The 217,291-nt window shown below is 72.6% G+C and carries 219 protein-coding genes, 3 pseudogenes and 1 riboswitch (2 of these 223 only partly in view); of the genes and pseudogenes, 119 read left to right on the forward strand and 103 right to left on the reverse strand.

Annotated features, from left to right (window positions below; genetic code table 11):
- The 3 genes from ACQEUU_RS20010 to ACQEUU_RS20020 form a co-directional block, all read left to right on the forward strand.
- Positions 1 to 27, forward strand: partial view of a S8 family peptidase gene (locus tag ACQEUU_RS20010; protein ID WP_433068030.1) — the 3' portion only. Its footprint begins 1,263 nt before the window's first position; the window shows 27 of its 1,290 coding nt (coding positions 1,264-1,290); its start codon lies off the left edge, out of view; its stop codon occupies positions 25 to 27.
- A 362-nt stretch (positions 28 to 389) separates the two neighbouring features.
- Positions 390 to 1,049, forward strand: a complete 660-nt coding sequence (locus ACQEUU_RS20015; RefSeq protein WP_433068031.1) for an RNA polymerase sigma factor — start codon at positions 390 to 392, stop codon at positions 1,047 to 1,049.
- Positions 988 to 1,452: a hypothetical protein gene (locus ACQEUU_RS20020; protein WP_433068033.1), complete on the forward strand. Its 465-nt coding sequence runs from the start codon at positions 988 to 990 to the stop codon at positions 1,450 to 1,452. Before ACQEUU_RS20015 ends, ACQEUU_RS20020 begins: the two co-directional genes overlap by 62 nt.
- 15 nt (positions 1,453 to 1,467) lie before the next feature.
- Here the strand turns inward: ACQEUU_RS20020 and ACQEUU_RS20025 are convergent, their stop codons facing one another.
- Positions 1,468 to 2,769, reverse strand: a complete 1,302-nt coding sequence (locus tag ACQEUU_RS20025; protein ID WP_433068035.1) for a glycosyltransferase family 4 protein — start codon at positions 2,767 to 2,769, stop codon at positions 1,468 to 1,470.
- 540 nt (positions 2,770 to 3,309) lie between these two features.
- Positions 3,310 to 4,332, reverse strand: coding sequence for an Rv2578c family radical SAM protein (locus ACQEUU_RS20030; RefSeq protein ID WP_433068036.1), 1,023 nt, complete (start codon positions 4,330 to 4,332; stop codon positions 3,310 to 3,312).
- A 133-nt stretch (positions 4,333 to 4,465) separates the two neighbouring features.
- Between ACQEUU_RS20030 and ACQEUU_RS20035 the strand changes: the two genes are divergently transcribed.
- The gene (locus tag ACQEUU_RS20035) at positions 4,466 to 4,723 is read left to right on the forward strand and encodes a DUF3040 domain-containing protein (protein WP_433068038.1); all 258 of its coding nucleotides are present in this window, start codon (positions 4,466 to 4,468) and stop codon (positions 4,721 to 4,723) included.
- 69 nt (positions 4,724 to 4,792) lie between these two features.
- On the opposite strand, the gene ACQEUU_RS20040 is transcribed toward ACQEUU_RS20035, so the two are convergent.
- The 4 genes from ACQEUU_RS20040 to ACQEUU_RS20055 all read right to left on the reverse strand — a co-directional run bounded on the left by ACQEUU_RS20040 (position 4,793) and on the right by ACQEUU_RS20055 (position 8,677).
- Complete coding sequence (locus ACQEUU_RS20040) at positions 4,793 to 6,379, reverse strand: penicillin-binding transpeptidase domain-containing protein (RefSeq protein WP_433068039.1); 1,587 nt, start codon at positions 6,377 to 6,379, stop codon at positions 4,793 to 4,795.
- 75 nt (positions 6,380 to 6,454) lie between these two features.
- Entirely contained in the window at positions 6,455 to 7,114 is a 660-nt protein-coding gene (locus tag ACQEUU_RS20045) for a lysophospholipid acyltransferase family protein (RefSeq protein WP_433068040.1), read from the reverse strand.
- 254 nt (positions 7,115 to 7,368) lie between these two features.
- Positions 7,369 to 7,965, reverse strand: coding sequence for an NUDIX hydrolase (locus tag ACQEUU_RS20050; protein ID WP_433068041.1), 597 nt, complete (start codon positions 7,963 to 7,965; stop codon positions 7,369 to 7,371).
- 88 nt (positions 7,966 to 8,053) lie between these two features.
- Positions 8,054 to 8,677 carry a TetR/AcrR family transcriptional regulator gene (locus ACQEUU_RS20055; RefSeq protein WP_433068042.1) on the reverse strand — a complete coding sequence of 208 codons (624 nt, stop codon included), beginning with the start codon at positions 8,675 to 8,677 and terminating at the stop codon, positions 8,054 to 8,056.
- A 71-nt stretch (positions 8,678 to 8,748) separates the two neighbouring features.
- Here ACQEUU_RS20055 and ACQEUU_RS20060 point away from each other — a divergent pair, with 71 nt between their 5' ends.
- The gene (locus tag ACQEUU_RS20060) at positions 8,749 to 9,423 is read left to right on the forward strand and encodes a hypothetical protein (protein WP_433068044.1); all 675 of its coding nucleotides are present in this window, start codon (positions 8,749 to 8,751) and stop codon (positions 9,421 to 9,423) included.
- A 31-nt stretch (positions 9,424 to 9,454) separates the two neighbouring features.
- Here ACQEUU_RS20060 and ACQEUU_RS20065 read toward each other — a convergent pair whose 3' ends face one another.
- A complete protein-coding gene (locus ACQEUU_RS20065; protein ID WP_433068046.1) occupies positions 9,455 to 10,426 on the reverse strand; it encodes a tyrosine-type recombinase/integrase in 972 nt (323 codons plus the stop codon).
- Between the two features lie 45 nt (positions 10,427 to 10,471).
- Positions 10,472 to 11,650 (reverse strand): cysteine desulfurase-like protein, encoded by a 1,179-nt coding sequence (locus ACQEUU_RS20070; protein ID WP_433068048.1) that lies wholly within the window; start codon positions 11,648 to 11,650, stop codon positions 10,472 to 10,474.
- A 197-nt stretch (positions 11,651 to 11,847) separates the two neighbouring features.
- Here ACQEUU_RS20070 and ACQEUU_RS20075 point away from each other — a divergent pair, with 197 nt between their 5' ends.
- Positions 11,848 to 13,263, forward strand: coding sequence for a WS/DGAT/MGAT family O-acyltransferase (locus ACQEUU_RS20075; RefSeq protein WP_433068050.1), 1,416 nt, complete (start codon positions 11,848 to 11,850; stop codon positions 13,261 to 13,263).
- 58 nt (positions 13,264 to 13,321) lie between these two features.
- Here ACQEUU_RS20075 and ACQEUU_RS20080 read toward each other — a convergent pair.
- Together ACQEUU_RS20080 and ACQEUU_RS20085 are read right to left on the reverse strand one after the other, a co-directional pair.
- Positions 13,322 to 14,260: pseudogene (locus tag ACQEUU_RS20080) on the reverse strand (RNA polymerase sigma factor); the annotation flags it as partial.
- A 156-nt stretch (positions 14,261 to 14,416) separates the two neighbouring features.
- On the reverse strand, positions 14,417 to 15,166 hold the full coding sequence (locus ACQEUU_RS20085) for a protein phosphatase 2C domain-containing protein (RefSeq protein WP_433068052.1): 750 nt from the start codon (positions 15,164 to 15,166) through the stop codon (positions 14,417 to 14,419).
- 155 nt (positions 15,167 to 15,321) lie between these two features.
- Here ACQEUU_RS20085 and ACQEUU_RS20090 point away from each other — a divergent pair, with 155 nt between their 5' ends.
- The 4 genes from ACQEUU_RS20090 (at position 15,322) to ACQEUU_RS20105 (ending at position 18,898) form a co-directional block, all read left to right on the forward strand.
- Entirely contained in the window at positions 15,322 to 16,083 is a 762-nt protein-coding gene (locus tag ACQEUU_RS20090; protein ID WP_433071905.1) for a class I SAM-dependent methyltransferase, read from the forward strand.
- Between the two features lie 45 nt (positions 16,084 to 16,128).
- Positions 16,129 to 17,085, forward strand: a complete 957-nt coding sequence (add, locus tag ACQEUU_RS20095; protein ID WP_433068054.1) for an adenosine deaminase — start codon at positions 16,129 to 16,131, stop codon at positions 17,083 to 17,085.
- A gap of 176 nt (positions 17,086 to 17,261) precedes the next feature.
- Positions 17,262 to 17,735, forward strand: a complete 474-nt coding sequence (locus ACQEUU_RS20100; protein ID WP_433068055.1) for a SigE family RNA polymerase sigma factor — start codon at positions 17,262 to 17,264, stop codon at positions 17,733 to 17,735.
- Complete coding sequence (locus tag ACQEUU_RS20105) at positions 17,732 to 18,898, forward strand: hypothetical protein (protein ID WP_433068056.1); 1,167 nt, start codon at positions 17,732 to 17,734, stop codon at positions 18,896 to 18,898. Before ACQEUU_RS20100 ends, ACQEUU_RS20105 begins: the two co-directional genes overlap by 4 nt.
- Positions 18,899 to 19,530: 632 nt before the next feature.
- Here ACQEUU_RS20105 and ACQEUU_RS20110 read toward each other — a convergent pair.
- Positions 19,531 to 20,655, reverse strand: a complete 1,125-nt coding sequence (locus tag ACQEUU_RS20110; protein ID WP_433071907.1) for a winged helix DNA-binding domain-containing protein — start codon at positions 20,653 to 20,655, stop codon at positions 19,531 to 19,533.
- A gap of 84 nt (positions 20,656 to 20,739) precedes the next feature.
- Here ACQEUU_RS20110 and ACQEUU_RS20115 point away from each other — a divergent pair, with 84 nt between their 5' ends.
- From ACQEUU_RS20115 to ACQEUU_RS20125, 3 genes are read left to right on the forward strand one after another with little or no spacing between them, the layout of a single operon-like run.
- Positions 20,740 to 21,297, forward strand: a complete 558-nt coding sequence (locus tag ACQEUU_RS20115; protein ID WP_433068058.1) for a DUF6624 domain-containing protein — start codon at positions 20,740 to 20,742, stop codon at positions 21,295 to 21,297.
- 47 nt (positions 21,298 to 21,344) lie between these two features.
- A complete protein-coding gene (locus tag ACQEUU_RS20120; RefSeq protein WP_433068060.1) occupies positions 21,345 to 21,932 on the forward strand; it encodes an ArsR/SmtB family transcription factor in 588 nt (195 codons plus the stop codon).
- Position 21,933: 1 nt separating this feature from the next.
- Positions 21,934 to 22,656, forward strand: coding sequence for an SRPBCC family protein (locus ACQEUU_RS20125; RefSeq protein WP_433068061.1), 723 nt, complete (start codon positions 21,934 to 21,936; stop codon positions 22,654 to 22,656).
- 3 nt (positions 22,657 to 22,659) lie between these two features.
- Here the strand turns inward: ACQEUU_RS20125 and ACQEUU_RS20130 are convergent, their stop codons facing one another.
- Positions 22,660 to 23,682, reverse strand: coding sequence for an ROK family transcriptional regulator (locus ACQEUU_RS20130; RefSeq protein ID WP_433068062.1), 1,023 nt, complete (start codon positions 23,680 to 23,682; stop codon positions 22,660 to 22,662).
- A 45-nt stretch (positions 23,683 to 23,727) separates the two neighbouring features.
- Here ACQEUU_RS20130 and ACQEUU_RS20135 point away from each other — a divergent pair, with 45 nt between their 5' ends.
- On the forward strand, positions 23,728 to 24,900 hold the full coding sequence (locus tag ACQEUU_RS20135; protein WP_433068064.1) for an MFS transporter: 1,173 nt from the start codon (positions 23,728 to 23,730) through the stop codon (positions 24,898 to 24,900).
- 1 nt (position 24,901) lies between these two features.
- Here ACQEUU_RS20135 and ACQEUU_RS20140 read toward each other — a convergent pair whose 3' ends face one another.
- Positions 24,902 to 25,687, reverse strand: a complete 786-nt coding sequence (locus tag ACQEUU_RS20140; protein WP_433068065.1) for a TetR/AcrR family transcriptional regulator C-terminal domain-containing protein — start codon at positions 25,685 to 25,687, stop codon at positions 24,902 to 24,904.
- 105 nt (positions 25,688 to 25,792) lie between these two features.
- The gene (locus ACQEUU_RS20145; RefSeq protein WP_433068067.1) at positions 25,793 to 26,038 is read right to left on the reverse strand and encodes a hypothetical protein; all 246 of its coding nucleotides are present in this window, start codon (positions 26,036 to 26,038) and stop codon (positions 25,793 to 25,795) included.
- A 224-nt stretch (positions 26,039 to 26,262) separates the two neighbouring features.
- Here ACQEUU_RS20145 and ACQEUU_RS20150 point away from each other — a divergent pair, with 224 nt between their 5' ends.
- From ACQEUU_RS20150 to ACQEUU_RS20165, 4 genes and pseudogenes are all read left to right on the forward strand, one after another.
- The gene (locus ACQEUU_RS20150; protein ID WP_433068068.1) at positions 26,263 to 26,448 is read left to right on the forward strand and encodes a DUF4236 domain-containing protein; all 186 of its coding nucleotides are present in this window, start codon (positions 26,263 to 26,265) and stop codon (positions 26,446 to 26,448) included.
- Between the two features lie 351 nt (positions 26,449 to 26,799).
- A complete protein-coding gene (locus ACQEUU_RS20155) occupies positions 26,800 to 26,964 on the forward strand; it encodes a hypothetical protein (RefSeq protein WP_433068070.1) in 165 nt (54 codons plus the stop codon).
- Between the two features lie 134 nt (positions 26,965 to 27,098).
- Positions 27,099 to 27,233, forward strand: a complete 135-nt coding sequence (locus ACQEUU_RS20160; RefSeq protein ID WP_433068072.1) for a hypothetical protein — start codon at positions 27,099 to 27,101, stop codon at positions 27,231 to 27,233.
- A 31-nt stretch (positions 27,234 to 27,264) separates the two neighbouring features.
- Positions 27,265 to 27,543 (forward strand): annotated as a pseudogene (locus tag ACQEUU_RS20165) (hypothetical protein); the annotation flags it as partial.
- Between the two features lie 79 nt (positions 27,544 to 27,622).
- Here the strand turns inward: ACQEUU_RS20165 and ligA are convergent.
- On the reverse strand, positions 27,623 to 29,689 hold the full coding sequence (ligA, locus tag ACQEUU_RS20170; protein ID WP_433068074.1) for an NAD-dependent DNA ligase LigA: 2,067 nt from the start codon (positions 29,687 to 29,689) through the stop codon (positions 27,623 to 27,625).
- Between the two features lie 372 nt (positions 29,690 to 30,061).
- Between ligA and ACQEUU_RS20175 the strand changes: the two genes are divergently transcribed.
- The 6 genes from ACQEUU_RS20175 to ACQEUU_RS20200 all read left to right on the forward strand — a co-directional run bounded on the left by ACQEUU_RS20175 (position 30,062) and on the right by ACQEUU_RS20200 (position 35,063).
- Complete coding sequence (locus ACQEUU_RS20175; protein WP_433068076.1) at positions 30,062 to 30,730, forward strand: class I SAM-dependent methyltransferase; 669 nt, start codon at positions 30,062 to 30,064, stop codon at positions 30,728 to 30,730.
- Positions 30,731 to 30,824: 94 nt separating this feature from the next.
- Positions 30,825 to 31,721, forward strand: coding sequence for an ATP-binding cassette domain-containing protein (locus tag ACQEUU_RS20180; protein ID WP_433068078.1), 897 nt, complete (start codon positions 30,825 to 30,827; stop codon positions 31,719 to 31,721).
- Entirely contained in the window at positions 31,718 to 32,479 is a 762-nt protein-coding gene (locus ACQEUU_RS20185) for an ABC transporter permease (RefSeq protein ID WP_433068079.1), read from the forward strand. The genes ACQEUU_RS20180 and ACQEUU_RS20185 overlap by 4 nt, the downstream gene beginning before the upstream one ends.
- 11 nt (positions 32,480 to 32,490) lie before the next feature.
- Positions 32,491 to 33,603, forward strand: coding sequence for a sensor histidine kinase (locus ACQEUU_RS20190; protein WP_433068081.1), 1,113 nt, complete (start codon positions 32,491 to 32,493; stop codon positions 33,601 to 33,603).
- On the forward strand, positions 33,594 to 34,238 hold the full coding sequence (locus ACQEUU_RS20195) for a response regulator (protein ID WP_433068082.1): 645 nt from the start codon (positions 33,594 to 33,596) through the stop codon (positions 34,236 to 34,238). Before ACQEUU_RS20190 ends, ACQEUU_RS20195 begins: the two co-directional genes overlap by 10 nt.
- Before the next feature lie 75 nt (positions 34,239 to 34,313).
- Positions 34,314 to 35,063 (forward strand): pentapeptide repeat-containing protein, encoded by a 750-nt coding sequence (locus ACQEUU_RS20200; RefSeq protein ID WP_433068084.1) that lies wholly within the window; start codon positions 34,314 to 34,316, stop codon positions 35,061 to 35,063.
- Between the two features lie 28 nt (positions 35,064 to 35,091).
- Here the strand turns inward: ACQEUU_RS20200 and ACQEUU_RS20205 are convergent, their stop codons facing one another.
- The gene (locus ACQEUU_RS20205) at positions 35,092 to 36,183 is read right to left on the reverse strand and encodes an SAM-dependent methyltransferase (RefSeq protein WP_433068086.1); all 1,092 of its coding nucleotides are present in this window, start codon (positions 36,181 to 36,183) and stop codon (positions 35,092 to 35,094) included.
- A 196-nt stretch (positions 36,184 to 36,379) separates the two neighbouring features.
- On the opposite strand from ACQEUU_RS20205, the gene ACQEUU_RS20210 reads away from it, so the two are divergent.
- The gene (locus tag ACQEUU_RS20210) at positions 36,380 to 37,249 is read left to right on the forward strand and encodes an AraC family transcriptional regulator (protein ID WP_433068087.1); all 870 of its coding nucleotides are present in this window, start codon (positions 36,380 to 36,382) and stop codon (positions 37,247 to 37,249) included.
- A 57-nt stretch (positions 37,250 to 37,306) separates the two neighbouring features.
- Here ACQEUU_RS20210 and ACQEUU_RS20215 read toward each other — a convergent pair whose 3' ends face one another.
- Together ACQEUU_RS20215 and ACQEUU_RS20220 are read right to left on the reverse strand one after the other, a co-directional pair.
- On the reverse strand, positions 37,307 to 38,263 hold the full coding sequence (locus ACQEUU_RS20215; RefSeq protein ID WP_433068089.1) for an SDR family NAD(P)-dependent oxidoreductase: 957 nt from the start codon (positions 38,261 to 38,263) through the stop codon (positions 37,307 to 37,309).
- On the reverse strand, positions 38,260 to 38,466 hold the full coding sequence (locus ACQEUU_RS20220) for a hypothetical protein (RefSeq protein ID WP_433068091.1): 207 nt from the start codon (positions 38,464 to 38,466) through the stop codon (positions 38,260 to 38,262). Before ACQEUU_RS20220 ends, ACQEUU_RS20215 begins: the two co-directional genes overlap by 4 nt.
- A 158-nt stretch (positions 38,467 to 38,624) precedes the next feature.
- Between ACQEUU_RS20220 and ACQEUU_RS20225 the strand changes: the two genes are divergently transcribed.
- Positions 38,625 to 38,750 (forward strand): hypothetical protein, encoded by a 126-nt coding sequence (locus ACQEUU_RS20225; RefSeq protein ID WP_433068092.1) that lies wholly within the window; start codon positions 38,625 to 38,627, stop codon positions 38,748 to 38,750.
- Positions 38,751 to 38,758: 8 nt separating this feature from the next.
- Here ACQEUU_RS20225 and ACQEUU_RS20230 read toward each other — a convergent pair whose 3' ends face one another.
- A complete protein-coding gene (locus ACQEUU_RS20230; RefSeq protein WP_433068094.1) occupies positions 38,759 to 39,295 on the reverse strand; it encodes an NUDIX hydrolase family protein in 537 nt (178 codons plus the stop codon).
- Positions 39,296 to 39,375: 80 nt separating this feature from the next.
- On the opposite strand from ACQEUU_RS20230, the gene ACQEUU_RS20235 reads away from it, so the two are divergent.
- The gene (locus tag ACQEUU_RS20235) at positions 39,376 to 40,647 is read left to right on the forward strand and encodes an alpha-amylase family protein (protein ID WP_433068096.1); all 1,272 of its coding nucleotides are present in this window, start codon (positions 39,376 to 39,378) and stop codon (positions 40,645 to 40,647) included.
- On the opposite strand, the gene ACQEUU_RS20240 is transcribed toward ACQEUU_RS20235, so the two are convergent.
- Positions 40,634 to 41,527 (reverse strand): TIGR03619 family F420-dependent LLM class oxidoreductase, encoded by an 894-nt coding sequence (locus ACQEUU_RS20240; protein ID WP_433068098.1) that lies wholly within the window; start codon positions 41,525 to 41,527, stop codon positions 40,634 to 40,636. The two genes, ACQEUU_RS20235 and ACQEUU_RS20240, sit on opposite strands and share 14 nt — an antisense overlap.
- Before the next feature lie 355 nt (positions 41,528 to 41,882).
- Between ACQEUU_RS20240 and ACQEUU_RS20245 the strand changes: the two genes are divergently transcribed.
- From ACQEUU_RS20245 to ACQEUU_RS20255, 3 genes are all read left to right on the forward strand, one after another.
- Complete coding sequence (locus ACQEUU_RS20245; RefSeq protein WP_433068100.1) at positions 41,883 to 42,932, forward strand: ThiF family adenylyltransferase; 1,050 nt, start codon at positions 41,883 to 41,885, stop codon at positions 42,930 to 42,932.
- Complete coding sequence (locus ACQEUU_RS20250; protein WP_433068101.1) at positions 42,929 to 43,999, forward strand: hypothetical protein; 1,071 nt, start codon at positions 42,929 to 42,931, stop codon at positions 43,997 to 43,999. The genes ACQEUU_RS20245 and ACQEUU_RS20250 overlap by 4 nt, the downstream gene beginning before the upstream one ends.
- Positions 44,000 to 44,268: 269 nt before the next feature.
- Entirely contained in the window at positions 44,269 to 45,480 is a 1,212-nt protein-coding gene (locus ACQEUU_RS20255) for an MFS transporter (protein ID WP_433068103.1), read from the forward strand.
- On the opposite strand, the gene ACQEUU_RS20260 is transcribed toward ACQEUU_RS20255, so the two are convergent.
- A complete protein-coding gene (locus ACQEUU_RS20260; protein ID WP_433068104.1) occupies positions 45,426 to 45,716 on the reverse strand; it encodes a hypothetical protein in 291 nt (96 codons plus the stop codon). The genes ACQEUU_RS20255 and ACQEUU_RS20260 overlap by 55 nt on opposite strands.
- Positions 45,717 to 46,040: 324 nt before the next feature.
- On the opposite strand from ACQEUU_RS20260, the gene ACQEUU_RS20265 reads away from it, so the two are divergent.
- The 6 genes from ACQEUU_RS20265 (at position 46,041) to ACQEUU_RS20290 (ending at position 52,652) form a co-directional block, all read left to right on the forward strand.
- The gene (locus ACQEUU_RS20265; protein WP_433068106.1) at positions 46,041 to 46,877 is read left to right on the forward strand and encodes a universal stress protein; all 837 of its coding nucleotides are present in this window, start codon (positions 46,041 to 46,043) and stop codon (positions 46,875 to 46,877) included.
- Entirely contained in the window at positions 46,874 to 47,461 is a 588-nt protein-coding gene (locus tag ACQEUU_RS20270) for a CBS domain-containing protein (RefSeq protein WP_433068108.1), read from the forward strand. The genes ACQEUU_RS20265 and ACQEUU_RS20270 overlap by 4 nt, the downstream gene beginning before the upstream one ends.
- A gap of 34 nt (positions 47,462 to 47,495) precedes the next feature.
- Positions 47,496 to 48,008, forward strand: coding sequence for a flavodoxin family protein (locus ACQEUU_RS20275; protein WP_433068110.1), 513 nt, complete (start codon positions 47,496 to 47,498; stop codon positions 48,006 to 48,008).
- Positions 48,009 to 48,396: 388 nt separating this feature from the next.
- Positions 48,397 to 50,853: a cation-translocating P-type ATPase gene (locus ACQEUU_RS20280; protein ID WP_433068112.1), complete on the forward strand. Its 2,457-nt coding sequence runs from the start codon at positions 48,397 to 48,399 to the stop codon at positions 50,851 to 50,853.
- A 177-nt stretch (positions 50,854 to 51,030) separates the two neighbouring features.
- Entirely contained in the window at positions 51,031 to 51,882 is an 852-nt protein-coding gene (locus tag ACQEUU_RS20285; RefSeq protein WP_433068113.1) for a universal stress protein, read from the forward strand.
- Positions 51,879 to 52,652, forward strand: a complete 774-nt coding sequence (locus ACQEUU_RS20290; RefSeq protein ID WP_433068115.1) for a DUF6544 family protein — start codon at positions 51,879 to 51,881, stop codon at positions 52,650 to 52,652. Before ACQEUU_RS20285 ends, ACQEUU_RS20290 begins: the two co-directional genes overlap by 4 nt.
- Here ACQEUU_RS20290 and ACQEUU_RS20295 read toward each other — a convergent pair.
- From ACQEUU_RS20295 to ACQEUU_RS20305, 3 genes are read right to left on the reverse strand one after another with little or no spacing between them, the layout of a single operon-like run.
- Positions 52,649 to 53,254, reverse strand: a complete 606-nt coding sequence (locus ACQEUU_RS20295; protein WP_433068116.1) for a DinB family protein — start codon at positions 53,252 to 53,254, stop codon at positions 52,649 to 52,651. The two genes, ACQEUU_RS20290 and ACQEUU_RS20295, sit on opposite strands and share 4 nt — an antisense overlap.
- Entirely contained in the window at positions 53,251 to 56,175 is a 2,925-nt protein-coding gene (locus tag ACQEUU_RS20300) for a pyridoxamine 5'-phosphate oxidase family protein (protein WP_433068118.1), read from the reverse strand. The genes ACQEUU_RS20295 and ACQEUU_RS20300 overlap by 4 nt, the downstream gene beginning before the upstream one ends.
- A complete protein-coding gene (locus ACQEUU_RS20305) occupies positions 56,172 to 56,921 on the reverse strand; it encodes an HAD family hydrolase (protein WP_433068120.1) in 750 nt (249 codons plus the stop codon). Before ACQEUU_RS20305 ends, ACQEUU_RS20300 begins: the two co-directional genes overlap by 4 nt.
- A gap of 167 nt (positions 56,922 to 57,088) precedes the next feature.
- Here ACQEUU_RS20305 and ACQEUU_RS20310 point away from each other — a divergent pair, with 167 nt between their 5' ends.
- Positions 57,089 to 57,745 (forward strand): CBS domain-containing protein, encoded by a 657-nt coding sequence (locus ACQEUU_RS20310; RefSeq protein ID WP_433068122.1) that lies wholly within the window; start codon positions 57,089 to 57,091, stop codon positions 57,743 to 57,745.
- Positions 57,746 to 57,853: 108 nt separating this feature from the next.
- Here ACQEUU_RS20310 and ACQEUU_RS20315 read toward each other — a convergent pair whose 3' ends face one another.
- On the reverse strand, positions 57,854 to 60,460 hold the full coding sequence (locus ACQEUU_RS20315) for a GNAT family N-acetyltransferase (protein ID WP_433068124.1): 2,607 nt from the start codon (positions 60,458 to 60,460) through the stop codon (positions 57,854 to 57,856).
- Entirely contained in the window at positions 60,453 to 61,415 is a 963-nt protein-coding gene (locus ACQEUU_RS20320; protein WP_433068126.1) for an Acg family FMN-binding oxidoreductase, read from the reverse strand. The genes ACQEUU_RS20315 and ACQEUU_RS20320 overlap by 8 nt, the downstream gene beginning before the upstream one ends.
- Before the next feature lie 194 nt (positions 61,416 to 61,609).
- Here ACQEUU_RS20320 and ACQEUU_RS20325 point away from each other — a divergent pair, with 194 nt between their 5' ends.
- From ACQEUU_RS20325 to ACQEUU_RS20345, 5 genes are all read left to right on the forward strand, one after another.
- Positions 61,610 to 62,989: a cytochrome ubiquinol oxidase subunit I gene (locus ACQEUU_RS20325; protein WP_433071909.1), complete on the forward strand. Its 1,380-nt coding sequence runs from the start codon at positions 61,610 to 61,612 to the stop codon at positions 62,987 to 62,989.
- A gap of 10 nt (positions 62,990 to 62,999) precedes the next feature.
- Entirely contained in the window at positions 63,000 to 63,959 is a 960-nt protein-coding gene (gene cydB, locus ACQEUU_RS20330) for a cytochrome d ubiquinol oxidase subunit II (RefSeq protein WP_433068128.1), read from the forward strand.
- Between the two features lie 74 nt (positions 63,960 to 64,033).
- Entirely contained in the window at positions 64,034 to 65,020 is a 987-nt protein-coding gene (locus ACQEUU_RS20335; protein WP_433068129.1) for an Acg family FMN-binding oxidoreductase, read from the forward strand.
- Positions 65,021 to 65,146: 126 nt separating this feature from the next.
- Positions 65,147 to 65,674, forward strand: a complete 528-nt coding sequence (locus tag ACQEUU_RS20340; protein ID WP_433068131.1) for a hypothetical protein — start codon at positions 65,147 to 65,149, stop codon at positions 65,672 to 65,674.
- A gap of 69 nt (positions 65,675 to 65,743) precedes the next feature.
- Positions 65,744 to 67,432 (forward strand): sensor histidine kinase, encoded by a 1,689-nt coding sequence (locus ACQEUU_RS20345; protein ID WP_433068132.1) that lies wholly within the window; start codon positions 65,744 to 65,746, stop codon positions 67,430 to 67,432.
- Here ACQEUU_RS20345 and ACQEUU_RS20350 read toward each other — a convergent pair.
- Together ACQEUU_RS20350 and ACQEUU_RS20355 are read right to left on the reverse strand one after the other, a co-directional pair.
- Positions 67,380 to 67,829, reverse strand: coding sequence for a pyridoxamine 5'-phosphate oxidase family protein (locus ACQEUU_RS20350; RefSeq protein WP_433068134.1), 450 nt, complete (start codon positions 67,827 to 67,829; stop codon positions 67,380 to 67,382). The genes ACQEUU_RS20345 and ACQEUU_RS20350 overlap by 53 nt on opposite strands.
- A gap of 52 nt (positions 67,830 to 67,881) precedes the next feature.
- Positions 67,882 to 68,523, reverse strand: a complete 642-nt coding sequence (locus ACQEUU_RS20355) for a response regulator (RefSeq protein ID WP_433068136.1) — start codon at positions 68,521 to 68,523, stop codon at positions 67,882 to 67,884.
- A gap of 171 nt (positions 68,524 to 68,694) precedes the next feature.
- Here ACQEUU_RS20355 and ACQEUU_RS20360 point away from each other — a divergent pair, with 171 nt between their 5' ends.
- Together ACQEUU_RS20360 and ACQEUU_RS20365 are read left to right on the forward strand one after the other, a co-directional pair.
- Entirely contained in the window at positions 68,695 to 69,537 is an 843-nt protein-coding gene (locus ACQEUU_RS20360; protein ID WP_433068137.1) for a universal stress protein, read from the forward strand.
- A gap of 100 nt (positions 69,538 to 69,637) precedes the next feature.
- Complete coding sequence (locus ACQEUU_RS20365) at positions 69,638 to 70,540, forward strand: sigma-70 family RNA polymerase sigma factor (RefSeq protein ID WP_433068139.1); 903 nt, start codon at positions 69,638 to 69,640, stop codon at positions 70,538 to 70,540.
- Positions 70,541 to 70,555: 15 nt separating this feature from the next.
- On the opposite strand, the gene ACQEUU_RS20370 is transcribed toward ACQEUU_RS20365, so the two are convergent.
- Positions 70,556 to 70,801, reverse strand: a complete 246-nt coding sequence (locus ACQEUU_RS20370; protein ID WP_433068141.1) for a DUF4342 domain-containing protein — start codon at positions 70,799 to 70,801, stop codon at positions 70,556 to 70,558.
- A 314-nt stretch (positions 70,802 to 71,115) separates the two neighbouring features.
- Here ACQEUU_RS20370 and ACQEUU_RS20375 point away from each other — a divergent pair, with 314 nt between their 5' ends.
- Positions 71,116 to 72,315 carry an MFS transporter gene (locus tag ACQEUU_RS20375; protein WP_433068143.1) on the forward strand — a complete coding sequence of 400 codons (1,200 nt, stop codon included), beginning with the start codon at positions 71,116 to 71,118 and terminating at the stop codon, positions 72,313 to 72,315.
- A 47-nt stretch (positions 72,316 to 72,362) separates the two neighbouring features.
- Here the strand turns inward: ACQEUU_RS20375 and ACQEUU_RS20380 are convergent, their stop codons facing one another.
- Complete coding sequence (locus tag ACQEUU_RS20380; protein WP_433068144.1) at positions 72,363 to 72,836, reverse strand: hypothetical protein; 474 nt, start codon at positions 72,834 to 72,836, stop codon at positions 72,363 to 72,365.
- Between the two features lie 283 nt (positions 72,837 to 73,119).
- On the opposite strand from ACQEUU_RS20380, the gene ACQEUU_RS20385 reads away from it, so the two are divergent.
- Positions 73,120 to 73,773, forward strand: coding sequence for a response regulator transcription factor (locus ACQEUU_RS20385; protein ID WP_433068145.1), 654 nt, complete (start codon positions 73,120 to 73,122; stop codon positions 73,771 to 73,773).
- Positions 73,770 to 74,963 (forward strand): sensor histidine kinase, encoded by a 1,194-nt coding sequence (locus ACQEUU_RS20390; protein WP_433068147.1) that lies wholly within the window; start codon positions 73,770 to 73,772, stop codon positions 74,961 to 74,963. Before ACQEUU_RS20385 ends, ACQEUU_RS20390 begins: the two co-directional genes overlap by 4 nt.
- A 22-nt stretch (positions 74,964 to 74,985) precedes the next feature.
- Here ACQEUU_RS20390 and ACQEUU_RS20395 read toward each other — a convergent pair whose 3' ends face one another.
- Positions 74,986 to 75,831, reverse strand: coding sequence for an alpha/beta fold hydrolase (locus ACQEUU_RS20395; RefSeq protein ID WP_433068149.1), 846 nt, complete (start codon positions 75,829 to 75,831; stop codon positions 74,986 to 74,988).
- 98 nt (positions 75,832 to 75,929) lie between these two features.
- On the opposite strand from ACQEUU_RS20395, the gene ACQEUU_RS20400 reads away from it, so the two are divergent.
- Positions 75,930 to 76,493, forward strand: coding sequence for a GPP34 family phosphoprotein (locus tag ACQEUU_RS20400; RefSeq protein WP_433068150.1), 564 nt, complete (start codon positions 75,930 to 75,932; stop codon positions 76,491 to 76,493).
- A gap of 67 nt (positions 76,494 to 76,560) precedes the next feature.
- On the opposite strand, the gene ACQEUU_RS20405 is transcribed toward ACQEUU_RS20400, so the two are convergent.
- The 3 genes from ACQEUU_RS20405 to ACQEUU_RS20415 form a co-directional block, all read right to left on the reverse strand.
- Entirely contained in the window at positions 76,561 to 77,457 is an 897-nt protein-coding gene (locus tag ACQEUU_RS20405; RefSeq protein ID WP_433068152.1) for an SMP-30/gluconolactonase/LRE family protein, read from the reverse strand.
- A gap of 193 nt (positions 77,458 to 77,650) precedes the next feature.
- Entirely contained in the window at positions 77,651 to 78,118 is a 468-nt protein-coding gene (locus ACQEUU_RS20410; protein WP_433068153.1) for a GNAT family N-acetyltransferase, read from the reverse strand.
- 204 nt (positions 78,119 to 78,322) lie between these two features.
- Positions 78,323 to 78,946: a TetR/AcrR family transcriptional regulator gene (locus tag ACQEUU_RS20415; protein ID WP_433068155.1), complete on the reverse strand. Its 624-nt coding sequence runs from the start codon at positions 78,944 to 78,946 to the stop codon at positions 78,323 to 78,325.
- An 85-nt stretch (positions 78,947 to 79,031) separates the two neighbouring features.
- Between ACQEUU_RS20415 and ACQEUU_RS20420 the strand changes: the two genes are divergently transcribed.
- Positions 79,032 to 80,006 (forward strand): aldo/keto reductase, encoded by a 975-nt coding sequence (locus ACQEUU_RS20420; RefSeq protein ID WP_433068157.1) that lies wholly within the window; start codon positions 79,032 to 79,034, stop codon positions 80,004 to 80,006.
- A gap of 7 nt (positions 80,007 to 80,013) precedes the next feature.
- On the opposite strand, the gene ACQEUU_RS20425 is transcribed toward ACQEUU_RS20420, so the two are convergent.
- The gene (locus tag ACQEUU_RS20425; protein WP_433068159.1) at positions 80,014 to 80,226 is read right to left on the reverse strand and encodes a response regulator transcription factor; all 213 of its coding nucleotides are present in this window, start codon (positions 80,224 to 80,226) and stop codon (positions 80,014 to 80,016) included.
- Between ACQEUU_RS20425 and ACQEUU_RS20430 the strand changes: the two genes are divergently transcribed.
- The 3 genes from ACQEUU_RS20430 (at position 80,219) to ACQEUU_RS20440 (ending at position 82,286) form a co-directional block, all read left to right on the forward strand.
- Positions 80,219 to 80,524 carry a hypothetical protein gene (locus ACQEUU_RS20430; protein WP_433068160.1) on the forward strand — a complete coding sequence of 102 codons (306 nt, stop codon included), beginning with the start codon at positions 80,219 to 80,221 and terminating at the stop codon, positions 80,522 to 80,524. The two genes, ACQEUU_RS20425 and ACQEUU_RS20430, sit on opposite strands and share 8 nt — an antisense overlap.
- A gap of 126 nt (positions 80,525 to 80,650) precedes the next feature.
- On the forward strand, positions 80,651 to 81,028 hold the full coding sequence (locus tag ACQEUU_RS20435) for a hypothetical protein (protein ID WP_433068161.1): 378 nt from the start codon (positions 80,651 to 80,653) through the stop codon (positions 81,026 to 81,028).
- Positions 81,029 to 81,098: 70 nt separating this feature from the next.
- Entirely contained in the window at positions 81,099 to 82,286 is a 1,188-nt protein-coding gene (locus tag ACQEUU_RS20440) for a serine hydrolase domain-containing protein (protein WP_433068163.1), read from the forward strand.
- A 26-nt stretch (positions 82,287 to 82,312) separates the two neighbouring features.
- Here the strand turns inward: ACQEUU_RS20440 and ACQEUU_RS20445 are convergent, their stop codons facing one another.
- Positions 82,313 to 82,675: a MerR family transcriptional regulator gene (locus tag ACQEUU_RS20445; protein ID WP_433068164.1), complete on the reverse strand. Its 363-nt coding sequence runs from the start codon at positions 82,673 to 82,675 to the stop codon at positions 82,313 to 82,315.
- A gap of 26 nt (positions 82,676 to 82,701) precedes the next feature.
- Positions 82,702 to 83,232 (reverse strand): signal peptidase II, encoded by a 531-nt coding sequence (locus ACQEUU_RS20450; RefSeq protein ID WP_433068166.1) that lies wholly within the window; start codon positions 83,230 to 83,232, stop codon positions 82,702 to 82,704.
- A gap of 194 nt (positions 83,233 to 83,426) precedes the next feature.
- Positions 83,427 to 83,560: riboswitch (cyclic di-AMP (ydaO/yuaA leader) on the forward strand.
- An 11-nt stretch (positions 83,561 to 83,571) separates the two neighbouring features.
- Here ACQEUU_RS20450 and ACQEUU_RS20455 point away from each other — a divergent pair.
- The 3 genes from ACQEUU_RS20455 (at position 83,572) to ACQEUU_RS20465 (ending at position 85,646) form a co-directional block, all read left to right on the forward strand.
- A complete protein-coding gene (locus tag ACQEUU_RS20455; protein WP_433068168.1) occupies positions 83,572 to 84,483 on the forward strand; it encodes a D-alanyl-D-alanine carboxypeptidase family protein in 912 nt (303 codons plus the stop codon).
- A gap of 79 nt (positions 84,484 to 84,562) precedes the next feature.
- Positions 84,563 to 84,937, forward strand: a complete 375-nt coding sequence (locus tag ACQEUU_RS20460; protein WP_433068169.1) for a DoxX family protein — start codon at positions 84,563 to 84,565, stop codon at positions 84,935 to 84,937.
- A gap of 76 nt (positions 84,938 to 85,013) precedes the next feature.
- Positions 85,014 to 85,646: a YdeI/OmpD-associated family protein gene (locus ACQEUU_RS20465; protein WP_433068170.1), complete on the forward strand. Its 633-nt coding sequence runs from the start codon at positions 85,014 to 85,016 to the stop codon at positions 85,644 to 85,646.
- Here the strand turns inward: ACQEUU_RS20465 and ACQEUU_RS20470 are convergent.
- The 4 genes from ACQEUU_RS20470 to ACQEUU_RS20485 form a co-directional block, all read right to left on the reverse strand.
- On the reverse strand, positions 85,595 to 86,596 hold the full coding sequence (locus ACQEUU_RS20470; protein WP_433068172.1) for a LacI family DNA-binding transcriptional regulator: 1,002 nt from the start codon (positions 86,594 to 86,596) through the stop codon (positions 85,595 to 85,597). The two genes, ACQEUU_RS20465 and ACQEUU_RS20470, sit on opposite strands and share 52 nt — an antisense overlap.
- 79 nt (positions 86,597 to 86,675) lie before the next feature.
- On the reverse strand, positions 86,676 to 87,062 hold the full coding sequence (locus tag ACQEUU_RS20475; RefSeq protein WP_433068174.1) for a VOC family protein: 387 nt from the start codon (positions 87,060 to 87,062) through the stop codon (positions 86,676 to 86,678).
- A 50-nt stretch (positions 87,063 to 87,112) separates the two neighbouring features.
- Complete coding sequence (locus tag ACQEUU_RS20480) at positions 87,113 to 87,499, reverse strand: RidA family protein (RefSeq protein ID WP_433068176.1); 387 nt, start codon at positions 87,497 to 87,499, stop codon at positions 87,113 to 87,115.
- A gap of 74 nt (positions 87,500 to 87,573) precedes the next feature.
- Complete coding sequence (locus ACQEUU_RS20485) at positions 87,574 to 88,314, reverse strand: hypothetical protein (RefSeq protein WP_433068178.1); 741 nt, start codon at positions 88,312 to 88,314, stop codon at positions 87,574 to 87,576.
- 210 nt (positions 88,315 to 88,524) lie between these two features.
- Here ACQEUU_RS20485 and ACQEUU_RS20490 point away from each other — a divergent pair, with 210 nt between their 5' ends.
- Complete coding sequence (locus ACQEUU_RS20490; protein ID WP_433068179.1) at positions 88,525 to 89,094, forward strand: dihydrofolate reductase family protein; 570 nt, start codon at positions 88,525 to 88,527, stop codon at positions 89,092 to 89,094.
- Here the strand turns inward: ACQEUU_RS20490 and ACQEUU_RS20495 are convergent.
- Both ACQEUU_RS20495 and ACQEUU_RS20500 read right to left on the reverse strand, forming a co-directional pair.
- The gene (locus tag ACQEUU_RS20495) at positions 89,079 to 92,273 is read right to left on the reverse strand and encodes a BTAD domain-containing putative transcriptional regulator (RefSeq protein WP_433068181.1); all 3,195 of its coding nucleotides are present in this window, start codon (positions 92,271 to 92,273) and stop codon (positions 89,079 to 89,081) included. The genes ACQEUU_RS20490 and ACQEUU_RS20495 overlap by 16 nt on opposite strands.
- Before the next feature lie 75 nt (positions 92,274 to 92,348).
- Entirely contained in the window at positions 92,349 to 92,672 is a 324-nt protein-coding gene (locus ACQEUU_RS20500) for a cupin domain-containing protein (protein ID WP_433068183.1), read from the reverse strand.
- Positions 92,673 to 92,744: 72 nt separating this feature from the next.
- Between ACQEUU_RS20500 and ACQEUU_RS20505 the strand changes: the two genes are divergently transcribed.
- Together ACQEUU_RS20505 and ACQEUU_RS20510 are read left to right on the forward strand one after the other, a co-directional pair.
- A complete protein-coding gene (locus ACQEUU_RS20505) occupies positions 92,745 to 93,701 on the forward strand; it encodes a helix-turn-helix domain-containing protein (RefSeq protein ID WP_433068185.1) in 957 nt (318 codons plus the stop codon).
- An 84-nt stretch (positions 93,702 to 93,785) separates the two neighbouring features.
- Positions 93,786 to 94,511, forward strand: coding sequence for a phytanoyl-CoA dioxygenase family protein (locus tag ACQEUU_RS20510; protein ID WP_433068187.1), 726 nt, complete (start codon positions 93,786 to 93,788; stop codon positions 94,509 to 94,511).
- Between the two features lie 7 nt (positions 94,512 to 94,518).
- Here the strand turns inward: ACQEUU_RS20510 and ACQEUU_RS20515 are convergent, their stop codons facing one another.
- A complete protein-coding gene (locus tag ACQEUU_RS20515) occupies positions 94,519 to 95,310 on the reverse strand; it encodes a helix-turn-helix transcriptional regulator (protein WP_433068188.1) in 792 nt (263 codons plus the stop codon).
- A gap of 127 nt (positions 95,311 to 95,437) precedes the next feature.
- On the opposite strand from ACQEUU_RS20515, the gene ACQEUU_RS20520 reads away from it, so the two are divergent.
- From ACQEUU_RS20520 to ACQEUU_RS20555, 8 genes are all read left to right on the forward strand, one after another.
- Positions 95,438 to 96,436 (forward strand): ABC transporter substrate-binding protein, encoded by a 999-nt coding sequence (locus ACQEUU_RS20520; protein ID WP_433068190.1) that lies wholly within the window; start codon positions 95,438 to 95,440, stop codon positions 96,434 to 96,436.
- Complete coding sequence (locus ACQEUU_RS20525) at positions 96,433 to 97,248, forward strand: siderophore-interacting protein (protein WP_433068191.1); 816 nt, start codon at positions 96,433 to 96,435, stop codon at positions 97,246 to 97,248. Before ACQEUU_RS20520 ends, ACQEUU_RS20525 begins: the two co-directional genes overlap by 4 nt.
- The gene (locus tag ACQEUU_RS20530; RefSeq protein ID WP_433068193.1) at positions 97,238 to 98,224 is read left to right on the forward strand and encodes a FecCD family ABC transporter permease; all 987 of its coding nucleotides are present in this window, start codon (positions 97,238 to 97,240) and stop codon (positions 98,222 to 98,224) included. Before ACQEUU_RS20525 ends, ACQEUU_RS20530 begins: the two co-directional genes overlap by 11 nt.
- A complete protein-coding gene (locus ACQEUU_RS20535; protein ID WP_433068195.1) occupies positions 98,221 to 99,243 on the forward strand; it encodes a FecCD family ABC transporter permease in 1,023 nt (340 codons plus the stop codon). Before ACQEUU_RS20530 ends, ACQEUU_RS20535 begins: the two co-directional genes overlap by 4 nt.
- Before the next feature lie 45 nt (positions 99,244 to 99,288).
- Positions 99,289 to 99,429 carry a hypothetical protein gene (locus ACQEUU_RS20540; protein WP_433068197.1) on the forward strand — a complete coding sequence of 47 codons (141 nt, stop codon included), beginning with the start codon at positions 99,289 to 99,291 and terminating at the stop codon, positions 99,427 to 99,429.
- Positions 99,430 to 99,813: 384 nt separating this feature from the next.
- Complete coding sequence (locus tag ACQEUU_RS20545) at positions 99,814 to 101,208, forward strand: MFS transporter (RefSeq protein WP_433068199.1); 1,395 nt, start codon at positions 99,814 to 99,816, stop codon at positions 101,206 to 101,208.
- 103 nt (positions 101,209 to 101,311) lie between these two features.
- Entirely contained in the window at positions 101,312 to 101,920 is a 609-nt protein-coding gene (locus ACQEUU_RS20550) for a TetR/AcrR family transcriptional regulator (protein ID WP_433068200.1), read from the forward strand.
- A 60-nt stretch (positions 101,921 to 101,980) separates the two neighbouring features.
- Positions 101,981 to 102,772 (forward strand): VOC family protein, encoded by a 792-nt coding sequence (locus ACQEUU_RS20555; protein ID WP_433068202.1) that lies wholly within the window; start codon positions 101,981 to 101,983, stop codon positions 102,770 to 102,772.
- A 47-nt stretch (positions 102,773 to 102,819) separates the two neighbouring features.
- Here ACQEUU_RS20555 and ACQEUU_RS20560 read toward each other — a convergent pair whose 3' ends face one another.
- A complete protein-coding gene (locus tag ACQEUU_RS20560) occupies positions 102,820 to 103,257 on the reverse strand; it encodes a phosphotransferase family protein (protein ID WP_433071911.1) in 438 nt (145 codons plus the stop codon).
- 225 nt (positions 103,258 to 103,482) lie between these two features.
- On the opposite strand from ACQEUU_RS20560, the gene ACQEUU_RS20565 reads away from it, so the two are divergent.
- Both ACQEUU_RS20565 and ACQEUU_RS20570 read left to right on the forward strand, forming a co-directional pair.
- A complete protein-coding gene (locus tag ACQEUU_RS20565; RefSeq protein ID WP_433068203.1) occupies positions 103,483 to 103,791 on the forward strand; it encodes a hypothetical protein in 309 nt (102 codons plus the stop codon).
- Entirely contained in the window at positions 103,791 to 104,873 is a 1,083-nt protein-coding gene (locus ACQEUU_RS20570) for a WXG100 family type VII secretion target (protein WP_433068205.1), read from the forward strand. The genes ACQEUU_RS20565 and ACQEUU_RS20570 overlap by 1 nt, the downstream gene beginning before the upstream one ends.
- On the opposite strand, the gene ACQEUU_RS20575 is transcribed toward ACQEUU_RS20570, so the two are convergent.
- From ACQEUU_RS20575 to ACQEUU_RS20585, 3 genes are all read right to left on the reverse strand, one after another.
- Positions 104,866 to 105,282, reverse strand: a complete 417-nt coding sequence (locus tag ACQEUU_RS20575; protein WP_433068207.1) for a VOC family protein — start codon at positions 105,280 to 105,282, stop codon at positions 104,866 to 104,868. The two genes, ACQEUU_RS20570 and ACQEUU_RS20575, sit on opposite strands and share 8 nt — an antisense overlap.
- Positions 105,283 to 105,292: 10 nt before the next feature.
- A complete protein-coding gene (locus ACQEUU_RS20580) occupies positions 105,293 to 105,763 on the reverse strand; it encodes a helix-turn-helix transcriptional regulator (protein ID WP_433068209.1) in 471 nt (156 codons plus the stop codon).
- 516 nt (positions 105,764 to 106,279) lie between these two features.
- Positions 106,280 to 107,227: an alpha/beta hydrolase family protein gene (locus tag ACQEUU_RS20585; RefSeq protein WP_433068210.1), complete on the reverse strand. Its 948-nt coding sequence runs from the start codon at positions 107,225 to 107,227 to the stop codon at positions 106,280 to 106,282.
- Positions 107,228 to 107,393: 166 nt separating this feature from the next.
- Between ACQEUU_RS20585 and ACQEUU_RS20590 the strand changes: the two genes are divergently transcribed.
- Complete coding sequence (locus tag ACQEUU_RS20590) at positions 107,394 to 107,972, forward strand: TetR/AcrR family transcriptional regulator (protein WP_433068211.1); 579 nt, start codon at positions 107,394 to 107,396, stop codon at positions 107,970 to 107,972.
- A 12-nt stretch (positions 107,973 to 107,984) separates the two neighbouring features.
- Here the strand turns inward: ACQEUU_RS20590 and ACQEUU_RS20595 are convergent, their stop codons facing one another.
- Genes ACQEUU_RS20595 through ACQEUU_RS20610 form a run of 4 tightly spaced genes read right to left on the reverse strand, consistent with a single transcriptional unit; the run spans position 107,985 to position 111,087 of the window.
- Positions 107,985 to 109,016 carry an ABC transporter ATP-binding protein gene (locus ACQEUU_RS20595; RefSeq protein ID WP_433068213.1) on the reverse strand — a complete coding sequence of 344 codons (1,032 nt, stop codon included), beginning with the start codon at positions 109,014 to 109,016 and terminating at the stop codon, positions 107,985 to 107,987.
- Positions 109,013 to 109,852 carry an ABC transporter permease gene (locus ACQEUU_RS20600; RefSeq protein WP_433068215.1) on the reverse strand — a complete coding sequence of 280 codons (840 nt, stop codon included), beginning with the start codon at positions 109,850 to 109,852 and terminating at the stop codon, positions 109,013 to 109,015. The genes ACQEUU_RS20595 and ACQEUU_RS20600 overlap by 4 nt, the downstream gene beginning before the upstream one ends.
- A gap of 6 nt (positions 109,853 to 109,858) precedes the next feature.
- Positions 109,859 to 110,662 carry a molybdate ABC transporter substrate-binding protein gene (gene modA, locus ACQEUU_RS20605; RefSeq protein WP_433068217.1) on the reverse strand — a complete coding sequence of 268 codons (804 nt, stop codon included), beginning with the start codon at positions 110,660 to 110,662 and terminating at the stop codon, positions 109,859 to 109,861.
- Between the two features lie 11 nt (positions 110,663 to 110,673).
- Complete coding sequence (locus tag ACQEUU_RS20610) at positions 110,674 to 111,087, reverse strand: TOBE domain-containing protein (RefSeq protein WP_433068219.1); 414 nt, start codon at positions 111,085 to 111,087, stop codon at positions 110,674 to 110,676.
- Between the two features lie 165 nt (positions 111,088 to 111,252).
- Between ACQEUU_RS20610 and ACQEUU_RS20615 the strand changes: the two genes are divergently transcribed.
- The 6 genes from ACQEUU_RS20615 to ACQEUU_RS20640 all read left to right on the forward strand — a co-directional run bounded on the left by ACQEUU_RS20615 (position 111,253) and on the right by ACQEUU_RS20640 (position 115,104).
- Positions 111,253 to 111,648: a DNA-binding protein gene (locus tag ACQEUU_RS20615; protein WP_433068221.1), complete on the forward strand. Its 396-nt coding sequence runs from the start codon at positions 111,253 to 111,255 to the stop codon at positions 111,646 to 111,648.
- Entirely contained in the window at positions 111,645 to 112,280 is a 636-nt protein-coding gene (locus ACQEUU_RS20620; RefSeq protein ID WP_433068222.1) for a transcriptional regulator, read from the forward strand. Before ACQEUU_RS20615 ends, ACQEUU_RS20620 begins: the two co-directional genes overlap by 4 nt.
- 414 nt (positions 112,281 to 112,694) lie before the next feature.
- The gene (locus tag ACQEUU_RS20625) at positions 112,695 to 113,147 is read left to right on the forward strand and encodes a cysteine dioxygenase (RefSeq protein ID WP_433068224.1); all 453 of its coding nucleotides are present in this window, start codon (positions 112,695 to 112,697) and stop codon (positions 113,145 to 113,147) included.
- Entirely contained in the window at positions 113,144 to 113,566 is a 423-nt protein-coding gene (locus ACQEUU_RS20630) for a rhodanese-like domain-containing protein (RefSeq protein ID WP_433068225.1), read from the forward strand. The genes ACQEUU_RS20625 and ACQEUU_RS20630 overlap by 4 nt, the downstream gene beginning before the upstream one ends.
- Positions 113,567 to 113,618: 52 nt before the next feature.
- Positions 113,619 to 114,020, forward strand: coding sequence for a tRNA (N6-threonylcarbamoyladenosine(37)-N6)-methyltransferase TrmO (gene tsaA / locus ACQEUU_RS20635; protein ID WP_433068227.1), 402 nt, complete (start codon positions 113,619 to 113,621; stop codon positions 114,018 to 114,020).
- A gap of 97 nt (positions 114,021 to 114,117) precedes the next feature.
- Complete coding sequence (locus tag ACQEUU_RS20640; RefSeq protein ID WP_433068229.1) at positions 114,118 to 115,104, forward strand: NAD-dependent epimerase/dehydratase family protein; 987 nt, start codon at positions 114,118 to 114,120, stop codon at positions 115,102 to 115,104.
- Positions 115,105 to 115,174: 70 nt separating this feature from the next.
- Here the strand turns inward: ACQEUU_RS20640 and ACQEUU_RS20645 are convergent, their stop codons facing one another.
- The 3 genes from ACQEUU_RS20645 to ACQEUU_RS20655 all read right to left on the reverse strand — a co-directional run bounded on the left by ACQEUU_RS20645 (position 115,175) and on the right by ACQEUU_RS20655 (position 117,702).
- On the reverse strand, positions 115,175 to 116,575 hold the full coding sequence (locus tag ACQEUU_RS20645) for an FAD-dependent oxidoreductase (RefSeq protein ID WP_433068231.1): 1,401 nt from the start codon (positions 116,573 to 116,575) through the stop codon (positions 115,175 to 115,177).
- 189 nt (positions 116,576 to 116,764) lie between these two features.
- Positions 116,765 to 117,079, reverse strand: coding sequence for a DMT family transporter (locus ACQEUU_RS20650; RefSeq protein ID WP_433068233.1), 315 nt, complete (start codon positions 117,077 to 117,079; stop codon positions 116,765 to 116,767).
- The gene (locus tag ACQEUU_RS20655) at positions 117,076 to 117,702 is read right to left on the reverse strand and encodes an FMN-dependent NADH-azoreductase (protein WP_433068235.1); all 627 of its coding nucleotides are present in this window, start codon (positions 117,700 to 117,702) and stop codon (positions 117,076 to 117,078) included. The genes ACQEUU_RS20650 and ACQEUU_RS20655 overlap by 4 nt, the downstream gene beginning before the upstream one ends.
- Before the next feature lie 80 nt (positions 117,703 to 117,782).
- On the opposite strand from ACQEUU_RS20655, the gene ACQEUU_RS20660 reads away from it, so the two are divergent.
- The 7 genes from ACQEUU_RS20660 to ACQEUU_RS20690 all read left to right on the forward strand — a co-directional run bounded on the left by ACQEUU_RS20660 (position 117,783) and on the right by ACQEUU_RS20690 (position 129,681).
- Positions 117,783 to 118,334: a TetR/AcrR family transcriptional regulator gene (locus ACQEUU_RS20660; RefSeq protein WP_433068237.1), complete on the forward strand. Its 552-nt coding sequence runs from the start codon at positions 117,783 to 117,785 to the stop codon at positions 118,332 to 118,334.
- Positions 118,335 to 118,639: 305 nt separating this feature from the next.
- Complete coding sequence (locus ACQEUU_RS20665; RefSeq protein WP_433068239.1) at positions 118,640 to 119,125, forward strand: SigE family RNA polymerase sigma factor; 486 nt, start codon at positions 118,640 to 118,642, stop codon at positions 119,123 to 119,125.
- Positions 119,122 to 120,264, forward strand: coding sequence for a hypothetical protein (locus ACQEUU_RS20670; protein WP_433068241.1), 1,143 nt, complete (start codon positions 119,122 to 119,124; stop codon positions 120,262 to 120,264). Before ACQEUU_RS20665 ends, ACQEUU_RS20670 begins: the two co-directional genes overlap by 4 nt.
- A gap of 256 nt (positions 120,265 to 120,520) precedes the next feature.
- On the forward strand, positions 120,521 to 121,453 hold the full coding sequence (locus ACQEUU_RS20675; RefSeq protein ID WP_433068243.1) for a sulfotransferase domain-containing protein: 933 nt from the start codon (positions 120,521 to 120,523) through the stop codon (positions 121,451 to 121,453).
- A 25-nt stretch (positions 121,454 to 121,478) separates the two neighbouring features.
- Positions 121,479 to 122,729 carry a peptidogalycan biosysnthesis protein gene (locus ACQEUU_RS20680; RefSeq protein WP_433068245.1) on the forward strand — a complete coding sequence of 417 codons (1,251 nt, stop codon included), beginning with the start codon at positions 121,479 to 121,481 and terminating at the stop codon, positions 122,727 to 122,729.
- A 50-nt stretch (positions 122,730 to 122,779) separates the two neighbouring features.
- Positions 122,780 to 124,561: an AMP-binding protein gene (locus ACQEUU_RS20685; RefSeq protein WP_433068247.1), complete on the forward strand. Its 1,782-nt coding sequence runs from the start codon at positions 122,780 to 122,782 to the stop codon at positions 124,559 to 124,561.
- 95 nt (positions 124,562 to 124,656) lie between these two features.
- Positions 124,657 to 129,681 carry an SDR family NAD(P)-dependent oxidoreductase gene (locus ACQEUU_RS20690; RefSeq protein WP_433068249.1) on the forward strand — a complete coding sequence of 1,675 codons (5,025 nt, stop codon included), beginning with the start codon at positions 124,657 to 124,659 and terminating at the stop codon, positions 129,679 to 129,681.
- 46 nt (positions 129,682 to 129,727) lie between these two features.
- Here the strand turns inward: ACQEUU_RS20690 and ACQEUU_RS20695 are convergent, their stop codons facing one another.
- Positions 129,728 to 130,426 (reverse strand): alpha/beta fold hydrolase, encoded by a 699-nt coding sequence (locus ACQEUU_RS20695; protein WP_433068251.1) that lies wholly within the window; start codon positions 130,424 to 130,426, stop codon positions 129,728 to 129,730.
- Positions 130,427 to 130,602: 176 nt separating this feature from the next.
- Between ACQEUU_RS20695 and ACQEUU_RS20700 the strand changes: the two genes are divergently transcribed.
- Entirely contained in the window at positions 130,603 to 131,325 is a 723-nt protein-coding gene (locus tag ACQEUU_RS20700; RefSeq protein WP_433068253.1) for a sulfite exporter TauE/SafE family protein, read from the forward strand.
- On the opposite strand, the gene ACQEUU_RS20705 is transcribed toward ACQEUU_RS20700, so the two are convergent.
- The 3 genes from ACQEUU_RS20705 to ACQEUU_RS20715 are packed head-to-tail and all read right to left on the reverse strand — an operon-like array spanning position 131,315 to position 135,026.
- Positions 131,315 to 133,834, reverse strand: a complete 2,520-nt coding sequence (locus ACQEUU_RS20705) for an FtsX-like permease family protein (RefSeq protein ID WP_433068255.1) — start codon at positions 133,832 to 133,834, stop codon at positions 131,315 to 131,317. The genes ACQEUU_RS20700 and ACQEUU_RS20705 overlap by 11 nt on opposite strands.
- Complete coding sequence (locus tag ACQEUU_RS20710) at positions 133,831 to 134,523, reverse strand: ABC transporter ATP-binding protein (RefSeq protein ID WP_433068257.1); 693 nt, start codon at positions 134,521 to 134,523, stop codon at positions 133,831 to 133,833. Before ACQEUU_RS20710 ends, ACQEUU_RS20705 begins: the two co-directional genes overlap by 4 nt.
- Positions 134,520 to 135,026, reverse strand: a complete 507-nt coding sequence (locus tag ACQEUU_RS20715; protein WP_433068259.1) for a PadR family transcriptional regulator — start codon at positions 135,024 to 135,026, stop codon at positions 134,520 to 134,522. Before ACQEUU_RS20715 ends, ACQEUU_RS20710 begins: the two co-directional genes overlap by 4 nt.
- A 362-nt stretch (positions 135,027 to 135,388) precedes the next feature.
- On the opposite strand from ACQEUU_RS20715, the gene ACQEUU_RS20720 reads away from it, so the two are divergent.
- Complete coding sequence (locus ACQEUU_RS20720; RefSeq protein WP_433068261.1) at positions 135,389 to 135,643, forward strand: hypothetical protein; 255 nt, start codon at positions 135,389 to 135,391, stop codon at positions 135,641 to 135,643.
- Between the two features lie 29 nt (positions 135,644 to 135,672).
- On the opposite strand, the gene ACQEUU_RS20725 is transcribed toward ACQEUU_RS20720, so the two are convergent.
- Complete coding sequence (locus tag ACQEUU_RS20725) at positions 135,673 to 136,245, reverse strand: MBL fold metallo-hydrolase (protein ID WP_433068263.1); 573 nt, start codon at positions 136,243 to 136,245, stop codon at positions 135,673 to 135,675.
- Positions 136,246 to 136,362: 117 nt separating this feature from the next.
- Between ACQEUU_RS20725 and ACQEUU_RS20730 the strand changes: the two genes are divergently transcribed.
- On the forward strand, positions 136,363 to 137,328 hold the full coding sequence (locus tag ACQEUU_RS20730) for a GlxA family transcriptional regulator (protein WP_433071913.1): 966 nt from the start codon (positions 136,363 to 136,365) through the stop codon (positions 137,326 to 137,328).
- On the opposite strand, the gene ACQEUU_RS20735 is transcribed toward ACQEUU_RS20730, so the two are convergent.
- From ACQEUU_RS20735 to ACQEUU_RS20765, 7 genes are all read right to left on the reverse strand, one after another.
- On the reverse strand, positions 137,315 to 137,668 hold the full coding sequence (locus ACQEUU_RS20735) for a hypothetical protein (RefSeq protein WP_433068265.1): 354 nt from the start codon (positions 137,666 to 137,668) through the stop codon (positions 137,315 to 137,317). The genes ACQEUU_RS20730 and ACQEUU_RS20735 overlap by 14 nt on opposite strands.
- 488 nt (positions 137,669 to 138,156) lie before the next feature.
- Positions 138,157 to 138,780 carry a peptidoglycan DD-metalloendopeptidase family protein gene (locus tag ACQEUU_RS20740; protein ID WP_433068267.1) on the reverse strand — a complete coding sequence of 208 codons (624 nt, stop codon included), beginning with the start codon at positions 138,778 to 138,780 and terminating at the stop codon, positions 138,157 to 138,159.
- Between the two features lie 136 nt (positions 138,781 to 138,916).
- Positions 138,917 to 140,065, reverse strand: a complete 1,149-nt coding sequence (locus tag ACQEUU_RS20745; protein ID WP_433068268.1) for an RNA polymerase sigma factor — start codon at positions 140,063 to 140,065, stop codon at positions 138,917 to 138,919.
- A 4-nt stretch (positions 140,066 to 140,069) separates the two neighbouring features.
- A complete protein-coding gene (locus tag ACQEUU_RS20750) occupies positions 140,070 to 140,477 on the reverse strand; it encodes a YciI family protein (RefSeq protein ID WP_433068270.1) in 408 nt (135 codons plus the stop codon).
- A 159-nt stretch (positions 140,478 to 140,636) separates the two neighbouring features.
- Positions 140,637 to 140,942 carry a hypothetical protein gene (locus tag ACQEUU_RS20755; RefSeq protein ID WP_433068272.1) on the reverse strand — a complete coding sequence of 102 codons (306 nt, stop codon included), beginning with the start codon at positions 140,940 to 140,942 and terminating at the stop codon, positions 140,637 to 140,639.
- A gap of 59 nt (positions 140,943 to 141,001) precedes the next feature.
- The gene (locus ACQEUU_RS20760; RefSeq protein ID WP_433068273.1) at positions 141,002 to 141,391 is read right to left on the reverse strand and encodes a hypothetical protein; all 390 of its coding nucleotides are present in this window, start codon (positions 141,389 to 141,391) and stop codon (positions 141,002 to 141,004) included.
- Between the two features lie 115 nt (positions 141,392 to 141,506).
- On the reverse strand, positions 141,507 to 141,983 hold the full coding sequence (locus ACQEUU_RS20765) for a tetratricopeptide repeat protein (protein ID WP_433068275.1): 477 nt from the start codon (positions 141,981 to 141,983) through the stop codon (positions 141,507 to 141,509).
- A gap of 176 nt (positions 141,984 to 142,159) precedes the next feature.
- Between ACQEUU_RS20765 and ACQEUU_RS20770 the strand changes: the two genes are divergently transcribed.
- Positions 142,160 to 143,473, forward strand: a complete 1,314-nt coding sequence (locus ACQEUU_RS20770; RefSeq protein WP_433068277.1) for a PEP/pyruvate-binding domain-containing protein — start codon at positions 142,160 to 142,162, stop codon at positions 143,471 to 143,473.
- Positions 143,474 to 143,711: 238 nt separating this feature from the next.
- Positions 143,712 to 144,308 carry a histidine phosphatase family protein gene (locus ACQEUU_RS20775; RefSeq protein WP_433068279.1) on the forward strand — a complete coding sequence of 199 codons (597 nt, stop codon included), beginning with the start codon at positions 143,712 to 143,714 and terminating at the stop codon, positions 144,306 to 144,308.
- Positions 144,309 to 144,333: 25 nt separating this feature from the next.
- Here the strand turns inward: ACQEUU_RS20775 and ACQEUU_RS20780 are convergent, their stop codons facing one another.
- From ACQEUU_RS20780 to ACQEUU_RS20800, 5 genes are all read right to left on the reverse strand, one after another.
- The gene (locus tag ACQEUU_RS20780; protein WP_433068281.1) at positions 144,334 to 145,080 is read right to left on the reverse strand and encodes a hypothetical protein; all 747 of its coding nucleotides are present in this window, start codon (positions 145,078 to 145,080) and stop codon (positions 144,334 to 144,336) included.
- Positions 145,081 to 145,140: 60 nt separating this feature from the next.
- Positions 145,141 to 146,004, reverse strand: coding sequence for an SGNH/GDSL hydrolase family protein (locus tag ACQEUU_RS20785; RefSeq protein ID WP_433068283.1), 864 nt, complete (start codon positions 146,002 to 146,004; stop codon positions 145,141 to 145,143).
- Between the two features lie 30 nt (positions 146,005 to 146,034).
- Positions 146,035 to 146,796 carry a hypothetical protein gene (locus ACQEUU_RS20790; protein WP_433068285.1) on the reverse strand — a complete coding sequence of 254 codons (762 nt, stop codon included), beginning with the start codon at positions 146,794 to 146,796 and terminating at the stop codon, positions 146,035 to 146,037.
- Between the two features lie 102 nt (positions 146,797 to 146,898).
- Entirely contained in the window at positions 146,899 to 148,215 is a 1,317-nt protein-coding gene (locus tag ACQEUU_RS20795) for a response regulator transcription factor (protein WP_433068287.1), read from the reverse strand.
- 120 nt (positions 148,216 to 148,335) lie between these two features.
- Positions 148,336 to 148,824: a hypothetical protein gene (locus ACQEUU_RS20800; protein ID WP_433068289.1), complete on the reverse strand. Its 489-nt coding sequence runs from the start codon at positions 148,822 to 148,824 to the stop codon at positions 148,336 to 148,338.
- A gap of 204 nt (positions 148,825 to 149,028) precedes the next feature.
- Here ACQEUU_RS20800 and ACQEUU_RS20805 point away from each other — a divergent pair, with 204 nt between their 5' ends.
- Together ACQEUU_RS20805 and ACQEUU_RS20810 are read left to right on the forward strand one after the other, a co-directional pair.
- Entirely contained in the window at positions 149,029 to 155,331 is a 6,303-nt protein-coding gene (locus tag ACQEUU_RS20805) for an amino acid adenylation domain-containing protein (protein ID WP_433068290.1), read from the forward strand.
- A complete protein-coding gene (locus ACQEUU_RS20810) occupies positions 155,322 to 158,399 on the forward strand; it encodes a non-ribosomal peptide synthetase (protein ID WP_433068292.1) in 3,078 nt (1,025 codons plus the stop codon). The genes ACQEUU_RS20805 and ACQEUU_RS20810 overlap by 10 nt, the downstream gene beginning before the upstream one ends.
- Before the next feature lie 60 nt (positions 158,400 to 158,459).
- Here ACQEUU_RS20810 and ACQEUU_RS20815 read toward each other — a convergent pair whose 3' ends face one another.
- The 3 genes from ACQEUU_RS20815 to ACQEUU_RS20825 form a co-directional block, all read right to left on the reverse strand.
- A complete protein-coding gene (locus tag ACQEUU_RS20815; RefSeq protein ID WP_433068294.1) occupies positions 158,460 to 159,041 on the reverse strand; it encodes a dihydrofolate reductase family protein in 582 nt (193 codons plus the stop codon).
- Positions 159,042 to 159,111: 70 nt separating this feature from the next.
- Positions 159,112 to 159,945, reverse strand: a complete 834-nt coding sequence (locus ACQEUU_RS20820) for a helix-turn-helix domain-containing protein (protein ID WP_433068296.1) — start codon at positions 159,943 to 159,945, stop codon at positions 159,112 to 159,114.
- An 83-nt stretch (positions 159,946 to 160,028) separates the two neighbouring features.
- Entirely contained in the window at positions 160,029 to 160,889 is an 861-nt protein-coding gene (locus ACQEUU_RS20825) for a TIGR03619 family F420-dependent LLM class oxidoreductase (protein ID WP_433068297.1), read from the reverse strand.
- Positions 160,890 to 161,302: 413 nt separating this feature from the next.
- Here ACQEUU_RS20825 and ACQEUU_RS20830 point away from each other — a divergent pair, with 413 nt between their 5' ends.
- Positions 161,303 to 162,280 (forward strand): GlxA family transcriptional regulator, encoded by a 978-nt coding sequence (locus tag ACQEUU_RS20830; protein WP_433068299.1) that lies wholly within the window; start codon positions 161,303 to 161,305, stop codon positions 162,278 to 162,280.
- Positions 162,281 to 162,493: 213 nt separating this feature from the next.
- Here ACQEUU_RS20830 and ACQEUU_RS20835 read toward each other — a convergent pair whose 3' ends face one another.
- Positions 162,494 to 162,928 (reverse strand): DUF6196 family protein, encoded by a 435-nt coding sequence (locus ACQEUU_RS20835; RefSeq protein ID WP_433068301.1) that lies wholly within the window; start codon positions 162,926 to 162,928, stop codon positions 162,494 to 162,496.
- Positions 162,929 to 163,067: 139 nt separating this feature from the next.
- Positions 163,068 to 163,961 (reverse strand): alpha/beta fold hydrolase, encoded by an 894-nt coding sequence (locus ACQEUU_RS20840; protein ID WP_433068303.1) that lies wholly within the window; start codon positions 163,959 to 163,961, stop codon positions 163,068 to 163,070.
- 327 nt (positions 163,962 to 164,288) lie between these two features.
- Here ACQEUU_RS20840 and ACQEUU_RS20845 point away from each other — a divergent pair, with 327 nt between their 5' ends.
- Entirely contained in the window at positions 164,289 to 164,873 is a 585-nt protein-coding gene (locus tag ACQEUU_RS20845) for a hypothetical protein (protein WP_433068305.1), read from the forward strand.
- Positions 164,874 to 164,997: 124 nt separating this feature from the next.
- On the opposite strand, the gene ACQEUU_RS20850 is transcribed toward ACQEUU_RS20845, so the two are convergent.
- The 3 genes from ACQEUU_RS20850 to ACQEUU_RS20860 all read right to left on the reverse strand — a co-directional run bounded on the left by ACQEUU_RS20850 (position 164,998) and on the right by ACQEUU_RS20860 (position 170,365).
- Positions 164,998 to 168,495 carry a BTAD domain-containing putative transcriptional regulator gene (locus ACQEUU_RS20850; protein WP_433068306.1) on the reverse strand — a complete coding sequence of 1,166 codons (3,498 nt, stop codon included), beginning with the start codon at positions 168,493 to 168,495 and terminating at the stop codon, positions 164,998 to 165,000.
- A 323-nt stretch (positions 168,496 to 168,818) separates the two neighbouring features.
- Entirely contained in the window at positions 168,819 to 168,956 is a 138-nt protein-coding gene (locus ACQEUU_RS20855) for a hypothetical protein (RefSeq protein WP_433068308.1), read from the reverse strand.
- A 179-nt stretch (positions 168,957 to 169,135) separates the two neighbouring features.
- A complete protein-coding gene (locus tag ACQEUU_RS20860) occupies positions 169,136 to 170,365 on the reverse strand; it encodes an aminotransferase class V-fold PLP-dependent enzyme (RefSeq protein WP_433068310.1) in 1,230 nt (409 codons plus the stop codon).
- On the opposite strand from ACQEUU_RS20860, the gene ACQEUU_RS20865 reads away from it, so the two are divergent.
- The 3 genes from ACQEUU_RS20865 (at position 170,364) to ACQEUU_RS20875 (ending at position 174,012) form a co-directional block, all read left to right on the forward strand.
- Complete coding sequence (locus ACQEUU_RS20865) at positions 170,364 to 171,755, forward strand: PLP-dependent aminotransferase family protein (RefSeq protein WP_433068312.1); 1,392 nt, start codon at positions 170,364 to 170,366, stop codon at positions 171,753 to 171,755. The two genes, ACQEUU_RS20860 and ACQEUU_RS20865, sit on opposite strands and share 2 nt — an antisense overlap.
- Positions 171,756 to 172,036: 281 nt before the next feature.
- Positions 172,037 to 173,737, forward strand: a complete 1,701-nt coding sequence (locus ACQEUU_RS20870) for a glycoside hydrolase family 99-like domain-containing protein (protein WP_433068314.1) — start codon at positions 172,037 to 172,039, stop codon at positions 173,735 to 173,737.
- 35 nt (positions 173,738 to 173,772) lie between these two features.
- Positions 173,773 to 174,012 (forward strand): hypothetical protein, encoded by a 240-nt coding sequence (locus ACQEUU_RS20875; protein WP_433068315.1) that lies wholly within the window; start codon positions 173,773 to 173,775, stop codon positions 174,010 to 174,012.
- Between the two features lie 69 nt (positions 174,013 to 174,081).
- On the opposite strand, the gene ACQEUU_RS20880 is transcribed toward ACQEUU_RS20875, so the two are convergent.
- The 6 genes from ACQEUU_RS20880 to ACQEUU_RS20905 are packed head-to-tail and all read right to left on the reverse strand — an operon-like array spanning position 174,082 to position 183,289.
- On the reverse strand, positions 174,082 to 176,427 hold the full coding sequence (locus tag ACQEUU_RS20880) for a transketolase-like TK C-terminal-containing protein (RefSeq protein WP_433068317.1): 2,346 nt from the start codon (positions 176,425 to 176,427) through the stop codon (positions 174,082 to 174,084).
- A gap of 45 nt (positions 176,428 to 176,472) precedes the next feature.
- Positions 176,473 to 177,360 (reverse strand): HpcH/HpaI aldolase/citrate lyase family protein, encoded by an 888-nt coding sequence (locus ACQEUU_RS20885; protein WP_433068319.1) that lies wholly within the window; start codon positions 177,358 to 177,360, stop codon positions 176,473 to 176,475.
- A complete protein-coding gene (locus tag ACQEUU_RS20890) occupies positions 177,350 to 178,945 on the reverse strand; it encodes a hydantoinase B/oxoprolinase family protein (RefSeq protein WP_433068321.1) in 1,596 nt (531 codons plus the stop codon). Before ACQEUU_RS20890 ends, ACQEUU_RS20885 begins: the two co-directional genes overlap by 11 nt.
- The gene (locus tag ACQEUU_RS20895) at positions 178,942 to 181,101 is read right to left on the reverse strand and encodes a hydantoinase/oxoprolinase family protein (RefSeq protein ID WP_433068322.1); all 2,160 of its coding nucleotides are present in this window, start codon (positions 181,099 to 181,101) and stop codon (positions 178,942 to 178,944) included. The genes ACQEUU_RS20890 and ACQEUU_RS20895 overlap by 4 nt, the downstream gene beginning before the upstream one ends.
- The gene (locus tag ACQEUU_RS20900) at positions 181,098 to 182,108 is read right to left on the reverse strand and encodes a 2-hydroxyacid dehydrogenase (protein WP_433068324.1); all 1,011 of its coding nucleotides are present in this window, start codon (positions 182,106 to 182,108) and stop codon (positions 181,098 to 181,100) included. The genes ACQEUU_RS20895 and ACQEUU_RS20900 overlap by 4 nt, the downstream gene beginning before the upstream one ends.
- Positions 182,105 to 183,289 (reverse strand): CaiB/BaiF CoA transferase family protein, encoded by a 1,185-nt coding sequence (locus ACQEUU_RS20905; protein ID WP_433068326.1) that lies wholly within the window; start codon positions 183,287 to 183,289, stop codon positions 182,105 to 182,107. The genes ACQEUU_RS20900 and ACQEUU_RS20905 overlap by 4 nt, the downstream gene beginning before the upstream one ends.
- Positions 183,290 to 183,609: 320 nt before the next feature.
- Between ACQEUU_RS20905 and ACQEUU_RS20910 the strand changes: the two genes are divergently transcribed.
- The 7 genes from ACQEUU_RS20910 to ACQEUU_RS20940 all read left to right on the forward strand — a co-directional run bounded on the left by ACQEUU_RS20910 (position 183,610) and on the right by ACQEUU_RS20940 (position 190,643).
- Entirely contained in the window at positions 183,610 to 185,139 is a 1,530-nt protein-coding gene (locus ACQEUU_RS20910) for an amidase family protein (protein ID WP_433068327.1), read from the forward strand.
- Positions 185,140 to 185,203: 64 nt separating this feature from the next.
- The gene (locus tag ACQEUU_RS20915) at positions 185,204 to 186,448 is read left to right on the forward strand and encodes an ABC transporter substrate-binding protein (RefSeq protein WP_433068329.1); all 1,245 of its coding nucleotides are present in this window, start codon (positions 185,204 to 185,206) and stop codon (positions 186,446 to 186,448) included.
- Between the two features lie 72 nt (positions 186,449 to 186,520).
- Complete coding sequence (locus ACQEUU_RS20920) at positions 186,521 to 187,393, forward strand: branched-chain amino acid ABC transporter permease (RefSeq protein WP_433068331.1); 873 nt, start codon at positions 186,521 to 186,523, stop codon at positions 187,391 to 187,393.
- Entirely contained in the window at positions 187,386 to 188,390 is a 1,005-nt protein-coding gene (locus ACQEUU_RS20925) for a branched-chain amino acid ABC transporter permease (RefSeq protein ID WP_433068333.1), read from the forward strand. The genes ACQEUU_RS20920 and ACQEUU_RS20925 overlap by 8 nt, the downstream gene beginning before the upstream one ends.
- A complete protein-coding gene (locus ACQEUU_RS20930) occupies positions 188,390 to 189,184 on the forward strand; it encodes an ABC transporter ATP-binding protein (protein ID WP_433071915.1) in 795 nt (264 codons plus the stop codon). Before ACQEUU_RS20925 ends, ACQEUU_RS20930 begins: the two co-directional genes overlap by 1 nt.
- Complete coding sequence (locus ACQEUU_RS20935) at positions 189,177 to 189,866, forward strand: ABC transporter ATP-binding protein (RefSeq protein ID WP_270154819.1); 690 nt, start codon at positions 189,177 to 189,179, stop codon at positions 189,864 to 189,866. The genes ACQEUU_RS20930 and ACQEUU_RS20935 overlap by 8 nt, the downstream gene beginning before the upstream one ends.
- A gap of 12 nt (positions 189,867 to 189,878) precedes the next feature.
- Positions 189,879 to 190,643: an IclR family transcriptional regulator gene (locus ACQEUU_RS20940; RefSeq protein WP_433068335.1), complete on the forward strand. Its 765-nt coding sequence runs from the start codon at positions 189,879 to 189,881 to the stop codon at positions 190,641 to 190,643.
- A 68-nt stretch (positions 190,644 to 190,711) separates the two neighbouring features.
- Here ACQEUU_RS20940 and ACQEUU_RS20945 read toward each other — a convergent pair whose 3' ends face one another.
- Positions 190,712 to 191,971 (reverse strand): MFS transporter, encoded by a 1,260-nt coding sequence (locus ACQEUU_RS20945; protein WP_433068337.1) that lies wholly within the window; start codon positions 191,969 to 191,971, stop codon positions 190,712 to 190,714.
- Positions 191,972 to 192,041: 70 nt separating this feature from the next.
- Here ACQEUU_RS20945 and ACQEUU_RS20950 point away from each other — a divergent pair, with 70 nt between their 5' ends.
- Genes ACQEUU_RS20950 through ACQEUU_RS20960 form a run of 3 tightly spaced genes read left to right on the forward strand, consistent with a single transcriptional unit; the run spans position 192,042 to position 193,363 of the window.
- The gene (locus ACQEUU_RS20950; RefSeq protein WP_433068339.1) at positions 192,042 to 192,404 is read left to right on the forward strand and encodes an ArsR/SmtB family transcription factor; all 363 of its coding nucleotides are present in this window, start codon (positions 192,042 to 192,044) and stop codon (positions 192,402 to 192,404) included.
- Complete coding sequence (locus ACQEUU_RS20955; RefSeq protein ID WP_433068340.1) at positions 192,388 to 192,906, forward strand: SRPBCC domain-containing protein; 519 nt, start codon at positions 192,388 to 192,390, stop codon at positions 192,904 to 192,906. The genes ACQEUU_RS20950 and ACQEUU_RS20955 overlap by 17 nt, the downstream gene beginning before the upstream one ends.
- Positions 192,907 to 192,922: 16 nt before the next feature.
- Complete coding sequence (locus tag ACQEUU_RS20960) at positions 192,923 to 193,363, forward strand: dihydrofolate reductase family protein (RefSeq protein ID WP_433068342.1); 441 nt, start codon at positions 192,923 to 192,925, stop codon at positions 193,361 to 193,363.
- A gap of 40 nt (positions 193,364 to 193,403) precedes the next feature.
- Here ACQEUU_RS20960 and ACQEUU_RS20965 read toward each other — a convergent pair whose 3' ends face one another.
- Both ACQEUU_RS20965 and ACQEUU_RS20970 read right to left on the reverse strand, forming a co-directional pair.
- Positions 193,404 to 194,255, reverse strand: coding sequence for an NAD(P)-dependent oxidoreductase (locus ACQEUU_RS20965; RefSeq protein WP_433068344.1), 852 nt, complete (start codon positions 194,253 to 194,255; stop codon positions 193,404 to 193,406).
- A 77-nt stretch (positions 194,256 to 194,332) separates the two neighbouring features.
- The gene (locus tag ACQEUU_RS20970) at positions 194,333 to 194,527 is read right to left on the reverse strand and encodes a hypothetical protein (protein ID WP_433068345.1); all 195 of its coding nucleotides are present in this window, start codon (positions 194,525 to 194,527) and stop codon (positions 194,333 to 194,335) included.
- Here ACQEUU_RS20970 and ACQEUU_RS20975 point away from each other — a divergent pair.
- The gene (locus ACQEUU_RS20975; protein WP_433071917.1) at positions 194,526 to 195,101 is read left to right on the forward strand and encodes a Tn3 family transposase; all 576 of its coding nucleotides are present in this window, start codon (positions 194,526 to 194,528) and stop codon (positions 195,099 to 195,101) included. The genes ACQEUU_RS20970 and ACQEUU_RS20975 overlap by 2 nt on opposite strands.
- Here ACQEUU_RS20975 and ACQEUU_RS20980 read toward each other — a convergent pair whose 3' ends face one another.
- Positions 195,102 to 195,224, reverse strand: a complete 123-nt coding sequence (locus ACQEUU_RS20980) for a hypothetical protein (protein WP_433068347.1) — start codon at positions 195,222 to 195,224, stop codon at positions 195,102 to 195,104.
- 261 nt (positions 195,225 to 195,485) lie between these two features.
- Between ACQEUU_RS20980 and ACQEUU_RS20985 the strand changes: the two are divergent.
- Both ACQEUU_RS20985 and ACQEUU_RS20990 read left to right on the forward strand, forming a co-directional pair.
- A pseudogene (locus ACQEUU_RS20985) lies at positions 195,486 to 195,548 on the forward strand (hypothetical protein); the annotation flags it as partial.
- 47 nt (positions 195,549 to 195,595) lie between these two features.
- Positions 195,596 to 195,796 carry a hypothetical protein gene (locus ACQEUU_RS20990; RefSeq protein WP_433072029.1) on the forward strand — a complete coding sequence of 67 codons (201 nt, stop codon included), beginning with the start codon at positions 195,596 to 195,598 and terminating at the stop codon, positions 195,794 to 195,796.
- A 524-nt stretch (positions 195,797 to 196,320) separates the two neighbouring features.
- Here ACQEUU_RS20990 and ACQEUU_RS20995 read toward each other — a convergent pair.
- From ACQEUU_RS20995 to ACQEUU_RS21005, 3 genes are all read right to left on the reverse strand, one after another.
- Entirely contained in the window at positions 196,321 to 197,466 is a 1,146-nt protein-coding gene (locus tag ACQEUU_RS20995; RefSeq protein ID WP_433068349.1) for a winged helix DNA-binding domain-containing protein, read from the reverse strand.
- A 58-nt stretch (positions 197,467 to 197,524) separates the two neighbouring features.
- Positions 197,525 to 198,367 (reverse strand): NAD(P)H-binding protein, encoded by an 843-nt coding sequence (locus ACQEUU_RS21000; RefSeq protein ID WP_433068350.1) that lies wholly within the window; start codon positions 198,365 to 198,367, stop codon positions 197,525 to 197,527.
- A 63-nt stretch (positions 198,368 to 198,430) separates the two neighbouring features.
- Complete coding sequence (locus ACQEUU_RS21005; protein ID WP_433068352.1) at positions 198,431 to 199,621, reverse strand: epoxide hydrolase family protein; 1,191 nt, start codon at positions 199,619 to 199,621, stop codon at positions 198,431 to 198,433.
- A gap of 57 nt (positions 199,622 to 199,678) precedes the next feature.
- On the opposite strand from ACQEUU_RS21005, the gene ACQEUU_RS21010 reads away from it, so the two are divergent.
- Complete coding sequence (locus ACQEUU_RS21010; protein ID WP_433068354.1) at positions 199,679 to 200,653, forward strand: helix-turn-helix transcriptional regulator; 975 nt, start codon at positions 199,679 to 199,681, stop codon at positions 200,651 to 200,653.
- 935 nt (positions 200,654 to 201,588) lie between these two features.
- Here the strand turns inward: ACQEUU_RS21010 and ACQEUU_RS21015 are convergent.
- Positions 201,589 to 202,230, reverse strand: coding sequence for a recombinase family protein (locus ACQEUU_RS21015; RefSeq protein WP_433071919.1), 642 nt, complete (start codon positions 202,228 to 202,230; stop codon positions 201,589 to 201,591).
- Positions 202,231 to 202,762: 532 nt separating this feature from the next.
- Between ACQEUU_RS21015 and ACQEUU_RS21020 the strand changes: the two genes are divergently transcribed.
- Positions 202,763 to 202,990 carry a hypothetical protein gene (locus ACQEUU_RS21020; protein WP_433068355.1) on the forward strand — a complete coding sequence of 76 codons (228 nt, stop codon included), beginning with the start codon at positions 202,763 to 202,765 and terminating at the stop codon, positions 202,988 to 202,990.
- Here ACQEUU_RS21020 and ACQEUU_RS21025 read toward each other — a convergent pair.
- Positions 202,977 to 203,615: a TetR/AcrR family transcriptional regulator gene (locus ACQEUU_RS21025; RefSeq protein WP_433068356.1), complete on the reverse strand. Its 639-nt coding sequence runs from the start codon at positions 203,613 to 203,615 to the stop codon at positions 202,977 to 202,979. The two genes, ACQEUU_RS21020 and ACQEUU_RS21025, sit on opposite strands and share 14 nt — an antisense overlap.
- Before the next feature lie 94 nt (positions 203,616 to 203,709).
- On the opposite strand from ACQEUU_RS21025, the gene ACQEUU_RS21030 reads away from it, so the two are divergent.
- The 3 genes from ACQEUU_RS21030 (at position 203,710) to ACQEUU_RS21040 (ending at position 205,727) form a co-directional block, all read left to right on the forward strand.
- A complete protein-coding gene (locus ACQEUU_RS21030; RefSeq protein WP_433068358.1) occupies positions 203,710 to 204,459 on the forward strand; it encodes an SDR family oxidoreductase in 750 nt (249 codons plus the stop codon).
- 56 nt (positions 204,460 to 204,515) lie between these two features.
- Positions 204,516 to 205,181 (forward strand): NADPH-dependent F420 reductase, encoded by a 666-nt coding sequence (locus tag ACQEUU_RS21035; RefSeq protein WP_433068360.1) that lies wholly within the window; start codon positions 204,516 to 204,518, stop codon positions 205,179 to 205,181.
- 108 nt (positions 205,182 to 205,289) lie between these two features.
- Positions 205,290 to 205,727: a hypothetical protein gene (locus ACQEUU_RS21040; RefSeq protein WP_433068362.1), complete on the forward strand. Its 438-nt coding sequence runs from the start codon at positions 205,290 to 205,292 to the stop codon at positions 205,725 to 205,727.
- A 56-nt stretch (positions 205,728 to 205,783) separates the two neighbouring features.
- Here ACQEUU_RS21040 and ACQEUU_RS21045 read toward each other — a convergent pair whose 3' ends face one another.
- The gene (locus ACQEUU_RS21045) at positions 205,784 to 206,995 is read right to left on the reverse strand and encodes a M20 family metallopeptidase (protein WP_433068363.1); all 1,212 of its coding nucleotides are present in this window, start codon (positions 206,993 to 206,995) and stop codon (positions 205,784 to 205,786) included.
- A 104-nt stretch (positions 206,996 to 207,099) separates the two neighbouring features.
- On the opposite strand from ACQEUU_RS21045, the gene ACQEUU_RS21050 reads away from it, so the two are divergent.
- From ACQEUU_RS21050 to ACQEUU_RS21060, 3 genes are all read left to right on the forward strand, one after another.
- Positions 207,100 to 207,558, forward strand: coding sequence for an Lrp/AsnC family transcriptional regulator (locus ACQEUU_RS21050; RefSeq protein ID WP_433068365.1), 459 nt, complete (start codon positions 207,100 to 207,102; stop codon positions 207,556 to 207,558).
- A 21-nt stretch (positions 207,559 to 207,579) separates the two neighbouring features.
- Positions 207,580 to 207,894, forward strand: coding sequence for an NIPSNAP family protein (locus ACQEUU_RS21055; RefSeq protein ID WP_433068367.1), 315 nt, complete (start codon positions 207,580 to 207,582; stop codon positions 207,892 to 207,894).
- A gap of 74 nt (positions 207,895 to 207,968) precedes the next feature.
- Complete coding sequence (locus ACQEUU_RS21060; protein WP_433068369.1) at positions 207,969 to 208,562, forward strand: TetR/AcrR family transcriptional regulator; 594 nt, start codon at positions 207,969 to 207,971, stop codon at positions 208,560 to 208,562.
- Here the strand turns inward: ACQEUU_RS21060 and ACQEUU_RS21065 are convergent.
- The gene (locus tag ACQEUU_RS21065) at positions 208,557 to 209,561 is read right to left on the reverse strand and encodes a zinc-dependent alcohol dehydrogenase family protein (RefSeq protein ID WP_433068371.1); all 1,005 of its coding nucleotides are present in this window, start codon (positions 209,559 to 209,561) and stop codon (positions 208,557 to 208,559) included. The genes ACQEUU_RS21060 and ACQEUU_RS21065 overlap by 6 nt on opposite strands.
- 67 nt (positions 209,562 to 209,628) lie before the next feature.
- Here ACQEUU_RS21065 and ACQEUU_RS21070 point away from each other — a divergent pair, with 67 nt between their 5' ends.
- The gene (locus ACQEUU_RS21070; protein WP_270155382.1) at positions 209,629 to 209,946 is read left to right on the forward strand and encodes an ArsR/SmtB family transcription factor; all 318 of its coding nucleotides are present in this window, start codon (positions 209,629 to 209,631) and stop codon (positions 209,944 to 209,946) included.
- Positions 209,947 to 209,971: 25 nt separating this feature from the next.
- On the opposite strand, the gene ACQEUU_RS21075 is transcribed toward ACQEUU_RS21070, so the two are convergent.
- Entirely contained in the window at positions 209,972 to 210,283 is a 312-nt protein-coding gene (locus tag ACQEUU_RS21075) for a hypothetical protein (RefSeq protein ID WP_270155381.1), read from the reverse strand.
- 107 nt (positions 210,284 to 210,390) lie between these two features.
- Here ACQEUU_RS21075 and ACQEUU_RS21080 point away from each other — a divergent pair, with 107 nt between their 5' ends.
- Complete coding sequence (locus tag ACQEUU_RS21080; protein ID WP_270155380.1) at positions 210,391 to 211,365, forward strand: helix-turn-helix domain-containing protein; 975 nt, start codon at positions 210,391 to 210,393, stop codon at positions 211,363 to 211,365.
- Positions 211,366 to 211,371: 6 nt separating this feature from the next.
- Here ACQEUU_RS21080 and ACQEUU_RS21085 read toward each other — a convergent pair whose 3' ends face one another.
- On the reverse strand, positions 211,372 to 212,211 hold the full coding sequence (locus ACQEUU_RS21085; protein WP_270155379.1) for a helix-turn-helix transcriptional regulator: 840 nt from the start codon (positions 212,209 to 212,211) through the stop codon (positions 211,372 to 211,374).
- 124 nt (positions 212,212 to 212,335) lie between these two features.
- Between ACQEUU_RS21085 and ACQEUU_RS21090 the strand changes: the two genes are divergently transcribed.
- On the forward strand, positions 212,336 to 213,115 hold the full coding sequence (locus ACQEUU_RS21090; RefSeq protein WP_270155378.1) for an NAD(P)H-dependent oxidoreductase: 780 nt from the start codon (positions 212,336 to 212,338) through the stop codon (positions 213,113 to 213,115).
- 115 nt (positions 213,116 to 213,230) lie between these two features.
- Here ACQEUU_RS21090 and ACQEUU_RS21095 read toward each other — a convergent pair whose 3' ends face one another.
- Genes ACQEUU_RS21095 through ACQEUU_RS21105 form a run of 3 tightly spaced genes read right to left on the reverse strand, consistent with a single transcriptional unit; the run spans position 213,231 to position 215,727 of the window.
- Positions 213,231 to 215,096 carry a tetratricopeptide repeat protein gene (locus tag ACQEUU_RS21095; protein ID WP_433068374.1) on the reverse strand — a complete coding sequence of 622 codons (1,866 nt, stop codon included), beginning with the start codon at positions 215,094 to 215,096 and terminating at the stop codon, positions 213,231 to 213,233.
- A gap of 29 nt (positions 215,097 to 215,125) precedes the next feature.
- Entirely contained in the window at positions 215,126 to 215,353 is a 228-nt protein-coding gene (locus tag ACQEUU_RS21100) for a hypothetical protein (protein WP_433068375.1), read from the reverse strand.
- Between the two features lie 38 nt (positions 215,354 to 215,391).
- Positions 215,392 to 215,727: a hypothetical protein gene (locus tag ACQEUU_RS21105; RefSeq protein WP_433068377.1), complete on the reverse strand. Its 336-nt coding sequence runs from the start codon at positions 215,725 to 215,727 to the stop codon at positions 215,392 to 215,394.
- Positions 215,728 to 216,009: 282 nt separating this feature from the next.
- Between ACQEUU_RS21105 and ACQEUU_RS21110 the strand changes: the two genes are divergently transcribed.
- Positions 216,010 to 216,975 carry a helix-turn-helix transcriptional regulator gene (locus ACQEUU_RS21110; RefSeq protein ID WP_433068379.1) on the forward strand — a complete coding sequence of 322 codons (966 nt, stop codon included), beginning with the start codon at positions 216,010 to 216,012 and terminating at the stop codon, positions 216,973 to 216,975.
- An 87-nt stretch (positions 216,976 to 217,062) separates the two neighbouring features.
- Here ACQEUU_RS21110 and ACQEUU_RS21115 read toward each other — a convergent pair whose 3' ends face one another.
- On the reverse strand, positions 217,063 to 217,291 hold the 3' end of the coding sequence (locus ACQEUU_RS21115) for a helix-turn-helix domain-containing protein (RefSeq protein WP_433068380.1). It continues 737 nt past the right edge of the window; the window shows 229 of its 966 coding nt (coding positions 738-966); its start codon lies beyond the right edge, outside the window; its stop codon occupies positions 217,063 to 217,065.

A 217,291-nucleotide genomic window follows, 5' to 3' on the forward strand; every position in this document is an offset into this window, starting at 1 on the left:
GCGGTCTTCCCGTGCGGCCAGGCCTGACGGCGCCCGTGCGGCCGACGGCATGGGAGCCGCCGGCCGCTCGCCCGCGGATCACCGGGCGCGGGGCCCCCGTGCCCGCCCCGGTGCTCCCGGTGTCCGCCCCTCGCCTGGCGGGCGGGTGCTTACGTGTGTAGGAGTACGACGGATTCGATTTGATACGGGTGGATTTTTCCAGGGTGCGGCCGGTGTATCAGGAGCGCGGTCCGGCCGCTCCGTCAAGGTGACCGCCGTCACCTGAGTAGCGAAGAGACGCCATGCCCCTTTTCTGCTCGCACCGTCCGATGCAGCGTCACGCCTGGACGCACCGCGCATTCGCGTTCACCCTGACGGGGTGGACCGGGCCGGGAAAGGAGCAGACGGACATGCGAGACGATCCATCGGTCGTCGCCCTGGTGACGAGGGCGAGGACCGGTGACAAGGACGCCTGGGACGAGATCGTCGAGCGTTACGCGCCACTGGTCTGGTCGATCTGCAGGACGTTCCGGCTGAGCCGGGCCGACGCCGACGACGTGGGCCAGACGGTGTGGCTGTCACTGGTCGAACAGCTGCCGCGGCTGCGCGAGCCCGCGGCGCTGCCCGGCTGGCTGGCCACCGCCACCCGGCGCGAGTGTCTCCGGTGCGCGCACAGCACCGAGCGGCAGCAGCGCCTCAGCCTGCAGGTCGACCAGGAGGCGCTGGTGGACGAGCGGGCGCAGGCGCCGGATCAGGATCTGCTCGACGCGGAGCGGAACGCGGCGCTCATGGCGGGCATGCGGCAGCTCGGCGCCCGCTGCAGGGAACTGCTGGGGATGCTGATGCGCCAGCCGCCCGCCGCGTACGCGGAGATCAGCGAGAAGCTGTCGATGCCGGTGGGCGCGATCGGGCCCACGCGGGCGCGGTGCCTGGCCAAGCTGCGCCGCTCTCCTGCGGTGGCCGCGCTGATCAGGTCCGAACAGGAGACGCAGGAAGAGGGCGAGAGGCATGGCCACGCCGTGGTGGAAGGACGACGAAGGGTTGCTCGCCGCGCTCAGACGGGCCGATGAGGCGGCCCGCGAGGTGCCGCCCGAGTTCGTGGCAGCCGGCAAGGCGATCTTCACCTGGTACGACATCGACGCCGAGCTGGCCTCGATGACCTACGACTCCGCGGCCGAGCGCGCGCAGCCGTCGCCGACCCGGGGTCCCGAGCACGTGCCGCTGCGGGCGCTCGTCTTCGCCACCGGAGAGGTGACGATCGAGCTGGAGGTCGGCCAGGAGGCGCTGCTGGGGCAGCTGGTGCCCGCCCGGCCGGGCACCGCGTACACGCATCTGGTGACCGGCGGGGTGGTGGAGTCGGTGATCGACGAGTCCGGCTGTTTCGTGTTCCGGCCGGCGCCGTCGCAGGCGTTCCGGCTGCAGTGCCGGCCCGCCAGCGGCACGAACGTGGTCACGGACTGGATCGCCCTCTGAGCGCCGCCCGGCCTGTCAGGTGGGTGACCCGCTCGGGCTGACCGGCTCGGCCACCGGGGCCGGAGGCGTGACGCGGGTCCGCCGGGCCAGCAGGTCGTTCAGCAGGGCCTCCCAGCGTTCGCCGACGACGGAGACGTCGTAGCGCTTGGCCGTCTCCAGGCCGCCGGCCGCCAGCCGGCGGCGCAGCGGCTCGTCCTCGATCACCCGCATGACGGCCGCCGCCAGGTTGTCCTCGGTGCGCGGCTTGACCAGCAGCCCGTCGACCTCGTTGGTGATCATCTCCTTGGGGCCGTGAGGGCTGTTGAACGACACGATCGCCACCCCCTTGGCCATCGCCTCCAGGATCGTCAGGGAGAAGCCCTCGTGGCGCGAGCTCATCACGTGGATGGAGGCCTTCTCCAGCTCGGCGCCGATGTCGGCGGTCTTGCCGGGCAGCTCGACCTTGCCCTCCAGGCCCGCGTCGGCGATCTGCTGGCGCAGGTTCTCCTCCTGCGCGCCGGCGCCGAAGATGCGCAGCGTCCAGTCGGGGTGCGCGGCCGCCACCTGCTCCCACGCCCTGATCAGCCGGTGGAACCCCTTCAGCTTGGTCATCCTGCCCATCGCCACGGCCACCTTGGCGTCGAGCGTGGCGAGGTTCCCGTTCATGGGCGGGACCGCGTTCGGGATGCGCACCAGCTTCTTCGGCCGCTTGGGCAGGGCGTCCTGGTAGTCCTTCAGGTCGGCCTTGGTGAGGGTGACCAGCGCGTCCAGGCGGCGGTAACGCCACTTGATCAGCTCCTGCAGGCTCTCCGGCTTGACCCGGAGCGCCACGTGCTCCTGCCCGATCGTGATCACGCTGGGCAGCGCGAGCTGGGCCATGGCGAGGTTCAGCCCCGGCCTGGTCCCCATGAGGACGCCCGTGTCGAGCGAGCGGATGAACCGGGCCAGCTTCAGGTCGGTCCACAGGGTGAAGCGGTGGTAGGCCGTCTCGTCCTTCGGGATCAGCCTGCTCGGCATCTTGGACAGCATCGCCCGCATCGGGTCGCTGTCGGGGGCCAGCCGGTCGTCCAGATAGCGCAGCCGCACCCTCGGGTCCAGCGGGAAGAACGGCTTCTCGTCATCCCGGAGGATCGACACGATCTCCACGTCGTGCCGTTCGGCCAGGTAGCCGGCCAGGTTGAACACGGTCCTGATGGTGCCGCCCATCCCGTTGGCGTGCAGCAGGAGGATCTTGATCTCCCGCGTCGACGGCGGGGGCGCCTTGCGCGCCCTGCGCCGGTTGTAACCCTGATACAACCGGACCGCCGCTGACCTGCTCTTACGCGCCCACGTCCGCACCTGACACATCCCCCTGTATCCACCGAAAACGTGATGACAGGCAAGGGCCGGCGGTTGGAGACGACCCCTGGACCACCCGGACCCTGCCGTGTTCGAGTGGCGCACCGTTCATCCCCGTGGCGCTATCCACTTCTATGATCTTTAGACGCGCTTTGGCGGAATAAGGTTGCATCTCTGTCTTAAGTGGCTTTTGGACACCGGCAGGCAGCCGGAGACGTCGCGTGCTCCGGCTGCCTGTTCGGTGCTGGATCGTCAGGCCTCTTCGGGCTTCACGACGTCCTTTTTGATTTCCTTGTCCTGGCGGTTCGCCTTCATGGTCTGCTTCTTGGCCTTGCCGGACTTGGCGCCCGGCTTCTTCTTCGCGTCGGACATGATGTTCCCCCCTGTACGGACAGTGCGCCTCATTTAGCGCACTATTCCCGTAATACCCCTTCACCCTCAAAAGCCGACATACCATAACTTTGGTACGAGTCCAGAACCCGAAAAACTCCCGTCCCGGCACGCCTCGCCCGTCCGCCGGGCCCGGCCCGGGGCGGGCCGTCAGAGCAGGGTCAGCTGCTGGGGAGACGGAGTCGGCGGAGGAGGGACGCGGCGGGCCCTGGCCGGAGCGTCGCGGCCGATGCCGTAGCGGGCCGCCAGCTCCCTGATCTGGGAGGTGACGCGCTCCTGGTAGGCCTTGGGCGCGTAGGCGCCGCGGCCGTACAGCTCCAGATAGCGCGGCACCAGGCGCGGATGCTCACGGGCGAGCCAGGCCAGCCACCACTGGCGGGCGCCAGGACGCAGGTGGAGCACGATGGGGGACAGGTGGGTCGCGCCCGCGGCGGCGATCTCCCTGACGGTGCGCTCCAGCTGGGCGGGGGAGTCGGTGAGGTAGGGCAGCACCGGGGCCATCAGCACGCCGCAGGCGACGCCGTGGGCGTTGAGCGTCGCGCACACCTCCAGGCGGCGGCGCGGGTCGGGAGTGCCGGGCTCGACGGAGCGCCACACCTCGGCGTCGACGAAGCCGACCGAGACGGCGGCGCTCACGTCGGCGCGGTCGGCCGCCTCGGTGAGCAGGTCGAGGTCGCGCAGGACCAGCGTGCCCTTGGTCAGCACGGAGAACGGGTTGGCCGCGTCGCGCAGCGCCTCCAGGATGCCCCGCATCAGCCCGTAGCGGCCCTCGGCGCGCTGGTAGCAGTCGACGTTGGTGCCCATCGCGATGTGCCGCCCGCGCCAGCGGGGCGAGGCCAGCTCCTTGCGGGCCAGCTCGGCGGCGTTGACCTTCACCACGATCTTGGAGTCGAAGTCGGCCCCGGAGTCGAGGTCGAGATACTCGTGCGTCTTGCGCGCGAAGCAGTAGACACAGCGGTGGCCGCAGCCGCGGTAGGGGTTGATCGTGAAGTCGAACGGCACCCGGCTGGCGGCCGGCACCCGGTTGATGATCGAACGCGCCTGGATCTCGTAGAAGGTCATGCCCCGGAACCCGGGGGTGTCGAAGGTGCGGACGGCCGCGCCCCGGGCGAACAGCGGCATGACCGAATCGTCCGGCCCGGCCTCGGCCAGGCGCAGGTTGTCCCAGCGCATGCCATGATTAGAACAGAGATTCGATTAAGATCGCAAACGAAAAGAGGCGGCAATTACCTGGTCGGCTCACGGCTAATGATCTTCATGGTTGGGCAGGAAACCCGCACAGAGCTTGCGTTCCGGAGGTGCACCCATGGCCTGGTCGCAGGACGAAGAGTGGATGCTGGCCCAGATCGAGCAGCACCTCGTCGACGACGATCCACGACTCGTCGCACGGCTCGAGTCGTTCAACGAGCGCGCGCGCCGCAGCGAGGAGAGGGCGGAAGGAAGGTCTGCCGGGCGCACGCCCCGCCGTTCGACCGTCATCATCCTGATCAGCTGGTTCCTGATCGCCACCCTCGTCGCCACACTCCTGATCCTCGTCCTCCGCGAGGCCGCCACCCTCGCCTGACTCCTGCCCGCCCTCGCCCGACCCTGCCCCGCGGGACGCCCCCGTAACCCCCCGACCCGCCGCCTGCCGTCAGCGGGACGACGGCAGGGCGCGCAGGAAGTCGGCGGCGACCGGGGCGGCGACCTTGCCGCCCCCGCCGCCGCCCTCCACCACCACGGCGAACGCCACGTCGTCCTTGAACCCGATGAACCACGCGTGGGAGTCGAGCTTCGGCCCCGTGCCGTACTCGGCGGTGCCCGTCTTGCCGCGGGTGCCCGCAGGAAGGCCGGCGGCCTTCGCGGTGCCCTTGGTGACGACGGCCGCCATCAGCGCGTGCATGTCCTCGGTCACCCCGTCGGGCAGCGGGCGGGCCTCGACCTTCCGCCGCGTCTCCGGCACCAGCGTGGGCGGACGCCAGGTGCCGTCGGCGAGCGCCGCGGCCACCGACGCCATCGACAGCGGGCTGGCCGTGATCCGGCCCTGACCGAACGACTCGGCCGCCAGCTCCGCGTCGGACTCGGCCCTCGGGAAGCTCGGCTCGGCGGCGGGCAGGCCGATGTCCAGCGCCGTGTTGAAGCCGACCAGCTCGGCCGTCTTCAGCAGCTTGTCGGCGCCGAGCCGCTGCTGCGCCAGCGGGGCGAACGAGGTGTTGCACGAGTAGGCGAACGAGTCCTGGAAGGTCACCTTGCCGTAGGCGGCCCGCTCGGAGTTGCGGATCCGCAGCCCGCCCACGGTGGCGTACTTCGGGCACGTCACGGTGTCGCCCGGACGCAGCCCCTCTGCCAGCAGCCCCACCGCCGTGACCGCCTTGAACGTCGAGCCCGGCGGGTAGCGGCCGTCGACGGCCCGGTTGAACCCGCCCCGGTTGTTGACCACCGCCAGGATCTCCCCGGTGCCCGGCCTGATGGCCACCAGCGAGGCGGGCTTGCCGAGGTCCTTGACCGCGGTGACGGCGGCGTCCTGCACGCGGGAGTCGAGCGAGGTGGTCAGCGCCTCGCCCTTCTCGCCCTCGATCGTCTCCAGGGTGGTCTCGCCCGCCCGGATCTCCGTCGTCGGCGTCCCGGCCAGCCGCTTCTCGAACGTCTGCTGCAGCCCGCCCCGCCCGATCGCCTGTCCCGCCCGGTAGGCGGAGCCGAGCCGCCGCACGTCCTTCTTGGTCGCCTTGTCGAGGAGGCCGACGAGCTGCTGGACGGAGCCGCCGGCCTCGCCGGTGTCGATGCGCTCGCCGTCGGCGTCCACGATCGGGGCCCGCTCCGGCCACTTCGTCCTGAGGGAGAACTGCGCCTCGGAGGTGAGCTTCGGATGCGCCGCGGCGGGACTCCAGTCGACCTTCCAGTGACGGTCGGTCACCTTGAGCGCGAGCTCTCCGTCGTACGTCCAGTCGCCGAGGTTCTTCAGCCGGTGGGTGACGGTGTAGGGGACGGTGGCGCGGTCGTCGCTCTCGCGCGGCTGCCCGAGCGTCACCCGGGTGGACTCGACGCCGAGTGCCTCGCGGAGCCGGCCGTAGAGTGCGAGCTCGCGCGGGACGGCCAGCTCGGCGCTCATCCGCGCCTGGTCGCCCGCCTGCCACGCGGCGGTGAAGCGCTGCGCCGTCTCGCCGGGCGTGCCCCGGGTGTGCAGCAGGTAGTAAGCGCCGCCGGCGGCGGCCCCCGCCGCCACCACGGTGGCGGTGGACACGATCACGATGGTGCGCGTGCGCCCCACTGTCAGCCCCCTGACCGTAGACAGGGGACCGAGCTTAGCGGGGACGGTTCACGCCGTGCCATGCAACGGTTTGTGACCGGAGGCGTACTCCGGGACGTACTCCTGGCCGGAAAGCCGCTGGATGGCGGCCATGACGTCGTCGGTGACGCGACGCCGGTCGCGGGCGTTCCGGTGGTCGCCCTCGAACCGCAGCGGCTCGCCGATCCGGATGCCGACGGAGGCCGGGCGGGGCACCCTGGCGCCGAGCGGCATCACCTTGTCGGTGCCGCTGAGCGCCACCGGCAGCACCGGCGCGCCCGTCCTGAGCGCCAGCCAGGCGACGCCGACCTTGCCGCGGTAGAGGCGGCCGTCGGGGGAGCGGGTGCCCTCCGGGTGGATGCCGAACAGCTCGCCGCGCTCCAGCACGGCGGCGGCGGCGTCGAGCATCTCCTGCGCGGCCCTGGCGCTCTCGCGGTCGGTCGGCAGGCTGCCGCCCAGCCGCATCAGCCAGCCCGAGAACGGATTGCCGGAGAAGTACTCGTTCTTGGCGGCGAACGTGACGTGCCGGGGGAGCAGCGCGGGCAGCAGGAACGAATCGATCACCGACAGGTGGTTGGCCGCCAGGATCGCCGGCCCGGTGCGCGGCACGTGCGCCGCCCCGGACAGGTGGGGCCGGCACATCGCGTGGGTGAGCGGCACCGCGGCGAACTTGACCACGTGATACAGCAACTTGGCTCCAGGAGGTGATCGTGTCGATCCGGCGCACTCACCCTAAACGCGTCGCGCCCCGTCCGGGGACGGGGCGCGACGACACGTTGAGGCCGATGTGGCGGTCGCCTCCTCGGCGAGATGCACAACACGGCTCCAGCCGAACGGTATTCCGTGAAGGCGGTAATTTGCGGCCCGGGGGACACAGACCACATCGGCCATTCGATGCTAACGGACATCCGGCCGGAGGTATTCCACCCGGCCCCAAGAATCGGTCACTTTCTGGTCCAGTGAGGCTGCGCCACGTCGAACACCCGCAGCTCACGGCCCCGCAGCGCGACTTCCGCGAACTGCCACAAAATCGCTCCCGTCGGCGCGTGGATGACGATCGAGGGCCCCAGCGGCATCTGCAGCAGCTCGCCCCGCCAGCGAGGCACCCCGGGCGCCAGGAACCGCCCCAGCGGCACCTCGTGCACCGAGGCCACCTCCCGGGGGTCGGGCACCGGCCGCTGCCTGCCGCCGAACGCCACCACCGGGGTGATGACGAACCCGGAGTCGGTGACGAAGTCGTCGAGCAGCCCCGCCACGGTCACGCCGCCGACCGCGGTCTCCTCCCGCAGCTCCCGCAGGGCCGCCTCCACCGGCCCCTCGCCGTCGTCCAGCCGCCCTCCGGGCAGCGCCCACTGCCCCGCGTTCCGGCCGCGCGGCGCCCGCCTGATCACGATCGTGTACGGGTCGCGCCGCTCGTCCTCCAGCACGCACACGGTCACGGCGGCCCGGCGGATCCCGCCGGCGGGCGTCGCCTCCCGCCGGTCGAAGGCGCGCAGGCGGGCGGTGACCAGCTCCCTGAGCTCGTCGATGGGCGGCAGCATCCGCCCAGGATCTCACGCCGCCGGCAGGACCCCGGGGCCGCGGTCGTACGACCCGCGGAGGCCGGCACCTGCCCGGGCGAGAGTCGCGCTATGCGCCGAAGAGCGTGCGCACGACGGTGCGCGCGTACGCGCGGGCGGAGCCTTCCTCGGGGGGGAGGACGCCTGCGATGCCGGACGGCGAGAGCAGCTCCAGGTAGACGTAGTGCAGGCAGGCGCCGATGAGCATGGAAGCGCAGGCCACCCATGACCCGTGCGCCGGCAGGCGGCCCGCCTGGTGTTCGCGTTGGAGGTAGTCGGCGAGCTCGGCAACTCCGGTCAGCGGGGTCAGCGGCCGCCCCTCGGGATCGGGGACCGTGCCTTCGGTGAACCAGGACCGCAGCTCGGCGTCCCCCATGACCGAGCCGGCGATGGGGGCGACGTCACGCAGGAACGCGATGGCCGCTTCCATGAGCGTCACCACGTTCTCCTCCACCGTGTTCACGCCGACGAGCTGTCCGAGGCCGTGAGTGCGCTGACGGATCGCCTGCGTGGCCAGCCCGAAGGCGTCCACGATCAGCTCGGAGCGGTTCGTGAAGTGGTTGTAGATGCTGCCTTCCGAGACGCCCGCGCGCCGGGCGACCATCTTGGTCGTGGTGCCGCGCACGCCGTGCTCGCGCATGCACGCCAACGCCGCCGCGACGATGCGATCGCGCATCGGTGCTCTGGGGTCCATCCCGCCAGCCTAGCTGAGTGAGTGCCCACTCATATAGTCTGAGTGAGCACTCACTCAGTGATGGAGGGTCCATGAACACCCGCTCCCCGCTCCCCTTGATCGAACCGGAGCCGTACGGCTTCCTCTACCTCGGCTTCCAGGCCGACGCGCAGCAGAAGGCCCCGCTCTACCGCCAGACGCCCGCGCGCCGCCAGGCGGCGACGCGTCTGATCGCGGCAGCCGAGGAACTCGCCGAGCGGCCGGAGGTGTTCTCGGCGCGGGTCTTCCGCACGCACCTCGTCCCTCCGCTGGCGGGGGAGCCCCGGCACGACCTGGCGATGCTGATCCGGACCACCACGGTCGAGGACCTGGCGGAGGTACGCACCGACGAGGCCGTCAGAGCACTCGGCGGGACCGAGCTCATCGCCGGCTCGAACGCGGCGCGCATCGGCGACACCGAGGCGGACGAGGACGCGGTCTTCCTGTTCAACCACTTCACCGTGGCCGGCGACGCCGATCCCGTCGAGGCGTGGTCGACGCTCACCGACTGGTACACCTCGACGATCGGCGTGGACAACTCGACAGCGCTGCGCCCCTGCGACGACGGGTCACGGTTCCCGTTCGTGAACTACGCCCGGCTGCCCTCCAGCCCTCCCGGCTTCCTGCTGAACCAGCTGCTGCGGCCCAGCTTTCACCGGATCGTCAGAGGCACCTTGAAGCGTCACCGGATGCGCGCTCTCCCCGGCTTCTACCGGATGATCCACTAGCCGCCGGAGCCGTTCCGCGGACACACCCGGCTCAGGCCAGCGGGCGCGGGGGCGGCAGGCGCAGGCGGTCGACCGCGTCGCGGCGGGTCCGCTCCGGCCGCCGGTCGTAGCGCGCCGTGGTGGCCGGCGACGAGTGACCCACCAGTGCCTGCGCCGTCGCCAGGTCCACCCCCGCGTCCAGGAGCTCGCCGATGAACGTGCGCCGGAAGTCGTGGGCGGTGCGCGGGGAGGCGCCCGCCGAGGTGAGCCGCCGGGTCAGGATATCGGCGATCCCCTGACCGGTCAGCGGCGCCGGCCGCCCGTCGCGGCACCGCAGCCGGCCCGCCTTGCTGATCGGGCTGAACAGCGCGCCCGCCGCCCTGCCCCGTACCCCCAGCCAGCGCTCCACCAGCCCGAGCGCGTCCGGCGTGAGGTAGACCAGGCGCTCCTTGTCCCGCTTGCCGCGCACCCGCAGCGACCGCGCGCCCGGGTCGTAGTCGGCCAGCGTCAGCCCGCAGATCTCGGCGCGCCGGCAGCCGGTCGAGTAGAGCACCGCGATCAGCGCCGCGTCGCGGACCCCGGCCGCGGAGTCGTCGCACGCCGACAGCGCCGCGCCGACCACCTCCGGCGGGACGTGCTGACCCACCGGCAGCCGGGTCTGCCGCACCGGCGCGAGGTCGGCGGCCCGCGCGTAGTCCTCCGCGCCGGTCTGCCCGAGCCGCCACGCCTCCTTGAGCACCCGCCGCAGCGCCACCAGGTGCTTGTTGACGTACGCGGCCGACCAGCCCCGCTCGATCAGCATCGTGCGGATGCGCACGGTGTGCTCGTAGCGCAGCAGGTGCCACGGCTGGCCCGCGCCGGTGGCGCTCTCGTCGCCGGTGAGGAGCCGGGCCAGCCGGTCGAGACAGCCGCGCATCGTCCGGCGCGACTCGGCGCTGGTCAGCGAGTCGAGATAGACGTGGTACGGGTCGCGGGCGGGCTCGACGTTCGGCGCCGCCACCTCGGGCACGGCGGGCAGGCTCACCCGCATGATCCTAGGCCGCCGGATCGCGGTGGCGGCAGCCGCCCGCTAGCGCAGCGCCTCCAGCAGGCGGTCCACGTCCGAACGGTCGTTGTAGTGCACCAGGCCCGCCCGCACCGCGCTGCCCGCGTCGCGGATGCCGAGCGCGGCCGTCAGCTCCCAGGCGTAGTTGTGGCCGTTCCACACGTTCACCCGGGCCGCCGCCAGCTCCTCGGCCACCTCGCGCGGCGTCCTGCCCGCGACCGTGAAGTAGGCCGTGGCCGTCCGTCTGGCCGGCTTGCCGTACACGGTGACGTGCGGAATCGACTCCAGGCCCGCCAGCAGATGGCCGAACAGCTCCAGCTCGTGCGCCTCCGCCGCGGCCATCGAGGCGAGCAGCCGTTCGCGCCGCGTCCCCGTGCCCGGCACCATCGCCGCCAGATGGTCCACGGCCGCCGTCACCCCGGCCAGGTCGGCGAAGGCGGCCGTGCCCCACTCGAACCGGTCCGGCACCTCGTCCGACGAGGAGTCGAGCTTGTCCGGCCGGACCGTCTCCAGCAGCGCCGGGTCGGCGATCACCGCGCCGATGTGCGGCCCCGACCACTTGTAGGCGCTGGTGGCGTAGAAGTCGGCACCCAGCGCCTTCATGTCCACCGGGCCGTGCGCGGTCGCGTGCACCCCGTCCACGTACGTGAGCGCGCCCGCCTCGTGCGCCAGCGCGCAGATCGCGGCCACGTCGGGCCGGGTGCCGAGCACGTTGCTGGCCGCCGTCACCGCCACCAGCCTGGTGCGCGGCCCGATCAGCTCGGCGTACTGCTCGACCGGCAGCTCCCCGGTCACCGGGTCCACCTCGGCCCAGCGCACCGTCGCCCCGGTGTGGACCCACGGCCGCACGTTCGCGTCGTGGTCCAGCCGCGACAGCACCACCTCGTCGCCCGGACCCCACTGCTTGGCCAGCGCCTGGGCCAGCCGGTACGTGAGCGTCGTCATGTTCGGCCCCAGGACGACGCCGTCAGGGTGGCCGCCCACCAGGTCGGCCACCGCCGCCCGGCAGCCCGCCACGATCGCCTCCGACCGGTGGCTGGCGGGGAACGCACCGCCCACGTTGCCGATGCCCTGCCTGTAGGCGCCGGCGATCGCGTCGATGACCGGCTGCGGCGCCTGCGTGCCCGCCGCGCCGTCGAGGTAGGCGTACCCGTCGGCCAGTGCCGGGTAGGCCGCGCGGACAGATTCGAGAGGAAACGTCATGATGCCATCATGCTCTCCCCTGAGGCCCCTCAAAGACCGCCCGCCGCGACCGCGGCCTGAGCCCGGTTCACCCGGCCGACGGTGACGCCGCGCAGGCGGGCGGGACGTGCGTCCGACAAGTCCGCAGGCATGGCGACACGGTACCCGGCTTGCTCAGGGCGGGCCAGAGATGGTTGGGTCGGGACAGAGGTGAACCGATGCCGCAGCTTTCCGCCCTGGACGCGCAGTTTCTCCATTTCGAGACCGCGACCAACGTGGCCAACATCGCCGGACTGGCCATCCTGGACGGCGTGCTCCACCGTGCCGACCTGCAGGACCTGCTGCGGGCGCGGCTCCCGTACGTGCCCGCGATGCGGCGCAAGCTGGCCCCGGTGCCGCTCGGCCTGGATCACCCGTACTGGGAGCAGGAGGACGACCTCGACCTCGACTACCACGTACGCGAGATCGGGCTGCCGCCCGGCGGCGACGACCGGCAGCTCGCCGAGCAGGTGTCCAGGCTGCACGCGCGGCCCCTGGACCGCTCCCGGCCGCTGTGGGAGATCTACCTGATCCACGGGCTGGCCGACGGGCGCACCGGCCTCTACACGAAGATCCACCACGCGGCCGTCGACGGCATCGGCGGCGCCGACGTGCTGGCCGCGCTGCTCGACCTCGGACCTACGCCCGCGGCGCCGCCCCCGCACGCGCCCGAGCGTGACGAGCCCCCGCCCCGGACCCCCGAGATGCTGCTGCGCGGCCTGGCCAGGATGGCGCTGAACCCGGCGCACGCGGTGCGGTTCGCCGCGCAGGCCGTGCCGCACCTGGACGAGATCCCGATCCTGTCCGCCCTCCCCGGCAGCCACACCCTCTCCTGGCTGGCGCGCCGGGCCGCCGGGGTCGGGCAGGCGCCCGAGCTGCCGTCGACGCCCGCGCCCTGGACGCCGTTCAGCGGTCCCGTCTCCCCGCACCGGCGCTTCGCGTTCGTGTCGCTGCCGCTGGCGGAGATCAAGGCGGTGCGCAAGCGGTTCGAGGTGACGGTCAACGACGTCGTCATGGCCGTGTGCGCGGGCGCGCTGCGGCGCTGGATGACCGCGCACGGCGGGCCGCCCGGCCGGGCGCTGGTGGCCGGCGTGCCGTTCTCGCTCCGCGACACCGGCGACGAGCAGGCGGGCAACCAGGTCACGATCGTGCCCGTGCCGCTGGCCGCGCACCTGGCCGACCCGGTGGAGCGGCTGCGTGACGTGCGCGACACGATGTGCCGGATCAAGGACAGGTTCGCGGTGGCGCCCGCGCGGTGGCTGCGCGAGTTCAGCGAGTCCATGCCGGCCGCCCTCATGGGGCTGGCCTCCCGGTCGGCGTTCGGGCTGCTCGGCCACACGGCGCCGCCGATCAACGTGATGGTCTCGAACGTGCCGGGGCCGCAGTTCCCGCTGTACGTGTGCGGCAGGCGCCTGCTCAACCACTATCCGGTCTCGGTCATCACCGACATGAGCGGCGGGGTGAACATCACGGCCTTCTCCTACGACGGCTCGGTCGACTTCGGCGTCGTCACCGACCGGGTGATGGTGCCGGACGCGTGGGAGCTGGCCGGTTTCCTGCGCGACTCCCTCGACGAGCTGCTCAACGCGGAATAATCCGTTCGGCGTCGGTCCGTACCGTACGGACATGACGCCGCATCGCCATCGACGTGGCTCAGCCCAGGTAGTCGCGCAGGGCCATGGCGCGCGACGGGTGGCGGAGCTTGGACATGGTCTTGGCCTCGATCTGGCGGATCCGCTCGCGCGTCACGCCGTAGACGCGGCCGATCTCGTCCAGCGTCATCGGGTTGCCGCTGGCCAGCCCGTAGCGCATGGAGATCACGCCCGCCTCGCGCTCCGACAGCTCGTCCAGCAGCGCGCGGAGCTGGTGCTGCAGCAGCGTGAAGGAGACCGCGTCGGCGGGGGAGACCGCCTCGGCGTCCTCGATCAGGTCACCGAACTGGCTGTCGCCGTCGTCGCCCAGCGGCGTGTCGAGGGAGATCGGCTCGCGGCCGTAGCCCTGCACCTCGGCCACCCGGGCCGGGGCCAGCTCGGTCTCCACGGCGATCTCCTCCGGGGTGGGCTCGCGGCCGAGCTCGCTCTGCAGGCGGCGCTGCGCCCGAGCCACCTTGTTGATCAGCTCCACCATGTGGACCGGGATGCGGATCGTGCGCGCCTGGTCGGCCATGGCCCGGGTGATCGCCTGCTTGATCCACCAGGTGGCGTAGGTGGAGAACTTGTAGCCGAGCCGATAGTCGAACTTCTCGATCGTCCGGATCAGGCCGAGGTTGCCCTCCTGGATGAGGTCGAGGAAGAGCATGCCGCGCCCCGTGTAGCGCTTGGCGATCGACACCACCAGCCGCAGGTTGGCCTCCAGCATGCGGCGCTTGGCCCGCTCGCCGTCGTCGGCGATCCACTCCAGGTCGGCGCGGAGCTCGTCGTCGAGGTCGTCCTCGGTGTCGAGCCGCTCCCTGGCGAACAGCCCCGCCTCGATCCGCTTGGCCAGCTCGATCTCCTGCTCGGCGGTGAGCAGCGGCACCCGCCCGATCTCCTTCAGGTACGTCTTGACGGAGTCGGCGCCGACGGTGGCCAGACCATCGGCTGCGCTGTCGTCCAGTTCGATAACCTCTGCGGTCCGGGTCACGACACTCTCCTCGCTCGGCGGTGAACGGTTCGGCGGCTACGGCGGCGTACGGGCATCGGCCCCCTGGCATGGAGGAGTGGCGTCCCCTCCAAGCTACCCAACGCCGCCCGATGGTTGTGACCGCCGTCACCAGGGCGGGAACGACATCCAGACGGCGGTGGCGTCGTCGTGCGGCTTGCCGTGCGGCACGCCCCTGGCGCGCTCCTGCTCTCGCACCTCGGCCAGCAGGTTCTCCGGCTCCGCGGCGCCGGCCGCCAGGCTCTCCCAGGTGCGCCCGTACCAGTCGGCCAGCCTCGTCACGCCGTCGGTGAACAGCGCCGCCCCGCGCAGCCCGGCCACCGGGACGGCGCCCGCCAGCGCCTGCCCGGCCGCCTCCGGGCAGGTGCTCGCCACCCAGAAGCCGCCCGGCCGGTTGCGCAGCGAGGCCACCAGCTCCAGCGAGTACGGCCGCCCGCCCGGCAGCCGGTCGAGGCGGTCGTCGCGGACGACCGTCACCCGTCCGTCACGCCGCCACAGAACCACCGCCGAGTCGCAGAGCACCAGATACTCCAGCAGGTCGCCGCGGCGGCGGGCGAGCGCCACCGTGGCCGACGGCGAGTTCGGGTTGCCCAGGTCGCAGGCCCCGTCGTGGGCCTTCACGGTGGCGGCGATCGCGGCGGACAACACCTCCGGCAGCGGCTCGCCGCCGTCCATGCCCGGCGCGAGCGCGGCGGCGAGCGCGCGCACCAGCCACGGCACCCCGTGCCGGCACCCGGGCTCCACCCCCGGCGCCGGCGTGGCCCCGTCCAGCACCACCACCCAGGAAGGGCCGGCCAGCACGTAGTCCTCGTTCGCCCGGCCGGGCGCGGCGGCGCTCGCGTAGCTGACGCGCAGCATCGAACTCCTCGGGAATGACCATCTGTTCGGCGGGTAGCGGCCAGGAAAAGCCATGCGGAAATCAAGGTTTCCGTGTCGCCCGGCGACAAACTCCCTCGCTGTCGTAGATTCCGAACCCCGGCCCTAGTCCCACACACCCTTTGGTGGTGCCTCCTGTGTCACGCGCCCGTTCAAGCCTCGTCCACCAGGCCCAATACGCGCTCAAGAACCCGCGGAAGATCGTGCCGCACCTGCGGAGACTGTCCCGCGACACCTGGCTGCGCCTGCGCACCCGCGACCACGTCTCGTACTACCGCGCGGTCATGAAGGACGACACGGCGCGCAGTCCCGAGGGCGCGGTCGGATCCCACAGCCACAGACGCTGGCTGGCCCTGGGCCAGATGCAGTTCGACTACCTCGTCGAGCACGGGCTCAAGCCGGAGTGCCGGATGCTGGAGATCGGCTGCGGCAACCTGCGCGCCGGCCGGCTGTTCATCGACTACCTGGACACCGGCAACTACTACGGGATCGACATCTCGCCCGACATCCTCATGGCGGCCCAGGACACGCTGGCCGAGCACGGACTGGTGGACAAGCTGCCCCATCTCACCCCGGTCCGCGACCTGCGCTTCGCCTTCCTGCCCAGCGAGCACTTCGACGTCGTGCACGCCCACAGCGTCTTCTCCCACTCGCCGATCGAGGTGATCGACGAGTGCTTCGCGCACGTGGGGCGGGTCATGAAGCCGCGCGGCTGGTTCGACTTCACCTTCGACCGCACCGAGGGCAAGGAGCACCACGTGCTGCGGGAGGACTTCTACTACCGCACCGAGACGCTCGTCGCGCTGGCCGCGCGCCACGGGCTCGACGCGGTCTTCATGGAGGACTGGGAGCAGCTCCCGCACAAGCAGTCGAAGATCCGCATCACCCGCAGGTCATGAAATATCCGCATGCGCGGTTGATGTCGGTTCCCTAAAGTGCCCAGGGTGAGAGACCTCCGGGCTCTGCCCAAAGCCCACCTGCACGTCCACCTCGAAAGCACCGTACGGCCCGAGACCGTGCGTGAACTGGGCGGCCCGCCCCCCTCGGAGACGCCGTTCCGGACCTTCCGCGAGTTAGCCGACCAGCGGGCGCGGGTCCGCGAGCTGCTGCGCACACCCGGCGACTTCCGGCGGATCGCGGTGGAGTTCTGCGCCGACGAGGCCGCCCAGGGCACCCGCTACGCCGAGGTGACCTTCACCGCCGCCTCACACGGCGAACGGGTGGGCGCGCCGGAGATGCCGCTGGAGGCGGTCCTCGACGGGCTGGCCGAAGGCCGGCGGTACGGCATCGAGTGCCGCGTGCTGCTCGACCACTCCCGCCGCCGCCCAGTGGAGCGCATGTGGTCGACCTACGAGCTCGCGCGGCGGTACGAGCCGGTGATCGGCATCGGCCTGGCCGGGGACGAGAGTCATCCGCTGGCCCCGTTCGCCGAGGTGTGCGACGCGGCCAGGGACGCCGGGCTGCGCCTGGTCCACCATGCGGGCGAGTTCGGCGGGCCCGAGAGCGTCCGGGAGGCGCTCACGCTGGGCCACGCCGAACGGCTCGGCCACGGCGTCCGCGTGCTGGAGGACCCCGCGCTGGTGCGGGAGGTGCGCGAACGGGGCGTCGCGCTGGAGGTGTGCCCCACGTCCAACGTGCTGCTCGGAGTGGTGCCCGAGCTGGCGGCCCACCCGCTGCCGCGGCTGCGCGGGGCGGGCCTCGCGGTGACGCTCAACACCGACGGGGAGACGTCCCTGGCGGACGAGTACGCCCGCGTGCGCGACACGTTCGGCTGGTCCGACGCCGAGCTGGCCGACCTGGCCAGGACGGGCGTCCTGGCGTCGTTCGCCGCGCCGGAGCTGCAGAAGGAGCTGCTGGCGGGCATCGACGCGTGGCTGGACGGTGAGGCGACGACGACCTGACGGTGTCCTGCCGGTGCCATGCGCCGCCACCACACGTGTGACTTGTGTCTCACGAAGCAACCTGGACCGCGCGCACGCATGGAAGAAGTATGCGATTCGCGACTCGACGAGCGGTGGAAGAACCAGCACCACCGCCACAGGGAGCGCCGCCTGCCGCGGCCGTGGATGAGGCTGTGGTGGCCGACCTGTTCCTGACTCAACGGCTGGGCCTGGTCCGGCTGGCGTTCCTGCTGGTGGGCGATCAGGACACGGCCGAGGACGTCGTCCAGGACGCCTTCACGGCGCTGCACCGCCGATGGAGCCGGTTGACCGACCATGATCGAGTCCTGCCCTACCTGCGGGCGAGCGTGGTGAACGGATGCCGCATGATCCACCGGCGCCGGTCCATCATGAGCAGGTTCACCGGCGAGCGGCAGCCGCCGGCTCGGTCGGCGGAGGCTGCCACGCTGCTCGGAGAGACACGCCGGGAAGTGTCCGAGGCCATACGCGCCTTACCCCGCCGCCAGCGAGAAGCCGTGGTGTTGCGCTACTACCTCGACCTGTCCGAGGCCGAGATCGCCGAAGCCATGGGAATCAGCCGTGGCACAGTGAAATCGACCGTCTTTCGAGCCCTGAAGACGCTCACCGGCAAGCTGGAGGGAAACCGATGACGTCATGGCTCGAAGACCGGCTTCGGGACGCCCTCACCGCCGACGCCGAGCAGATTCGCCCGGAAACCCTGCGCCCTGCCGGACAGCCGGCGCGGACGAAGACCATCGTTTCCACGCGCCGGTTCGTCCCGGCGGTTCCGCTCGCAGCCGCGCTCGTCGTCGTGGTCATCGGCACGGTCGCCGCCGTCGTGGCCGGAACAGGAGGCACGACCCCAAGCAGGCCCGCGACGCAAACCCTGGGTGGTCCGCGTTTTCTGCTGGTCGCCGGCAATGACGGCGTGACGGTCCACGACGCCCGCACCGGGAAGGTCACGAGCCGACTCGGGCTGCCCCCGACCCCGGAGGGAAGCTTCCGGGAGCCCGGTGGATACCTGCTCGCGGGCGCTGGCGACGGCGAGACCTTCTATATCGCCCAGAGCGTGATGTCCCGCGAGACACAGGTAAGCAGCACGAGGTTCTACCGAGCTCGGGTCGACGGACAAGGGGAACCAGCCGAGCTGGTTCACGACGTGATCCACAAGGTGACGGGCACGACAGCGAGTTCCCTCGCCGTCACCGATGACGGCACTCGGCTTGCCTACAGTCTCGACGGCAAGGTGTGCGGTCAGGGGAAGACGTTGCGCTTCTGCCCCGGGGCCCAGCTCACGGTCGTCGATCTGCCCACGGGCGCGACACGGACATGGACCACGAACGCAGGACAGATCCAGAGCCTTTCCTGGGCTGCCGATCGCCGCACGCTCGGTCTCCTGGTCAAATCCGAGGCTAGGGTCCTGGACACGACCGCCTCCGGCACCACCCTCGCGACCAGCCGGGTCATCGCTCCAGGACAGGAGGTCACCGCCTCGGCGATCAGCCCGGACGGGCGCAGCATGCTGATCGGCCACACCCGATCGGCCGACGGCCGGCGACCGCATCGCTACACCATAGACGAGTACTCCATCCCGGACGGACACAGGCTGCGCACCCTGGTGAGCAGGAACCACGACGGCAAGAGCATCGCGCGCTGGAACCTGGTCCGTTACGACGGCACCGGACACCATCTGCTGCTCGCGGGAAACGTCGACGCGCTGAGCAGGGTCGACGACGGACGGGTCACACCCTTGATCCGCCCCGGGTCTCCCGATGCCTTGGGGCACCGATCAGAGATCCAGGCGGCCTGGTGATTCGAAGACGACCTCTTGCGGGGGACGCGGGGGGAGTGCGGGGGACCGGCTCATAAGTGGTCGCGCGGGTGGCGCACCCCGCCGAGATGCTGCCAGCCCTGCCGCAGCCCTTCGTGACCGGCGGGACGCGCCGCACCTTCCCCCGTTACGGGAGCCGGGGCCGGGCAGGGCGCGGGGGCGGCCCGCCGCGCGGGCGAGATCCGATGGAAGTCCCGGGACGCGACCTCGCGGACGGCCGGGACGGCGTCCGTCAGGAGGTGGCACGTGGGCGTCAGGCGGTGGCACGTGGGCGTCAGGCGGTGGCACGTGGGCGGGGCCCCTGGGGCTCCTCGTACGTGTGCCGCCCAGCAGGCGGATCCCCGCGCGCTCGCGGGCCGGCCGGGCGCGGATGAGCGCGGCGGACGACCGGCCGCGCGCGTCGGACGGGATCCGGGCGGGCAGGTTAAGGCGCGGCGGGGCGGCCGGTGGCGCCCGGAGGCGACCGGCGCCGACCGGCGCGCGCATCGTCGCGCGGCGGTACGGGTCTGAAGTAGCGACTCGCCATACATGCTGGAACTCCTCGCACGAGTCTGTTACTCAGGCCTACCGCCTGCCCAGTGGGTATAAGCCCAAATTCTCACCAAGTTTCGGACTTAAGCGTGCGCTCCCACCCTTACGGGGCCGACGGTCAGCCGCGGCGTCCCCTCCAGGATGCCGCCGATCCGCTCCACCTGCTCCTTCAACGCGCACAGCCGGTCGGCCGTCAGCTCGGCCAAGGGCTCCACCGTCACCTCGATCCGCCGGCCCGAGCGGCGCTGGTGCCACACCCCGGCCACCTGCCCGTCCACGAGGAGCACCGGATAGTTGCCCGCCTGCCCGCCCGCCAGCGCCCGCCGCGCCGCCTCTCCCGCGTACAGCAGCTCGCGCGGCCGGCCCGCGACCAGGTACGCGTCGAAGTACGGCAGCAACCGCACCCCGCGCGGCGGCTCGTCCGGCGTTCCGGTGTCGCCGGCGAGCACCCACGCCGGCCGGCCCTCCAGCCGTACCTCCTCCAGCTCGACCAGCCCGAACGCCGCCGCGGCCCACCCCCGGGGCGCGCCCGCCCACTGGGCGAAGTGCTCCGGCGTGGCCGGCCCGTACGCCCGCAGGTAGGCCCTGACCAACGCCCCGCCGTCCTGGCGCGTGACCGGGCCCAGGTCGACCGGCGGGGCGGTGTAGGTCACCTTGCGGCCCCTGACCGGCCCGTACACGAACGCTCCCCGATGCGCCGCCAGCGCCATCGCCTGGCGCCAGCGCGGCCACATGGTCTGGAACGCCGGCATCACCAGGTCGCCCGCCCACGGCCCGGTCGCCTCGACCACCGCCTCGCTCAGCTCGTCGACGGTCAGCGCCCGCCCGTCCAGGACCTCCCGGATGGCGGCCACCACCTGCTCGGTCCGCTCCGCCGTCATCCGCACCCCGTCGGGGAACGGGCTCTTCCCGGTGGGGATCGACGACATGGCCGCCACCCACATCGGCAGGTCACGCGCGGGCAGCAGGTGCACGGTGCCGCGCGGTCCGTGCGTCTTGACCAGGGTGCGCTCGCCCCACAGCGCCTCGCGCACGTCCGCCCGCGTCGCGCCGTCCAACCGGAGCGCCACCGACATCTCGGCTGCCGACATCACCTGCGCGTGCGCCCCGCACATCCGCGCCACCGCCCCGGCCGGCCCGCCGTCCTCCACCGGCCCGGCCAGCCCGGCCCTGGCCAGCCGCCGCGCGCTCACCTGACTCCACGTCATCTCGATCACGCGTCCACCGTACGGCGGCCAGAGGAAAGGATCCTTCCGCGTTGGCCGCGGAACGATCACGCGGTACGGTCGAGCATGCGGACGTTCCTCACCTGTCTCCTGGCCGTCCTGCTGCTGGTCACGGCCTGTGGAGACGATGCCCCCGCCGACCCGAGGCTGCGCGCCGAACTCCTGGAGATGCTGCGGCAGGACCAGAAGGTCAGGGCCCCCGACGCCGCCGAGGCCGACTGGGACCGGGTCGAGCGGGCCAACACCGAGCGCATGCGGCAGATCATCGACCAGCACGGCTGGCCCGGCTACGAACTGGTCGGCGAGGACGGCGAGGACGCCGCCTGGGCGCTCGTCCAGCACGCCGACGGCGATCCCGACCTGCAGCGCCGGGCCCTGGCGCTGCTGGCCGCGGCGGTCGCGGAGGGCGACGCGTCCCCGGGCAACCTCGCCTACCTGGAGGACCGGGTGCGCGTCGCCGAGGGCAGGCCGCAGCGGTACGGCACCCAGTGGGAGATGACCCAGGACGGCCAGTGGAAACCCCGCACGCCCATCGAGGACGAGGCCGGAGTGGAGGAGCGCCGGGCCGAGGCGGGGCTGCAGCCGCTCGCCGAGTACCTGGAGGAGCTCAAGTCGGTGGGGTAGCCCGCCACGCGCTTGACAAGTATTTTTTTCGGTGCGATGTTGGACGCATGTACGAAGTGACGGTGATCGAGGATCCCGCGGCGGCCGAGGCGTCGCTCGATCCCATGCGCTCCAGGCTGCTGGCCGCGCTGGTCGAGCCGGGCTCGGCGACCTCGCTGGCGGCCAAGGTCGGCCTCGCCAGGCAGAAGGTCAACTACCACCTGCGCACCCTGGAGAAGCACGGCCTCGTCGAACTGGTCGAGGAGCGCAAGAAGGGCAACGTCACCGAGCGGGTGATGCAGGCCAAGGCGGCGTCCTTCGTGATCTCCCCGGTGGCGCTGTCCGCCGTGCAGCCCGACCCCGAACGCGCCCCCGACCGGCTCTCGGCCCGCTGGCTACTGGCCGTCGCCGCCAAGCTCGTCCGCGACGTGGGCGCGCTGATCACCGGCGCCACCGCGGCCGGCAAGCGGGTGGCCACGTTCGCCATCGACGGCGAGGTCCGCTTCGCCTCGGCCGCCGACCGGGCGGCGTTCGCCGAGGAACTGGCCGACGCGGTCGCCCGGCTGGTGAACAAGTACCACGACGAGCAGGCCGAGGGAGGGCGCGACCACCGGCTGGTCGTCGCCGTGCACCCCGCGGTGAAGAAGGAGCGCTGAGGTGGGTCACGAGTTCGAGCTGCCCCAGGAGGCCCTGGTCGAGGCGACCCCGGAGGAGGTGTGGGGGGCCATCTCGACCGGCCCCGGCATCGACTCGTGGTTCATGGGGACCAGCGAGGTGACGGGCGGGGTCGTCCGCACCGCCTTCGGCGGCGGCACGATGGAGCCGTCCCGGGTGACGGTCGCGCAGGAGCCGCACCGGTTCGGCCACGCCAGCGACACCGGGGCGGACGGGCGGTTCGTCGCGTACGAGTTCCTCATCGAGGGCCGGGGCCGGGGCAGCACGATGGTGCGCATGGTCACCAGCGGCTTCCTGCCCGGCGACGACTGGGCGGACGAGTACGATGCGATGTCCGGCGGACTGTCCCTGTTCTTCGCCACGCTGGTGGAGTATCTGACGCACTTCCGCGGCGGCCACTCGACCCCGGTCGCGGAGTTCGGCCCGCCGGTGAGCGACTGGCCGCGCGCCTGGGAGATCCTGTACGGCGAGCTGGGCGGCTCCTCACCGGGCGACAAGGTCCGGCTGGACGTGGCCGGGCTGCCCACGATCGAGGGCGTCGTCTACCACCGGGGCGACCAGACGCTGGGGGTCCGCGCCCCGGACGCGCTCTACCGGTTCATGCAGGGCTTCCACGGCCCGATGATCGCCTCCCACCACGTGTTCGGCGACGCCGGGGACCAGGGACCCGCCTGGCGGGCCTGGCTGGAGCGGCTCTACTCCTGAGGGTCACGGGGTGCCGAAGACGGTGTCGCGGGCCATCGAGAGGGCCGTCTCCACGGCGCCCTTGACCACCGGGTCGCCCTCGACCGCCGTCACCCGCACCTCGGTAGGCACCGGCGCCAGCGCCGCGAGCCCGTCGGCGACGAGGGCGGCCAGTTCCTGGCCGCCCTCCCGCCCGGTGTCGCCGGCCAGCACGACCAGCCCGGGGTCCACGACCGCCACCCCGGGGAACGCGACCTGCACCACCCGGCGGGCCAGCTCGCCGAGGTCGATGCGGGCGACCTCCTCCCTGGTCAGCAGGGCGCAGATCGCGCCGATCGGGGAGCCGAGGAAGCCGATCTCGCCGGCGCCGCCCGAGGCGCCCCGGCGCGGCCTGCCGCCGAGCACGACCGCCGAGCCGACCCCGTCGTCCAGCCACAGCATGATGAAGTCGTCGCACCCGGCCGCCGCGCCTTCGCGGTGCTCGGCCAGCGCGGCCAGGTTCACCTCGTTCTCCAGCAGGACCGGCGCGCCCAGCAGGTCACGCAGGCCGCCCAGCAGGCCGGGCCGCCAGCCGGGCACCATCCTCGCCTCCCGCAGGTCGCCGGTGCGCGGGTCCACCACGCCCGGCAGACCCACGGCGACCGCGTCGACGGTCCGGCCGTCAGCCGCCTCGGCGACCGTGGCGGCGACCAGCCCGGCCAGGTCGCCGTCCGCCTCGCGGGTGCGGGCGCCGACCGTGACGCCCGCCAGGTCGGCCACGGTCGCCGTGATGCCGTCGCGGCGCACGCCGACGCCCGCCACGTGGGCGCGCCCGGCCACGATCCGGTAGAGCTTGGCGTTCGGGCCCCGCCGGTCGCCGCCGGTCTCGCCGTGCACCTCCACCAGGCCACCGGCCTGGAGCCGCTCGATGAGGTCCGACACGGTGGGCCGTGACAGCCCGGTCAGCGTCTTGAGCTGCGGCGCCGTCAGCGGTCCCCGCTCCAGCAGGAGGTCCAGGGCCAGCCGGTCATTGATCACCCGAGCCGTGCGCGGAGTCGCCGTACGCATCGAAACCTCTATCCATCAGGAACCCTGCCTGATAATTTACTACCTATGAGACATCCCCATCATCGCGCCATCGCCGCGGCCTTCGTCTTGCACGGAGTCGTCACCGGCAGCTTGGTCACCCGCATGCCGTGGATCCAGGACAACCTCGGCCTGGACCCCGCCATGCTCGGGCTCGCCCTGTTCTGCCCGCCGCTCGGCGCGCTCCTGACCATGCCGACGGCGGGCCGGCTGGCCCACCGCCTCGGCGCGCGGACCGCGCTTCGCGTGCTCCTGCCGCTCCACTGCGCGGCGCTGGTGCTGCCCGCGCTGGCGCCCGGACTCGCCGGGCTGTGCCTGGTGATGTTCCTGCTCGGGGCCGGCGCGGGGGCCGTCGACGTGGTGATGAACGCGCAGGGCGTCGAGGTGGAGCGGCGGATCGGCCGTTCCGTGATGGCGGGCCTGCACGGCATGTGGAGCGTCGGCAACTTCGCCGGGGCCGGCGTCGGCGTGCTGGCCGGGCACGTCGGGCTCGACGCCCGCGTGCACCACGCGGTGATGGCCGCGCTGCTGGCGGCCGCCACCGTGCCCGCCCTGCGCGGGGTCCCCGCCGGACGGCCCGCGCCCGGTGAACAGGTCCCACCGCGCTTCGCCCTGCCGTCGAAGGCCGTGCTCGTGATCGGCCTGGTGGGGGTGTGCGCCATGGCGGCCGAGCTGTCCACCATGCAGTGGGCCGCCATCCACACCATCGCCGTCACCGGGGCGAGCGAGGCCGTCGGCGCCGGCGCGTACGCGGCGTTCGCCGGCTCCATGATGCTCGCCCGCTTCGCCGGGGACGCGATCATCGCCAGGCTGGGCCCGGTCCGCGCCGTGCGGTGCGGTGCGGCGCTGGCCACGCTCGGCACCGCCGTGGTCGCGGCGGGGCGCGTCCCCGCCGTCACCCTCACGGGCTTCGCGCTCTTCGGCGTGGGCATGGCGGTGGTCGTCCCGCTGGTGTTCGCCGCCGCCGGCAACGCGGGCAGGGACCCGGCCACGGGGGTGGCCGGGGTCGGCACGATGACCTACCTCGCGGGCATGGCCGCGCCCGGGGTGAGCGGCTGGCTGGCGGAGGCCACGTCCTTCCCCTTCCTGTTCTGGGTGTTCGCCGTGTTCACCGCCTTGATCGGCCTGCTCGCCGGGGCGCTGCGCCCCGCGGCCGCACCACGCGCCGTGCCGGTGCCGGTCCCGGCCGGGAAGCGGTGAGCTATGACAGGCGGGACCTGGCGGCCTCGAGGCCGTCGAGGACCAGGACGAGCCCGTGCTCGAAGGCCTGGCCGGACTTGCGCTCCAGATAGGCGACGGGCTCCTCGCCCGGCCGCGGCGGCTCGGAATCGACCCGCGACAGCGCCGGATAGCGCCCGGCGAACCCGGGCGCGACCTCCGCCAGGACCGCGGACCTGGTCCGCCACCACTCCTCGTCGGGGACGCCCGTCTCCGCCCCCGCCTGCCGGGTCTCGGCCACGGTGGCGGCCGACCCGCGGACGAAGTCGGTCAGCAGGGCCACGGCGCCGCGCAGCACCTCGGGGGGCAGCCCCGTCTCCTGGAGGATCGCGGCCAGGGACTCCAGCAGCGTGAACTCGTTCGGGCCGAGCACCGGCCTGGCCTGCGAGAGCCGCAGCGCCCAGGGGTGGCGCAGGTAGAAGGCGCGCACCTCACGGCTCCACGCCGAGGCCGCGGCCCGCCAGCCGCCCGACAGGTCGTAGGAGGCCGGCAGCGAGGCCAGCGCCCGGTCGTACATGAGGTCGATCAGTTCGCTCTTGCCCGGCACGTACGTGTAGAGGGCCATGCCGCTGCGGCCCAGCCGCTCGCCGACCCGCCGCATGGACAGCGCGGCCATGCCGTCGGCGTCGGCGATGGCGATGGCGGCGTCGACGATCTCGTCGACGCTCAGCCCCGGTTTGGGGCCGGGGCGGGGCTCGGCGGCGGTCCCGGCCCGCCACAGCAGCGCCATCGACCGGCGTGGGTCACCCTGCCCGGCGTAGACGACCAACGTGCGGCTCCTCGGAGATCTCCTGACGCGTCGAGGATATCCGCGGCACAAGCCGGCGCCGGCACGGACGAGCCGTGCCGGCGCCGGTCATCGGCGGAACGTCGATCAGTCGTCGTCGCCGGAGTCGTCGTCATGGTCGTGGTGGAGGCCCCAGAAGCGCTTGCACACCTCCACGTTGCGAGTGCCGATCCGCACGTCGTCGCCGTCCGTCCGGAGCCAGGCGCCGTCGTACTCGGCCTCGAACGCGCACGGCGGGTTCGAGACGGTGGCGGCGGCCGGGACGGCCATGCCGGCGGCGAAGGCGGCCGAAGCGAACAGCAGACCGCCCGCGGCGATAAGCTTGCTTTTCATGATCTGATTTCCCCCTGATCACGAAGTGACATCGATGCGTCACTATAAGTAGCAAAGATCGGTCGGGAGGGAAACGCCACGCCAGACGTCGGAACTCGCCTCAGGACGGACGCCCTGGCCGGGGCGGCGACCACTCACTTTGCCGAATCCTCACCAAAGTCGATATATCGCGCGTTGATCGGGTAGCAGGAGGGCTGCATGCGAGATCGAACGGAGGAAGCGACATGGGCTTGAGCTACCGCAAGTCGATGAAATTCGGCCCCTTCCGGCTGAACCTGTCCCGCCGCGGTGTCGGCCACAGCTGGGGCAACCGGTTGTTCCGGGTGACCCGCGGAGCCGACGGTCGCCGTACGGTGTCGGTGAATCTGCCCGGTGGCTTCACCTGGCGCAAGACCAAGACCCGCCGCTGACCGCCTCGGCGGCGAAGCACCGAGTGCCGAATCGTCCCGGGGTCTCCACGTCCACCGGCGCATGGTCACCTCTGACGCCCGCGTCGTCGTGGTGGCGATGACCGCCGCAGGCGACGTGATCGGAGGCCCGCAGGACGGTGGCGTGCTGAACGCGGCAGGTCCGGATGCCTCCCCGCCGCTGATCGTGAACGTTTTCGTCCGAGGCCGCAGACCGCCGGCGACAGAGCGCCCGATCTCCCTGGCGGGGGAGATCGGGCGCTCTGTCAGGAGCGTGGCCTTCTCCGGCCCCATGCCCTCCACCTCCTGGACGGACTGCGCGTCGGCGGCCAGGATGGCGTCCATCGTGCCGAAGTGGCGGGCGATGCGGCGCGACATGGACCCAGCGCGCAGAACACCCTGCTCAACAGCCGGGCGCGGGCCCGGTCGAGGGCGGCGAAGTCGGCGATCACCCGCGTCGAGCAGCTGGCGGTTCTCGGCCAGGGTCTCGATGTCGAGCTGGTCGCGCACGCCGCGTAGAGGATGGACGCGACCGCCCGGCAGCCCCCGCCCCGCACGCACAGGCAGCGGTCATGCAGCTGATACACGGAACTGATCTTGTCAGACCAGGAGGCCCAGGGTTCCGGGCGCCTCCCAGGCCGGCGCTCGCCGGCGTGTCCTTCATCGCCGGCGCCTCCGCGCAGAGCCCGACGCTGTTTAACGCGGCCGGCCACGCCATCCCGGGCGGCATCTTCTTCCTCATCTCGGCCCTCCGCCCCGGCCGCGCCGCGCGGGCGGGCGACACTTGAGCCGTTCTCCGGGCATTCACCGGGCGGATCCGTGCCCTTGCCGCCCGGCGTCTTCGATTCACGCCGCCACCGGTTGCTGACGGTACGGCCGGGGTTCCGGGCTGGACTGGCACGACGACGGGAGCGGCCGGGGGCGGCGTACACGCTCTACCTGTCGGGCGAGTGGCGGGCGACGTGGGGCGGCGAGCTGGAGCTGTTCGACTGCCCGGCCGGCGAGGTGCCGTGTGCCGAGTTCGACGTCCCCAAGGACCTGATGAACGCTCCCGTGCCGGCCACGTCCATCGCGCCCCGGCCGAACCGGCTCGTGGTGATGGTGGCCGGCACGTTCCACCGGGTGAGGAAGGTGGAGGCGGGCGCGGGCGACAGGATCGCCCGCCTCAGAGCTGAAGCTACAGCAGGGCTGCGACGAGTTCGGCGAACTCCTCCGGGGTCACGATCCGGACGCCCAGGCTCTCGGCCTTGGCCCGCTTCGAGCCCGCCTTCTCCCCCGCGACCAGCAGCGACGTCCTGGCCGACACGCTGGAGGAGGACTTGCCGCCCGCCCGTTCGACCAGCTCGTTCATCTCGTTGCGCGACAGCGGCTCCAGCGGCCCGGTCATCGCGCCGGTGACCACGACCGACATCCCGGCCAGCGGCAGCTCCGAGGAGGGCTCGGCGGTGGTGGCGGTGGGGCCCGTGGCGCCGGGCTCGGTCATGTTGACGCCGGCCTTGACGAGCTTGTCGATGAGCGGGCCGATCTCGATCAGCTCCGACACCACGACGGGCGCCTTCTCCGGCCCAATGCCCTCGACCTGCTGGATGGCCTCGGCGTCGGCGGCGCGGATGGCCTCCATCGTGGCGAAGTGGCGGGCGATACGACGGCTCATGGACCGGCCGGTGCCGCGCACGCCGAGCGCCGCAAACACCCTGCTCAGGGGTCTCGTCCTGGCCCGCTCGATCGCGGCCAGCAGGTTGTCGGTGCTGGTCTCGCCCATGCGCTCCAGGCCGAGCAGCTGCTCGCGGGTCAGGAAGAACAGGTCGGCGAAGTCGGCGATCAGGCCCGCGTCGAGCAGCTGCTTGATGCGGTTTTCCGCCAGGCCCTCGATGTCGAGCTGGTCGCGGCCGACGGCGTAGACGATGGAGGCGATGGCGCGGCACTGGCGGCCGCGTACGCACCGCCACCGCTCCTGGGAGGTGTCGATCGCGTCGCCGCAGGACGGGCAGACCTGCGGGATCGCGATCGGCTGCTCCTCACCGGTGCGCAGGTGCACCACCGGCGACTCCACGCGCGGGATCACGTCGCCCGCCTTGTAGACGACCACGCTGTCGCCGAGCATCAGGCCGCGGCGGGTGATGTCGGCGACGTTGTGGAGCGTGGCGTAGGTGACGATGCTGCCGTCGAGCTCGACCGGCTCCAGCACGGCGCGCGGGGCGATGACGCCGGTGCGGCCGGTGTTCCACTCCACCGCGAGCAGCCGAGTCACCTTCTCGACCGGCGGGAGCTTGAAAGCCACGGCCCACCGTGGTGCACGGGAGCTGAACCCCGCCCGGGCCTGGTCGGCGGCCAGGTCACACTTGATCACGATGCCGTCGATCCCGAACGGCAGCGTCGCGCGGGCGGCGGCGATCTCGCCGACCCGCTCCTGCACCCGCTCCAGTGTGTCGGTGACGATCCCGGCGACCGGCGTGGCGGCCGTGGTCTGCACGCCCTGCCGGGCCGCCCACTCCATGATCTGGCTGTGCGGCAGCTCGCGCAGGCTGACCGCCGGCTCCGAGTCGTCCTCCGGCGCGGGGAGCGCGCCGTAGCCGAAGAAGGTCAGCTCGCACACGTACGGGCGGTCCTGGGCGCGCAGCGTGCCGGCGGCGGCGCTGCGCGGGTTGGCAAACGTGGTGCCGTCGTGCGCGGTGCGCTTGGCGCATGCCTCCTCGAACTGCGACGTGGTCATCATGACCTCGCCCCGCACCTCCACGGTGACCGGCTCGGCCAGCCTGGCGGGCAGGCCGACGATGGTGCCGATGGCGTGGGAGACGTCCTCGCCCGCTGTGCCGTCGCCCCGGGTGACGAGCTGGGCCAGGCGGCCGCCGCGGTAGCGGGCCGAGATGGCCAGGCCGTCGAGCTTGGGCTCCACGCTCCACGCCGTGACCGGGCGGCCGAGCCTGCGCTCCAGCGAGGCGGCCCAGTCGGCGAGCTGCTCGGGGCCGAACACGTTGTCCAGGCTCAGCATCGCGATCGTGTGCGGCACGTCGCCGACCACGGCCCCGCCCGCCACCTTGCCCGTCGGCGAGGACGGCAGCACCTGCTCGGGGTGGGCCTCCTCGTACGCCTGAATGCCGCGCACCAGCCGGTCGTAGGCGTCGTCGTCAAGGGTGGAGGTCCCGTCGGCGTAGTAGGCCGCCGACGAGTCGACGGCCAGTTGCACGGCCTCGGCGTAGGCGGTGATGTCGGCCAGACGAGTGATAGGGGGCGCGTTGGTCATAGCTTCATCATGCCGGTCACCACCGACACTTCTCCGCCTTGAAGGCTGCGTGAGCAGGGATGACATGCCTGCGATCTTCGGGGATCCGGTGCGGACGCATAGTCATGAGTCTTGTCAGTCACGACGGCGAAGCGCCGCGCCGTCGGCCAGGACGGTGTGGGGCGGGGTGGCGGTCATGGCCGCATCCTGCCAACCGGCACCGACGACCGGCACCGACGACCGGCACCGACGACCGGCACCGACGACCGGCACCGACGACCGGCGCTGACGACCGGCCTGCCCGGAGTCCGCGGCGGCGGTGCCGCTCGCGTGGCGATCAGATCATGCAGACTGAAGGCGGCCGGGGGGTTCCGACACGAAGAGGGGTCAAGCATGGCAGGCGTCGAACGGGTGGGCGATCTCCTGCACCGCACCGCCTTCCGCACGCTCTCCCTGCTGGGATCCAGGGGCCAGGGCGCGCTCCTGCGGCGCTACTTCGACTGGTGGCACCGCAATCCCGACCCGTGGCGCATGGGGACGGACGCGTACGAGCAGGCCAAGTACGCCGCCACCCTCGCGCAGGTCCCCGGCGGCCGCTACCGGCGGATCCTGGAGGTGGGGTGCAGCGAGGGCGTCTTCACCGGGCTGCTGGTGGACGCCTACCCGGAGGCCGAGGTCACCGGACTCGACATCTCCGAGCGGGCGCTGGCCAGGGCGGCCGAGCGGGTGGCCAAGGCCGCCGGCCGGACCACGCTGCTGGCCGCCGACCTCCTCACCTTCACCTCCGAGCACCGCTACGACCTGGTGTTCTGCGCCGAGACGCTCTACTACCTCGGCCGCCGCGACCGGTTGCGGCTGGCCAGCGCGCAGCTGACCCGCCTGGTCGCCCCCGGCGGGGTGCTGGTGCTGGTGCACCCGTGGCCGGAGGCGAGGCGGCTGCACCGGTTCGTGCACGCCGGGCCGTTGTCCCCGGTGAGCGAGGTGGTGGAGGACTCGGGGCACCGGCCGTTCTCGGTGTCCGTCTACGAGGCGCGGGCAGCGGGCTCGACCGGCGCGTCCTGACCGGCGGGCGCCGGGCGCGATACGGGAATCCGCCATACGAGTCGGCGGGCGGCCTCGTGGTCGCGGCGTCCAGGCCCGCCTACCGTGACATCACATGATCACCCTTGACCGGCTCACCAAACGGTACGGCGAGCGCACCGCCGTCGACGGCCTCACCCTGCGGGTACGGCCCGGCGCCGTCACCGGCTTCCTCGGCCCGAACGGCGCCGGCAAGTCCACCACGATGCGCATGATCCTCGGCCTGGACCGGCCCACCTCCGGCGCCGCGCTCGTCGGCGGCGTCCCGTACCACCGGCTCGACCGCCCGCTGCGCGTCGTCGGGGCCCTGCTCGACGCCCGCGCCGTGCATCCCGGCCGCAGCGGCGGGGCGCACCTGCTGGCGCTCGCCCGTGCCAACGGCATCCCCGCCGCCCGCGTCGCCGAGGTGCTGGAGCGGGTGGGGCTGGGGCCGGTGGCCGGCAAACGGGCCGGCACGTACTCGCTGGGCATGAGCCAGCGTCTGGGCATCGCGGCGGCGCTGCTCGGCGACCCGGAGGTGCTCATGTTCGACGAACCCGTCAACGGGCTGGACCCGGACGGGGTGCGCTGGGTGCGCGAGCTGATGCGGTCGCTGGCCGCCGAGGGCCGCACCGTGTTCGTCTCCAGCCACCTGATGAGCGAGATGCAGCTCACCGCCGACCACCTCGTGGTGATCGGCAGGGGACGGCTGCTCGCGGACGCGCCGCTGTCGCGGCTGCTGGCCGCCACCGAGGTGCTGGTGCGCACCCCGCATGCGGACGACCTGGCGGCCCGCCTGGCCGCCGAGGGCCTGACGGCCGTCCGGCGCGGCGAGAACGACCTGCTGGTCACCGGCGCGAGCGCGGCCCGGGTCGGCGACCTCGCCCACGACGCGGGCGTCCGGCTGCACGAGCTGAGCCCGCGCGAGCCCTCGCTGGAGCAGGCCTTCCAGGAGCTGACGGCCGGCAGCGTCGAGTACGGGGTGGCACGATGAGGAACGCGGTGGCGGCCGAATGGGTCAAGCTCCGGTCGATCCGCTCCACCTGGCTGTGCCTGGCCGGCGGCGTGCTGGTGAGCGTGCTCGGCGCGATCACCCTGGGCGGCGCGGCGGCGATGGAACAGCCGCCGGTCCAGGCCACCGAGCCCGCCGTGTCGGTGATGCTGTTCTCCCAGTACGCGTCCATCACGCTGGCCGTGCTGGCCGTCACCACCGAGTACGCCTCCGGCACCATCAGGCCCACGCTGCAGGCGGTGCCGGTGCGCGGGCGGATGCTCGCGGCCAAGTCGATCGTGGTGGCGCCCGTGCTGTTCGCGACCGGGGTGCTGACCGGGGCCGTCGCCGCGCTCTGCACGTACCTGGTGCTGCTCGCGCCGGTGTTCCCCGCGCCTCCCTTCCTCGCCCCCGCCGAGGCCGCGGCCGACCTGCTGCGGCTCGGCGTCTTCCACGCGCTGATCGGCGTGCTGGCGGTGGGGGTGAGCACGGCGCTGCGCGGCTCGGCCGGGGCGCTCGCGGTGCTGTTCATGGTGACGCTCGGGCTGCCGCTGCTGCTGGTGATGACAGGCGGCGCGGTCGCGATGGAGGTGGCGCTGCGGCTGCCGACGTTCGCCGGGATGGCGTTCCTGGAGAGCACCGACAACCTGACCGGCGGGCTGCTTCCGTACCCGCCGGGCGAGGGCCTGGCCTGGCTCGCCGTCTGGACCGCGCTGGCCCTGGCCGCCGGCCACGCGGTGCTGCGCCGGCGCGACGCCTAGACTGCCGAGCCGTGGACGTCATCCTGCGCAGGTTCGCCGGGGTGGTGGCCGGGGCGGTCACCGCGGGAGCCGAGCTGCTGCTCCTCGCGCTGGCCTGGCCCCTCCGGGCGCGCTGGGCGCCGCGGCTGGTGGCGCTGGAACGCGCCCGGCTGCGGACCCTGCTCGGGTACGACACCGAGCCGGGCGACGGCCGCCACGTGGCCTACCTGGCGGCACGCGCGGCCGTGGGCCTGGCCGGCGGCTACCTGACGGTGGCGGCGAGCTTCGTCGGCGGGCTGTTCGTGGCCGGCGCGGGGTGGGTCCTGGCGACCGGGTCCGCCACTCCGGTGGCGCTGCGCTTCCCGGGCGTCAACCTGGTCACCGACAGCCTGGTCGTCGGCCTGGCGTACGGCGCCCTGCTGGCGGCGCTCGCGGCGCTCGCCTGCTGGGCGACCGTGGCCGTCGAACGGCGCCTGGCCGCCCGCTTCCTCGGTCCCGGTGAACGGGAGCGGATGCGGCGGCGCATCGCCGAGCTGACCGCCACCCGCTCCGGCATCGTGCGCGCCGTCGACGACGAGCGCCGCCGCATCGAGCGTGACCTGCACGACGGCGTCCAGCAGCGCGGCGTCGCCCTGGCCATGCTGCTGGGCCGGGCCCGGCACCGGCCCGCCGACGCCGCCGACCTGGTGGACCAGGCCTACGCCGAGGCGCGCCGGCTTCTGGACGAGCTGCGCAGCGTGGCCTGGCGCGTCTATCCGACCGCGCTCGACGAGCTGGGGCTGCGCGCCGCGCTCGCCGGGGTGGCCGAGCGCTCGCCCGTACCCGTGATCCTGCACTACCGGCTCGACGGGCGGCCGGCGCCGGAGGTGGAGACCGCGCTCTACTTCGTCGCCAGGGAGGCGATCACCAACGCCGTCAAGCACGCCCGCGCCCGTGACATCCTGGTCGTGATCGGCGAGGACGGGAAGGCGGTGCGGGTGGACGTCTCCGACGACGGCGCGGGCGGGGCCGACCCGTCCGGCGGCGGCCTGTCCGGGCTGGCCCGCCGGGTGTCCGCGCTCGACGGCACGTTCGAGGTGGTCAGTCCCGCCGGCGGCGGCACCCGGGTGAGCGCGACCCTGCCCAGGGAGCCGCCGTGCGACTGATCCTGGCCGAGGACTCCGTGCTCCTCCGTGAAGGGCTGGCCAGGCTGCTGGAGGACGCCGGCCACGCGGTCGTGGCCGCGGTCGGCGACGCGCCCGCCCTGGTCGAGGCCGTCGCCGCGCACCGGCCCGACGTGGCCGTGGTCGACGTGCGGATGCCGCCGACCCACACCGACGACGGTCTGCGCGCCGCGCTGCGCATCCGCGAGAGCTGGCCCGAGGTGGGCGTGCTGGTGCTGTCGCAGTACGTCGACAAGACGTACGCGGCCCAGCTGCTGGCCGGGTCCGGCGACCGCCTGGGTTACCTCCTCAAGGACCGGGTGTCGGAGGTGGCCGAGTTCCTCGACTCGCTGGAGCGGGTGCACGCCGGCGGCACCGTCATCGACCCCGAGGTGGTCCGCCAGCTGCTGGCCCGCACCGGCCGCGCCGACCCGCTGCGCCGGCTCACCGGCCGCGAGCGCGAGGTGCTCCACCGGCTGGCGCAGGGGTACGCCAACGGGGCGATAGCCGCATCCCTGCACGTATCATTGAGCACGGTCGAGAAGCACATCCAAGCCATCTTCGACAAGCTGGAGCTGCCGGCCGCCCCCGCCTACAGCCGCAGGGTGCTGGCGATCCTGCGTTATCTGGACGACTGACCGGGGGCGACGACACGCGTGCACGATCTCCACGATCTCCGAGCCGACTGCGGGAGCTGTTCCGGGCTGTGCTGCGTGGCGCTGCCCTTCTCCCGTTCCGCCGACTTCGCGGCCGACAAGGCGGCCGGGGAGCCGTGCCGCAACCTGGGGGCCGACTTCCGCTGCGGCATCCACCGCGACCTACGGCGCGAGGGTTACCCCGGCTGCGTGGCCTACGACTGCTTCGGCGCGGGGCAGAAGGTCTCGCAGGTCGTGTACGCGGGTCAGGACTGGCGGCGTCGGCCCGGGTCCGCCCGTCAGATGTTCGCCGTCTTCCCGGTGGTGCGGCAGCTCCACGAGCTGCTGTGGTACCTCGCCGAGGCGCTCGCCCTGCCCGCCGCCCGGTCCCTGCGCCCCGGCCTGCGCGAGCGCCTCGACGAGATCGAACGGCTCACCCGCGGCACCCCCGAGGAGATCCTCGCGGTCGACGTGGCAGCCTGCCGCGCGCGGGCCAACCCGCTGCTGCTGCGCGCCAGCGAGCTGGCCCGCGCCGGGCTGCGCGGCAAGAAGCGCAGGGGAGCGGACCTGATGGGCGCCGACCTCAGGGGCGCCGACCTGCGTGGCGCCGACCTGCGCGGCGCCTACCTCATCGGCGCCCAGCTCAAGGGCGCCGACCTGCGACGGGCCGACCTCATCGGGGCCGACCTGCGCGCCGCCGACCTGAGCGGCGCCGACCTGACGGGCAGCCTCTTCCTGACCCGGTCCCAGCTGGGCTCCGCCGAGGGCGACGCCGCCACGAAGCTGCCGCCCGCCCTCGACCGGCCCGGCCACTGGACCGCCCACTGACCCGGCACGCCGCCGGTCCGTGTGACGGTCAGCGGTCCAGGCGGTAGAAGCGGAAGAAGTCGTCGTCCACCGGCAGCACCGCGCAGCGGGCGAAACCGGCCTCGGAGGCGTGCTCCCGTACCGCGTCCGCGCGGAACACCGTGCCGGTCGCGGCCGTCGGCCGGTCCGTCAGCTGGGTGGGCAGGCAGTGCGTGACGCTCCAGCCGTACATCAGCCGCTCGACCTGGTCGCCCGGCGCGGTGAACGCGTCCGCCACCCGCTCGTCGGCGACCAGGACCGCGCCGCCGTCGGCGAGGGCGGCGCGCATCGCGCGCAGCGCCTCCACCGGCCGCGTCATGTCGTGCAGCGCCTCCAGGACGACCACCAGGTCGTACGGGCCGGTCTCCGGCAGCCGGGTCACGTCGGCGTGCAGCACCCGGACCCGATCGCCGAGCCCGGCCTGCTCGGCGTGGGCGCGGGCGTCGGCGACGGAGGCGGCGTCCAGGTCCAGGCCGTCCACCCGGGCGCCGGGGAAGGCGCGGGCCAGCGCGAGCGTGGACCAGCCCTGCCCGCAGCCGACGTCGGCGACACGCGGGGCGGGCGCCGCGCCCAGCCGCTCCACCACGTCGGGCAGCGCCCGCAGCCACGTGCCGGTCAGGTCGTGGGTGAAGGCGGGCCGGTTGATGCGGCCCTGCCCGTGCCGGAACGCGCGCCCGTACGCGCAGTACGGAACCCCGTCGCCGGTCCGGTACGCGTCCGCGACCCGGTCAAGCACGCCGCCGATGCCGGCCACCAGGTGCCCGAACGGGGCGACGTGCGCGGGGTCGTCGGCGTGCACCAGCACCGGGGCGTGCTCGGGCGGCAGTGCGAAGGCGCGTTCCGCGCCGGGCGTCTCCCGCACGTCGAGCAGCCCGGCGACGGCCTGCTGCTCCAGCCACTCGCGGGCGTACCGGGGCGCGATCCCGGCGGCGCCGGCGAGCCCGGCGGGAGTGAGCGGGCCCCGATCGTGCAGCACCTGGTACAGGCCCAGCTCGGAGCCCAGGTACACGGAGTAGAGCTCAAGGGCGCCGATCGTGCTCTCGAACAACCGGTCCGCCAGCCGGGCGGTGCGCTCGGCGTCGAGGATGAGGTCGGTGGACATGGCGGGTCTCGCTTTCGGTGGATGACGGCCACGAGAGAGCATCTACCCAGCCGACCTGCGGCAATAGGGAAAAGTACTGGTATCAAGGCATCTCGGCCGCCGGCCCGTGACGCGAGATGTGAGATTCGCCCGGAAGACGACTGATACTCCAGGGTGCGTCAGTTTTGCGGGAGCGTCTAGCGTTATGCTCCCCGGCATGGACGTGCTGTCGGACGCGGTCACCGCGGCGCGGACCGGCCGCCCGCACGCCGGCCGCGTCATCAGGAAAACCCCCTTCGCCGACAGCGTCCCGGCGGGGGAGGGGGCCGCGTTCCACGTCGTGCTGCAGGGCTCGTGCCTGCTGCTGCCCCCGGACGCCGAGCCGGTGCCGCTCACGGTGGGCGACGTGGCGTTCCTGCCCAGAGCCGCCGCGCACGGGCTGACCGCCTGCCCGTCCGCGCCGCCAGGCGGCACCACCGTGCTGCTGTCCGGCGGCTGTCCGATGGACGTGGACCGGGCCCACCCGCTGCTCGCCGAGCTGCCCGAACTCCTGCACCTGCCCGCCAAGGTGGGCCGCGACCCGGGGCTGCACGCGGCCGTCGACCTGCTCGGTCAGGAACTCGACGCGCCCGGCCCCGGCGGCGACGCGGCCCTGCCGGCGCTGCTCGACCTGCTGCTGCTCTACCTCCTGCGGGACTGGCTGGCGGGGCGGCCAGGCGGCTGGGCGGCTGCCCTGCGCGACCCCGCCGTGGCCGCGGCCCTGCGCGCCGTCCACGCCGACCCGGCCCGGCCGTGGTCCGTCGAGGAGCTGGGCAGGAGAGGCGGGCTGTCCAGGGCGGCGTTCGCCCGGCGGTTCGCCGCGCTGGTGGGCCGGCCGCCGCTGGCGTACCTCACCTGGTGGCGGCTGACCACCGCCGCCCGGCTGCTCCGCGACACGGACGCGCCGCTCACCGCCATAGCCGCCCAGGTCGGCTACGGCTCCGAGCCCGCGCTCGCGCACGCCTTCAAACGGGAGTACGGACTCGCCCCCGGCGCCTACCGCCGAGCCGCCACCACCCGGACGCCGGCCCCGGCCGCCCGCCCATGAGTACCCGCCCGATCGCCGGGCGGGTGATGGCCGGACGGGTGGTCGTGGGGGTTCGCGTCAGGCGAAGGCGTCGACGCCGGTGAGGTCGGCCGACAGCCGCCACAGCCGGGCCGCCTCGCCGGGGTCCGTCGCGTGGCGGCGCACGCCGGGCCCCGCGCCCGCGTCGTCGGCCTGCTCCGCCACGTCGCAGTCCTCCAGGTAGAGGCCGCCCAGGCCGTCGAGCCGCGGCGACGTCGCCGCCCACACCTGCGTGGCCGCCCCCTGCTCCGGCGTCTTGAAGCTGTCGGCGACCAGGTTGCCCTCCTCGTCGATCCAGCCCGCCGCCACCATCTCCGCCTTGGGCAGGTGCCGCTGGAGCGGCGTCAGGATGCTGCCCGGGTGCAGGGAGAACGCGCGCACCCCGGAGGGCGCCGCGAGCCGGTCCAGGTGGACGGCGAACAGCACGTTCGCGCTCTTGGACTGCCCGTACGCCGACCACTTGTCGTACCCGGCGGCGAAGTGGACGTCGTCCCAGCGGATGCCGGTCATGCGATGGGCGTTCGACGACACCGACACCACCCGGCCGCCGCCGCGCCGTAGGGCCGGCCAGAGCAGGTTGACCAGCGCGTAGTGGCCCAGATGGTTGGTGGCGAACTGCAGCTCCCACCCCGGCCCCACCCGCGTCTCCGGGGCGGCCATCACCCCCGCGTTGTTGATCATGATGTGCACGTCGCGGCCGGAGCCGAGAAAACGCCCGGCGAAGCCGCGCACGCTGCCGAGGTCGGCCAGGTCGAGCGCGTCCACCTCAACCCCGCCGATGCCGGCGACCGCCTTCGCGGCCTGCTCCGGCCGCCTGGCGGGCACCACGACCCGCGCCCCCGCCTCCGCGAGCGCCCGTGTGGTCTCCAGGCCGAGCCCCGAGTAGCCGCCGGTGACGATGGCCAGCCTGCCGGTCAGGTCGACGCCGTGCAGCACCTCGCGGGCGGTGGTGCGGGCGCCGAAACCGGATCCGATCCTCTGCTGCGCTGTGGTCATGGAGCCGAGGCTACGAAGTGGAGTGCGCTCCAGGTCAAGCCGGCGGCTCGTACGGCTGGTCGAGCCGTTCCGCCAGTTCGCGCAGGCACTCCTCGAACGATCGCGGCGGTGTAGGCGGCGAGCTGGTCGCGCAGCTCGGGGGCCAGCTCGCCGAGCTCGGGCACCCGGAACCCCTCCGTCTCCCACAGCTCGGCGAAGATCACGACCCGCTCTCGCTGCGCGGCCTGCTGCAGCCCGGCGACACGCTGCGCACGTACACGATCTGGGACTACGCGTCGCGCGAGCGCGCCATCGAGCTCCGCGCCTACCTGTACGGGGGAGACGGGATCGGGCTGCGCCCGGCAACACGGGCGCCGCCTACGTGGCCGGGGAGGCGCGGACCTGCCAGCTTGTCAGGAACTATCTGGTCCGCGAGCGCAACCGGCCGCGGACCTCGATCACGGTGAAACCGTTCTGGGCCCCCGGCAAGCGGGGGCTGCACCACTGAGCACGGCGTCAGGGCAGCCGGCCGACGTGGGCGAGCGCCTGCTTGAGCAGCACCCCCTGGCCGCCGGTCATCTCCTGCTGCACCATCGGCGAGGCCGCCTCCTCGGGGGTGAACCACACCAGGTCCAGCGCGTCCTGCCGGGGCCGGCAGTCGCCGCGGACCGGCACGATGTAGGCCAGCGAGACCGCGTGCTGGCGCGGGTCGTGGTAAGGCGTGACGCCGGGCGTCGGGAAGTACTCGGCCACCGTGAACGGAGCCGGAGACACGGGCAGACTCGGCAGCGCCACCGGTCCGAGGTCCTTCTCCAGGTGGCGCAGCAGGGCGTCGCGGATCCGCTCGTGGTGGAGCACCCGCCCGGAGACCAGGGCCCTGCTGACGGTCCCGTCGGGCGCGATGCGCAGCAGCAGCCCGACGCGGGTCACCACGCCGGTGTCGTCCACCCGCACCGGAACCGCGTCGACGTACAGGATCGGCATGCGGCCCCGCACCGACTCGAGCTCCTCCGGAGCGAGCCAGCCGGGCACCGTCTCGGTAATCTCGGTCACTCGCTGATCGTACTGTTCCCCGGATCGTGGCCGGTCAGCGGAGTCCGGAGCGCGGCGGGTGTCGGCGTAGGCTCACCGGTGTGACGTGGTGGAAGCAGGGAGCCGTCTGGTGGCAGGTCTACCCGCTGGGTTTCACCGGCGCCGAGCCCGCGGCCCCGCCGCCGGGCACGCCGGTTCGCCACCGCCTGCGGCACCTGGAGTCGTGGCTGGGTTACGCCGCCGAGCTGGGCTGCTCGGCGCTGCAGCTCGGGCCGATCTTCGCGTCGGAGACGCACGGCTACGACACGCTGGACCATTTCCGCGTCGACCCCCGGCTCGGTGACGAGGCGGACTTCGACCGGCTGGTTCGCGCCGCCCGCGACCACGGGCTGCGGCTCGTCCTGGACGGCGTGTTCAACCATGTGGGCAGGGGCCACCCGAGGTTCGCCGATCCGGGCTCGGCGCACTGGTTCGTGCCCCGGGACGGCGGCCACGCCACGTTCGAGGGCCACCACGGGCTGGTCGAGCTCAACCACGACCATCCCGAGGTCCTGGAGTACGTGGTCGGCGTCATGGACCACTGGCTGGACCGCGGGGCCTCCGGCTGGCGGCTCGACGCCGCATACGCGATGCCCGCCTCCTTCTGGCACAAGGCGCTGGCCCAGGTGCGCCCGCGCCACCCGGAGGCGTGCTTCGTCGGCGAGGTGATCCACGGCGACTACGCCGCCTACGTGGCCGAGAGCGGGCTGGACTCGGTCACCCAGTACGAGCTGTGGAAGGCCGTCTGGAGCTCGCTGAACGACCGCAACCTCTACGAGCTGGCCTGGGCGCTGGACCGGCACGACGCGCTGCTGGAGTCGTTCGTCCCGCTGACCTTCGTCGGCAACCACGACGTGACCCGGCTGGCCACCCGGCTCGACGACGAGCGCCACCTGGGTCACGCGCTGGCCGTGCTGTTCACCGTGGGCGGCGTGCCGAGCGTCTACTACGGCGACGAGCAGGGCCTGCGCGGGCTGAAGGAGGAGCGGCCGGGCGGCGACGACGCGATCAGGCCCGCCTTCCCCGCCGTCCCCGAGGAACTCGGCCCGGACGGACGGCCCGTCCACCGGCTCCACCGGCGGCTGATCGCGCTGCGCCGAAGCCACCCGTGGCTGACCCGCGCCAGGACGGCCGTGCCCCACCTGACCAACACGGCGATGGCGCTGGAGAGCTCCGGCGACGGCAGGCTGCTGACCCTGCTGAACTGCGGCCCCGAGCCCTACCTGTTCCCCGTGGACGTCTCGGGTCTCGCGGTCGCCGAGAGCTCCGGCGCTGACGCGGCCGATCCCCGCCTGGTGCCCGCGCACGGCTGGACGATCCTCACCGGAGGCTGAACGTCCGCGCGTAGTCGTGCAGCGCGTCGACCGTGGCCGCCACGCTCGCGGCCGGCGGCTGCACGACGAACGAGGTGACGCCCGCCTCCGCCAGCCGGCCCAGATGGTCGCGGTGCTCCTCGACCGAGCCGCCGTCGATCATGTACCGGTGCGCGGGGGTGCGCACCTGCACCTCGATCGCCCGCCCGGCCAGCTCGCGGACCTCCGCGACGTGCCCGGCGAGCTGCCCGATCGTGGTGATCTGCGAGGTCCTGGCGGTACGGGCGCTCTCGGCGGTCGTCAGGAAAGGGCTCCAGCCCTGGTGGCGGGCGGCCCGGCGGCGGGCCGTCGCGCTGTTGCCGCCGATCCAGATGGGCGGACCGCCGGGCGTGTCCGGCGCCGGCAGCGCGGCCACGCCGCGGCCCTCGAAGATCGGCCCGTGGTGGTCGAACGGCACGGTCGTCCACACGCCCCGCATCACCTCGATCGACTCGTCGAAGCGGGCGTTGCGCCCGGCCAGGTCCACCCCCATCGCCAGGAACTCCGAGCGCAGGTAGCCCGCCCCGGCCACCACGGTCAGCCGCCCGGCCGACAGCAGGTCGACCGTGGCCAGGCTCTTGGCCAGCAGGAACGGGTTGTGGTACGGCAGCACGAGCAGGTACGTCATCAGCCGGATCCGCTCCGACACGGCGGCGCAGTAGCTCAGCGCGGCGATCGGGTCGAGGCTCTCGTGGCCGCCGGCGTCCAGCCACTTCTTCGACGGCGCCGGGTGCTCGGTGAACCCGACGGCGGCGAACCCGGCCTCCTCGGCCGCCCGCACGACCTGCCGCATCCCGTCAGGACGGACGAGGGCGGGGTCGTAGCCGGGCACGCTGACCGGGTACTCGACGGTGAACTTCACGGGGGCTCCTCCGGCTGCCGGCCTGGGACTATCAGATGAATCTTATAACTGATGGGGTTCCCAGCTTATGATCTACATCGTAAAGGCAGTCGCGTTGAATGAATTTTAAAAGAAATAACACCAAATTCTGCGACTTAGGGCATCAATAACCGCACAGTGCGTCATTGGGCCTCCCTGTTTCCGGCGATTCTCCTTACGATCACATCGGCCGACACGATCTACGGAGGGATCGCGCATGACGATCGAGATCAGAAAGGTCGAAGAAGTCGAGACCACCGGTAACAGCAACAGCTGCTGACCGTCGCGGGGCCCTCTTCGCGAGGGCCCCGCCTTCATGCCGACGGGAGCCGCCTCCATGCCCAGGATTCAGGTGAATCCGGCTTTCCCCCTTTTCATCGACGACGCGCATGAGCAGGTGCGGCTGGGGGACTTCCCGCCGACCGGCCTGATCCTGGACCCGGCCGCCGCGCCGCTGCGCCGCCTGATCCGGCTGTGCGCCCGCGAGCCGGTCGAGCGGGCCGACCTGTACGCGCAGATCGGCGAGGTGCCCCCGGAGGAGATCGACGCGGCGGTGGCGCGGCTGCTGGAGGCCCGGGTCCTGGTCACCGACGACGAGCTCGGCGCGCTGGCGGCTGACACCGGGCTCTCCCGCTTCGCGCTGTTCCTGTCCATGTTCCGGCCCGCGGCCGAGGTCACCGCCGCGCTCGGCGAGCTGCGCCGCGCCCATGTGGCGGTGCTCGGCGTCGGCGCGATCGGCGGGGCCGTGGCCCTCCAGCTCGCCACCGGCGGCGTCGGCCGGCTCACGCTCCTGGACCATGACCGGGTGGAGGAGAGCAACCTGCACCGCCAGCACCTGTACGCGGCGGACGACGTGGGCGAGCTCAAGACGGCGGCGGCCGCGCGGCGGCTGCGGGCGCACCGCCCGGACGTGCGGGTGACCGTCGTGGACCGGCGCATCACCGGGCCTGAGGACGTGGTGACGGCCGCCGACCTCGTGGTCAACACCGTCGACACGCCGCGGCCCGACATCGCCCGCTGGGTGAACCGGGCCTGTGTGGAGGCCGGGGTGCCGTTCGTGACGGGCGGGTTCAATCAGCACGTCGGCCTGGCCGGGCCGCTCGTGGTGCCCGGCAAGACCGGCTGCCTGGCCTGCCAGGAACGGTCGCTGGCCGCCCGGTACGGCAGCGCGGAGCTGCCCGTCGGCGACAACCCGGAGCGGGTGATCCCGTCCTTCGGGCCGCTGTGCCAGATCGTGTCCGGGATGCTGGCCTCCGAGGTGATCCGCTATCTGGCGGGCGCCGGGGTCCCGGCGGTCGAGGGGTGCGGCGTCTGGCTCGACCTGCTGACGCTGACCACCACGATCAGGGAGTTCCCCCGGTACGACGGGTGCGGGGTCTGCGGGTGAACACCGATCTGTCCTTCCTGACGGTGGTGGCCGACGGGCCGGACGACTACGTGATCGGCAACGGGGAGACGTTCGTGCACGTCCCGGCCGTGGCGGCGGCCGTGGTGGCGGTGCTCGACGGCACCCGCACGGTGGCGCAGGCGCGCGAGCGGGTGCGGGCCGAACGCGGCGTGGACGTGGACGTGGCCGCCTTCGTGGGCGGGCTGGAGGGGGCGGGGCTGCTGCGGCGGGCCGGGCGGGCGCCGAACGTGTGGGACCGGATCCGCCCGCGGCACGTGGCCTGGTTCTTCTCCCGTCCCGCCGACGTGGCGCTGCTGCTGCTCACCGGGTGCGCGCTGGCGGCCGCCGTGGCCGAGCCTCGGGTGCGGCCCGACGTGACGGCGCTGGTGTGGACGGGGAGCCTGACGTTCACGCTGGCGTTCGCCGCCGGATCGTGGATCCTGGTGCTCCTGCACGAACTGGGCCACATCGCCGCCGCGCGCTCGCTGGGCGTGCGGGCCGAGCTGTCGCTGGGCACCCGGCTGCAGTTCCTGGTGGTGCAGACCCGGATGACCGGGGTGTGGGGGGTGCCGCGGCGGGCCCGCTACCGGGCCTACCTGGCGGGGATGCGGGTCGACTGGACGCTCATCTGCCTGTCGGCGTGCGTCCTGTACGCGACCGGGGCGGCGCTCGCGCGGCTGGTGATGGTCATCTGCCTGGCGCAGGTGGTCTGGCAGTTCCTGTTCTTCATGCGTACGGACGTGTACTACGTGTTCGCCAACGCCAGCGGGAACAAGAACCTCATGGCCGACGCGCAGGCGCACCTGCGCGGGCGGGGCGGCGGGGCGCGGCTGAGCGTGCGCGTGTACGCCTGGTTCCTGGTCGTGGGACGGGTGCTGGGGCTGGCGTTCTTCGCCCTCTACACGGTGCCGATCACGGTGGCGGTGTGCGGGCGGGCGGCGGCGGAGCTGGCGGCCGGGTCATGGTGGGAACCGATGGCCACTCTCGCGGTGATAAGCGTCGGATGGGTGCTTTATCTGGTGATTCTGGCCCGCCGTTTTCTCCGGTGGATTCGCCGTTTTTCGTGACGGTATGAGGAAGCCAATGTTTCCTGTTTTATCGCGGTAATTCTCCCTACCTGTTTCACGACCTCCCGATAAAACGCCGCCCCCGTCGCCGTCCGCGCGCCGGGTCGCTTCCTGGTCGCTTCGGGGCAGGCATGACCGGTTCCTCGCCGGAAGATGTCCGAAGCTGATCGTCGCTTGGACCAACCTCGCGGGACCGGAGACCCTTCTGCGGGCATGGGAGGGCGAGAAGGCTGCGAGGCCCCAGCGTTCTCTTGGAGGTGGACGCCACCATGCCCGCCGCACCACCTGCCGCCACGGGAACGACCACCGCCGGCCGCGTCACCGCGCTGACCCTGGCCACCCTCGCGTTCGCGGTGAACTTCTGGGCCTGGGCGCTGCTCAGCCCTCTGGGCCCCGTCTACCAGGAGTCGCTGGGGCTCACCGCCGGCGCGGTGTCGGTGCTGGTCGCCATCCCGGTGATCGTCGGATCGCTGGGCCGGATCGTGCTGGGCGCGCTGACCGACCGCTACGGCGGCCGGCTGGTGTTCGGGGTGACGTCGCTGATCGGCGTGATCCCGGTGGTGTTCCTCGCCTTCGCCGAGACCTACCCCCTGCTGCTGGTGGGCGGGCTGCTGCTGGGCGTCACCGGCGCAACGTTCGCGATCGGCGTCCCGTTCGTCAACGCGTGGTTCCCTCCGGAACGACGCGGTTTGGCGCTGGGCATCTTCGGCATGGGCAACATCGGCACGGCCATCTCGGGCTTCGCCACGCCCTGGCTGGCCGACCAGTTCGGCCGCCGCACCCCCTTCTACGTGGTCGCCGCGGCCCTCGCCGTGACGGGCCTGGTCTTCCTGCTGGTCGGCCGGGACGCGCCCGGCACCAAGCCGGCAGCCGAGCCGTTCCTGAAGAGGTTCACCGACGCCGCCCGCATGCGGGTGACCGTGGAACTGGCCGGCATGTACGCGCTGACCTTCGGCGGTTTCGTCGCCTTCGGCGTCTACCTGCCGCTGTACCTGCAGAGCGTGTACGGGCTGACAGTGGCCGACGCGGCGGCCCGCTCGGCCGGGTTCGTGGTGCTGGCCACGCTGGCCCGTCCGGTGGGCGGCTGGCTGTCGGACCGGATCGGCGGCGAGGTGGTGCTGTCGTACGTGCTGGCGGCGGTGGTCGTCTGCGCGATCCTGGTCTCGTTCGCGCCCGGCATGCCGGTGGCGACGGTCGGGTTCCTGGCGATGGCGGTGGCGCTGGGGCTGGGCAACGGCGCGGTGTTCGCGGTGCTGGGCCGGGCCGTGCCGGTCGCGATGGTCGGCAGCGCCACCGGTGTGGTGGGTGCGGCCGGCGGGCTCGGCGGGTTCCTGCCGCCGATCGTGATGGGGCTGATCTACCAGGCGACCGGATCGTACGCGATCGGGCTCATGCTGCTGGCGGCGGTGGCGTGCGGGGCCTTCGTCTACTCCTGGTTCATCCTGCGCGCCCGCGCACAGAACCGGTCAACCGGCGGGTGACGGGACCGGAGGACGCGCGCGGGCCCGAGGAGCCAGGGAACGGACCCGGCGAGCTGCGCCGGGCCCGCGACCACGCCCACGATCACGACCGCGCGGCCCCAGGCCGCCCTGCGCATCGCCGCCGCCAGGACGAGAAGGGCGCATCCCCACAACAAGCCCACCAAGTGGACGCCGCCGTAGTACAGGGACACCACCAGCGCCAGCGTCGACGGATCGTCCAGCTCGATCCCGTACACGGGACACACCAGGCGGCCGTGGACGACGACCCGGGCGGGAAGCGGGCTCGGCGGACGGTCGGCCGTTCATGACCGAGATCTTCGCATGAACCAGGGATCGGGCGGCGATCCAGCGGTACGCCCCGTCCGTCCGAGAGCGTCCGGAGTGGCGTCCAGGGGTCGTCAAAGAGGCGTCGGGGAGACCGTCCGGGTGCTGTCCAGGTGCTGTTCGGGAACTGTTGGGACCAAAGGCCATCTGTTTCAGGGTCTTCGTCCCCGGGCGGCGGGAGCCGCCGTTGGTGAGACTGAAGATGAGAGCGGAGACACCGGTGAAGGGAGCGCGTGATGACCCGGCAGATCGTGGTCGCCGTGGACGGATCGGCGCCGGCGACGGCAGCGGTGGAGTGGGCAGCCGCCGACGCCCGCCGCAGAGGACTGAGCCTGCGCATCGTCCACGTCTGCGAGCGGGGCCGGCACGGCTCCGACGGGACCGAGCACTGCGCCGAGATCCTGGACGTGGCCGCCGACCGGGCGCGCGCCCTCGGCGGCGTGGAGGTCACGACCGAACTGCTCACCGGCCAGGTCGCCCCGGCGCTGCTCGCCGAGTCGGCCAAGTCCGAGAGCCTCGTCCTCGGCAGCCGGGGGCTCGGCGGATTCAAGGGCCTGGTGATGGGCTCGGTCGGCATGGCCGTGGCCGGTCACGCCGAAGGCCCGGTGGTCGTCGTGCGCTCCACCCCGGTCGAGCGCGGGCTGGTGGTCGTCGGCTACGACGGCTCCGAGCACGCCGACGCCGCCATGGAGTACGCCATCGACCAGGCCCGCCACCGCGACGCCGAACTGCGCGTCGTGTACGGCTGGACCATGCCGGTGTTCTCCCCGTACGCGGTCACGTACAACTCGCTGATCGAGGACGTCATGCGCGAGGAGGAACACGCCGCGCGCGAGCGGATCGCCCCATGGCAGGAGCGGAACCTCGACGTGCGGATCACCGACGCGCAGGCGTGCGAACACCCCGTCGCGCTGCTGATCGAGGCGGCCGAGGAGGCCGACCTGGTCGTCGTCGGCTCGCGCGGGCTGGGCGGGCTGGCGGCGGCCGTACTCGGCTCCGTCAGCCACGGCGTGCTGCACCACGTCAGCTGCCCCGTCGCCGTCGTCCGCCCGCGACCGGAGGAGGACTCATGACCAGCGCCACCGTCCGTCCCACCCCGACCTCGGCCGGCAACGGTCCGGCCGGCGACTGGCCGCGCGCCGCACGGCAGCACGCGCAGCGCCGGCCGGCCGAGCGCCCGGCCGGCCCGCCGCAGGCCGCGCGGCTCACCGCCGAGCAGGTGATGAGCCGCGTCCTGGTCGCCGTCGAGCCCGGTGAGTCGCCGCTGATGGCGTGGGAGCTGATGCGCCGCGCCGACGTGCACCACCTGCCGGTCGTCGAAGGGCGGCACGTGCTCGGCATCCTGACCCGCGAGGACCTGGCCGAGACCTGGTCGGGCGGGCCGCGGGAACAGTCCGAACGCCAGGTCGGCTCGTTGCTGACCGGCCGGCGCCGGCCCCGCGTCGGCCCCGGCGCCACGCTGGAGCGGGTCGCCGCCGTCATGCTGGACGCCGGCTGCGACGCCGTTCCCGTGGTCCGCGCCGGCGGCCTCGTCGGGCTGATCACCGCCCGCGACGTGCTCGCCGCCGTCGCCGGGCGCGTCGAGCCCAGGGACGAGCCGGACGAGCCGGGCGAGATCATCACCGGCATGTTCCACCTCCAGCCCGTCCTTCCCTGAACGACTCGTCCTTCGCCGAAACAGGAGGCCCGCCATGCGCGCGCTCGTCGTCTACGAGTCGATGTACGGCAACACCCGGCAGATCGCCGAGGCCGTGGCCGAAGGGCTGGCCGAGCGGATGCGGGCCGAGGTGGTCGAGGTCGGCTCGGCGCCAGGGATCATCGACGAGGACGTGGCGCTGCTCGTGGCCGGCGGTCCCACGCACGCCTTCGCCATGAGCCGCGCCGCCACCCGCCGCTCCGCCGCCGACGACGCCCCGCAAGGGCTGGTGTCGCGGGGGATCGGGATCCGGGAGTGGCTGTCCGGCCTGCGCACCGGCTCCGCCCGGCTGGCCGCGGCCGCCTTCGACACCCGGGTCGCCAAGCCCCGCCTGCCGGGGTCGGCCGCCCGGGGCGCCGCCAACCGGCTGCGCCGCCTCGGCGTCAGGAGCGCCGCCCCGGCGCACAGCTTCTACGTCGTCGGGACGAAGGGTCCGCTGGTGGCCGGCGAACTGGACCGGGCCCGCGAGTGGGGCGAGACCCTCGCGGCCTCCTTCGCGGTCCGCTGACCGGCCTTACGCGCACTGACCGGCCTTCGGTGCGCTGAACCGGCCGTGCGCCCACGGTGCCGAGTCGTCATCGACAACACCGACTTCGCCCGCCCACGCCTTCTGACCCCTCCGCCGGCCGGGCCGGGAGAGGACCGGGCCGGCGGCCCGCGCTGACCAAAGGCCCCGCCGAACCGGGAAGAACGGCCCTGCCGGAATGCCCTGCCCGGCTCGGAGGATGGAGACATGGAAGATCTGGCCTGTCTGCGCTGGCCGCCCTGCCCTCTCGTGGTGGTGGGCGCCGGACATCCCGTCGAGCCCGCCGCCTGCCTGCCGGTGGCCGCCACGGCGGCCTGCTGACCGACGCCTACAGGGGGGAGGAGCGCGTGACATCATCCGCGCGCACCCGATGGACGTGACCACGCCTGCCACGTACGGCCTCAGCGAGTCCGAGGCCGCCGCCCGGCTCCACGAGCACGGCCCCAACAAGCTGCCCGAAACCAGGCCGCCGTCGCTGCCGCTGCGGGTGGTCCGCCAGCTCGCCGACCCGCTGTCCATCCTGCTGCTGATCGCGGGCGGGGTGACGCTCCTGGTGCTGAACGAGGTGCCGGAGGGGGCGGCGATCGTCGCCATCCTGATCGTGAACGTGGTCATCGGCGTCACCCAGGAGGTCAAGGCGGAGCAGGCGGTACGGTCGCTGGGGTCGCTCACCGCGCCCATGGCCAAGGTGCGCCGCGACGGGACCGTACGCCGCATCGAGGCGGCCGGGGTGGTGCCGGGCGACGTGGTGGAGGTGGCCGCCGGAGACCGGGTGCCCGCGGACGCCCGCGTGGTCGAGGCGTCCTCGCTGGCCGTCAACGAGTCCATGCTCACCGGCGAGTCCCGTTCGGCGAACAAACGGGCCGGCGGCGCCGTCGAAGGCCCGCTCGGCGACCGGGACGGGTCGCTGTTCTCCGGCACCCTGGTGGTGCACGGCTCCGGCCTGGCCGTGGTGGAGCGCACCGGTTCCGGCACCGAGATGGGCCGCATCGCCTCCGCCCTGCACACCCGGGTCAAGGGCCCGCTGGAGGTGGAGCTGGCCCAGGTGTCCAAGCGCATCGGCGTCCTGGCCGTCGCCGCCGGCGTCATCATGGTGGTGCTCGGCCTGGCCAGGGGCGGCATCGTCTGGATCGACCTGGTGCTGGCCGGGGTGGCGCTGGCGATCGCCGCGGTGCCCGAGAGCATGGCGGCGGCCGTCACCACGGCGCTCGCGCTCGGATCCCAGCGGATGGCCAAGCTGGGCGTGATCGTGCGCAAACTCTCGGCCATCCAGGCGCTCGGCGCCACCACCGTCATCGCCTCCGACAAGACGGGCACGCTGACCACGGGCCGCCTGACGGTGACCGACCACGTCGAGCTGCCGGGGGAGAACCTGTGGCGGGCCGCCGCCCGCGCCAACGACGCCCGCGACGGGGTAGGCGACGCGGTGGACGTCGCGCTGCTGGCCGCCGCCGCCCGGCACGGCGTCGTACCGGACGAGCCGAGGCTCGCCACCCGCCCGTTCGACGCCGACACCCGGTCCATGGCCGCGGTCACCCGCGACGCCGCCACCGGCCGGCCCGTGCTGACCGTCAAGGGCGCTCCCGAGGCGGTGCTGGCCCGGTGCGCGCCGGGCGAGGCCGGCCGGCGGCTGGAGGAGGCCGTCACCGGCCTGGCCCGCGAAGGGCTGCGGGTGCTGGCCGTCGCCGGGAAGGACACCGACGACCTCGACGCCGGCGACCTGCGGCCCGTGGGCCTGCTCGGGCTTAGCGACGAGGTCCGCGCCTCCGCCCGTGACGCCATCGCCGACTGCCGGCGCGGCGGCATCCGGGTCATGATGGTGACGGGCGACCACGCCGACACCGCCCGCGCCGTCGCCGTGGACGTCGGCATCGACCCCGACCCGGTCGTCACCGGGACCGAGCTCGCCGAGGAGGGCGACGAGCGCGACCGGCGGCTGCGCGAGGCCGGCGTGCTGGCCCGGGTCGACCCGAAGACCAAGCTCGACCTGGTGCGCGTGCTGCGCGCCGACGGCCAGGTGGTGGCGATGACCGGCGACGGCGTCAACGACGCGCCCGCGCTGCGCAACGCCGACGTCGGCATCGCCCTGGCCGGCGACGAGGGCACCGACGTGGCCAGGGAGTCCGCCGCGGTCGTGGTGACCAACGGCGAGCTCGGCACCATCGTCACCGGTGTGCGCGAGGGCCGCCGGCTGCACCACAACGTCTCCTCCATGATCGGCTACCTGCTGGCGGGCAACCTGGCGGAGATCTTCCTCGTGCTGGTCGGTCTGTTCGCCTGGCCTGACCTGGTCATCCCGCTGCTGCCGGTGCAGCTGCTCTGGATCAACCTGGTGCTCGACGGCATCCCGGCCATCGCGCTCGGCGTCGACCGCGCGCCCGGCGACCCGCTGGAGGCCCGGCCGAGCCGGGGCGGGCTGCTCACCGGCGGGGTGCTGGCCGGCATCGCGGTGCGCGCGCTCATCGTCGGCCTGCTCGCGTTCGCCGCCGTGGAGGTGGCCCGCTCGCTCGGCTGGAGCGAGGAGCAGGTCAGGACCCAGGCGGTGCTCACGCTCGTGTTCGCCCGGCTGACCCTCGCCTACGTGGTGCGGGCCCGCCGCTGGACGTTCGAGAGCGGCTGGTGGCGAGGCCGCGCGATCATGATCGCGGTGCTCGGCACGCTGGCGCTGCAGTGCGTGGTCACGCTGGTGCCGCCCCTCGGCGCGCTGCTCGCGCTGGCGCCGGTCCCGCCGATCGGCTGGGCGATGGCGGTCGCCGCCGCGCTGCTCACGCCGTTCCTCATCGACCTCGTACGGGTCCTTCCCTGGGTAAAGCGGGCGTCCGGTTAAGGGCCAAGGTCCTCGGCGGGGGTGACCGGCGGCCCTGCCCGGGTAGCGGGCCGTCGGGTGACGATGGAGCCGGGTGAACCGCCGAGGGCGGCCGACGGCCCCGTCGAGGCTCGCGGGAGCGCTGACGGGAGGAGGCAGCGGCCCTCGCCCGCGCTCCCGTACTCGAGGAGGCTGGAGATGAGCACACACGTCGTCGTCGGCGTCGACGGGTCCGAGCAGTCCGCGCTGGCGCTCGACTGGGCCGCCGCGGACGCCGCCCGGCGCCGTAAGGCGCTGCGCGTCGTGTACGTGCGCGAGCCCTGGATCCCCGAATATCCGGCGTCGCGAGGGCACGATTCGCTGACCGAGCGGGCCGAGGAACTGCTGCGGCGTTCGGCGCGGAGGGCCCGCGAGCACGCGCCCGGCCTGGAGGTGACCACCGCGGTGGTCACCGGCGCGGTCGTGGAGCGGCTGCGCGCCGAGTCCGAGAACGCCGACACCGTGGTCGTCGGCAGCCGCGGCCTGGGCGGGTTCGCCGGGCTGGCGCTCGGCTCCACCGGGCTCGGCCTGGCCGGTCACGCGCACGGCCCGATCGTCGTCGTCCGCGGCCCGGCCCGCGTCCGCCACGACGAGATCGCGGTCGGCTACGACGGCTCCGAGGACGCCGAGTGCGCCGTCGAGTACGCGCTGGAGCAGGCTCAGGCCCGCCAGGCGCGGCTGCGCGTCATATACGGCAGGCGGTTGCCGGTGGGCGCCCCCCACCCCGCCGGGTTCGGGCCGCTGCCGCCGGCCGGCATCGAGGACGACATCCCGCGCCGGCTGCGGCCGTGGCTGGAGAAGTACCCGGGCGTGGCGGCGGTGCTGGTGGCGGTGACCGGGCACCCGGTGCCCGCGCTGGCCGCCGCCTCGCGCGCCGCCGACCTGGTCGTGGTCGGCTCGCGTGGGCTGGGCGGGTTCGCCACCGCGCTGCTCGGCTCCGTCAGTCACGGGGTGCTGCACCGCGCCCACTGCCCGGTGGCGGTGGTACGGCCGAGGGAGCGGACGTCATGACCGTCATCGTCTCCCCGCCGCACCTGACCAGTCAGGCCCGCCGCGACTGGGACACCCTGCAGGAGACCACCGGCCGCGCGCCGCGGTTCGACCCCGGCCAGGCGGACCACCTGCCCGAGGCGGCCCGGCGCTGGGTGCTGCGCGCCATCGCCCCCGGCACTCCGCTGCTGCGCTCGGTCGTGCTCCGCTCGCGCGGCGAGATCAGGCTCGGCACCTGGCGGCGCTTCCACGCCACCCAGGCGCTGGAGCCGATGGAGGGCTTCGTCTGGGCGGCCACCGCCTGGATGGGGCTGCTGCCGGTGCACGGCTTCGACCGCTACCACGACGGCGCGGGGGAGATGCGCTGGCGGGTGCTGGACGCCCTGCCCGTCATGTCCGGCTCCGGCCCCGACATCACCCGCAGCGCGGCGGGGCGGCTGGCGGGCGAGTTCGTGCTGGCCCCGGCGGCCGCCCTGGACCCGCGCGTCCGGTGGAAGCACGTCGACGCGAACGAGGCCGTCGCGAGCCTGCCGGTCGGCGACGAGGACGTCGACGTCCGGCTGACCGTGGCCGGCGACGGCCGGCTCGCCGCCGTCACCGTCTCCCGCTGGGGCGACCCGGACGGGACCGGCTACCGCCGTCACCCGTTCGGCGTCGTCTGCGGGCGGGAGGGCGTCTTCGACGGCTTCACCATCCCGGTGGCGCTGCGGGGCGGCTGGTGGCCGGGCACGGAGCGGTGGGCGGAGGGCGAGTTCATCCGCTTCACCATCGAGGACGCCGTCTACCGCTAGCGGCCGGCCGCCCGGCGGGCCGCCTCCTCCACCCGCGCGTGGTAGGACGCCCACCACTCCCGCTCGACCGGCGGCAGGTTGTCACGGTCGGGGCGCAGCCCGGCCGCGCCGTCGATCAGTTCGCGGACGATGTCGGCGTGGCCGGCGTGCCGGTGGGTCTCGGCGATCATGTGGACCACGATCCGGCGCAGCGTGGTGGCGCGGGTGCCCGGCCTCCACCACGGGATCTCGCACGGCGTGTCGAGGCCGAGCGCGCCGATCGTGGCGTCGGAGTTGGCCCAGACGCGGCGGTAGAAGCCGACGACGTCGTCGCGCGTCTCCTCGGGCGTGGCCCACATGTCGAGATTCGGCTCGGCGCCGGGCGCCAGGGCGGTCTCCAGCCACGGCACCGGCTCGGCGAGGCGGCGCCCGAACACGTGCCCCAGATAGAGCAGCTCGGTCGCGGCGACGTGCTTGACCAGCCCCAGCAGGTTGGTCGCGGTCGGCGTCAGCGGCCTGCGCGCGTCGTACTCCGTCAGCCCGTCGAGCTTCCACACCAGCGACTCGCGCGCCTCGCGCAGGTAGTGGAGGAGCATCTCCTTCTCGTCCGCGGGCTGGCTCACAGGCCGTGGATCCGCCGGCCGGTGACCTGCTGCGGGATGATGCGGATGTGGAGCAGGCGCTCGCCGCCCGCCCACGGCGACACGTCGGCGGCGCCGATCACCTGGGCCGCCTCCTCGTCCGGCACGTGGTGGTAGGGCCCCTGGACGAGCACGCTCCACCCCTCGCGCCGCACCTCGTCGATCCGGTCGACCTCGAACCCCACCACGATCTCCACGCCTTCGAGGCCGGTGCGCAGGTCGCGGTCCATCGCCCCGCCGTGGGCGGTGCGGAAGACGATCGAGCCCTCGTGGAGCTTGTAGTTGACGGGCAGGATCGTCGGGCCGTGGGAGCCGTTGAACGCCACCCGGCCCACGCCGCCAGGCGCGATCAGCCGCAGGCACTCCTCGCGGTCCAGCTTCTCCAGCTGGGGCGAGGCCGCCGCCGGACCGTGGCCTGGCGGCCGGTCCCGGCCGCCGCCGAGGAGGTCGTCCGCGCTGGTGTCGAGGGCCTCGGCGAGCCGGGAGATCGTCGCGGCCGTCGGGAGGCCGGGACTCTCCTCCAGGTACTCCACATAGCCCGGGGTCACGCCCGCCCGCTCGGCGACCTGCTCGCGCGTCAGCCCCAGCCGCTCGCGGTGATGCGCGATGCGGCGTCCGAGGTCGCCGGTGCCTGCCATGATCGTTCCTCCTTGGTCGAAGGTGAAGGTGCGGCCCGTGCCGCCGGTGAGCGTCTCCCCGTTGACCCGTACGGTGCCGTCGCGGGCCTCGATCTCGAACCGGACGCCGCGCACCCGCACGGACAGGGACAGCGTGCCGAGCCGGTCGGGCACGAGCGGATCGAGACGCAGCCCGTCGTCACGCACCTCCAGCCCCAGATAACACCGCTGCAACAGATCGAGCGTACCGGCCATGGCCCCGAGGTGGATGCCCTCCTCGGTCGTGCCGCCCTGCACGTCGGCGATGTCGCTCCTCAGCGCCTCGACGAGCAGGTCCCACGACGCGGCGCGGTCGGTCCTGGCCAGCACCCACGCGTGCACCAGCGCGCTGAGCGTGGAGCCGTGGCTGGTCCGCTCCAGGTAGTAGGCGATCGTCCGCTCGATCAGGCCCGTGTCCGCCGGGTAGCCGAGCCGGTCCAGGATGGACAGCAGCTCGTCGGTGGTGAGCAGGTAGCACAGCATCAGCGTGTCGGCCTGCTTGGCCGCCTTGTAGCGGTTGACGTCGTCGCCCCGCGCCTCCAGCGCCCGGTCCAGGCGGCGCACCCCCCGGTAGCGTGCCCAGTCGAGCTCGGGCAGGTCGGCGTAGCCGGTGAACTGGCTGATCACGCCGTCGTGGAAGTCGACCCGCATGCGGCGGGTGATGTCGGCCCAGCGGGCCGGTTCCCCGTGGTGCACGCCCGGCACCGAGGGGGCGACCTCCAGCGCCCGCCGCAGCAGCCACACCGTCATGATGTTGGTGTAGGCGTTGTTGTCCAGGCCGGGGGAGGCGGCGCCCGGATAGCCCGTCTGATACTCGTCCGGGCCCATCACGCCGCGGATCTCGTAACGGCCCGAGCCGGGGTCGAGCACGGCCAGGGAGGCGAAGAACCGGGCGATCTCGATGAGCAGCTCCGCGCACCAGCCGGGCATCGACCCGGTGACCAGGTGGTACTGCCACACGTTGTAGGCGATGGCCAGGCCGACGTGCCGCTGCAGGTGGGAGGTGTCGGGCAGCCAGCGGCCCGACTCGGGGTTGAGGTGCAGCGTCTGGGTCTCCTCGCGCCCGTCGCTGCCGCTCTGCCACGGGAACATCGCGCCGTCGTACCCTTCGGCGCGGGCCGCCGCGCGCGCCTCGCCCAGCCGCCGCCACCGGTAGCGCAGCGCGCCGCGTGAGACCTCGGGGAAGCGCAGGTTGAGCCACGGCAGGACGAACAGTTCGTCCCAGAAGACGTGCCCCCGGTACGCCTCCCCGTGCAGGCCCCTGGCGGGCACCCCGGCGTCCAGGTCGGCGGTGTGCGGCGACATCGTCTGCAGCAGGTGGAAGACGTGCAGGTGGACCGCCTGGGCGATCTCCGGCTCGCTGACGTCCATCCGGGCGCACTCCCACAGCCGGTCCCACGCGGTGGTGTGGCGGGTCAGCAGCTCGTCGAAGCGGGGCGCCAGCCGCACGTGCCGGACGGCCGCCGAACGGGGGTCGTGGACGGCGGGGTCGCGCGAGGTCACCAGCGCCACCACCTTGGTCACCGTGGCCGTCTCGTCCTCCACCAGGTCCAGCACGTGGCGGGTGGTCGTCCGGGCCGGTTCTGCCGCCTGCTCGGCCTTGCCGGGGGCGTCCACCCGGGCGGCGAGCGCGGCCGTGACGTGTGAGCCGCGGGTGGTCGCGGTCAGCCAGGTGAGGTCGCCCTCCACCCCCGTCGCGTGCCCGGTCAGGTGGTCGCCGCGCAGGTCGCGGTAGCGGGCCACGCCGCGGTTGCGCACGTCGCCCTCGACGCCCGACCGCACCCGCAGCGGGCCGGACCAGTTCTCCGCCGTGAACGTGGTCTCCAGCGCCGCGATGGTGCTGTCGGCCATCGACACGAACCGCCGCTGCCGTACCCGGGTGACGCGGCCCTCCGGGTCGCACCAGCGCAGCTCACGCACCAGCAGGCCGGCGCGCAGGTCGAGCACGTGCCGGTACTCCAGCAGGTCGGCGTCCTCAGGGCGGAAGTGGTCGCAGCCCGGCGTGGCGAACGTGAGCGGCAGCCAGTCGGGCAGGTTGACGAGGTCCTCGTTGGTGACGGTGTGACCGGCCACGGGCGAGGTGAGCCGGTCGTAGAGGCCGGCAGCGTACGTGCCGGGGGTGCGGAGCAGGCCGTCGGGGGTGGCGCCGCGGGTGGCGAAGCGCCCGTTGCCGAGCGTGCACAGCGCCTCGCGCAGCCTCTCACGGCGTGCGTCGAAGCCCTCGTAGGTGAGGATCCAGGGCGTCATCGACGGCCCACCGGCACCCGTCCCGACACGGCCAGCTCGGCCAGATCGTGCACCACGACGTCCGCCCCCGCCCGGGCCATCGCCCGCGTCTGCGCCTTGGCCCGGTCGACGGCCACCACCAGCCCGAAGCCGCCCCTGCGCCCGGCCTCCACACCCGGCAGCGAGTCCTCGGCGACCGCCACCTCGGCCGGGGGCAGCCCGAGCCGGTGCGCGGCCTCCAGGAACAGCGCCGGGTCCGGCTTGCCGGGAAGGCCCAGCCGGGCCGCGTCGTTGCCGTCGACCAGCACGTCGAACAGGTGCAGCAGGCCCGAGGACGAGATGACCGCCCGGCAGTGCCTGCTCGCCGACACCACCGCCGTGCGGCAGCCCCGGTGGCGCAGCTCGTGCAGCAGCGCCACCGTGGACGGGAACGCGGCCACGCCGTGCTCGGCGATCTGCCGTACGAACAGCTCGTCCTTGGCCATGCCCAGCCCGTGCACGGTCGGCGCGCCCGGCTCGTCCTCGGGGCCGCCCTCCGGCAGCGTGATGCCGCGCGAGGCCACGAAGGTGCGCACCCCGTCCAGGCGGGGCCGCCCGTCGACGTAGCGCAGGTAGTCGTCGCGGATGTCGAACGGGGCGGACCGGCCGCGCAGGAAGCGGTCGAAGACGTGCTTCCACGCGGCGGCGTGCACCCTCGCGGTGTCGGTGACCACGCCGTCGGTGTCGAAGACCACGGCGCGCAGCGTGCTGAGGTCGATCGCGGCCATGCGAAGACGCTACCCGCGAGCCGGCGCCCCATCCATGGCCGTCCGCCCCGCCCCGCCGTGCCCCGGGTCCCGCGGCGATCCGGTCTTAGGTCCCCGCGGGATGGGACCTTCGCCGCTGCCGACGCCCCCGCCCCATGACGGATCGTGGAGGAGGAAGGAGAGGCATCATGACCATTCACGTCAAGGACGTCATGGGCCGGGTCGCCATAGCGGTGCTGGAGGACGCGTCCTTCAGCGAGATCATCGGCGCCATGAAGCGCTACGCCGTGGGCGCCGTCACGGTGATCGACGCCGACCGCCGCCCTGTCGGCGTGGTGTCGGAGGATGACCTGCTGCTCAAGGAGATCGACTCGGTACGGCACAGCGTGTCCATCTTCGAAAGCCCCCGGCAGCGACGGGAGCACCAGAAGGCCGCCGGGGTCAGGGCGCGCCAGCTGATGACCTCCCCCGCCGTCACCGTCACCCCGGGCACGACGGTGCGGGACGCCGCCCGGCTGATGCACGACCGGCGCATCAAGCAGGTGCCGGTCATCGACCCCGTCACCGGCCGCATCGCCGGCACCCTGCACCAGCGCGACGTGCTGCGGGTCTTCACCCGCCCGGCGCGCGACATCGAGGCGGACGTGCGCGCCCGGCTGCCGGAGGGCGGCGACCTCACCGTCCGCGTGGAGCAGGGCGTCGTCGTCCTGGGCGGGCGCGTCCGGTGGGCGTACGAGGCGGTCGCGGCCGTGGAGGCCGCCCGCTCCGTCGAGGGCGTCGTGGACGTCGCCACCGAGATCGAGCCCGTCAAGGAGGACCTGATGGTCGTCCCGCCGCTGATGTAGTCCGCGCACGGAGGAGGGGGCCGCCGGGCCGGGCGGCCCCCCTCCTCGCGTCACGGGGCACACGACACCGCACGCCCGCCGGTGACGAGCGTGCGGTGAACGGGACGGTCAGCGCAGGCGGCGCAGCAGCGGCGACGGCGGAGCCTGGGCCGGGGCGACCCGGATCCGCACGTCCACGGTCGTCGCGCCGTCCGGCGTCACGATGACCGGGTTCAGGTCCAGCTCGGAGACCTGGGGCAGGTCCTCCAGCAGGCGGCTGATCCGGGCGACCTGCCCGGCCAGCGCCTCCACGTCGGCCGGCGCGGACCCGCGGTAGCCGTGCAGCAGCGGCGCGCACCGCAGCTCGTCGATCAGCTCCCGGGCCGTGGCCGCGTCCACCGGCGGCACCCTGAAGGCCCGGTCGGCCAGCAGGTCGGCCGTCACGCCGCCCATCCCGACCATGACCAGCGGCCCGAACGTCGGGTAGTTGACGCCGCCGACGATGATCTCGACCCCGGCGGGAAGCATGCGCTGCACGATCGCGCCGGTCATCTCCGCCCCGATGCGGGCGGACATGTCCTGGTAGGCGTCGCGTACGTCCTCGGCGGTGCGCAGGCCCAGCCGGACGCCGCCGACGTCGCTCTTGTGCACCGGACCGGTCACCTTGAGCACGGCGGGCAGCCCGACGCGGGCGGCGGCCTCGGCCGCGGCGTCCGCGTCGTGCACCGGCACCGCCTCGGCCACGTCCACGCCGTAGCAGCGGAGCAGCCGGGTGGCCTCGGCGGGGGAGAGCCACCCGCCGTCGGGCTCCTCCCGCAGCCGGTCGCGCACGATCGCCTTGGCGGACTCGACGTCGGCGGCGGGCGGCTCCTCGTGGACGGGCAGCGGGCGGGCCCGCCACTCGGCGTACCGCACGGCCTGGGCCAGCGCCTTGATGGCCTGCTCGGGGAAGGCGTAGCTGGGCACGTGGCCCTCGATGACGCCGTCGTGGCCGACCACGCAGGCCAGGACGGGCTTGGCGGAGCCGGTCGCGGCGGCCGCGATGGCCTTGCGGGTCTCCTCCAGCCCGGAGCCGAACGGCGGCGTGTAGACCACGAGCACCGCGTCGATCTCGGGCGAGCCCACGACCGCGGTGATGGCGGCGCCGAGCTCGCCGGCGTCGGCGTCGGCGGTGAGGTCGACGGGGTTGCCGACGGCCGCGTTGCCGCGCGCCTTGATCAGCCCGGCCGGCAGCTCGGGCACCGACAGCCCGGCCGCCTCGCAGGCGTCGGCCGCCATCGCCTCCGGCCCGCCGGAGTTGCCGACGATGGCCACCCGCCGCCCTGCGGGCAGCGGCTGGGTGGACAGCAGCCGGGCGGTGTCGATCAGCTCGTGCACGCTGTCGAGCCGGATCACGCCGGAGGCGCGCACCAGCGCGTCCACGGCCACGTCCGGGGTGGCGGCGGCGGCCGTGTGGGAGCGGACCGCCCGGTCGCCGGCGCCCGTGCGGCCGCTCTTGACCAGCAGGATCGGCTTCTTGCGGCCGACCCGGCCGGCGATCCTGGCGAACTTGCGCGGGTTGCCGAACGACTCCAGGTACAGGGCGATGACGTCGGTGTTCTCGTCGTCCTCCCAGTACTCCAGCAGGTCGTTGCCGCTCACGTCGGCCTTGTTGCCGACCGAGACGAACATGGACACGTCCAGCCGCTCCAGCAGCGCGGCGGCCACCGCGCCCGACTGAGACACCAGCCCCACCCGGCCCTCGGTCGGGGTGATGGGCAGGAAGCTGGCGTTGAGCCGGGCGTGGCTGTTGACCACGCCCAGGCAGTTCGGGCCGATCAGCCGGATGCCGGCGCCGCGGCACACGCGCAGGATCTCCACCTCGGCGCCCGGCTGCCCGGCCTCGGCGAACCCGGAGGTCAGCACGATCAGGCCGGACACCCCCGCCTCGGCGCAGTCGCGGGTCACCCGCAGCACGTGCTGGGCGGGCACCGCCACGATGGCCAGGTCCACCGGCCCCGGCACGTCCAGCACGCTCGGGTAGGCGATCAGGCCGGCGATCTCGTCCGCGCTCGGGTTGATCGGGTAGACGGGGCCGTCGAAGCCGCCGGCGATCAGGTTGCGCAGCGCCGTGTGGCCCACGGACGACGGGTCGCGGGAGGCGCCGATCACCGCCACCGAGCGCGGCACCAGCACCCGGTCCAGCGAGGCCCGCTCCGCCGCGTGGTCGCGGGCCTCGATCTCGGCCCGCAGCCGCGGCGTGACCCGCGCGTCGATGACCACCCGCAGGTTGCCGTCGGCGTACTCCTGGGTGCTGTCCATGCCCAGGTCGCGCAGCACGTTGCTCATCGTCCGGTTCTCGGCCAGCACGTCGGCCACCAGCTTGCGCACCCCGTGCGCGGCCGCGTCCACCGCCACGTGCTCCAGCATGAGCGTGCCCAGCCCGAGGCCGTGCACCGCGTCGTCCAGCAGGATCGCCAGGTCGGCGGAGCCGTCGCCGGACGGGATGTACTCGGCGACCGCGACCAGCTGATCCCGGAACGTGCCCACCAGCGCGTGCCCCGCGTAGCCGGGACCGGTGATGCGGTCCATGTAGGCGTGCGCGGTGGCCCGGCCCCCGGTGAAGAACCGCAGGTACGCCGAGCGGTCGGACGATCGGTCCACCAGCTCGTGCAGCGCCTCCCGATCATCCTGACGCAACGGGCGTATTCGGGCGATCCCTCCGTCGCGGAGCAGGACGTCGTAACCGTCAAGCATCAGTCATCTCCAGTTCGCTCGCTGGGCGGCGCGGGCTACCCGGCACGTACGGTCCATAACCGATCCTAATGATCATCTGAGCGTGACCGCGGCGGTGGTAGGGATCCCGGCGTCCGCGCATGTCGCGCAGGTCGAGCGGCTGGTTGAGGAACGACGTGGAAAGCCCGTGCCTGGTGGCGGTGAGCAGCACCCGCTGCAGCGCCTGCCCGGCGCGCAGCCAGTCGAGCGGCCGGTCGCCCGGCGTGGTCAGCACCACGAGCTGCGGGTGCTCCTCGAACCGGGCGTCGTACTCGTGCCGGCCGAAGTCGCGCACCGGCCCCGGGTCCCGGGCCGGGCGCGGGCCGTGGACGTAGGCGGGCACGCCGTCGAAGCGCGCCCCCGGCATCGTCCAGGCCGCCAGCTCGGCCTGGTACTCGTGGTCGTGGGTCAGCTCGTCCTCGGCCAGCGCCACGTAGTCGAGCATCTCGGCCACGCCGTCCTCGTCCAGCGGCACCAGGTTCGCGCCCTCGCGCGAGGCGGCGACGCGCAGCTCGCCGAGCACCGACGGCGGCACCGGCCGGTCCGAGTACGGCTCGCGGTTGGTGCGCCGCACCGGGATCAGCTCGTACAGCTCCCGGTTCCTCTCGGTGGGCGGGCGGCCCTCGGCGATGCGCACGGCCGCCATCAGCCGCGGGTTCTGCTCCGGGTCGGGCAGCAGCCACACGACGGGCCGCCGGCCCACGTGACGCACCGCCAGCCGCAGGTTGAACAGCGCGGCGCCGCAGCTCACGGTCATGGAGCGGCCGCGCGGGTCGGCGACCCGCAGGTGGCGGGCCGGGTCGGCCAGCAGCTCGATGTGCCGGCCGGGCACCACGCGGAAACGCCACGGCTGGGTGTTGTAGACCGAAGGAGCCTGACCGGCCGCGACGAGCAGCCGGCGGATGCCGAGGTCGGAGCTGACGAGGGTAGGGGACATGACGCACCTCCTGTCTTCGAACCTGCCCCAGCCGCGCGCCGGCCGGTCAGGGACGGAGGACCTTTGCGCGGGTGCCCAAAGTCCCTGCTCAGCCGCCGCGCGGCCGGGGGAGCCGTTGGACCTGGCCGAAGGTCCCTGCCGGAAAGGTCCGCGGACCCTACGCGCCGCTCTGACCTGGCAGGATGCTGGCCTTCATGGACGTGCTGGATCTATCCCGGTGGCAGTTCGGCATCACGACCGTCTACCACTTCCTCTTCGTGCCGCTCACCATCGGCCTGTCGATTCTCGTGGCCGCTTGGCAGACCGCCTGGTATCGGACGAAGAAGCCCGAGTATCTGCGCCTCACCAAGTTCTTCGGGCGGCTGTTCCTGATCAACTTCGCCATGGGCGTGGTGACGGGCATCGTGCAGGAGTTCCAGTTCGGCATGAACTGGAGTGACTACTCCAGGTTCGTGGGTGACGTCTTCGGGGCGCCGCTGGCGATGGAAGGGCTCATGGCGTTCTTCCTGGAGTCCACCTTCCTCGGGTTGTGGATCTTCGGCTGGGACAAGCTGCCACCGAAGGTTCACCTGGCGACGATCTGGACCGCCGCGATCGGCACCAACATCTCCGCCTACTTCATCCTGGCGGCCAACTCCTGGATGCAGCACCCGGTCGGCTACCGGATCAACAACGGCCGCGCCGAGCTCACCGACATCTGGGCCGTGCTGACCAACCCGACCACCCTCGTCACGTTCCCCCATGTGATCTTCGGCGCGTTCCTCACCGCCGCCGCGTTCGTGCTCGGCGTCGGCGCCTGGTTCCTGATGCGCAAGAAGCAGGTCTCCATCTTCCGCCCGGCCATCCGCGGGGCGCTGGCCGTCGCCCTCGTCTCGGCCGCCGGCGTGTCCTTCACCGGGCACTGGCAGGCCCAGCTCATGACCGAGCAGCAGCCGATGAAGATGGCCGCCGCCGAGGCGCTGTGGGACGACGAGAGGTCCGCCGGCTTCTCCCTGTTCGCCGTCGGCGACGTCGAGAACGGCCGCAACCACATCAACATCCAGGTCCCGTACGGACTCAGCATCCTGGCCACCAACACCCTCGACGGTGAGGTCCAGGGCATCAACGACATCCAGAAGCGCTACGAGGCCATGTACGGCCCCGGCGACTACGTGCCCGTGGTCGGGGTCGCGTACTGGTCCTTCAGGTTCATGATCGGGTTCGGCATGCTGGCCGCCGGGCTCGCCCTGATCGGGCTCTGGCTGACCAGGAAGGGACGGCTGCCCGAAGGGCCGTGGTTCTACCGGCTGGCCATCCTCGGCATCGGGCTGCCGTTCGTGGCCAACACCATGGGCTGGATCTTCACCGAGATGGGCCGCCAGCCGTGGACGGTCTTCGGCCTCATGCAGACCGCCTCCGCCGTCTCGCCCGGCGTCGACATCACCTCCGTCGCCATCACGCTCGTCGGTTTCACCCTGGTGTACGCGATCCTCGCCGTCATCGAGGTCCGGCTGCTGCTGAAGTTCATCAGGCTCGGCGCCGAGGACGAGGAGCCGAAAGCCGAGCCCGAGGCCGCCCCCGCCCTGAGCTACTGAGGATCACGCCATGGAAACGATCTGGTTCCTGCTCATCGCCGTCCTGTGGACCGGCTACTTCGTCCTGGAGGGCTTCGACTTCGGGGTCGGCATCCTGATGCCGTTCGTGGCCCGCGGCGAGGCCCAGCGGCGCACCGTCGTGCAGACCATCGGGCCTGTCTGGGACGGCAACGAGGTGTGGCTGCTCGTCGCCGGCGGCGCCACCTTCGCCGCCTTCCCCGAGTGGTACGCCACCTTGTTCTCCGGCTTCTACCTGCCGCTCTTCCTCATCCTGCTGGCGCTGATCCTGCGTGGCGTCGCGCTGGAGTACCGCAACAAGAGCGACAGCCAGAAGGGGTGGGACCGGGCCTTCTTCTGGGGCTCGCTGGGCCCGGCCGTGCTGTGGGGCGTGGCGTTCGCCAACATCGTCGCCGGGGTGCCGCTGGACGCCGACCACGAGTACACCGGCACCCTCTTCACCCTGCTGAACCCGTTCGCGCTGCTCGGCGGGGTGGCCACGCTGCTGCTGTTCGCCTCGCACGGCGCCGTGTTCCTGGCCCTGCGCACCACCGGCGAGCTGCGCGAGCGGGCCAGGAAGATCGCCCGCCTGCTCGGCCCGCTGACCATCGTGGTCGCCGCCGCCTTCCTGGTGCTGCTGGGCAGCGACAAGCCGGCCTACTGGGTGATCACCGGCGTGGCCGCGGTCGCGCTGGTCGCGTCGCTGCTGGCCACCGTGCGCGGCCGCGACGGCTGGGCGTTCACCGGCAGCGCGCTGGCCATCGCCGGGCTGGTGGCGGCCCTGTTCACCAGCCTGTTCCCGAACGTGATGCCCGCGCTCGACCCGGCCAACAGCCTCACCATCACCAACGCCGCCTCCAGCCCTTACACGCTGACCGTGATGACCTGGGTGGCGGTCATCTTCACCCCGATCGTGCTCATCTACCAGGGGTGGACGTACTGGGTGTTCCGCCGCCGGCTGACGGGGGCGTAGCGACGGGACCTTGGGCCCTGCCTGGCCGCCGGACGGTGTGATGCGCTGAGTTATCGTCAGTTGGAGGTGCAGTCATGAACCGTCCGGCCAGCCGCTCGCCCAAGGCGGCCGTCGAAGCCGCAGTCGAGGCCGCCCGCTGGGCGCCCTCGGTGCATAACACCCAGCCGTGGACCTTCGCCGTCACCGGTGAGGAGATCAGTCTGCGGGCCGACACCGAGCGCAAGCTCCGCGTCAGCGACGCCGAGGGCCGCGAGATGCTCATCAGCTGCGGCGCGGCCCTGTTCACCATGCGGACCGCCGTCCGGCGGGCGGGCTACGAGCCGGTCGTGCGCGTCATGCCCGACCCGGACCGGCCCGCCCTGCTGGCGGTCGTCAAGCCCGGCGCCGCCGTGGAGCCCGACGAGGGCGTCTCGCTCCTCGCCGCCGAGATCGAGCGGCGGCGCACCCACCGGGCCGGCTTCACCGGCCTGCCGGTGCCCGAGCGGCTCGTCGAGGCGCTGGTCAAGAGCGCACAGGCCGAAGGCGGCCGGCTCACCCCCGTGGCCGCGCCGGACGCGGTCGCCGTGCTCGCCGCGCTCACCCGGGCCGCGCAGGCGGTGCAGGCCCAGGACCGGCGCTTCAGCCTGGAGGTCATCCGCTGGGCCAGGCCGCCGGGCAGCAAGCGCGCAGACGGGGTGCCCGCCGGCGCCTACCCCCGCGAACCCGCCCCCACCGAGCCGCACTTCGCCCAGCGCGACTACTCCTGGCGTCACGGGTGGGGCAGCGGGAACGGCGACCCCGGGGCGACCTCCACCGGCGTCGTGGCCGTGCTGACCACGCCCGGCGACACCCGCGAGGACTGGCTCGCCGCGGGCCAGTCGCTGCAGCGCGTGCTCCTGCACGCCTCCGCGTACGGGGTCAGCGCCGCCTTCCACACCCAGGTGCTGGAGATGTCCCACCTGCGCGAGTTCCTGCGCGAGGAGCTGTGCTCCGGCGAGTACCCGCAGATGATCATGCGGCTGGGCATCACGTTCGACGACAAGGACGCCGTGCGCCGCCCGGTGGAGGATCTCCTCGGCTGAAAGGCCCCCGCCCGCGGGACCAAGGTCACCCGGGCGCGGGGCCGTACGGCACTGCCGCGGCCGCGCCGGAAACGATGTGATGGAGGCGTGAGGGAGAGACCCGACACCAGCTGAAAGGGGGCCGTCATGGCCACCATCACCCCCGCCAAGCCCGTCCACGCGGTTCACGCCGCGGACGGCAAGCGCCCCGTCGACTACGTGTGGGCCATCGCCAGGATCGCGCTGGGCTGGACCTTCCTGTGGGCCTTCGTCGACAAGACCTTCGGACTCGGCTTCGCCACCTCGGCGGAGAAGGCGTGGCTCGCGGGCGGCAGCCCCACCACCGGCTTCCTCAAGGGCACCGGGGAGAACGCGCTCGGCGGTGTGTTCAGCGCGCTGGCCGGACAGGCCTGGGTCGACTGGATGTTCATGATGGGCCTCCTGGGCGTCGGGCTCGCGCTCATGCTCGGGGTCGGCACCCGCGTCGCCGCCGTCGCCGGCAGCCTCATGCTCCTCCTCATGTGGGCGGCGGAGCTGCCCCTGGCCAACAACCCCTTCATGGACGACCACATCATCTACTCGATCGTCCTGGTCGGCCTGGCCCTGGCCAACGCCGGCACCACGCTCGGACTCGGCAACCTGCCGATCGTCAAGCGGCACGCGTTCCTGCGCTGAGCGTCACCACCACCGCGCCCGCCCCGACCGGGGTGGGCGCCGCTGTGTGCGGGTGCGAGACTGACCTTTATGAGCAAGAGCGAGCAGAGCCCGTTGCTGCCCAGCATGCGCCTGGACGACCTGCTGGCCGAGTTGCAGGTGCGGCTGCAGGCGGTGCTGTCCACCCGCGACCGGGTGCACGCGCTGATGGAGGCCGTCGTCTCCGTGGGCAGCGACCTGGACCTGGAGACCGTCCTGCGGCGCATCGTGGAGACCGCCACCAAGCTCGTCGACGCCACCTACGGGGCGCTGGGCGTGGTGGGCCAGGAGAGCACGCTCCTCCAGTTCATCCCGGTGGGTCTGAGCGAGGAGGAGATCGCCAAGATCGAGCACTGGCCGCACGGCCTCGGCCTGCTCGGTCTGCTCATCAAGGACGCCCGGCCGCTGCGCCTGGGCCGCATCTCCGACCATCCCGAGTCATACGGGTTCCCGCCCGGCCACCCGCCGATGGGCACCTTCCTGGGCGTGCCGGTACGGGTCCGCGACGAGGTGTTCGGCAACCTCTACCTGACGGAGAAGCGCGGCGGGGCCGAGTTCGACGAGGAGGACGAGGCCATCGTCATCGCGCTGGCCACCGCCGCCGGCGTCGCCGTCGAGAACGCCCGCCTGTACGAGGAGACGCGCCGGCGCGAGACCTGGCTGCAGGCCTCCTCCGAGATCACCACCCGCCTGCTGTCGGGCGCCGCCCCGCAGGAGGTGCTCAGCATGATGGCGGCCAGGGCCCACCAGATGACCGACGCCGACCTCGTCCAGGTGCTGCTGCCCGAGCCCGGAGGCGCGCGGCTGCGCGTCGAGTACGCCGAGGGCGACGGCGGGCAGGAGACCACCAGCGTCACGTTCGGGCTGGACGACAGCGCCGCCGGGGAGGTGTTCCGCACCGGGAGCGCCGCCACCGCCGACGACCTGCGCGGCGGCGACCCGGAGCTGCGCGATCTCGGCTACGGCCCGGTGCTGCTGATCCCGCTCGGCTCCGCGCAGGCGGTGCGCGGCGTCCTGGTGCTGGCCAAGTGGAGTGGGCGGCTGCCGTTCAGCGCCGCCGACCTGCGCATGCTGGAGGCGTTCGCCGGCCAGGCGGCCATCGCGCTGGAGCTGGCCGACACCCGCCGCCACGCCGAGCGGCTCGGGCTGCTCGAGGACCGCGACCGCATCGCCAAGGACCTGCACGACGTGGTCATCCAGCGGCTGTTCGCGATCGCCATGACGCTGATGAGCACGGTGCGGCTGGTCGACCGGCCCGAGGCGTCCAACCGGCTGCAGCAGGCGGTCAACGAGCTGGACGAGACCATCCGCCAGATCCGCTCCACCATCTTCGCCCTGCAGGCCACCCCCGAGACCACCGGCCACACGCTGCGCGGCCGGATCGTCGACCTGGTCGAGTCGGCCCGCGGCCACCTGGGCTTCATGCCCGGCCTGCGGCTGGAGGGCCAGATCGACAACCAGGTGCCGGAGGACGTGGCCGAGCACCTCCTCGCCGTGCTGCGCGAGACGCTGTCCAACATCGTCAGGCACGCCAAGGCCAGCAGGGCGGGCGTGGCGGTGGAGGTGACGGGCGACGGGCTGACGCTGACCGTGCACGACAACGGGGTCGGCATCCCGGCGGAGGGCCGCCGCAGCGGCCTGCGCAACCTGGAGGAACGCGCCGCCGGGCTGGGCGGCACGTTCGAGATCAGCTCGCCGGAGGGTGGAGGGACGTCGCTGTGCTGGCGGGTTCCGCTGTGATCCGCCGGCCGCTGAGCTGCTCGGTCTCGACGACGATGAAGTGGTCCTTGCTGCCGGGCGCCCACGGCGTGAGCGGCAGCGACGCCAGGCGCGCCACCTCGCCGGGGTCGGTCACGGCGCGGGCGTGCCCGACGGCCGTCACCGACCAGCCGGTGCGCAGGTCCGGGTCGAACTCGTCGACCTCGAACGCGACCACGGCGGTGCGGGTGGCGGCGGCCAGCTTGGAGCCGATGCCGGTGCGGATGACGATCCGCTCGCCGTCGAGCAGGAACGTCACGGGCTGCACCGCGGGCAGGGCCCGATCGGTGAAGACGATCCGGCCGATGGGCGTGGACGACATCAGGCGCAGGCACTCCTCCCGAGAGAGAACCTGCAGGCCGGACGAATCGAATTGCATGCCACCAGCATTCCCCAGAAGGAACGCCCGGCATTAGGGGCGAAGGTCCCTTCTATTCGCGGCGATCGGCACGCAACCGGGCCGCCAGCGCCGCGGCCTGGGTGCGCCGCTGCATGTTGAGCTTGGACAGCAGGTTGGACACGTAGTTCTTGACCGTCTTCTCGGCCAGGAACAGCCGCTCGCCGATCTGCCGGTTCGTCATGCCCTCGCCGATCAGGTCGAGGATGTGCCGCTCCTGGTCCGACAGGGCGGCCAGCGGGTCCTGCCTGGCGGCCTGGTCGCGCAGCCGCTGCAGCATCGCCGAGGTGGTCTGCGGGTCCAGCAGCGACTGGCCGGAGGCCACTGTGCGGACCGCGCCCACCAGGTCGGAGCCGTGGATCTGCTTGAGCACGTAACCGGCGGCGCCGGCCATGACCGCGTTGAACAGCGCCTCGTCGTCGGCGTAGGAGGTCAGCATCAGGCACGCCAGGCCGGGCACCTTGGAGCGGACCTCGCGGCACACGTCCACGCCGTTGCCGTCGGGCAGGCGCACGTCGAGCACGGCCACGTCCGGCCTGAGGGCGGGGATCCTGGCCACGGCCGATTCGGCGGTGCCGGCCTCCCCGATGACCTCGATGTCGTCCTCGGAATCGAGCAGGGCGGCGACGCCGCGCCGGACGACCTCATGATCATCGACGAGGAACACGCGAATCATGACCCTGACGTTAGCCACTCCGGCGACGGCGCGGAAGGGACTTAGGCCCTTTTTGACTGAGCCGTACGCCACAGTCCGCGGGGCCCGGGGACCAGGCAGTTCGCGGGGGAGTGAGGCCCGGCCGCGGATCTTCACGGCGATAGGGTCGAGGTGATGAGGGAGAGGGTTGTCATGATCATTGTGGGCGTCGACGGTTCGAGGGCCGGCCTGGAGGCGGCGGCGTGGGCCGCCAGGGAGGCGGCGCTGCGCCAGGCTCCGCTGCGGATCGGGCACGCGATCGCCGGCTGGGTGCTCCAGGACGGCGGCGGCCGGTACGCCGAGGTCGCGGCGTGGATGCGGCAGGGCGGCACGTCCGTGCTGGCCGCCGCCGAGGAGCGGGCCAGGCACGAACGGCCGGAGGTCGTCGTGGACACCGTGCTGATGCCCGGCGACCCGCGCAACGCCCTGGTCGAGGCGTCCCGCGAGGCCGAGCTGCTCGTCATCGGCAACCACGGCCTGGGCCGGGTGCGCGGCCTGCTGGTCGGCTCGGTCGCCCAGGGCGTCGCCGGGCACGCCACCTGCGACGTCGTCGTCGTGCGCGAGCTGCCCGCCGCGCCGCGCAGCGAGATCGCGGCCGGGATCGACGGCTCGCCCGCCTCCGCCCGCGTGCTCGGCTTCGCCTTCGCCGAGGCGGAGCTGCGCGGCGTGGCCCTGCGCGTCGTGCACGCCTGGACCTGGCCCGGCCCCGACCCGACCACCGGCGGGGGCAACGAGCGGGCGGTGATGCGCGACGCGCTCGCCGGCCACCGCGAGAACCACCCCGGCGTGCCCGTCATCGAGGAGATCGTCCAGGGGCACCCGGTCGAGGTGCTCGCCGAGGCCGCCGCCGGCGCCGAGCTGCTCGTGGTCGGCTCCCGCGGTCACGGCACGCTCGCCGGGATGGTGCTCGGCTCGGTCAGCCAGGCGCTGCTCCAGCACACCCCGGTCCCGCTGGCCGTGGTGCGGACGCCCTCGGGGGCGCGCACCGAGGGCTAAGGTCCCCGCCCCTGAGGACCTTGGCCACCACCGCCGCGGCCCCCCGCCCGAGAAGGTGGAGGTGTTCCCAGCGGCGACGACCCGGAGGGTGGGGGCGGCGGTGTCAGCACAGGCGAAGGCCGAGCAGTACGGCCGGCTCGGCGACTATCTGGCCAAAATCGGCAGCACTCCGCTGCTGACCGCCGAGCAGGAGGTGGAGCTGGCCCGGCGGATGCGGGCGGGCGCGCACGCCGCCCGCCTGGCCGCCGAGTACGGCCCCGACCCCGAGCTGATGGGCCTGATCGCCGACGGCGACGCGGCCAGGGACCACCTGATCCGCGCCAACCTGCGGCTGGTCGTCGCCGTCGCCAAGCGGTACGCCCACCGCGGCATGTCGATGGGCGACGTCATCCAGGACGGCAACCTGGGCCTGATCCGCGCCGTCGAGCGCTACGACCCGTCCAGGGGTTTCCGGCTCTCCACGATCGCCGCCTGGTGGATCCGTAAGGCCATCCAGCAGGGGATCGAGCACGCCCACACCGTGCGCCTGCCCATCGGACTGCAGGACCGCCTGATCGCCGTCACGCGGGCCGAGATCGAGGCCACCCATCTGCTCGGCCGCGCGCCCACCGAGGCCGAGGTCGCGGCCAGGGTCGGTGTGGAGAGCGCCAAACTGGCGCTGCTGCGCCGCACCCCGCAGGACTGCGTCAGCCTCGATCTGATCGTCCAGGACGGCCAGCACGCGATGACGCTCGGCGACATGATCGAGGACCCCGAGAGCGCACTGGCCGAGCGGGAGGTCGAGCGCGCGGAGCTGAAGCGGGTGCTCGCCGGACTGGTCGCGCGGCTCGCGCCGCGCCAGGCGCTGATCCTCAGGCTGCGGTACGGGCTCGACGGGTACGAGCCGCACACGCCCCGCCAGATCGCCGAGAAGATGGGGCTCACCTCCCACTGGGTGCGCCAGCTGGAGAAGGACGCGCTGACCAAGCTGCGCCGCTCCCTGCGGCACGCCTGGCTCCGCTGACCCCCGGGCCCGGTGTCAGGCCTCCTCGTCGGCCCTCTGGATCTGGATCGTCCACTCGGCGGCCAGCGCCCCCATCGCGCTGAGCGCCGTCACGACCGGGGCGAAGACCAGCGCCACCACGCCGACCGTCACCGGCACCTGCATGACGAGGTGGTCGCGCCTGTCCCTGACGATGATCATGCGGGTGTTGCCCTCGTGGATCACCTTCTTGATCTGGTCGGTCAGCTCGGGCCCGCGAACCTGCTCCTTGGTGACGGTCATGCGCTGGGCTCCTCCCACTCACGGTACGGCGATCGCCGCACGTCTCAGGCTTCCCCCGGGCTCCCGCCTCGACCGCCGCGAGCCGTACCCGCACGGTGAAGAATCCCGCCGCATCGGACAGCGGAAGGTAGATCGGAGCGGCCGGGATGATCCCCCGACGGCGGTCAGGGTCGCGCCGAGGCGGCGGAAAAGCGGGTGCGGTCCGCCAGGGGTGACGGCTAATCTGCGCGGCATGCGTACCGCTCCGATCGTATAGCGCCCAGGACGAGGTCTCAGGCCCCTTCCGTCCCCACGTGCTAACGGAGCGTCACCGCATGAACACCGCCCTGCGGCGGAACAGGGACTTCGCCCTGCTCCTGTCCGGCCAGCTCGTCTCCAGCGCCGGCGACCACATCCAGGACTTCGCCTTCCTGCTCCTCGTGCTGGCCATGACCGGGTCGGCCGCGCAGAGCGGGCTCGTGCTCGGCGTCAACACCGCCGCCTACCTGCTCGTCGGGCTCGCCGCCGGCGCGCTCGCGGACCGCTGGGACCGCCGCCGCACCATGATCTGGTGCGAGCTCGGCCGCGCCGCACTCGCCGCGAGCGTCGCGATCGCGCTCTGGCTGGACCGGCTCGCCCTGCCCCACCTGTACGCGGTCGCGGCCCTGGCCGGGGTGCTGCACGCGCTCTTCCAGTCCGCCGCCACGGCCGCGCTGCCCGCCGTCGTCGGCCCCGGTCAGCTCGCCCGCGCCCTCGGCGTCACCCAGGGAACGCTCAACACGCTGCGGGTCGGCGGCGCCACCCTGGCCGCGGCCGTCCACGGGCTGGGCCGGACGGCGCCGTTCGCGGTGAACGCCCTCTCGTTCGTCGCCTCGGCCGCGGCCCTGCGGCTCATCCGGAGATCCTTCCATCAGACGGCCGGTCCGCCGGCGCCCGGCCGTCTGACTGCGGACATCCGCCACGGGCTGGGCTGGCTGTGGCGGCAGCCGGTCATCCGCGTGTTCGGCCTGCTCCAGACCGGCGACATGCTCCGGTACGGGGCCGGCTATCTGGTCATCGTCACCCTGGCGCAGGGAGTGGGCGCGTCACCCCAGCAGATCGGGCTGATCTTCAGCGCGGCCGCCGCCGGGTCGCTGCTCGGCTCGCTCCTGGCGGGCAGGCTCGCCGAGCGGTTCCCGATCGGCCGCATCGCCGTGGCCATGCTGTGGGTGGAGGCGCTCGTGTTCCCCCTGTACGCCGCCGCGCCCGACGCCCTGTTCCTGGGCCTGGTCGCCTTCGCCGAATCGGTGCTGCCGCCGGTCTATTCGGTGGCCATGACCAGCCACCGCCTCGCCATCACCCCCGACCACCTGCGCGGCCGCACCTCGGCCGCGCTGGACACGCTCACCATGGGCGCCCTGTCGGCGGGGACGATGGCGGGCGGAGCCATGATCGCCGCATGGGGGGCCAGGCCCGCGACCCTCGTCCTGGCGGGCTGGCTCCTCCTGCTCGCCGTCATCGCCGCCGCCGCCCGCCCCGTCCGGCGGGCCCGATGAGCGGGCCCGGCGGAGGACGACCCGAGGGCGCCCGGCCCCCGGGGGCCTCACCGTCCGGCGGGCTTCCTGACCGCTGCCGGAGCCTGGGCGTGCCGGGGCGCCGGGGCACGGTGGGTGACGTAGGTGGCCAGCAGGAGCAGGAGCGCCGCCTGCGCCAGCATCCCCGGCGCCAGCGGCGGGGTGTCGCCGACCGACTTGGTGAACGCCTGCCACCACTGCCCGATCGCCGACACCCCGTCGAGCGCGCCCGAGAAGGTGCCCACCGTCATGTTGGCCGACACGTGCGCGAACACGCCGAAGGCCGAGGCCGCCAGCACCACGGCGGCGATCGCCCGTACCACGCCGGAGACCCGGTTGAGCAGCAGCAGGAGCACGCCGACGGCGAGCAGCCCCAGCGCCGCCCACGGCACCAGCTGCGTGGCGCTGCGCCAGTGGCGCTCGACGGCCAGCTCGAAGCCCGCGCCGAGGATGGCGATGACGGTCAGCGCGGCCAGCGCGCGCCGCACGAGTGTCGCGTTCACCGCGCACCCGCCGGGGTTCGGACCCGGCGAGCGTCCGCCGCGGTGGCCATGAGGGGCACGTCCATTCTCACCGTTCTCCTTAGGAACCGTCTCTCGGTGGACCGTCTTTCCGCGTCCGTGACCTGACACCCATGGTGGCCCGGGAGCCTGAAGATGATCTCTTGGAAACATGAAGAGCATCTGAGAAAAAACGGAGAAAGGGGACCTGCTCGACGGTTCCCGGGCGGATGACTCCGGGAGCGCCTTAACGAGGGCGCAACATCACGAACGGTAGGAACGGCGCATGCGAGTGCTCGTGGCTGAGGATGAGAAGGCGCTGGCCGACCTGGTGGCCGAAGGACTGCGCCGCTTCTCGATGGCCGTGGACGTGGTCCACGACGGGGCGGCGGCCCTGGAGCGGCTGGCGGTCAACGACTACGACGTGGTCGTGCTGGACCGCGACCTGCCCGGCGTGCACGGGGACGAGGTGTGCCGGCAGCTGGCCGGCGCCGGGGCGCGCACCCGGATCCTGATGCTGACGGCCGCCGCGTCGGTGCCCGAGCGGGTGGCCGGGCTCGGGCTGGGCGCCGACGACTACCTGCCCAAGCCGTTCGCCTACGCCGAACTGGTGGCCCGGGTGCAGGCCCTGGGCAGGCGGAGCCAGGCGCCGCTGCCGCCGGTGCTGGAACGGCACGGGCTGCGGCTCGACGCGCCGCGCCGGCAGGCGTTCAGGGACGGGCGCTACCTGCCGCTGTCCCGCAAGGAGTACGCGGTGCTGGAGGTCCTCATGCGGGCCAGGGGCGCCGTGGTGAGCACCGAGGAACTGCTGGAGCAGGCGTGGGACGAGCACGCGGATCCGTTCACCACGGCGGTGCGGGTGACGGTCAGCAAGCTGCGCGCCAAGCTCGGCGACCCGCCGCTGATCGAGACGCTGCCCGGATCGGGGTACCGGCTTTGACCCGGCGGACGCCGCCCGGCGCCGGGTTCCGCAGGCGGTGGGGCGGCGCGCCCTGGAGGCGCGCCAGGACCGTACGGGTGCGACTGGCCGCCCTGTACGCCGGGTTGTTCCTGGGCACCGCCGTCGTGCTGCTGGTCGTGGTCAACCTGCTCATGGCGAGCATGCTCACCGTCCGGGTGGCGGGCATCAGCGCGAACGGCCTCCCCGACCCGGCCGCCATGCCGGGGGCACGGCCGCCCGGCCTGGCGCCGACGCCCATCCCGGGCGGCGGCAGTGAGGACGTCGTCCGCACCGCGACCGTCCTGCAGTACGAGGTGCTGCGGTTCCAATGGCTGGTCACCGGGGTCGTGATCGTGCTGCTCACCCTGGTGTCGGTGGGCGTGGGCTGGTGGCTGGTCGGTCGGGTGCTGCACCCGATCCACCTCATCACCGCAACCGCCCGCAGGCTCTCCCTCGAGAGCCTGCACGAGCGGATCGCGCTGAAGGGCCCGCCGGACGAGCTGAAGGAGCTGGCCGACACGTTCGACGCCATGATCGAGCGGCTGGAGCGGGCGGCCGACAGCCAGCGCCGGTTCGTCGCGAACGCCTCCCACGAGCTGCGCACCCCGCTCGCCATCCAGCGGGCCACGATCGAGATCGGCCTCACCGACCCCTCACCAGGCCGCCTGCCCCAGGTGCGCCGGGACCTGCTGAACGTCAACGAGCGGAGCGAGCGGCTGATCGACGCGCTGCTGATGCTGGCCCAGAGCGAGCGCGGCCTGGACGACCGCGAACCGGTGCCGCTGGACGAGGTCGTCGCCAGGTCCGTGCGCGAGCTGGCCCACGACGGGATCGAGGTCGGCGCCGACCTCCGGCCCGTCACGGTGTGGGGCGATCCGGTGCTGCTGGCCAGGCTGACCGACAACCTCCTGCACAACGCGGTCCGCCACAACCACCCGGGCGGCACGGTCGAGGTGACGCTGTCCGGTGGCGCGCTGACGGTGCGCAACACCGGCCCCGAGGTGCCCGCCGAGCGGGTGGGTGAGCTGTTCGAGCCGTTCCGCCGCCTGAGTCCCCGCACCCGTTCCGACGGCGGCGCCGGGCTGGGCCTGTCGATCGTGGCGGCGATCGCCCGCGCCCACGACGCCACCGTCCTGGCACGGCCGAACCCCGGCGGCGGGCTGGAGGTGACGGTCCGCTTCGCCGGTTAGGCCTTCCCGGTGGGGTGGCGGGTCACGTACGCGCGCCAAGGAAGGACAGGATGGCCGCGGCGACCTCGTCCGGGTACTGGGCGTGCGGGTAGTGGCCGGCGCCCTCGATCATCACCACCCGTCCGACGCCCTCGGGCATCGCGGCGACGACGCCCTCGGCCTCGGCGCGCGGGTCGTTCCAGTCGGGGTCGGCCGTGCCCATCACGACCAGCGTCGGGCGGCGCAGGCGGCCCAGGTGCTCGCCGGCGTCGGTGGGCGCGGCCAGGCCCATCCTGGCCAGCACCGCCATCCGCCCCGGCCTGCTCAGGTCGCCCGCCAGCTGGTCCAGGTAGGCGGCGAAGTCGGCGGGCTTGCGGCCCGGGAAGGCGTGGTGCAGGTAACGCTTCCACAGGCCCACGCGGCGCAGCGTCCCGGTGGCCATGAGCAGCGTCATGCCCTTGCGGTAGGCGGGGTTGCGCAGCAGGCCGCCCAGGTCGGGCCGCTGCGCGCGGGTGAACGGGGCGATCTCCACCACGGCCGACACCAGCTCGGGCTCGCGCGCGGCGGCGATCGTGGCGGCCCCGCCGGAGAAGGAGTGGCCGACGATCACGGCGGGCCCGCCCAGGTGGCGGATCAGGGCCACGAGGTCGCGGGCGGTGTCGGCGCGCGTGTACGACGCCCAGCCGGTCGACGAGTCACCGTGGCCGCGCAGGTCCGTGACCGCCACCCGGTAGCCGGCGGCGGTGAGCCGCGGCGCCAGGAACCGGTAGGCGGCCCGGTCGTTGCCCATCCCGGGGGCCAGCACGACGAGCGGGCCCTCCCCGGTCACCTCGTAGGCGAGCCGGCCGCCCTCGGATTCCAGCGTCTCAGCCCTGTTGTGATGACTCATAGCCATAAAGCTAATGTGATTAGCCGTGGCCGTCAAGAGGCCGGGCAGGTAGGACGGTGTCCCGTTCGCGGTCGCCCGGCCCGGCGTAGGCTACGTCCATGTCGCGGCTGGCGATGGCGGACGAGCTGCTGATCCTGGCCCTGTGCGCGTCCGCCGACGGCTGGACCATCGGCCAGGGCGGCAGGGTCAGGATCCCGCCGTACCTGGACCTCGGGCTGGCGGCCGCCGAGCTCGCCGGTCACGGCCCCCAGCCCGGCCTGCCGCAGCAGATCATCGGCGTCGCCGCGGGCCGCCCCCACCTGCGGCGCATCGCGGCGCTGCGCGAGCAGGGCCGGGTCGTCGTCCACGAGCGGCCGCCACGCGGCCTGTTCCAGTGCCGCACGGTGACCCGGCTGTCCGCGCCCGAGTACGGAGCCGAGTACGCGATCATGGACAGGCTGATCGCCGCGCTGCGCGGCCTGCCCGCCGACGACGGCACGATCGGCCTGCTGGCCGTGATGCGCGCCTGCGACCTGCACCGCCGGTGGTTCCGCGACCTGCCCAGGCGCGAGCGGGCCCGCCGGATCGACCGGCTGACCAGGGACCACTGGCTGCGGGTCGCCGTCGAGTCGGCCATCGTCGCCGAACTCGCCTGGCCGGCCGCCGCCAGCGGCACCCTGTAGCACCCACCCCGCCGCGCGACCGGGGGAGCGGCATGACCGCGACGCTCCACAGGTGCGTGTTCTCCGGTCAGTGGCCGGGCCAGCCCGCGCGGGGGGCCGGGGCCTCCATGGCCAGGACCTGGCCGGTGCGCGGGCCGCCGAAGGGGTCGAACGGGTTCCACTCGGCGGCCACGACGAACAGAGTCCGCCCGTCCGGGCCGCCCAGCATGCAGGCGAACGCGCCCCGGTCCAGCTCGACCCGCTCCAGCACCTCGCCGCCCTCGCGCACCCGCGCCACGTCGCGCTCGCCCACCGAGGTCCACACCGCGCCCTCGGCGTCCATGCTGATGCCGTCGGGGCCCAGCCCGTCCGCCCAGGTACGGCGGTTCGACAGGCTGCCGTCGGAGGCGATGTCGAACGCCGTGAGCGTCCCGGCGAACGACTCGGCGATGATCAGCGTGCGGTTGTCGGGGGAGACGACCATGCCGTTGGGGAACGCGATCCCGTCGGCCACCTGCCGCGCCTGCCCGTCGGGCGTGATCAGCGCGATGTACCCGGGCACGAAGTCCGGCCGCTCGTGCAGCGGCGTGGCCATGCCGTCGGCCATGGCCTTCTCCAGGAACGGGAGGAAGTCGAAGTCGGCGCCGTTGACGTAGACGTTGCCGCGCCCGTCGACCACGATCTCGTTGAAGCCCGAGGGCAGGCCGCTCAGGTCGGCGTGCGGGACGAGCGAGCCGTCGGGCTCCAGGCGCAGCAGCCGGCCCCGCTCGGTGTTCTTGGGCACGATGAGCATGCGGCCGTCGGGCAGCCAGTCGATCGAGTGGGCGCCGACCCCCGGTTCCGAGAACACCACCTCGGCGTGCCCGTCCGGGTCCAGGGCGATGACCTCGTCGTCGCCCCAGTTGCAGAACCACAGCCGCCCGTCGTGCCAGCGCGGCGACTCGCCGATGCCCAGGCCGTCCAGCAGAACGCGAGGTGTCGTCATGTCCGTTCCTCCGTCGTAGGTCTTGTTCATCCCCTACACGAACGGCTCGCTCCCGGATCGACACCCACGCCGGAGACATTTTCGCGGGACGGGGGAGCCTGCGTCCCGCCCGCTCCGGCGACGTCCGGGCCCCGGCGGCCCCGATGACGTCGAGGTCGGCGTCTCCGCACCTCCTGCGCCTGGCGGGCGGTGGTCAGGCGAGGCGCAGCCGCATGGCCGGGTCCGGGGTGCGCACGAAGCCCAGCGAGCTGTAGAGCGGCTCGCCCTCGGCGGAGGCGCGCAGGTCGACCGTGGCGACGCCGTACTCGCGGTACCACTCGACCAGGGCGGTCACGCAGGCCCGGGAGCAGCCGCGCCGCCGGTGCTCCGGGTGGGTGGCGACGTTGAAGACGTAGCCGACCAGGCCCTCCGGGTTGCCCGGCCCGCCGAGCCGCTCCTCGACCGTGCCGGTCGCGCACGCGGCCAGCCCGCCGCCGGGCGCGTCCACGACGAAGGCGAGCAGCCTCGGGTCCGGCTCGTCGAGCCGCGCCCGCAGCCGCGCCTCGGTGGCCGCGCGCCAGCCGTCGTCCGGCCATGGGCCGCCCATGCTCGCCAGCAGCACCTCTCGCAGTCGTACCAGCTCAGCGGCGTCCGCCGCCGTCGCCCTGCGCGCTCCGATCACGTCCCCGACGCTAGCGAGGCGGCCCGCGGCCGGACAACCGGTTTGCGCACCGCCGGCCGTCGTGACGCCCGGCATCCCCGCCGACCCGAGCGGGCTCTGTCCGACGGCCCTGACAGCGACCGGGCGCGCCGCCGCGGTCGCTCTGCCCGACGGAGCCTGCGCGGTCATCGGGCGCGGTCGTTCTGACCTGTGGAGCTCTGACCGTTATCGGGCGCGGCGTGCGAGGTGGCCGGCCAGGTGGTCCTGGGCCGCGGCGGTGGCGCGCGCGGCGTGGCTGTCGGCGTCCCGGGGCGGCCGGCCGCCCTTGGTGAGCAGGGTCGCGTAGCCGTGCGCCATCGCCAGGTGGACGTACACGAACTCCATCAGCTCGGCCCACGGCGTGTCGGCGGGCAGGACGTCGGCGCTCAGGCGGGCCAGCGTGTCGGTGAGCCTGCGGCTCTGCTCCTGGACCGTCTGGCGGTGCTCGCCGGTGAAGCCGTAGGTGTAGGCGAGTCCGACGCCGGCGTGATGATCCAGCGCGTAGCGGGTATAGGCGCCGGCAGTGGCGGCGAGCCGGTCGGCCGGGTCGGGCCCGGCCTTTTCGGCCGCCTCGGTGAGCAGGTCGGTGATCTCGCCGATGACGGCGGCCGCGCAGGCCGCCAGCAGCGACTCCCGGTCGGGGAAGTGGCGGTAGGGCGCGGCCGACGACACGCCCGCCCGCGCCGCGACCTTGGCCACGGAGAAGCCCGCGACGCCGGTCTCGGCCAGCAGCGCGATGCCTTCGCGGATCAGGCCGGCGCGCAGGTCGCCGTGGTGGTAGCGGCGGCGCGGCGTCGTGGGACTGCTCATGGTGGACGACCCCCTCCCTCCGAATGTTAGAGTACTCTCACATTCAATGTTAGAGTGCACTTACATCGCGAGAAGGGTGAACACCATGCGGCAGCGGAGCCTGGGACGACAGGGCCTGACGGTCTCGGCCATCGGATACGGCGCGATGGGCGTCTCCTACGCGTACGGACCCTCCGACAAGAAGGAGGGCGAGGCCACCATCCGCCGCGCCTACGAGCTGGGCGTGACGTTCTTCGACACCGCCGAGCTCTACGGGCAGGGCGACAACGAGCGGGTCGTCGGCGCGGCGCTCGCGCCGGTGCGCGACGAGGTGGTCATCGCCACGAAGTTCGGGTTCGACTTCACCGGCACCCGGCCGGGCGGCGTCGACAGCCGGCCCGAGCACATCCGCGAGGTCGCCGACAACAGCCTGCGCCACCTCGGCGTCGACGTCATCGACGTGCTCTACCAGCACCGCGTCGACCCCGGCGTGCCCATCGAGGACGTGGCGGGGACCGTCAAGGAGCTCATCGACGCCGGGAAGGTCCGCTTCTTCGGGCTGAGCGAGGCGGGGGCCAACACCATCCGCCGGGCGCACGCCGTCCAGCCCGTCTCGGTCCTGCAGACGGAGTACTCCCTGTTCGAGCGGGAGGTGGAGACGCTCTTCCCGGTCCTGCGCGAGCTCGGCATCGGGTTCGTCGCCTACTCGCCGCTCGGCCGCGGCTTCCTCACCGGCCAGGCCAAGCCCGGCGCGGAGTACGACGAGAGCGACATGCGCAGCTGGGACGCCCGCTTCCAGCCCGGCAACTACGAGAAGAACGTGGAGGCGACCCGCCTGCTCGGCGAGCTGGCCGCGCAGAGGGGCGCCACCGTGGCGCAGCTCGCCCTGGCCTGGATCCTGGCGCAGGGCGACGACATCGTGCCCATCCCCGGCACCCGCAGCGCCGAGCGGCTGGCGGAGAACGTCGGGGCCGCCGACCTCGTCCTCGACGACGCCGAGCTCAGGCGGATCGCCGAGATCCTGCCGGCCGGCGGTCACGGCGCCCGCTACCCGCAGGCCATGCTCCCGGCCTGGGACTGACCCGGGGTCACCGGCGGGCGCGCCGCGCCACCAGGCCCGACTCGTACGCGGCCACCACCGCCTGCGTCCGGTCGCGCAGCCCGAGCTTGGCCGGCACCCGGCTGACGTGCGTCTTCACCGTCTCCTCGGTGACGGTGAGACGGGAGGCGATCTCCGGGTTCGACAGCCCTTCGGCGATCAGCCGCAGCACCTGGGTCTCGCGCGGGGTCAGCGTGGACATCGGGACGACGGTCGCCGCGGGCCCGGTCGCCGGGCGCAGCCGGGCGAACTTGGCGGTACGCGATCCGGCGGCGTCGATCGCCGACGTGCTCGGGCTGCTCTACCTGCTGCCGCTGCTCGCGTTCATGGTGTCGGACCCGGGCCGGCACCGGTTCCTGTGGAGCCTCGCGCCGATGAACGCCGGGCTCGCCGTGCAGACTACCGTCGACGTGGCCGGCCTGACCGCGGTCGCGGGGACCGCCGCGGTGCTCGGGTCGGCACTGGCCGGATGGCTGATCCTGCGGGCGCGTGACGCGTGAGATCCGGGCATTGCCAACGTCGTCTCTGTTGGAGACAATGTTCTGGGCGCCTCGCGGGTGAGGCGCCAGGACGTGGTACTACTGGAGATCCGCGAAGGAGGCCGGGAAGGACGAGTGGGTGCGCCCATGACCGAGCGCTACCTCGGAGTCCTCGGCGTCGCCGAGGCCCTCGGAGTGACCCGGCACGCGGTGCACAAGTGGCGCACGCGCCATCCCCAGGGCTCCGATCACGCGTTTCCCGCACCCGACGTCGAAGTCGACGGGGCGCCCGGGTGGCGGGCCGACCGGCTGGAGGAGATCCACCGGTGGCGCGCGGGCATGCCGGGGCGCGGGGCCGGCGGCGGGCGGCCCACCGCCGCGCGCCAGGACTACCTCAGGGCGGCGACGGCCCGCGGCCTGGACCGCGACGAGGCGCTGCGCGCGCTGGCCACGTTCGCCGCGGAGTTCCCCGAGATGAGCGAGCCGGAGCTGTGCGCCTGGCTCGTCGAGAAGTTCCGCCGCTGACCGTCGCGCGGCGGCCGTCACGTACGGATTCCAGCACGACAGACCTCTCACGGACAGAAGGCGATGACGCATGCCCGAGAACAGCGCCGGCATCGGCGGACACACCGCACCGGGGTTCGAGGCGGTACGCGCGGCGTTCGCCGCCAACCTGGCCTCCGGCCAGGACGTGGGCGCCGCGGTCAGCGTCTACCTGCGCGGACGCCAGGTCGTCGACCTGTGGGGCGGGATCGCCGATCCCGGGACCGGCCGGCCCTGGGAGCGTGACACGCTGCAGGTCGTCTACTCCACCACCAAGGCGGTCACCGCGGCCTGCGCGCTCCTGCTGGCCCAGCGGGGCGAGCTCGACCTCGACGCGCCCGTGGCCCGCTACTGGCCGGAGTTCGCGGCGGGCGGCAAGGAGCGCGTGCCGGTGCGGTGGCTGCTCACCCACCAGGCCGGCCTGCCCGCCCTCGACCGCCCGGTCACCCCCGCCGAGGCGATCGCCTGGAAACCCGTGGTGGAGGCGCTCGCGGCCCAGCGGCCGTTCTGGGAGCCGGGCACCGACCACGGCTACCACGCGCTCACGTACGGATGGCTCGTCGGCGAGGTCGTGCGCCGGGTGAGCGGGCGCGGCGTCGGCGCGTTCCTCGCCGACGAGATCGCCGGGCCGCTCGGCCTCGACCTGTGGATCGGCCTGCCCGCCTCCGAACACCACCGGGTCGCCCGCATCCTCACCGACCCCGGCGACTTCGACCTCTCCGCGATCGACCTGGAGGCCATCCCCGAGCCCATGCGTGAGGTGATGGCCGCCTACGCCGACCCGGCGTCGCTCACCGTACGGGCGATGACCGTGGTCCGGCCCGCGCTGGACCACGACGACCCCCGCGAGCAGGCCGCCGAGCTGCCCGCCACCAACGGCATCTGCACGGCCCGCGCGCTGGCCCGCTTCTACGCCGCCCTGATCGGCGAGGTGGACGGGCACCGCATCCTCACCCCCGCCGCCCTGGCCGCCGCCACCGCCGAACAGGCGGCCGGCCTCGACCGCGTCCTGCGGGTGCCGGTCCGCATCGGCACCGGCTTCGGCCTGCCCACCCCGGACGCGTACTGGTACGCGCCCGCGGCGTTCGGGTTCGGCGGCATGGGCGGCTCGATCGGCTTCGCCGACCCGGAGAGCGGCCTGGCGTTCGGGTACGTGATGAACCGCATCCGGCAGGGGCCGGACACGCGCGCCGCGCGTCTGCTCGACGCCGTCAGGAAGGCGATGGCGGCCCGGCCCTGACGGATCCGCCCTTCATCCCGCGGCGCCTACTTCCGGGTGCGGACGGCGTCCAGGTAGGCGGCGATGGCGTCGCGGTTGCGGGCCAGGCAGTCGATGCGGGCGGTCATCCGGTCGCGCTCCCGCTCCAGCGCGGCGATCATCTCCGGGGTGGCGTCCGGCAGGTGGATCTCCCTGGGGCCGTCGAGGCAGGGGAGGATCTGCTTGATGATCCGGGTGGGCAGGCCCGCCTCCAGCAGGCCGCGGATCTGCATCACCCGGTCGACCTGGCTCTCGTGGTAGTCGCGGTAGCCGTTCGCGGACCGGGCGGGATGGATCAGGCCCTGCTCCTCGTAGTAGCGCAGCAGCCTCGGGGGTGTGCCGGTGCGCTCGGACAACTCGCCGATCCGCATCTGATCGCTCCTTCGGCCTCGGCGGGCTACGCGCCCGGCCGCCCGGCGGCGGCGTCCTCGCCCGCGAGCGGGATGCCGCGCAGGGTGAGCAGGACGAGGATGACACAGCTGACGGTCAGGGCGATGTCGGCCACGTTGCCGACGAACAGGCCGCCGTAGTCGATGAAGTCGACGACATGGCCGCGCGCGAGGCCGGGCGGGCGGAACAGGCGGTCGAGCAGGTGGGAGAAGGCGCCGCCGAGCAGCGCGCCCAGCACGACGGTCCACGCCCGGGAGCCCAGCCGCCGCCCGGTGTAGAGGATGCCGGCCACGGCGCCGGCTGCCGTCAGGGTGAACACCCACGTGGCCCCGGCGCCGATCGAGAATGCGGCTCCGGGGTTGAACAGCAGCCGCAGCTGGATCAGCTCCGGGATCACCGTGACGCGCTCGCCGCCAGAGAGCGCCGCGACCGCCCAGAGCTTGGTGAGCTGGTCGGCGACGAGGACCAGCCCGGCGAGCGCCAGCATCCACCCGTAGAGCCGCCTGCCCGTGGTCTCGGGCTGTCGTCCGCTCGGCACCGTCGACTCCGCCTTCCTTCGGCCTGCGCCCAATCTAGTGGAACGGGAGAAGCCGCTCACCGGTCACCGGCGTCCGCCGCGTCAGAGGGCCGACCGCCCCGAACTGTGCTGTTTGCCAACATTTGCGTTGTTTGTCAGGTTGCATTACCTTAATCCCAAATCTGCCTAGTCCGTGCGCTGCCTGACCCCCGGGGAGCGCACGGCCGCCGAGTCCGTTCGCGGAGCCGGGGACCCAATCCCTTCGGGGTGAATCGGCACGTCACACGCCGTAGGGCACTTCCACGCCCGAACCCGTCAGCTAACCCGGTAGGCGGCATGGAAGCGAGGAGCGATTCCCTCATGCAGCTCACCCACCGGCTGAGCGGCGCGCTGCTCGGCCTCGTGGTCGCCGCCGGCGCCACCACGGCCACCACGGCCACCGCGCCCGCCGCCCACGCGGCCCCGCCGGTCGCGCACGTCGCACCCGTCCAGGCGGCTCCCGCGCACGCCGCCGACATGCCCGCCGTCCTCGCCCCGGCCGCCCACGTGATCGACGCCACCACCGGCCGGGTGCACTTCAGCAAGGAGGCCGACCTGCGCAGGCCGGTGGCCAGCCTCACCAAGATGATGACCGCGTACGTCGTCCTCCAGCGCGCCGAGCCCACCGACAAGGTCGAGGTCACCGCCGACGACGTCCGCTACGCCTCGGCGGGCGGCGCCGCCGTCGCCCACCTGCGCGCGGGCGACACGCTGACCGTCGAGAACCTGCTGTACGCGCTCATGCTGCCCTCGGGCGCCGACGCCGCGCACGCGCTCGCCCGCGCGTACGGGCCCGGCGTCGAGGAGTTCGTGGCCGAGATGAACGCCACCGCCCGGCGCCTCGGCATGGACGACACCGTGTACGTCAACGCCGACGGCATGCCCTACGGCGGCGGCGGTCACTCCACCGCCCGCGACCAGGTCCGCCTGGCCCAGGCGGTGCTGGAGAACCCGACGCTGGAGAAGGTCACCTCGGCCCGGTACCACATGGTCCCCGCCACGTCCGAGCACGGCTCGTACTCCTGGCGGAACACCAACCGCCTGCTCGGCACCCCCGGCGCGCTCGGCGTCAAGACCGGCTTCACCCGCGCGGCCGGCTACACGCTCGCCTTCGCCGCCGACCGGGGCGAGAGCCGGCTGGTCGGCGTCCTGCTCGGCGAGAGCGACTCCAGCCGCCGCTTCCAGACCGCCGGGGCCCTGCTCGACTGGGCCGCCGCCGCCGTCCAGCAGTAGCCGGGGTGGTCGCCCGGCCGGGGCCGGCACCCTCTACAGTCCTGTTGGACCTTGATGGCGCGTGAGGACGGGACCCCCCATGGATTTGGCGTTGTGGATCGTCGCGGGCCTGCTCGCGGCCGTGTTCGGCGTGGCCGGGCTGATGAAGCTGACGCAGCGCAAGGAGACGCTCGCGGCCTCCGGCCTGGCCTGGACGGAGGACTTCTCCGCCGCGACGGTCAAGGCCATCGGCGGCCTGGAGGTGCTGGCCGCGTTCGGGCTGATCCTGCCGGCGACGTTCGGCATCGCCCCGGTCCTCGTCCCGCTGGCGGCCGCCGGCCTGGTCCTCGTCATGATCGGCGCGGCGGTCACGCACGCCCGCCGCGACGAGTATCCGGCGATCGCCGTCAACGCGGTGCTGCTCCTGCTGGCCGCCTTCGTGGCCTGGGGCCGGTTCGGCCCCCACGCCTTCTGAACCCGAATCCGATCGCGGAACCGTACGTTCCGCGATGGCTCCTAACGTGGTCACCAGACGACGAGAGGAGCGGCCCATGCCGCCGGAGAACCCCACGGCCGGTCACCCGCGCGGTGAAGCGCCGGCGCTGCACTTCGCGGACGCCGCGGCATGGGAGGCGTGGCTGGCCGTCCACCACGCGGACGAGGGCGGCGTCTGGCTGACGATCGCCAAGAAGGGGTCGCCGGTCGAGACGGTGACCATCCGGGAGGCCCTGGACGTGGCGCTCTGCCACGGCTGGATCGACAGCCACCGCAAGGCCCGCGACGAGCACGTCTACCTGCAGCGCTACTCGCGCCGCCGCAGGGGGAGCCCCTGGTCGAGGGTGAACGTGGAACGGGTGGAGGCGCTGACCGCCGCCGGCCGGATGCGCCCGCCAGGGCTGGCGGAGGTCGCCGCGGCCCGCGCCGACGGCCGCTGGGACGCCGCCTACGCCGCGCAGCGCGGGGTCGAGGTCCCGCCTGACCTGGCCCGGGCGCTGGCCGCCGACCCGCCGGCCGCCGCCCGGTTCGCCTCACTCGGCAAGACGGCCCGCTACCACCTCATCCTGCCGCTGCTCAAGGCCAGGACCCCGGCCGGGCGCGAGGCCGGGCTGCGCCGGGCGATCGACGGCCTGCTTCAGGACGCCGTCGAGACCCGCTCCACCAGATCGGGCTGGAAGACCACGTGACGATGCTCGTGACCGTCCGGGCTGTTGACCTCCTCCAGCAGCATGAGCGCCGCGGTACGGCCGAGCTGCCGGCGCGGCTGCCGGATCGACGACAGCGGCACGGCCGCCGCCGCCGCGAAGTCGATGTCGTCGTACCCGAGGATCGCCACGTCGGCGGGAACCCGCAGGCCGCGCTGGGTCAGCTCCTGCAGCACGCCCATCGCCACCAGGTCGTTGGCGCAGAACACGGCCGTGGGCCGCGCCCCGGCGGGCAGGCTTGCGAGCTCCTCGCCGGCCGCGCGCCCGGTGGCGACGGTGAGGTCCGGCAGCGGGATCACGGTCAGCTCGGCCTCCCCGCCGAGCGCCGCGGCGAGGCCGTCGTGGCGGTCCTCCACCTGGCGGACCGCGAACGGCCCGCCGGCGAAGGCGACCCGCCGGTGCCCCCGCTCCAGCAGGTGGCGGCCGGCCAGCCGGCCGCCCAGCACGTCGTCCACCGAGACTGCGCAGCCGGAGGAGTGGCGGGAGGAGCTGTCGAACGTCACCACCGGGATGCCCCGCGCCACCAGCCCGCCCAGCCGCTCCCGCCGGCCCGGGGCGTTCACCGGCGTGATCAGCACGCCCAGCGGGCGCTCCTCCTCGAACATCCGCAGCAGCCTGGCCTCCCTGGCGGCGTCCTTGCTGCTGTTGACCACCATCACGTTGACGTCCACGTCCTGCGCGACGGTCTCGACCCCGCCCAGCACGTCGATGAAGAACGGGTTGGTCAGGTCGAGCGCGACCACCGCGATCGTCCTGCTGCGCCCCGCCCGCAGCTGCCGGGCCGGGCCGTTGCGCACGTAGCCGAGCTGCGCCACGGCCGCCTCCACCCGCAGGCGCGTCTCGCGGGCCACCATCTCGGGACGGTTGAGCACGTTGCTCACGGTGCCGACGGAGACCCCGGCCAGTCGGGCGACATCTTTGATGCTCGGCATCGTTCCTCGGTCGTGAAGAGCAGTGGCGATCAAACCGTACCAATGCTTCCAGCGCCGCTCACCACCGGGAAAAGCCTCCTCAGCGCGGATCGCGCCGCAGCGGATGCTCCGGCGGCACCTCCACCAGCACGATCCGATGGCCGTCGGGGTCGGCGATCCACAGCTCGACCAGCCCCCACGGCTCCCGCCTCGCCTCGCGCAGCACGGTGACGCCCGCCCGCCGCAGCCGCTCCTCCTCCCGCCGCACGTCGCGGACCTGCAGCCACAGCTCCAGGCGGGCGCCGGCCGGGCCGCCCGCCTGGCCGGACAGCTCCAGGAACCCCTGGCCCAGGAAGAACACCACGCCGGGATGGTCCGGCGGCCCGAACTCGCGGTAGACCGCCAGGCCGAGCGTCCCGCCGTAGAAGCGGCGGCTGCGCTCCAGGTCGGCCGGGCGCACCAGCACGCGGCTGCTCAGCACCTCCATGCCGGGACCCGTTCCCCGGCGGCGCCCCTTCAGGCCCCGCCGGGCCGCGATCAGGAGGACCGGCGGGCGTACACCTCGATCTCGATCTTCATGCGCGGGTCGGCGAGCCCGCACACCATCATCGTCGCGGCCGGGCGGACCTCGCCGAACCGGCCGCGCAGCACCGGCCAGCAGGGCTCGAAGTCCGCGCGGTCCGGCAGCATGTACCGCACCCGGACCACGTCGCCGAAGCCGCACCCGGCCTCGGCCAGCGCGGCCTCGATGTTGGCCAGGCACTGCTCGGCCTGCTTCACCACGTCGTCGGAGATGGTCATGGTGGCGTAGTCGTAACCGGTCGTCCCGGACACGTGCACCCAGTCGCCGTCCACCACGGCGCGGGCGTAGCCGATCTGCTCCTCGAAGGTCGAACCGCTGAGAATGGCACGTCGCTCTGTCATGCGCCGCACGATAGGTGATCGCGGGCGCCGCGTCGAAGGCGTTTCACGGGCCGGGACCGGCCGCGCCCGCCAGCTCACGCCACCTTGGCGGACGGGGCCCGCCACGTGTTGCACGCGCCCGGCTTGCCCGACTTGTAGCCCTGTTTGGCCCAGTAGACCCGGTTGGCGGTCCTGCCGTCGTTCTTGTTGAACCTCTCGTACGCCTTGGGGCGGCTGACCTTGAGGAACGCCGGCCAGTCCTTGACGGTGCGGCCCAAGCTCTTGACGGACACCGCCTGCACGCATTCCGACTGGAGCGCGTAGCGGCGGTTCTGCTCCTTCATCGCCTTCTCCGAGCCGTCGCTCTGCAGAGCCCACCAGGCCTGGCCGATGCCGGTCTGGCCGAGTACCACGCCGCTCCACGTCCGGGTGATCGAGGAGAGGACCTTGTCGTCCTTCTTGGCCTTGATCCAGTCGTCGGCCAGCCGCACCTTGATGACGGTGCCGCAGATCTCGGAGAACGACTCGCGCAGGTCCATGCCGCTGGAACAGGCCCGGAGGTCGTCCTTCTCCTTGAACTCGACCTCGACCGGCCGGAAGTCCGCGATGGCCGGCTTCCACGCCTTGTTGAGACAGCCGACCAGCTTGGTGATGTACTTCCTGGTCGAGGCTGCGGTCGTGCCCTTGGCCGCCCCGCAGGAGACCTTGGGGAGCTTCGCCGCCTTGTAGAGCGCGTTGTGGGTCAGCTCGGGGGCTCCCTTGACCGGGTCGGCGTGGGCCGCGCCGGACACGAGCACCAGACCGGCGGCCACGGCCGCCGATAAACGAATGATCATGGGACGGCATCGTAGGCCCTCGGCGGGTCGCACACGACCCCGCCACCGGATCCGCGGGAAGGACCTCGGTCCGCGCCGGCCGTGGCCGCCCTGACGCTGCTCCGGCACCTGCGCCCGATCGGGCGGTAAGGAAACGGTAAGGGCCGGACGCCAGCCTTGGTGTCAGCGGGAGGACGGCACCGCCCTCCCGAGCCGATCAAGGAGCGGATCATGCGCAAGCTCATCGAGTCGACGTTCGTCTCGCTGGACGGGATCATCGACGACACCCGGCCCGTCAGCACCGCGTCGCGGGCCGAGCCTCAGCACTGGGGGCAGCCGTACTGGGACGAGGACCACGCCGGCTACGCCGGGCGACTGGCGGCCTCCGCCGACGCCATGCTGCTGGGCCGGGTCACGTACGAGAGCTTCGCCGAGGCGTGGTCGGGCCGCGAGGGCCCCGATGCCGAGGCGATGAACGCGATGCCGAAGTACGTCGCCTCGCGGACGCTGACCGAGACCACGTGGAACGCCACCCTCATCCAGGGCGACGTGGCCGAGGAGGTCGCCAAGCTGAAGGAGCAGCCGGGAGGGAACATCGTGAAATGGGGCACCGGCGAGCTGGACCGCACGCTCGTGGAGCACGGCCTGGTCGACGAGTTCCACTTCTGGTACTTCCCGGTCATCGTCGGAGCCGGCAAGCACCTGTTCGAGGGCGCGGGGTTCGACACCACCCACCTGAAGCTCGCGGACGTGAACCGGTTCGGCTCCGGGATCGTCGTCCACGTCTACGTCCCCAAGTAGGCGTCCAGCAGGCGGCGCGCCTCGTCCGGGGAGAGCGCGTCACCGGCGGCGACCAGGGCGGCGAAGTCCGGCTCGGCGGCCTCGACCACGCCCGTGATGCGCGCCAGCTCGTCGCGGTCGGCGCCGGACAGCGGCTGCGCGGCCGCACGCCAGGCGGCCGTGGCCGCGCCGAGCAGGCGCGCCGCCGCACCGGTCAGCCCTCTGGCCGCCGCCGTGTCCGCCAGGCCCGCCAGCGCCCAGCCCAGCCCGTACGCCGAGCCCAGGGCGCGGTAGGCGTCGAAGGCCTGCCGGTGCCAGGAGAACGCCGCGTCCAGGTCGCCCCGACGGCAGGCCAGCAGTCCGAGCTCAAGCAGCACCATCGACAGGTACGGCGGGTCGCCGTCGCCGGCCTGCTGCTGCCGCCGGGCTTCGGCCAGCAGCTCGCGCAGATGCTCCTCGGCCAGGTCGAGCCGGCCCGCCCGGCGGGCGGCGAACGCCAGGCCGATGGCGGCGAACGTCTGCCCCGAGCGCTGTCCCAGCTCCGCGGCCAGTCGCCTGGCCTGTTCGGCGTGGCGGAGCGCGCGCAGCGGGTCCCCGTCCTGGCAGTGGACCCAGGCCAGCCAGGCCATCCGCCCGGCCACGTCGGACCAGAGCCCGAGCTCCTCGGCCAGCCGCAGGTCCTCCTCGGCCAGCCGGGCCGCCTCGGCCCGGTCGCCGGTCAGGTCCGCCAGGCCGATCAGCCAGTCACGGGCCTGGAGCACCCCCCAGTCGTCGCCGAGCTCGCCGAACAGGGCGGCGCCGCGGCGGGCGTCGCGTTCCAGCGCGTCCAGGTCGCCGTGCAGGTGAGCGAGCATCGCGCGGGTGCTCAGCACCGCGGCCTCGCCCCACCGGTCGCCGTCCGCCAGGAACGCCTCCAGCGCCTGGTCCAGCAGGTCGACGGTGGCCTTCTCGTCTCCGAAGTCGATGGTGGACGCGGCCAGGAACCACGCGGCGTGCGCCCGGCCGGGCCGGTCGGTCTCCGGGAACCCGCCCAAGGCCGGTGCCACCCGCTCCGGCCCGGCCCGGCCCAGGTGGATCTCCACGCCGGTGTGCCAGGTCTCGGCCCTGGCCCGCAGAGCGGCGGGGGCGTCGCCCGGCACGGCCAGCGCCGTCGCCAGCGCCCGCCACGCCTCGCCGAACCGGCCGCGCAGGAACCAGTACCAGGCCAGCGCCGAGGTCAGCCGCAGCGCCGCCACGGGGTCGCCCTCCCGCCGGAACGTCTCCAGGGCCGCCCGCAGGTTCGCCGTCTCGGCGTCCAGCCGGCCCAGCCACTCCCGCTGGCCGGGCCCGCGCAGCCGGGGCGCCGCCTCCTCGGCCAGCGCCAGATAGTGGTCGGCGTGCCGGCGCCGCAGCGCCGCCTCCTCGCCGGTACGGCCCAGCTCGTCCAGGCAGTAGGCGGCGACCGACTCCAGCAGCCGGAACCGCGGCCCTTCGCCGCGCGCCACCAGCGAGCGGTCCACCAGCCCGGTCACCAGGTCCAGCACCTCGCCGCCGCTGATCGCGCCGCCCCGGCACACCGCCTCCGCCGAGGCCAGCGTGCAGCCGCCCGCGTGCACGGCCAGGCGGCGCAGCACGGTCTGCTCGGCCTCGGTCAGCAGCCGCCAGCTCCAGTCGATCACCGCCGCCAGCGTGCGCTGCCGGGCCGGCGCGTCGCGCGGCCCGGCCCCGAGCAGCCCGAACCGGTCGCCGGGCACGCGCAGCCGTGCCGCCAGCTCCGGCACGCCGAGCGCCGGGGCGCGGGTGGCGGCCAGCTCCAGGGCCAGCGGGATGCCGTCCAGCCGCCGGCACACCTCGGCGACCCCGGCGACGGTGCCCGGGTCCGGGGGCAGCCCGGCCCGCGCCAGGAAGAGGCGCACCGCCGGGGAGTCGGCGAGCCGGGCCGGGTCGTCGGTGGCGGGCACGTCCAGCGGCGGCAGCTCCCGGCGGATCTCGCCGCGCAGCCGCAGCGGCTCGCGGCTGGTGGCCAGCACCCGCAGCTCCGGCACGGCCGGGAGCAGCGCGCCCACCAGCTCGGCCACGGGGGCGACGACGTGCTCGCAGTTGTCGAGGACCAGCAGCAGGCGCCGGTCGCGCAGGGCCGCGGCCAGCCGCTCGCGCGCGAGCCCGGGGTCGCCCGGCGCGTCGGGGATGGACAGCACCGACAGGACCAGCTCGGCCGGGTCGCCGAGCCCGTCCCACGCGGTCAGGTCGACCAGCCACGCGCCTTCCGCGTACGTCCCGGCGAGGGAGCGCGCGACCGCGAGGGCCACGCTGGTCTTGCCCACGCCGCCGGGGCCGGTGAGCGTGACCAGCCGACCGGCCGCCAGCGCCTCGCGGATCTCGCGTACGGCGAGGTCGCGGCCGATCAGCTCGGTCACCGGCGCAGGGAAGTTGGTGGCCGGTCTGATCGGCCGCGGCGCCGGCGCGGGCGCGTCCTCCGCCGGGTCGCCGGACAGGATGGCCCGCTGCAACGCCACCAGCTCCTGGCCCGGTTCCAGGCCCAGCTCGTCGGCGAGCGCGCGCCGCAGCTCCTGGAAGCTGTCGAGCGCCTCGCCCGCCCGACCGGCCCGGTACAGGGCGCGCAGGTGCGCCGCGCGCAGCCGCTCCCGGTACGGATGCGCGGCGACCTGCTCGCCCAGCTCGGCCACCAGGTCGCCGTGCTCGCCCAGCTCCAGCCTGGCCTCGGCGCGCGACTCCAGCGCGGCCAGCCGCTGCTCCTCCCACCGGGCCACGGCGACCAGGGCGAACTCATCGTCGGCGAAGTCCGCCAGGGCCGGCCCTCGCCACAGTTCCAGCGCCTCGGTCAGCAGGCCCGCCCGGGTCCTCGGGTCGCGGGCCGCCCGGGCCCGCCCCGTCAGCGCCGCGAACCGGGCCGCGTCCACGGCGTCGGGCGCGGGCCGCAGCGCGTACCCGGGAGGCTGGGACACCACCAGGTGGCGGGCTTCCGGCTCGGCCGCGGCCAGCGCCCGGCGCAGCTGCGAGACCCGCACGTGCAGGGCGGCCGTGGGGTCGGCCGGCGTCCTCGCGCCCCACAGGTCCTCGACCAGCCGGTCGGCCGACACCGGACGTCCTTCGTGGACGAGCAGGTCGGCCAGCAGCGCCCGCACCATGCGCCCCCGGATCGAGACCGGGTCGCCGTGGTCGGTCCACACGGCCAGCGGTCCCAGCACCCCGAATCGCATGATGTCCTCCGTCCAGAGCCGCCCCGCCGGGCAACGTATCAGCCGGAGGCCGCCGCCGACGGGGTCGCGCGTCGGTCAGCCGGTGAGGATGCTGATGCCGAGCATGCGGGCCCCGGTCTCGGTGCGCGGGCGGTGCGTGCTGCCGGGCGCGAACACCACGTAGCTGCCCGGCCCGAGCCGCCGTCCCCGGTCGATGAACTCTCCTGAGATCACGAAATAGCGTTCCTCTCCCTCGTGCACGTCCACCTCCGGCCACTCGGTTCCCGGAGCGAAGTCATACATCCACCCGCGCGCCCACCGCGTGGCCGGCAGGCGGCGACGGACGATCCCGGGCACCACCTCGACCGGCTCGACCTCGTCCACGTGCAGGATCTCGACATCATCGGACTCTCGCGTCATGGGCCCCATCGTGACCGGGCGCCCCCTCCCCGGCCCAGTGTCAGGAATGACGCTTTCAGGTACTTTCCTGCCATGACAGTTCATCGGGTGGTCGCGCTGGTGCTGCCGCCGCAGTCCACGTTCGAGCTGGCCTGCGCCGCCGAGGTCTTCGGCCTGCGGCGGCCGGGACTGCCCGCCCGTTACGCCTTCGAGGTGTGCGCGGAGCGTCCGGGCGCGGTGCCGACGCTGGCGGGCTACGACATGGTCGTCCGCCGGGGGCTGGAGGCGCTGGAGAGCGCGGACACGGTCGTCGTCCCCGGCTGGCAGCGTCCAGAGGGGCCCGCCTCGCCCGCCGTGATCGACGCGGTCCTGCGGGCGCACCGGCGCGGCGCCAGGATCGTCGCCATCTGCTCCGGCTCCTTCCTCCTGGCCGAGGCCGGACTGCTGCGCCACCGCAGGGCGACCACCCACTGGCGGATGGCGGCCGAGCTGGCCGCCCGTTTCCCCGACGTGCGGGTCGAGCCCGACACGCTCTACATCGACCTGGGCGACGTCGCCACCAGCGCGGGCACCGCCGCGGGCATCGACCTGTGCCTGCACCTGACGCGCGCCGACCACGGCGCCGCGCACGCGGCGCGGGTCGCCCGGCACATGGTCATGCCGCCGCACCGGGAGGGCGGCCAGCTCCAGTACGCGGCCCCGGTCGCCGGCGACCGCCCGGCGCCGTCACTGGCCCAGGTGCTCGACTGGGCGCTCGAACGGCTGCACCAGCCCCTCGGCGTCGAGGACCTCGCCGCGCGGGCCGGAGTCTCCCCGCGCACGCTCGCCCGCCGCTTCGCCGGCCAGCTCGGCGTCACCCCCGGCCGATGGCTGCTCCAGCAGCGCGTCGCCGCCGCCCGCACGCTCCTGGAGGAGACGGACCTGCCGGTGGAGGCGATCGCGGCCAGGGTCGGCCTGTCCTCGGCCGCCAACCTCCGCAGGAGGTTCCACACCCTGGTGCGCACGACGCCGGCCGCCTACCGCCGCTCCTTCGGCGGCCCGTCCGGCTGACGTCAGGCGGTGGCCCGGACGGCCCGCCCGCCCTCGGCCAAGGTGTCCTGAAAACCGCTGGACGGCGTCGTTATGGTGGCTCGCATGAAGATCGTGGACACTGACCGATTCATCGCCGAAGGATTCGCCAAGCTGGAGGAGGTCGTGCCCCGCGAGGTGGGTGACGCCGCCAGGGCGCTGGTGTGGCGGCAGATCGGCCTGTCGCCCGACGATCCTGACGGCTGGCGTCAGCCCGTGGTGTGGGCCGCCGACCTGACCGGTGAGGGCCCGTTCGGCGAGATGATGCGCAGCCCCAGGCTGCGGCAGGCGCTGGACGAGGTCGCCGGGGCCGGCGGGTGGGTGCCGCGCGCCGCGCTCGGCAACATGCCGATCCGCTTCCCCGGCAAGGCGGAGGCCGACGACCGGGGCTGGCACATCGACGCGTCCGTGGCGAGGCCCGACGGTTCGTGGGCGGTGTCGGGGCGGCCGGGGACGATGCTGCTGCTCGTGCTGCTGTCGGAGGTGGGCGAGGACGACGCGCCGACCCGGATCAGGGTCGGCTCGCACCGTGACGCCGCCCGCGCGCTGGGCGAGCGGACGCTCGACCCGTTCGAGGCCGGTCCGCTGCTGGCCGAGGCGTCCGCGGGCCGCCCGGTGGCGTACGCGACGGGCCTGCCCGGGGACATGTACCTGGTCCATCCGCTGACCGTGCACGCCGCCGACGAGCATCGGGGGACGCGGCCGCGGTTCATGTCCCAGGGCCCGGTGTTCCTCAAGGAGCCGGTGGCGCCGGGGGAGGGCAACGCGCTGGCCCGCGCCCTGCTGCCCTGACGGGCGCCTACCCGGCAGAGCCGTAGCGGCCCGGCGTGCAGCCGTACTCCTTCACGAAGGCCGTGATGAACGCCGAAGGGCTGGAGTAGCCGACGCGGCGGGCCACCTCCGCCACCGGCCGGGTCTCCAGCAGCACCCGCGAGGTGCGCAGCCGCAGTTGCGTGCGCACCCGCGAGTAGGGCATGCCGAACTCGCGCTCGAAGTCGCGTTGCAGCGTCTTGACGCTGACGTGCAGCCGCGCGGCCCACTCGTCGAGACGGACGCTGTCGCCGGGGTTGTGCGACAGCTCCCGCACCACCGTCCGCGCCAGCCCGCCGCCCGTGCCGTGCCGGTCGGCGGCCTCGGCGGGCTCGGCGGCCGCGGGGGAGAGCCCGGCCATGACGCGGGCGCGGGCCTCCAGGGCGGCCGCCTCGTCGTGGCCGGGGCGGCAGATGGCCTCGATCAGGCGGGCGGCCTCAGGATCGAGGCGGACCGGGCCGGCCCGCAGACCTCCGAGCCCGGCCGGCACCTCGCGCAGGCAGACCCGGTAGACCGTCTGCCGACCGGCGGCGCGCACCTCGTGGGTCACCGCGCGGTGCGCCCAGAACGCCTCGCGCGGGCCCACGACCCGCGCCCCCGCCGACAGCGTGCCGTCGGGCGACCAGTAGAGCTGGTGCAGGAAGTCCTCGCGGGTCTCGCCGAACTCCAGCAGGCCCCCCGACCGGTACTTGAGCACCAGGATGCCGGTGGGCCGGCCGAGCCCGTACCCGTACTCCTCGCACCGGAGCGGATCGGCGCCCAGCGGCTCCGCCAGAGACACGGATTGGCGTCTGGACGACATCGGCTGACCTCCCGTCGACATCACATGGACCCTTGGTAAGGGTAGCCTAACCATGCTTTGCCCGCTCATGGCCTGGCCTTTCACCCTGTCCACCGAGGAATGTCCCATGCGTTTTGCACTGCCCTGGCGTACCGCCGGCGTCGTGGCCCTCGCGCTCGCCCTGGCGACCGGCTGCGGTTCGGCCGAGTCCGGCGAGCAGCCCGCCGAGGCCGCCGCGACCCGGACCTTCGCCGCCGACAACGGCGAGGTCACCATCCCCGCCGACCCCAAGCGGGTCGTCGCGACCGGGTACGCGGTCCCCGTACTGATCGAGGCCGACGCCGCCCTGGTCGGCATCTCCACCTGGAAGCGCGGCCTGTCCATGATGGCGGAGGAGGACCTCGCCACGTACGAGGGCCTGGAGAAGGTCGCGGGCGAGTCCGCGGCCGAGACGAACTACGAGGCCATCGCCAAGGTCAAGCCCGACCTGATCATCATCGGCGTCCCCAAGCCCGCCCTGGCCGACCTCGACCTGGACCGCCTGAAGTCGATCGCCCCGGTGGCCGTGATCGGCCCCACCACGCCGTCGGCCTGGCGGGAGCTGGCCCAGCGCCAGACCGACGCCGCCGGCCGATCGGCGAACCACGGCGCCGCCAAGACCGCGTACGAGAAGAAGGCGGCCGAGCTCAAGGCCAAGTACCAGGACGCGCTGGCGGGCCTGAAGTTCGGCCACGTCGGCGCGTACGGCGACATCGCCGACGGAGTGTTCCAGCGCGAGTTCGCCGGGTCGTGGGGCACCAACATCGCCGTGGACGCCGGCCTCACCTACTACGGCGAGGTCAAGGAGAAGACCGGCGGCGCCGGCGACGTCTCGGAGTACCCCTCGATCGAGGAGCTGCCCAAGAGCCTCGGCGAGGCCGACGCCATCACCTACTCGGTCGAGGCCGACGGAACCCCGAACGAGGCCGTCAAGTACGTGCTCGACTCCGAGCTGTGGAAGGGCCTGCCCGCGGTCAAGGCGGGCAAGGTCTTCCCGATCCGCTACACCGAGGCCGCCACCTACGAGTCGGCCATGAAGACCCTGGACGCGATCGACCAGGTGCTCGCACCGCTGGCCGCGTCATGAGGATCGACCGCGACGACCCGCGCGGCCGGGTCGCCGAGCACCACAGGAACGGCTCCGGCATCACCCGCGTCGGCTACCCGATCGGGATCCGCACGGCCCCGGTCGCCGCCCGCGAGCTGATCACCCCGCGCATGCTGCGGCTCACGCTCAAGGGCCCGGAGCTGGAGGGCTTCCACACCTACCAGGCCGACGACCACGTGAAGATCGTCTTCCCGGATGCCGACGGCACCCGCCGCCTGCCGGTGCCGGACGAGGAGCAGTCGCTCGACTGGCCCAGGCCGTGGCCCACCACCCGCAAGTACACCGTCCGGCGCTACGACGCCGCCGCCCGCGAGCTCGACCTGGACATCGTGCTGCACGAGGGCGGTGTCGCGTCCGCCTGGGCGGCCTCCGTCGAGGTGGGCGACGAGGTCTCGGTCGCCGGGCCGCCCGGCGCGAAGGCGTTCCCGCACACGTACGGGCACTACGTCTTCGCGGTGGACGCCACCGCGCTGCCGGCGGCGGCGCGGTGGCTGGAGGAGTCGCCGGCCGGCGTCTCCGCGCACCTCGTGATCGAGACCGACGACCCGGCCGAGCACGCCTACCCGCTCGCCGAGCGTGCCGGGGCGGAGGTGACGTGGCTGGTCCGCGAGGCCGGGCGGTCCTCGCTCGCCGACACGGTGCGGGCGCTGACGCTGCCGGACGTCCCGTCCTTCCTGTTCGCCGCCGGCGAGGCGGGGGACGTCAAGCCGCTGCGCCGGTGGAGCGCGGGGCGGCTCGACGCGCTCGTCACCGGCTACTGGAAGCGCGGAGTCGCCGGGCTTGAGGACTGATCGGCGACGGGCGGCCGTCCTCCTGGCCGCCTTCGCGCTCCTGCTCGTGGTCGCGGCGGCGAGCGTGTCCGTCGGCGCGCAGGCCATCCCGCCCGCCGAGATCTGGCACGCCTTCACCGCCTACGCCGGCACCGACGAGCACGTGATCGTGCGCGGGATCAGGGTGCCGCGCACGGTGCTCGGCATCTGCGTCGGCGCGGCGCTGGGCACGGCGGGCACGCTGGTTCAGACGCTGACCCGCAACCCGCTGGCCGAGCCGGGCATCCTCGGGGTGACCGGCGGCGCCGGGTTCGCGATCATCGTGGGCGCCGCGCTGGGCCTGGCCGGCAGCCCGGCCGGCCAGCTCGCCCTGGCCTTCGCCGGCGCGGTGCTGGCCTCGGTCGCCGTCTACGCCGTCGGCTCGACCTCGCCGCTGCGGCTGGTCCTGACCGGCGTGGCGCTCAGCGCCGTCCTCGCGGGCATCTCGCTCGGCGTCCGGCTGATGCTGCCCGACGTGTTCGATCGGTACCGGTTCTGGTCCGTCGGGGCGCTGGCCGGGCACGAGCAGCAGCCGCTGACGCTCGCGCTGGTGACCATCGGCGTGGCGCTCGCCTGCTCCGTGGCGATCACCAGGCCGCTGAACGCGATGGTCCTCGGCGACGACGTGGCCAGGGCGCTCGGCGGGAACGTCACCCGGACCCGGCTCGGCGTGCTCGTGCTGGTCACCCTGCTCGCCGGCGCGGCCACGGCCGCCGCCGGGCCGATCGCCTTCCTGGGGCTGATGGTGCCGCACCTGGCCCGCCGCCTGGCCGGCGGGTCGATCCCGTGGCTGATGGCGTACACGATGGTGCTGGGGCCGATCCTGCTGCTGGTCTCCGACATCGTCGCCCGGGTCCTGCTCCCCACGGGGGAGGTGCCGGTGGCCGTGGTCACCGCGTTCGTGGGCGCGCCGGTGCTCATCTGGGTGGTACGGCGGCGCGGGGCGGTGCGGTCATGACCGGGCACGTCGTGCTGCGGGCCGGCGCGTACTCGATCAGGGTGGCGCGGCGGCCGGTGGTGGCGTCGCTGGCGCTCGTGGCCGCGGCGCTGGTCGTGGGCTTCGTGGCGCTGTGCTTCGGCGCCTCCTGGTCGCACCCCATGGAGGTGCTGGCGGCCCTGGCCGGCCAGGGCGACTCGGTCGTGGTGATCCGGGACTGGCGGCTGCCCCGGGTGGCCGCCGCGCTGATCTTCGGTGCCGCGCTCGGCCTGGCCGGGGCGATCTTCCAGAACCTCACCAGGAACGCGCTCGGCAGCCCCGACGTCATCGGGCTCGACGCCGGCTCCTACACCGGGGCGCTGTTCGCCATCACGGTGCTGAGCAGCACCCCGGCGCAGCTGGCCGTCAGCTCCGCTGCGGGCGGGCTGGCCGCGGCGGCGGCCGTCTACTTCCTGTCCCTGCGCTCCGGGCTCAGCGGCATGCGGCTGATCGTCATCGGCATCGCCGTGAACGCCATGCTGACCGCGGTCAACTCGTGGATCGTGCTGCGGGCCGAGCTGGAGGTCGCCATGGCCGCCACCGGGTGGAGCGCGGGCTCGCTGAACGGGGTCGACTGGGCGGAGCTGGCGCTGCCGTTCGGCGTCATCGGCGCGCTGGCGCTCCTGCTGGTGGCGCTGGCGCCCGGCATGCACCAGACGGGGCTGGGCGACGATCTCGCCGTCGCCTCGGGGGTGCGGCTGAACCCGCTGCGGCTGCTGCTCGTGCTGGCCGGCGTGGGCTGCACCGCCACCGTGACGGCGGTCGCCGGGCCGATCGTGTTCATCGCGCTCGCCGCGCCGCAGATCGGCCGGCTGCTCGCCGGGACGTCCGGGGTGGCGCTGCTGCCCGCGGCGCTGACGGGCGGGGTGCTGCTGCTGGCCGCCGACCTCGTCGCGCAGGTGCTGTTCGCCCCCGTCGCGCTGCCGGTCGGGGTGGTCACGACGGTGATCGGCGGAGGCTACCTCATCTGGCTGCTGGTCCGAAAGGCGGGACGGGCCTGAGCCCGGGTCCGGGTCCCGACATCCGATCGTGACCCGGACCCGGGAGTGTGGCCGGCCCTTCTGGCGGCCGCGATCCAGGCGGTACGGAAGCGCTCCCCGTGGGGGCTGCTGACCCCGGCCGTCTCCCTGGGTCTCTGGTGGGCCGCGATGAGCGCGGGTGCGGCTTTCCTGGGCTGGACCGGCTGACCCACCCGCCGGTGGTGATCGCCGGGGAAGAGGCGACCAAGAGGCTTGACACTCCGGGGGACGGACCTTAGCGTCTCATTGCAGACGCATTTCGTCTAAATTAATTCCGCAGCGTATCGCCACCACAGCAGCACCTTCGCGCACCGATTCGTCCTCCGGAAGACGTCCGCGGACGGGGCGCCGGCACCCCCGTCACGCATGCCGTTGGCACGGTCCACAGGCTCGTCGCGCGCCGCCGTCATCGACCGGACGGCCGCGCGTCCGAGCCGGCCCCTTCCCGCTTGATCCGGCTCCCCACCGATCCCCGGGAGCCGACCCCCCGCACCATGCCCGCACGCGGTCCCCGCCCGGGTGCGGTCAGCGACGTCATCGCAAGGAGCCTCCATGGTCAGCGAGCGTGTTCCACCGCAGAGCGAGCCCACCACCACGGACACCGCGACAGTGCCGGATCGGCCGAGGAAGAGCCGGCCGATCATGGCATGGGCCATCACCCTGATGCTGCTCGGCTCCACCCTGATCAGCTATCTCGACCGGGCCATCCTGGGACTGGTCGCCCAGCCCGCGATGGCGGACCTCGGCCTGTCGGCCGCCGAGTTCGGCGCGATCAGCAGCGCGGCGAGCCTGCTCAGCCCGATCGCGGCCCTGCTGTTCGCCTTCGTGGCCGACCGGCTGCCGCTGAAGAACACCCTGTTCACCCTCGTCCTGATCTGGTCGCTGCTCCAGCTGCCCATCTTCTTCGCCGCCTCGGCGGGGCTGCTGCTGGCGACCCGGCTCGTCCTGGGCGCGGCCGACGCGCCGGCGAACTCGCTGATGCACTCCATCGCCTACTCCTGGTGGCCCAACGAGCGGCGCGGACTGCCGGCGGCGATCCTGACCACCGGGGCGTCCTTCGGCAAACTGATCTTCGCCCCGGTCATCGTCGTCATCATCGCCGCGTTCAGCTGGGAAGCCGGCTTCCTCACCGTCGCGATCATGGGCTTCGTCTGGTGCGTCGTCTGGGCGTTCATCGGCAGGACCGGCCCGTACGCGGCCGACGCCGCTCCGGCGGAGGCGCAGGCCGCCGCGGCGGGCCCGGCCGACCCCGCGGCGGGCAGGCGCGCGCCGCTGCTGTCCATCCTGCTGACCGGCACCTTCCTCGGCTACCTCGCCGTCTTCACCGCGGCCGGCATCCTCGTGGTCATCGTGCTCACCTGGCTGCCGTCGTACTTCCAGGAGGGGCTGGGCTTCTCCGCCGTCATGGCCGGATCGCTGTTCGGGGTGCCGAGCATCATGTCGGTGATCTTCCTGTTCCTCTACGGGCCGCTCGGCGACAAGGCGCTCACCAGGGGCGTGCCCGCCCGCGTGGTCCGCGTGCTGATCGGCGGCGGGCTGGTGGCGGCCGGCGGGCTCTCCCTGCTGGCCCTGCCGCTCGTCTCCGGGGTCGCCGGACCCATGGCGCTGCTCATGCTCGGCTACGGCCTGGTCACGAGCATCTACGCGGTCGCCAACCCGACGCTCGCGCAGATCGTCCCGGCGGCGCAGCGCACCAGCGTCCTGACCATCGGCCTGGCCCTGAGCGGCCTGCTGTCCGTGGTCGGGCCGTGGCTGGCGGGCGTGGTCCTCGACTCCGCCAAGGCGGCGGGGGCCGGGGCCGACGGCTACGTCGACGTGTTCATGATGGCCGGCGGCGTCGCCATCGCCGGTGGCGCGCTCTTCGCCCTCCTGGCCAACCCCGAGCGGGACGCCCTGAAGGTGGAGGCCGCCCGCGCCGCCCGCGCCGCCCGACAGTCCGCCCCTTAGTCCGCCCGGTAGAGCGACCGGAAGCCCGGCACGCCCCCGGCCGCCGGGCTTCCGATCGCCGAGCTGCTGCGGCGATGATCACCCGATCTGGCACACTGAGCCCGTGACCGCACGAGGCCGTCCACCGGACCCCGACCTCGAGACCCGCGTCCACGCCGCGGCCCTGGAGCTGTACGGGGAGGTCGGCTGGGCCGGGTTCAGCTTCGACGCGCTGGCCCGCCGGGCCCATGTGGGCAAGGCCACGCTCTACGGCAAGTGGGGGAGCAAGGAGAAGCTGATCGTGGCCGCGCTGGCCACCGGGCTGCCGCGGCATCCGGAGGAGAGGGCCGCGGGCACACTGCGGGCGGACCTGCTCCGGATGGCGGGCGAGATCCTGGACAGCTACCTGGAGCCCCGGGGGCTGGTCTACCTGCGCGCCCAGATCGAGGCCCGGGTCTATCCCGAGCTGTTCGGGCAGGCGCTGGAGTCGTTCCAGCGCGAGCGCATCAGGATCGGCCGCGCCATCGTGGTCGGCGCCATCGACCGCGGCGAGCTGCCGGCGGGCACGTCTCCCGCGCTGGTCCTGGACGCGGTCGCCGGCATCCTGACCAACCGGTTCCTGTCCACGCCGATCAGCCAGATGCCCGCCCTGGCCGCGCGCCGGAACGTCCTGGTCGAGGAGATCGTGGACTTCGTGCTCTCCGCCGTCCACTACCGGGATCCCGGATCTTGACACGGTCCGGCGCCCGCCCTAGCGTAAAATGGACGATTTTCGTCCAAAATTAGGGGTCTCATGACGGCTTACTCGCTGGATCATGTCGCTCTCGCCGTGCGGGACTGGGCCCAGGCCGGCCCCGTTCTCGCCGGACGGTTCGGCGGCCGCTGGCGCAGCGGCTACGAGCAGGGTGGCGCCTTCCATCCGGCGCAGATCGAGTACGCCAACGACATGCGCGTCGAACTGCTCGCCCCCGGCTCCGACCCGTCCTCGTTCGTCCGCCGCTTCCTCGACGGCGCCGGCGTGCGGGCCCGCCCGCACCACATCACCTTCAAGGTGCGCGACATCGGGGACACCCTCGCCGTGGCCCGCGCGGCCGGGTTCGAGCCGATCCTGGTCAACCTGGAGTACGAACAGTGGCAGGAGGCGTTCCTGCACCCGCGGGACACCGGCCTGGGCTTCCTCGTGCAGATGGTCCAGGCGGCGGAGATGCCGGAGACGCTCGCCGCCGACTACCCCGGCCTGCACCGTACGCCCCCGTGGCCGGAACCGTCGGCCGCACCCGCCGCCCTGCCCGCGGTCGCCGGGCGGATCTCGCGGTGGGACCTCGCGCGGCGGGTGCTCCACGACATCCTCGGCGGCGCCGAGACCGCGCTGGAGCGCGAGGTCTCCCGCTTCACCTGGCCGGCCGGGGCCGACCTCGTGCTCGCCACCGGGGAGGAGTCCGGCCTGCGCGCCCTGGCCTTCCGCGGCGACGGGACGGCCGCCTGGGAGCTCGCCGACGTCCTGCGGGCGGCCGGGGACGAACCCGTCGTGCCGGAACTCGGCATCAGGGTGACCGATCTGGCCTCGCAACGGGTCGCCTCCTGACGACGGGACCCGCCGCTCGGCCGTGCCTCCGGCCTGCCGGGCGACGCTCAGCCGGGCGGCGACCACGGGCCCGCGGCGAGCCGCCCGACGGTCCAGGCGAGGCCGTCCCTGGCGGTCTCGGTGTCCGGCGTGCGCTCGTGCGGCCCGCACAGCAGCATGGCGAAGTCCGCCACGTCGGCCAGCGCCCACCGCAGCCGGTACAGCGCGAGCGCCGCCGCGTCCACCCGCCTGCCCGTGACGCGCGTGTAGGCGTCCAGCCCGGCCGGATCGCGGGAGACCACGGAGAGGTCGCGCTCGGGCACCGCCAGCCCCACCGTGTCCCAGTCGACCAGCAGCAGTGAGCCGTCGGCGCGCCGGATCAGGTTGCCCGGATGCGGCTCGCCGTGCGTCACCACCAGCCCGTCACCGCGCTCGCGCACCCGCGCGGCCAGCCGGTCGAACTCCGCCAGGCGCTCCAGCACCGCCCCGGCATGCGCCTCGACCAGCGCCCGCGCCTCGGCCGAGAACGGCCCGCCGCCACCGGGGCTCGTGAGGGTCGCCTCAGCGTCGCCACCAGGTCGGCCGCGCCGAACCCGTCAGGGAAATCACGCACCGGCTGACGGTAGAGCGCCGGGCGGTGCGGCCGCCAATGGTTTGTCTCCTCTGTGACACGTGTGCCTTTTGTGGATATCGGGCAATATGATGCGTCGCAAGGACGATCACGATCGACGATGTGGGGTGATCTGCTGGTGCCGGGCCTTCTCCACTTCCAGACGCTGGACGACTGCGCGTCGGCCGCCCGCAAGGCCGCCAGGCGGTTCACCGAGCTGGGCGCCGGCTATCCGGTCAAGAACACCGACGCCTCGATCTTCGGCAAGCTGGACGACTCCACCGGCCTGGCCGGCCTCGTCGGCCAGGTGGAGGACCTGGCCGACACCGAGCTCGGACACGCCGGCAAGAAGCTCGAAGGTGTCGAGCGCGCCCTGGACAAGGTGGAGCAGAACGTCCGCACGGCCAACAAGGCCAGCGGGGGGACCTGATGGACCTGGCCACGCGGGTCTCCCAATTACCGGGTCGCGGCGGGGAGCTCGCCGCGATCCTGCGCAGCGTCAGCGGCGACCCCGCGTCCATCCGCGGCATCGCCGACCGGTGGGAGAAGACGGCCGGAACGGTGAGTGAGCTGACCGGGCGCGTCAAGACGGCCGTCCAGGACGTGGACACCGCCTGGCAGGGCGCGTCGGCCGACGCCTTCGACGGCTACATGGGCGGCTACCGGAAGGCGGGCGCCGCGCTCCACGACGTGCTGGCGAAGAGCGCGGCCTCCCTCGGCACGGCGGCGGAGGCGCTGGAGACGGCCGAGTCGACCATCGCCTCGATCTGCAGCCGCCTGATCGACTACGCCGGCAAGAACACCAAAGACGAAGACGCCGTCGCCGCCGAGGTCAGCAACGCGATCAGCCAGGCCACGCCGCACCAGAAGACGGCGAACACGGCCGTCTCCAACGCGATGAAAGCGATCAAGGATCAGCTGGGCGGGCAGGAGGCGACCTTCGCCGCCATCAAGGCGCCCGGCGACCAGACGTTCGTGCCGGCACCGGGCCACACCGTCGAATGGAAGCCGTCGCCGCTCCCGGAGGACGCCCCGCCGCCGGCGACCCCCGCCGGCAACGGTGGGACTCCGCCCGCCGGCAACGGCTCCACCTCGTCGGCCGGGCCCGGCGGCGGGGGCGGCACGGGCGAGCCGCCGGCGCCGCTGCCGTTCGAGCCGGGCACCGCCACCGGGGACCGCATCGTCGAGGCCGCGCGCCTGCATCTCGGCAAGCCGTACGTGTGGGGGGCCAACGGGCCGAACGCCTTCGACTGCAGCGGGCTCGTCTACTACGTGCTCAACCAGGCGGGGATCGAGATCGGCGACACGACCGCCGCCGGATATCAGGCCAGCGGCAAGCCGGTCAGCACCCCGCAGCCGGGCGACATGGTCTTCTTCGGCGATCCCGCAGGTCACGTGGGCGTCTACATCGGCAACGGCCAGATGATCCACGCGCCCAATTCCACGACGGTCGTCCAGGTGGCGAACGTCGCGGACGACGGGCGTGCCGTCAGCTACCGCCGCTTCACCTGAGAACCCCCGGCTCCTGGGAGATCCGCACCATGGTGCCCGACGGGTCGCGGAAGGCGCAGTCACGCGGCCCCCAGGGCTGGTCGATGGGCTCCTGCAGCACCTCGGCCCCGGAGGAGCGGACCCGTTCGAAGGTCGCGTCCAGGTCGTCGGTACGGAAGATCACCATGGGCAGTACGCCCTTGACGAGCAGCTCCCGCAGGGCGTCGCCGTCGGCCTGGGACCGGCCCGCGTGCGGTTCGGAGAGCACGAGCGCCACGTCCGGCTGGTCGGGGCTGCCGAGGGTGACCCAGCGGAACTCGCCGGCCGGGACGTCGTCGAGCACCTCCAGACCGAGCGCGTCGCGGTAGAAGGCGAGCGCCTCGTCCACGTCGTCGACGGTGATGTGGCAGTAGTGCAGTGCGATGGTCATACGACCGACGTTAGGCGGCGGACTCGCGCCGCGCTTCTCGGAACCTGCTCGGCGTGTTCCTGGCCGAGGTGTTCTTGGCCGAGGTGTTCTTGGTCGGCCGGGTGTGCAGCTTCGCCACACACGGGGGCATCGAGGTCACGGCGTGGTGCTCCCTGGCGCGGTAGGCGCTCGGCGTCTCTCCCAGCAGCTCGGTGAAGCGTGAGCTGAACGAGCCGAGCGACGTGCAGCCGACGGCCATGCACGCGTCGGTGACGCTGACGCCCGCGCGCAGCAGCGCCATCGCGCGCTCGATGCGGCGGGTCATGAGGTAGCTGTAGGGCGTCTCACCGTAGGCGGCCCGGAACTGCCGCGAGAAGTGGGCGGGAGACATGAGGGCGTGGCGGGCCATCGTCGGCACGTCGAGCGGGCGCGCGTACTCACGGTCGATCAGATCACGCGCCCGCCGCAAGTGGACGAGGCTGGCGAGGTCGTGCGTGGTCATGAGGAAAGGTTACAGGGACCGGCCCCGCGGGCTCCCGGCCGGAACGGCCCAACGGCGGGACCTTGGTCCCTGACGGGGTCGCGGCGGAGCGCGGGATGGTACCTCTATGTCCGCTGTCATCCCTTCTGCCGGAGGTACCCCGATGACCGAGATCGGCGCGGTCCCCGAGGCGGCGCCCCGGGAGCTCCCGTTCGCGACCCCGGCGGCGTGAGCAGGATGGTGAACGCCGCCGCGGCGGCGCCGTCGGTGCACAACAGCCAGCCGTGGCGCTTCCGCTGCGTCGACGAGGCCACCATGGAGCTGCACGCCGACCTCGAACGGCTGCTCGCGGTCACCGATCCGCCCGGCCAGGACGAGCGGCTGCTGTACGAGATGATCCCGCACCGGCGCACCAACCGCTTCCCCTTCGACGGTCGCGGGCTGCCCGCCGCGGTCCTGACCGACCTGGTGCACGCCGCCCACGCCGAGGGCGCCACGCTGGTCAAGGTGAAGGGCCGCACGGCCCTGCGCGGGGCCCTACTTGGAGTCGATCCGCCCCAGCGGGTCGGCGCTCTCCCGCAGCGCCGCGCACGCCGCCGGCCAGCTGGGATCCTCCGGGTCGAACGCGCTGCGCAGGTAGGCCACGGTGAGCCGCTGGATCAGGGCGACGCGCTCAGGACTCTCGTCCGTCGTCTCGGTGACGGCGTATCCGGAGATCCCGCCGAGCGAGTGCTCACCCCCGAAGAGCGTGAGCAGGCTCTTGTCGCCGGGGCTCAGACGGTACGGGTCGGTGAACCAGTCCGGCCCCCTGACCGTCAGGTGGGACCGGTCGGCGTCGCCCGCGACCACCAGGGCCGGCGTGGTCATGCCGGTGAAGTCCGGGTGCATGAAGGGCAGGTGCTCGGCCGCGAACGGAGTCAGGCCGGCGCCCCCCTCGCCCGGCGCGGCGAACAGGATCCCCGCGGTCACCCGCGGATCGGACAGGTCCTCGCCCGGCCCGCCGCCGGGGTCGAGGACCCGCGCGCCCAGCAGCACGCTCGCCGTCTGGGCGCCCCAGGAGTGTCCGGCCACGGCGATCCGGCCCCGGTCCAGGCGCCCGCCGAGGCCGGGCACGGCGGCCTCGACGAGGTCGAGGCGGTCGAGGACGCGGGTGAGGTCGTCGACCCTGATCCGCCAGATCGACGGGGTGCGGGGGTCGTCCGCGGGCAGGTTGAGCGTCCTGGAGTCGAGATGGGTGGGCTGGACCACCGCGAAGCCGTGGGCGGCCCAGTGGTCGGCCAGCGGGGCGTACCCGTCCATGGACTCGCCGAAGCCGTGCGAGAAGACGACGACGGGCAGGTCGCGCCCCTCGGCGGGCGCGGACACGCGCACCCGCAGCTCGGTGCCGCGGCCCGGGGCGGGCAGCGCGACCGGCTTCGCGGAGACGACCGGGGTGGGCGGCACGCCGGGGACCGGGTCGGTCGTCATCAGGGCTGAATGGCTCATAGGAGGTTGTTCCTCGCTCTCGGAAGGATGGTGCGGCGCTCCATGGCGGCGCGGCCTGGTTGGCCGGCAGGTCCGCGCTCTGGCATGATGAGGAAGCGGGACGCCGTCCCGTTTGACGATACGGGACAGTGTCCCGTTTATCAACCCGGCGGAGGAGTACGGTGCGATGAACGACCGGAGCGCGGCGCGGCCCGCCCGGCCCAAACGCGCGGACGCGCGCCGCAACGAGAAGACCCTGCTCGACGCGGCCGCCGCGATCTTCGTGACCTCGGGCGTGGACGCGCCGATCCGCGACATCGCGGCCAGGGCCGGCGTCGGGACGGCCACGATCTACCGCCATTTCCCCACGAGGGCGGACCTGATCATCGCCGTCTACCGCCACCAGATCGAGTCCTGCGCCGAGGCCGGGCCGGCGCTGCTGGAGGCCGGTCCGACGCCCTACGCGGCGCTGGAGCGGTGGATCGACCTGTTCGCGGACTTCCTGGTCACCAAGCACGGCCTGGCCGCCGTCCTGCAGTCCGACGACGCCGGCTTCCAGGCCCTGCACGCCTACTTCCTGGACCGCCTGGTGCCGGTGTGCGCCGCGCTGCTCGACGCCGCGGCCGCCGCCGGGGAGATCCGCCCCGGCCAGGACGCCCTGGAGCTCATGCGCGGCGTCGGGAACCTCTGCGTCGGCGCCGGCGACCCCCGCTACGACGCCCGCCGCATGGTCGGGCTCCTCGTCGCGGGACTGCGCCCGCGCTAGGCGGGCCCGCGTTCACGCCGGGTAGGCGTGGGTCTCGGTGGCCTTGACCGAGGCCCAGATCCGCTGGCCGGGGGTCAGGTCGAGGTCGGCGACGGCGGCGGGGGTGACGTCGGCGAAGGCGGTGACCGGGCCGTCGAGGTGCACGCGGACGTTGTCGCCGTGGCGTTCGATGCCCTCGATGGTGGCCTGCCACAGGTTGCGCGGGCTGCCGTCGGGACGGGAGCGGTAGAGCGCCACGGCGGTGGGCGGGAAGGCGACGAACGCCGGCCCGCCGAGCTGCTCGGAGGTGTGCACCAGCAGCCCGCCCACGTCGACCCGGCCCCCGTCCGCCGCCCCGCGATACAGGTTGAGCCCGACCAGCCGGGCCACGTAGTCGGTACGCGGACGGCGGGCGACCTCGCCGGGCGTGCCCTGCTGCACCACCGCGCCGCCCTCGATGACGACCAGCCGGTCGGCCAGCACCATGGCGTCCAGAGGGTCGTGGGTGACCAGGACGGTGGCCCCGTCGAACTCGGCCAGATGACGGCGGAGCCGGGAGCGGACCTCCAGGCGGGTGTGGGCGTCCAGCGCGGCCAGCGGCTCGTCCAGCAGCAGCAGCTCGGGCCGCACGGCCAGCGCGCGGGCCAGCGCGACCCGCTGGGCCTGCCCGCCGGACAGCTGACGGGGCCTGGCGGCGGCGTGGCCGGCGAGGCCGACGCGCTCCAGCAGCTCGGCCGCGACCCGGCGGGACTCGGCCTTGGAGACGCCCTGGCAGCGCGGCCCGAAGGCGACGTTGTCCAGCGCGCTCAGGTGCGGGAAGAGCAGGTAGTCCTGGAAGACCATGCCGATCGGGCGGCTCTCGGCGGGCAGCGTGTGCAGCGGCCTGCCGCGCAGGCTGATGTGCCCGCCGGACAGGGGGGAGAGGCCGGCCAGGGCGCGCAGGGCGGTGGTCTTGCCGGCGCCGTTGGGCCCCAGCAGCGCGACGACCTCCCCCCGCTCGGCCCGCAGGACGAGGTCGAGGGTGAAGGCGGGCCTGGTGACCACCAGCCGGGCGTCCAGGGTCATGGCGCGCTCACCCACCGGTCGCGCAGCGCGGCCAGGATGATCACCGAGACGGCCAGCAGCACCAGGCTGAGCACGATGGCCGCCTCCGGCTCCGTCTCCAGGGCGAGGTAGACCGCCAGGGGCATGGTGCGGGTGGTGCCGGGGAAGTTGCCCGCGAACGTGATCGTCGCCCCGAACTCGCCCAGCGCCCGCGCCCAGCACAGCACCGCCCCGGCCACCACGCCCGGCATGACCATGGGCAGCGTCACCCGCCGGAACACGGTCCACCGGGAGGCGCCGAGCGTGGCGGCGGCCTCCTCGAAGCGCTGGTCGGCGCCACGCAGCGCGCCTTCCACGCTGATGACCAGGAAGGGCATCGCGACGAACATCTCCGCGACGACCACGCCCGCCGTGGTGAACGGCAGCGTCACCCCGAAGGCGGACTCCAGCCACTGTCCCACCAGGCCGCGCCGGCCCAGGACCAGCAGCAGCGCGACCCCGCCCACGACCGGGGGCAGCACCAGCGGCACGGTGACCAGCGCGCGGACCAGGCGGCGGCCGGGGAACCGCACCCGCGCCAGCAGCCAGGCCAGCGGCACGCCGAGCAGGAGACAGCAGGCGGTCGCGACGGTCGCGGACACCAGCGACAGCCGCAGCGCCTCCAGCACGTGCGGCTCGGCCAGCCGGGCCGGCAGCGTGGACCAGGGGGCGCGGATCAGCAGCCCGGCCAGCGGCAGCACCAGGAAGGCCAGCCCCGCCACCGCCGGCACGACGAGCATCCACGGAGGCCTCCCGGAGACCACACGGTCGGGGGCGGGCTCCGCCGGGCCGGGGATTCCGGGCGCGGACGTGCTCATCTCAGATCACGGAATCCCGAAGCCGGCCTCGGCCAGCACGTCCCTGCCCTGCTGCGACAGCACCAGGTCGACGAACCGCCGGGCCGGGTCGCCGGCCCCGGCCAGGGTGGCGATCGGGTAGTCGTTGACCGCCAGATCGGCCTCGGGGAACGCGATCCCGGTCACCTTGCCCGCCGCGGCGATCACGTCCGTCTCGTACACGAGCGCCGCGTCCACCTCGCCCAGCTGGACCTTGGTCAGCGTGGCCTTGACGTCCTGTTCCAGGGTGACCGGGGTGACCTTCAGCCCGGCCGCCTCCAGCGCCTTGACCGCCGCGGCGCCGCACGGCACCTGCTCGGCGCAGAGCGCCACCTTCACCTCCGGGCCGGTCAGGTCCTTCAGCTCGTCCACCCGCGCCGGGTTGTCGGGGGGCACGGCGATCCTCAGCCTGTTGCGCGCGAACGTGGTGGGGGAGCCGGCCGCCGTCGCGTCCGTGACCGTCTTCATGGTGGCCGGGCTGGCCGCCGCGAACACATCCGCCGGGGCGCCCTGGACGATCTGCTGGGCGAGCGTGGCGCTGGAGCCGAAGTTGAAGCGCACCGTGGTGCCCGGATGCGCGGCCTCGAAGACCTCGCCGAGCTCGGTGAACGCCCCGGTCAGCGACGCCGCCGCGAAGACCGTGACCTCCCGCGCGTCCGCGCCGCCGGCGGCCTCGGCCGAGCCGGCCTCCGGCCCCCCGGCGCCACAGCCGCCCATCCCGGCCAGCACGAAAGCGACGGGCAACGCCAGCACCCGCCCGAGGGCCGTCCATCGCGACAGCGGCCTGCGCACCACGGAGCTCCTCACTGCTGGCCGGCCGCGCGCTCGTGACCGGGGATCTCCACGACGACGTTGGTGGACTTGATCACCGCGACGGCCACCACGCCCGGTTCGAGGCCCAGCTCGTCGGCGGCCTGCCGGCTCATGAGCGACACCACCCGGAACGGTCCGGCGGCGATCTCCACCTGGGCCATCACCGCGTCGCGGATCACCTCGGTGACGATCCCGCGGAAGCGGTTGCGCGCCGAGGACCGGCCGCCCTCGTCGGCGGAGCCGATCTGGGCGCGGGCGAAGGCGGCCAGGTCGGCGCCGCCGACCCGGCGGTGGCCGTGCTCGTCGCGCCCGGCTGCCAGCCGTCCCGCGTCCACCCACCGGCGGACGGTGTCGGCGCTGACCCCGAGCAGCGCCGCGGCCTCACTGATCCGGAAGGTGGTCACAGTCCTGTACTTTACCTGTCGCACATTCCATCATGGAAGCCCTTTGACTGTCGCAAACACCACCCGATTGTCCTGTCTTCCCTCGCATCTCCGCACCTGCTCATCCGGCGCCCTGACCTCAACATTTAGTTGACAATATTCCGTTGATAGTGCAGAGTCGTACGCATGTCACGCGAAGAGGACATCGCCCGCGCGGCGCACGCCGACCACGGTCAGGCCCGGCGCGAGAAGGACGCGCGCGAGCGCCTGCTGCGCCTCGGCGCGGACGCGCTCACCCCCCGCCCCTGGCGGCCCGCGTCCGTCCCGCCGTCAGCCGTCGACCTCGTGGCGTTCGCCGCCTGGCGCAACGCCGACCTGGCCCCCGACGACATCCTGAGCGCGCTCGCCCTCCTGCCCGCCGCGCGTGCCGAGGTTCATGGCCTGGAGTCGGCCCTGCTGTTCACGGCCCGTGGCGCCGGGCTGACCTGGGCGCAGATGGCGCAGGCCATGGGCTTCAACTCGCCGCAGGCGTGCCAGCAGCACTACATGCGCCTGGCGGCCAGGCAGGACGCCGGCTCATGACCGTCGGCTCCCCGCCGGGACTCCTGGTCCTGCACGCCGTGCGGATCACCGGCTACGCCGACACGCCGGCGATCGCGCGGCGGTTCGGGCTGGACCCGGCGGAGACGAAGGAGGCGCTGCTCGACGCCGAGGCGTTCGGCTGGGTGCGGCACACCTCCTTCGCCGACGACGGCGGCTGGTCGCTGACCGAACGCGGCCGGGCCGAGAACGAGCGCCTGCTCGCGGCCGAGCTCGCACAGGTGGGCGGCGCCGGCCTGGTCCGCGAGGTCTACCGCGCGTTCCTCCCGCTGAACGGCACCCTGCGACGGGCCTGCACCGACTGGCAGCTGCGGCCTGTCGCGGGTGATCGGCTGGCGACCAACGACCACTCCGATCCGGTCTGGGACGCCAGAATCCTCCGGGAGCTCGCCGCCGTCGGCCGCGCGCTCGTACCGCTCGCCGAGCGCCTGGCGGGCCTTCTGACCCGGTTCCGCGGCTACGACACGCGCTACGCGGAGGCCTTGACCCGTGCCCGCGCGGGGGAGGCCGCCTGGGTGGACCGGACCGACGTCGACTCCTGCCATCGCGTCTGGTTCGAGCTGCACGAGGACCTCATCGCCACGCTGGGGATCGACCGGAGCGCGCAGCCCTGACCGCCGGGCGGGCGTCACGTCTGCCGCCCGCCCGGCGGGGTGCAGTGACCGGTGGGGGACCGCGTCTGGTGCGCCGGCCTGGGCCATGACGGGCGACAGGGATGGTTCTCCCAGTACGCGCTCGTACCCGTGGAGCGGCTGTACCTTTAGTGATCTACATTGTAAAGGCACCCTCATGCAACGAACCTCCCTGGTCAGCCCACAAAGCAACTGACGGCGACTGGAAAGTGGCACCAGCAAAACCCTATTTTCAGGTTGACTTAGTGGGGAATCTGGGCCACGCTGTGAGCCATGCACCTCGGGTCTCTTCTCTGGTCAGACCTGCCCGTCGACCTCGGACGGCAGGCGAGCGCGCTGTGTCGCGTCCCCGCATGACGACGAACCGGCGGAACGACAAGATCAGAAAGAACCACCATGACCGTGAAGACCTACGCACCGGCCGCGCTCGACCTGGGGGAGCGCGCCCGCGCCCTGGCCGCTGACCTCGACACGTGGGTGCGGCGCGTGCGGCTGGACACTCAGGAGCGCTGGTACGAGCGGCTCCACCACGACGACGACCACGAGGTCTGGCTGATCAGCTGGCTGCCCGGTCAGACGACCGGCTTCCACGACCACGGGGACTCGCGAGGCGCGTTCTCCGTCGCCCTCGGCACGCTGCGGGAGCACGACGTGACCGCCGAACGTGAACTCGCCCCCGGCGAGGTCCGCGAGTTCGGCCCCGGCTACGTGCACGAGGTGCGCAACACCTCCGGCGCTCCGGCGGTGAGCGTGCACGTCTATTCGCCTCCGCTGTCGGTGATGACCCGCTATGACCTCACCGGTTCCGGCCTGGTCAAGCGGGTGGAAGAGACGGCGGAGCAGTGGTGAGCGGGCCGCCGCCGGGTGCGCGCAGCATCGAGCGGATCCTGGCCGACCGGAGGAGGTCGTTGCACCGGCTGTCGCCCGCCGACGCGTACGCCCGATGGCTCGGGGGAGCGGTCGTGGTCGACATCCGCCCGGCCGCCCAGCGGGCGGAGGAGGGCGAGGTGCCGGGGGCGCTGGTCGTCGAGCGCAACGTCCTCGAATGGCGCTTCGACCCGGTGGGGGAGGCCCGGCTGCCGGAGGCGACCGGGTACGACGTCGAGGTGATCGTGCTGTGTTCCGAGGGCTACACCTCCAGCCTGGCGGCGGCGTCGTTGCACGAGCTGGGCCTGACGCGGTCCACCGACGTCATCGGCGGTTTCCGCGCGTGGCGCGAGGCGGGCCTGCCGGCGACGGACGGCACGGGCACGCCGGCCGGGAGCTGATTCCGGCGGGGCGGGGGTGCCGCGATCGGGCCGGATGCGGTACGGAGGAGTCATGACGTACGAGATCCGGCCCGTGGGGGTCGTCGAGTCGCCCTTGGCGGATCGGGCGAGCGCGCCGAAGCAGGGGGTGGAGGGCGCTCCGGAGGCGTGGCTGTCGTTCGATCCCGCCGTGGCCGAGGGCCTCGGAGATCTCGCGGTCGGTGACGACGTGTTCGTCCTCACGTGGCTGCATCTGGCGGACCGGTCCGTGCTGGCCGTGCATCCGCGTGACGATCCGCGTCGTCCGCTGACGGGTGTCTTCAGCACCCGGTCCGCCGACCGGCCCAACCCTGTGGGCCTGCACCGGGTCAGGGTGCTCGCGGTGGAAGGGCTCCGGGTGCGGGTGTCCGGTCTCGAGGCGGTGGACGGCACCCCGATCGTGGACGTGAAACCGGTGCTGGACGCGACACGCTAGCGGTGCTCCCGCGCGGCGGGGCCTGGTGTCCCGTCGTGGGCTTACGCCGGAGGCGAATCTGGTCCGGGTTCGTCGCCGGCGGTGTTTGGGTGGTCTCATGGATCTTCTCATCCTCGGCGGCACCGCCTGGCTCGGCGGTGAGGTGGCTCGGCAGGCGATCGGGCGCGGGCACCGGGTGACCTGTCTGGCGCGGGGCGAGAGCGGGCCGCCGCCTGACGGCGCGACGCTGGTCCGTGCGGACCGGCGGGCGCCGGGAGCGTACGAGCGGGTGAGCGGGCGGGACTGGGACGCGGTCGTCGAGGTGTCGTGGCAGCCGGGTCTGGTCCGCGGCGCGCTGGAGGCCCTGGGCGGTCGCGCGGCGCACTGGGCGTATGTGTCCTCCGGCAACGTCTACGCCTCTCACGGCGTGCCCGGGGCGGACGAGTCGGCTCCGCTGCTGGAGGCCACGGACCGGGACGAGGTGGACAGGGAGCTGTACGGCGAGGCGAAGGTCGCCTGTGAGCGGGCCTCGGCCGAGCGGGTGGGCGACCGGCTGCTCATCGCGCGGGCCGGGCTGATCGGGGGGCCCGGCGACCGGAGCGGCCGTTCTGGCTACTGGGTGTGCCGGGCCGCGCGTGACCCGTACGGGCCGATGCTCGTGCCGGACTCGCCGGAACGGCCCACTCAGGTGATCGACGTGCGCGACCTGGCGGCGTGGCTGCTCGACTGCGCGCAGGCGCGGATCTCCGGCACCTACAACGCGGTCGGCCCGGTGGTGCCGTTCGGCACGTGGATCGAGCAGTGCCGCGCCGTGGCGGGCCACACCGGCCCGCTCGTCGCCGCGGACCCGGACTGGCTGCTCGACCAGGGGGTCAACGAGTACATGGGGCCTGAGTCGTTGCCGATGTGGCTGGTCCAGCCCGGGTGGGAAGGCTGGTCGGCCCGTTCGGGGGAGGCGGCGCGCGCAGCCGGCCTGCGCCATCGCCCGCGCGCCGAGCTGCTCGCCGATCTGCTGGCCTGGGAGCGGAGTGAGGGGCTCGACCGGCCGCGCGCGGCCGGGCTCAGCGCCGCCCGCGAACGGGAGCTGCTCGCCGCCCTCGGATGACCGGCATGGCGTTGTCGCGTACGCGTCGGCCGGCGGTTCGCGGGCGATCGGAGCGCGGCACAGGCCTCCGTCAGCCGCAGCAGCCGCCGGCGGTGGCCACAGGAAGGGGCGTGGACAGCAGGCCGCCGCTGATGCCGGTGGCCAGGCCGGTCCGCTGCTCCTGGGCCTCGGCCAGGCTGGAGGAGCACACGCCGGTCTCGGGCAGGTCGAGCCGAACGTCCCGGGCCGCCTCCCAGTCCCCGGCGATCGCCGCCACGACCGAGCGGACCTGCTCGTACCCGGTGGCCATGAGGAACGTCGGGGCGCGGCCGTAGCTCTTGACGCCGACCGCGTAGTAGCCGGGTTCGGGGTGGGCGAGCTCGTCGACGCCGTGGGCGGGGACGGTGCCGCAGGAGTGCTGGTTGGGGTCGATCAGCGGGGCCAGGGCACGGGTGGAGCCGAGCACGGGGTCCAGGTCGAGGCGCAGTTCCGAGGCGATGGCGTGGTCGGGGCGGTAGCCGGTGGCCGACACGATCCGGTCCACGGTGACGCTTTGCTCGTGGCCGGACGGGTCGCGGCTGACCACCTCGACGCCCTGGTCGGTGACGTGGACGCGGTGGGTGAAGAAGCCGGTCAGCAACCGGATGCGGCCGGATTCGACGTGGGCGCGCAGCCGGGTGCCGAGCGCGCCGCGGGCCGGGAGCGCGTCGGCCGCGCCGCCGCCGTAGGCGCGGGCCGCGTCGCCGGCCCGGATCGCCCAGGTGATCGCGGTGTCGTCGAGTTCGGCCAGGGCGAGCAGGGTGGTGGCGGCCGAGTGGCCCGCGCCGACGACCAGTACGCGCCTGCCCTCGTAGCGGTCGCGGTCCGCGCCCAGCACGTCGGGCAGGGCGTGGTCGACGGACACCTCGTTCTCGCCGTGGGCGGGCAGCCCGCTCGCGCCGAGCACGTTCGGGCTGGTGTACGTGCCGGAGGCGTCGATGATCGCGCGGGCCCGCAGCTCGGCGCCGTCGTCGAGCCGGATCACGAACGGGGCCTGCTCGCGGCCGCCGGTGCGGACCCGGTCGTAGCCGAGGCGGCTGATCGCGGTCACCTTGGCGCCGAGCCGGACCTTGTCGCCGAACAGCTTGGCCAGCGGGGCGAGGTAGTCGTCGATGAGCTCGGCACCGGTCGGCAGCCAGTCGGCGTCCGGGGCCGTCCAGCCGTCGGCCTGGAGGAGGCGGCGGGCGGCGGCGTCGATGTTGTACCGGTACGGGCTGAACACCCGTACATGCCCCCACCGGGCGACCGAGGCGGCGACGCGGTCACCGGCTTCGAGGACCGTGAGGTCGATGCCGCGCTCGGCCAGATGGGCGGCGGCGGCCAGCCCGACGGGGCCGGCGCCGATCACGACGACGGGCAGCTCGCCCATCTGCCCGGAGGCGGCCCGCGCATCCTGGGAGGTGGCGGACTGCTCGATCTCGACGGCGATGGCGCCGCAGCAACTGTCACTCATGACGGCTCTCCAGATGGGACGGTTCAGCGGAAGACAAGGATCACAGGGGCGGAGGCGCGGGCGCGTGCTCCTGAATAGAAGCTCATCTAAACAGTTCAGATTCTGAACCGCTGATTAGAGATATGTCAAATTAGATGAGCACCTAAGCTGTCACGGGGGACCGCCGTCCTGTCATCGGCGCGCGACGCGTCACGTGGTCACCCTGGCCAGCACGATGCCGCCGACGATCAGGGCGAGCGCCGCCATCCTGCCCACGGAGACGGGGTCGTCGTCGAGGACGATCCCCAGGGTGATCGCGCCGACCGCGCCGATGCCGGTGAAGACCGCGTAGGCGGTGCCGACCGGCAGCGTGTTCATGGCCCGGGACAGCAGCCAGACCGCCGCGGCCATCAGGACCAGGCAGATCAGCGTGGGAACCGGCCGGGTGAAGTTGTGGGTCGGCTTGATGCTCTGTGACCACGCCACCTCGACCAGTCCGGCCAGGACCAGGATCATCCAGTTCATCGGGCCGCCTCCTTCAGTGCCGTGGCCAGCGACTCCTCGTGCCGGTCGCGCAGGTGTGCCAGCGCCGGGTCGAGGCGGGCGTTGACCAGTTCGGCGTGGATGAACCTCACGTCCTCCACCTGGAAGTGGCCCTTGAAGAAGTCGCGCAGGTAGCGCTCCTGGTGGTCGTACGGCTCGCGGGGCGTGCCGGGGCCGTAGGCGCCGCCGCGTGCGCTGGTCACCACGAACGAGCGGCCCTGGAGCGACATCCGGGGGAAGGTGATCTGGTCGAGCCAGGCCTTGAGCGCCGAGGGGATGGAGTAGTTGTACATGGGGGTGCCGATGAGGATCACCTCGGCGGCCACGACCTCGTCGAGCAGGGGCGCCACGACGGACCAGGCCCGGTGCTGCGCGGGGGTGCGGGCGGCCTCGGGGTAGCGGGAGATGTCGGTGATCTCCCGTTCCAGGAGGTGGTCGCACAGTTCCGTCCAGGCCTCGCCGATGTGCGGGACGGGGTCGGCCGCCAGGTCGCGGTAGACGTAGCCGGCTCCGGGGTGGGCGGCCCGCCAGGTCTCGGCGTAGACGCTCGACAGCCTCCGCGAGAACGACGCGCGGCGGGCGCTCGCGTCCAGGTGCAGCAGCATGGTCTCTCCTTGTCGCGCTTATGTGGACACTCTGTCCGCTTGACTATAACCGGACGTCGCGTCCACCTACAATCGGGCGCATGGAGAGAGCCGACGCCGCGCGCAACCGCGCGCGGATCCTGGAGGCGGCCGCGGCGCTGTTCGCGGAGCGGCCGCCGCAGGACGTGACGATGGACGACATCGCCAAGAGGGCCGGAGTGGGCCGCGGCACCCTCTACCGCCGGTACCCGGACCGGGCGTCCATCGCCGTGGCGCTGCTCGACGGGCACGAGCGTGACCTGCAGGAACGTCTCCTGCGCGGCGAGCCGCCCCTCGGCCCGGGAGCGCCGCCAGGCGAGCGGCTGGCCGCCTTCTACGCCGCCATGGTGCGCCTGCTGGAGGACCACGCCCACCTGGTGCTCGGCTCGGAGGTCGGCCGTTCCCGCCTGGAGACCGGCGCGTACGGCTTCTGGCGCGCCCACGTGCGCGCCCTCCTGACCGCCGCCGGCACGCCGGGCCCCGACGCGCTGGTCGACGTGCTGCTGGCCCCGCTGGCCCCGGAGGTGTACCTCTACCAGCGCACGACGCTCGGTCTCTCCCCGGAGCGGATCGCGGAGGCGCTGGCCCGGCTCACAAAGGCCGTGGACGGCTGACCGAGACCGGGACCAAGGCCGCCTTCGTCAGCGTCGCCGGGCGCGACCGGGGCCTGCCCCTTCTCGGAACCCTCCGTGGGCGAGTTCATCCTGGGCAGCGCACCCGTCGCCTCGCGGTGAGACGACGGGCGAATGTCGCGTAGGCCCCGTCCGCGTAGGGTGGAAGGCGACCGATGCCGGGGCTCCTGGCGGATGGTCTGTAAAGGCTGACGTGATGCGGCGGGACGCTGACGGTTTCCGGCCCCGGGAACGGCGGATCGCGTGCGGGCCCCAACCGTTCACCCCGTCCCGCGCGTCTTGTTCATATGACGGATTCCGAGGCGTTCGAAGCCTTCGTCACCGCCTGGCACGCGCGGCTGCTGCGTGCCGCGATCCTCATCAGCGGTGACAGGCATCTGGCCGAGGATGTGCTCCAGGATGCCCTGATCAAGTTGGCGCGCCGCTGGCCGAAGGTGCACACCGATCCGGTCAACTACGTGCGCACCATCTTGTATCGGGATGTGGCGTCCAGGTGGCGCAGGCAGCGGGAGTTCGCCTGTGAGGAGCCGCCGGAGCGTGCGGACCATGACACCTCGGGGGCGTCGGATCTGAAGGTGGTGTTCGCTCGCGCGCTGGCCAGGTTGCCGGTGAAGCAGCGGGCGGTGCTGGTGTTGCGCTTCTACGAGGACCTGCCGGTGGGGGAGGTCGCGGCGATCCTGCGGGTTTCGCCGGGGACGGTCAAGAGCCAGACGCACGCGGCGCTGAAGCGGTTGCGCGAGGTCGCTCCCGAGCTGGAAGAGGTGTTCATATGACGGACCAGAGGCTGCGGGAGTTGTTCCACGATCTCGCCGAGACGCTGCCCGAGGGGGTGTCCGGTGCGGGGGAGCTGTGGCGGCGGGGCGCGCGCGACCGTGCCCTCGGCAGGCGGCGGACGGCCGTGGCCGCGGCGGCTGGTGCGGCGGTGGTCACTGTGCTGGTCGTGGTGGGGGTCGCCGTCTCGCGGGAGCCGGCCGAGCGTGACGTCACCGTGTATCCGAGTGTCACACCGGCTTCCACGGCCGCGCTGGGTCCCGTCATGGACACGGCGCCGCCGCCCGGCGGCGAGGCGGGGTTGCCGGTTCTGGCGAGCGCGTTGCCGCGCAGGTGGGCGGATGTCCCCGTCGTGGCAGGGGTGGCGGGACCGGTGCTGGCGCTGGCCCAGTACGGCGACGGGCGGATCTACATGGTGAAGTCCGGCGGGCGGATCCCGCTGGAGGTGAAGCTGGAGGGCGTGGCGCCGTTGCGGCCGAACTCGCTGTCCGCCGACGGGACGCTGGCCGCCTTCCCGCAGCGGGACGAGGTGGTGGTCGTCGATCTGGTGATCGGCCGGGCGAGGAGTTTCCCGGTGCCGGGGTCGAACGTGGAGGTGTTGTGGCGCGGTGAGCGCATCCTGGTCGGGCAGCGGGGGGCGGACTATGTGCTGGACCTGGCCACCGGTCAGGCTCGGCGACAGTCCCAGCGGGGGATGGCCGGCGTCGCGGGCTATCGCGATCTGTGGCTCGGGTCGACGCGTGACGGCGGCTGGACGGTCGTCCAGGAGGACGGGTCGGAGGTGGAGCTGGACATCCAGGACATCACCGGCGAGGGTGGTGAGCCTGCGGGCAGGCTCGGCTGGCAGCGCGACGAGCTGGTCGCGGTCACCCGTCACGATCCGGCGGAGGGTGCCGACGTGGTCGTGGTGGCCGATTCCGCAACGGGGCGAGTGATCAGGACGCTGCTCCTGCCCTGGGGGGATCCGCCCGCCACGAGATGCGGTGAGGGCGGCTGTGCCGTGCGGGGCTGGCTCAGCCGGGACACGGTGATCGTCGAGAGCGGGAATCGGCTGCTCGGCTGGAACATCAAGACGGGTGCGCTGTCTCGTGTCGCCGACCTGTCCGAAGGGGTGGCCGCGTACTCCTTGCGCAACGGGTGAGCGCCGTGGGCGTCACCGATTCGCTTTTTCCCGATGCGGCGGGGCGGAACGATCCATCATCCTGACGCGGTCTCTGACCTGCTATTTTCACGCGCAGTTCGGGGGCGGGGGTGGGTGAATTCCTTCGTTTTCCTTCGGTGGGGTGATTCCGCCCGGCGGGGAACGGTGCGGTGCTGATCGGGGATTCCTATCACGCAATGTGCTCGGTCAATTACGGCCCTTCCTTAAATGGGATGGGGTGATTAAACTCATGTCGATGACGACGCAACTGGCTCGTTACCTCACGCCGATGGAGGACAGCTCCCGGTGGGATGGATTCGAATTCCGGTCCGGCGACATTGTCATCAATTCGCCGGCGAAGTGCGGCACTACCTGGACGCAGACGATCTGCGCGCTCCTGATCTTCCAGACGCCCCGGCTGCCCGCGCCCCTGTCGAGCATGTCGCCCTGGATCGACATGCTCGTGCGGCCCAAGCAGGAGGTGTGGGAGCGCCTGGCGGCGCAGCGGCACCGCCGTTTCATCAAGACGCACATCCCTCTCGACGGCATCCCGGCCGATCCCCGGGTCACCTACATCACGGTGGGGCGTGATCCGCGTGACGTCGCCATCTCCCTGCGCAGTCACGGCAGGAACCTCAAGCGGGAGGTGATCCGCCGCCTGATTCACCAGGCCGCGCACTCGGGCGGCGCCGATGCGCAGGCCCCGGTCGACGGCCATGACGAGCGGGATCTGCTCGACGAGCGGACGTATTTGTTACGTTGGGTCGACAACGACGACCCGCCGTATGTCAATCTCGACTCGTTGCGCGCGCTGATCTGGACGCAGGAGCGCGCCTGGATGCGCCGCGCGGAGCCGAACGTCATCCTCCTGCACTACGCCGACCTGTCGGCCGACCTTGAGGGCCAGATGCGGCGGCTGGCCGCGCGGCTCGGGATCGAGATCGACGAGAACAGGTGGCCGGAACTGGTCGAGGCCGCGACCTTCGAGCAGATGCGCGATCGCGCGGCCGAACTCGCGCCCGACGAACAACTGGGTTACATCCGCGACCCTGAGCGTTTTTTCCGCAGTGGTAAGTCGGGTGAATGGCAGCAGTTCCTCACGGCTGAGGACCGGGCTCACTACGATCGCCGGATCGCCGAACTCGGGGAGCCGGACCTGCTCGAATGGCTCCATCACGGATCCCGTTGACCGCGTGACGGCCGGGTTTTCGATGATGAACGAGAGGACGTACGAGAAGACGGGGCGGAGTCCGTCCGGAACGGCGCCGGACATGGCCGGGCCGGTGACGGTGGACGGTGTTCCGTCGCTGGATGGCGTGGACGGGCGGGCGTGGGACGACGTCGCCGACCCGCGGGATCTGTTCCAGAGCCGTGCGTGGCTGCGGGCTCTGGAGGAGGCCGGTGAGGGGCCGCTCACCTACCTGATCGCCCGGCGGCCGGGGCAGTCGCGGATCCTCGGCGCCCTTCCTCTCTTCGACGTGCTGCCCAGTCGCGGCGACTACCTGTACTGGCCGGAGCTCCATTTCCGGGATCTGTTGCACGCGGTGGGGCCGCCCGGCGGCCGGCTGGGGCTCGTGGCGGGGTCCTGCGCCGGGTTCGGCACCCGGCTGGTCGTGGACGGCGCGTTGCCGCCCGCGGACAGGACGGCGGTCCTGCGCGCGCTGCGGGACACGGCGGGCGCCGTCGCCGCTGATCGCGGGTTGCCGTACGTGTTCTTCCTGTTCCTGCATGCCTCGGCGTGGGCGGATCTCGCTCCGCTCGCCCGGGAGGGGGACTGTCGCCGGCTGGCGAGCGTGGCGCAGACCGAGCTGCGGCTGCCTGGGGCCGGTTTCGAGGACTATCTGGCGACTCTGCCGCGCAACACCCGCACCAGCGTGCGCAGGGAGGCGGGGGTGTTCGCCAGGGAGTGCGTGACCGAGAGCGTTCCGTTGCGCGACGTGATCCCGGTCGTCGCGCCGATGGTCGCGAACGTGCGGGCCAAGCATGGGATGGCGTACGGCGTGGGCACGGTCGCCCGGCGTCTGGAGGCGTACGCGTCCGCGCTGGGGGACGCGGCGGCGACGGCGTTGTTGTGCCGGATGGGTGGCCGGGTCGTCGGCGCGGCGGTCCTGTGCCGGTTGCGTGATCGGTTGTACGTGACGGACTTCGGGCGTCCGGATGACGGCGGGCCGGACCCGTTCGTCTACTTCAACGCGGCGATCTATGAACCTGTCAGGCACGCGTACGCGCTGGGTCTGCGGAGCGTCGTCACCGGTGCGGGGGCGGAGCTGGGCAAGGCGCGGCGCGGCGCGGTCGTGCTGCCGTTGACGCATCTGGCGTGGGCGGCCGGGGACGGCGCGGGCCGCCGTGCCGGCGCGGTGGCAGCGGTGGCAGCGGTGGCAGCGGAGGGCGGCGAGAGGCACTGGCATGAGCTGCGTAGCGCTCATCCTGCCTATTTCGGCTCGGCCTGGGACGAGCTGTTGTGATGCACCATCCATCCGATGGGCTGGATGCCGGGCCCGCGAGGGAGGCCAGTGTGAGCCGAGGGGATCAGCCGAGCGCGGGCGTCCGCGACCTGGCCGGTGTCGCAGCGCCGGGGATCTTGGGCCGGGTGTCTCGCGATCCGGGAGGGGTCGCCTTGGTGCACGAGGGCCGGGACGTCACCTTCGGCGAGGTGGCTGCCCTCGCTGAGAACGTCGCGGGGGTGGTGCGTGGTCATCAGTTGCGGGGCCGCGTCGTGGGCGTGCCGGCCGACCGGAGTCCGGAGTTCGTGGCGCGGCTGCTCGGCGTGTGGGGGGCGGGCGCCGTCCCGGCGATCCTGGGGCAGTGGGGGCCCGAGCGGTCGAGCGCCGCGCTGGCGGCGGCCGGGGCGGCGGCGGCTTTCGGGCCGTCGTCCGAGCTGACCGGGCTGCGGCCTTCCGGCGAAGTGCCGGCCCCGTTCCCGCCCGGCGTGGACCTGGGTGAGGTCAGCCATGTCCTGTTCACGTCCGGCACGACGGGACGGCCCAAGGGGATCGCCGTCGGGCGGGCGGCCTTCGAGGCGGCCAGCTTGGCGTTCTTCGAGGAACTGCCCGTGGACGGCGCCGACCGGGTCGCCTTTCTCAGCCGGCCCGGTCACGATCCGAGCCTGCGGGAGCTGATCGCGCCCTGGCTCACCGGGGCGACGCTGCACATCCCTGGCAGCGGTACGGCCGCGGATCCGCGGCTGCTGGCGGTCTGGCTGCGGGAGCATTCCATCACCGTGGTCCAGGGCACGCCGGTCCTTCTTCAGCTTCTGGCGGGCTCGTCGCCGCTGCCGGTGGAAAGCCTGCGGCTGGTCTGTTCGGTGGGGGCCCGGCTGACGGCCGCCGCGCTGCGGTCGGCGGCGCGGTTCGCCCCGCGTGCCGTCATCGCCAACTGCTACGGCGCCTCGGAGACTCCGCAGGTCGTGTGCGTGCACCGGGTGCCGCCCGGCGCGGGTCTGGCCGCGGAGGACCCTGTGCCGATCGGGCGGCCGCTCGGCCACGTCCGCGTCGCCGTCGTGCCCGACGCGAAGCTCGACGTGGGGACCAACGGAGGTGACGGCCGGGGTGACGGCGGGGGTGACGGCGTGCTCGACGGCGGGGAGGGGCGGCTGCATGTGGAGGCCGCCGCCTGCGCGCTCGGCTACACCGACGGTACGCCGCTGCTGGCTCCCGGCCCGGACGGGCGGCGCTGGTACGACACCGGTGATCTGGTGCGTCGTTCGCCGGACGGCTCTTTGTGCTTCCTGGCGCGGGCCGACCGGCAGGTTCAGGTCAACGGCGTGCGGGTGGAACTGGACGAGGTCGAGGACGCGGCAGGCCGGGCGGCCGGCGTGGTCGGCGCGGTGGCGACGTTCGCCGAGGACGGCAGTGGGGTGGGGGCCGTGCGGCTGAGTGTCGTCCGGGGTGCCGGGGCCGTGGTCGACGTCGAGGAGGTCCGGGCGGCGCTGGTCGCCCGGCTGGACCCCGCGGTGGTGCCGTCGGCGATCGAGGTTCGGGACGCGCCGCCGGAGAGTCACGGGTGGACGTCGGCCCCGCCGGAGGAGGCGCCTGTCCTGACGCCCGAGGAGGATCCGGACGAGAGGCTGTGGCGGGTGCTTGAGGACAGCGTGAGGTCGGTTCTGGGTGGTTCTGAGCGGATCGATCCGGATGGCGGTTTCTTCGAGGCGGGTTTCACCTCGATATCTCTCATGCGTTTGGTGTCGGAGGTGTCCGTCCGATTGGGGGCGGAGATTTCCCCGGTGCTGGTCTTCCAGTATCCGACGTTGCGGGCTTTCGCCGATTACTTGCGCGAAAACCTAGATGAGTTCACCTGATTCCACTAATTCCCCCCTCATTTCCCCTGATTTGCCGTGAATCCTTGGAGTGGGTGTTCGCGGAGCGGCGGTAAGCGAACCGGAGGGCGTACGACATGGGTAACCTCGTTGAGCCGATCGCGATCATCGGGATGGCCGGGCGGTTCCCGGCGGCGGCCGACACCGGTCAGCTCTGGAGCAACCTCGTGGCCGGGCGGGAGGCGGTGCGCTTCCCGTCCGAGGACGAGCTGCGCTCCAAGGGCGTGGCGGCGGAGGCGCTGGCGGACCCGGCCTACGTGCGGGCGGTGGCGGAACCCGAGGGCATCGACCTGTTCGACGCCGGGTTCTTCGGCCTGACCCGGCGTGAGGCCGAGATGTGCGACCCGCAACTGCGGCTGTATCTGGAGACCGCGCACGCCGCCGCCGAGAACGCCGGCTACGACGCCGCGCGGCTCGGCAGGGCGGGGGTGTTCTCGTCGGTCGCCGCGAACCGCTACGGGATCGGCCGCGCCTTCGCGAGCCTGGAGGCGCTGCGCAGCGCCACCGGCATGGCGGCCGGCATGTGGAACAACCCCGACAGCGCCTCGACGCTCGTGTCGTACAAGCTGAACTTGCACGGCCCCAGCATGACGGTGCAGACCGCCTGTTCGAGCTCGCTGGTGGCCGTGCACCTGGCGGTGAACGCGCTGAGGCTGCACGAGTGCGACGTCGCCCTGGCCGGCGGCGCGGACGTCGAGTTCCCCGTCGGCCACGGCTACTGGTGGGCTCAGGACGGCCCGCTGAGCCGGGACGGCCACTGCCGTCCCTTCGACGCGGCGGCCGGCGGCACGGTCTTCGGCAGCGGCGCCGCCGTGGTGGTGCTCAAGCGGCTCGCCGACGCCCTGGCCGACGGCGACCGCGTCACCGCGGTCATCCGGGCCGTAGCGGTCAACAACGACGGCTCCAGCAAGGTCGGTTTCACCGCGCCCAGCGCGGACCGGCAGGCGCAGGTCGTGCTGAGGGCCATGGAGGTGGCCGGGGTGCGCCCCGACGACATCGGGTACGTGGAAGCGCACGCCACCGCCACCCGCCTGGGCGACGCGATCGAGGTCGCCGCGCTGCGCAAGGCGTTCGGCGGCCGGGAGGCGCCCGAGCGGTGCCCCATCGGGTCGATCAAGGGAAATCTGGGCCATCTGGGTCACGCGGCCGGCGTCACGTCGCTGATCAAGGCGGCGCTGTCACTGGGCCATGAGCAGATCCCGGCGAGCATCAATGTCGAGCAGGTCAACCCGTTCCTGGAGCTGGAGCGTTCGCCGTTCGCCGTCAACGACGCGCTGCGGCCCTGGCCCCGCGCGGCAGGCCGGCGGCGCCTGGCGGGGGTCAGTTCCTTCGGCATCGGCGGCACGAACGCGCACGCGATCCTGGAGGAGGCGCCGCCGCCCCGCGTGGCCGGGCCGGAGCCGGACAGGCCGCGGCTGATCGTGTGGTCCGCGCGGACGCCCGCAGCGGCCGAGGACTACCCCGAGCGGCTCGCCCGCTCCTTCGCGCGGAGCGCCGACCCGCTCGCGGACGTGGCGTACACGCTGCAGAAGGGACGCACGCCGCATCCGGTCCGGGGCGCCGTGGTCGTCGAGAGCATGGCCGACGCGGCCGGCGCCGTGCTCGATCCCGCCAGGCGGATCGTCACCCCCGGCGAGCGAACCGACCGCAGCGTGGTGTTCCTGTTCCCGGGCGAAGGGGCGCTGCACGCCCGCATGGCGGCGGAGCTCTGCCGCGCCGAGCCGGCGTTCGGCACGGCCCTGGAGGAGTGCTTTGAGCTGTTCGAGGCGCACGGCGTGCCGGCGCGGCGGGCCTGGGAGGCGGCCTCGCCGGACGACGCCGTCGCCGCGCGGTCGGCGCTGTTCGGCGTCGAGTACGCGCTGGGACGGCTGTGGCAGGCGCTGGGCGTCGAACCCGACGCGGTGCTCGGCCACGGCGTCGGCGAGTTCGCGGCCGCCACGCTGGCCGGGGTGTTCACCCTGCCCGAGGCGGTCCGGCTGGTGGCCGCGCGGGCGACCGGCGAGCCGGAGCGGCTGCGTCACGCCTTCGCCGGCATCACGCCGCGCCGGCCACGCTTCCCCCTTTATGCCGCCTCCACCGGCGGGCCGGTCGGCGCCGCCGGATCGTGGACCGAGCAGCTCTCCCGGCCGGCGCCGGCCGAGCGGGCGCTGGACGCCATGCTGTCCGACGGGGTGCGGGTGCTGGTCGAGGTGGGTCCCGGCCGCACCCTCACCACCCTGGCGCGCGCCCATCCCGAGGTGCGGGCCAAGCGGCATCTGCTCGTGCCGAGCCTGCCGGCGGGGCCGTCGAAGCCTGCCACGGAACGCGCCACGTTCCTGAACGCGCTGGCCCGGATGTGGACCCTGGGCGCCGAGGTGACCTGGTCGTCGCCGCCGCGGCCGCGGGTGCCCCTGCCGGGCTACCCGTACCAGCGCGAGCGGCACTGGATCGACGGGGCGCCCGCGGGCGGCCCCGGCGCCGCCGCGCCCGCCGGCTCGCCCGCCCGGGAGGCGGGCGAGCCGGCGGGCCGCCCGGTGTTCCGCCTGCCCACCTGGGTCGAGGCCGCCCCCGCCGGGCACCGCGACACCGCCGCGCAGGGCCGGGCGCTGGTGTTGCTGCCCGACGACCCGCGACGCGCCGCCGACCTGGCCGCCCTGCTCGGGCGGGCCGGCTGGGAGGGGCCGCGGGTGCGGCACGGCTCCTCGTACGCGGCGGCGGGCGACGAGTTCGTGATCCGCCGCCGTAACCCGCAGGACGTCGCCCGGATGCTGGACGAGCTGCGGGACACGCGCCGCTACCCTGACCTCATCGTGGACGCGACACAGCTCGGAGACCTGGCCGAACCGAACCTGGGCAGCGTCGACGACCAGCTCGACACCGGTTTCCACCGCGTCGTCGAGCTGCTGCGGGAGGCGGCGCGGCGGGCGCCCGACAAACGCGGCCGCGACGTGCTCATCGTCACCGGGCTGTCCGCCGACGTGACGGGCGGCGAACCCGTCCACCCGGTCCGGGCCATGCTGCTGGGGCTGCTGCGCAGCTACATGCTGGAGAACCCGCGCGCCCGGTGCAAGCTCGTCGACGTGCAGGACGGCGTGAGCGGCGATCGGCTGCTCGCCGAGCTGGGCGAGCTCGACGGCTCGCAGATCGTCGCCCTGCGGGGGGACCGGCGATGGGTGCCCGGCGAACGGGAGTTCGTCCCCGACGGGACGGGCCCGCTCAGCCTGCGCCGCGAGGGCGTCTACGTCATCACCGGCGGGCTCGGCGGGCTCGGCCTGGCCTTGGCGCGCGGGCTGGCCGGCACCGGGCTGCGGCCCCGCCTGCTGTTGCTGGGCCGCAGCCCGGTGCCGGGCCGGCACGACGCCGAGCTCGCCGAGCTCCGGACGCTCGGGGCCGAGTGCCGGGTCGAGGCGTGCGACGTGACCGACGTGGAGGCGCTGCGGCGCGTGATCGACAGGGCGTCGGACTCCTTCGGGGGCGTCAACGGGGTGTTCCACCTGGCCGGCGTGGCCGGAGGCGGGATGCTGCAGCTCCGGACGCGGGAGCAGATGGCCGCGACCCTGGCGCCGAAGGTCCACGGCACGCTGGCTCTGGTCGAGGTGCTGCGGGGCCGGGCCGGCCTGGACTTCTTCGTGGCCTTCTCCAGCCGGGCGGCGCTGCGGGGGCTGGTCGGCAGCGCCGACTACGCCGCGGCGAACGCCTTTCTCGACGCGGTGGTGCGCCGGCAGCCGCTGCCCGGCTGCGTCTCGACGACCATCAACTGGCCGTCCTGGGCCGAGGTCGGCATGGCCGCCCGCGAGGAACAGCCCAGGACCGGGCGATCACTGTCCGGGCAGGCAGGGTCCGGGCAGGCAGGGTCTGGGAGGGACGTGCGCCGCTGGTCGGTCCCGCTGTCGGCCGAGGACTATCCGATCCTGGACGAGCACCGCCTGGACGGCATCCCGGTGCTGCCGGGCACCGCCCAGGTCGACTTCGTGCTGCGCGCCTTCCACGAGGCGGTCCACCAGCCGGACGGGCGGCCCGTTCAGCTGCGTCACCTGGTCTTCCGGCAGCCGATCACCACTCCGGAGCCGGTGTCGCTGGAGGTCGGCTTCGAAGCGCACGAGGACCTGTGGCGCTTCACGGTCCGCACCGCGCCGCTGTCCGCGCCCCCGGGCTCGGCCGCCGAGCGCGTGCACAGCACCGGTGAGATCCGGCTGGCCGACAAGGCGGACGAGCCGGATCTCGTGGACGTGGCCGCGCTGCGCGCGTCGCTGCCCGAGCGGCGGGTCCCGGTGAACGACCCGGAGAACCGGCTGTTCACCATCGGCCCGCGCTGGCCGGCGGAGGAGCTCTGGCTGTCCGGGGCGGACCCGGGCACGAAGCTCGCCGTGCTGACCTTCTCCGAGGCGTTCGGCCACGAGCTGGACGAGCACGTGCTGCATCCCACGCTGCTGGACGCGGCGGTGTCGCTGGCGCGCGATCCGGACCTTGAGCCTCCGCACGCGCCCTTCGCCTACCAGTCGGTCATGGTGCGGCGGCCGATACCGGCTCTCGCCTACAGCCACATCCGCCGGCGTCCCAGCGGAGCCGACACGATCGTGGCCGACATCGACGTGCTGACGGCGGGCGGGGACGTCGCGGTCGAGGTCAGGGGCTTCACCATGCGCCGCGTCGACGAGTCCATGGTCGCGCCCGAGACCCAGCGCGCGGCGTCCGCCGCCGGGATCGCCCCTGCTGCCGGGGTGGACATGCTGCTGCGTCTGCTGGGCCGGTCCGGCCCCGGGCAGGTGGCGATCACCCTGTCGGGCGAGGACGCCGTCCTGAGGAACGCCGAGCACCCGCCGGCCGGCGGCGAGCGGCCGGACGCGCCGGACGCGCTGGAGGTCCCGGCCGCGTCTCCGGAGCGGGCCGACGGCGGGGCGTCGCTGGAGGACCGGCTGACGGGCATGTGGTGCGCGGCGTTCGGCGTGGAGTCCGTGGGCCCCGACGAGGACTTCTTCGACCTGGGCGGCGACTCCTTCACCGCCGTGGAGCTGGTCGAGGAGATCCGCAGGGGGTTCGGCGTGGACATCGGCATCGCCGCCGTGTTCGACCACCCGACGGTGGCCGAACTGGTCGCGGAGCTGCGGCGGCTGACCGCGTGAGATGCCCGGCGCCGTGAGATGCCCGGCGCCGTGAGGTGCCCGGCGCTCAGCCGCCGGCCTGCGTGACCCAGGCGCGCAGGGTATCGGCGGGCAGCTCCTCGACGATCTGGTGCCCGCCCTCGACCAGGTGGACCGACAGCGACCCCGTCGTGTACCGGCTCCAGTCGGCGAGGCATTCGGGGTTCCAGGAGCTCGCGTCGCCGGTGGCGCCGACGGCGATCATCGGCGCGTCGAGGACCGGGCGCGGATCCGACTCCAGGTAGCGGTTGAGCAGCCGGTACTCCGAGCGCCACAGGCGCGCGTACGCGGCCAGCGCCGTGGTGTCCCTGATGTGCGGCGGCGCCTCGATCTCCTCGGCCAGCGCCCGGTCCGGCAGGTCCGCCAGCGGCGAGAGCGGCGTGCGGTGCGGCGGATACTGGCACATGATGACGGTCCCGCGAAGCCGCCCTCCCAGGTGCCTGGCGGCTTCCAGGCAGACCAGGCCGCCCATGCTGTGGCCCACGAGCACGACCTGCGCGGCTCCGGAGCTGGTGACGAGGGACGCGAGCGCCGCGCCGCGTTCGTCGATGCCGGGGACGTTCATCGGGTCGTTCCAGCTCGCCCGGCGGATGACGGGCTCCTGGCCCGGCGTGTTCCACCGGTCCACGAACTTCGTCCGGCCGCCCAGCCCGGGAACGAAGATGACGGCCGGGTCATCGCCGAGTGGCGGGCTGACGAGGTAATGCGCAGATTCCTGACCACCCACGTCATTCGCTCCTCATGAGACATGCCGATGGACGAAATGCGGGGACTTCATGCTCCTCCACCGAGAAACGCGCACGTTTCGTACGATCTCTGTAGATCGCATACATACATGCTGTCAGTGATCGATTTTCTCACAATACTGGATCTTGTCAGTGGATCTATGGCAAAGTGTGGCAGGTGTCCACGCTGCTCGCCGCCGCCGTGATTATCCTGATCGCTTCAACGGTGCACGCGGTGACCGGATTCGGTTACGCTCTCGTCGCCACCCCGCTGCTGGCCCTCGCGGTCGACCCCCATACGGCGGTCGTCGCCACCACGCTCTCCGCCCTGGCCATGACCATCACGATCGCCGTGCGTCAGCGTGAGCACGCCGAGTGGAAGGTCGCCGGGGTCGCCACCGCCGGCATCGTGCTCGGCATGCCGCTCGGCCTGTGGGTGTACGCCGTGACGTCGGAGCAGCTGCTCACCGTTCTCATCGCGGTCGGCGTCCTGGGCTGCACGCTGATGGTGTGGCGGCGCGTGAAGGTCCAGGGGAACGTGCCGGTCCTGGTGGGGGCGGGCCTCATCTCCGGCGCGCTGTCGACCTCCACCGGCACGAACGGGCCGCCGATGGTCGCCGCCTTCCAGGGCATGGGGTACGACCCCCACAAATTCCGCGCCACCCTCGCGGCGGTCTTCGCCGCCACCAGCGTGCTGAGCCTGGTCGGGTTCGCCGTGGCCGGTCAGGTCAACGCCGACGCGTTGTGGATCGGCCTGATCGGCCTGCCGGTGGTGCAGATCGGGTGGTTCGCCGGCAACGCGATCTTCAGCCGCATCGATCCGGAGCTTTTCCGCAAGGTGGTGCTGGTGGCTCTGCTCGTCAGCGCGGCGGTGACCTTGTTCAGCGCGCTCACCGGCTGATCCGGCCCGCGTTCCTGCCGATCTCCACCACGCCGTGCAACGGCGGCCTGGTCCTGGTGATCAGGGCCGCTGCCGCGGTGATGACGGGCAGGCCCACCACGACGGCGGTCAGGAACGGCCACGGCAGGGCGATCGTGACCGGGTCGCCGGGGCCGTGCGAGGTCATCGGCCGGCTCAGGGCCACGCCGGTCACCGTGCCGGCGAGCAGCCCCATCAGGGTGCCGAGACCGGAGACGTAGAGGGCCTGGGCGGCCACGACCAGGCGCAGGGTGCGGGGCGGCGCGCCGATGGCCAGCATCGTCGCGCGTTCGGGGCGCAGGTCGGCGGCGGCGAGGCGGGTGGCGGCGAGGGTGCCACTGACGACGAGGACGAGGGCGCCCGCGAGCCAGCCCCACAGGTTGGGGGCGGGGATGCCGGGGCGGCCTTCTTCGACGGCGATCGTCACGCGGGGACTGATCGCGGTGAGGCCGTTCCACAGGGGTGAGTCGGGTGGTGGCCGGTGCTGGGCGTAGAGCCCGCGTTCGGTGGTGGTGAATCCGGCCTGTTCGACGAGGGTGCGCGGGAGCAGGGCGCCTCCTTGGTGTTCGTCGGCGGGGGTGGCCGTGACGGCGGGGACGTGGAGGGTGCGTGGAGGGCCGGAGGGGGAGCTCGCGCGGAGGGTGAGTTCGCCGTCGCGTACGGCGGTGGGGTCGAAGACGACGGCTTTGCCGGCGGCGAGGGCGGCGGCTGTCCGGGGGTCGTGGCGTCCTTGGAGGAGGGTGAGCAGGTTCTGGTCGCCGATGGCGGCTGTGCGGCGGATGGGTTCGCCGTTCCAGCGGGTGGTGTAGCGCAGGGTGTAGCGGCGGTCTTGGGCGTCTTGGGCGTGGTAGCCGGCGGCGAGGGGCACGCCGGGGAGCAGGCGGGCGGTTTCGGCGCGGAGTGCGGTCCAGGTGGGGTTGCTGATGTTTCCCGCCCGGATCGCGAGGGTGCCGGTGGGGCTGGCGGAGGTGTGGGCGTCGCGGTGGTCGGTGGTGGTGCTGTGGGTGGTGATGCCGATGGCGATGGCGGTGGTGGTGACGGCCATGACGGCTGCGACGGCGCCGGTGGTGCGGGACGGGTTGCGGGCGGCGTCGCGGATGGAGGTGCGGAGGGGGAGGGGTAGTCGGGCGGCCGGTCGTGCGGTGAGCTGGATCAGCCATGGGGTGAGGGTGGTGAGGCCGATCAGGAGCAGGAGTGCGGAGGTGAGCACCCATGCGGGGTGGGGCTGGTGCTGGGTGGTGAGGGTGGCGGCGAGCCCGGTGAGGGTGAGGGCGGCGCCGGTGAGGGACGGCCGGCGTCGGTGGATGGTGGGGGCGCGGCCGGCGAGTTCGGTGGCGGTGTTCTGCCGGGCGGCTCGGAGTGCGGGGATGAGGGCTGCGGCGGTGGCGGCGGTGAGTCCGAGTGCGGCGGCGGCGAGTACGGCGGGCCAGGGTATGTCGGTGGGGCCGATCTGGCTGGTCCAGGGGGAGATGAGGGTGGCGGTGAGTGTTCCGGTGCCGATGCCGAGTGCGGTGGCGGTGATGGTGGCGGCGCCGCCGAGGAAGAGGCCGTCGGCGAGGACGATGGTGCGCAGGTGGGCGGGTGTGCCGCCTTGGGCGGCGATCTCGGCGAGTTCGCGGCGTCGTTTGTGGTATCCGACGGCGAAGGCGGGGGCGGTCAGGAATGCGGTCTGCAGGGTCATCAGGAGCGCGGTGGCGGCGAGTGCGGTGGCGTACAGGGTGTCGAGGGAGGTGATGCGTGGTGGGTCGGTGATGGTGGCCTGGGAGGTGACGTACAGGCCGGCGGTGTTGAGGGTGGCGATGTCGGTCCAGGTGAGGGGGCTGGGGGTGTCTGCGAGCCAGCCGATGCTGGCTTCGGTGCTGTAGGGGTTCCAGGTGCTGTGGCCGGGGGTGGCGAGGGGGAGGTCGGGGCCTACGGCGGCGCGGAGGGAGGGCCGGTGGGGGTGTTCGACGATGCCGGTGATGGTCAGCGGGGGTGCGCCGGCGAGGTGGAGGAGGTCGCCGGGGCGGAGGCCGAGTGCGGGGGTGACGGCGGCCTGGCCGGTGGTGGGGTGTCTGCCTTCGCGGAGGGGCAGCATGCCGGTGGTGAGGGGGTCGCGGAGGTCGGTTTCGATGGCGGTGAGGCGTTCGGCGCCGTGGTGGACAGTGCCGGTGTTGTAAGGGATGGTCCGGGTTCCGGGGCCCAGGAGGTCGGTGAGGTCGGGGGCGCCGGGTGGGGGTGTGGTGGGCGGGGTGGTCGTCTGCCAGGCGAGGTCATGGGGGCGTTGCTGGAGGGTGGTTCCGGGGGGTGTGCGGACGAGACGGGCGTCGGCGGCGCCGAGCTCGGTGGTGCGTCCTTCCTGGGGGGTGATGTGCAGGGTGGCGGTGAGGGTGAGGAGTGCCGTGATCACGAGTACGGGCAGGCCGATCATGATCGTGATGAGGGTGGTCCGTGCGGGGGACCGCCGGGCGTTGCGGCGGGCGAGGCGGAGTGCGGCGAGGGTGGCGCTCATGGGGCGCTCTGGAGTGTGGTGTGGGTGGTGTCGGTGATCCTGCCGTCGCGCAGGAAGACGACGTGGTCGGCCCAGGCGGCGTAGCGGTGTTCGTGGGTGACGAGGAGGACGGTCGCGCCGGCGTCGGAGCGGTCGCGTAAGAGGCGCAGGATGTCGTCGCCGGTGCGGGTGTCGAGTGCGCTGGTGGGTTCGTCGGCGAGGAGGAGGCGTCGGGGGCCGATGAGGGAGCGGGCGATGGCGACGCGCTGTCGCTGGCCGCCGGACAGTTCGTCGGGGAAGCGGTCGGCGAGGTGGTCGAGGTGGAGGTCGGCGAGTGCGGTCATGGCTTCTTGGCGGGCCTGGCGTGGGCGGATGCCGTCGAGTTCGCGGGGGAGCATGACGTTTTCCGCGGTGGTGAGTGAGGGGATGAGGTTGCGGTCCTGGAAGATGTGGCCGATGGTGTGGCGGCGGAGGGCGGCGAGGTCGCGGGTGGTGGCGAGGTCGTGTTCGCCGATGTGGACGGTCCCGGTGGTGGGCTGGTCGAGTCCGCCGGCGAGGTTGAGGAGGGTGGTCTTGCCGGAGCCGGTGGGGCCCATGACGGCGATGAGCTGGCCGGGGTGGGCTTGGAGGGTGACTCCGTCGAGTGCGCGTACGGCTGTGGGTCCTGCGCCGTGGATTCTGGTGACGTCGGTCAGCCGTACGGACGTCATGTTTCCTCCTTGAGGATGGCTTCGCAGTGGTCGAGCCAGCGTTGTTCGGCTTCGGCCTGGAAGATCATGGAGTCGAGGACGAGGCGCTGGGCTGTGCCGTGGGTGGTGTTCTTGGCACGGGTGAGGTGCTGGAGGGTGCGCATGGTGGCGGTGCGCTGGTTGCGGATGACCTGGGTGATGTCGGTTTCCTTGGCGGCGAGGGCCATGGCGAGTTTGATGACGAGTTCGTCGCGGGGCCGGTCGGAGTGGACGACGGGGGTGTTGAACCAGCGCGTCATCTCTTCTCGGCCGGTGGGGGTGATGGTGTAGCTGACCCGGCCTTGGTCGTCGGCTTCGCCTGGTTGGACGAGGCCGTCGCGTTCGAGGCGGGACAGGGTGGTGTAGACCTGGCCGATGTTGAGCGGCCAGGTCGCCCCGGTTGACGCCTCGAACTCGCCTCGTAGCTGGTAGCCGTAGCGGGGGCCGGTGCTGAGCAGGGCGAGCAGGCCGTGCCTGATCGACATACATACTAAGTATGCATACGCGGTATGCGTTGCTCAAGTGGTTCCGGCCGGTCGCCGCGGACGGCTTCTGGTGCGCCGGGGGACCGGCGAGGTGAGCGCCCGGGGGAGGAGACGCGGCGCTGTTCTCGGAGACGGCCGGGACGTGCCCCTTCCTGGAATCCCTCGATGGGCGATTTCTTCCTCGGCAGTGCCCCCACGGCTTCCGGTTGAGGACGTCGACAGGCCTCCCCTCGACATCGTAAGAAATCTACAACGTAAAGGCGCTCGCCTGATGATTTTTTATGAAGCACAACCAGTAACCCCCACATCAGCGATACGCCGAGGCTGACCCAGGCCTTCCCCCGCGCTACCGGCAGGTGGATGTGATCTCGGTCAAGCTCGCCATCGACCGACCCGGCCACACGCCGATGGTCCTGACCGCCGACGAGCCCTTCGTCATCGAAGCCGACATTACCCGGTTCCCGCCCCGCGGGGACCGGTACCGGCTGCGTCGGCCGGTCGATATGGAACGCGAATACATCCGCGACCGCACCCTGGAAGGCCACGAATCCGCCCGCGCCCGCGCGGCAAGTCCAGCTGAGCCGGCCTCGACCGACATCCTCACACAGCCCTCATGATGGGCGGGGGAGGGGGTGCCGGCCTCCTGTCAGGATGGCGTTTCCGGTCCGGGGATGAAGGCGGGGCCATGGCCGGGCACGATGATGTCCGCGACGGCCAACACCCGCTCACGTGCGGCGTGGAGCGCGTCCATGTCGACGGCATGCCTGTCGTCGTGCGAGGTGGCGTTGTTCCAGACGTGGGTGTACGCGACGACGCCGTCGGGTGTCCCGACGAGTGTGGTGATGTCCTCGTGGGTGTGTCCCGGTGTGCGGATCAGCCTGATTCCTGGGCTGAGCTGGTAGCCTTCGGCATCTCTCCAGGTCCACTGATCGTCGCGGTAGATCGCCCAGTGGTCGTGGAATCTGGCGTTGGGGAACAGCGCCGCGTTGAGTGTGTGGTCGGGGTGGTGGTGGCTGAACACCACATCGGTGATGTGGTCGGGCGCCACTCCCAGGGCCGACAGCGGATCGAGGATCAGTGATCGGCTCCGTACCATGCCGGGATCGATCACGAGCCGGACGTCTCCGTCTTCGACGTAGCTGACCGTGCTGGCCACTCCGGCGCTGCCGTACCCCTCATGCAGGACGGTCTGAACCGCGCTGGGCGTGAGGTCCGTCATGTTTGCCTCTTCCTGTGCGTCTTGGCATGTCTGTACGTGATGGCAAGTGTGGAGCGGCTGATCGATCGTCATAAGTGGCAGGAGTGCAGATGTTCGCCGAATTTCTGCCATGATGTGATGGTGTCCCCCTTCCGTTCGATCGCTGCCTACGCGACGCAAGGAGTGAGCGCCTTCAGCCTCGGGCTGGTTGGCAAGGTCTTCGCTGACCGCACTCGACTGGGCGGGCCCGCCTTCGAGTTCTTCGTGTGTGCCGAGCGGCCCGGTGATGTACGCACTGACCTCGGCCTTCCGCTCAAGGTCGAGTTCGGGCTGGACCATCTCGCCCGCGCGGATCTGATCATCGTGATTCCCGCGGATGACTATGTCGGCGCGGATGCACCGCCGCCCGGTTTGGTGGAGGCGATGCGTGCCGCTCACGAGCGGGGTGCGATCGTCGCGAGTTTCTGTTCGGGATCCTTTGTCCTGGCCGCCGCGGGTTTGCTCGATGGTCGCCGTGCCACCACCCATTGGAGCTTGGCTGACGACCTGGCCGCCCGCCATCCCGCTGTCTCCGTGATACCGGAGGTTCTCTATGTGGATGAGGGGTCCATCGTCAGTGGTGCGGGCGCGGCTGCGGGGATCGACCTTTGTCTCCATTTGCTGCGCCGTGAGCACGGCGCGGCGATCGCCAACGTCATCGCCCGCGAGATCGTCGTCGCGCCCCACCGCGACGGAGGCCAGGCTCAGTACATTCCCGCCCCTGTGCCGGCCAAGGGCGATGACGAGCGGGTCGCCGGTGTGCTGGACTGGGCGCGGCAGAACCTGGACAAGCCGCTGTCGGTCAACGAACTCGCGGCTCAGGCGCACATGAGCCCTCGCACGTTCGCCCGGCGTTTCAGGATGGCTACCGGGACCACGCCGCACGCCTGGCTGCGTACTCAACGGCTCGATCGTGCCGAAGAGTTGCTCGAGGTCACTGACCTGCAGGTTCAACAGGTCGCACACCGGGTGGGCTTCGCTTCGGTCTCCGTGCTGCGCGAGCTGTTCATTCAGCGCCGCGGGGTGTCGCCTCGCGCGTACCGGCGAGCATTCAGCCAGTTGTAGGGCGCCACCGGGTACGTGGCCCGGCGCTCGGGTCGGCGTCACCAGGGGCAAAGTAACTCTGCGTGACATTTCGTTGTCCTTGACCGCCGCCGCTGGCGAAGCCGGAGCCCTGCTCAGTGATCCGTTCGGTGGGGTCATCGTTGATGCCGCAGGTCTCGCCGAGGCCGGTGATGATGTCGCCGTCGGCGCGGTCGGTCAGGCGGCCACCACGGTGGTTGAGAAACACCGCGGTGCTGCTGGCGCCTTTCAAACAGGCGCGAGTCTGAAGCCAGTCGGTGAGAATGCGGCGGGCGCGGCGCTCGTTCAGGGCGCGGGGCGGTGGGGCGGGAGTCGCGTTCACGCCGGGCTTGGGGCTTGCCGAGGCCGCGGCGGGCGTAGAAGTCGTCGATGACTGACAAGTGGGTGTCGATGGTGTTGGGGGCGCGGCGGCCGTTCTTCAGGTGTCGGCGGAAGTCGCGCACGGCGCCGGTGGCAGTGATCGGCGGGCAGATCCTCATCGGGGTTGCGCCAGGTGTTGGCGCCCTCCACCCAGATCTCGCGGCGATCGATATACCCGAGCCGTGATCGCGACGTAGTGGACCTGAGACGCAACGCTCAGTTATGTTGCCCCGCCTGCAGTTGGCGATCCATCACGCGAACTACCCGAACAGGGATCACGTAGAGCTACATTGCCTCTGGTGACGGCGACCAGAGCGCCGGGCCTACGTGGCAGCCGCCAGTGCTTGCGGTCGTCGAGGTGGCGGGTACGCACACCTACGGTTGTTTCCGTCGAGCGGGGAGCGGGACGCTGCGCATCGGCCTCCCGCTCCTCGTGATCCGATGGGCGTCTCAGACCTCCACGATGGCGGTGTCGACGCAGATCCAGGTGTTGGAGTAGCCGGGAGTCGGCTGTGACTCCAGGTCCGCCTCGAAGTCGTCGAGCTCGCGCTTGAGGTCGGAGTGGAAGTCGATCACCTGCGGCGGGTTGCCGTCCTGGAAGAACCGCACGACCAGCGTGATCTCGGTGTTGGTGGTCGCCATGAAGTAGTCGTAGAGGTCCACTCCGGTGTAGACGTTGTCGCGGCGTTCGCCCAGCGCGAGGTGCAGGTGCGTGGGTATGCCGCCGAATTTGACGATCTCGCCGATGACCTGGCCGCGGGTGACGAACGATCCGACGGGGACGCTCGCCTTCAGGTGTGTGTAGAAGGCGCCGATGCCGTCGGGTGAGTTGGGGTCCTGGCGGATCGAGATCTGGTCGCCGTAGATGCCTCCGCTGGGTGATCCGGGCGTGAAGATGTTGGTGACCTTTCCGCCGAAGGCGGCGCGCACCTGTGTGCCCACGGGCGCGCCGAGGTCCATGCCGTGTGAGATGGCCCAGTTGGGTCCGGTGTGCCCGCCCTGGCCCGGGCCGCCGTAGAAGTGGCCGTCGGCTCCGGTGGTGAACGGGTTGGAGAGGTCGATGTCGAACGCCATGGCGTTGTTCCTTCCTCGGGGCGTACACGCCTGGCCTGTGGCTCGGCATGTGCCTGTCCTTGGATGCGTATCCACCGACAACGCCGCATACCACCACAAACCGTAAGATCCTGGTCTGCATAGGCCCGGGCGGTTCTCACTCTCGGCGTAGCCGGGCGTTGAGCCGGGCGGCCTGGCGGGTGAGGTGGTCGCGTTCCTGGAGGCTGGACGCCGATCGGGCGGCCTCGGCGTAGAGGCGGGCCGCGGTCGCCGGGTCGCCGTCCCGTTCGTGCAGGTACGCGGCGACGGCCGGGTAGCGGGGAAGCGCGGGGTCGAGCGCCGCCAGCGCGGCCAGACCGGCCCGGGGGCCGTCGGCCTCGCCGACCGCGACGGCCCGGTTGAGGCGGGCCACCGGGCTGCCGGTGAGGCGGACCAGTTCGTCGTACCACTCCACGATCTGCACCCAGTCGGTCTCCTCGACGGTCCTGGCGTCGGCGTGGAGCGCGGCGATGGCGGCCTGGGCCTGGAACTCGCCCAGCCGGTCGCGGGCCAGAGCGGCCTGCAGCACGTCGACGCCCTCGGCGATCAGGCGGGTGTTCCACAGGCCGCGGTCCTGCTCGGCCAGGGGGATGAGCCTGCCGTCGGGGCCGGTACGCGCCGGCCGCCGGGCGTGGTGCAACAGCATGAGCGCGAGCAGGCCGGCGGCCTCCTCGTGGCCGGTCCCGGCCGCAAGGCGGCGGGTGAGCCGGATCGCCTCGGCGGCGAGGTCCACGTCCCCGGAGTAGCCCTCGTTGAAGACCAGGTAGAGCACCCGCAGCACGGTGGCGACGTCGCCGGGCCGGTCGAACCGGACGCCCGAGACGGTCCGCTTGGCCCTGCTGATCCGCTGCGCCATCGTCGCCTCCGGCACCAGGTAGGCTCGCGCGATCTGCCGCGTGGTCAGGCCGCCGACCGCCCGGAGCGTGAGCGCGACGGCCGAGGCCGGCGTCAGGGACGGGTGCGCGCACAGGAAGTACAGCTGGAGGGTGTCGTCCGCCTCCGTGCCCGGGCCGGGCGAGGGTTCGCCCTCGACGCGCAGTTCGCGGTGCCGCCGGGAGGTGTCGGCGCGGGCGGCGTCGAGGAACTTGCGCCAGGCCACGGTGACCATCCAGCCCTTGGGGTCGCGGGGCGGGTCTCCCGGCCAGCCGCGTACGGCCTCGACCAGGGCGTCCTGCACGGCGTCCTCGGCCGCCGCGAAGCCGGCGCCGCGGCGCACCAGGACGCGGATCACGTCGGGGATGAGGGCCCGCAGCAGGGTCTCGTGCACCGGGTCAGTCCGTGGTGGGCGAGTGCGCGGACAGCAGCGGGCGCACCTCCAGCCATTCGTGGATCGGTTCGCCGCCCGCGCCCGGCGCGGCGGACAGCTCGGCGGCCAGGTCGAGCGCCCGCTCGTAGGTCTCGACGTCGATCATCATCCAGCCGGCGATCAGGTCCTTGGTCTCCGGGAACGGGCCGTCGGTCACCGGAGGCCGCCCTTCGCCGTCGTAGCGTGCGAACGTGCCCTCTGGCGAGAGCGCCTGCGCGTCGACGAACTCGCCGGTGCTCTCCAGCCGGGCGGCGAAGTCGCTCATGTACGTCAGGTGGGCCGAGAGCTCCTCCGGCGTCCACTGGTCCATCGGCACGTCGTTGACCGCCGCCGGCGCGCCCCGGTAGTGCTTGAGCAGCAGGTACTTGGCCATCGTCTCTCCTCGGTGCGGTATTGGCCCCCTTTCGTGGTGTCGCTCCGGGGACGGAACCGCCGGGATCGGGGACATCCCGCCGTGGCCTTTCCCTCACGGCCTCCCGTGGACCCGCCGGGAGGAGGGGGCACATCGCCGGCGGACGGGTGGTGCTGCCTATTATGCCCGGGGCCGCACGATGAGGCGTTGCGGGCCGTTGACGTTGTTTCCGCTGCCGCTGTACGAGTTATTCGACTTGTACGAGCCGATCACGTTGGAGAAGTTTCCACTGTTGATGGATTTCCCTTTGCTCCAGTGATTTCCCCGATTACGCGAGTTTCCCTTGTTCTTGGGATGGGCGGCCTTCGCCGTGTCGAGGGCCGCCGGGCGCAGCTCGGGGTGAGCCGACGACTGGGCGAAGGCGGGGGTCCCCGCCGCGAGCCACGCCAGGCCGAAACCGGCGATGAGCAGGCCATTCCTGTGCATCTATCCTCCGCTGTCCGCCGCTGTCCGCCGCCCGCGCCGTCTCCGGCGGGCGTCTTCGGTCACCGCTGGAGGGTCTGGGATCCGTTGGCCGTGTTGCCGCTGCCGGTGGCGTTGTTGCTGTCGGTCGAGCCGTTCACGTTGGAGAAGTTTCCGCTGTTGATCGGATCTCCTTCGCTATGGTAATTGCCGCTGTTGGTGGAGTTGCCGCTGTTTTCTGGGCCGTTGACGCACTTCGTGGGAGAATTAGATGAAGGAGAATGGTAATTGACCAGCCGGTTGCCGCAGAAGACGCTGGGGACCATGTCGAGGATGGTGCCCAGGTCCGCGCCCAGCAGCTGCGAGAGCGGAGAAGGCTCAGGCGCCGGCGCGGCCGCCGCGTGGTGGGCCGGCGTGAGACCGGAGCCGGCGACGGTCACGACCATGGCGAGCCGGATCAGGTTTCTTCCCACAGGTCTCATTGCCGCCCCTCGGTCACACGTTGTTGTCAGATCGTCGCCGAGGGTATAGGCGGGCGCGAAGCGCGGGCAACGTTCCCGCGCCGTGTCGGACGTCCGCGCGCGGACCTCACGGGGACGGCGGCGGGGATGCGTCCAGTTGTGCGGCGATCCGCTCCAGGCCATCCTTGATGAGCCGGCCGTATCCGTCGTCGCCGAGCGCGCCGATCCTGTCCTGCGCCTGCCGCAGGTGCTCCCGGGCGCGATCGAGGTCGCCCAGCTTGCGGTAGCACTCGCTCAGGTTCAGGTGCAGCGACGGGTAGAGCCCGGCCACCGAGAGCGGCACCCCGGCCTCGGCCACGCGTTCGTCGGTGACCGAGCCGACGGCGGCCAGCGCCCGCAGATCCCACATCAGCTCCTGGCGTACGTCGTCCTGCACATCGGCCATCGAGTGGGCCAGGACGCAGACATGCAGCGGGTCGCCCTGCTCGCCGCCGATCTCATCCCAGATCTGCGCGAACAGCTCACGGGCGGCCTCGCGCCGGCCGTGGCCGTGGTTCAGCTCCACTCCCTGGCCGATCCGGGCCATCGTCGGGTCGGCGGTCATGGCGGGCTCCTTCGCCGTCGCGGCTGTGATCTCGGTTGTGATCTCGGTTGTGATCGCGGTCAGCCTACCCGCCGCCGCGGCCCGACGATCTTCGATCGCTGACGGCGCTTGCGCGAACGGTCCTTCACGATCCACAATCAAGATATTGTTGTCAACGTTTCGTTGAAGGCGGGTGGATGATCGTACCTCTCGTGTCGGCCAAGGCCGCCACGTGCGGCGGCAAGGCCGGCGCGCTCGGCGCGCTGCTGCGGGCCGGACTGCCGGTTCCCGACGGCTTCGTGCTGCCCTTCGCCGCCTACCGCGCCGCCGTGCGCGGCCTGGACCTCGAACGACTGGCCGCCGAGCCGGACCGGGCCGGCACCGTGCGGCGGGCGATCGAGGCCCGCCCGGTGCCCGCCGCCGTGCCCGCCGCCGTGGCCGGCGCGCTCGCCCGCGCGCTCGGCGACCTCGGCGATCCGCCCGTCGCGGTGAGGTCCTCGGCCGCGCACGAGGACACCGGCCAGACCTCGGCGGCCGGTCAGCACGACAGCTTCCTCGCCGTGCGCGGGGCCGGCGCCGTCACCGACGCCGTACGCGCCTGCTGGGCCTCGCTGTTCACCGCGCGCGCCGTCGACTACCGGGGTGAGCGGCCCCTCGGCGACCTCGCCATGGCCGTCCTGGTGCAACGCCATCTGGACGCCGAGGTGGCCGGGGTCATGTTCACCCCCGCCGCCCCGGGCGACGCGACCCGCGTCGAGGCGTCCTGGGGGCTCGGCCCGAGCGTCGTCGGCGGCACGGTCACCCCGGACGCCTACCGCGTCGCCGGGGACGGGCCGGTCACCCGCGTGGTCGCGCGCAAACAGACCCGCCTCGACCGGTGCGGCGGGCGGCTCGTCACCTCCGACGTGCCCCGTTCTGACCGTGACCGGCCGGTGATCGACGACGCGACCGCCCGGAGTCTCGCCGCGCTGGGTACGGAGATCGCCGCCGTACGCGGTGGACCGCAGGACGTCGAGTGGGCGATCGCCGACGGCCGCGTGTGGATCCTGCAGGCGCGGCCCCTCACCGCCGAGACCCCGGCCTGGCCTCCATCCCTCACCTCCCCACCCACCACGCCGGCCACCGACACTCCGGCCACCGACACTCCGGCCACCGTCGCCGCGCCGGCCACCAGCTCGGCGGCCGTCGCCATGCTGACCGGAACCCCCGGCAGTCGCGGGATCGTGACCGGCACCGCGAGGATCATCCGCGGTCCCCGCGACTTCGAGCGAGCCCGCCCCGGCGACATCATCGTCTGCCCCTTCACCGACCCCGCCTGGACGCCGCTGCTGCGGATCGCGGCCGGCGTCGTCACCGAGACCGGAGGCGCGCTGTCCCACGCCGCCATCGTCGCTCGCGAGCACGGCATCCCCGCGGTCCTCGGCGTCGCGAACGCGACGACCAGACTCCACGACGACAGCGCCGTCACCGTCGACGGCGCCACCGGCACCGTCACCCAGGCCGCCCCGTGACCCGGCCGCCCCGTCCTGCCCCGCCCCGGAGCGTCATCAGGCAGCCCCGCACCCCGGCACGGGCAGCCACACCGCCGCAAACCCGCCCGGCCAGGCGCCACACCAGCGGCCGTGCCCGTGCACACCCCGCTCCCTCGGCCGGGGGTGATTCCGTCCGTCCCCGTACTGACAGTTCGTCCGTATCGTCCATGGAGGGAAAGGAGACGGGGAGCGGCCTGGCGCCGTGCCCTGGCTGCTCATGACCACGCGACACCTCTATCTCGCACGCCACGGCGCGGCCGACGCGTTCGGAGACCTCACCGACCTGGGCCGCCGGCAGATGGGCCTGCTGGGCCGTCGGCTCGCCGACCTGCCGATCGACGCCGTGTGGCACTCCCCGCTGCCGCGCGCCGCGGCCAGCGCGGACGAACTCGGCCGGCACCTGCGGGACGCGCCCGTCGCCGAGGCCGCCGAACTCATCGACCATGTGCCGTACGTTCCCCGACCGGCTGAGACGCCGCCGTCCTGGGCCGGTTTCTTCGACGGCTACGACGAGGCGGAGGCGGCCTCGGGGCACAGGCTCGCCGAGGCGCTGATCGGCCGGTTCGCGCAGCCGCCCGGCACGGCCGGCACGCACGAGGTCCTGCTGACGCACGCCTACCAGATCGCGTGGCTGGTGCGGCACGCCCTGGACGCGCCGCCAGCCCGGTGGCTCGGCCTGAACAGCGCCAACGCCGCGCTGACCGTCATCGACTACCGCGCCGGCCTGCCGCCGACGCTGGTGATGTTCAACGACATGAGCCACCTGCCGGCCGGCCTGCGCTGGACCGGCTTCCCCGACGGGATGAGGCCATGAGAACGGGTCCGGGCGGGCGGAGGGGTCAGGTGACCCAGGTGGGGCCGCCGTCCGGCCGCGCGGGGTCGGACACGCTGGAGCAGTTCAGGTCGACGTGGTTCAGCCGCCGTGCCGTGCCCGCCTGGCTGTCGATCCACCTCAGGTCGATCGGGCCCTGCATGCTCATGCGGTACTGCCACACCAGCGCGGAGGGGAAGCCGGACGTCGCCGGATCGCGCGCGGCCTCCGCGCCGAGGTCGATCGTGGACGGTCCCTGGTCGATCGGGCCGTACACCCACGTCTCCACCGGGTGGCCGGTCTCCGTCACGATGTCGGCCACGTTGTCGGCCACCTGCTGGGCGGTCTGGGTGCGTGAGCAGTAGACGCCGGCCCAGTAGATGGAGTTCACGTGGACCTCGCGGATCCACGCTTTCACGTACTTGACCTGGTTGCCCGGCATCAGGCCGCCGTTCTCGATGTCGAGGTAGACGACGCACTGAGGGTGCAGCCGGATGCCGGCGGCGAGACCGGCGGCGTGCAGCCCGTCGATCGTGCCCCGCGCCTCGGTGACGTCGTGACTGCCCGAGCCGATGACCTGCTGGCCGACATAGGTGGGCAGGACGCCCCAGCCGATGGACTGCAGGGCCGGGGCCGCCTCCATCCAGGAGGTGTCCGGGTGACTGGGCGCGGGCGCCAGATACAGGCCGACGAACGTCATGTCGGCGACGGAGTCCCACAGGGACCTCATCAGTGTGGCGCCGGGGAAGCTGAACCGATCGAATCCGAGAAGCATGGTGGACCCCCGCGACGTGGAATCGACGAGCGTGCCCCAGCTACCCTTCTCTGACCTGGGCTAACGGTCGGCCAGAGGCGGCCGTTCCCGCGCCGGAGGGCCGCCGCCGTCCGGCCGGGGGACGGGGCCGGGAGGAGGGCCTGGGGGAGCGGCCGGGCGGCTCCACGGGGTCAGGTCCGGGCGTTTGGCGGTGCGGCCGTCGCCCGAGGACCGGCCGCGCAGGCGGCGGCCGATCCAGGGGCCCGCGAACGAGGCGAGCCAGCGCAGCTCGGTCGTCGCCGCCCGCCACGCCGCCGCGGGGGGCACCGGCGGGAAGGGCAGCATCCACGTGTCGTCGCTGCCGGGCAGGCCGAGGGAGTGGGCCATGGCCGCGGCGATGCGGGCGTGGCCGGCGGGGCTCGCGTGCAGCCGGTCGGTGCCCCACATGCGCGTGTCGGTGACGAACTCCATCGCGAACGTGTCGACGACCGTGACGCCGTGGCGGGCCGCGGCGTCGCGGATGCGGGCGTTGAGGTCGAGCACTCTGGGGCGGAGCGGCCGGGTTATCGGCGCTATCTTCCCGATGTCGGGAAACGTCACCGTGACCACGTGGGCGCCGGACTCGGTCAGCGCGGCGTACATCTCCTCCAGCTCCCGCGCCACGGCGGCGGGCTCGCAGCCGGGGCGGATGAGGTCGTTCATGCCCGCCATGACCGTGGCCAGGTCGGGGCGCAGCGCCAGCGCGGGGGCCAGTTGCTCGGCGCGGATCTGGGCGGCGAGCCGGCCGCGGACCGCGAGGTTGGCGTACCGGAGTTCGGGGTTGGCGCGGGCCAGGTGCTCGGCGAGCCGGTCGGCCCAGCCGCGGTGGCCGGTGACGTCGTCGCCGTCGCCGAGGCCCTCGGTCTGGCTGTCGCCGAGCGCGACGTACCGCGCGTAGACGGTCATGGCTCTCCCCTCCGGCGCGTCACGGGACGACTATAAGCGCGTGGGGCCGCCCGCGGCTCGCCGAGGTCGCGCGGGCCGCCGGCCGAGCCCGGCGCGCAGCCCGTACCAGCCGATGGCGGCGGCGAGTGCGACCTGCAGCAGGTATGCGGCCATGGTGGCGCCGCGGCCGAGCAGGTCGGCCGGCAGCGCGGCGATGAGGAGGATGTAGACGATGCCCGTGAGCGACAGCGGGCGCGGCATCGTCCTGGACAGCAGCGTCCCGGCGAGCGCGAGGAGCACGCCGGCGGAGATGACGATCTGTGTGCCGACGATCGCCGGGATGAGCAGGCCGAGATGGGTGTTCAGCAGGGCGAACAGCTCCCGTCCCTCGGACTCGGGCAGGACCGCGGGGTCGGCCGCGTAGGCGAACGGCAACGCCTCCGCGGTGATCACGAGGGCGAAGAGCACCCCGCCGACGCCCGCCAGCAGGGCGCCGAGCAGGTTCAGCGGGCCGCCCCGGCCTCGGCCGAGCAGCACGAGGAAGATCGCCGTGGCCACCCAGGAGAGCGCGTACCCGGGGCCGCCGAGGTAGAGGTTCATCGGCCAGTAGGCGGCGCCGAGCGCCCGTATGTCGTCGTACCGGACGGTGCCGTCGAAGGGAGGCTCCCAGAACGCGAAGAACGTCCGTGCGGCGAGTGAGACCAGCAGCAGGACGAAGAGGGCGATGAGGGCGGCGCGCCACGGCGCTGTGGGAGCCGGGGCGGGCCCGGCGGACGGAGGCAGCCCGGCACCGGTGAGTTCGGATGCGGTCAAGGTCGTCTTCCTTTCGATCGGTGCGGCCGGTGTCGCGCCGATCGTCGCCAAGGGGGTGCGCGCGCCGCATCGGTGCCAGCACCTATCTTGGGTCCGGCCTGTTCACGGGGCCTTTCCGCGTGCCTTGCCGTCCAGCCACATCCGCGCGGCCCGTACCCGCCGGTTGGCGCCCGCCTCCTGCTGGAGCCCGAGTTTGACGAAGATCGCGCGCAGGTGGGCGTCGATCGTCCGTTCGGAGACGACGAGCTGGGCGGCGATCCCGGCGTTGCTGGCGCCTTCGGCGAGCGCGGCGAGGACCTCCGCCTCGCGGGGGGTCAGGACCGCGACCGGGTCCGCCCCTGAGTGCTCCGGGAGAGCGCCGGGCGGCGCCGGCCGGTCGTCCTGGACGGACAGGAGGCGGGCCAGCCGCGCGGTCCCGGTCCAGGCGCCGCCGACGACGGCGAGCGTCACGACCGCGATGAGGACGGCGACGGGGGTGGCGCCGAGCCGGACGCCGGGAGCGGCGATGAGCGTCCCGATGGCGGTCACGACGAGGAACGCGGCGGCGAGCCCGGTGCCGCGGATGACGATCAGCACCTGCCGGGGCCCGACCCCGCCCCGGGCGGCGAGCAGGGCGCAGGCCGTGCTGAACGCCGCGGCCGCGGCGAGCGCGACGAGGAACGCGGCCGAGCCCAGCGCGGGGGTCACGGCCCCGGGATCGCGGGCGAGGGCGAGCAGGAGGCAGAAGCAGACGGTGAGCGGGGCGCCGCTGGTCCCGGCCGCGGCGACGGCGATCCTGGCGCGGGCGGCCCCTGCGGAGCTCAGCGCGGCGCGCCAGAGCGTGACCGGCAGGAGCAGCAGGGCCGCGAAGCCGGCGAGCGTGGACAGGACGCCGATCGGTTCGAGCGCCGTGCGCCAGGACTCGGGGGCGATCGTCGGCAGGCCGGCGAACGGCTCGCCCGGCGTCGTCAGCAGGGCGTTCGCGCACGTCACCGCGGCGATCACCCAGATCACGGCCCGGTGCGTCCACGGCGTCCGCTCGCCTGCCCGGACGGCCGCCGACGCGAGCAGTTGCAGGAGCGCCAGCGGCGGGATCCACGCCGAGCTCCACAGCGTGACCGCGAGCGCGGAGCTCGGGTCCGCGCTTTCCACGGCCCACACCGCCCAGGCGGCCAGGAGGAGGTAGGCCAGCAGGGCGGCGCAGAGGTGGCCGGCGAGCGTGCCGGCCGCGCGGTCGCCCCGCTCGGTGAGCCGGGTGGCGGCGACAGCCGCACCCATGGCCGACGCCGCCAGCGCGAGCACGCCGACGGGGTCGGTGGGGAAGCCGTCGTGACCGGCCAGCCGGAGCGCGAGCAGCGCGGCCGCCGCGCCGGCCGCGCCGGCTCCGGCGATCAGGGGCAGGAGCCGGCCGGTCGCGGACGGCTCGTCGATGGCGGTCATGCGGGTCCCACTCCCAGGTCGTCGTCGCCGGATCCGGAGGACCGGATCCGGAGGACCGGATCCGGAAGAGCTGTCCCGCCCCATGGTGGTCCCGTCACGGCCCCGCTGTCTCGCCCGGCGCTACAGGCCGGTCATCACGAGGCTCATGTAGTACCAGTAGCCGGAGCCGAAGATGTGCTGCGGGATGACGGTGGTCTGCCCGGTCGCGAGCGCGGCGCAGGTGGAGCCGCGCGCGGTGACCGAGCCGAGCTCCTTGCCCTGGCCGACGGCAGGCGGGGTCACCTCGCGCAGGCTGAACAGCGCCGATCCGGTGGTGCCGATGGTGGTGACGGGGTTGGCGAAGTTGCCGGAGTAGGCGCGGTCACCGTTGTTCATGGCGACGTAGCGGTTGCCGCCGGGGTACATGAATCCGGCGAGGTTGATCCGGATCTCGTCGCCGTTGTTCTCGTCCACGTCGTAGGCGTCGACGTACTCCACCTCCACCCGGCACGTGCCGGCCGTGCTCGTCGCGGCGGCGGGTGAGACCGCGGGTGAGACCGCGGACACGGCCAGGGCGGAGGCCAGGGACGCCGTCAGGGTGAGCGCCCGGGTGAACTTGTCGGATCGCATCGCCGTTCTCCCTCTGTCGATCGGCGTCACCGAACGGAACGCCGTTACCTCAGGGTGTGACAGGCGACCTGGGCAGGTCAGTGGCCAAATGCACGCTTGATCCATGTCTTTTTGCGCGGTCGCACCCGCGCGCTTGACCTCACGGGCACGGGTGTGAGCAAATCCCGTTATTGTGACGTTCACTAAGGGAAAGTGAGGCGGTCGTTGGCGACCACGACGGAGCCGGCCTCAGGCGGAGCTCACCTTTCCGACACCAAACGAGCTCTGCTGGAGCAACGCCTGCGCCGCAGGTCGAACGGCAAGCCGACCGCGATCCCGCGCCGTCCCGCCGACGTGGACATCCCCCTGACCCACGCCCAGGAGGGGCTGTGGTTCATGGAGCAGTTCGCTCCCGGCACCGCCGCCTACACCATCCCCTTGGTGGTGCGCCTGCGCGGGGACCTCGACCCGGTACGGCTGCGCCGGGCCCTCGAAGCGGTCGTGGCCCGGCACGAGATCCTGCGTACCCGCTTCCCCGCCGACGCCGACGGCCGCCCGCGCGTCGAGGTGGACGACGCCGGGCAGGTGGAGCTGCGCAGCCTGAGCGCAGCGGACGAGGCGGCGGCGCGTGAGCTGCTGAGCGCCGAGCTGGCCCGGCCCTTCGACCTGGCCGCCGGGCCTCCCGTGCGGGCCCTGCTGGTGCGGCTGGCCGGCGACGACCACGTCCTGCTGGTGGCCCTGCACCACATCGCCGGCGACGGCTGGTCGCTGGAGATCCTGGCCGGGGAGCTGCGCGCCCTGTACGCGGGGGAGGAGCCGCCCGAGCTCGCCCTGCAGTACGGGGACTTCGCCGTGTGGCAGCGCGGCCGCCCGGCGGAGGAGGCGGATCTGGCCTACTGGCGTGAACGGCTGGCCGGGGTGCCGCCCGTCGAGCTGCCCCTGGACGGCAGGCGCGGCGCGGTGGCCACCTTCGAGGGCGGCTCCCACACCTTCCGGCTCGGCGCCGGCGAACTGGCGGCCGCCGACCGGCTGGCGCGCGAGCACGACGCGACGCTGTTCATGGTGGTCCTCGCCGTCTACCAGGTGCTGCTGGCCCGGCACAGCGGTCAGTCCGACTTCGCGATCGGCACGCCGGTGGGCGGACGCCCGCGCAGCGAGCTCGAACCGCTCATCGGCATGTTCGTCAACATGCTGGCCATGCGCGCCGACCTGGAGGGCGACCCCACCTTCGCCGAGCTGCTCGCCCGGGTCAGACGGAGCACGCTGGACGCCTTCGCGCACCAGCGGCTGCCCTTCGAGCAGCTCGTCGGCGAGCTCGGCCTGGCCCGGGACGTCTCGCGCACCGCGGTGTTCCAGGTGGCGCTCGCGCTGCGCAGCTACGACGAGGACGGCGCCGCCTGGCCGGGCCTGACGGTGGAGCCGTACCCGCTGACGGCCAGGGCCGCCCCGTTCGAGCTGGAGCTGTTCCTGACCGAGCGCGGCGGCGGGCTCGACGGGCTGTTCGTCTACAACCGCGACCTGCTGGCCGGCCAGACGGTCGAGGAGCTCGCCGCCCGGTTCGGGACGCTGCTGCGGGCCGCGCTCGCCGATCCGGACCGGCGGGTGTCGGACCTGGAGCTGATGACGGCCCCTGAGCGCGAGCGCGTGCTGGCCCTGGCGAGCGGGCCGGACGTGCCGTACCCGGCGGAGCGGACGCTGGGAGAGCTGTTCGAGGAGCAGGCCGCCCGCACCCCCGGCGCGGTCGCCCTGGAGTTCGGCGGGCAGCGGCTCAGCTACGCCGAGCTGGAGCGGCGCTCCGGCGAGCTGGCCCGGCGATTAGTCGACCTCGGCGCCCGGCCGGGCGTCAGGGTCGCCGTCGCGATGGAGCGCTCACTCGACCTGGTCGTGAGCCTGCTGGCGGTGGTCCGGGCCGGCGCCGCCTACGTGCCGCTCGACCCCGACTATCCGCGCGAACGCCTGGACTTCATGCTGCGGGACGCCCGGGCGGCGATCCTGCTGCCGCAGGAGACGGTACGCGAGCGGGAGGACCTGCCGGACACGCCGCTGACGTCCGCCTGTCCCGCCTACATGATCTACACCTCCGGCTCGACCGGCCGCCCCAAGGGCGTGCCGAACTCCCACGCCGCCATCGTCAACCGCCTGGACTGGATGCAGCGCCGCTTCGGCCTGACCGGCGCCGACGCGGTGATGCAGAAGACGCCCGCCGGGTTCGACGTGTCGGTGTGGGAGTTCTTCTGGCCGATCATCACCGGCGCCCGCCTGGTCGTCGCCGCGCCCGGCGGCCACCGCGACACCGCCTACCTGCGCGACCTGATCGTCTCCTCCGGCGTGACGACCATGCACTTCGTGCCGTCGATGCTCGCCGCCTTCCTGGAGGAGGAGGACGTCGAGCGCTGCGTGTCGCTCAAGAGGGTGATCTGCAGCGGCGAGGAGCTGCCGGTCGCCGTCGCCGCCCGGTTCTTCGAGCGGCTGCCGGAGGTGGAGCTGCACAACCTCTACGGGCCGACCGAGGCCGCCGTCGACGTGACGGCCTGGCGCTGCTCGCCCGGCGAGAGCCGGATACCGATCGGCCACCCGGTGCAGAACACCCGCATCCACGTGCTCGACGCGCGGCTGCGGCCGGTGCCGCCGGGCGTGACCGGCGAGCTGTACATCGGCGGCGTCCAGGTGGCCATCGGCTACCACGACCGGCCCGCCCTGACCGCCGAGCGTTTCCTGCCCGACCCGTACGGGGCCGCGGGCTCGCGGCTGTACCGCACCGGCGACCTGGCCAGGACGCACCGCGACGGCGCCGTGGAGTTCCTCGGCCGGGCCGACGACCAGATCAAGATCCGCGGGCAGCGGGTCGAGCCGGGCGAGGTCGAGGCCGTGCTCCGCGAGCAGCCGGGCGTGCGCGAGGCGCTGGTCGTGGCCGACGCCGACGGCCTGGTGGCCTACGTCGTCACCGACGCCGACCCGTCCGGGCTGCGCGCCCGGCTCAAGGAGCTCCTGCCCGACCACATGGTGCCCACCGCGTACGTGCGGATGGACGCGCTGCCGCTCAGCCCCAACGGCAAGGCCGACCGGTCCGCGCTGCCGGCCCCCACCCGGTCGAGCGGCGGCGGAGCCCTGCCGGCCAGCCCGGCCGAGATCGCCGTGGCCGGGATCTGGAGCGAGCTGCTGGGCGTTCCCGGCATCCGGGCCGACGACGACTTCTTCGACCTCGGCGGGCACTCGCTGGTCGCCATCCAGGTGGTGGCCCGGATCCGCAAGCTGCTGGCCCCGGCCGAAGGCCGCTCGGTAGGCGTCATGGACCTGTTCCAGCACCCCACCGTGCGGGGCCTGGCCCAGCTCATCGAAGGGCCGGCGCCGGCCGAGGACAGGCCGCGCGAGCTGCTGCACCGCCTCACCCGCTCGCGCCTCACCCCCGCCCTGACCCTGGTGTGCTTCCCGTACGGCGGCGGCAGCGCCCTGGTCTACCAGCCGCTGGCCGATGCGCTGCCCGAGGAGTGCGCGCTGTACTCCATGGCCTTCCCCGGCCACGACCCCGGCCGCCCCGACGAGCCGGTGATGCCGCTGGAGGAGGTCATCGAGCGGGCCGTGCAGGAGATCGTCGACGGCATCGACGGCCCCATCGCCCTGTACGGCCACTGCGGCATCGGCGGCGCCGTCACCGCCGAGGTCGCCCGGCGGCTGGAGGCGCGCGGGCGCGAACCGGTCGCCGTCTACATCGGGGCGATCTTCCCGTTCGCCCGCCCGGAAGGGCGGATCGCGGGGCCGCTGGGCAGGCTGCTGCGCACCGACCGGCTGCGGGGCGACCGCTCCTACGAGAACCGCATGAAGGCCATGGGCAACGACATCTCCGGCCTGGACGAGGAGCAGGTCAAGTTCATGGTCCGCAACCAGCGGCGGGACACGCTGATCGCGGAGGAGGCCTTCACCCGCATGCTGTCGGAGCGGGCCCGGCCGCTGCGCGCCCCGGTCATCGCCGTCGTGGGGGAGCAGGACCCGGCCACCGACTACTACCGTGAGCGCTACCGCGAGTGGCACTTCCTGTCCGGGACCACGGCGCTGGTCGTCCTCGACGAGGCCGGCCACTACTACCTCAAGTACCGCGCCGACGACCTGGCGCAGGTCCTCACCAACACGCACATCGCCCTGGAGTACGGCGCGGCCGGCGAGCTGAGCCGCCAGGCCCGCGGCCCCGCCGCCGGCTGGTGGGTGGAGGAGACCTCGACCCGGGGCGGGCAGGAGGATCCGCCGCCCCCCAAGCGGGCGCCCGAGCCCGGCATGCGCCGTTTCCTCGCCGTCTCGGCGTTCCAGCTCCTGTCCATGGTCGGCACCGCGGTCACCGACTTCGCCATCCCGATCTGGGTCTACACCACCACCGGCTCCCTGCTGAACTTCGCCCTGCTCGTCGCCCTGGCGATCATGCCGGGCGTGCTGGCCTCCCCGCTGATCGGCGCGCTCGTCGACCGGCACGGCAAGAGGGCCATGATGGCGCTGGGCAACTGCGCGGCCGGCGGCGTGCAGCTCGTGTTCGGCGTGCTGCTGTGGACCGGCGCCCTGGAAACCTGGCACATCTACCCGCTGGTCGCGCTGTTGTCGATCACGCTGGTCTTCCAGCGGCTGGCCTACACCGCGGCGCTGCCGCAACTGGTGCCCAAGCAGTATCTGGGGCACGCGGCCGGCGTGGTGCAACTGCTCGCCGGCACCTCCCAGTTCGTCGCCCCGCTGCTGGCCGTCGCGCTGCTGGCCGGGATCGGGCTCGGCGGCATCCTGGTGATCGACGTGATCAGCTTCGGCGTGGTGCTGGCCGGGCTGGCGCTCATCCGCTTCCCGGCGACGATGGCGCTGGAGCGGCGCGAGACGCTGGCCGCCGAGCTCGCCGGCGGGTTCCGCATGTCGCTGGGCAACCGCCACCTGCGGGCCGCGCTGCTCTACTTCGCGGTGCTGAACGTCATGCTGGCGGCGGTGCTGATGTCGATCTCGCCGCTGGTGCTGTCGTTCGCCGACCTGGACACCGCCGGCCGCATCTCGTTCGTCGGCGGCCTGGGCGCCACGCTCGGCGGCGTGATCGTCGCGCTGTGGGGCGGGCCTCGCCGCCGCCGGATGCGCGCCGTGCTGCTGGGCACCCTGCTGCTCAGCCTGTTCGCCGTCGTCACCGGGATGTACGCCTCGCCGCTGGTCGTGGGCCTGGGCGCGTTCGGGCTGTGGTGCAGCCTGTCGGTGGTCAACGGCGTCTTCATGACGATCATCCACGTGAAGGTGCCGCAGCGGTTCCACGGCCGGGTGATGGCGTTCAACCAGATGATCTCCTGGTCGACGCTGCCGGTCGGCATGGCCGTGGTCGCCCCGCTCGGCGAACGCCTGCTGGAGCCGCTGCTGCTGCCCGGCGGCGCGCTGGCCGACACCGTCGGCGCGGTGATCGGCGTGGGCCAGGGCCGCGGCATCGCGTTCATGTACGTGCTGCTGGGTCTCGGCATCGCCGTGCTCGCGCTGGTGGCCATGCGGATCCCGGTGCTGGCCGGGTTCGACGAGGCGGTGCCGGAGGCGGACCCCGACGACCTGGTCGGCGCGCGGGCGCTGCAGGAACGGGCGGGCAACGTCGTCAGCCTCGCCTGGAGCGCCCCGGCGTTCGCCAAGGCGCTCACCATGCCGCTCAGCGCGGCCAAGGCGGGCGAGCTGCTCGGGGAGCCGGTCGAGAAGGTGCTGCTGCGCACCGGCGGCGAGATCAGCGCCGTCTACGAGGTCAGGACCGCCGGCCGGGAGCTGATCGTCAAGCTGTACCCGGGGCTGTTCACCGAACGCATGCGCAAGGAGCGTCAGGTCTACGACCTGCTCGCGCGGACCGGCGCGGCGGCGCCCGCCGTGGTCCTGGCCGACGACTCCCGGCGTGACCTGCCCCAGGCGTACCTGGTCATGACCAAGGTGCCGGGCCGGCCGCTCTCCCAGGTCTCCGCCGGCCTGGACCGCGACACCGTCGAGCGGCTCTACCGCGACATGGGCCGCCTGCTGCGCACCGTGCACAGCGTCACGGCGCCCGCCTTCGGCCCGATCGACGGCGTGACGGAGCCCACCAACGACGCCTACGTCGGCGGCCAGTTCGAGCTGAAGGCCGCCCACTTCGCCGAGTTCGGCGGCGACCCCGGCCTGCACGCGGCGCTCCTGGCCCGCCTGGACGCCGACCGCCACCTGCTGGCCCGCTGCGACACGCCCGTGCTGCTGCACCACGACTTCCACGAACGCAACGTCATGGTCGACCGGCGCGCCGGCCGATGGGAGCTGACCGGCCTCATCGACGTCGAGAACGCGCTCGGCGGCGACCCGCTGATGGACCTGGCCCGCACCGACTACTTCGCCGTCCGCGACGACCCGCTGCGCCGCCGCGCCCTGTTCGAGGGGTACGGGGACCTGCCCGGCGACCGGGCCGAGCGGCTGGCGTTCTACCGGCTCTACCACGCCCTGGACCAGTGGCACTGGCTGGCCACGATCGGCGAGGTCAGCGCGCTGGAGCCGATCACCCGGGAGATACGCGCATGCCTGTGACCGAAGACGCCTTCGCCGCCTCGTACGCGCAGGAACGCGTCTGGTTCCTCACCACGCTGCTGCCCGGCGTGCCGCTCTACAACATCGCCGGCGTCTCCCGGCTGGAACGGCTCGGCGAGGTGGAGCCCGGCCTGGTCGAGCGGGCGCTGCGGGTGGTGGCCGAACGGCACGAGCCGCTGCGTACCCGGCTGGAGCCGCGCGGCGACGCGGTCATGCAGCTGATCGCCCCCGAGGCGTCGGTGCGGCTGGCCCACACCGACCTGTCCGGCCGCCCCGAGCAGGACCGCGCCGCGGACCTGGCCGCGCTGGCGGCGGCCGACGCCGCCGAGCTGTTCGCCCTCGGCGAGGCGCCGCTGTGGCGGGCCCGGCTGGTGCGGCTCGGCGGCGGGCAGTGGCGGCTGGTGCTCGTCGCCCACCACGCCGTCTTCGACGCCTGGTCGATGCGGATCTTCACCGAGGACCTCGCCGAGGCGTACCACGCGCTGCGGGAGAACCGGCCGCCCCGGTTCGGCGAGCTGGCCGTGCAGTACGCCGACTACGCCGTCTGGCAGCGCGGGCAGGGCTTCGAGGCGTCCCTGGACTACTGGCGCGAACGCCTGGCCGGGTCGGCGCCGCTGGAGCTGCCCACCGACCGGCCGCGGCCGGCCGAGTTCGGCTACGCGGGCGCCAACCACCCCTTCACCGTCCCGGCCGCGCTGACGGCGCGGGTGACCGAACTGGCCAGGCGCACCGGCAGCACCTCCTTCATGGTGCTGCTCACCGCGTTCGCCGCGCTGCTCGCCCGCTGGAGCGGGCAGAGCGACGTGGTGATCGGCTCGCCCGTCGCCGGCCGCGACCAGCCCGAGCTGAGCCCGCTCATCGGCATGTTCGTCAACACCCTGCCGCTGCGCGCCGACCTGAGCGGCGACCCGTCCTTCGCCGAGGCGCTGGAACGGGTCCGCACCACCGTCGTGGACGCGCTCGACCACCAGGACGTGCCGTTCGCCCGCATCGTCAGCGAGCTGAACCCGCCGCGCGACCCCTCCCGCACCCCGCTCTACCAGGTCGCCTTCAACCAGCTGCCGTACGACGTGCGCGGCCAGATCGGCACCGGCACCACCAAGACCGACCTCACGCTGGAGATCCAGAACGCCGACGGCGACCTGAGCGCCTGGCTGGAGTACGCCACCGACCTGTACGACCCCGCCACGATCGACCGGCTCGCCGAAGGGTTCCTCGCCCTGCTCGGCGCCGCCACCGCCGACCCCGCCGCGCCGCTGTCGCGGCTGCCGCTGATGCCCGCCGGAAGGCGGCAGGAGACGGTGACCTGCGGGCACGGGCCGCGGCTGCCGTACCCCGGCGTGCCGTTGCACGCGCTCGTGGCCCGGCACGCGGCGGCCCTGCCCGGCGCGGCCGCCGTCGTCGTCCCGCACGAGGGCCGCACGCTCACCTACGGCGAGCTCGATGAGCGGGCCGCGGCGCTGGCCCGGGTGCTCCTTGCGCGGGGCGTGGGGGTGGAGTCGCCGGTGGCGGTCTGCCTCCCGCCCGGCGGCGACCTGGTGATCGCGCTGCTCGCGGTGCTCAAGGCGGGCGCCTGCTACGTGCCGCTCGACCCGCGCTACCCCGTGGAACGGCTGCGCTTCATGCTGGCGGACTCGGGGGCCGCGCTCGCCCTGACCACGCCGGAACTGGCCGGACGGCTGCCCGGCGTGCCCGTGCTCACCGACCTGGCGCAGAGCCCGCCCAACGACCGGCCGCTGCCGGAGGTCTCACCCGGCCATCTGGCCTACGTCATCTACACCTCCGGCTCCACCGGCGTGCCCAAGGGCGTCATGGTGCCGCACCGGGGCGTGGTCAACCTGGTCACGAGCCTCGCCTTCACCGCGGCCGAACGGATGCTCCTGCTCACCCCGATGTCCTTCGACATCGCCGCGCTCGAACTGTTCGGGCCGCTGCTGTCGGGCGGCACGGTGGTCGTGGCGCCGCCCGACAGCAAGCTGGGCCCGGTCCTGGCCGAGGCGGACGTGCGCACCGTGCAGGCGCCGCCGTCCGTCCTGGAGGAGATCGTCGAAGAGCTGCCGGTCGGCCTGCCCCGGGTGCTGAGCGGCGGCGAACCGCTCGGCCCCGCCTTCGCCCGGCGGCTGCGCGAGGTCGCCGGCGAGGTGCACAACATGTACGGGCCGACGGAGACCACCATCTGGTCGCTCACCCACGTGACGCGACCCGGCGAGCAGAGCGTCCCCATCGGCCGCCCTGTCGCCAACACCACCGTCCACGTGCTGAGCGAGGCCATGGAGCCGGTGCCGCCCGGCGTGGTGGGAGAGCTCTGGCTCGGCGGCGACGGGCTGGCCCGCGGTTACCACGCTCGGCCGTCCCTGACCGCCGAGCGGTTCGTCCCCGACCCCTTCGGCCCGCCCGGCTCCCGCCTCTACCGGACCGGCGACCTGGTGCGGCGCCCGGCCGGCGGCGCCGTGGAGTTCGTCGGCCGGGTGGACGACCAGGTGAAGGTGCGCGGCGTCCGCGTGGAGCTCGGCGAGGTCGAGGCCGCGCTGACCGCCCACCCGGGGGTCAGCCGCGCCGTCGCCGCCGTCCGCGACGACGCGCCGGGCGGCCGCGCCCTGGTGGCGTACGTGGACGAGCACGCCCCCGTGGCCGACCTGCGGGCCTACCTGCAGGACCGGCTGCCCTCCACCATGATCCCCAGCCTGTACGTGGCCGTCGGCTCCTTCCCCAGGCTGCCCAACGGCAAGCTCGACCGCTCCGCCCTGCCCGCCCCCGTCCCCGCGCCCGCCGCCGAGGCCGCCCCGCCGCGGACGGCCGCCGAGGAACTGGTGCACGAGATCTGGAGCGAGGTGCTGCGCCGGGACGGGTTCGGCGTCGAGGAGGACTTCTTCGACCTGGGCGGGCACTCCATGCTCGGCACCCGGGTGGTCGCCCGGCTCTGCTCGGAGCTGGAGATCGAGCTGCCGCTCAACATCCTCTTCCTGACCCGTACCGTCCGCAGGCTGGCGGCGGCGGTGGAGGAGCGGCTGGCGGCCGAGATCGACGAGCTGTCGGACGAGGAGGCCGCGGCCCTGATGGAAGCCTGACACCGGGGAGCGCCGCGCTCAGGGCGGTGACGCCGTGCACGCCGTACGCGGCGCGGCGGATCACCGGCGTACCCGATAGAGCAGGTGAAGCACCCGGTCGCCCTGGATCACCACGTCGGGATCCTCCAGCAGGTGCTGCGCGGAGACCGACCCGAAATAGCGCTTGCCGGACCCCAACACGACGGGCACGACGTCCATGCGCACCTCGTCGACCAGCCCGGCGGCGAGCATCTGGCCGCCGACGTCGCCGGCGGCGACCTCGATCATGCGCTCACCCGCGAGCTCCCGCGCCCTGGCCACGGCCGCCTCGACGCCGCCGACAAAGTGGAACGGCGCCTCGGGGTCCCAGCCCTCGGGCGCCGGCCGGTGCGTCACGACGACCACGTGGTCGATGCCGCCCGGAGGCTTGCCGTCCCAGCCGTCCGTCAGGTCGAAGACATGGCGGCCGACGATCGTGACGCCGATCCGGTCCCAGTACGGCCGGGTGTAGTCGTAGGACGTCCGCGACACCTTCAGCTCGCCGCTGCCGTCCAACGGGACGTCACCGTTGGACAACCAGTCGAACAGCGGTCCGGGCTGGTCATTGTCGTCGGCGACGAAGCCGTCCACCGACGCCGTACCGTACATGACCACCTTGCTCACAGGGCTCTCCTCTGCTCGGGGGACGCCTCCGCAAACTAGCGTGTCGTGGGGTGCCGGCTCTTGTAAGAAATCAATCGGCCGGCAGCGGCCAGCCGTCCAGCGCGTGACCGGGATGCTCGCGCAGGAACCGCCGCCGGACCTCGACGTACCGGGTCGGCGTGAGCCCGGTGAACGCCCGGAACTCGTGTCCGAAGTGGGCCTGGTCGAAGTAGCCCGCGTCGCCGGCGAGCCCGCCCCAGTCGATCGGCCCGGCTGGGTCGATCGCGAACACCGTGGCGGCGAAGCGGTGGGCACGGGCCAGCCGCTTCGGCGTGACGCCGATGAGCTCCTTGAACCGCTGTGCCAGATGCGTGCTGCTGACACCGGCCGCCACGCTCAGGTCGCCGATCGCCACCGCCCCGCCGGCCGCCGCGATGACGCTGCACGTACGGCGGACCAGCCCCAGGCCGGCCGTCTCGCACAGCCGCCGCGCCAGCTCCTCCTCCAGCAGCGTCAGCATCTCGTGCGGCCCGCCCGCCGCGGCCAGCCGGTCGCGCAGCCCGGCGACGGCGGCACGGCCCCAGACCTGCTCCATCGTCACCGGCCGGTCACACAGCTCGGCGGCGGGCATCGGCAGGAACGGCGCCAGCCCCCACGGCTTGACGTGCACGCCGACCGACCGGGTCCACGGTGGGTAGCCGAAGTCCAGCGCGCGGGTGGGCATGGTGACCACGCAGCCGTCGGCGTACTCGGCAGTCTCGGTGCCGGCGCGGATGCGGAACGGCGCCCCGAGGTTGACGATGAGCAGCGCCGCCGGCATCGGCGGCAGCGTCAGCCGGGCGTACGGCGGGGCGCCCTCCAGGTAGTAAAGGTCGTCGATGAGCCCGTCCAGCGGCGGCCGCGGCACTCGGGACACGTACTGCACGCCCCCAGTATCGCCGACGCCCCACCGGCGAGGATGATCTTCCATCGGATGCCGGGGCAGGGGACCGGTGCGACTGCCGCGGGTCAGCGCTGGAGAAGCCTGAACCGCTCGGCGAACGCCGTCAGCTCCTCACGCTGCTCGTCCGGCTCGGTGGCGGCGGCGTTCACGACGAGGCGGGTCACCCCTTGCGCGGCGAACTCCTCGGCCCGTTCGAGCTGCATGTCGATCGACCCGAAGCGGGTGTACTCCAGCGCCTCGGGGTCACGCCCGGCCTCGGTGGCGCTGGCACGGGCGAGCTCCCACTGCGCGGCCCGCTCGTCGGGGTGCAGCGCGCCGCCGGGGAAGTATCCGTCACCGTGCCTGCCCGCCCGGCGCGCCGCCGCCCGGCTGGACCCTCCGACGTGGATCGGCAGCCCGGTAGCCCGGTGCGGTTTGGGGAAGCTGCACAGGGCGTCGAAGGCGAAGAACTCCCCGGAGTAGGAGACGCCGTCCTCGTCTCCCGCCCAGAGCAGCCGCAGCACCTCGATGGCCTCGTCGGCGCGGCGTCCGCGCGTGGCGTAGTCGACCCCCATGGCACGCGCCTCGCCCGGCAGCGCGCCGAGCCCGACGGTCAGCAGCCGCATCCGCCCTTTGGACAGCACGTCGACGGTGGCCAGCCGCTTGGCGAGGGCGACCGGATGGTGGTACGGCAGCAACAGCACACTGGTGCCGAGCAGGATCCGCTCCGTGGCGGCGGCGACGAAACTCAGGCAGTCGAGTGGATCGAGGTACGGCACCGACGGGGGCATCTCGTAAGGCCCCACCATGGCGCCCGGGTAGAGCACGAGGTGCTCGGGCAGGTGCAGCGACTCGAAGCCGCACTCCTCCGCGAGCCGGGCAAAGGCCACGAGCCTGTCAGGGTCGGTCCCGTAGTGGGGTGAACTGTAGCTGATCCCGAACTTCATCCGCAGATGCTAAAACCCTGCCGCTGATGTCAAGGCAACCCGCGAGTCCAGCCGAACCTCCCGGATGAGCGGACGGTCTCGGCGGCCGCCACGCGATCCGGTTTTGCCGGTTGTCGCCGCCTCCGGCGCCGCGGGTCGCCCGTGGACACGCATATCCCCAGGTCAGCGGGGCGCCCATGGTGCCCGGCGGGAACGACGCGGTGCAGACGTCGTACAGGGCGATGCCAGGAGGCCTTCCTAACGTGAGCGAGCGGACGTGCGCAGGAGGCCCTCGCGCGCCCCCGCCGTCCGCCACCAACTCCGTGCGAAAGGAACCATCGGTGACCCTCACCACACCCGTCCTGTGGTCTGGCTTCGGTCATTGTCATCAGGAGACCGGCCCGTACGCGCCGGCCGGTCCCTCCCTGCCCGTCGTGGCGCCCTTCCAGTGCGTGGTCGCCTACGTCACCCACGGCGTCAGCTCCTTCGGCCTGGGCCTGGTCAACAGGCTGTTCGCGGACAGGCCTGCCGCCGGCCCGCCCGCCTTCACCTGCACCTTCTGCTCCGACGAAGAGCGTGGCCTGCGCACCGACCTGGGTCTGCTCATGGAGGGCCAGCACGGCCTGGCCGCCATGACCGCGGCCGACCTGATCATCGTGCTGCCCACCGACGAACCGCTGGTGCCGCTGAAGCCGCCGGTGATCGACGCCCTCCGGCAGGCCCACCGTCGCGGGACCATCATCGCCGCGTACGGCAGCGGGTCGTTCCTGCTGGCCGGGACCGGTCTGCTGGACGGCCGCCGGGCCGCCACCGACAGGGACCTGGCCGAGAAGATGGCGCGCCGGTACCCGCGGGTGAAGGTGGACCCGGGGGTCCTGTACAGCGACGAAGGGGACATCGTCACCGGCGCGGACGGCCTGGCGGGCGTCGACATGTTCCTGCACCTGCTGCGTCGCGAGCACGGCACGGCCGTTTTCACCACCGCGGCACACGACGTGCTGGCCTTGCCGCGCCGGGAGAACGGGCAGGTACGCTACGTCGCTCCGTCCTCGGACACCGGCTCCGCCGGCAGAGCGGCGGTGGACCGCGACCGCGTGACAGATCTGCTGGAATGGGCGCGAACCCGGCTGCAACACCCCCTGTCGGTCGACGACCTGGCGCGACAGGCGCTGATGAGCCCGCGCACCTTCGCCCGCCGCTTCCGCGAGGCCACCGGCACCACGCCGCAGGCCTGGCTTCGCGACCAACGGCTCGACCGCGCCGAAGAACTGCTGGAGACGACGGACCTGTCCGTCGAGAAGATCGCTCACCTGGTGGGCTTCGGCTCCGGCGGGGTCCTGCGCCTCCACTTCGCCAAACGGCACGGTGTCGGCCCGCACGCGTACCGGCGTGCCTGCCACGCCAGATCCTGACGCGACGTGTTCCCGTCCACGGCCGTCCTCACGGATGCCGCGTCTCGGGGGGTCGGCGGGGCTCGACCAAGCTCGGGTTCGCGCTGCGCCTACCTGTTCTGCCGGGGCGGGGACACGGTGCACCGGATCAACGCCCGCGCGGAGACGAAGGTCATCGGCGACTTCGTGGCCGAGTTGAAGCGGCCGAGTTGAAGCGGCCGAGCGGGGCCACGCTCAGCTGGCGCGCAGTGCCTTGACGACGGCGATGGCTTCGTCGAGCAAATCGATCGGGCAACCCCAATAGTCATAGATGCCGCCACGGGCGCGGTTGCTCCCGCAGATGACGAATACCCCGGTCCCCAGTCTCACCTTGAGTTGGCCGGCCAGCCAGCCGACGAAGCCGCTGTTGTCGAGCTCGGCGGGAAAGTGAAACGAGAAGATCCCGAAATGTTCGATGTGTTCATGCTCTTGGGTGACTGGGACCAGGCGGCTCCAACTCTGGTCGTCACGGACCATGGCCAGTGTGCCGCTGGTGAGCACCGGCGGCTGGTCGATGGGGGACTCTTCGAAGCACCAGACACCCTCGTGCACGCGAAAATCGGCCTGGGCGATCACACGGCGGAGACGCTCTTCGGTCTGTTCCGGCGTCTCCATGCTGACACTGACCATCGGTGACATCTCCTCTGTGGTCTGCTCCGGGCAGGCGGTTGATCGCGGCATTGTGCGGGACGCCCACCGCGGCCATCGACCGCGGGCACCCCAGACAGACCTGCGCTGACGCAATCGCGTGTACCTGGTGGCAGTAGTCTTACCGACACCCCGTCTCCTGCGGGAGCACGCGCCCGAGAAAGTCGCGGACGAGGGGCACGATCTCGTTCAGGCTGGTCTCCAGCGCCCAGTGACCGGCGTCGAGCAGGTGCAGCTCCGCGTCCGGAAGGTCGCGCAGGTAGGCCCTGGCCGACTCCTCGGGCATGTAGCCGTCGTGCGGTCCCCAGACGATCAGGGTCGGGGGCCGGTGTTCGCGCAGGTACGCCTGCTCCTCGGCGAACCACGCGAGCGTCGATGCCTGGTCCTCGATCAGGTTGACGACGTTGGCCAGCCGCTCAGGGGTGTTCATCAGCTTCCAGTGCAGGGTCCACAGATCCGGGCTCACCCGCTCGGCCAGACGCGGGGGCAGTTCGCCGACGAACTCGCCGCGGAAGCCCTCCTCCGAGACGTGCGCGACCACCTTCGCCCGCCCCTCCGGCGTGGGATGAGCCCAGTGCTCCTTCAGCCAGGCGTACTTGGGCCCGAGCGTGTCCTCGTAGATGTCGCCGTTCTGGATGATGAGGGCGCTCACGCGCTCGGGGGCGCGCATCGCCAGCCGCAGTCCGAACTGGGAGCCGTAGTCGTGCAGGTAGAGCGCGTACCGGGACAACTCCATGACCTGGGTGAACCGTTCGAGGAAGCCGGCGTAGCCGGCGAAGGTGTAGGAGAAGTCCTCGGGAGTGGCGCTGTAGCCGAAGCCGGGCAGGTCGGGCGCGAGAAGGCGCCAGCGGTCGCCCAGCGCCGCCATCAGGTCGCGGAACTCGTAGGAGGAGCACGGATAGCCATGCGGCAGCAGCAGCACCGGCGCGCCGGGCGGGCCGGCCTCGCGGTAGAAGATCTCGATCCCGTCGACGACGGTGGTCCGGTGGGCAACGGGTGCGGGCAACAGGGACATGATCTCACCTCCGGCGGCTTGCCCTGCCCCGAACCGGGCGCGGCCATGCGCGCCTCCGCGGGCACAGGACGCCGGCCCCCCGGCCGTCATCGTCCCTGAACGGCCCCCTGACCTGCGTGCTCACGTCGCCATCGGGCGGTCTCTGCCAGAGAGCGTCGTGATCCTGACAGTCCTTCGCGCAGACGCTTCCAACATCCGGCCGATGCGTAGGGTGTTGCAGGTCTGCATCGCTGGGGGCGGCGGCGCATCGGAGCCTCGACACCGGCGAGCAGGCTCAACGTGACCATGCGAAGGGAAGACGGATAGATGACCCATTCATCCGGCCGGATGACTCGTGCCACCGGCCTGGGATTGGCTCTGGTGCTCGGCTCCTCGCTGGCCGTCGCCGGCGCCGCTCTGCCGGCGACGGCCGGCGTGACGGCCGGCGTGACGGCCGGGGCCGCCGGGGAGGCCACAGCGACCGCCGCCGTCGAACGGCGGGTCAAGGTCTACGAACTGCTCACCAAGGACGGGGGATACTTCTACACGGCCAGCGAGTCGGAGAAGCGGAACGCCGTCACCAAGCACGGCTGGACGCTCACGCAGACTCCGCTGTACTTCATCTCTCCTGCGCCGTTCAGCGGCGGCAAGCCGCTGTACCGGCTGCGCTGGTCCAAGAAGGCGTCCTACATCGTGACGGCCTCGCCCCGAGAGCGGGATGCGTTGGTGAAGTCGGGCGGCTTCATCGATGAAGGCGTGCTCGGCTACGCGCCGGGAACGGCCGCGGCCGGCGGTGAGGTGAAGGTGTACCGGCTGTCGAACAACGGCAGATGGCGCCTGGCCGTCGAGGCGCACAAGAACAGCATCCTGGTCAACGAGCCGGGGTGGGAGCTCAACGGCCCTCTGCTGTATCAGTTCAGGTCCGGAAACTAGCGAGCCCGGTGAGCCCGCCGCGGCACGGCAGGTGGCGAGGGACAGGCCGGCCGCGGCGGGCTGAGCGCCGACGGACGCTTCGAACAGGGATGTGGTGGCCCGGGCGGGCCTGGACGGCGCGCCGTCAGAGCGTCGATCGGTGGGTGACACCCAGTTCGCGGCGCAGCCGCGCGCTCTCCCGCCGGTACGCGGCCCCGTCCGCGCCGGTGAGCACGTCGCCGAGCACGCGTGCCGCGCGCGCCTCACCCAGGCGGTGACCCGTCGCGCGGTGGACGTCCAGTGCCGCCCGCGCCTCCCGTTCCGCCTGCGCGAGGTCGCCGGCCGCCAGCGCGATGCCGGCGAGCGCGGTGCGGGCCTGGCCCTCGACGATGCGGAACGATCGTTCGCGGGCGATCCGCAGGGCCTGCCCGGCGAAGGCGTCCGCGCCGGGGTCGCGCAGGTCGCCGGCCGCGACCGCCCGCCCGACCAGGGCGAAGGCCCTGACGATCGGGTGCGGGTCGCCGGCCAGGTCGGCGGCGCGCTCGTGATGCTCGGCGGCGCGGGCCGGGCGGCCGGTCAGCTGCTGGAGGCGGCCCAGCGCGTTGTGCGCCTGCGCCTGCGTGTAGCGGTCGTGCAGGTCGCGGCTACGGTCCAGGGCCTCCTGCGCCAGAGCGAGCGCGGTGTCGTGGTCGCCCAGCTCACCGCGCACCTCGGCCAGCACGACCAGGCAGGACAGCTCCACGCTGCGGGCCTTGGCCGACAGGCTGCGGGCGCGCGCCTGTCCGAGGTGGCGCAGCGCCTCGGCGAAGCTGCCGCGCAGGTGGCACACCTCGCCGAGGTTGAGAGCGATGATGCCGTCGAGGTCAGGGTGGAGATCGACGGCTTTGAGCAGGTGGCTGTGGGCGTCCTCCAGCAGGCCGAGCTGGGCGTACGTCGCCGCGAGGTTGACATGCTTGACGCCGAGCCAGGCCGTCCGGCCGTCCTCCTCGTCGAGCTCGATGCCGCGCCGCAGCGTGCCGACCGCGTCCGGCAGCTTCCCGAAGCGGGCCTGGTGGCCGCCGAGATTGTTGACGATGGAGGAGGCGCCGGCCCGCCAGTCGCCCTTGACGGCGAGCTCGAACGCCTGCTCGTACAGCGAGAGTGCCTCGCGCCGCCGGTGGAAGGCGTGCGCGTCGGCGAGGGACAGCAGGGCCGCCGCCTGTCCGGCCGCCTCGCCCTCCTCCTCGGCCGCCGTGGCGGCCGCCCGGGCGCAGGACAGCCAGTCGGTCATGTTGCCGCTCGCCCAGAAGTGGCTGCGCATCGCGTCGACGAGCAGCCACGCCGACCGCCTCGGCCCGGAACGGGCCGCGGCGTGGACGGCGGCGACCAGGTTGCCGTGCTCGCGGGCCAGCCATCGCGCCGCCGCGGCGAGATCGGCGAACTCCATCGCCCGCACCCCCTCCGGGCCGGAGGCCAGAGGCAGCCTTCCCCAGTGCGGATGACTCCGCTCGACGGCGGCCCGCACGCTCAGCAGGTACCAGTCGTACAGGCGCTGCCTCGCCTCCGTCAGGCGCCGCGGACTCTCCAGCGTGGTGGCGCGCTCGGCGGCGTACAGGCGCAGCAGGTCGTGGAAGCGGTACCGGCCGGGTTCGACCCGGTCGACGAGGTTGGCGGTGGCCAGCCGGGCGAGCTCCCGCCGGATCTCCCGTACGGGGGAGCCGGTCAGCGCGGCGGCGGCCTCGACGCCGAAGTCGATGCCCGGGAGCAGGCCGAGCAGCCGGAACAGCCGGGCCGTGGACGGGGGCAGCGCGGCGTAGGAGAGGGCGAAGGCCGCCTCCACGGCCGCGCCGGGCGCGCCGTCAACGGCCAGCTCGGCCAGCCGGTCGCCCTCGCGCAGGGCCGTGACGTAGTCCCGCACCGTGGCGTAGGTGCCGCGGCTGATGTTGGCCGCCGCGATCCGCAGCGCCAGCGGCAGCCGCGCGCAGAGCTCGGCGAGCTGCTCGAACAGGTGGGCGGGCGTGTCGTCGGCGCGCGGGGCGAGCGTCCTGGTCAGCAGGGTCACGGCCTCCCGCGTGCTGAGAACGTCCAGCTCCACGATGAGCGCGTCGTCGTGGACCCGCAGCCCCGACAGGTCGTTGCGGCTGGTGACGACGACCGCGCTGCCGGAGTTGGCCGGGAGGACGGGACGGACCTCTTCGGGGCTGATCACGTCGTCCAGCACGACCAGCAGCCGGCGCTCGGCCGTGAGCGAGCGGAACAGCGCGCTGCGTGCCTCCACGTCGAGCGGCACGGACGCCGGCGCGACCCCGAGGGCGAGCAGGAAGCCGGTCAGGGCGTCCGCGGCGGTCTTGGCGGTGTGCGCGGAGTAGCCGCGAAGGTTGTAGTAGAGCTGCCCGTCGGGGAAGCGGCGCCGCACCCGGTGGGCCCAGTGCACGGCCAGCGACGTCTTGCCCACCCCGGCGGTGCCGCTGATCACCGAGACCCTGGCCGCCGCCGGGTGCGCGTCCGCGGCCGACAGATACGCGTCCAACATGCCGAGCTGCTCGAGGCGGCCGGTGAACGCGGCGAGGTCCGGGGGCAGCTGGGCGGGGACGGCGGCGCGGGCGGCGTCCGGCGGCGGCGCGGTGGCGGGGCCCCGGTGGCTGACCCGTACGTCGTCGCGGACGTCGTCCCGCGGGTCGTCCCGTGGGTCGTCCCGGTGCAGGGCGCGGGCGCGGGCGTCTCGCAGCTCCGGGCCCGGGTCGATACCCAGCTCGGTCCGGAGCCGGTCGCGCAGGTCGTCGTAGCGCCGGATCGCGGCCGCCCGCTGTCCGGACGCGGCGAGGGCGAGCAGGATCCGCGCGTTCAGCCCTTCGTGAAGGGGTTCGGTGTGCGCCACCTCGTGGAGCCGCTCCAGCGCGGGTCCGGCGTGCCCGGCGTCCAGCGCGAGGTCGGCGTACTCCAGCACCGCCGTCAGCCGCTGCCTGGCCAGGGCGACCACCGTGGGGTGCTGGAAGGTGTGGGCGGGAAGGTCTGCCAGCGGCTGCCCCCGCCAGAGCGACAACGCCTGTTCGTACGCCTGACGCGCGGCATCGGCGCTGCCCGCGGCGCGATGGGCCGCGGCCCGCTCCAGCAGGCCGGTGAACTCCAGCGCGTCGCTCTGATCGGCTGCCAGGTTCAGACGGTAGCCCGCGCCCGTCCGGGTGATCAGCTGCGCGCCCGTGTCGGCGTCGCCGAGGAAGCGCCGCAGCCGCGACAGGTGGCCGTGCACGAGGTTGAGGTAGGAGGCGGGGATGTCGGCGTCCCACAGGAAGTCGACGATCTCCGTGTGCGTGACGACGTGGCCGGCGCGCAGCGTGAGCAGCCCGAGAAGGCGGCGCTGCGAGGGAGGCGCCAGGTCGACCGCGTTCCCGCGCACGCGGATGGTCAGCGGCCCCAGCACGTCGACGCGCAGGAGCGGGTGCCGGGCGGCTGCCGGCGTGTTCGGCTGGAGCAGGTCGAGCTCGGCGACCGACAGGCCGACCGCCTGGGCGAGCGAGGCCTTGGAGCGGCTGTTCGGGCGGAGGGCGACGCCGTGCTCCAGGTCGCGGAGCAGCCGCACGCTGATGCCGGCCCGAGCCGCGAGTTCCCGCTGGGTGATCCCCGTCTGCCGTCGATACGCGAGCAGGAATTCCCGCAAGGTCATGGAGCCTCCCCGTGGCTACGTGCCGTCCCCTGAGAACTTTCCCGCCGGTACGACCAGGTGGATGAGACGCCACCTGGTGGAGCTCTCCCTCGGGACCGTTCTCCTGGCACGTCACCCCGGCCTGGCCCGCAGCACTGCGGAGGCTGGGCGGGGGATGGTGGCGTTCGCGCTCGTACCGGCGGGCCATGGCGCGCGGGTTCCAGGCCGCCTGAGGACCCGGCCGGCGTCTTGGCCGCGCCGGCGGCCCGGTGCGGGCCGCCGGCGCGCTCAAGCCTCCCCGGGGCCGCATCGTCGCCGAGCGGCACGGTTCCAGGAAATATAGACTACATGTCCCGGTTGTCCGTCGTCTGGGTGATCCGCACACTGCCGGTGTCGTCGGCCGTGGCGGCGCCGGCGGATGCCAGAGCCACTCCGCCGCCGATCGCCAGAACGGTCGCCACCGTGGCGATGACACGCTTCATGAGAAATCCTTTCGTCAGCGAACACACTCGCGGCCAGAGTGGCACCCCCCAGACGGGACGCACCACCGCGTAGACCGCCATTCACCGCCGCTTTCCCGCCAATCGCCATGGCGGGACGGCTGCTCGCCGCACCGCGGCCGGCCGCTGGTGAGGTGCCGGTACGGGGCGGGGAGTCACGGTCACACCGGGGCGGACTTCGCCAGGTCGGCGATCATCTCCACTACCGTGTCGACCTCGGCTTCGGTGTTGTAGTAGTGCGGCGACAGCCGCAGCGCCCACTCCACGTCCTTGTCGGCGAAGTCGTACTGGGCGAACTCGCGGAAGCTCAACGCCGAATTGACGCCCCGGGCGTCGACGGCCGACTTGAACCGCTGAGGGTCCCAGCCTTCGACGTCGAAGGTGACCAGGGCGGCCAGCTGCGCGCCGCGGTCCAGCACCCGGACGCCGGGGATGGCGGCCAGCTGGTCGCGCAGGCGGGCCGCCAGCGCCGGGGTGCGCCGGGAGATGGGCTCCAGACCGATGCTCAGCGCGTAACGGGCCGCCGCCGCGCAGCCCAGCAGGGTGGAGTAGGGGAACTCCCACTCCTCGAAGCGGGCCGCGGAGTCCACCGGCTCGTACTGGTCGCCGGCCACCCAGCGGGCGCCGTACATGTCGATGAACAGCGGCTCGTAGCCTTCGGCGAGCACCCGGTCGGAGACGTACAGGAAGCCCGATCCGCGCGGGCCGCGCAGGAACTTGCGGCAGGTGGAGGTGAGCAGGTCACAGCCGATCTCCTCGACGTCGATCGGGTACTGGCCGATCGACTGGCAGGCGTCGACGAGGTAGAGCAGGCCGAGTTCGCGGCAGTGGCGGCCGATCTCGGCGATCGGCTGGACCAGGCCCGAGTTGGTCGGCACGTGGGTGGCGGCGACCAGGCGTGGACGCCTGGCGCGCATGAGGGCCGCCATCGCCGCCACGTCCACGCCGCCGCCGTCGGGCAGGTCGGGGGCGTGGACGATCTCGACGCCGGAGCGCTTGCGCAGGGCGAGGAAGGCGATCTGGTTGGAGATGAAGTCGTTGCGGGTGGTCAGGATGACGTCGCCGGGTTCGAAGGGGATGGCGGAGAGCGCCTTGCTGTAGGCGTGGGTGGCGCTGCCGGCGAAGGCGATGTTCTCGGGGCGGCATCCGATGAGCTCGGCGATGGAGACGTAGAAGTCGCGCACCTGCTCGGCGCGGGCGGCGGAGGCCTCGTAGCCGCCGATCTCCGCTTCCAGCCGCAGGTGATCGATCATCGTCTCGAGTACGGGCCGGGGGAGGAGGCCGCAGCCCGCGTTGTTGAAGTGGATGACCGATGCGGAGGCGGGGGCGTCGGCCCGGAGGGCCTGAAGTGTTTCCTCGGTGAACTGGAAAACGTTACTCTTAGCTAACATGAACGAGAGTAACACTACTCATCAGCTCGTAGCCAGCCTCCGCGCGGAGATCGCGGGCCTCTCGTCGGGCGCCCGGCTCCCCAGTGCCCGTGAGCTGGTACACCGCCATGGCGTCAGCCCGGTGACCGTGACCCGCGCGTACGCCCTCCTGGCCGCGGAGGGCCTGGTGGTGACCCGGCCGGGCAGCGGCACCTTCGTCGCCGGACGGCGGCCCGGACGCGGCCCCGCGCCCGGGGACACCTCCTGGCAGGCGCTGGCCCTGGGAGACCGCAGCGTCGACACCGCCCGGGTGAGCCAGATGCTCGGCCCGCCGCCGCCCGGCTCCATCACCATGTCCGGCGGATACCTGCACCGGTCGCTCCAGCCGGCCAGGGCGCTGGCCGCGGCACTGGCCAGAGCCTCACGCCGCCCCGACGCCTGGGACCGGGCCCCGGCCGAAGGACTCCCCGCCCTGCGGGCCGTCTTCGCCAGGACCGCCGGCGTGGACCCCGACGACGTCCTGATCACCGGAGGCGGCCAGGGCGCGCTGTCGACGGCGTTCCGCGCCATCGCCGCGCCGGGCGATCGCGTCCTGGTGGAGTCGCCCACCTACCCCGGGGCACTGTCAGCGGCCCGCGCCGCCGGCCTGCGTCCCGTGCCGGTGCCCCTGGACGCCGACGGCGTCCGCCCGGAGTCGCTGGCGGAGGCGTTCGCCATGACCGGCGCCCGCCTGCTGTACTGCCAGCCGGCCTTCCACAATCCCACCGGGACCGTCCTGGCGGCCGAGCGCCGCCGTCAGGTGGTCGACGTGGCACGGGCCGTCGGCGCCTTCGTCCTGGAGGACGACTTCGCCCGCCTGCTCGGACACGGCCGCCCCCTGCCGCCCTCTCTGGTCAGTGACGACCGGGACGGCGTCGTGGTGTACGCGACCTCGCTCACCAAGGCGTCCTCGCCGAGCCTGCGCATCGGCGCGCTGGTGGCCCGCGGCCCGGTGATGGCCAGACTGCGCGCCATGCGGCTGGTCGACGACTTCTTCATCGCCCGGCCCCTGCAGGAGGCCGCGATCGAGCTGCTCAGCTCGCCCGCGTGGGACCGGCACCTGCGTGCGCTGGCGGCGGCGCTGCGGGAACGCTGCGCCACCCTGGCCGCGGCGCTCGCCGAGCACCTCCCGGGCTGGCAGGTGGCGCAGATCCCCGCGGGAGGCCTGCATCTGTGGGCGCGGACCGGCCGCCTGGGCCACGTCGCCGAAGCGGCCCGGCGTCACCACGTGGCGATCGACCCCGGCCGGGACTTCTTCGCCGCCGAAGCGCCGGGCGACTTCGTCAGGTTGAACTTCGCCGCCGCGGCGAACCTTACCGAGCTGGCCGACGGCGTGCGCCGCCTGCGAGCGGCCATGGATGACGCCCCGTGATGCCGTCGAACCGGATCAGGCCGACCGGGATCCGCCAAACGGCATGCCGTTTCCGCCAGTAGCGGCACAAGCCGAACATCCGGCCCTCCCGGGCCCGTCCCGCCCGATACCTTCCCGTGGTGCAGTGCTGTCAGGCGATCGACACGGCAGGGGACGGCGCGACAGGCGCGGTCACGCCGGACGCGCCTGGGCCTCTCCGCCGCCCGGCGGCGGTGATCAACCCGCGACGACGAGAGACGTGACGGAGTGTGATTCGACATCTGGGGAAAGCGGCACTGGCCGTGACGTTCGGCTTGTGCCTGCTCGCGCCCGGTCCGGCCGCCGGCGGCTCCGGCGCCGACCGCAAGCCCGGCGCGCGGACTCTCACCTCCGCCGCCGAGGCCGCGGTGCGTGATCCCGTGCCGATGATGGAACTGCTGGCGCCGGGCGGCAAGGGACGGCTGTACACGCTCTCGGTCAGCGAGGCGAACACGGCGGTGCACCAGCATGGGTTCGTCCGCGACCCGGGCCAGATCGGCTACTGGCGGACCTCGGCCTTCACCGGCTCGCAACCCGTCTTCCGGCTGCGCACCGGATCGGCGTACCTGCTGACGCCCTCGGCCGAGGAACGCGACAGCCTGGTGGCCGGGGGGCGATTCGTCCACGAAGGGATCGCCGGACACCTGTCGAAGCAGCAGGCTCCCGGCACGCGGCGGCTGATGCGCTTCAGCCGCTCCGGCGAGTGGCGGGTCGCGTTCGAGGATCGTACGCGGGAACTCGCCGCCCAGGGCTACCACGTCGACGGGCCGCTGGGCTGGGCCCACCCGGAATGGATCCGCGCCGGCGCCATCTACTTCGGCACCTTCAACCCCCTGTCGAAGGACGTCATCACCGCCACGAAGCGCGTCTTCGGCCGGGAAGGTGACTGGTGGGGAGGCGTGCGGGACTTCTCCGGCGCCGACGCCCCGCGGGTCCCGCGCGACACCCAGGGCTGGGAGGGCGACTTCTCCCGGTTGCGGCCCCAGATCGGCTTCTACGATGACTCCCGCCCGGAAACACTCGAGCGGCACATCAGCCAGGCCACCGCCGCCGGTCTCGACTTCTTCCAGTTCTACTGGTACTGGGACAGCGCCCGGCAGTCCTCGCCGGAGGTGTTCGAGGCGTCACTGGCGGCGTTCGCCCAGGCCCGCAACCGCCACGACATCGACTTCGCGATCACCGTCTGCGCGCACCCCTGGGGTGGCCTGCACATACCCGAGGCCGATTACACGACCGTCGCCAAAAGGTTCGCCTCCAGGTTCTTCAGCCAGCCCCACTACCTGCGCGCCAACGACGGCCGCCTGATCCTCGGGCTGTGCGACCGGCGCGGACTCGGCCGGGGCGACGATGCCGACACGCGCGCGTTCGCGGACGCCGTGCGGAAGCAGGCGAAGCTCATGCTGAACGAGGACGTGCTGGTGCTCGGCTACTGGGAGGCGATGCTCGATCCGAGCGCCCCCGCGAGGTGGGGCGCCGACGGCGCCTACTGCGGTGTGACCATCGACCAGGTCAAGAGCTACGCCGACTACGTGGCCAAGCTGCCCGGATACCTGGGGAAGACTCCGCCGCAGTTCATGCGGTGCGCGGCGGCCGGATTCGACGAGCGTCCGCGCTACCCGCACCTCGTCCCCGACCGTGCGGCGATCCGCTTCTACACCGACCAGACCCCCGAACGGTTCGGCCAGGCCCTGGACCGGGTCCGCACCGACATCGCCGGCTCCACCCACCTGTCGGCCGTGGACAACTTCGTCAGCGTCTACGCGTGGAACGAATGGCACGAAGGGGGAATCGTCGAGCCCAACGCGGCGGAAGGCTGCCTGTACGTGGGCCTGATCCATGACCGGCTCAACCTGCAGCAGGGCACGTCCTGCTCGGCCGAAACCCGACGTGCCACGACCAGGGAGCCGAGCTCCGGCCGGCGCCCCGTTTCGGGACGGACCGCGAGTCCTCGCGCGTCCGGATGATCCGTGTGACAACAGCTCTTCGGAAGGAAATGCTCATGAAAATGATCAAGCGTGTCGTGGCGACTGCGGCACTGGCCGTAGGTCCGTTGCTCTTCGCGTCCACGGCGGCGGCGCCGCCCGCCGCCGCCGAGGTCTGGTATGTCGTGGCGACCTATCCCCGCACGACACAAGGCTGGTATGACTGCGGGAACGCCGCGATCCATGTCTACAAGGGCCACTGCAAGGTGGACAGCGACAGCCCCTGGCGCATCAACCTGTGGGCCTCCAGGGGCTGATCGGGCATACAGGCAGGTCGGTGTCCATGGCTGTGCGCGCACCCCGGACCTTCCGGGGTGCGCGGTCTGTCACGAGGTGCGGCGGAGCAGGCTCAGGGCGGCCTCCTCGATGGACGGCGCGTCGATCTGGTGGCTGCGGTAGACGTCCTCCAGTGAGCCGCCCTGGCCGAAGCTCGAAACGCCCAGGCAGGACACCGGGCTCCCGGTGAACGCGCCGAGGAAGGCGAGGGTGTGCGGGTGCCCGTCCAGCACCGTGACAAGCGGCGAACGGCGGGAGGCCGGGAACACCTCCTCCACGATCCACGCCCCGTCGCCGGACGGGCCCGCGGTCATGGCACGCCACAGCAGGTCGTAGGAGGTGACGACGACCACGTCGCAGGCGACGCCGGCCCCCTCCAGCCGCTCGGCCGCCTCGATCGCCTCCGGCACCAGGGCGCCGGCGGCGGCCACGGTGACGTCGGGGACGCCGGGCATGGCCCGCAGGCGGTAGCCGCCGTTCAGCACGGCCCGCCGGCGCCGCTCCCTGCCGAAGGCGTCGGCGGGGACAGCGGCCAGTTCCTGGTCGATCGGCCGCGTGGTGAGGCGCAGGTAGGCCGACTCTCCGTCGGCCCGGCCGAGCCGGGAGAGCGCGTGCAGCAGGCACCATTCGGCCTCCACCGCGAAGGCCGGCTCGTAGGTGGTGACGCCGGGCTGCTGCAGGCCGACCGTGGGGGTGACGACGCTCTGGTGCGCGCCGCCCTCCGCGGCGAGCGTCACTCCCGACGGCGTGCCGACCAGGATGGACCGCCCGCCGGCGTACGTGCCGAACGACCACGGCTCCAGCGCGCGCCCCACGAACGGGTCGTAGATCGTGCCGATCGGCAGGAGCGGCTCTCCCATGGTCAGCCAGGTGGCGCCGAGTTCGCCGAGCAGGCCCATCAGGTTGACCTCGGCGATGCCCAGCTCGATGTGCTGGCTCCGGGGCGACTCGCGCCACCGGATGAGGCGGTCGCCGTCCTCGGCGAACCAGTCGTGGCGTTCGCGGGGTGACCACACGCCGACGCGGTTGATCCAGCCGCCGGCGTTGGTGGAGCTCGCGACGTCGGGGGAGACGGTCACCACGCGCGCCGCCACGTCCGGCGCGTCCCTGGCGAGGTCGCCGAGGACGCGTCCCAGCGTCGCCTGCGTCGACTGACGCCCCCTGTAGCGCCGGCCGAGCTCGGTGGGCACCGCCGGCGGCTCGCTGCGGAGCGGCTCCCCGCGCCGCAGACGGTCGGCGACCTGGGCGCAGAGCCGCCCGGCGGCGGAGCCCGCCTCGAAGGGCCGCCACGGGTCCTGCGGATCGGCGCCGATCCGCTCGGCGAGCTGCCGGTACTGGCCGTCGGACAGCAGCGCCGAGTGGTTGCCCGGGTGGCCCTCGATCGGCAGGTTCCAGCCCTTGATCGTGTACGCGAACACGACCGTTGGGCGGGAGGGGTCGGCCGTGGCGAAGGCCCGCGACAGCTCCGCCATGTCGTGCCCGCCGAGGTCACGGATCAGCGCCGCGAGCTCGGCGTCATCGCTGTCGCGCAGCACCCGTCGCAGCGCGCGGGCGTCCGGGCCGCCGCCGATGAGCCGTTCGCGCAGGTCCTGGGCCGGGGTGCGCAGAAGCCACTGGTACTCCTCGTTGCTCATCTCGTCGATGCGGCGGCGCAGGGCCTGCCCGCCGGCCCGGGTGAACATGCGGTGCAGCTGACGGCCGTACTTCACCTCGACGACGTCCCAGCCGGCGGCGGCGAACATGCCGGACCACCGTCCGACGGCGATGTCCGGCACGACCCGATCGAGCGACTGGCGGTTGAGGTCCACGACCCAGAGGACCTCCCCCAGATGGGCGACCATGGGGTCGGCCACACACTCCCAGATCGCGCCCTCGTCCAGCTCGGCGTCGCCGAGCAGCGAGATCTGGCGGCCGCCGGCCTCGGTGCCGAGGCGGGCGGAGAGGTAGCGCCTCGCGATCGCGCCCCAGACGGGCGCGGTGGCGCCGATGCCGACGCTGCCGGTGGAGTAGTCGGGGTGGTCCGGGTCCTTGGTGCGGGACGGGTACGGCTGGAGCCCGCCGTACTCGCGCAGGCGGGGCAGGTAGCTGACGTCCAGGCGTCCCAGCAGGTAGTTGATCGCGTGCAGGACGGGTGAGGCGTGGGGCTTCACCGAGACCCGGTCCTCCGCCGTGAGCCCGTCGAACCACAGGGCCGTCATCAGGCTCACCATGGACGCCGACGACGCCTGGTGGCCGCCGACCTTGATGCCGCTCGGGTTCGCCCTGACCCGGTTCGCGTGGTGCACCATGGAGGTCGCGAGCCACAGCACCTTCTGCGCGACCTGGTCGAGGACCGCTTCGTCCGGGGCCGGGTCCTCGTCCATGGACGAGGCGCTGTATTCGGGAATGGCCGACACGTTCTCTCCTGTGGCCCTCCGGGCCGGGGGTAGTGGTGGTTTCTGTCAAGCCCGGGGCGGCAGGCCGCCGATCGCGAGCACACCTCGTGCCCACTTGACCACGGCTTCGTCGATGAGCTGGCCGTCGAGCAGCTGCGCCCCGGCGGCGCCGGACGCCGACAGCGCCTCGATGACCGCCTCGGCCTTCCGCACCTGCTCGGGCGACGGCCGCAGCGCGGCGTGCACGGTCTCGATCTGCGCGGGGTGGATGCAGAACTTTCCCAGGTAGCCGACGGCCGCGGCCTGGTCGGACTCGGTACGCAGCCCGTCGAGATCGCTCACCCAGGGGAACGCGGTGTCGACGGGCGCGGCAAGGCCCAGGGCCGTGGAGATCCATACGATCATCGACTTGGCCGCGAGCAGCGATGGGGAGCCGGGCAGCCAGGCGGCGCCGGTGTCGGCGGAGAAGTCGCCCGCCCCGAAGGCGAGCCGTGCGACCCGCGCGGGCAGCCGCGGCAGGGTGGCGAGCCGCAGCAGCCCCGCGGCCGTCTCGACGATGCCGAGCACGGGGACCGAGCCCGGCGCCAGCCCTCGTGCCTGTTCGGCCTCGCTGATCAGCCGGTCGGTGTCCGCAGCCGAGTCCGGGTCGAGCTTGGGCACGACGAGGCCGCCGAGCCCGGCCCGGACGACGCTCTGGAGGTCGGCGGCCAGCTCGCCGGTGCGGACGTCGTTCACCCGGACCAGGACGGGGAGCGGCGTGGCCTGAGTCCGCTGGAGCAGGTCGGCGAGGTGGCCGCGGGCCCGCGGCCGGTCGGCGGGCCGCACCGCGTCCTCGAGATCGACGATGACGGCGTCGGCTCCGGCGGCCAGAGCCTTGTCGTACCGGTCCGGACGGTCGCCGGGCACGAAGAGCAGCGACTGCGCCCGGCACAGCCGATCGTGGTCAGGCTTCATCAGCGGTCTCCTCCTGCGAGCCGAAGCCTCCGCCGCCGGGCGTCTCGATCAGCAGGACGTCGCCGGGCAGGGTCGTGATCCCCGTCTGCTGGGGGGCGAGCGGCCGCTCCTGGCCGTCGCGGATGAGGGTCCACCGGGACACCGCGCCGTCAGCGCCGCCGTCGGCGCCGGGCGGACCGCTGAGGGTCCGGTAGCCCCGCAGCGACAGGACGCCGTCGGCGAGGAAGCGCACCCGGCGGACGAGCCCGTCCCCGCCGCCGTGGCGGCCCCCGCCTCCGGAACCGCGGCGCAGGCGGACTTCCTCGATCAGGACGGGATGATCCTGTTCGAGCACCTCGTTGGGGTAGCTCATCGCGTTGGTCACACAGTTGTCCACCACATTCGCGCCGGCCCGCCGGGAGGTCGCGCCCATCCCGCCGGTCGTCGAGTTGTCGATGAGGATGCCGTCCGCGTGGGCCCACACGTACGGCATCGTGGTGCCGCCGCTGCTGCCTGCCGCCCTGACGCCGCTGTGAGCCTGCCCCATCGCGTCGACCATGGCCTCGTTCACCAGGGCGGCGAGTGCCGCGCGTGCGCCGACCGGCGCCGGCAGCTCGGGGTTGGTGACCCGTCCCGGCAGGCAGGTGACGCGCACGCACCGTTCTATCCCGGCGTTCATGGGCAGCTCGTCGGACAGGAAGCAGCGCAGCGCGACCAGCGCGGCCGACCGGCTGTTGGACAGCACGACGTTGAACGGCAGGGCGATCTGCGGGTCGGAGCCGGACAGGTCGATCGCGAGTGTGCCGTCGTCGGCGACGCCGACCTCGGCGTGCACGCGTACGAGCTCGGGCGCGCTGTCCGGGTCGTGGTGCAGCTCCAGGGCGCGCGCGGCGGCGTAGGTGCCGGGGCGGAACTCCTTCAGCTCGGCGCGCACCAGGGCCTCGCAGTAGTCGAGATACTCCCGGCGCAGCCGGTCGAAGACGGCGGTGCCGTAGCGGCGGACGAGCTGGGTCATCCGCTCGACGCCGACAAGGGTGCCCGCGATCTGCGCGTCGAGGTCGCCGCGCATGCTGCCGGGGAGCCTGCTGTTGGCCAGCAGGACGCTCATGAGCTCCTCGTTGACCTGGCCCGCCCGTACGAGTCGTACGGGAGGACAGCGCATGCCCTCGGCGAACATCTCGGTGGCGTCGGCGGGCATGCTGCCGGGCGTCTTGCCGCCGACGTCGGCGTGGTGCATGAGGGTGGAGACGTAGCCGGCGAGGTATCCGTCCACGAGGACGGGGGCCACGGTGAGGTAGTCGTTGAGATGGGGCGAGCCGGTGGCCGGGTCGTTGGTGACGAGAATGTCGCCGGGCCCGAGGTCCCGGGCGAAGGGCGCCAGTTCGCGGGCCACGGTCGACAGCACGCCGAGCTGCAGCGGGATCCCGTCGGCGAGGGCGAGGTACTCGCCGTCGGGGGAGATGAGCCCGGCCGAGCAGTCGAACATCTCCTTGATGATGGGGGAGTAGGCGGCCCTGATCATGGACACCTGGAGCTCGTTGGCCAGGCCGTGCAGCGCGTTGCCGAAAACCTGCAGGGTGACGGCGGACTTCGCCGTGCCGGTCATCTGGTCTCCTCCTCGTCTGTGCCGTCGGCGGGCGGCAGCCTCATCTCCAGCAGCGAACCGTCGCCGACGGCCCGGACGCGCGCCCCTGGCGGCACGACGATGGTGGTGTCCACCTGGATCACCAGCGCCGGGCCTGTCAGCCCGGCCGCGTCGACGTCGGCACGCTGGACCACGCGTGCCTGGTGCGGCACTCCGTCGAAGATCACGGTGCGTTCCGCGGGGGCCGGCACGGCCGCCCACCGGGGGGTGGTCTCGACGGTGCCGGACGGCGCGGTGGCGGTGACGCGGACGGTGGTGACCTCGACGTCCCGTGACGGGGTCTCGTGGTGGTAGGCGGCCCGGTGGGCAGCGCCGAAGCGGGCGAGAAGGTCGTCGGTAGCCGGCAGCCGGGTGCCGTCGAGGTCGACGGGGATCGTGTAGGTCTGTCCGGCGTAGCGCATGTCCAGCTGCGCCGTGAGTGAGCTCAGCTCACGTCCCGGCGCCTGTTCATCCGCCTGCGCGGCCGCCTCGGACGTCAGGCGGTCCAGGTGGGCGGCGAGCAGGGCGCGGTCCGCCTTCTTGGCCGGCCGTGCGCGGACCCCGACGGCCAGATCGACGCGCACCTCCGACTGGAGCAGCCCGAGGGCCGAGGCGACGCCGGGGAAGGCGGGGAACAGCAGCGTGCTCGTGCCCAGCTCGCGGGCGATCGCCCACGCGTGCACCGGGCCCGCCCCGCCGCTGGGGATCAGGGTCAGCTCGCGTGGGTCGACCCCTTTGGCGAGGGAGACCAGCCGGACGGCCCCGGCCATCTGCGCGACCGCCAGCTCGAACACGCCGGAGGCGGCGTGGACGACCGATCCGGCGGCGCCGGCGGAGACGAGCGTGCTCAGCGCCGCCTCCGCGAGGTCACGGCGGAGCACGCCGAGGCCGCCCGCCTCCTCGGCCGGGGCCGAGTCGAGATAGCCGAGCACGAGGTCGGCGTCGGTGACGGTGGGCAGGTCACCGCCGCGTCCGTAACAGGCGGGCCCCGGCGTGGACGACGCGCTGCGCGGCCCGACCCGCAGGGCGCCGGTCGCGTCGAGCCAGGCGATGCTGCCGCCGCCGGTCCCGATCTCGGCGAGGTCGATGACCGGGGAGCGCAGCGGATGCCCGGTGCCCTTGCGCAGGAAGTCCCCCGAGTGCGCCGCCCCGCCGATCTCGTAGTCATGGTTGACCCGGGGGGTGCCGTCCATGATCAGGGCGGCCTTCGTCGTCGTCCCGCCCATGTCGAACCCGACGGCGGTCCGCACACCGGCGCGGCGGGCCGCCCACGCAGCGGCGATGACCCCGGCCGCGGGGCCGGACTCCACCAGTTCCTCCGGGTGGGTGATGGCGTGGTCGGCGGTGGCCAGCCCGCCGCTGGACTTCATGACCCACAGCTGGTCGACGGGGGGTTCGTCGCGCAGGCGGTCCGCCAGCCGGCGCAGGTAGTGCCGCACGACCGGCCCGAGGTAGGCGGCGATCACCGCCGTGCTGATGCGCTCGTACTCGCGGGCCTCAGGGATGATCTCGGCCGAGGTCACCACCGGGAGGCCGGGGGCGGCCTTCGCGACGGCCGCGGCGGCGCGGCGCTCGTGGGCGGGGTCGAGATAGGAGTGCAGGAAGCCGACCACCACCGCCTCGGCCCCGCCGGCCACCATGCGGCGGGCCGCCTCCTCGACCTGCGCCTCGTCCAGAGGCGTCACCACCTTGCCCGCGGCGTCGATCCGCTCGTCGATCTCGGCGACGAGATCGACGTCCACCAGCAGGGCGGGCTTGCGATGGTCGAGGGCGTAGGGGTCGGCGCGCCTGAGCCTGCCGATCTCCAGCAGGTCGGCGAAGCCCTTGGTGGTCAGCATGCCGACCTTGGCGCCGCGGCGTTCCAGCACCGCGTTGGTGGCCACCGTGGTCGCGTGGATGACCGTGCCGACCCTGGCGTCCGGGCCGCCGAGGGCGCGCCGCGCCAGGTCCACGCCGTCCCGGACCGGCCTGCTGAGGTCGTCGTAGTCGGTGGGGAACTTGCCGACGAGCATGTGCTGCCCGCGGACCGCGACGATGTCGGTGAACGTGCCGCCGATGTCCGCGGCTACCACGATCTCGTCCGGCGAACCCTCGTCCGGCACACGGCGCTCGGGCGTGGGGTCGGTGCTGTTCGTCACCTGGCGGGCCTCCTGTCCACCGTTCGATCGAAGCCGGGCGGCACGGTCTCCTCCGCCGGCGAGAGCCCGTCGAGCACCCGCAGGGTGCTTTCGACCGCGCTGCGCATCATGTCGTCGCGCGTCGAGGTCGTCGCGCTGCCGATGTGCGGGAGGGCGACGACCCTCGGGTGCCGCACCAGCGGATGCCGCGGGTCGACGGGTTCACGTCCGAAGACGTCCAGGCCCGCCCCGCCCAGCCGTCCGCCGTCGAGTGCCGCGAGGAGCGCGTCCTCGTCGACGACGCCGCCGCGTGAGGTGTTGATCAGCAGCGCGCCCCGCGGCAGCAGGTCCAGTTCACGTTCGCCGATGAGGCCGGCCGTCTCGCCTGTCAGCGGGACGTGCACGCTCAGCACGTCGGACGCGGCGAGCAAGGAGTCGAGGGGGACCTGCTCCAGCCAGGGCGGCAGCTCCTCGCGCGGGGAGCGGGCGGTGAACCGGACCCGCATGCCGAGGGCGTGGCCGTAGCCGGCGACCAGTCCGCCGATGGCGCCGAGCCCGAGGACGCCGAGCGACCGGCCGGCCAGCAGGCCGCCCGTCCACTGGTAGGGCATCCACGAGGTCCAGGACCCGGCGCGCAGGTCGTTCCACGCCTCGATCAGGCGGCGGGCGGTGACCAGCGTCAGGGCCAGGGTGAGCTCCGCGGTCGCGACCGAGGTGATCGCCGGGGGCACGCGCCGTACCTGGAGGCCCTGACGGGCCGCGGCGCCGAGGTCGATGTGGTCGGTGCCGGTCGACAGGGTGCCGAGCACGCGCAGCGGCCCGTCCGCCGGGGCCTGGGAGATGAGGTCGGCGTCGACCCGCTCGGAGATGGTGACGATCACCGCGTCGAAGGTGCGGACCGCTCGCTCCAGGTCCGCCCGGGGCATGGGCAGGGTTCCGTCGTAGCCCTCCACGCTCGCGCCGCGGGCGCGCAGAGAGCAGGCGATGTGGTCGGGGACGGGGCGGGTGACGAAGATCCGGCGGGTCATCTCCACAGGCCGCCGGTCCACTGGTCGTCGTCGGAGCCGAGCGGGCGGCCGAGGAACCGCACCCGGCCGGGCGTGTCGCAGAGCCGGGGCACGGGCGCCTGCACGAGCACCTCGCCGAGCTCGTCGTCGGGGACCCGGATCAGCGAGCCCCGCGCCACGACGTGCTCGTTGCCGACGATGTCCGCGACCGAGTTGACCGGCGCGACCGGCACGCCGCCCGCGTTGAGCTCCGCGATGGCGTCGTCGCGGGTACGGAGCTCGGCCCACGACGAGATCACCTCGTCGAGCTCGTCCTGGTGCGCCGTCCGCACCGTGTTGGTGGCGAAGCGCGGATCGTCGAGCAGTTCGGGGCGGCCGATCGTGGTGAGCAGCCGGGTGGCGGTGTTCTGGTTGCTCGCCGAGATCGCGAACCAGCCGCCGTCCTTGCCCTGGTAGGCGTTGCGCGGGGCGCTGAAGGGCGTGCGGTTGCCCATCCGGTCCTGCACGATGCCCTGCTGGTCGTAGTCGATGACCAGCGAGCCGAGGGCGGCGAGCATCGGCTCGTAGAGGGCCAGGTCGATCACCTGGCCGCGGCCGCTCCGGTCCCGTTCCCGCAGGGCGCACAGGATGCCGAACGCCCCGATCATGCCGGCCATGGAGTCGGCCAGGCCGAACGGCGGCAGGGTGGGGGGCCGGTCCGGCCAGCCGTTGATGTGCGCGAATCCGCTGAACGCCTCGACGAGCGTGCCGAACCCGGGACGCTCGGCGTAGGGCCCGTCCTGGCCCCATCCCGAGACCCGCAGCACCACCAGCCGTTCGTTCGCGGCCCGCAGCCCGTCGGGCGACAACCCCCAGCGTTCGAGCGTGCCGGGCCGGAAGTTCTCGATGAGGACGTCGGCGTCGGCGAGCAGGCGCCTGAGCCGGTCGCGGCCGGCCTCCTCGTGCAGGTCGAGGGTCACCGTGCGCTTGTTGCGCGCCAGGACCTTCCAATACAGGGCGATGTCGTCCTTCTTGTGCCCCCACTGCCGGATGCCGTCGCCGACCTCGGGCATCTCGACCTTCACCACGTCGGCGCCGTGATCAGCGAGCAGCATCCCGGAGAACGGCGCCGCCAGCATGGTGGCGACCTCCACGACCCGCAACCCCTCAAGGCTGCCGTTGCTCGGCCGGCCTCCTTCGTCGGCCGGGGTATCGACGCTCATCTCGCCCTGCTTTCGCTATGTGAAATGTCGATTCAAAATGAGTGAGTAAAGGATGGGGGAGCGGCTCAGATCACGTCAAGGGTGTAGCGGAGAGCAATCGTCCGCTGCCGGAAAGGCCACCTTCTTGACCGCCTCCTTCGCAGAGCAGCGTCGAGACCTGCAAGAAAAGGTTCTCGCGTTCTCCCCCTTGACAGTCGGCAACCGTCACCCCTTCAATGCCATCAATCGAATGCGAGTTTCACAATGTGAAGGCCGAGGCGATGATTCGAGACATTCGGCGCGAAGAGATCAACCGGTATGCCGAACGTGTCGGTTTCACCGTGGGCGAGGAAGAACTGGACGGGTTCCACGCGCTGGCCCGCGACGTCCTCTCGCGCGTGGAACGGTTCCAGCAACTGGTCGGCCCCCTGGTGCCGCGGCCGAGCGTGGTCGCGGGACCGCGGAACGCCGGCCGCCCCCCTCTCCCCGGGGAAGACCCGTGCAACGCGGTGCTGCGCTGGGTCGACGTGCGTGCCGACGAGGCCGAGCGCACCAGCGACCTGCTCGCCGGGAAACGCGTCGCGCTCAAGGACCTCATCGCCGTCGCCGGCGTGCCCATGACCGTGGGCTCACGCGTGATGCAGAACAGCACGCCGCAGTCGGACGCCGTCCTCACCGAGCGCGTGCTGCGCGCCGGAGGACGCATCGTGGCGATGACCAACCTGGAGGCGCTGGCGTTCTCCGGCGGCGGTGAGACCAGTTCTTTCGGCCCGATCCGCAACCCCTTCGACCTGGGCCGTACAGCCTCGGGATCGTCGGGGGGATCGGCTTCGGTGCTCTTCCACCCCCACGTCGACATCGCGTTCGGCACCGACCAGGGCGGTTCGATCCGTCTCCCGGCATCCTGGTGCGGCGTGCTGGGTCTCAAGCCGACCTTCTCGCTGGTGCCCTACACCGGGCTCGCCTCCCTGGACCGTACGTTCGATCACGTCGGCCCGCTCACCCGGACGGCGTCGGACATGGCGATCGCCATGGCCGCGGTGTCGGGCGCGCACCCGTCCGACCCCCGGCAGGCCGCGCCCGTGCCGGAGCTGCCGTTCGTCGAGGCGGTCAGGACGGCCGGAGACGACCTTCGCGGCCTGCGGATCGGCATCCTGACCGAAGGGACGCGGTTCCCCGACGACGGACACGAAGGCAGGACCGAGACCCTCGCGGCGGTGGAGCGGGTGTGGGAACGGTTCGCCGAACTCGGGGCCGAACTCGTCGAGATCTCCGTTCCCGAGCACGAGGTGGCCGGGTCGATCATGTTCGCCGCCCTGCTGGAAGGCGTCGCGGCCACCGTCTACGGAAACGGGGAGGGCTACCACTTCTCCGGCCGCTACGCGCCCGAACAGCGGGAGGCGTTCGGCAAGGGCGTGGCGGCCTACGGCGACGAGATGCCCGGGTCCTTCAAGGCGGTCGCGGCGATAGGCGAGTATCTGCGCGATCGCTACTTCGGGGCGATCTACGCGACCGCGCAGAGCAGCATCCCCGCCCTGCGGACCGCCTACGACCAGGCCCTGGCCCAGGTCGACGTGATCGCCATGCCGACCGCGAGCCACTACGCGCACCGCGTCGATCCCACCGCCGACGACTTCGCCAAGGCGCTGCGCGGCTGGACGATGCTGGACAACACCCCCCTGCACAACGCCACCGGCCATCCGGCGTTGTCGATCCCCGCCGCCGAGGCCGACGGACTGCCCGTCGGCGCGATGCTGGTCGGCGCGCACTTCAGCGACCACCGGCTGATCGCGATCGCCGAGACCTACGAGCGGCGTTTCGGATGGCTCCCCCAGCCCGCCCCCGTCCACGGGAGCGAGATCACCCTGTGACCCCCCGTCGCAGGCCACAGGCCGCGCCGACCCGGCCGAGTACAACCAGATTCGAGGAGGAATCGTGCCCCGACGAGACCGACGCCTGACCGGGTTGACGGTCACCGCGACGTCGCTGTTGCTGATGGTGACCGGCTGTGGCGTGGAACGTGACAACGCCGGCGGCCAAGCCGCCGGCGCCGCACCGAGCACCTGCGACACTGCCGAGAAGAGCCCGGGGGTGACCGAGTCCGAGATCAACCTCGGCGTCACGTCCGGTCTGAGCGGGCCGAGCGCCTCCGCCGCGAAGCCGGCGCTGGAAGGCCAGCAGTGGTACTTCGACAAGATCAACGCCGAGGGCGGGATCCAGGGCCGGAAGATCAAGCTGACCGTCCTGGACGACCAGTACCAGCCCAACGTGGCCCTGCAGAACGTGCGGCGCCTGGTCGACCAGGAGAAGGTGTTCGCCATCTCGGGCGGCGTCGGCACCCAGAACTTCGTCGGCGGGCTGCCCTACATCAACCAGGCCAAGATCCCCGCCGTCGCTCCGTACGCGCCGTCGAACCAGATCGGCACCATGCAGAACCCCTACGTCTACATGCTGTGGACGAACTTCTCCGACGAGTTCGAGGCGTTGACCCGGTTCCTGGTCGAGAAGCGGAACGTGAAGAGCTTCTCCATCCTGGCGATGAACGGGGACGTCGGTGAGGACGCCCTGGCGGGCGCCAAGAAGGTGCTCGACGCCGAAGGGCTCGAGTTCAAGACCGTGGTGCGCAGCGAGCCGAACACCACCGACTACCGTCCGATCGCCGAGCAGCTCAAGCAGGCCGGCGCCGACTACGTCCTGTTCCTCGCGACCCCGCCCGACGTCGGCAACGCGATCACGGCCATGCAGAAGATCGGCTACAAGCCCGGCGTCGGTGCGCAGTCGGACATGCTCGACTCCGGCTGGATCGAGGCGTTCGGGCCGGTCGCGCAGGGACTCCTGGCCCCCAGCAAGCTGGCGAACCTGGAGAAGTCCGATGACGCGAAGGTGAAGCAGTTCGTCAGCGACTGGACGTCCGCCCACGGCGGCAAGGCGCCCACGAGCTGGAACACCGTCGGTTACGTCCAGGCGCTGGTGACGGCCGAAGCCCTCAAGCAGGCCGAAGCCCTCACCCGGTCGTGCTTCGAGGCGTCGTTGCAGCAGATGAAGGACTTCGAGACCGGCGTCATCCCGCCGATCACCTTCGGTCCTCAGGAACGGCAGGGCGTCCGCGCCGCCGGGATCGAGGCGATCAAGGACAGCGGCACGGTGACCGAGCAGCCGTTCACGGCGATCGGCCGCTGACATGCGCACACCTGATCGGGCTGACCGGGCCACCCGCCCGGTCAGGCCGGCTTCCCGGACGGCCGGCCGCTGATGTCCGAACTGTCGTTGCTGATCGGCGGAGCCGCCACCGGAGGTGTCTACGCCCTCCTCCTCGCCGGCATCCTGCTGATCTACCAGGTCAGCAAGGCCGTCAACTTCGGGCACGGCCAGTTCGGCATGATCGCGGCCTTCCTCAGCTGGTACCTCTACCAGCAGCTCGGCGTGAACCCCCTGGTCGCCATCGTGCTGGCGGTCCTGACGGCGGTGGTCGTCGCCGTCCTGTTCGACGCGCTCGTCCTGCAGCGGGCGTCGGACCGGCAGGTCGGCTCCGACCTGGTGGCGACGCTCGGCCTGCTCCTGCTGGCCACGGCCGTCGCCGAGAACGTGCTCGGCGGACGCACTCAGTCCTACCTCACCCTCGGCAGCCGGACGGTCTTCGACCTCGGCGGGCTGGCCGTGAACCTGAGCGACCTGGTGACGATCGTCGTGGCGCTGCTGTCGGTGCTGGGCCTGTCGCTCGTGCGCCGACGCACCCGGGTCGGCGCGATGCTGAACGCCGTCGCCGAGAACCGGGCCGTCGCGGAGTCACTGGGCATCCCGTCCGCCCGCGTGCGGGTGGCCACCTGGGCGCTCGCCGCGATCCTCGCCTCGGTCGCCGGGATCCTGGTCGCCAGCCGGACCAGCGTGGACGCGTACTACATGACGCCCTTCGCGATGAAGGCGTTCATCGCGGGGATCCTCGGCGGGCTCAACCGGTTCGGTCTCCCGCTGGCGTTCGCCTTCGGGCTCGGCGTCTACGAGGCGTTCGTCGTCTATCTGCTCGGGGCGCAGGCCGTGACCCCCGCCGTGTTCACACTGATCATCGTGGTGCTCGCCTTCGCGCCGCGGAGCTACCTCTCCGAAGGGCGGGAAGCCCGTGCCTGACCGACGATCACCTGCCCGCGCGCTGCGCCCTGTCCTCCTGCTCGCGGTTCTGGCGGTGCTCCCGCTGCTGCTCGACTCCTTCAGCCTGTACCAGGCGACGATGATCCTGGTCTACGTGACCGCGATCATCGGGCTGGACATCGTGTTCGGGCGAGCGGGCGTGCTGTCGGTCGCCCAGGCGGTCTTCATCGGCATCGGCGCGTACACCGCGGCCTGGATGTCGCGCACGACCTCGGTGTCGATCGGCGTCGAGCTGATCGCCGCCGCCGTGGTCGCCGGCCTCGCCGCCATCCTGGTGGGGCTCCCGGCGCTGCGGGTGTCCGGGCTGCGGCTGGCGATCCTGACCTTCGCGTTCGTCGAGCTCTTCCAGTGGGGCCTGACCACCTTCGCCTCGGTCACCGGCGGGACCCAGGGGCTCCTGGTGAACCCCGGCGGGTTCGGCGCGATCACCACCGCCGACCCGCTGGTCGGCTACGGGCTCGCGGCCGTGATCGCGCTGCTGGCGACCTGGCTCGTGATCCGCCTGCAACGTAATCCCATCGGCCGCGCGATGGCGGCGGTGAAGAACTCCAACCTGCTCGCGGAGTCGGCCGGCGTGTCGACCGTCCGCACCAAGCTGATCGCCTTCATGCTCAGCGGGATGCTGGGCGGGCTCGCCGGCGTCGTGCTCGCGCACGTGGCCGGGAGTGTCACCCCCGCCGGCTTCACGGTGTTCTCCTCCCTCAATCTGCTCGTCGCGCTCATCCTGGGCGGTACGGGGCGGGCGCACGGCGCGTGGCTGGGAGCCGCGTACGTCGTGCTCATGCCCGAGCTGTTCGCCCGCCTGGGCATCCCCAACGCCTACCCGATCGTCAACGGGGCGGTGCTCATGCTGCTGCTGGTCGTGCTGCCCGGCGGCATCGCCAGCGTGCTGGACGGGATCCGCGACCGGGTGGGACGCCGCGGCGCCGCACCTCCACCTCCCCTGACCCCGGCCGCTGAACGGAGCTCGTCGTGATGGCCACCGACCAGGCCGGCCCGACCCCGGCCGTGCTGGAAGTACGTGACGTGCGGGTCACGGTGAACGGCGTGCGGGCCCTGGGCGGGGTGTCGTTCGACGTGCCCGAAGGCTCCTTGTTCGGCCTGATCGGGCCCAACGGAGCCGGCAAGACGACGATCATGAATGTCATCTCCGCGGTGATCACACCGCAGCACGGCTCGGTGCGCTTCCGCGGCCGGGAACTGACCGGCACGAGCACCGTGGCCAGGGTACGGTCGGGCATCCTGCGCAGCTTCCAGCAGGTGCGCCTGCTCGAAGACCTGACCGTGCTCGACAACCTGCTGCTCGGCCGGGAACGCTTTCGCACCGTCGGGCTGCTGCGCCAGATCGGCGGCAGCCGCACCGGCCGCCGCCAGGCACGCCGCGACCTGGAGGCGGCCCAGGAGGTGGCAGCGGTCCTCGGGCTGTCCGACCTCCTGCACCGGGACGTCCAGGACCTGCCCTTCGGGGCGCGGCGGCTGGTCGACGTGGGCCGCGCGTTCGCCGCCGAACCCGACCTGCTCCTGCTCGACGAGCCCGCCGCGGGCCTGGACGTCACCAGCCGCCGGTTGCTGCTCGACGCGATCAAACAGGCGCAACGCACCACCGGAGCCACCGTCATGCTCGTCGAGCACGACGTCGACCTGGTCAGGAGGGCGTGCGAGGAGGCCGTCGTCCTCAGCAACGGCGAGGTCCTCGCCCGCGGCACGCCGACCGAGGTCCTCGCCGATCCCGCCGTTCTCCGCGCCTACTTCGGACGTAACGATGCTTGATCTTCACAACGTCGGGGCCTGGTACGGCTCCACCCAGGTCCTGTTCGACATCGACCTCACCGTCCCGGCGGGCCAGAAGCTCGCCATCGCGGGCACCAACGGCGCCGGCAAGACCACGCTGCTGCGATCGGTGCTGGGGCTGGTGAAGTCCCGCGGGGAGATCAGCTGGGAGGGCCGCCGCATCGACGCGCTGCCCTGCCACCGCCGGGTGCGTGACGGCGGCATCGCCGTCGTGCACGAAGGACGTGGTCTCATCACCAGTCTGAGCGTGCTCGACAACCTCACCCTCGGCGTCGAATCCGCGGCGCTGGGCCGGCTCGACGAGGTCTTCGACGCGTTCCCGGTCCTGGCCGAACGGCGGAACCAGCCGGTCACCAACCTGTCGGGCGGCGAACAGCAGATGGTGGCGCTGGGCCGCACCATGCTCCGCCCCGTGCGGCTGCTGGTGATCGACGAACCGTCGCTGGGGCTCGCGCCGTCGATCGTGACCCAGCTCTACGCCACCATCGCGCGGATGTCGGCCGCGGCAGAGACGACGGTCCTGCTGGTGGAGCAGGAGCTGCGCTTGGCCTGCGAGATAGCGGACCGGGTCGTGGTCCTGCGCGCGGGTCGGCTGGTCCAGGATTACAGCGGCTCAGAGGTCGACTTTGACATAATCGTCGATGCCGCAACCGGTGGATAAGGGGCTGAGCACATGGCATACGAGCTACGCAGCTTGGAACGGGCCCTCGAAATCCTGGGATTTCTCGCGACGGTCGAGCAGGCGACGCTGACCGAGGTGTGCGAGAAATGCGACATCAATACGACGACCTGCCTGCGCACGATGCGGGTGATGGAGCGTAACGGTTTCGTCCGGCGCTCCGCGGACGGCAAGCACTATCTCCTCGGTCTGCGGCTCGCCGAACTCGGCACCCTGGCGCTCGGCCGGATCGACATCGTCTCCCTGATCCGGCCGCTGGTGCGCGGCCTCACCGAGGAGTTCAGGGTGACCGCGCACATCGGGCTGCTCCGCGACGGGATGATCACGGTCATCGACAAGATCGACTCGCCTGACGGATTCGTTCGCTATTCGCTGCTCGGCACCCGGATGCCGCTGCACTGCAGCGGGATGGGCAAGGCGATCCTCGCCCTCTTCTGGCCCGACCGTCTCGCCGAAGCCGGGGTCAAGCCGCCGCTGGCCCGCTTCACCCGCGACACCATCACCGACATGGAGTGGCTCGCCGCCGATGTCGCCCGGTGCGCGGAGCGCGGCTTCAGCATCGAGCAGGAGGAGTGGCAGCCCGGCTACGTGTGCACCGGCACGGCTTTCGCGTTCAACGGCGACTACTACGCCGTCAGCCTTTCCGGGGTCGTCGTGCCCGCGTCCGAGCTGGAGCAGCGCGGACGGCGCCTGAGCGCGACCGTCCGCGACTACCTCCAGCAGCAGGGATCCTCGCTCTCCCAGCCTCTCTATTCCTGAGGTCTGTTCCTGAGGTCTGTTCCTGAGGCCGCCGCCCGCGGGATCGAACCGGGCGGCGCAGCCCTCGATCAGCCGGTCTGGGGCGAGATCTCCTTGGAGGAGGCGGGCGCGGGGCGGGCGCGGGCGGCGGCGATGGTGGCCCGGCCCGAGGGCAGGCGGGTGGCGACCGCGATCACGGCGATGGCGGCCAGGCCCGAGCCGACCAGCAGTGCCTGCACACTGACCACGTCGGCCACCGGACCGAACACGGCCATGCCGATCGGGGTGGCCAGCGCCATCACGATGCCGACGTAACTGAACACCCGCCCGTGCATGGCGGGCACGACGGTCTCCTGGATCAGCGTCATGAACGGCGTCGAGAACGGCGGCACCAGCAGTCCGAACGCGAACATGAACGCGTAGAAGACCCACAGGTTGCCGCTCAGCCCGAGCGCCACGGTCGCCAGCCCGAAGCCGTAGACGGCGACGAGGATCAGCCTGATCGGGCTGCGCCTGGCCAGGACCGTGGACATCAGGACGCCGCCGAGCAGCATGCCCAGGCTGAAGGCGATCTCCAGCGCCGCCAGCATCCACTCCTCGCCGCCGAACGTGCGCGCCACCAGCAGCGGCGTGACGAACGAGGGCGCCACGGTGAGCAGGAAGATGACCGCGTACACGACGAGCAGCCAGCGCACGGTCGGCTGGGCGCGAATGTAGCGCATCCCCTCCGTCAGGTCCTGCCGGTAGGTGGGGCGGGCCTCGCCCGCCCGCTCCAGGGTCGGGACGGCGACCAGGGCGAGCAGCCCGATCCCGAGCACCGCCGTGACCACGTCCAGGAAGAAGACGGGGACGAGGCCGAAGGCGGCGAAGATCGCACCGGCGGCCGCGGGGGCGAGCAGCGCCATCGCCGACTGGATGGTCTGGAAGATCCCGTTGACGCGCATCAGGTGCTCACCCGGCACGATCTGCGGGATCATCGCCTGCACGGCGGGCGTCTGGACCCCGGCTCCCAGCGACCGGACGGCCACGGCCAGCAGGACGATCCACAGGTCGGTCACGCCGTTGGCCATCAGCAGCGCGAGCGCCAGCGTCGCCGCGGCGATGGCGCCGTCGGCGACCATGACCAGCACCCGGCGGTTCATCCGGTCGGCGAGCACGCCGCCGAAGATGGACACCACTCCCTGGGGCAGGAACGCGGCCACCGCGTAGAGCGCCACCGCCAGCCCCGAGCGGGTCTGCAGCGTCACCCACCACATCACCGCGTACTGCGCGACCATCGATCCGAACAACGACACGGTCTGCCCGGTCAGGAACAGCGCGACGTTACGCCGCCACCGGGTCATGGTCATGGCCGTCAGCTTAGCGGGCGTCCTTCCGTCGCGTCGCAACGCATTCCGATATAGGCATATGATGTTGGTCATGGCACGAGCGGCGACCACCTCCGACGCGTTCAACGCGATCGCCGAGCCGCAGCGACGGGAGATCCTGGCGCTGCTGCGGGGCGGCGAGCGGCCCGTGACCGAGCTGGCGCGGGCCCTCGGGATGAGCCAGCCGCAGGCGTCCAAGCATCTGCGGGTGCTGCGGGAGGTCGGGCTGGTGCGGGTCCGCGGGGCGGGCAAGCAGCGGCTGTACGGCCTGGACGCCCGCGGGCTGCGGCCCGTCCACGAGTGGGTGGGCGGCTTCGAGGCGTTCTGGAACGAGACCTTCGACCGGCTGGACGCGTACGTACAAGATCTGAAACAAAACAAGGCAGGAGAGACCACCGATGATGACGACCAGTAGCGGCGGCGGGCCCGACCAGGCGACCGCCGACCGCGAGATCATGGTCTCCCGGGCCATCAGCGCCCCACGGGAGCTGGTGTTCGAGGCGTTCACCGAGGTCCGGCACCTGTCGCGGTGGTGGGGACCGGAAGGGTTCACGACCACGACGCGGTTCTTCGAGTTCCGCGTCGGCGGGGTCTGGGACTTCGTGATGCACGGGCCGGACGGCACCGACCACCAGGAGTGGATCACCTGGACCGAGATCGCGCCGCCGGAGCGGATCGCGCTGGAGCACGGCGAGTCCCGCGACGACCCCAACGCCTTCGCGTCGGTCCTGACCTTCGAGCCGGCCGGCGAGGAGACCCGGATCGTGATGCGCACGGTGTTCCCCACCAAGGAGCTCCGCGACGAGGCGGTGGAGAAGTACAACGCGGTGGAGGGCGGCGAGCAGACCCTGAGCCACCTGGCGGCCTACGTCGCCGGACTCGCGTCGGACGAGACCAGCGACGGAGCGGAGGGCTGAAGGAGCCGACAACGACATGCTGCGGGCGACGTTCGAGCGCACCGGCGCGAGCGTCATGGGCAGGCGCATGTTCGACGGGGGTGAGCTGGCGTGGCCGGAGGAGGCGCCGTTCCACACGCCGGTGTTCGTCGTCACCCACAGCAAGCGTGACCCGTGGGAGCGGCCGGGAGGCACCACCTTCCACTTCGTCGACGACGGCATCCTCAGCGCGCTGGACCAGGCCCGCCAGGCCGCCGGCGACCGCGACGTGCGCATCTCCGGCGGCGCCGAGACGATCCAGCAGTACCTGGACCACGGGCTGATCGACGAGTTCTCGATCGCCCTCGCGCCCGTGCTGTTCGGCACCGGCATCCGCCTGTTCGACCGCGTGGACCCGGACCGCCTCGCCCTCGAACAGACCCGCACGGACGCGTCGTCCCGGGTGACCCACCTGACCTACGCCGTCCGGCGCCGGTAGCCCGCGCCGAGGTCTGCCGTACTGCCCGTGCAGGCGATGGTCACGGCCCCTCGCCGAGGCCGTCGTCCACCGGGACGTCCTCCGGGCGCAGGTCCAGCCCCGACGCGGTCGCCTGCAGGTCGAGCAGGATGGCGAAGTCCTCGTCGACCCGGCCCGAGGCGACGCCGGCCTGGACGAACTGGGCGGTGAGGGCCGTGACCGGCATCGGCACGTCCAGCGCGCGGGCGGCCGCCAGCCCCAGGTCGAAGTCCTTGCGCAGCAGAGGCGGCGTGAACGTCGGCGTGTAGTCCAGGTGCACGAACGCCGGCGACTTGTAGCGGGTGAACGCCGAACCCATGACGCTGTCGTTGAGGAACTCCAGGAAGGCGTGGCGCGGGACGCCGCCCTTCTCGGCCAGTACGGTGATCTCGGCCCGCGCCTGGGTGACCACGCCCAGCATCAGGTTGTGGGCGATCTTCACCAGGCGGGCGGTGTCGCCCTCTCCCACGTAGGTGACCGACCTGCCGAGGTGCCGCAGCAGGTGGGCGACCTGGTCGTAGGTCTCCCGGGGGCCGGACACCACCAGGCTGAGCCCGCCGGTCCGCGCCACCTTCGGGTTGCCGCTGACCGGCGCGGCCAGATAGGCGACGCCCCGCGCCTCGCAGGCCCGGCGAAGCTCGGCCGACGACTCCACGGACACGGTCGAGGAGTCGACCACGACCCCCGGCACCCGGTCACCCGTGAGCAGTCCGTCGTCGCCGAGCAGCACCTGTTCGAGGACGGCGGCGGTGGAGACCGTGGTGAACACCACGTCCCGGTCCCGCAGCGCGCCGAGCGACTCGGCGACCGACGCGCCGTGCGCCTTGAGCGGTTCGGCCTTGGCGGCGGTGCGGTTCCAGGCGGTGACGTCCACGCCGGCGTCGCCGCGGCACCCCCTGTGACCTGGAACGTCTCCCGTGGGCGCGCGGGTGAACCGTCGTGGCTCACGGGTCACGCGGCCACCGAAGGGACGCGCGGGATGGCGGAGTTGGGGTCGGTGCCGCCGAAGGCCAGCCCTATGACGAAGTCGGCCACCTCCTCCAGCTGACGAGCGCGGTCCAGCGGCCCCAGCACGGCCGGGGCCTCCGCGGCCACCCGGTTCCGGCACATCGAGGCCCTGTTCGGTGAGCCCGGCCGCAACGTCATCGACTGGGACCTGATCGAGCGCCACTACGACGACCTGATGCGCGTGGTGCTGTCGGTCGCGGCCGGGAAGATCTCCAGCGTGACGTTGCTGCGCCGGCTGTCGACCTACTCGCGGCGCAACAACTTTTACAAGGCGTTCCGGGAGGTCGGCAGGGTGATCCGCACGATCCAACTACTTCGTTACGTGTCGGATCCGCAGCTGCGGCGGCGGACCACCGCGGCGACCAACAAGGTCGAGTCCTACTACAACTTCTCCGCTTGGTGCCGGTTCGGCAACGAGGGCCGGGTCCGTGACAACGACCCCGCCGAGCAGGAGAAACACATCAAGTTCTCCACTCTGCTGACCGACGCGGTCATCTTCCACACCACCCTGGACATGATGAGCGTGCTGCGGCAGCTCGCCGCGGAGGGCTGGGAGATCAGCCCGAAGGACCTGGCCGTGCTCTCGCCGTACCAGACAATGCGGATCAACCGGTTCGGGGTCTACGCCACCGACGAAATCACCGTCACCCCGGAGCAGTACGACGCGCACCTGCCCGACACCGTCCTCACCGTCCGGGAGCCGGTGTCCTGATCAGCCCTGGTGGCCGTCGCCGCGCAGGTCGCGCATCAACGGGTCGCCGTTGACCAGCGGTGCCCGGCGGACCGCGCCGAGGACTATCTCGGGGGTCCTCGACGAGGCACGTGGAACGGGCATGGATCGGGTGCTGGCAGTCTGCGCCGTTGACAACGCCGCCTCAGTGAAGACGATCGAGCGGTGCGGGGGAGCCTTCGAAGCCATCAGCGACCGCAGTATCGGCCCTCTGCGGCGTTACTGGTTCCAGCTCTAGCAACACGGCCCCTTCCGGAGCCGATAACAGTGCATCGGATCTTGAGGCGAACCGTTCCGTGTCGTCGCTGGTTCTTAGCAGGAGAGTCACCCGGAGTGTTATGGTCTCGTCTCTGGACGGAGGTCGTCATGCATAAGTTGGTGGTCCTGTATTCCAAGCCCGCCGACCCTGACCACTTCCGCGACTACTACGTGACCAACCACCTTCCGCTGGTCATGAATCTGCCAGGCCTGCTTGCGTGGCGCTACAGCTTCGCGTGGCGGCGAGCAAGGGAGAAGCGCCGTATTTCGCGGTCTTCGAAGGCGACTTCGCTGACGCCGCCGCCATGGCCGCGGCGCGGGCGTCGCCGCAAGGCCAGCGGGTGGCCGCCGATGTCGCCAACTACGCCACCGGCGGTGCGGTCATCATCCACTATCCGGTGCAGGACGGCACCGGCTGAGGCAGGCCGGTACGCTCCGGGACGCGTTCGGTCGGCCGTTGCGGCCAGGTCCGGCTATCGGCGGACGCCGTTCGCGGGTGCCGGTTCGTTGAGCGTCAAAGGTGAGCCGATGTCCTGGCCGGATGTCCCGGTGGTTGATGCGTGCGTGCGGCGCGACGGCCGGGGCGGTAGCCCCACGGCCGTCACCGACGACGACCCGGCGGCGACGGACGCGGGGCTTGAGGACCAACGCGCGGAGATCCAGCGGTTAGGGGGCGGCGGCGATCGGCGCGTGGGTCGTAGGTTGATCGCTCATGTCGGCGACGTTCTTGACGAAAGCGGAAGCTGCGGCGTTCGGCCGGTACGGGTTCGAGCCACCCGACCGGGACGTGCTAGACCGGTTGTCGATTTCCGAAGTGGACTGCACGGATGATCGAGGTCCTCTGCACGAATTCTTGCCGGTGGGCGGATACGGTCACCTTCCGTAAGGCGCGGTCAGCAGCATGAGCGGGCGTCTGTGGATGGCACGCATGAGCAGGGCCTGCTCACTGCCGATCGCTTTTCTCGCCGGTCACCGCGTCGTCGTGGCCGACGAGCGTGGCCCTGCCGCTGCGGAGGTCGTGGCCGGCGCCGGGCGCGGCGAACTCCAGCAGCCGGGCGCCTTCGGTCTCGACCTCGGCGCGCTCGGTGGCGGTCAGCGGCCGGAACGGGTCGATCTCCAGAGTCGCTGACGCTTTGCCCGGATGGAGCTTCCAGGCGCCCGTCACCTGCCCGTCCACCAGGAAGGTGGCGCGCATCCCGTTGCGCGTCATGACCCGTTTGCGGTCCTGCTCCGAGATCACGCGGGTGCGGTCGGCGTGGGAGGCCAGCAGGTTGTCGTATTCGGGCAAGAAGCGAACCGGCGCGTGGGCGTCGGCGCCGGGGCGTGGCGCATCCGGCAGGTCGAACAGCTCGATCCCGCGCTCGTCGTGGAAGACCGCCAGCTGCGGCCGCAGCCTCTCCAGGACGGGACGCAGCCGGGTTCGGCCGGCCCATGTCTGCACGTCGGTGACCGAGGCCGGGCCGAACGCGGCAAGGTAGCGCAGCACGATGTGTTCGGAGTCGGCGGCGGGGGCGGGCTCGGCTCCGGTCCAGCCGGCCGCCGTCGCGTACCGGGTGGTGCCGCCGACGCCCCAGACGGCGCGTGGTGGCACCTGAACTAGCGGTACCAGGTTGCGCACGACGGTGGCGAGCGCACGGGGCTCGCGATCGGGCCACCGCTCGTGCAGCGCCGCCCTGAGCTCCTTGGGGGTGAGGTGCCGTGCGCCGAGCAGCGCCCGGCCCGACTCCGCCACGGCCGCACGGTCCAGACCGGTCAGGATCGTCTTGAACGCGGTGTCCAGCTCACGGTCGAGCGCAGGCTGCGCCCATGGCCGCAACGAGCGGTAGTCCGCCGTGGTGACCAGGTGGATGGTGCTGCGCATCAGCGCGACCCGCACCAGGCGGCGCTCGGTCAGCGCGTCCGCCAGGTCGGCGGTGCCGAACTTCCGCAACCTGCTCCAGAGCCCGAAGTAGGGCGCGTACGGCGCCTGCGCCTGCATGCCGACCAGCCGGGTGACCGTCTCCTCGGCGGTCGCGTCGGCCCGTTCCAGCAGCCACTGTCGGGCCAGCAGCGCTCGCCCCAACTCCCGTCGCCTCAGCACCTGTGCCACCGTGCCGTCCTTTCCGTCCATCCGGCAGGGGCGGCGGATGCCGCCCCTGCCTCATTGATCATCCGCCGAAGTCGGCCCGGTGATCCGCGGCCCACCGGGCGTAGGTGCGCGCGGGGTGCCCGGTGATCTGCTCGATGACGTCGTTGACCGGCGCGGGCTTGCCGACCGCCTGCGCCATGAGACCGAACAGCGCCGCCAGGAACTCAGGGTCCATGAACCGGCTCATCTGCTCCAGCACCGCCTCCGGGTCGAGGTCCTCGACGGTGAGCGGGCGCCCCAGCATCTCGCCGAGGATGCCGACCTGCTGTGCCTGGGTCAGCGACTCGGGGCCGGTCAGGTCGTAGGCCCGCCCCGCGTGCCCGCCGCCGATCAACGTCCGCGCGGCCACCTCGGCGACGTCCCTCTCGTGCACGGCGCTGAAGGCCGCTTCGGCGTACGGCGCGCGAATGACGTCACCGCCCTGGAGCTGCATCGCGAACGTCAACGAGTTGATGGCGGGGAACAGCAGCCGCAGGAACGTCCACTCGATCCCGGACGCCTCGACGGCCCGCTCGACGTCGCGGTGGTACTGGGCGATCACGTCAGGCTGCCGCTCGGCGCCCGGGACGACCGCCCCGGAGGACAGGAACACCAGCCGCCGCACCCCGGCCGGGCCCGCGGCCGCCAGCAGCGGAGCGACATCCATCCCGTACTGCAGAACCAGGAAGGCGGCCTCGACGCCGGCCAATGCCGCTGGCAGCGTCTCGGGCTTGGTCAGATCGCCCCGGACGACGTCGACTTCCTCCGGAAGCTCCGCCCGCTCCGGAGTACGGGTCAGCGCCCGCACCGGCGCACCCGAGGCGACCAGCTCCTCTACCGCCTGACGTCCGAAGTGAGCCGTGGCACCGATGACGAGATACATGAGTGTTTCCTTTCGCGCGAAGACATGGGGGCTGAGGGGGGTCCGCCGAAAAACCGGCGGCGGTCAGCGAACCTTGCGGAAGAACTGCCGTATGTCGTGGACGAGCAGATCGGGGGCGTCGTGCGCGGCGAAGTGGCTGCCCCGGTCATAAACGTTCCAGGAGAAGATATTTTTGTGGTCGCGGTCGGCGAACGTCCGGATCGACTGAAAGTCCCAGGCGAAATTGGCCAGGCCGAGGGGCACGGTGGTGGGCTCGGGCACGGAGGTGCCCCGGCCGTTCGACTTCTGTTGTACGGGGGCCGCCGCCGCGTCCTCGTAGTAGAACCGGGCGGCTGAGGCGGCCGTGTTGGTCAGCCAGTAGATCATCACGTTGGTGAGCACGAAGTCCGGGTCGAGCGAAGCGCCGAGCAGCTGCGCGTGCCAGCCCAGCAGGCCGGCCGGTGAGTCGGCCAGTGCGTGCGCCAGATTCTGCGGCTCGGTGGACTGGAGCTTGTCGTACGCGCCCCGGTTCTGGGTGAACCACTCGGCGAACGCGAGCTTGCCGAGCTCCTCCTCAGACAGACCGGCCGACTCGGCGGGGTCGCCCGACGGGAACGAGAAGACCTGCGTCACGTGCACGCCGCAGACGTGCCCAGGGTCAACCCGGCCCACCTCGGGCGAGATCAGCGACCCGCCGTCGTTGCCAGCCGCGCCGTACCGGTCGTACCCGAGCCGGCGCATCAGCTCGGCCCAGGCCCGGGCCACCCGGTACCGATTCCAGCCGCGCTCCCGGGTCGGCCCGGAGAAGCCGAAGCCCGGCACCGACGGAATGACCAGATGGAACGCGTCCGCCGGGTCGCCGCCGTGCGCACGCGGGTCGGTGAGCGGGCCGATCACGTCCAGCCACTCGACCACCGAGGTCGGCCAGCCGTGGGTCAGGATCAGCGGCGTCGCGTCCGGCTCCGGCGACAGCACGTGCAGGAAGTGGATGTTCTGGCCGTCGATCTCAGTGGTGAACTGCGGGTACGCGTTCAGCTTCGCCTCCCAGGCCCGCCAGTCGTACCCCGTGCGCCACCGCTCGACGAGCTGCTTGACATAGCCCACCGGGACGCCGTACTCCCAACCGGGCGACACCGGGCCGACCGGCGCCGACTCGCCCGCGGGCAGCTCCTCCGCCCACCGGGTCCGCGCCAGCCGCTGCTGGAGATCGTCGAGGTCGACCTGGGGGATGTCGATCCAGAACGGGGCGATCGTGCTGTCGTTCGTCATGGTCATCAGCGTAGGATTCATTTAGGCAAGGTCCGTTCCTAATGCTCTGGCAGACTCCGAAGAATGTTGGAAACCTCGGCGCGGCTGCTGCGCCTGCTCTCGCTACTCCAGACGCCCCGCGAGTGGACCGGCGCCGAACTGGCCGAACGGCTGTCGGTCAGCACCCGCACCATCCGCAACGACGTGGAACGCCTGCGAAACCTCGGCTATCCGGTGCACGGCAACCGAGGCGCGGTGGGCGGCTACCGGCTCGGCGCCGGGGCCGCGCTGCCGCCGCTGCTGCTCGACGATGAAGAGGCGGTCGCGGTGGCGATCGGACTGCGCACCGCCGCCGGGGGCACGATCACCGGAGTCGAGGAGACCTCGCTGCGCGCGCTGGCCAAACTGGAGCAGGTGCTACCGACCCGGCTCCGGCGCCGTGTCAACGCTCTCCAGCGGTACGCCGTCGCGGTACCCCTGGACGACCTGGGCCCACGGGTGGACGCGGACACGCTGAGCGCCCTCGCCGCCGCCTGCCGGGATCACGAGCGCCTGCGATTCGACTACCGAAGCCACGACGGCTCCGAGAGCCGGCGCGAGGTCGAACCATACCGACTGGTCAACTGGGGACGACGGTGGTACCTCGTCGGGTTCGACGTCGAGCGGGCCGACTGGCGGACGTTCCGGGTAGACCGACTCCACCCACGCACCCCGACAGGTCCCAGATTCACCCCCCGCGAACTCCCCGAGGAAGCCGTCGACCAGGTACGCCGGGGCGTGTCGTCGGCCGCCTGGCGGCACCGGGCCCAGGTCATCGTGCACGCACCGGCCGAACAGCTCGCCGAGCGGATCAACGCCGCCATCGGCAGCATCACGCCGATCGACGACACCCGCTGCCTGCTGGACACCGGCGCGGACAGCATCGAGGCGCTCGCCGTTCACCTCGGCCTGCTCGGCGTCGACTTCACCGTGACGAAGCCCGCGAAGCTCGTCGAACTCGTGCGCGCACTCGCTGGCCGCTACCACCGCGCCACCGAGGCACGGCCGCAGGACACCTGAGCCAATGCGGACGAGGCCGCCCGCCGCGGCTCCTTCCTCCATGCGGTTGCGCATCCGCTCATCGGCTACTTGGAGTGCGTTGCCAGCGGTGTGGAGCGGCGATGATCCGCTTCGTTGAGCGGCACCCATCGTCTCCTGCCAAAGGTCGGCGCGACGGGTGCGGCTCTGTCCGCACCTCACCGTCGAGGAAGTGGAACGACACGAAATGAGCCCAGCGCCGACCAACTCATCAAGCTGCTTAACGCTGGATCTCCGCGCGTTGGTCATCAAGCCCCGACGCGGACCGGCGTGCGGTCGCTGCTGCGGCCGGCACCTCGCACGTGGTGTTCCTCGGCCCGGGGCGGACGCCGGACGGTGGCTGGCCGGTCCGGTTGACCCGCACCGCGCTGGGCAAGCTGAACGACCGCCAACACATCGGCGGGCGCACGTTCGACACCGACGCGCCACGGATCGCCGCGCCCGGCGCACCACGCATGCTGGTACCGGTCCACGACCGGTCGGCGCTGCTCCGAGTCTGCCCGCACCTCGGCAGGCTGACAGCGGCGTGCCAGCGGTACGGGCTCCTCGGCTGTTTCGTGTACGTACCGCCGGTGGGCGAGCGACCGGGTGCGGCGCGGATGGTCGCGCCGGCGATCGGTGTCGACGAGGACGTCGCCAACGCCAACAGCACCGACTGCCTGGCCGCCCACCTCTGCTCGACACGACAGGGGCGCAGACGGTCGCGATCGAGGTGGAGCAGGGCGACGCCCTCGGTCGACCGGCCAGCGTGCTCGCTTCGGCCCGACGCGGGCCCGCGGGCATCACGACCCGGACCGGCGGGTTAGCGGTGGTCCGCGACGGACACTGAGGCGACGACTAGACCGTCCTCTTCTGCAATCCGCGCATGGGGCTGGGGCTGTCCGCTGCGGTCAAGCGTTGGCACCCGGTGGCGGCCGTCAGCGGGACGCGGTGTCGAGGGCGCGGCTGAGTGTCCATCGGGAGACGCGCAGCTTGGCGGCGACGGCGGTTCGGGTTTGTCCGGCCCCGAGCAGGATGCGGGCGTCGGCGATCTGTTCGGAGGTCAGGGCGCGAGGACGGCCGCCGACGCGGCCTCGGGCGCGGGCGGCGTCGAGGCCTTCGCGGGTGCCTTTGACGATCTGCTGACGTTGGAACTTGGCGATGGCGGCGAACACGGTGAAGATCAGTTCGCCGCACATGTCGTCGCTGGTATCGAGCACGATGCCGTCGAGGGTGCGGAAGTGGCGGCCGTTGGCGTGCAGGTCGTCTTCGACGATGGCGAGGAGTTCGCGGGTGTCGCGGCCCAGCCGGGTCAGGTCGAGCACGACGAGGGTGTCGCCGCGGCGCATGTGATCGAGGGCGGCGGTCAGGCCGGGCCGAGTGGTGCCCTTGACGCCGGATGCCTTGTCGAGGTAGATCCGGGCGCAGCCGGCGGTCTTGAGGGCGCCGATCTGGCGCGCAAGTTCCTGGGCGGCGGTGGATACCCGGGCCAGTCCGATGAGGTCTTCGCGGGCGGCTGGGTCGTCGTTGAGGATGACGTGATCTTTGATGGTGGCCTCCCGGCGTGGTAAGGCTTCAATGTAGCGAAAACGGTGGTTGGAGGTCTTGTGCTACCTGCCAGGTGTGCTACATGGTTTCGCTACCGGTTCAGGGGTGGTCGGCCTGTGCGGCTGCCGATCCGTACGGGGGCGAAAACGATCGTTATTGCCCCTGCTGGACGGCGCTGGCTTGCCCACCGAAGATGATCCTGCCTATCGGGACTTCTCCGAGCGCTGGTCCTCAAGGGCCGATCCAAGATCGGAGACTGCTCAAGATCATCACTAGCGCCGTTTTCGTGGATCATGTTAGTCACGGGCCGGCAAGAACAAGGGCAAGCCGCCGTCCGTCGCCTCGCTCTACCGGGCATTTGCCGAAGCCGAGGCGGCAGCCGAACAGGCCGCCGCGAACGACCGCGTGACGCTGCGACCCAAGCCCGCCCCGATCCGGCAGCGCAGCGAGCCGGAAACACCCGAGGAAGCCGAGCTCCACGACCGCCTCCAGGCTCAGGTACTCCAACGCCGCGCGGGCCAGTAGCCCAAACCCGCACCCACTACTGGCCCCGCTACCCGCCTATTGCCGGTTTCGGCCGCACCTTGGCTGCACCCCGAGTACGGTCTCACCGGCCTGGGACAGAGCCTGGTCGACGGTCCGCTGCGGGCTCTCGGCCGCTGGATCCAGGACCACGGCGACGAGCTCGTCGAGGCTCAGGAGCAGTCCGTACGGGACGTCCTCGACCCCCGGGAGACCACGACGGCGAGGCGGGCGCACGCCCGCAGACCTCCCTCGTTCAGCAGGCCGTAGAACCCGCCGGAGGGGTCGAGAGAGGCGGCCAGGTGCGCAGGGCGGCGTCGGCCATGGCCTGGAGTTCGTCACGGCCGACACCGCTCGCGGCCTGCACGGCGATGCCGAAGACCAGGGTGGTGACGTAGCGGGCCAGGAGCCCGGGATCGGTCTCCGGAGGCAGGTCGCCGTCGTCGACGGCCTGCTGGAACCGTTCCTGGACGCGGGCGCAGCCGTCGTTGCGCCAGGCGGCGAGCAGGTCGCGGACGCCACGCCCGGCGTCGCCGGTGACCAGGGCGCTCTGGACGCCCAGGCACCCTTGGGGAGCGGCCGGGCGGGTGGTGGCCCGGATGACGCCGTTCAGGATCGCGGTGGCGACGCCGAGGGCGGTCGGCTCCTCCAGGGCGCGCGGCAGGTAGGCGCTGGGGCCTTCGCTGTAGCGCCGCAGGGCCTTGCGGAACAGCTCCTCCTTGTTGCCGAAGGCGGCGTACATGCTGGTGGTGGAGATCCCCATGGCGTCGGTCAGGCCGGCCAGGCTGGCTCCCTCGTAGCCGTGCTTCCAGAAGACCAGCATGGCTCGCTCGAGTGCTTCGTCGGGATCGAATCCTCGCGGCCGTCCGACGGGGCCGCTCCGTTTGGTCTCCACACCGGCAGCCTACCTCTTTCGCATCGATCGCTGCAGAAGTGCTAAGGTTCGAGTTCCGCATCGATCGATACAGAAATAACAGGAGGTCATGGACATGGGACTGCTTGAGGGCAAGACCGCTCTGGTCACCGGGGGCACCGCCGGCATCGGCCTGGCCAGTGCCGTCCGGCTGGCGGCCGAGGGCGCGCACGTGTTCATCACCGGCCGGCGCCGGGCCGAGCTCGACGCGGCCGTCGAGGTGATGGGGCAGGCGGCCACCGGGGTGATCGGCGACATCGCGAACCTGGCCGACCTGGACCGGCTCTACGAGACGATCCGCGGCCGGGGACGTGGGCTGGACGTGCTGTTCGCCAACGCCTCCGTCGCCGAGTTCGTGACGCTGGAGCAGGTCACCGAGGAGCACTTCGACACGCTCTTCGGCATCAACGTCCGGGGCACGCTGTTCACCGTCCAGAAGGCGCTGCCCCTGCTCAACGACGGCGCCTCGGTGATCCTGAACGGTTCCACCAACGTGGACGCCGGCGACGCGGCGTTCGGCGTGTACGCGGCGACCAAGGCCGCCACCCGGTCGTTCTCCAGGACCTGGGCCAACGAGCTCAAGGGCCGCGGCATCCGGGTCAACACCATCACCCCCGGCCCGACCGACACCCCTGGCCTGTCGGGGATCGCCCCCGACGCCGAGCAGGCCGCCGGCCTCAGGCGGAAACTGGCCGCGCACGTGCCGCTGGGCCGGCTCGGCCGCCCGGAGGAGATCGCCGCCGCCGTGGCCTTCCTCGCCTCGGACCAGAGCAGCTTCATCACCGGTTCGAGCCTGTACGTCGACGGCGGCCTGAACCAGATCTGAGCCCCACCCGAAGGCGGGGGCGTCAGGCGACACCCACGAGAGACAGGCGGGAACGCATGACAGTGATCGGCATCATCGGCGCAGGCGAGGTCGGCAGTCAGATCGCGCGGGCGGCGATCGCGAACGGGTACGAAGTCGTCATCGCCAACTCACGAGGACCCGAGACCCTGCGGGGCCTCGTCGCGGAGCTCGGCCCGTCGGCGCGTGCCGCGACCGCCGCCGAGGCCGCCGCCGCCGGGGACTTCGCGGTCGTGGCGGTCCCTCTCAAGATGGTCAACGACATGCCGGCGGAGGAACTGGCGGGCAAGATCGTGCTGGACACGAACAACTACATGGTCTGGCGCGACGGCCACATCCCGGTCGTCGACTCGGGCGAGAAGACCGTCCACGAGCTGCGCCAAGAGCATCTCCCGCGGTCCAAGGTCGTCAAGGCCTTCACCCACATCCAGGCTCCCCGCATCACCACCGCGGGCCTCCCGGCGGGCACCCCCGGCCGGCTTGCGTTGTCGGCTTCGAGCGACTTTCCCGAAGCCGTGGAGCTCGTGACGCGGCTGTACGACCAGTTCGGGTTCGACACGGTCGACAACAGCCCGCTCAGCGAGTCCTGGCGCAGCGGCCCAGGCCAGCCCGCCTGGCTGGCGCACGAGCACCAGACCCGGGACGAACTGGTCGCCAACCTCGCCAGGGCACGCAACTACGCCATCCATAACATACAGTCATAAATCCCGCATAATGATCTATCTTTCCCTCTCCCGCCTCAGTAGCATCGCCCGTGATCACGAAAACGTGCCGGCAGGGCCCGGCACACGGGGGATCGGGAGAGGTCCAATATGCGCAAGCGGCTCAGCGTCGCCAAAGCGATGGTCGTACTCGGCGTGACCGCCATGACCGTCATGTCGACCGGGGTGGCGCACGCGGCCACCAGCAGCATGCACGTCTATCACGCGGCCGGAAACGTGGCGGGCACGGTCTGGTTCAACTCCGGCACGTCGAACATGACGAAAGGCCGGAACTCCTTCACGGTGAAGGACGTCCTCTGCAACGACGGCTGGACGGTGTACGCGCAGTACAAGAAGAGCTCATGGAACAACCCCCTCGTCGGCTGGAGGTACACGGACGGCGTGTCCTGCACCGGAGGACCCAGGGAGCTCAGCGTGTCCATCTCCGGTGACGTGAGCAGGCAGCAGTTCATCTGGCGCGGCTGCAAGCAGTCCGAGAGCAACCTCAAGGTCGAGTGCGAGGACTACGTCAGCGACTACCTGGACTGACGCGGACCCGTGCCCCGCCCAGGCCCTCGGCCTGGGCGGAACCCGGGTGAAGGAGGTCAGGCCAGCAGGTCGCCGGCGTACAGAGCGTAGACGGCGGCGCAGCGGCGCATGGCGGCCTCCTCGACGTACTCCTCGGGACCGTGGGAGACGTCCAGCCGGCCGGGCCCGAAGCCGAAGGCGGGGATGCCGAGCTGGGCGTACCAGCGGATCTCCAGGATTCCCGCGCACATCTCGAAGCGGGCCGGCGCGCCCTGGACGCCGGCGACGACGCGCGCCAGCGCGGCGGCGGCCGGGTGGTCCGGCGCGGTGCGGGCGGAGGGCTGCGACTGCGTCGTGGTGATCGACACCTGCGCGCCGACCTCCACGGCGGCGTCCTCGATGAGGGCGGTCAGCCGCTTGAGCTCGACCCCCAGGTCCTCCTCCGGGTTGTAGCGCCCGTCGACCGTGAAGTACGCGGAGCCGGGCACCACGTTGAAGTTGGAGCCGCCGCCGAACAGGCCGCCGACCACGATCATGGTGCCGGTGGCGTCGTCGGGGTGCATCGGGGTGGCGGTGTGCCGCCCGGCCATCTCGGCGGCGTAGCGCTCGACCGGGCGGGCGACGTGCAGCAGGTGCTCGAAGGCGTTCACGCCGGTGTCGGCCTGGCCGACGTGCGCCTCGCGCCCCTGGATGTCGACGCGCAGGGAGATCGCGCCGCGGGCGGCGTTCCAGATGCCGCCGCCGCTGGGCTCAGCGGTGAGCATGGCCAACGCGGCCGGGTCGATCAGCCCGGCGGCGCGCAGGTGCCCGGCGCCCACGACGCTGCCGGTCTCCTCGTCGCAGACCAGGTGCACGACGATCCGGCCGTCGCCGAGCAGGCCCAGCTCCTGGGCCGCGGCGGCGCCGTACAGCATGCTGACGATGCCGCCCTTCATGTCGGCGGCGCCGCGCCCGATGATCCTGCCGTCCTGGCGTCGCGCGGTGAACTGCGCCGGGTGCTGGGCGGGGACCACGTCGAAGTGGCCGTGGAAGTAGACCAGCCGGTCCCCGTCGCCGGCGGTGCCGCGCACGACGCACGGGTCCTCCAGGTGAGCGGGCGCGCCGGCGATGTCGATGATCTCGGGGGAGAGGCCGAGCCGGTCCATCTCCTGCCGCAGGATCGCGGCGCACCGGCCCAGCGCGCGGCCGGGCGGGTTCTCGGAGTCCACGGCCACCAGCCGCTCCAGCAGCCGGGCCATCTCCTCACTTCGGCGGTCCAGCCAGGCTTCGACCTGTGCCACACGATCCATAGCGACCATCTCTCTGCTGAGGGGGATGTCCGGGCCAGCCGTGAAGCAATTCTAGGACGTGAAACGCCTCATGTGGTTGCGAGTCATGGCGGTACGCTGCCCTGATGCGCAATGTTCCTTCACTGGATGCCATCGATCGGCAGATATTGTTTCATCTGCAGCGTGACGGCCGGCTGACCAACGTCGAGCTGGCCAGGCGGGTGGGCCTGACGCCGCCGCCATGCCTGCGACGGGTCAAGCGCCTGGAGGAGAGCGGCGTCATCAGCGGCTACCGGGCGACCGTCGACCACGAGCTGCTCGGCGGCGGGCTGGAGGTGATCGTCTCCATCGAGGTGAGCGTGAGTGACCTGAAGACCCTCGAAGAGCTGGAGAGGACCATCGCCGCCTACGACGAGGTGGTCGAGTTCCGCAGGCTGTTCGCCACGCCCGACTACCACCTGCGCGTCCTCGTCGCCGACTACGCGGCCTACGAGGCGTTCCAGACCGGCAAGATCATCGGGATTCCGGGCGTGGCGCGGGTGATCTCCCAGCCGACCATGAAGAAGATCAAGGTGATCGACTGACGCGCCGTTAGCCTGGTACGCGTGATTACCTGTGTGGTGGAGTACGTGATCGACCCGGCGCAGATCGAGTCGTTCGAACGCTTCGGGCGCCGCTGGATGGACCTGGTCGACCGGCACGGCGGCACGCACCACGGCTACTTCCTGCCGGCGGAGGGCGCCAGCGACAGGGCGCTCGCCCTGTTCAGCTTCCCCAGCCTCGCCGCGTACGAGGAGTACCGGACGCTGTTCGGCCGGGACCCCGAGTTCATCGAGGCCGATCGCATCAGGGACGAGAGCGGCTGCGTCCTGCGCCACGAGCGCACCTTCATGCGGCCGATGCTGCCCGGCGCCTCCTGATCCCGAATCTTGTCCCTGACCTGGTAATCTAGGCCGGCTAGTTCGGGGCTAATGGTTCTAGGAATGGCGGCCGCATGGTCAGGGCGGGGCTGACGACGGATCGGGTCACGCTCGCGGGCGCCGAGCTGGCCGACGAGGTCGGGCTCGACCACGTGACCATGTCGGCGGTGGCGCGGCGGCTCGGGGTGAGGGACGCGAGCCTGTACGCGCACGTACGCGGCCTGGAGGACCTGCGCGGCCGGATCGCGCTCCTGGCGGCGGACGAGAAGACGATCCGCATCGCCGAGGCCACCGCCGGGCGGGCCGGGAAGGACGCGCTGACGGCGTTCGCGAACGCCTGGCGCGACTACGCCCACGCCCATCCCGGCCGCTACAGCGCGACCCAGCTCCCGGCGCGGCCCGAGCCCGAGCTCGCCGGGCGGGCGGCCGGACCGCGACGTGCGGCCGACCTGACCTACAGCATGCTGCGCGCCTACGCGCTGGACGAGCCCGACCTGACCGACGCGGTCCGGCTGGTGCGCAGCACGCTCCACGGCTTCGTCAGCCTCGAGGCCGCCGGCGGGTTCGCGCACGCGCGCCCGGCCGGGGACTCCTGGACCCGCTGCCTCGACGCCCTGCACGCCGTCCTGGAGCGCTGGCCCGCAGCCCGCGAAGCCGCCCTGTCATGACCGGTGGTCCACCGTGACCACGATCTTGCCGAACTGGGTGTTGGACTCCAGGTGCCGGTGCGCCTCCACGATCTCCTCCAGCGGGAACACGCGGTCCACCACCGCCCGGAACGCTCCGCTGCGCAGCCCCGAGCCGATGAACGCGGTGGCGCGGCCCAGCCGCCGCGGGTCCCTGGCGATCTCCAGCATGGTGTAGGTCCGCATGTTCAGGGCGGGCATGCCCAGATCGAACCCGGGATACGGGGTCGGCTGCCCGCTGAGCGCCCCCCACAGCCACAGCGTCCCGTCCGCCGCCACCGCCCGGGCCAGCTCGGTCACGCCGGGACCGGCGACGGCGTCGAAGACGTGCCGGGCTCCCTGTCCGCCGGTCAGCTCCAGCACGCGTCCGGCCACGTCCTCCTCGTCGGAGACGATGACCTCCGCCGCGCCCTCGTCGATCAGCTGCGCGGCCTTGGCGCGGGTGCGGGTGACGGCCACCGGGACGGCGCCCAGGCGGTCGGCGGTGCGGATCGCGGCCAGGCCGACGCTGCTGGAGGCCGCGTTCACCACCGCCACGTCACCCGCCCGCAGGCGGCCGATCTCCACCATCGCGCCGTAGGCGGTCAGGTACGGCATCCACACGGCCGCGCCGGAGACGGCGTCCACCTGGGCGGGCCGGTGCAGCAGCGCGGTGACCGGCACGATCGCCCGCTCGGCGTAGACGCCGTGGTCGTTCTGGGAGAAGTTCGGCACGACGCTGACCGGCTGTCCCTGCTCGAAGCCGGTCACGCCCGGGCCGACCGCCTCGATCGTGCCGGCGGCCTCGGAGCCGAGCCTGGCGGGCAGCCGCTTGACCGGCTCGATGTAGTGGCCGCTCCTGAACAGGGCCTCGGCCCTGTTGACGCCGATCGCCTCTACCCGGATGCGCGCCTCGCCCGGTCCCGGCTCACCGGGGTCGTGGTCCTCCAGCCTCATCACCTCGGGCCCGCCCAGCTCGTGGAACAGCACGGTCCTGGCCATGCGCCTTCCTTCCCGCCGCACAAGTACGATAGTCATCGAATTTCGACGGTCATCGTACTATGAAGTCATGGAACGTACCCCGCCCCACCCGGAGATGGACCGGTTCGACCTGCAGCGGGTGCTGGAGGCGCTCGTGGACCCGGTCCGCCGGAGCATCGTCGCGCAGCTCGACGCGGCGGGGGAGGACATCGCCTGCGGCGCCTTCGACATCTCCGTCAGCAAGTCCACCGCCACCCATCACTTCAAGGTGCTGCGCGAGGCCGGCCTGATCAGGCAGTACTACGTGGGCACCTCGCGCCTGAACGCGCTGCGCCGCACCGAGATGGACCAGGCGTTCCCCGGCCTGCTCGACGCCGTCATCCCCGCGCGGGCCGCCGGGCGGTGAGCCGGCTCACGCCCGACGCCGGCACTCAGACGCTGCCCTTGCGCTCGATGACCAGGACGCGCGCCTCCGGCGCGGGATGCGCGACGTGCTCGTCGCCGGGCTCGACGGCGCAGACGTCGCCGGGCGTCAGCCGCCGGACGCGTTCCTCGCCGTCGCTCCGGTAGTGCATGTCCACCGCGCCGTCCAGGACGACGAACACCTCCGGCCCGTCGTTGACGTGCCAGACGTACGGCCTGTCGGTCCAGTGCAGGCGCACTGTGGCGGTGTCGATCTCGGTGATGTCGGCGGCGCCCCAGGCCCGCTCGGCGTGGAACGTGCGCGCGTCCAGGAAGATCACGTCATTCCTCCGTCAGATGTACCAGTGGTGACCCCGCACCAGATCCTGGGCCACGGGACGGGGAGGCGACGAGTGACAGAAATGCCCCGATACGCAAGAATCCTGCCATGCATCGTGTCGTCGCCCTGGCGCTGCCGTCGGTGGTGATGTTCGACCTGGCCATCCCGGCCGAGGTGTTCGGCGGGGACGGCTACTCCTTCGCCGTGTGCGCCGAGACTCCCGGGCACGTTCCCACGACCAACGGGTTCGACGTGCGGATCACGCGAGGGCTCGACGCGCTCGACACGGCCGACACCGTGGTCGTGCCCGGCTACGCGCCGCCGGAGGAGCCCTCCGCCCGGGTGCTGGACGCCCTGCGCGCCGCCTCCGCGCGCGGCGCCCGGGTCGTCTCGATCTGCACGGGCGCGTTCGCGCTGGCCGCGGCCGGCCTGCTGGACGGCCGCGCGGCCACCACGCACTGGGTGGACGCCCCCGCCCTCGCCGCGCGCTACCCGGCGGTGGACGTCGACCCCGACGTGCTGTACGCCGACGGCGGACGAACCCTCACCAGCGCCGGCTTCGCGGCCGGCATCGACCTGTGCCTCCACCTCGTGCGCGCCGACCACGGCGCGGAGGCCGCGGTCCGCGTCGCCCGCCGCCTGGTCGTCGCCCCCCACCGGGAGGGCGGCCAGTCCCAGTTCCTGGAACGCCCGCTGCCACCCGGCGGGGAAGGCCTGGCAGCCGTCTGCGAGTGGGCGCTGCGGCACCTGGCCGAGCCGCTGACCGTCGCCGGCCTCGCCCGGCAGGCGGGCTGGTCCGCGCGCACCTTCGCCCGCCGGTTCACTGCCGAAACCGGGATGACGCCGCACCGCTGGCTCGCCGCCCAGCGCGTTCTCGAGGCGCGGCGCCTGCTGGAGCAGACGGACCTGCCCGTGGACGAGGTGGCGCGACGCTCCGGACTGGGCACGGCGGCCAACCTGCGCACCCACCTGCATCGCGACGCCGCCACCACGCCGACGGCCTACCGCCGCGCCTACCGGGGGCGTACCCGCCAGGACCACCGCGGCGACGAGCCGAGACCGCAGGCACATGACGCGGCCTGACGGCCGTCACCTGCCCCGTCGCGCGTCCGCCGCGGGGCGCGCGTCGGCGTCCAGCCCGGCCAGGAGCCGCAGGGCGTCCTCGGCGGGGCTGCCGGGAGCCGCCGAGAGCACCACCAGTTCCAGGCCCGACTCATCCGGCAGGGTGAAGTTCTCCTGATGCAGTTCCAGGTCGCCGACCAGGGGGTGCCGGTAGGCCTTGCGCGCGTGGGTCCGGGTGCGCACGTCCGCGCGGGCCCACAGACGCCGGAAGCGCTCGCTGCCCATCGCCAGCTCCCCGATCAGCGAGGCCAGGCGCGGATCCTCGGGATACTTGCCGGCCGCCAGACGCAGGTGCCCGACCACGTCGCGGGTGCACTGGTCCCAGTCGCCGTACAGGCCGCGCCCGCTCTCCTGCAGGAAGAGGTGCCGGGCCGTGTTCAGGCCCTTCATCGGGCGGCCGTACAGCAGCTCGGCCAGGCGGTTGCCGGCGGCGGCGTCGAGGCGGTGGTCCAGGATGAGCGCCGGCGCGCCGCTGATCAGGTCCAGGACGCGCAGCAGCTCGGGCCGCAGCCGCCCCGTGGGTGACCTGGCCGTTCGGCGGCGCTGGCGGGCCAGCCGGTGCAGGTGATCGCGTTCGGTGTCGTCCAGCTCCAGCACCCGCGCCAGCGCGTCGAGGACCTGTTCCGAGGGCTGGGTGGCGCGGCCCTGTTCGAGGCGTACGTAGTAGTCCACGCTCACCCCGGCCAGGTGCGCGACCTCCTCGCGGCGCAGCCCTTGGACGCGCCGGCGGCCGGCGGCCGGGATGCCCGCCGCGGCCGGGTCTATCCGGGAGCGGCGGGTGCGCAGGAAACCCGCGAGATCGTCCATGGTCCCACTATCGCGCGGACAGGTCGCGGTGAGGGTGGCCCTGCCGGTCCCAGGAAACGGCGGCCCTGAACACCGGCCGCCCGGAGGCGCAGGATCGGGGGCACCTGATCGGAAGGAGTCTCGTATGAAGACGTTGATCGTCCATGCGCATCCGGAGCCGCGCTCGCTCAACGGCGCGCTGAAGGACCTGGCGGTGTCCACGCTGGAGCGGGCCGGGCACGAGGTGCGGGTCAGCGACCTGTACGCGATGGGCTGGAAGGCGGTGGTGGACGCCGGGGACTTCGGGACGTCCGCCTCCAGCCCGCTGAAGGTCACCGCCGACTCGGGGCGGGCCTTCGACACCGGCACCCTGGCCCCGGAGGTCCGCGCCGAGCAGGACAAGCTGCTGTGGGCGGACACGGTCATCTTCCAGTTCCCGCTGTGGTGGTACACCATGCCGGCGATCCTCAAGGGCTGGTTCGACCGGGTCTTCACGTACAACTTCGCCTACGGCGTCGGCGAGCACAGCGACGTCAAGTACGGCGAGCGGTTCGGCGAGGGGACCCTCGCGGGCAGGCGGGCGCTGCTGTCGGTGACCGTCGGCGGCCGCGAGTCGCACTACGCCGAGCGGGGGGTCGCCGGGCCGATCGACGACCTGCTGTTCCCGATCCAGCACGGGATCCTGTACTACCCGGGGCTGGAGGTGCTGCCGCCGTTCGTGCTGTACAGCGCGGACCGGGTCGACGACGACGGCTTCCAGGACATCGCCAAGGCGTGGGAACAGCGGCTGCTGACCTTGGAGTCGACCGAGCCGATCGCGTTCCGGCCGCAGAACTCCGGCGACTACGAGATCCCGTCGCTGGAGCTGAAGCAGGGGCTGGAGCCGCCGGGCCGCTCGGGATTCCGGCTGCACGTACGGCCCTGACCTGGAGCAAGGGGAGTGCCGGCCCCGCCGCGGGTCATCGTGAGCCGGCGCGGCGGGCGACGGCGAACCCGGAGCAACCCCCTGCAGGGTGGATGCCTAGGCCATCGCCCTGGCCTCAAGTGCCGGCGAGCGAGCGCGTGCAGTTGGCGCGACGGCGGGTGACCATGGCGGTGTCGACGCTCTCATGGAGCAGCGCCTGGTCGTAGTCGTCGATCGCTTCCTGCCACCGCCCCATGAATTGATGCACAAGCCCTCGGTTGGTGTAGGTGGCGGCGTCTGGTCTGATCGACAGCGCACGGGTGAGGTCCTTGAGCGCCTGAGCGGGATGTCCCATGTCGAACCAGGTCGTGGCCCGGTTCATCAGGGCCTCCGTCATCGCCGGGCGGGCCGCCAGCGCGGCGGTGAAGGCGGCCAGCGCGGCCCGGTGGTCGCGATCCTGCAATGCCAGGAGTCCGAGCGTGCAGAGCAGGTCGGGGTGGCCAGGACTCAGTTCGAGGCCTCGTTCCACGTCCTGTCTGGCCTCGCCGAAGCGGCCCTGCGCGTGGTGCAGGTTGGCGCGGTTGAGCAGGGCGTTCACGTATCCAGGATCCAGCTCCAGCGCCCTGCCGTACTCCTCGACCGCCTCAACGTCTCGGCCCATCGCCGCGTACGACAGGGCGGCGTTGAAAGAGATCTGAGGGAAGGCCGGCCCTGCAGCCGCGGCCAGTTGGTAGTCACGCACTGCCCGGAGGTGGTCCCCGGCAGCCCGCCAGTTGTTGGCCCGTTCGAAGTAGATCTCGGGGGACATCGGCTCGTGCTCTATGGCCTCGGTGAACGCCTCGGCCGCCAGGGCATACCTGCGGGTGCGGTAGTGCAGGCGTCCGACGTTCTGCAGGTAAACCCCGGCCTCGCAGGCGTAGAGGTCAGGGAAGTCGCGCTTCAGGTCCCGCAGCCCGCTGCGCAGCAGCCGCATGGCGCTGTCTGGGCGTTTGGCACGCAGTTCGAGCAGTGCGCGCAGATTGGTGTCGATGAAGATGGCGTTCGCTTCCGGGTTCAGGCTCTCTGGGACGTCGCGCAGGTGCCGCAGGCACTCCTCCAGTTGGCGGATTCCGATCTCGTAGTCGCGGTCCTGCGGGTCGTGTAGTCGGGCGTGCATCAGCGCCCGGGCGTTGGCACAGTTGAGCAGCGTGACGGGGTTGTCTGTGTGCTGCTGCAGGTCGGCGCAGAGCGCCTCGGCCTCCCGTAGCTGTCCCAGCATCATGAGCGAGGTGATGACGATCCTGTGCATGCGGCCCTCGGTAAGGACGTCCTGCGGCGAGTGCCGTAGGGCCTCGCGAGCCAGCCGCATGGCGATCTCGTAGAAGCCGACGACGGAGTAGTGATGGGCGGCCTCCGCCAACGCCTCGACAATGCGGGTGGGCTCAGCCGAACTGCGTTCGAGGTGGTACGGCAGCAGGGTGAGCTCCAGTGATCTGCGCCCCAGCTGCGACAGCTCGTCCGCCCGCTTGGCGTGGGCGTCCGGGCCGGCGAGGTCCGGACCTGGGCGCGGCCCGTGCCCCTGCAGCACGATACGGGCCTGGTCCGGACGGATGCGCCGGCTGAGGATGTCGAGGAACTCCCGCTGGAGCGGGTCAGCATGGTCCACGTTGGTGAACACGACATGCTCGCCGTCCCGCCACCAAAGCCCCAGGAGCTCCACCATGGCGTGCGCCAGCCATCTGGTGCGGGTGCGGGGATGGAGTCCCTCGTCGCGGCCGTTGGCGGTGAAGGGGATCTGGCCTGGCCGGCCGATGACGGAGGCGAGGTCAGGGGCCGTTTGAAGAACGATCGCGTGGCTGTCCGGGGCCAGGATGACGAGGGTTCTGGCGAACCGCCTGATGAAGTCGGGGCGCTCGCGCTGGATACGCGGGAGCAACTGGTTCATCAACTCGTTGCACCCCACGTACGGAAAGACTCCGTGTGCGTGGCAGTCGACGTGCAGGACGTCCGGGGTGGGCGACACGATCGGCCTCCTGTTGCGGGGATCCGGGATCAGCCTGCGACGATGCAGGCGACGCTGGCGGCAGGGGCGGTGTCGACACTGCTGACCGTCGCCAGCGCCAGGGAGGCGCGGATGTCGGACTGCGCGCTGTCGGCGCTGGACACCTCCTGTGGGGCGGCGGCGGCCTGCGCCGGAGTTGAGACGATGGTGCCGAACGCGGCGGTGGCGAGAACGCCAAGTGTGCCGGCGGCGAGGCGCTGACGGGCGTCTTCAAGCATGGCGAGATTTCCCTTCCAGGGTGTGTGGTGGTCCGGCTTCAGACGATCCGCCACAGCCGCAGTCGCGGCTCGTTGCTGATCGTCTTCCGAGTGAGATTCCTGAGGATGGTGCGAGCCTGCGGCTCGCTGTCAGCCATGAGAAAGCCGAAGATCATCATTTGGTTCTGGACCGACCTGACGCGGAGGTGCTGAACCCCGTCGTCGTCGGTCGCATGCCGCCATAGGAAGCCGGTGAGTTCCTCGGGCGGCAAGGCGGGAGTCGAGACGAGCGGCCCGACCCAGGCCACTGCCATCATCATCTGGCGTTGCCACTCCCCATCAGGGGTTGCCCCAGCCGAACCCGTTTGCGGCGGCCGACGTTCGTATTCCGGCATGTGCTGCGCGTCCTTGCATGAGCATGACTCCTCGCCAGGTCATGAGGGGGATGAAGGCGGTGGTGGGGGTGTTACGCCGCTCACTGCTGCCTGTTTCGAGGGTGCCGCCGCCCGGGCCCGCTGTCACCGTGATCGGCCTGGCGTGATCCTGCCTGGCGCAGACGCGCCAGTGGCAGAGCGGAGCTTCGCGGCCTTCAGTAAACGACCAGGACGTGTCACAATCCCGTCACAAGCCATCCCGTGAAGCCTTTGCGTGCCGTCTGATGGTGATGAGGAAAAGCCATGCTCGATGCGCTGGGAATGTCCACGGCGGATGAGGCCGTCTATCGCGGCGTGCTGGACCATCCGCAGCTCGACCTCGTCGGCCTGGCCGCACGGCTGGGCATCGGCACCGACTCCGTACGCGCCTCCCTGGATCGCCTCGTCGACCTCGCGCTGGTGCGCGTCAACGGCGGAGGCTTCCATGTTGTACGCCCTCAGGCGGCCCTGCAGGCGCTCCTGGCCAAAGCCGAGGCTGAGATACTCGCCAGACAGCAGCGTATCGAGGCCACCAAGGCCGCGGTGGTCGCCCTCGCCTCCCAATACGACGACCGCGACGAGCCGGAGACCATCCGCAGGCTCAACGGCCTGGACGAGGTGCGCGATTACCTGGCCGAGCTGTCCCGCAGCGCCCGAACCGAATGCCTGTCCCTCACCCCGGCCGGACCGCAGCAGCCCGAGGCCATGGCCGCGGAGAAGGAACTCAATCTGCCGGCGTTACGACGCGGCGTAGCCATCCGCAACATCTACCTGGACAGCTACCGCAACGACCCCGCCACGCTGGCCCACGCCCGGTGGATGGCGGAACACGGCGGGCAGAGCCGGACCACGGCGACCCTGCCCCTCAGACTGGTCATCATCGATCGCCGAATCGCGCTGGTCCCCATCGATCCCGACCGCTCCGCAGACGGAGCCTTGGAGCTGGACAGCCCCGGCGTGATCACCGCTCTTGTTGCGCTGTTCGAACAACTCTGGGCCGCGGGAACTCCGCTCGGTGAGGCGCCACCCAAGGACGAGCACGGGCTCAATCAGCAGGAACGCGAGCTGCTACGGCTGCTCGCGGACGGCCACACCGACGAGTCCGCAGGCCGCCAGCTGGCCGTCTCCACACGCAGCGTGCAGCGCATGATGACCGCCATCACTGAGCGCCTGGGCGCCACGAGCCGGTTCCAGGCCGGCGTCGAGGCGCAACGGCGCGGGTGGCTGTGACGGCCTAGTGAGGGTGACTTCAGGGCGGACTACAGGTGTGCTCAAGGAGCGGCACCCTTCAAGATCATCCCAATGCGGGTCTGGGACTTACGTGGGCTGACCCCATCGTGAGCCGGCGCGGAACAGGCGGCGGTAGGCGCCCGGCGTCGTGCCCAGCGCGTCGAGGAAGCGCCGGCGGAGGTTGGTGGCCGAGGAGAGGCCGGCCCGGCGGGCGACGGCGTCCAGCGGGAGGTCGGAGGACTCCAGCAGGTCACGGGCCGCAGTGATGCGCTGGCCGAGCAGCCATCTGCCCGGGCTGGTGCCGAGCTGCTCGGCG

The sequence above is a fragment of the Nonomuraea sp. CA-218870 genome, assembly GCF_050936535.1.
Taxonomy (GTDB): Bacteria; Actinomycetota; Actinomycetes; order Streptosporangiales; family Streptosporangiaceae; genus Nonomuraea; species Nonomuraea corallina.

What these genes read in the sequence shown, in the direction of transcription:
- ACQEUU_RS20015 (WP_433068031.1), top strand. Translation starts at nt 390, where the DNA reads ATGCGAGACGATCCATCGGTCGTCGCCCTGGTGACGAGGGCGAGGACC.
- ACQEUU_RS20020 (WP_433068033.1), top strand. Translation starts at nt 988, where the DNA reads ATGGCCACGCCGTGGTGGAAGGACGACGAAGGGTTGCTCGCCGCGCTC.
- ACQEUU_RS20030 (WP_433068036.1), bottom strand. Translation starts at nt 4,332, where the DNA reads ATGCGCTGGGACAACCTGCGCCTGGCCGAGGCCGGGCCGGACGATTCG.
- ACQEUU_RS20035 (WP_433068038.1), top strand. Translation starts at nt 4,466, where the DNA reads ATGGCCTGGTCGCAGGACGAAGAGTGGATGCTGGCCCAGATCGAGCAG.
- ACQEUU_RS20050 (WP_433068041.1), bottom strand. Translation starts at nt 7,965, where the DNA reads ATGCTGCCGCCCATCGACGAGCTCAGGGAGCTGGTCACCGCCCGCCTG.
- ACQEUU_RS20055 (WP_433068042.1), bottom strand. Translation starts at nt 8,677, where the DNA reads ATGGACCCCAGAGCACCGATGCGCGATCGCATCGTCGCGGCGGCGTTG.
- ACQEUU_RS20060 (WP_433068044.1), top strand. Translation starts at nt 8,749, where the DNA reads ATGAACACCCGCTCCCCGCTCCCCTTGATCGAACCGGAGCCGTACGGC.
- ACQEUU_RS20070 (WP_433068048.1), bottom strand. Translation starts at nt 11,650, where the DNA reads ATGACGTTTCCTCTCGAATCTGTCCGCGCGGCCTACCCGGCACTGGCC.
- ACQEUU_RS20075 (WP_433068050.1), top strand. Translation starts at nt 11,848, where the DNA reads ATGCCGCAGCTTTCCGCCCTGGACGCGCAGTTTCTCCATTTCGAGACC.
- ACQEUU_RS20085 (WP_433068052.1), bottom strand. Translation starts at nt 15,166, where the DNA reads ATGCTGCGCGTCAGCTACGCGAGCGCCGCCGCGCCCGGCCGGGCGAAC.
- ACQEUU_RS20105 (WP_433068056.1), top strand. Translation starts at nt 17,732, where the DNA reads ATGACGTCATGGCTCGAAGACCGGCTTCGGGACGCCCTCACCGCCGAC.
- ACQEUU_RS20110 (WP_433071907.1), bottom strand. Translation starts at nt 20,655, where the DNA reads ATGACGTGGAGTCAGGTGAGCGCGCGGCGGCTGGCCAGGGCCGGGCTG.
- ACQEUU_RS20115 (WP_433068058.1), top strand. Translation starts at nt 20,740, where the DNA reads ATGCGGACGTTCCTCACCTGTCTCCTGGCCGTCCTGCTGCTGGTCACG.
- ACQEUU_RS20120 (WP_433068060.1), top strand. Translation starts at nt 21,345, where the DNA reads ATGTACGAAGTGACGGTGATCGAGGATCCCGCGGCGGCCGAGGCGTCG.
- ACQEUU_RS20130 (WP_433068062.1), bottom strand. Translation starts at nt 23,682, where the DNA reads ATGCGTACGGCGACTCCGCGCACGGCTCGGGTGATCAATGACCGGCTG.
- ACQEUU_RS20135 (WP_433068064.1), top strand. Translation starts at nt 23,728, where the DNA reads ATGAGACATCCCCATCATCGCGCCATCGCCGCGGCCTTCGTCTTGCAC.
- ACQEUU_RS20145 (WP_433068067.1), bottom strand. Translation starts at nt 26,038, where the DNA reads ATGAAAAGCAAGCTTATCGCCGCGGGCGGTCTGCTGTTCGCTTCGGCC.
- ACQEUU_RS20150 (WP_433068068.1), top strand. Translation starts at nt 26,263, where the DNA reads ATGGGCTTGAGCTACCGCAAGTCGATGAAATTCGGCCCCTTCCGGCTG.
- ligA (WP_433068074.1), bottom strand. Translation starts at nt 29,689, where the DNA reads ATGACCAACGCGCCCCCTATCACTCGTCTGGCCGACATCACCGCCTAC.
- ACQEUU_RS20175 (WP_433068076.1), top strand. Translation starts at nt 30,062, where the DNA reads ATGGCAGGCGTCGAACGGGTGGGCGATCTCCTGCACCGCACCGCCTTC.
- ACQEUU_RS20180 (WP_433068078.1), top strand. Translation starts at nt 30,825, where the DNA reads ATGATCACCCTTGACCGGCTCACCAAACGGTACGGCGAGCGCACCGCC.
- ACQEUU_RS20185 (WP_433068079.1), top strand. Translation starts at nt 31,718, where the DNA reads ATGAGGAACGCGGTGGCGGCCGAATGGGTCAAGCTCCGGTCGATCCGC.
- ACQEUU_RS20205 (WP_433068086.1), bottom strand. Translation starts at nt 36,183, where the DNA reads ATGTCCACCGACCTCATCCTCGACGCCGAGCGCACCGCCCGGCTGGCG.
- ACQEUU_RS20210 (WP_433068087.1), top strand. Translation starts at nt 36,380, where the DNA reads ATGGACGTGCTGTCGGACGCGGTCACCGCGGCGCGGACCGGCCGCCCG.
- ACQEUU_RS20215 (WP_433068089.1), bottom strand. Translation starts at nt 38,263, where the DNA reads ATGACCACAGCGCAGCAGAGGATCGGATCCGGTTTCGGCGCCCGCACC.
- ACQEUU_RS20245 (WP_433068100.1), top strand. Translation starts at nt 41,883, where the DNA reads ATGCCCAGGATTCAGGTGAATCCGGCTTTCCCCCTTTTCATCGACGAC.
- ACQEUU_RS20255 (WP_433068103.1), top strand. Translation starts at nt 44,269, where the DNA reads ATGCCCGCCGCACCACCTGCCGCCACGGGAACGACCACCGCCGGCCGC.
- ACQEUU_RS20265 (WP_433068106.1), top strand. Translation starts at nt 46,041, where the DNA reads ATGACCCGGCAGATCGTGGTCGCCGTGGACGGATCGGCGCCGGCGACG.
- ACQEUU_RS20270 (WP_433068108.1), top strand. Translation starts at nt 46,874, where the DNA reads ATGACCAGCGCCACCGTCCGTCCCACCCCGACCTCGGCCGGCAACGGT.
- ACQEUU_RS20275 (WP_433068110.1), top strand. Translation starts at nt 47,496, where the DNA reads ATGCGCGCGCTCGTCGTCTACGAGTCGATGTACGGCAACACCCGGCAG.
- ACQEUU_RS20280 (WP_433068112.1), top strand. Translation starts at nt 48,397, where the DNA reads ATGGACGTGACCACGCCTGCCACGTACGGCCTCAGCGAGTCCGAGGCC.
- ACQEUU_RS20285 (WP_433068113.1), top strand. Translation starts at nt 51,031, where the DNA reads ATGAGCACACACGTCGTCGTCGGCGTCGACGGGTCCGAGCAGTCCGCG.
- ACQEUU_RS20290 (WP_433068115.1), top strand. Translation starts at nt 51,879, where the DNA reads ATGACCGTCATCGTCTCCCCGCCGCACCTGACCAGTCAGGCCCGCCGC.
- ACQEUU_RS20300 (WP_433068118.1), bottom strand. Translation starts at nt 56,175, where the DNA reads ATGACGCCCTGGATCCTCACCTACGAGGGCTTCGACGCACGCCGTGAG.
- ACQEUU_RS20305 (WP_433068120.1), bottom strand. Translation starts at nt 56,921, where the DNA reads ATGGCCGCGATCGACCTCAGCACGCTGCGCGCCGTGGTCTTCGACACC.
- ACQEUU_RS20310 (WP_433068122.1), top strand. Translation starts at nt 57,089, where the DNA reads ATGACCATTCACGTCAAGGACGTCATGGGCCGGGTCGCCATAGCGGTG.
- ACQEUU_RS20315 (WP_433068124.1), bottom strand. Translation starts at nt 60,460, where the DNA reads ATGCTTGACGGTTACGACGTCCTGCTCCGCGACGGAGGGATCGCCCGA.
- ACQEUU_RS20320 (WP_433068126.1), bottom strand. Translation starts at nt 61,415, where the DNA reads ATGTCCCCTACCCTCGTCAGCTCCGACCTCGGCATCCGCCGGCTGCTC.
- ACQEUU_RS20325 (WP_433071909.1), top strand. Translation starts at nt 61,610, where the DNA reads ATGGACGTGCTGGATCTATCCCGGTGGCAGTTCGGCATCACGACCGTC.
- cydB (WP_433068128.1), top strand. Translation starts at nt 63,000, where the DNA reads ATGGAAACGATCTGGTTCCTGCTCATCGCCGTCCTGTGGACCGGCTAC.
- ACQEUU_RS20335 (WP_433068129.1), top strand. Translation starts at nt 64,034, where the DNA reads ATGAACCGTCCGGCCAGCCGCTCGCCCAAGGCGGCCGTCGAAGCCGCA.
- ACQEUU_RS20340 (WP_433068131.1), top strand. Translation starts at nt 65,147, where the DNA reads ATGGCCACCATCACCCCCGCCAAGCCCGTCCACGCGGTTCACGCCGCG.
- ACQEUU_RS20345 (WP_433068132.1), top strand. Translation starts at nt 65,744, where the DNA reads ATGAGCAAGAGCGAGCAGAGCCCGTTGCTGCCCAGCATGCGCCTGGAC.
- ACQEUU_RS20350 (WP_433068134.1), bottom strand. Translation starts at nt 67,829, where the DNA reads ATGCAATTCGATTCGTCCGGCCTGCAGGTTCTCTCTCGGGAGGAGTGC.
- ACQEUU_RS20355 (WP_433068136.1), bottom strand. Translation starts at nt 68,523, where the DNA reads ATGATTCGCGTGTTCCTCGTCGATGATCATGAGGTCGTCCGGCGCGGC.
- ACQEUU_RS20360 (WP_433068137.1), top strand. Translation starts at nt 68,695, where the DNA reads ATGATCATTGTGGGCGTCGACGGTTCGAGGGCCGGCCTGGAGGCGGCG.
- ACQEUU_RS20370 (WP_433068141.1), bottom strand. Translation starts at nt 70,801, where the DNA reads ATGACCGTCACCAAGGAGCAGGTTCGCGGGCCCGAGCTGACCGACCAG.
- ACQEUU_RS20375 (WP_433068143.1), top strand. Translation starts at nt 71,116, where the DNA reads ATGAACACCGCCCTGCGGCGGAACAGGGACTTCGCCCTGCTCCTGTCC.
- ACQEUU_RS20385 (WP_433068145.1), top strand. Translation starts at nt 73,120, where the DNA reads ATGCGAGTGCTCGTGGCTGAGGATGAGAAGGCGCTGGCCGACCTGGTG.
- ACQEUU_RS20395 (WP_433068149.1), bottom strand. Translation starts at nt 75,831, where the DNA reads ATGAGTCATCACAACAGGGCTGAGACGCTGGAATCCGAGGGCGGCCGG.
- ACQEUU_RS20400 (WP_433068150.1), top strand. Translation starts at nt 75,930, where the DNA reads ATGTCGCGGCTGGCGATGGCGGACGAGCTGCTGATCCTGGCCCTGTGC.
- ACQEUU_RS20405 (WP_433068152.1), bottom strand. Translation starts at nt 77,457, where the DNA reads ATGACGACACCTCGCGTTCTGCTGGACGGCCTGGGCATCGGCGAGTCG.
- ACQEUU_RS20415 (WP_433068155.1), bottom strand. Translation starts at nt 78,946, where the DNA reads ATGAGCAGTCCCACGACGCCGCGCCGCCGCTACCACCACGGCGACCTG.
- ACQEUU_RS20420 (WP_433068157.1), top strand. Translation starts at nt 79,032, where the DNA reads ATGCGGCAGCGGAGCCTGGGACGACAGGGCCTGACGGTCTCGGCCATC.
- ACQEUU_RS20425 (WP_433068159.1), bottom strand. Translation starts at nt 80,226, where the DNA reads ATGTCCACGCTGACCCCGCGCGAGACCCAGGTGCTGCGGCTGATCGCC.
- ACQEUU_RS20435 (WP_433068161.1), top strand. Translation starts at nt 80,651, where the DNA reads ATGACCGAGCGCTACCTCGGAGTCCTCGGCGTCGCCGAGGCCCTCGGA.
- ACQEUU_RS20440 (WP_433068163.1), top strand. Translation starts at nt 81,099, where the DNA reads ATGCCCGAGAACAGCGCCGGCATCGGCGGACACACCGCACCGGGGTTC.
- ACQEUU_RS20445 (WP_433068164.1), bottom strand. Translation starts at nt 82,675, where the DNA reads ATGCGGATCGGCGAGTTGTCCGAGCGCACCGGCACACCCCCGAGGCTG.
- ACQEUU_RS20455 (WP_433068168.1), top strand. Translation starts at nt 83,572, where the DNA reads ATGCAGCTCACCCACCGGCTGAGCGGCGCGCTGCTCGGCCTCGTGGTC.
- ACQEUU_RS20460 (WP_433068169.1), top strand. Translation starts at nt 84,563, where the DNA reads ATGGATTTGGCGTTGTGGATCGTCGCGGGCCTGCTCGCGGCCGTGTTC.
- ACQEUU_RS20465 (WP_433068170.1), top strand. Translation starts at nt 85,014, where the DNA reads ATGCCGCCGGAGAACCCCACGGCCGGTCACCCGCGCGGTGAAGCGCCG.
- ACQEUU_RS20470 (WP_433068172.1), bottom strand. Translation starts at nt 86,596, where the DNA reads ATGCCGAGCATCAAAGATGTCGCCCGACTGGCCGGGGTCTCCGTCGGC.
- ACQEUU_RS20475 (WP_433068174.1), bottom strand. Translation starts at nt 87,062, where the DNA reads ATGGAGGTGCTGAGCAGCCGCGTGCTGGTGCGCCCGGCCGACCTGGAG.
- ACQEUU_RS20480 (WP_433068176.1), bottom strand. Translation starts at nt 87,499, where the DNA reads ATGACAGAGCGACGTGCCATTCTCAGCGGTTCGACCTTCGAGGAGCAG.
- ACQEUU_RS20485 (WP_433068178.1), bottom strand. Translation starts at nt 88,314, where the DNA reads ATGATCATTCGTTTATCGGCGGCCGTGGCCGCCGGTCTGGTGCTCGTG.
- ACQEUU_RS20490 (WP_433068179.1), top strand. Translation starts at nt 88,525, where the DNA reads ATGCGCAAGCTCATCGAGTCGACGTTCGTCTCGCTGGACGGGATCATC.
- ACQEUU_RS20495 (WP_433068181.1), bottom strand. Translation starts at nt 92,273, where the DNA reads ATGCGATTCGGGGTGCTGGGACCGCTGGCCGTGTGGACCGACCACGGC.
- ACQEUU_RS20500 (WP_433068183.1), bottom strand. Translation starts at nt 92,672, where the DNA reads ATGACGCGAGAGTCCGATGATGTCGAGATCCTGCACGTGGACGAGGTC.
- ACQEUU_RS20505 (WP_433068185.1), top strand. Translation starts at nt 92,745, where the DNA reads ATGACAGTTCATCGGGTGGTCGCGCTGGTGCTGCCGCCGCAGTCCACG.
- ACQEUU_RS20510 (WP_433068187.1), top strand. Translation starts at nt 93,786, where the DNA reads ATGAAGATCGTGGACACTGACCGATTCATCGCCGAAGGATTCGCCAAG.
- ACQEUU_RS20520 (WP_433068190.1), top strand. Translation starts at nt 95,438, where the DNA reads ATGCGTTTTGCACTGCCCTGGCGTACCGCCGGCGTCGTGGCCCTCGCG.
- ACQEUU_RS20525 (WP_433068191.1), top strand. Translation starts at nt 96,433, where the DNA reads ATGAGGATCGACCGCGACGACCCGCGCGGCCGGGTCGCCGAGCACCAC.
- ACQEUU_RS20535 (WP_433068195.1), top strand. Translation starts at nt 98,221, where the DNA reads ATGACCGGGCACGTCGTGCTGCGGGCCGGCGCGTACTCGATCAGGGTG.
- ACQEUU_RS20545 (WP_433068199.1), top strand. Translation starts at nt 99,814, where the DNA reads ATGGTCAGCGAGCGTGTTCCACCGCAGAGCGAGCCCACCACCACGGAC.
- ACQEUU_RS20555 (WP_433068202.1), top strand. Translation starts at nt 101,981, where the DNA reads ATGACGGCTTACTCGCTGGATCATGTCGCTCTCGCCGTGCGGGACTGG.
- ACQEUU_RS20565 (WP_433068203.1), top strand. Translation starts at nt 103,483, where the DNA reads ATGTGGGGTGATCTGCTGGTGCCGGGCCTTCTCCACTTCCAGACGCTG.
- ACQEUU_RS20570 (WP_433068205.1), top strand. Translation starts at nt 103,791, where the DNA reads ATGGACCTGGCCACGCGGGTCTCCCAATTACCGGGTCGCGGCGGGGAG.
- ACQEUU_RS20575 (WP_433068207.1), bottom strand. Translation starts at nt 105,282, where the DNA reads ATGACCATCGCACTGCACTACTGCCACATCACCGTCGACGACGTGGAC.
- ACQEUU_RS20580 (WP_433068209.1), bottom strand. Translation starts at nt 105,763, where the DNA reads ATGACCACGCACGACCTCGCCAGCCTCGTCCACTTGCGGCGGGCGCGT.
- ACQEUU_RS20585 (WP_433068210.1), bottom strand. Translation starts at nt 107,227, where the DNA reads ATGAGCCATTCAGCCCTGATGACGACCGACCCGGTCCCCGGCGTGCCG.
- ACQEUU_RS20590 (WP_433068211.1), top strand. Translation starts at nt 107,394, where the DNA reads ATGAACGACCGGAGCGCGGCGCGGCCCGCCCGGCCCAAACGCGCGGAC.
- ACQEUU_RS20595 (WP_433068213.1), bottom strand. Translation starts at nt 109,016, where the DNA reads ATGACCCTGGACGCCCGGCTGGTGGTCACCAGGCCCGCCTTCACCCTC.
- ACQEUU_RS20600 (WP_433068215.1), bottom strand. Translation starts at nt 109,852, where the DNA reads ATGAGCACGTCCGCGCCCGGAATCCCCGGCCCGGCGGAGCCCGCCCCC.
- ACQEUU_RS20615 (WP_433068221.1), top strand. Translation starts at nt 111,253, where the DNA reads ATGTCACGCGAAGAGGACATCGCCCGCGCGGCGCACGCCGACCACGGT.
- ACQEUU_RS20620 (WP_433068222.1), top strand. Translation starts at nt 111,645, where the DNA reads ATGACCGTCGGCTCCCCGCCGGGACTCCTGGTCCTGCACGCCGTGCGG.
- ACQEUU_RS20625 (WP_433068224.1), top strand. Translation starts at nt 112,695, where the DNA reads ATGACCGTGAAGACCTACGCACCGGCCGCGCTCGACCTGGGGGAGCGC.
- tsaA (WP_433068227.1), top strand. Translation starts at nt 113,619, where the DNA reads ATGACGTACGAGATCCGGCCCGTGGGGGTCGTCGAGTCGCCCTTGGCG.
- ACQEUU_RS20640 (WP_433068229.1), top strand. Translation starts at nt 114,118, where the DNA reads ATGGATCTTCTCATCCTCGGCGGCACCGCCTGGCTCGGCGGTGAGGTG.
- ACQEUU_RS20645 (WP_433068231.1), bottom strand. Translation starts at nt 116,575, where the DNA reads ATGAGTGACAGTTGCTGCGGCGCCATCGCCGTCGAGATCGAGCAGTCC.
- ACQEUU_RS20650 (WP_433068233.1), bottom strand. Translation starts at nt 117,079, where the DNA reads ATGAACTGGATGATCCTGGTCCTGGCCGGACTGGTCGAGGTGGCGTGG.
- ACQEUU_RS20655 (WP_433068235.1), bottom strand. Translation starts at nt 117,702, where the DNA reads ATGCTGCTGCACCTGGACGCGAGCGCCCGCCGCGCGTCGTTCTCGCGG.
- ACQEUU_RS20660 (WP_433068237.1), top strand. Translation starts at nt 117,783, where the DNA reads ATGGAGAGAGCCGACGCCGCGCGCAACCGCGCGCGGATCCTGGAGGCG.
- ACQEUU_RS20665 (WP_433068239.1), top strand. Translation starts at nt 118,640, where the DNA reads ATGACGGATTCCGAGGCGTTCGAAGCCTTCGTCACCGCCTGGCACGCG.
- ACQEUU_RS20670 (WP_433068241.1), top strand. Translation starts at nt 119,122, where the DNA reads ATGACGGACCAGAGGCTGCGGGAGTTGTTCCACGATCTCGCCGAGACG.
- ACQEUU_RS20675 (WP_433068243.1), top strand. Translation starts at nt 120,521, where the DNA reads ATGACGACGCAACTGGCTCGTTACCTCACGCCGATGGAGGACAGCTCC.
- ACQEUU_RS20680 (WP_433068245.1), top strand. Translation starts at nt 121,479, where the DNA reads ATGAACGAGAGGACGTACGAGAAGACGGGGCGGAGTCCGTCCGGAACG.
- ACQEUU_RS20690 (WP_433068249.1), top strand. Translation starts at nt 124,657, where the DNA reads ATGGGTAACCTCGTTGAGCCGATCGCGATCATCGGGATGGCCGGGCGG.
- ACQEUU_RS20705 (WP_433068255.1), bottom strand. Translation starts at nt 133,834, where the DNA reads ATGAGCGCCACCCTCGCCGCACTCCGCCTCGCCCGCCGCAACGCCCGG.
- ACQEUU_RS20710 (WP_433068257.1), bottom strand. Translation starts at nt 134,523, where the DNA reads ATGACGTCCGTACGGCTGACCGACGTCACCAGAATCCACGGCGCAGGA.
- ACQEUU_RS20715 (WP_433068259.1), bottom strand. Translation starts at nt 135,026, where the DNA reads ATGTCGATCAGGCACGGCCTGCTCGCCCTGCTCAGCACCGGCCCCCGC.
- ACQEUU_RS20725 (WP_433068263.1), bottom strand. Translation starts at nt 136,245, where the DNA reads ATGACGGACCTCACGCCCAGCGCGGTTCAGACCGTCCTGCATGAGGGG.
- ACQEUU_RS20730 (WP_433071913.1), top strand. Translation starts at nt 136,363, where the DNA reads ATGGTGTCCCCCTTCCGTTCGATCGCTGCCTACGCGACGCAAGGAGTG.
- ACQEUU_RS20740 (WP_433068267.1), bottom strand. Translation starts at nt 138,780, where the DNA reads ATGGCGTTCGACATCGACCTCTCCAACCCGTTCACCACCGGAGCCGAC.
- ACQEUU_RS20750 (WP_433068270.1), bottom strand. Translation starts at nt 140,477, where the DNA reads ATGGCCAAGTACCTGCTGCTCAAGCACTACCGGGGCGCGCCGGCGGCG.
- ACQEUU_RS20755 (WP_433068272.1), bottom strand. Translation starts at nt 140,942, where the DNA reads ATGCACAGGAATGGCCTGCTCATCGCCGGTTTCGGCCTGGCGTGGCTC.
- ACQEUU_RS20765 (WP_433068275.1), bottom strand. Translation starts at nt 141,983, where the DNA reads ATGACCGCCGACCCGACGATGGCCCGGATCGGCCAGGGAGTGGAGCTG.
- ACQEUU_RS20770 (WP_433068277.1), top strand. Translation starts at nt 142,160, where the DNA reads ATGATCGTACCTCTCGTGTCGGCCAAGGCCGCCACGTGCGGCGGCAAG.
- ACQEUU_RS20775 (WP_433068279.1), top strand. Translation starts at nt 143,712, where the DNA reads ATGACCACGCGACACCTCTATCTCGCACGCCACGGCGCGGCCGACGCG.
- ACQEUU_RS20780 (WP_433068281.1), bottom strand. Translation starts at nt 145,080, where the DNA reads ATGCTTCTCGGATTCGATCGGTTCAGCTTCCCCGGCGCCACACTGATG.
- ACQEUU_RS20785 (WP_433068283.1), bottom strand. Translation starts at nt 146,004, where the DNA reads ATGACCGTCTACGCGCGGTACGTCGCGCTCGGCGACAGCCAGACCGAG.
- ACQEUU_RS20795 (WP_433068287.1), bottom strand. Translation starts at nt 148,215, where the DNA reads ATGACCGCCATCGACGAGCCGTCCGCGACCGGCCGGCTCCTGCCCCTG.
- ACQEUU_RS20800 (WP_433068289.1), bottom strand. Translation starts at nt 148,824, where the DNA reads ATGCGATCCGACAAGTTCACCCGGGCGCTCACCCTGACGGCGTCCCTG.
- ACQEUU_RS20810 (WP_433068292.1), top strand. Translation starts at nt 155,322, where the DNA reads ATGCCTGTGACCGAAGACGCCTTCGCCGCCTCGTACGCGCAGGAACGC.
- ACQEUU_RS20825 (WP_433068297.1), bottom strand. Translation starts at nt 160,889, where the DNA reads ATGAAGTTCGGGATCAGCTACAGTTCACCCCACTACGGGACCGACCCT.
- ACQEUU_RS20835 (WP_433068301.1), bottom strand. Translation starts at nt 162,928, where the DNA reads ATGGTCAGTGTCAGCATGGAGACGCCGGAACAGACCGAAGAGCGTCTC.
- ACQEUU_RS20840 (WP_433068303.1), bottom strand. Translation starts at nt 163,961, where the DNA reads ATGTCCCTGTTGCCCGCACCCGTTGCCCACCGGACCACCGTCGTCGAC.
- ACQEUU_RS20845 (WP_433068305.1), top strand. Translation starts at nt 164,289, where the DNA reads ATGACTCGTGCCACCGGCCTGGGATTGGCTCTGGTGCTCGGCTCCTCG.
- ACQEUU_RS20850 (WP_433068306.1), bottom strand. Translation starts at nt 168,495, where the DNA reads ATGACCTTGCGGGAATTCCTGCTCGCGTATCGACGGCAGACGGGGATC.
- ACQEUU_RS20855 (WP_433068308.1), bottom strand. Translation starts at nt 168,956, where the DNA reads ATGAAGCGTGTCATCGCCACGGTGGCGACCGTTCTGGCGATCGGCGGC.
- ACQEUU_RS20865 (WP_433068312.1), top strand. Translation starts at nt 170,364, where the DNA reads ATGAACGAGAGTAACACTACTCATCAGCTCGTAGCCAGCCTCCGCGCG.
- ACQEUU_RS20860 (WP_433068310.1), bottom strand. Translation starts at nt 170,365, where the DNA reads ATGTTAGCTAAGAGTAACGTTTTCCAGTTCACCGAGGAAACACTTCAG.
- ACQEUU_RS20875 (WP_433068315.1), top strand. Translation starts at nt 173,773, where the DNA reads ATGAAAATGATCAAGCGTGTCGTGGCGACTGCGGCACTGGCCGTAGGT.
- ACQEUU_RS20885 (WP_433068319.1), bottom strand. Translation starts at nt 177,360, where the DNA reads ATGAAGCCTGACCACGATCGGCTGTGCCGGGCGCAGTCGCTGCTCTTC.
- ACQEUU_RS20890 (WP_433068321.1), bottom strand. Translation starts at nt 178,945, where the DNA reads ATGACCGGCACGGCGAAGTCCGCCGTCACCCTGCAGGTTTTCGGCAAC.
- ACQEUU_RS20900 (WP_433068324.1), bottom strand. Translation starts at nt 182,108, where the DNA reads ATGACCCGCCGGATCTTCGTCACCCGCCCCGTCCCCGACCACATCGCC.
- ACQEUU_RS20905 (WP_433068326.1), bottom strand. Translation starts at nt 183,289, where the DNA reads ATGAGCGTCGATACCCCGGCCGACGAAGGAGGCCGGCCGAGCAACGGC.
- ACQEUU_RS20920 (WP_433068331.1), top strand. Translation starts at nt 186,521, where the DNA reads ATGTCCGAACTGTCGTTGCTGATCGGCGGAGCCGCCACCGGAGGTGTC.
- ACQEUU_RS20930 (WP_433071915.1), top strand. Translation starts at nt 188,390, where the DNA reads ATGGCCACCGACCAGGCCGGCCCGACCCCGGCCGTGCTGGAAGTACGT.
- ACQEUU_RS20935 (WP_270154819.1), top strand. Translation starts at nt 189,177, where the DNA reads ATGCTTGATCTTCACAACGTCGGGGCCTGGTACGGCTCCACCCAGGTC.
- ACQEUU_RS20940 (WP_433068335.1), top strand. Translation starts at nt 189,879, where the DNA reads ATGGCATACGAGCTACGCAGCTTGGAACGGGCCCTCGAAATCCTGGGA.
- ACQEUU_RS20945 (WP_433068337.1), bottom strand. Translation starts at nt 191,971, where the DNA reads ATGACCATGACCCGGTGGCGGCGTAACGTCGCGCTGTTCCTGACCGGG.
- ACQEUU_RS20950 (WP_433068339.1), top strand. Translation starts at nt 192,042, where the DNA reads ATGGCACGAGCGGCGACCACCTCCGACGCGTTCAACGCGATCGCCGAG.
- ACQEUU_RS20955 (WP_433068340.1), top strand. Translation starts at nt 192,388, where the DNA reads ATGATGACGACCAGTAGCGGCGGCGGGCCCGACCAGGCGACCGCCGAC.
- ACQEUU_RS20960 (WP_433068342.1), top strand. Translation starts at nt 192,923, where the DNA reads ATGCTGCGGGCGACGTTCGAGCGCACCGGCGCGAGCGTCATGGGCAGG.
- ACQEUU_RS20970 (WP_433068345.1), bottom strand. Translation starts at nt 194,527, where the DNA reads ATGACGTTGCGGCCGGGCTCACCGAACAGGGCCTCGATGTGCCGGAAC.
- ACQEUU_RS20980 (WP_433068347.1), bottom strand. Translation starts at nt 195,224, where the DNA reads ATGCCCGTTCCACGTGCCTCGTCGAGGACCCCCGAGATAGTCCTCGGC.
- ACQEUU_RS21000 (WP_433068350.1), bottom strand. Translation starts at nt 198,367, where the DNA reads ATGTATCTCGTCATCGGTGCCACGGCTCACTTCGGACGTCAGGCGGTA.
- ACQEUU_RS21005 (WP_433068352.1), bottom strand. Translation starts at nt 199,621, where the DNA reads ATGACCATGACGAACGACAGCACGATCGCCCCGTTCTGGATCGACATC.
- ACQEUU_RS21010 (WP_433068354.1), top strand. Translation starts at nt 199,679, where the DNA reads ATGTTGGAAACCTCGGCGCGGCTGCTGCGCCTGCTCTCGCTACTCCAG.
- ACQEUU_RS21030 (WP_433068358.1), top strand. Translation starts at nt 203,710, where the DNA reads ATGGGACTGCTTGAGGGCAAGACCGCTCTGGTCACCGGGGGCACCGCC.
- ACQEUU_RS21035 (WP_433068360.1), top strand. Translation starts at nt 204,516, where the DNA reads ATGACAGTGATCGGCATCATCGGCGCAGGCGAGGTCGGCAGTCAGATC.
- ACQEUU_RS21040 (WP_433068362.1), top strand. Translation starts at nt 205,290, where the DNA reads ATGCGCAAGCGGCTCAGCGTCGCCAAAGCGATGGTCGTACTCGGCGTG.
- ACQEUU_RS21045 (WP_433068363.1), bottom strand. Translation starts at nt 206,995, where the DNA reads ATGGATCGTGTGGCACAGGTCGAAGCCTGGCTGGACCGCCGAAGTGAG.
- ACQEUU_RS21050 (WP_433068365.1), top strand. Translation starts at nt 207,100, where the DNA reads ATGCGCAATGTTCCTTCACTGGATGCCATCGATCGGCAGATATTGTTT.
- ACQEUU_RS21060 (WP_433068369.1), top strand. Translation starts at nt 207,969, where the DNA reads ATGGTCAGGGCGGGGCTGACGACGGATCGGGTCACGCTCGCGGGCGCC.
- ACQEUU_RS21065 (WP_433068371.1), bottom strand. Translation starts at nt 209,561, where the DNA reads ATGGCCAGGACCGTGCTGTTCCACGAGCTGGGCGGGCCCGAGGTGATG.
- ACQEUU_RS21070 (WP_270155382.1), top strand. Translation starts at nt 209,629, where the DNA reads ATGGAACGTACCCCGCCCCACCCGGAGATGGACCGGTTCGACCTGCAG.
- ACQEUU_RS21080 (WP_270155380.1), top strand. Translation starts at nt 210,391, where the DNA reads ATGCATCGTGTCGTCGCCCTGGCGCTGCCGTCGGTGGTGATGTTCGAC.
- ACQEUU_RS21085 (WP_270155379.1), bottom strand. Translation starts at nt 212,211, where the DNA reads ATGGACGATCTCGCGGGTTTCCTGCGCACCCGCCGCTCCCGGATAGAC.
- ACQEUU_RS21090 (WP_270155378.1), top strand. Translation starts at nt 212,336, where the DNA reads ATGAAGACGTTGATCGTCCATGCGCATCCGGAGCCGCGCTCGCTCAAC.
- ACQEUU_RS21100 (WP_433068375.1), bottom strand. Translation starts at nt 215,353, where the DNA reads ATGCTTGAAGACGCCCGTCAGCGCCTCGCCGCCGGCACACTTGGCGTT.
- ACQEUU_RS21105 (WP_433068377.1), bottom strand. Translation starts at nt 215,727, where the DNA reads ATGCCGGAATACGAACGTCGGCCGCCGCAAACGGGTTCGGCTGGGGCA.
- ACQEUU_RS21110 (WP_433068379.1), top strand. Translation starts at nt 216,010, where the DNA reads ATGCTCGATGCGCTGGGAATGTCCACGGCGGATGAGGCCGTCTATCGC.